206 protein-coding genes, 1 other RNA gene and 6 pseudogenes (2 of these 213 cut by a window edge) are annotated in these 229,838 nt (G+C 62.4%); 117 read left to right on the forward strand and 96 right to left on the reverse strand.

From position 1 onward, the window contains the following. The 3 genes from BTO02_RS06565 to BTO02_RS06575 form a co-directional block, all read left to right on the forward strand. A protein-coding gene (locus BTO02_RS06565) for a hybrid sensor histidine kinase/response regulator (RefSeq protein WP_075156359.1) crosses the window boundary here: on the forward strand, positions 1-834 show its final stretch. It extends 1,584 nt beyond the left edge of the window; the window shows 834 of its 2,418 coding nt (coding positions 1,585-2,418); the start codon falls outside the window, past its left edge; the stop codon is at positions 832-834. Next, positions 831-1,844: a chemotaxis response regulator protein-glutamate methylesterase gene (locus BTO02_RS06570; RefSeq protein WP_075156360.1), complete on the forward strand. Its 1,014-nt coding sequence runs from the start codon at positions 831-833 to the stop codon at positions 1,842-1,844. Before BTO02_RS06565 ends, BTO02_RS06570 begins: the two co-directional genes overlap by 4 nt. Positions 1,845-1,908: 64 nt before the next feature. After that, on the forward strand, positions 1,909-3,006 hold the full coding sequence (locus BTO02_RS06575; protein ID WP_075156361.1) for a GGDEF domain-containing response regulator: 1,098 nt from the start codon (positions 1,909-1,911) through the stop codon (positions 3,004-3,006). Positions 3,007-3,072: 66 nt separating this feature from the next. On the opposite strand, the gene BTO02_RS06580 is transcribed toward BTO02_RS06575, so the two are convergent. Next, complete coding sequence (locus BTO02_RS06580) at positions 3,073-4,197, reverse strand: ABC transporter ATP-binding protein (RefSeq protein WP_075156362.1); 1,125 nt, start codon at positions 4,195-4,197, stop codon at positions 3,073-3,075. 231 nt (positions 4,198-4,428) lie between these two features. Here BTO02_RS06580 and BTO02_RS06585 point away from each other — a divergent pair, with 231 nt between their 5' ends. The 6 genes from BTO02_RS06585 (at position 4,429) to BTO02_RS06610 (ending at position 10,589) form a co-directional block, all read left to right on the forward strand. Next, the gene (locus BTO02_RS06585; protein WP_075156363.1) at positions 4,429-5,781 is read left to right on the forward strand and encodes an ABC transporter substrate-binding protein; all 1,353 of its coding nucleotides are present in this window, start codon (positions 4,429-4,431) and stop codon (positions 5,779-5,781) included. Positions 5,782-5,817: 36 nt separating this feature from the next. Beyond that, positions 5,818-6,765, forward strand: coding sequence for a carbohydrate ABC transporter permease (locus BTO02_RS06590; protein WP_232243472.1), 948 nt, complete (start codon positions 5,818-5,820; stop codon positions 6,763-6,765). Beyond that, positions 6,762-7,661, forward strand: coding sequence for a carbohydrate ABC transporter permease (locus BTO02_RS06595; protein WP_083615013.1), 900 nt, complete (start codon positions 6,762-6,764; stop codon positions 7,659-7,661). The genes BTO02_RS06590 and BTO02_RS06595 overlap by 4 nt, the downstream gene beginning before the upstream one ends. A gap of 63 nt (positions 7,662-7,724) precedes the next feature. Further along, positions 7,725-8,705, forward strand: a complete 981-nt coding sequence (locus BTO02_RS06600) for a sugar-binding transcriptional regulator (RefSeq protein ID WP_075156364.1) — start codon at positions 7,725-7,727, stop codon at positions 8,703-8,705. Between the two features lie 38 nt (positions 8,706-8,743). Next, positions 8,744-9,523, forward strand: a complete 780-nt coding sequence (locus BTO02_RS06605) for an SDR family oxidoreductase (RefSeq protein WP_075156365.1) — start codon at positions 8,744-8,746, stop codon at positions 9,521-9,523. A 31-nt stretch (positions 9,524-9,554) separates the two neighbouring features. Next, complete coding sequence (locus BTO02_RS06610; RefSeq protein ID WP_075156366.1) at positions 9,555-10,589, forward strand: NAD(P)-dependent alcohol dehydrogenase; 1,035 nt, start codon at positions 9,555-9,557, stop codon at positions 10,587-10,589. Positions 10,590-10,616: 27 nt separating this feature from the next. Here BTO02_RS06610 and BTO02_RS06615 read toward each other — a convergent pair whose 3' ends face one another. The 4 genes from BTO02_RS06615 to BTO02_RS06635 form a co-directional block, all read right to left on the reverse strand. Beyond that, entirely contained in the window at positions 10,617-11,318 is a 702-nt protein-coding gene (locus BTO02_RS06615) for a hypothetical protein (RefSeq protein ID WP_232243473.1), read from the reverse strand. Between the two features lie 1,021 nt (positions 11,319-12,339). Further along, the gene (locus tag BTO02_RS06625; protein WP_075156369.1) at positions 12,340-13,593 is read right to left on the reverse strand and encodes an RNA polymerase sigma factor; all 1,254 of its coding nucleotides are present in this window, start codon (positions 13,591-13,593) and stop codon (positions 12,340-12,342) included. Further along, on the reverse strand, positions 13,590-13,958 hold the full coding sequence (locus BTO02_RS06630; protein WP_075156370.1) for a YciI family protein: 369 nt from the start codon (positions 13,956-13,958) through the stop codon (positions 13,590-13,592). Before BTO02_RS06630 ends, BTO02_RS06625 begins: the two co-directional genes overlap by 4 nt. Positions 13,959-14,191: 233 nt before the next feature. Beyond that, positions 14,192-15,118: a LysR family transcriptional regulator gene (locus BTO02_RS06635; RefSeq protein WP_075158650.1), complete on the reverse strand. Its 927-nt coding sequence runs from the start codon at positions 15,116-15,118 to the stop codon at positions 14,192-14,194. 127 nt (positions 15,119-15,245) lie between these two features. Between BTO02_RS06635 and BTO02_RS06640 the strand changes: the two genes are divergently transcribed. Next, on the forward strand, positions 15,246-16,190 hold the full coding sequence (locus BTO02_RS06640) for a DMT family transporter (protein WP_075156371.1): 945 nt from the start codon (positions 15,246-15,248) through the stop codon (positions 16,188-16,190). Positions 16,191-16,259: 69 nt separating this feature from the next. On the opposite strand, the gene BTO02_RS06645 is transcribed toward BTO02_RS06640, so the two are convergent. Further along, the gene (locus tag BTO02_RS06645; RefSeq protein WP_156883767.1) at positions 16,260-17,627 is read right to left on the reverse strand and encodes a hypothetical protein; all 1,368 of its coding nucleotides are present in this window, start codon (positions 17,625-17,627) and stop codon (positions 16,260-16,262) included. Positions 17,628-17,634: 7 nt separating this feature from the next. On the opposite strand from BTO02_RS06645, the gene BTO02_RS34165 reads away from it, so the two are divergent. After that, positions 17,635-17,955 carry a hypothetical protein gene (locus tag BTO02_RS34165; RefSeq protein WP_156883768.1) on the forward strand — a complete coding sequence of 107 codons (321 nt, stop codon included), beginning with the start codon at positions 17,635-17,637 and terminating at the stop codon, positions 17,953-17,955. A gap of 171 nt (positions 17,956-18,126) precedes the next feature. Here the strand turns inward: BTO02_RS34165 and BTO02_RS06650 are convergent, their stop codons facing one another. The 4 genes from BTO02_RS06650 to aldA all read right to left on the reverse strand — a co-directional run bounded on the left by BTO02_RS06650 (position 18,127) and on the right by aldA (position 25,207). Then, a complete protein-coding gene (locus BTO02_RS06650; RefSeq protein ID WP_075156373.1) occupies positions 18,127-19,089 on the reverse strand; it encodes a GlxA family transcriptional regulator in 963 nt (320 codons plus the stop codon). Positions 19,090-19,343: 254 nt separating this feature from the next. Continuing rightward, on the reverse strand, positions 19,344-20,894 hold the full coding sequence (locus tag BTO02_RS06655) for an MDR family MFS transporter (RefSeq protein WP_075156374.1): 1,551 nt from the start codon (positions 20,892-20,894) through the stop codon (positions 19,344-19,346). 234 nt (positions 20,895-21,128) lie between these two features. Then, entirely contained in the window at positions 21,129-23,516 is a 2,388-nt protein-coding gene (locus BTO02_RS06660) for a phosphoketolase family protein (protein ID WP_075156375.1), read from the reverse strand. A gap of 245 nt (positions 23,517-23,761) precedes the next feature. Beyond that, positions 23,762-25,207, reverse strand: a complete 1,446-nt coding sequence (gene aldA / locus BTO02_RS06665) for an aldehyde dehydrogenase (RefSeq protein ID WP_075156376.1) — start codon at positions 25,205-25,207, stop codon at positions 23,762-23,764. Positions 25,208-25,561: 354 nt separating this feature from the next. Here aldA and BTO02_RS06670 point away from each other — a divergent pair, with 354 nt between their 5' ends. Then, positions 25,562-25,966, forward strand: a complete 405-nt coding sequence (locus tag BTO02_RS06670; protein ID WP_075156377.1) for a heme-binding protein — start codon at positions 25,562-25,564, stop codon at positions 25,964-25,966. Between the two features lie 143 nt (positions 25,967-26,109). Then, the gene (locus BTO02_RS06675; RefSeq protein ID WP_075156378.1) at positions 26,110-28,290 is read left to right on the forward strand and encodes a malate synthase G; all 2,181 of its coding nucleotides are present in this window, start codon (positions 26,110-26,112) and stop codon (positions 28,288-28,290) included. Positions 28,291-28,365: 75 nt separating this feature from the next. On the opposite strand, the gene asnB is transcribed toward BTO02_RS06675, so the two are convergent. Then, a complete protein-coding gene (gene asnB, locus BTO02_RS06680; RefSeq protein ID WP_075156379.1) occupies positions 28,366-30,207 on the reverse strand; it encodes an asparagine synthase (glutamine-hydrolyzing) in 1,842 nt (613 codons plus the stop codon). Positions 30,208-30,481: 274 nt separating this feature from the next. Here asnB and BTO02_RS06685 point away from each other — a divergent pair, with 274 nt between their 5' ends. Both BTO02_RS06685 and BTO02_RS06690 read left to right on the forward strand, forming a co-directional pair. Continuing rightward, complete coding sequence (locus BTO02_RS06685) at positions 30,482-32,194, forward strand: alkaline phosphatase family protein (protein ID WP_075156380.1); 1,713 nt, start codon at positions 30,482-30,484, stop codon at positions 32,192-32,194. Between the two features lie 191 nt (positions 32,195-32,385). Then, complete coding sequence (locus tag BTO02_RS06690) at positions 32,386-33,252, forward strand: intradiol ring-cleavage dioxygenase (RefSeq protein WP_075156381.1); 867 nt, start codon at positions 32,386-32,388, stop codon at positions 33,250-33,252. Here BTO02_RS06690 and BTO02_RS06695 read toward each other — a convergent pair. Continuing rightward, complete coding sequence (locus tag BTO02_RS06695; protein WP_075158651.1) at positions 33,249-34,220, reverse strand: polysaccharide deacetylase family protein; 972 nt, start codon at positions 34,218-34,220, stop codon at positions 33,249-33,251. The two genes, BTO02_RS06690 and BTO02_RS06695, sit on opposite strands and share 4 nt — an antisense overlap. 394 nt (positions 34,221-34,614) lie before the next feature. Here BTO02_RS06695 and BTO02_RS06705 point away from each other — a divergent pair, with 394 nt between their 5' ends. From BTO02_RS06705 to BTO02_RS06725, 5 genes are all read left to right on the forward strand, one after another. Next, complete coding sequence (locus tag BTO02_RS06705) at positions 34,615-35,400, forward strand: GntR family transcriptional regulator (RefSeq protein ID WP_083615014.1); 786 nt, start codon at positions 34,615-34,617, stop codon at positions 35,398-35,400. Between the two features lie 88 nt (positions 35,401-35,488). Then, positions 35,489-36,598 (forward strand): BMP family ABC transporter substrate-binding protein, encoded by a 1,110-nt coding sequence (locus BTO02_RS06710; protein WP_232243474.1) that lies wholly within the window; start codon positions 35,489-35,491, stop codon positions 36,596-36,598. Positions 36,599-36,637: 39 nt separating this feature from the next. Continuing rightward, entirely contained in the window at positions 36,638-37,783 is a 1,146-nt protein-coding gene (locus BTO02_RS06715; RefSeq protein WP_075156384.1) for an ABC transporter permease, read from the forward strand. Beyond that, entirely contained in the window at positions 37,783-38,712 is a 930-nt protein-coding gene (locus tag BTO02_RS06720; RefSeq protein ID WP_075156385.1) for an ABC transporter permease, read from the forward strand. Before BTO02_RS06715 ends, BTO02_RS06720 begins: the two co-directional genes overlap by 1 nt. Before the next feature lie 79 nt (positions 38,713-38,791). Continuing rightward, positions 38,792-40,384 (forward strand): ABC transporter ATP-binding protein, encoded by a 1,593-nt coding sequence (locus BTO02_RS06725; protein ID WP_075158652.1) that lies wholly within the window; start codon positions 38,792-38,794, stop codon positions 40,382-40,384. Between the two features lie 153 nt (positions 40,385-40,537). Here the strand turns inward: BTO02_RS06725 and BTO02_RS06730 are convergent, their stop codons facing one another. The 6 genes and pseudogenes from BTO02_RS06730 to BTO02_RS06755 all read right to left on the reverse strand — a co-directional run. Beyond that, positions 40,538-42,007, reverse strand: coding sequence for an amidohydrolase family protein (locus BTO02_RS06730; RefSeq protein ID WP_232243475.1), 1,470 nt, complete (start codon positions 42,005-42,007; stop codon positions 40,538-40,540). Positions 42,008-42,197: 190 nt separating this feature from the next. After that, positions 42,198-43,364, reverse strand: coding sequence for a DUF1501 domain-containing protein (locus BTO02_RS06735; RefSeq protein WP_075158655.1), 1,167 nt, complete (start codon positions 43,362-43,364; stop codon positions 42,198-42,200). A 2-nt stretch (positions 43,365-43,366) separates the two neighbouring features. Next, complete coding sequence (locus BTO02_RS06740; RefSeq protein WP_075158654.1) at positions 43,367-44,995, reverse strand: DUF1800 domain-containing protein; 1,629 nt, start codon at positions 44,993-44,995, stop codon at positions 43,367-43,369. A 71-nt stretch (positions 44,996-45,066) separates the two neighbouring features. Next, positions 45,067-45,603 (reverse strand): periplasmic heavy metal sensor, encoded by a 537-nt coding sequence (locus BTO02_RS06745; RefSeq protein ID WP_075156386.1) that lies wholly within the window; start codon positions 45,601-45,603, stop codon positions 45,067-45,069. Then, positions 45,600-46,040 carry a hypothetical protein gene (locus BTO02_RS06750; RefSeq protein ID WP_075156387.1) on the reverse strand — a complete coding sequence of 147 codons (441 nt, stop codon included), beginning with the start codon at positions 46,038-46,040 and terminating at the stop codon, positions 45,600-45,602. The genes BTO02_RS06745 and BTO02_RS06750 overlap by 4 nt, the downstream gene beginning before the upstream one ends. A 169-nt stretch (positions 46,041-46,209) precedes the next feature. Continuing rightward, positions 46,210-46,812, reverse strand: a pseudogene (locus tag BTO02_RS06755) (RNA polymerase sigma factor); the annotation flags it as partial. Between the two features lie 394 nt (positions 46,813-47,206). On the opposite strand from BTO02_RS06755, the gene BTO02_RS06760 reads away from it, so the two are divergent. Beyond that, positions 47,207-47,650 (forward strand): YciI family protein, encoded by a 444-nt coding sequence (locus BTO02_RS06760; protein ID WP_075158656.1) that lies wholly within the window; start codon positions 47,207-47,209, stop codon positions 47,648-47,650. A gap of 98 nt (positions 47,651-47,748) precedes the next feature. Here BTO02_RS06760 and BTO02_RS06765 read toward each other — a convergent pair whose 3' ends face one another. From BTO02_RS06765 to BTO02_RS06785, 5 genes are all read right to left on the reverse strand, one after another. Continuing rightward, positions 47,749-49,653: a tetratricopeptide repeat protein gene (locus BTO02_RS06765; protein WP_075156388.1), complete on the reverse strand. Its 1,905-nt coding sequence runs from the start codon at positions 49,651-49,653 to the stop codon at positions 47,749-47,751. A 140-nt stretch (positions 49,654-49,793) separates the two neighbouring features. Next, positions 49,794-50,990 (reverse strand): cytochrome P450, encoded by a 1,197-nt coding sequence (locus BTO02_RS06770; RefSeq protein ID WP_075156389.1) that lies wholly within the window; start codon positions 50,988-50,990, stop codon positions 49,794-49,796. A gap of 162 nt (positions 50,991-51,152) precedes the next feature. After that, the gene (locus tag BTO02_RS06775; protein ID WP_075156390.1) at positions 51,153-52,370 is read right to left on the reverse strand and encodes an MFS transporter; all 1,218 of its coding nucleotides are present in this window, start codon (positions 52,368-52,370) and stop codon (positions 51,153-51,155) included. Between the two features lie 211 nt (positions 52,371-52,581). Further along, the gene (locus BTO02_RS06780; RefSeq protein ID WP_075156391.1) at positions 52,582-52,953 is read right to left on the reverse strand and encodes a superinfection immunity protein; all 372 of its coding nucleotides are present in this window, start codon (positions 52,951-52,953) and stop codon (positions 52,582-52,584) included. Between the two features lie 156 nt (positions 52,954-53,109). After that, a complete protein-coding gene (locus BTO02_RS06785) occupies positions 53,110-54,471 on the reverse strand; it encodes a TAXI family TRAP transporter solute-binding subunit (protein ID WP_075156392.1) in 1,362 nt (453 codons plus the stop codon). 164 nt (positions 54,472-54,635) lie between these two features. On the opposite strand from BTO02_RS06785, the gene BTO02_RS06790 reads away from it, so the two are divergent. After that, positions 54,636-54,902 carry a hypothetical protein gene (locus BTO02_RS06790; RefSeq protein ID WP_075156393.1) on the forward strand — a complete coding sequence of 89 codons (267 nt, stop codon included), beginning with the start codon at positions 54,636-54,638 and terminating at the stop codon, positions 54,900-54,902. Positions 54,903-54,940: 38 nt separating this feature from the next. Here the strand turns inward: BTO02_RS06790 and BTO02_RS06795 are convergent, their stop codons facing one another. Further along, positions 54,941-55,228, reverse strand: a complete 288-nt coding sequence (locus BTO02_RS06795; protein WP_156883770.1) for a hypothetical protein — start codon at positions 55,226-55,228, stop codon at positions 54,941-54,943. 222 nt (positions 55,229-55,450) lie between these two features. Between BTO02_RS06795 and BTO02_RS06800 the strand changes: the two genes are divergently transcribed. Beyond that, positions 55,451-56,716, forward strand: a complete 1,266-nt coding sequence (locus tag BTO02_RS06800) for a permease (protein ID WP_083615017.1) — start codon at positions 55,451-55,453, stop codon at positions 56,714-56,716. 40 nt (positions 56,717-56,756) lie between these two features. Here BTO02_RS06800 and BTO02_RS06805 read toward each other — a convergent pair whose 3' ends face one another. Continuing rightward, the gene (locus tag BTO02_RS06805; protein WP_075158657.1) at positions 56,757-58,142 is read right to left on the reverse strand and encodes an alpha/beta hydrolase family protein; all 1,386 of its coding nucleotides are present in this window, start codon (positions 58,140-58,142) and stop codon (positions 56,757-56,759) included. 727 nt (positions 58,143-58,869) lie between these two features. Between BTO02_RS06805 and BTO02_RS06820 the strand changes: the two genes are divergently transcribed. Then, on the forward strand, positions 58,870-59,331 hold the full coding sequence (locus tag BTO02_RS06820) for a GNAT family N-acetyltransferase (protein WP_075156397.1): 462 nt from the start codon (positions 58,870-58,872) through the stop codon (positions 59,329-59,331). A gap of 57 nt (positions 59,332-59,388) precedes the next feature. On the opposite strand, the gene BTO02_RS06825 is transcribed toward BTO02_RS06820, so the two are convergent. The 4 genes from BTO02_RS06825 to BTO02_RS06840 all read right to left on the reverse strand — a co-directional run bounded on the left by BTO02_RS06825 (position 59,389) and on the right by BTO02_RS06840 (position 62,430). Then, positions 59,389-60,267, reverse strand: coding sequence for an alpha/beta fold hydrolase (locus tag BTO02_RS06825; RefSeq protein WP_075156398.1), 879 nt, complete (start codon positions 60,265-60,267; stop codon positions 59,389-59,391). 201 nt (positions 60,268-60,468) lie between these two features. After that, the gene (locus tag BTO02_RS34725) at positions 60,469-60,825 is read right to left on the reverse strand and encodes a BON domain-containing protein (protein WP_075158658.1); all 357 of its coding nucleotides are present in this window, start codon (positions 60,823-60,825) and stop codon (positions 60,469-60,471) included. Between the two features lie 361 nt (positions 60,826-61,186). Next, complete coding sequence (locus BTO02_RS06835) at positions 61,187-61,522, reverse strand: TFIIB-type zinc ribbon-containing protein (RefSeq protein ID WP_075156399.1); 336 nt, start codon at positions 61,520-61,522, stop codon at positions 61,187-61,189. Positions 61,523-61,635: 113 nt separating this feature from the next. Beyond that, a complete protein-coding gene (locus BTO02_RS06840; RefSeq protein ID WP_075156400.1) occupies positions 61,636-62,430 on the reverse strand; it encodes a TerC family protein in 795 nt (264 codons plus the stop codon). Between the two features lie 147 nt (positions 62,431-62,577). Between BTO02_RS06840 and BTO02_RS06845 the strand changes: the two genes are divergently transcribed. Continuing rightward, positions 62,578-63,459, forward strand: a complete 882-nt coding sequence (locus tag BTO02_RS06845) for a LysR family transcriptional regulator (protein ID WP_075156401.1) — start codon at positions 62,578-62,580, stop codon at positions 63,457-63,459. A gap of 152 nt (positions 63,460-63,611) precedes the next feature. Here BTO02_RS06845 and BTO02_RS06850 read toward each other — a convergent pair whose 3' ends face one another. Then, on the reverse strand, positions 63,612-64,016 hold the full coding sequence (locus BTO02_RS06850; RefSeq protein ID WP_075156402.1) for a hypothetical protein: 405 nt from the start codon (positions 64,014-64,016) through the stop codon (positions 63,612-63,614). A 265-nt stretch (positions 64,017-64,281) separates the two neighbouring features. Between BTO02_RS06850 and BTO02_RS06855 the strand changes: the two genes are divergently transcribed. The 4 genes from BTO02_RS06855 to groL all read left to right on the forward strand — a co-directional run bounded on the left by BTO02_RS06855 (position 64,282) and on the right by groL (position 68,690). After that, entirely contained in the window at positions 64,282-64,506 is a 225-nt protein-coding gene (locus tag BTO02_RS06855) for a hypothetical protein (RefSeq protein WP_075156403.1), read from the forward strand. A 375-nt stretch (positions 64,507-64,881) separates the two neighbouring features. Next, positions 64,882-66,303: an aldehyde dehydrogenase family protein gene (locus BTO02_RS06860; RefSeq protein WP_075156404.1), complete on the forward strand. Its 1,422-nt coding sequence runs from the start codon at positions 64,882-64,884 to the stop codon at positions 66,301-66,303. Between the two features lie 410 nt (positions 66,304-66,713). Next, positions 66,714-67,004: a co-chaperone GroES gene (gene groES, locus BTO02_RS06870; RefSeq protein WP_075156406.1), complete on the forward strand. Its 291-nt coding sequence runs from the start codon at positions 66,714-66,716 to the stop codon at positions 67,002-67,004. A 45-nt stretch (positions 67,005-67,049) separates the two neighbouring features. After that, complete coding sequence (groL, locus tag BTO02_RS06875) at positions 67,050-68,690, forward strand: chaperonin GroEL (RefSeq protein ID WP_075156407.1); 1,641 nt, start codon at positions 67,050-67,052, stop codon at positions 68,688-68,690. A 127-nt stretch (positions 68,691-68,817) separates the two neighbouring features. Here the strand turns inward: groL and BTO02_RS06880 are convergent, their stop codons facing one another. Next, on the reverse strand, positions 68,818-69,678 hold the full coding sequence (locus BTO02_RS06880) for a hydroxymethylpyrimidine/phosphomethylpyrimidine kinase (protein ID WP_075156408.1): 861 nt from the start codon (positions 69,676-69,678) through the stop codon (positions 68,818-68,820). Positions 69,679-69,955: 277 nt separating this feature from the next. Here BTO02_RS06880 and BTO02_RS06885 point away from each other — a divergent pair, with 277 nt between their 5' ends. The 9 genes and pseudogenes from BTO02_RS06885 to BTO02_RS06925 all read left to right on the forward strand — a co-directional run bounded on the left by BTO02_RS06885 (position 69,956) and on the right by BTO02_RS06925 (position 78,147). Beyond that, positions 69,956-70,126 (forward strand): rubredoxin, encoded by a 171-nt coding sequence (locus BTO02_RS06885; RefSeq protein WP_075156409.1) that lies wholly within the window; start codon positions 69,956-69,958, stop codon positions 70,124-70,126. 419 nt (positions 70,127-70,545) lie between these two features. Next, positions 70,546-72,072 (forward strand): hypothetical protein, encoded by a 1,527-nt coding sequence (locus tag BTO02_RS06890; protein ID WP_075156410.1) that lies wholly within the window; start codon positions 70,546-70,548, stop codon positions 72,070-72,072. Positions 72,073-72,307: 235 nt separating this feature from the next. Next, positions 72,308-72,886, forward strand: a complete 579-nt coding sequence (locus tag BTO02_RS06895; protein WP_075156411.1) for a YqgE/AlgH family protein — start codon at positions 72,308-72,310, stop codon at positions 72,884-72,886. Further along, positions 72,883-73,293 (forward strand): annotated as a pseudogene (gene ruvX / locus BTO02_RS06900) (Holliday junction resolvase RuvX); the annotation flags it as partial. The gene BTO02_RS06895 and the pseudogene ruvX, both read left to right, overlap by 4 nt. A 124-nt stretch (positions 73,294-73,417) precedes the next feature. Beyond that, a complete protein-coding gene (gene pyrR, locus BTO02_RS06905) occupies positions 73,418-73,951 on the forward strand; it encodes a bifunctional pyr operon transcriptional regulator/uracil phosphoribosyltransferase PyrR (RefSeq protein ID WP_075156412.1) in 534 nt (177 codons plus the stop codon). 57 nt (positions 73,952-74,008) lie between these two features. Further along, complete coding sequence (locus tag BTO02_RS06910) at positions 74,009-75,067, forward strand: aspartate carbamoyltransferase catalytic subunit (protein ID WP_075156413.1); 1,059 nt, start codon at positions 74,009-74,011, stop codon at positions 75,065-75,067. A 141-nt stretch (positions 75,068-75,208) separates the two neighbouring features. Beyond that, positions 75,209-76,486, forward strand: a complete 1,278-nt coding sequence (locus BTO02_RS06915; RefSeq protein ID WP_075156414.1) for a dihydroorotase — start codon at positions 75,209-75,211, stop codon at positions 76,484-76,486. A 33-nt stretch (positions 76,487-76,519) separates the two neighbouring features. Then, entirely contained in the window at positions 76,520-77,374 is an 855-nt protein-coding gene (locus BTO02_RS06920) for a lysophospholipid acyltransferase family protein (protein WP_075156415.1), read from the forward strand. A gap of 146 nt (positions 77,375-77,520) precedes the next feature. After that, the gene (locus tag BTO02_RS06925; RefSeq protein WP_075156416.1) at positions 77,521-78,147 is read left to right on the forward strand and encodes a phosphatase PAP2 family protein; all 627 of its coding nucleotides are present in this window, start codon (positions 77,521-77,523) and stop codon (positions 78,145-78,147) included. 49 nt (positions 78,148-78,196) lie between these two features. Here BTO02_RS06925 and BTO02_RS06930 read toward each other — a convergent pair whose 3' ends face one another. After that, positions 78,197-79,051 (reverse strand): symmetrical bis(5'-nucleosyl)-tetraphosphatase, encoded by an 855-nt coding sequence (locus BTO02_RS06930; protein WP_075156417.1) that lies wholly within the window; start codon positions 79,049-79,051, stop codon positions 78,197-78,199. Positions 79,052-79,474: 423 nt separating this feature from the next. On the opposite strand from BTO02_RS06930, the pseudogene BTO02_RS35625 reads away from it, so the two are divergent. The 8 genes and pseudogenes from BTO02_RS35625 to BTO02_RS06965 form a co-directional block, all read left to right on the forward strand. After that, positions 79,475-79,921 (forward strand): annotated as a pseudogene (locus BTO02_RS35625) (NAD-dependent epimerase/dehydratase family protein); the annotation flags it as partial. Between the two features lie 189 nt (positions 79,922-80,110). Continuing rightward, a complete protein-coding gene (gene rfbB, locus BTO02_RS06935) occupies positions 80,111-81,172 on the forward strand; it encodes a dTDP-glucose 4,6-dehydratase (RefSeq protein ID WP_075156418.1) in 1,062 nt (353 codons plus the stop codon). A gap of 10 nt (positions 81,173-81,182) precedes the next feature. Next, positions 81,183-82,076: a glucose-1-phosphate thymidylyltransferase RfbA gene (gene rfbA, locus BTO02_RS06940; protein ID WP_075156419.1), complete on the forward strand. Its 894-nt coding sequence runs from the start codon at positions 81,183-81,185 to the stop codon at positions 82,074-82,076. After that, positions 82,061-82,609, forward strand: coding sequence for a dTDP-4-dehydrorhamnose 3,5-epimerase (rfbC, locus tag BTO02_RS06945; protein WP_075156420.1), 549 nt, complete (start codon positions 82,061-82,063; stop codon positions 82,607-82,609). Before rfbA ends, rfbC begins: the two co-directional genes overlap by 16 nt. A gap of 105 nt (positions 82,610-82,714) precedes the next feature. Next, the gene (rfbD, locus tag BTO02_RS06950; protein ID WP_075158659.1) at positions 82,715-83,614 is read left to right on the forward strand and encodes a dTDP-4-dehydrorhamnose reductase; all 900 of its coding nucleotides are present in this window, start codon (positions 82,715-82,717) and stop codon (positions 83,612-83,614) included. Positions 83,615-83,932: 318 nt separating this feature from the next. Further along, the gene (locus BTO02_RS06955) at positions 83,933-85,717 is read left to right on the forward strand and encodes a glycosyltransferase family 61 protein (RefSeq protein ID WP_083615021.1); all 1,785 of its coding nucleotides are present in this window, start codon (positions 83,933-83,935) and stop codon (positions 85,715-85,717) included. 107 nt (positions 85,718-85,824) lie between these two features. Then, complete coding sequence (locus tag BTO02_RS06960) at positions 85,825-87,162, forward strand: MBL fold metallo-hydrolase (protein ID WP_075156422.1); 1,338 nt, start codon at positions 85,825-85,827, stop codon at positions 87,160-87,162. 29 nt (positions 87,163-87,191) lie between these two features. Next, positions 87,192-87,899, forward strand: a complete 708-nt coding sequence (locus BTO02_RS06965) for a class I SAM-dependent methyltransferase (RefSeq protein WP_198039203.1) — start codon at positions 87,192-87,194, stop codon at positions 87,897-87,899. Positions 87,900-87,987: 88 nt separating this feature from the next. Here the strand turns inward: BTO02_RS06965 and BTO02_RS06970 are convergent, their stop codons facing one another. The 3 genes from BTO02_RS06970 to BTO02_RS06980 all read right to left on the reverse strand — a co-directional run bounded on the left by BTO02_RS06970 (position 87,988) and on the right by BTO02_RS06980 (position 91,529). Then, positions 87,988-88,767 carry a sulfotransferase family protein gene (locus tag BTO02_RS06970; protein WP_075156423.1) on the reverse strand — a complete coding sequence of 260 codons (780 nt, stop codon included), beginning with the start codon at positions 88,765-88,767 and terminating at the stop codon, positions 87,988-87,990. A gap of 412 nt (positions 88,768-89,179) precedes the next feature. Further along, positions 89,180-90,823, reverse strand: a complete 1,644-nt coding sequence (locus BTO02_RS06975) for a glycosyltransferase family 61 protein (protein ID WP_198039204.1) — start codon at positions 90,821-90,823, stop codon at positions 89,180-89,182. 154 nt (positions 90,824-90,977) lie between these two features. Further along, positions 90,978-91,529: a GNAT family N-acetyltransferase gene (locus tag BTO02_RS06980; RefSeq protein ID WP_075156425.1), complete on the reverse strand. Its 552-nt coding sequence runs from the start codon at positions 91,527-91,529 to the stop codon at positions 90,978-90,980. A 303-nt stretch (positions 91,530-91,832) separates the two neighbouring features. On the opposite strand from BTO02_RS06980, the gene BTO02_RS06985 reads away from it, so the two are divergent. The 8 genes from BTO02_RS06985 (at position 91,833) to BTO02_RS35035 (ending at position 100,303) form a co-directional block, all read left to right on the forward strand. Then, positions 91,833-92,249 carry a sugar 3,4-ketoisomerase gene (locus tag BTO02_RS06985; protein ID WP_332262260.1) on the forward strand — a complete coding sequence of 139 codons (417 nt, stop codon included), beginning with the start codon at positions 91,833-91,835 and terminating at the stop codon, positions 92,247-92,249. Further along, positions 92,246-93,355, forward strand: coding sequence for a DegT/DnrJ/EryC1/StrS family aminotransferase (locus BTO02_RS06990; protein WP_075156426.1), 1,110 nt, complete (start codon positions 92,246-92,248; stop codon positions 93,353-93,355). The genes BTO02_RS06985 and BTO02_RS06990 overlap by 4 nt, the downstream gene beginning before the upstream one ends. Next, complete coding sequence (locus BTO02_RS06995) at positions 93,348-94,901, forward strand: hypothetical protein (RefSeq protein WP_075156427.1); 1,554 nt, start codon at positions 93,348-93,350, stop codon at positions 94,899-94,901. The genes BTO02_RS06990 and BTO02_RS06995 overlap by 8 nt, the downstream gene beginning before the upstream one ends. 126 nt (positions 94,902-95,027) lie before the next feature. Then, positions 95,028-96,884: a glycosyltransferase family 2 protein gene (locus BTO02_RS07000; protein ID WP_075156428.1), complete on the forward strand. Its 1,857-nt coding sequence runs from the start codon at positions 95,028-95,030 to the stop codon at positions 96,882-96,884. Positions 96,885-97,098: 214 nt separating this feature from the next. Beyond that, entirely contained in the window at positions 97,099-97,836 is a 738-nt protein-coding gene (locus BTO02_RS07005; RefSeq protein ID WP_198039205.1) for an ABC transporter permease, read from the forward strand. A 2-nt stretch (positions 97,837-97,838) separates the two neighbouring features. Continuing rightward, positions 97,839-98,576, forward strand: coding sequence for an ABC transporter ATP-binding protein (locus tag BTO02_RS07010; protein WP_075156430.1), 738 nt, complete (start codon positions 97,839-97,841; stop codon positions 98,574-98,576). 419 nt (positions 98,577-98,995) lie between these two features. Beyond that, a complete protein-coding gene (locus BTO02_RS07015) occupies positions 98,996-99,868 on the forward strand; it encodes a glycosyltransferase family 2 protein (protein WP_075156431.1) in 873 nt (290 codons plus the stop codon). 228 nt (positions 99,869-100,096) lie between these two features. Then, a complete protein-coding gene (locus tag BTO02_RS35035; protein WP_075156432.1) occupies positions 100,097-100,303 on the forward strand; it encodes a hypothetical protein in 207 nt (68 codons plus the stop codon). Positions 100,304-100,472: 169 nt separating this feature from the next. Here the strand turns inward: BTO02_RS35035 and BTO02_RS07025 are convergent, their stop codons facing one another. Then, the gene (locus BTO02_RS07025) at positions 100,473-101,537 is read right to left on the reverse strand and encodes an acyltransferase family protein (protein WP_075156433.1); all 1,065 of its coding nucleotides are present in this window, start codon (positions 101,535-101,537) and stop codon (positions 100,473-100,475) included. Positions 101,538-101,734: 197 nt separating this feature from the next. On the opposite strand from BTO02_RS07025, the gene BTO02_RS07030 reads away from it, so the two are divergent. The 6 genes from BTO02_RS07030 (at position 101,735) to BTO02_RS07055 (ending at position 108,780) form a co-directional block, all read left to right on the forward strand. After that, positions 101,735-102,361 (forward strand): glycosyltransferase, encoded by a 627-nt coding sequence (locus tag BTO02_RS07030; protein ID WP_232243515.1) that lies wholly within the window; start codon positions 101,735-101,737, stop codon positions 102,359-102,361. A gap of 96 nt (positions 102,362-102,457) precedes the next feature. After that, positions 102,458-103,492, forward strand: coding sequence for a GDP-mannose 4,6-dehydratase (gene gmd, locus BTO02_RS07035; protein WP_075156434.1), 1,035 nt, complete (start codon positions 102,458-102,460; stop codon positions 103,490-103,492). Positions 103,493-103,499: 7 nt separating this feature from the next. Then, positions 103,500-104,393, forward strand: a complete 894-nt coding sequence (locus BTO02_RS07040; protein ID WP_075156435.1) for a GDP-mannose 4,6-dehydratase — start codon at positions 103,500-103,502, stop codon at positions 104,391-104,393. Positions 104,394-104,876: 483 nt separating this feature from the next. Further along, a complete protein-coding gene (locus BTO02_RS07045) occupies positions 104,877-106,763 on the forward strand; it encodes a polysaccharide biosynthesis protein (protein ID WP_075156436.1) in 1,887 nt (628 codons plus the stop codon). Between the two features lie 40 nt (positions 106,764-106,803). After that, positions 106,804-107,784 (forward strand): NAD-dependent epimerase/dehydratase family protein, encoded by a 981-nt coding sequence (locus BTO02_RS07050; protein WP_075156437.1) that lies wholly within the window; start codon positions 106,804-106,806, stop codon positions 107,782-107,784. 12 nt (positions 107,785-107,796) lie between these two features. Further along, entirely contained in the window at positions 107,797-108,780 is a 984-nt protein-coding gene (locus BTO02_RS07055; RefSeq protein WP_075156438.1) for an MraY family glycosyltransferase, read from the forward strand. Positions 108,781-108,859: 79 nt separating this feature from the next. Here the strand turns inward: BTO02_RS07055 and BTO02_RS07060 are convergent, their stop codons facing one another. Beyond that, the gene (locus BTO02_RS07060) at positions 108,860-109,963 is read right to left on the reverse strand and encodes an MraY family glycosyltransferase (protein WP_075156439.1); all 1,104 of its coding nucleotides are present in this window, start codon (positions 109,961-109,963) and stop codon (positions 108,860-108,862) included. A 200-nt stretch (positions 109,964-110,163) separates the two neighbouring features. Between BTO02_RS07060 and BTO02_RS07065 the strand changes: the two genes are divergently transcribed. After that, positions 110,164-111,798 (forward strand): methyl-accepting chemotaxis protein, encoded by a 1,635-nt coding sequence (locus BTO02_RS07065; protein ID WP_075156440.1) that lies wholly within the window; start codon positions 110,164-110,166, stop codon positions 111,796-111,798. An 18-nt stretch (positions 111,799-111,816) separates the two neighbouring features. Here BTO02_RS07065 and waaC (BTO02_RS07070) read toward each other — a convergent pair whose 3' ends face one another. Then, the gene (waaC, locus tag BTO02_RS07070) at positions 111,817-112,842 is read right to left on the reverse strand and encodes a lipopolysaccharide heptosyltransferase I (protein WP_075156441.1); all 1,026 of its coding nucleotides are present in this window, start codon (positions 112,840-112,842) and stop codon (positions 111,817-111,819) included. Between the two features lie 195 nt (positions 112,843-113,037). On the opposite strand from waaC (BTO02_RS07070), the gene BTO02_RS07075 reads away from it, so the two are divergent. From BTO02_RS07075 to BTO02_RS07085, 3 genes are all read left to right on the forward strand, one after another. Next, a complete protein-coding gene (locus BTO02_RS07075; RefSeq protein WP_075156442.1) occupies positions 113,038-113,820 on the forward strand; it encodes a glycosyltransferase family 2 protein in 783 nt (260 codons plus the stop codon). 61 nt (positions 113,821-113,881) lie between these two features. Beyond that, a complete protein-coding gene (locus BTO02_RS07080) occupies positions 113,882-114,778 on the forward strand; it encodes a glycosyltransferase family 2 protein (protein WP_083615024.1) in 897 nt (298 codons plus the stop codon). Between the two features lie 13 nt (positions 114,779-114,791). Then, positions 114,792-116,099 (forward strand): O-antigen ligase family protein, encoded by a 1,308-nt coding sequence (locus BTO02_RS07085; RefSeq protein ID WP_442953438.1) that lies wholly within the window; start codon positions 114,792-114,794, stop codon positions 116,097-116,099. 2 nt (positions 116,100-116,101) lie between these two features. Here BTO02_RS07085 and BTO02_RS07090 read toward each other — a convergent pair whose 3' ends face one another. The 3 genes from BTO02_RS07090 to BTO02_RS07100 are packed head-to-tail and all read right to left on the reverse strand — an operon-like array spanning position 116,102 to position 119,339. Next, on the reverse strand, positions 116,102-117,985 hold the full coding sequence (locus BTO02_RS07090) for a hypothetical protein (protein ID WP_075156444.1): 1,884 nt from the start codon (positions 117,983-117,985) through the stop codon (positions 116,102-116,104). Positions 117,986-117,988: 3 nt separating this feature from the next. After that, positions 117,989-118,378 carry a GtrA family protein gene (locus BTO02_RS07095; protein WP_075156445.1) on the reverse strand — a complete coding sequence of 130 codons (390 nt, stop codon included), beginning with the start codon at positions 118,376-118,378 and terminating at the stop codon, positions 117,989-117,991. Next, a complete protein-coding gene (locus BTO02_RS07100) occupies positions 118,371-119,339 on the reverse strand; it encodes a glycosyltransferase family 2 protein (protein ID WP_075156446.1) in 969 nt (322 codons plus the stop codon). Before BTO02_RS07100 ends, BTO02_RS07095 begins: the two co-directional genes overlap by 8 nt. A gap of 235 nt (positions 119,340-119,574) precedes the next feature. Between BTO02_RS07100 and BTO02_RS07105 the strand changes: the two genes are divergently transcribed. The 4 genes from BTO02_RS07105 to BTO02_RS07120 all read left to right on the forward strand — a co-directional run bounded on the left by BTO02_RS07105 (position 119,575) and on the right by BTO02_RS07120 (position 122,981). Further along, the gene (locus tag BTO02_RS07105; protein WP_156883771.1) at positions 119,575-121,008 is read left to right on the forward strand and encodes an O-antigen ligase family protein; all 1,434 of its coding nucleotides are present in this window, start codon (positions 119,575-119,577) and stop codon (positions 121,006-121,008) included. A 222-nt stretch (positions 121,009-121,230) separates the two neighbouring features. Beyond that, positions 121,231-121,710 carry a DUF3331 domain-containing protein gene (locus BTO02_RS07110; protein ID WP_075158663.1) on the forward strand — a complete coding sequence of 160 codons (480 nt, stop codon included), beginning with the start codon at positions 121,231-121,233 and terminating at the stop codon, positions 121,708-121,710. Positions 121,711-121,823: 113 nt separating this feature from the next. Further along, positions 121,824-122,177: a BON domain-containing protein gene (locus tag BTO02_RS07115; RefSeq protein ID WP_232243476.1), complete on the forward strand. Its 354-nt coding sequence runs from the start codon at positions 121,824-121,826 to the stop codon at positions 122,175-122,177. Positions 122,178-122,609: 432 nt separating this feature from the next. Next, positions 122,610-122,981 carry a response regulator transcription factor gene (locus BTO02_RS07120; RefSeq protein ID WP_075156449.1) on the forward strand — a complete coding sequence of 124 codons (372 nt, stop codon included), beginning with the start codon at positions 122,610-122,612 and terminating at the stop codon, positions 122,979-122,981. A 24-nt stretch (positions 122,982-123,005) separates the two neighbouring features. Here BTO02_RS07120 and BTO02_RS07125 read toward each other — a convergent pair whose 3' ends face one another. The 5 genes from BTO02_RS07125 to BTO02_RS35040 all read right to left on the reverse strand — a co-directional run bounded on the left by BTO02_RS07125 (position 123,006) and on the right by BTO02_RS35040 (position 127,078). After that, on the reverse strand, positions 123,006-123,683 hold the full coding sequence (locus tag BTO02_RS07125) for a response regulator transcription factor (protein WP_075156450.1): 678 nt from the start codon (positions 123,681-123,683) through the stop codon (positions 123,006-123,008). 172 nt (positions 123,684-123,855) lie between these two features. After that, complete coding sequence (locus BTO02_RS07130; RefSeq protein WP_075156451.1) at positions 123,856-125,751, reverse strand: PAS domain S-box protein; 1,896 nt, start codon at positions 125,749-125,751, stop codon at positions 123,856-123,858. Between the two features lie 346 nt (positions 125,752-126,097). Beyond that, entirely contained in the window at positions 126,098-126,391 is a 294-nt protein-coding gene (locus BTO02_RS07135) for a LysR family transcriptional regulator (RefSeq protein ID WP_075156452.1), read from the reverse strand. Positions 126,392-126,419: 28 nt separating this feature from the next. Beyond that, the gene (locus tag BTO02_RS07140; RefSeq protein WP_156883772.1) at positions 126,420-126,713 is read right to left on the reverse strand and encodes a hypothetical protein; all 294 of its coding nucleotides are present in this window, start codon (positions 126,711-126,713) and stop codon (positions 126,420-126,422) included. An 80-nt stretch (positions 126,714-126,793) separates the two neighbouring features. Next, entirely contained in the window at positions 126,794-127,078 is a 285-nt protein-coding gene (locus tag BTO02_RS35040) for a DUF3563 family protein (RefSeq protein WP_232243477.1), read from the reverse strand. Positions 127,079-127,289: 211 nt separating this feature from the next. Between BTO02_RS35040 and BTO02_RS07150 the strand changes: the two genes are divergently transcribed. The 4 genes from BTO02_RS07150 (at position 127,290) to BTO02_RS07165 (ending at position 130,857) form a co-directional block, all read left to right on the forward strand. Continuing rightward, a complete protein-coding gene (locus BTO02_RS07150; RefSeq protein WP_075156454.1) occupies positions 127,290-127,721 on the forward strand; it encodes an HPF/RaiA family ribosome-associated protein in 432 nt (143 codons plus the stop codon). Between the two features lie 322 nt (positions 127,722-128,043). After that, positions 128,044-129,177: an FAD-dependent oxidoreductase gene (locus BTO02_RS07155; RefSeq protein WP_075156455.1), complete on the forward strand. Its 1,134-nt coding sequence runs from the start codon at positions 128,044-128,046 to the stop codon at positions 129,175-129,177. Continuing rightward, positions 129,170-129,955: an HAD family hydrolase gene (locus tag BTO02_RS07160; protein ID WP_075156456.1), complete on the forward strand. Its 786-nt coding sequence runs from the start codon at positions 129,170-129,172 to the stop codon at positions 129,953-129,955. The genes BTO02_RS07155 and BTO02_RS07160 overlap by 8 nt, the downstream gene beginning before the upstream one ends. Further along, a complete protein-coding gene (locus BTO02_RS07165; protein ID WP_075156457.1) occupies positions 129,952-130,857 on the forward strand; it encodes an AEC family transporter in 906 nt (301 codons plus the stop codon). The genes BTO02_RS07160 and BTO02_RS07165 overlap by 4 nt, the downstream gene beginning before the upstream one ends. A 102-nt stretch (positions 130,858-130,959) precedes the next feature. Here the strand turns inward: BTO02_RS07165 and BTO02_RS07170 are convergent, their stop codons facing one another. The 7 genes from BTO02_RS07170 to BTO02_RS07200 all read right to left on the reverse strand — a co-directional run bounded on the left by BTO02_RS07170 (position 130,960) and on the right by BTO02_RS07200 (position 137,866). Further along, the gene (locus BTO02_RS07170) at positions 130,960-133,278 is read right to left on the reverse strand and encodes an FdhF/YdeP family oxidoreductase (protein WP_075156458.1); all 2,319 of its coding nucleotides are present in this window, start codon (positions 133,276-133,278) and stop codon (positions 130,960-130,962) included. Positions 133,279-133,420: 142 nt separating this feature from the next. Next, positions 133,421-133,651 (reverse strand): hypothetical protein, encoded by a 231-nt coding sequence (locus BTO02_RS07175; protein WP_075156459.1) that lies wholly within the window; start codon positions 133,649-133,651, stop codon positions 133,421-133,423. 83 nt (positions 133,652-133,734) lie between these two features. Next, positions 133,735-134,733 carry a cytochrome d ubiquinol oxidase subunit II gene (gene cydB / locus BTO02_RS07180; RefSeq protein WP_075156460.1) on the reverse strand — a complete coding sequence of 333 codons (999 nt, stop codon included), beginning with the start codon at positions 134,731-134,733 and terminating at the stop codon, positions 133,735-133,737. A gap of 116 nt (positions 134,734-134,849) precedes the next feature. After that, positions 134,850-136,238, reverse strand: a complete 1,389-nt coding sequence (locus tag BTO02_RS07185) for a cytochrome ubiquinol oxidase subunit I (protein WP_075156461.1) — start codon at positions 136,236-136,238, stop codon at positions 134,850-134,852. A 304-nt stretch (positions 136,239-136,542) separates the two neighbouring features. After that, the gene (locus tag BTO02_RS07190) at positions 136,543-136,869 is read right to left on the reverse strand and encodes an ArsR/SmtB family transcription factor (protein ID WP_075156462.1); all 327 of its coding nucleotides are present in this window, start codon (positions 136,867-136,869) and stop codon (positions 136,543-136,545) included. Between the two features lie 65 nt (positions 136,870-136,934). After that, entirely contained in the window at positions 136,935-137,081 is a 147-nt protein-coding gene (locus BTO02_RS34180) for a hypothetical protein (protein WP_156883773.1), read from the reverse strand. Between the two features lie 284 nt (positions 137,082-137,365). Further along, positions 137,366-137,866: a DUF2165 family protein gene (locus tag BTO02_RS07200; RefSeq protein WP_075156464.1), complete on the reverse strand. Its 501-nt coding sequence runs from the start codon at positions 137,864-137,866 to the stop codon at positions 137,366-137,368. A gap of 243 nt (positions 137,867-138,109) precedes the next feature. On the opposite strand from BTO02_RS07200, the gene BTO02_RS07205 reads away from it, so the two are divergent. Beyond that, positions 138,110-139,414, forward strand: a complete 1,305-nt coding sequence (locus BTO02_RS07205) for a hypothetical protein (RefSeq protein ID WP_083615028.1) — start codon at positions 138,110-138,112, stop codon at positions 139,412-139,414. A 42-nt stretch (positions 139,415-139,456) separates the two neighbouring features. On the opposite strand, the gene galE is transcribed toward BTO02_RS07205, so the two are convergent. The 4 genes from galE to BTO02_RS07225 form a co-directional block, all read right to left on the reverse strand. Further along, on the reverse strand, positions 139,457-140,479 hold the full coding sequence (gene galE / locus BTO02_RS07210; protein WP_075156465.1) for a UDP-glucose 4-epimerase GalE: 1,023 nt from the start codon (positions 140,477-140,479) through the stop codon (positions 139,457-139,459). Positions 140,480-140,490: 11 nt separating this feature from the next. Next, the gene (locus tag BTO02_RS07215; protein ID WP_075156466.1) at positions 140,491-141,648 is read right to left on the reverse strand and encodes a glycosyltransferase family 4 protein; all 1,158 of its coding nucleotides are present in this window, start codon (positions 141,646-141,648) and stop codon (positions 140,491-140,493) included. Between the two features lie 31 nt (positions 141,649-141,679). Further along, positions 141,680-142,468, reverse strand: a complete 789-nt coding sequence (locus BTO02_RS07220) for a glycosyltransferase (protein ID WP_075158665.1) — start codon at positions 142,466-142,468, stop codon at positions 141,680-141,682. A gap of 155 nt (positions 142,469-142,623) precedes the next feature. Continuing rightward, positions 142,624-143,898, reverse strand: a complete 1,275-nt coding sequence (locus BTO02_RS07225; RefSeq protein WP_075156467.1) for a lipopolysaccharide biosynthesis protein — start codon at positions 143,896-143,898, stop codon at positions 142,624-142,626. A 238-nt stretch (positions 143,899-144,136) separates the two neighbouring features. Here BTO02_RS07225 and BTO02_RS07230 point away from each other — a divergent pair, with 238 nt between their 5' ends. From BTO02_RS07230 to waaA, 4 genes are all read left to right on the forward strand, one after another. Next, positions 144,137-145,531 carry a phosphomannomutase/phosphoglucomutase gene (locus tag BTO02_RS07230; RefSeq protein ID WP_075156468.1) on the forward strand — a complete coding sequence of 465 codons (1,395 nt, stop codon included), beginning with the start codon at positions 144,137-144,139 and terminating at the stop codon, positions 145,529-145,531. Between the two features lie 221 nt (positions 145,532-145,752). Next, positions 145,753-146,772: a lipopolysaccharide heptosyltransferase I gene (waaC, locus tag BTO02_RS07240; RefSeq protein WP_198039206.1), complete on the forward strand. Its 1,020-nt coding sequence runs from the start codon at positions 145,753-145,755 to the stop codon at positions 146,770-146,772. A 119-nt stretch (positions 146,773-146,891) separates the two neighbouring features. Next, positions 146,892-147,776, forward strand: coding sequence for a Kdo hydroxylase family protein (locus BTO02_RS07245; RefSeq protein ID WP_075156471.1), 885 nt, complete (start codon positions 146,892-146,894; stop codon positions 147,774-147,776). Between the two features lie 145 nt (positions 147,777-147,921). Further along, positions 147,922-149,250 (forward strand): lipid IV(A) 3-deoxy-D-manno-octulosonic acid transferase, encoded by a 1,329-nt coding sequence (gene waaA, locus BTO02_RS07250; RefSeq protein ID WP_075158666.1) that lies wholly within the window; start codon positions 147,922-147,924, stop codon positions 149,248-149,250. A 127-nt stretch (positions 149,251-149,377) separates the two neighbouring features. Here the strand turns inward: waaA and BTO02_RS07255 are convergent, their stop codons facing one another. After that, positions 149,378-150,625, reverse strand: a complete 1,248-nt coding sequence (locus BTO02_RS07255; protein ID WP_075156472.1) for a glycosyltransferase — start codon at positions 150,623-150,625, stop codon at positions 149,378-149,380. Positions 150,626-151,010: 385 nt separating this feature from the next. On the opposite strand from BTO02_RS07255, the gene BTO02_RS07260 reads away from it, so the two are divergent. The 8 genes from BTO02_RS07260 (at position 151,011) to BTO02_RS07300 (ending at position 161,304) form a co-directional block, all read left to right on the forward strand. Beyond that, positions 151,011-151,493 (forward strand): Hcp family type VI secretion system effector, encoded by a 483-nt coding sequence (locus BTO02_RS07260; RefSeq protein ID WP_075156473.1) that lies wholly within the window; start codon positions 151,011-151,013, stop codon positions 151,491-151,493. 17 nt (positions 151,494-151,510) lie between these two features. After that, positions 151,511-152,038 carry a DUF2778 domain-containing protein gene (locus BTO02_RS07265; RefSeq protein ID WP_075156474.1) on the forward strand — a complete coding sequence of 176 codons (528 nt, stop codon included), beginning with the start codon at positions 151,511-151,513 and terminating at the stop codon, positions 152,036-152,038. A gap of 204 nt (positions 152,039-152,242) precedes the next feature. Beyond that, positions 152,243-152,803: a hypothetical protein gene (locus BTO02_RS07275; protein ID WP_156883774.1), complete on the forward strand. Its 561-nt coding sequence runs from the start codon at positions 152,243-152,245 to the stop codon at positions 152,801-152,803. Between the two features lie 612 nt (positions 152,804-153,415). Further along, a complete protein-coding gene (locus tag BTO02_RS07280; RefSeq protein WP_232243478.1) occupies positions 153,416-156,133 on the forward strand; it encodes a type VI secretion system Vgr family protein in 2,718 nt (905 codons plus the stop codon). A gap of 41 nt (positions 156,134-156,174) precedes the next feature. Continuing rightward, the gene (locus BTO02_RS07285; protein ID WP_075156477.1) at positions 156,175-158,115 is read left to right on the forward strand and encodes a phospholipase D-like domain-containing protein; all 1,941 of its coding nucleotides are present in this window, start codon (positions 156,175-156,177) and stop codon (positions 158,113-158,115) included. Between the two features lie 131 nt (positions 158,116-158,246). Further along, a complete protein-coding gene (locus BTO02_RS07290) occupies positions 158,247-159,773 on the forward strand; it encodes a tetratricopeptide repeat protein (RefSeq protein WP_075158668.1) in 1,527 nt (508 codons plus the stop codon). A gap of 15 nt (positions 159,774-159,788) precedes the next feature. Then, a complete protein-coding gene (locus BTO02_RS07295) occupies positions 159,789-161,003 on the forward strand; it encodes an SEL1-like repeat protein (protein ID WP_198039207.1) in 1,215 nt (404 codons plus the stop codon). Between the two features lie 37 nt (positions 161,004-161,040). Beyond that, positions 161,041-161,304 carry a PAAR domain-containing protein gene (locus tag BTO02_RS07300; RefSeq protein WP_075156479.1) on the forward strand — a complete coding sequence of 88 codons (264 nt, stop codon included), beginning with the start codon at positions 161,041-161,043 and terminating at the stop codon, positions 161,302-161,304. A 19-nt stretch (positions 161,305-161,323) separates the two neighbouring features. On the opposite strand, the gene ureG is transcribed toward BTO02_RS07300, so the two are convergent. The 12 genes from ureG to urtA all read right to left on the reverse strand — a co-directional run bounded on the left by ureG (position 161,324) and on the right by urtA (position 172,818). After that, entirely contained in the window at positions 161,324-161,959 is a 636-nt protein-coding gene (gene ureG, locus BTO02_RS07305; protein ID WP_075156480.1) for an urease accessory protein UreG, read from the reverse strand. A 33-nt stretch (positions 161,960-161,992) separates the two neighbouring features. Further along, the gene (locus BTO02_RS07310) at positions 161,993-162,673 is read right to left on the reverse strand and encodes an urease accessory protein UreF (RefSeq protein WP_075156481.1); all 681 of its coding nucleotides are present in this window, start codon (positions 162,671-162,673) and stop codon (positions 161,993-161,995) included. Next, complete coding sequence (gene ureE, locus BTO02_RS07315; RefSeq protein ID WP_075156482.1) at positions 162,660-163,337, reverse strand: urease accessory protein UreE; 678 nt, start codon at positions 163,335-163,337, stop codon at positions 162,660-162,662. The genes BTO02_RS07310 and ureE overlap by 14 nt, the downstream gene beginning before the upstream one ends. 14 nt (positions 163,338-163,351) lie before the next feature. Next, on the reverse strand, positions 163,352-165,058 hold the full coding sequence (gene ureC, locus BTO02_RS07320) for an urease subunit alpha (RefSeq protein ID WP_075156483.1): 1,707 nt from the start codon (positions 165,056-165,058) through the stop codon (positions 163,352-163,354). Between the two features lie 49 nt (positions 165,059-165,107). Then, complete coding sequence (locus tag BTO02_RS07325; RefSeq protein ID WP_075156484.1) at positions 165,108-165,461, reverse strand: urease subunit beta; 354 nt, start codon at positions 165,459-165,461, stop codon at positions 165,108-165,110. Between the two features lie 19 nt (positions 165,462-165,480). Continuing rightward, the gene (gene ureA, locus BTO02_RS07330) at positions 165,481-165,783 is read right to left on the reverse strand and encodes an urease subunit gamma (RefSeq protein WP_075156485.1); all 303 of its coding nucleotides are present in this window, start codon (positions 165,781-165,783) and stop codon (positions 165,481-165,483) included. A gap of 183 nt (positions 165,784-165,966) precedes the next feature. Further along, on the reverse strand, positions 165,967-166,875 hold the full coding sequence (locus BTO02_RS07335; RefSeq protein ID WP_075156486.1) for an urease accessory protein UreD: 909 nt from the start codon (positions 166,873-166,875) through the stop codon (positions 165,967-165,969). A 32-nt stretch (positions 166,876-166,907) separates the two neighbouring features. After that, the gene (gene urtE, locus BTO02_RS07340) at positions 166,908-167,600 is read right to left on the reverse strand and encodes an urea ABC transporter ATP-binding subunit UrtE (protein WP_075156487.1); all 693 of its coding nucleotides are present in this window, start codon (positions 167,598-167,600) and stop codon (positions 166,908-166,910) included. Between the two features lie 19 nt (positions 167,601-167,619). After that, a complete protein-coding gene (urtD, locus tag BTO02_RS07345; RefSeq protein WP_075156488.1) occupies positions 167,620-168,468 on the reverse strand; it encodes an urea ABC transporter ATP-binding protein UrtD in 849 nt (282 codons plus the stop codon). 9 nt (positions 168,469-168,477) lie between these two features. Then, a complete protein-coding gene (gene urtC / locus BTO02_RS07350; protein ID WP_075156489.1) occupies positions 168,478-169,683 on the reverse strand; it encodes an urea ABC transporter permease subunit UrtC in 1,206 nt (401 codons plus the stop codon). A 4-nt stretch (positions 169,684-169,687) separates the two neighbouring features. Then, a complete protein-coding gene (gene urtB, locus BTO02_RS07355; RefSeq protein ID WP_232243516.1) occupies positions 169,688-171,265 on the reverse strand; it encodes an urea ABC transporter permease subunit UrtB in 1,578 nt (525 codons plus the stop codon). Positions 171,266-171,519: 254 nt separating this feature from the next. Beyond that, on the reverse strand, positions 171,520-172,818 hold the full coding sequence (gene urtA / locus BTO02_RS07360; protein WP_075156491.1) for an urea ABC transporter substrate-binding protein: 1,299 nt from the start codon (positions 172,816-172,818) through the stop codon (positions 171,520-171,522). 554 nt (positions 172,819-173,372) lie between these two features. Here urtA and BTO02_RS07365 point away from each other — a divergent pair. Further along, positions 173,373-174,701: an aspartate aminotransferase family protein gene (locus BTO02_RS07365; RefSeq protein ID WP_075156492.1), complete on the forward strand. Its 1,329-nt coding sequence runs from the start codon at positions 173,373-173,375 to the stop codon at positions 174,699-174,701. Positions 174,702-174,810: 109 nt separating this feature from the next. Here the strand turns inward: BTO02_RS07365 and BTO02_RS07370 are convergent, their stop codons facing one another. Further along, positions 174,811-175,875 (reverse strand): DUF3443 family protein, encoded by a 1,065-nt coding sequence (locus BTO02_RS07370; RefSeq protein ID WP_232243479.1) that lies wholly within the window; start codon positions 175,873-175,875, stop codon positions 174,811-174,813. Positions 175,876-175,891: 16 nt separating this feature from the next. Between BTO02_RS07370 and BTO02_RS35045 the strand changes: the two genes are divergently transcribed. Continuing rightward, positions 175,892-176,413, forward strand: a complete 522-nt coding sequence (locus BTO02_RS35045) for a hypothetical protein (RefSeq protein WP_232243480.1) — start codon at positions 175,892-175,894, stop codon at positions 176,411-176,413. A 25-nt stretch (positions 176,414-176,438) separates the two neighbouring features. Here the strand turns inward: BTO02_RS35045 and BTO02_RS07375 are convergent, their stop codons facing one another. The 3 genes from BTO02_RS07375 to BTO02_RS07385 form a co-directional block, all read right to left on the reverse strand. Beyond that, a complete protein-coding gene (locus BTO02_RS07375) occupies positions 176,439-176,906 on the reverse strand; it encodes a DUF2844 domain-containing protein (RefSeq protein ID WP_232243481.1) in 468 nt (155 codons plus the stop codon). A 244-nt stretch (positions 176,907-177,150) separates the two neighbouring features. Continuing rightward, entirely contained in the window at positions 177,151-177,474 is a 324-nt protein-coding gene (locus BTO02_RS07380; RefSeq protein ID WP_075156493.1) for a rhodanese-like domain-containing protein, read from the reverse strand. Positions 177,475-177,533: 59 nt separating this feature from the next. After that, positions 177,534-178,187 (reverse strand): protein-L-isoaspartate O-methyltransferase family protein, encoded by a 654-nt coding sequence (locus BTO02_RS07385; protein WP_075156494.1) that lies wholly within the window; start codon positions 178,185-178,187, stop codon positions 177,534-177,536. Positions 178,188-178,540: 353 nt separating this feature from the next. On the opposite strand from BTO02_RS07385, the gene BTO02_RS07390 reads away from it, so the two are divergent. From BTO02_RS07390 to BTO02_RS07415, 6 genes are all read left to right on the forward strand, one after another. Beyond that, positions 178,541-179,572 (forward strand): LacI family DNA-binding transcriptional regulator, encoded by a 1,032-nt coding sequence (locus BTO02_RS07390; RefSeq protein WP_075158671.1) that lies wholly within the window; start codon positions 178,541-178,543, stop codon positions 179,570-179,572. Positions 179,573-179,597: 25 nt separating this feature from the next. Then, positions 179,598-181,085: a sugar ABC transporter ATP-binding protein gene (locus tag BTO02_RS07395; RefSeq protein ID WP_075156495.1), complete on the forward strand. Its 1,488-nt coding sequence runs from the start codon at positions 179,598-179,600 to the stop codon at positions 181,083-181,085. After that, positions 181,066-182,082, forward strand: coding sequence for an ABC transporter permease (locus tag BTO02_RS07400; protein ID WP_075156496.1), 1,017 nt, complete (start codon positions 181,066-181,068; stop codon positions 182,080-182,082). Before BTO02_RS07395 ends, BTO02_RS07400 begins: the two co-directional genes overlap by 20 nt. Positions 182,083-182,236: 154 nt before the next feature. After that, positions 182,237-183,202: a substrate-binding domain-containing protein gene (locus BTO02_RS07405; RefSeq protein ID WP_075158672.1), complete on the forward strand. Its 966-nt coding sequence runs from the start codon at positions 182,237-182,239 to the stop codon at positions 183,200-183,202. A gap of 71 nt (positions 183,203-183,273) precedes the next feature. After that, positions 183,274-184,326, forward strand: a complete 1,053-nt coding sequence (locus tag BTO02_RS07410) for a sugar phosphate isomerase/epimerase family protein (protein ID WP_075158673.1) — start codon at positions 183,274-183,276, stop codon at positions 184,324-184,326. A gap of 39 nt (positions 184,327-184,365) precedes the next feature. Beyond that, positions 184,366-185,505, forward strand: a complete 1,140-nt coding sequence (locus BTO02_RS07415; RefSeq protein WP_075156497.1) for a Gfo/Idh/MocA family protein — start codon at positions 184,366-184,368, stop codon at positions 185,503-185,505. A gap of 32 nt (positions 185,506-185,537) precedes the next feature. On the opposite strand, the gene BTO02_RS07420 is transcribed toward BTO02_RS07415, so the two are convergent. Genes BTO02_RS07420 through BTO02_RS07430 form a run of 3 tightly spaced genes read right to left on the reverse strand, consistent with a single transcriptional unit; the run spans position 185,538 to position 187,974 of the window. Further along, positions 185,538-185,795, reverse strand: a complete 258-nt coding sequence (locus tag BTO02_RS07420) for a hypothetical protein (RefSeq protein WP_075156498.1) — start codon at positions 185,793-185,795, stop codon at positions 185,538-185,540. Between the two features lie 55 nt (positions 185,796-185,850). After that, entirely contained in the window at positions 185,851-187,011 is a 1,161-nt protein-coding gene (locus BTO02_RS07425) for an ABC transporter substrate-binding protein (protein WP_075156499.1), read from the reverse strand. A gap of 21 nt (positions 187,012-187,032) precedes the next feature. Beyond that, positions 187,033-187,974 carry a CysB family HTH-type transcriptional regulator gene (locus BTO02_RS07430; RefSeq protein ID WP_075156500.1) on the reverse strand — a complete coding sequence of 314 codons (942 nt, stop codon included), beginning with the start codon at positions 187,972-187,974 and terminating at the stop codon, positions 187,033-187,035. 234 nt (positions 187,975-188,208) lie between these two features. On the opposite strand from BTO02_RS07430, the gene BTO02_RS07435 reads away from it, so the two are divergent. From BTO02_RS07435 to cobA, 6 genes are all read left to right on the forward strand, one after another. Beyond that, positions 188,209-189,888, forward strand: a complete 1,680-nt coding sequence (locus BTO02_RS07435) for a nitrite/sulfite reductase (protein ID WP_075156501.1) — start codon at positions 188,209-188,211, stop codon at positions 189,886-189,888. A gap of 24 nt (positions 189,889-189,912) precedes the next feature. Continuing rightward, on the forward strand, positions 189,913-190,464 hold the full coding sequence (locus BTO02_RS07440) for a DUF934 domain-containing protein (protein WP_075156502.1): 552 nt from the start codon (positions 189,913-189,915) through the stop codon (positions 190,462-190,464). Further along, entirely contained in the window at positions 190,461-191,201 is a 741-nt protein-coding gene (locus BTO02_RS07445; RefSeq protein WP_075156503.1) for a phosphoadenylyl-sulfate reductase, read from the forward strand. Before BTO02_RS07440 ends, BTO02_RS07445 begins: the two co-directional genes overlap by 4 nt. 129 nt (positions 191,202-191,330) lie before the next feature. Next, positions 191,331-192,293, forward strand: a complete 963-nt coding sequence (gene cysD / locus BTO02_RS07450) for a sulfate adenylyltransferase subunit CysD (protein WP_075156504.1) — start codon at positions 191,331-191,333, stop codon at positions 192,291-192,293. 21 nt (positions 192,294-192,314) lie between these two features. Continuing rightward, the gene (locus BTO02_RS07455) at positions 192,315-193,628 is read left to right on the forward strand and encodes a sulfate adenylyltransferase subunit 1 (protein WP_075156505.1); all 1,314 of its coding nucleotides are present in this window, start codon (positions 192,315-192,317) and stop codon (positions 193,626-193,628) included. A 113-nt stretch (positions 193,629-193,741) separates the two neighbouring features. Next, positions 193,742-194,536: a uroporphyrinogen-III C-methyltransferase gene (gene cobA / locus BTO02_RS07460; protein WP_075156506.1), complete on the forward strand. Its 795-nt coding sequence runs from the start codon at positions 193,742-193,744 to the stop codon at positions 194,534-194,536. Between the two features lie 146 nt (positions 194,537-194,682). Here the strand turns inward: cobA and BTO02_RS07465 are convergent, their stop codons facing one another. Then, on the reverse strand, positions 194,683-194,988 hold the full coding sequence (locus tag BTO02_RS07465) for a carboxymuconolactone decarboxylase family protein (protein ID WP_075156507.1): 306 nt from the start codon (positions 194,986-194,988) through the stop codon (positions 194,683-194,685). Between the two features lie 134 nt (positions 194,989-195,122). Between BTO02_RS07465 and BTO02_RS07470 the strand changes: the two genes are divergently transcribed. After that, positions 195,123-196,082 carry a cupin domain-containing protein gene (locus BTO02_RS07470; protein WP_075156508.1) on the forward strand — a complete coding sequence of 320 codons (960 nt, stop codon included), beginning with the start codon at positions 195,123-195,125 and terminating at the stop codon, positions 196,080-196,082. A gap of 129 nt (positions 196,083-196,211) precedes the next feature. Beyond that, entirely contained in the window at positions 196,212-197,963 is a 1,752-nt protein-coding gene (locus BTO02_RS07475; protein WP_075156509.1) for a flavin-containing monooxygenase, read from the forward strand. A gap of 139 nt (positions 197,964-198,102) precedes the next feature. Here the strand turns inward: BTO02_RS07475 and BTO02_RS07480 are convergent, their stop codons facing one another. Then, positions 198,103-200,121 carry an acyltransferase family protein gene (locus tag BTO02_RS07480; RefSeq protein WP_075156510.1) on the reverse strand — a complete coding sequence of 673 codons (2,019 nt, stop codon included), beginning with the start codon at positions 200,119-200,121 and terminating at the stop codon, positions 198,103-198,105. A 204-nt stretch (positions 200,122-200,325) separates the two neighbouring features. Continuing rightward, positions 200,326-200,601, reverse strand: a pseudogene (locus tag BTO02_RS07485) (ShlB/FhaC/HecB family hemolysin secretion/activation protein); the annotation flags it as partial. 611 nt (positions 200,602-201,212) lie between these two features. Between BTO02_RS07485 and BTO02_RS07490 the strand changes: the two are divergent. The 3 genes and pseudogenes from BTO02_RS07490 to BTO02_RS07500 all read left to right on the forward strand — a co-directional run. Beyond that, entirely contained in the window at positions 201,213-201,911 is a 699-nt protein-coding gene (locus BTO02_RS07490; protein ID WP_232243517.1) for a methyltransferase, TIGR04325 family, read from the forward strand. A gap of 187 nt (positions 201,912-202,098) precedes the next feature. Then, a complete protein-coding gene (locus tag BTO02_RS07495) occupies positions 202,099-203,580 on the forward strand; it encodes a flippase (RefSeq protein ID WP_075156512.1) in 1,482 nt (493 codons plus the stop codon). A gap of 651 nt (positions 203,581-204,231) precedes the next feature. Next, a pseudogene (locus BTO02_RS07500) lies at positions 204,232-204,369 on the forward strand (IS66 family transposase); the annotation flags it as partial. Between the two features lie 30 nt (positions 204,370-204,399). Here the strand turns inward: BTO02_RS07500 and BTO02_RS07505 are convergent. From BTO02_RS07505 to BTO02_RS34185, 3 genes and pseudogenes are all read right to left on the reverse strand, one after another. Further along, positions 204,400-204,591: pseudogene (locus BTO02_RS07505) on the reverse strand (IS66 family transposase); the annotation flags it as partial. A gap of 248 nt (positions 204,592-204,839) precedes the next feature. Beyond that, complete coding sequence (locus BTO02_RS07510) at positions 204,840-205,640, reverse strand: Imm49 family immunity protein (protein WP_075156513.1); 801 nt, start codon at positions 205,638-205,640, stop codon at positions 204,840-204,842. A gap of 7 nt (positions 205,641-205,647) precedes the next feature. After that, positions 205,648-205,824 carry a hypothetical protein gene (locus BTO02_RS34185; protein WP_156883776.1) on the reverse strand — a complete coding sequence of 59 codons (177 nt, stop codon included), beginning with the start codon at positions 205,822-205,824 and terminating at the stop codon, positions 205,648-205,650. Between the two features lie 409 nt (positions 205,825-206,233). Here BTO02_RS34185 and BTO02_RS07515 point away from each other — a divergent pair, with 409 nt between their 5' ends. Together BTO02_RS07515 and BTO02_RS07520 are read left to right on the forward strand one after the other, a co-directional pair. Continuing rightward, on the forward strand, positions 206,234-207,145 hold the full coding sequence (locus BTO02_RS07515) for a hypothetical protein (RefSeq protein WP_075156514.1): 912 nt from the start codon (positions 206,234-206,236) through the stop codon (positions 207,143-207,145). Between the two features lie 83 nt (positions 207,146-207,228). Further along, on the forward strand, positions 207,229-207,654 hold the full coding sequence (locus BTO02_RS07520) for a RidA family protein (protein WP_075156515.1): 426 nt from the start codon (positions 207,229-207,231) through the stop codon (positions 207,652-207,654). Positions 207,655-207,906: 252 nt separating this feature from the next. On the opposite strand, the gene BTO02_RS07525 is transcribed toward BTO02_RS07520, so the two are convergent. Beyond that, entirely contained in the window at positions 207,907-208,851 is a 945-nt protein-coding gene (locus BTO02_RS07525) for a helix-turn-helix transcriptional regulator (RefSeq protein WP_075156516.1), read from the reverse strand. Between the two features lie 298 nt (positions 208,852-209,149). Between BTO02_RS07525 and BTO02_RS07530 the strand changes: the two genes are divergently transcribed. Then, positions 209,150-210,070 carry an alpha/beta fold hydrolase gene (locus tag BTO02_RS07530; RefSeq protein ID WP_198039210.1) on the forward strand — a complete coding sequence of 307 codons (921 nt, stop codon included), beginning with the start codon at positions 209,150-209,152 and terminating at the stop codon, positions 210,068-210,070. A 350-nt stretch (positions 210,071-210,420) separates the two neighbouring features. Here the strand turns inward: BTO02_RS07530 and BTO02_RS34190 are convergent, their stop codons facing one another. Further along, positions 210,421-210,753 carry a hypothetical protein gene (locus BTO02_RS34190; protein WP_156883777.1) on the reverse strand — a complete coding sequence of 111 codons (333 nt, stop codon included), beginning with the start codon at positions 210,751-210,753 and terminating at the stop codon, positions 210,421-210,423. Positions 210,754-210,956: 203 nt separating this feature from the next. Here BTO02_RS34190 and BTO02_RS07535 point away from each other — a divergent pair, with 203 nt between their 5' ends. From BTO02_RS07535 to BTO02_RS07545, 3 genes are all read left to right on the forward strand, one after another. After that, a complete protein-coding gene (locus BTO02_RS07535) occupies positions 210,957-211,244 on the forward strand; it encodes a hypothetical protein (RefSeq protein ID WP_075156517.1) in 288 nt (95 codons plus the stop codon). Positions 211,245-211,768: 524 nt separating this feature from the next. Continuing rightward, positions 211,769-212,779, forward strand: a complete 1,011-nt coding sequence (locus tag BTO02_RS07540) for an AraC family transcriptional regulator (RefSeq protein ID WP_083615031.1) — start codon at positions 211,769-211,771, stop codon at positions 212,777-212,779. 219 nt (positions 212,780-212,998) lie between these two features. After that, on the forward strand, positions 212,999-213,787 hold the full coding sequence (locus tag BTO02_RS07545) for an alpha/beta fold hydrolase (protein ID WP_075156518.1): 789 nt from the start codon (positions 212,999-213,001) through the stop codon (positions 213,785-213,787). A gap of 77 nt (positions 213,788-213,864) precedes the next feature. Here BTO02_RS07545 and BTO02_RS07550 read toward each other — a convergent pair whose 3' ends face one another. After that, complete coding sequence (locus BTO02_RS07550; RefSeq protein WP_075156519.1) at positions 213,865-214,836, reverse strand: AraC family transcriptional regulator; 972 nt, start codon at positions 214,834-214,836, stop codon at positions 213,865-213,867. Between the two features lie 493 nt (positions 214,837-215,329). On the opposite strand from BTO02_RS07550, the gene BTO02_RS07555 reads away from it, so the two are divergent. Beyond that, on the forward strand, positions 215,330-215,680 hold the full coding sequence (locus BTO02_RS07555) for a hypothetical protein (RefSeq protein ID WP_075156520.1): 351 nt from the start codon (positions 215,330-215,332) through the stop codon (positions 215,678-215,680). Positions 215,681-215,767: 87 nt separating this feature from the next. Here BTO02_RS07555 and BTO02_RS07560 read toward each other — a convergent pair whose 3' ends face one another. The 3 genes from BTO02_RS07560 to lptF form a co-directional block, all read right to left on the reverse strand. Beyond that, positions 215,768-216,148 (reverse strand): sirohydrochlorin chelatase, encoded by a 381-nt coding sequence (locus tag BTO02_RS07560; RefSeq protein ID WP_075156521.1) that lies wholly within the window; start codon positions 216,146-216,148, stop codon positions 215,768-215,770. Positions 216,149-216,268: 120 nt separating this feature from the next. Further along, positions 216,269-217,417 (reverse strand): LPS export ABC transporter permease LptG, encoded by a 1,149-nt coding sequence (gene lptG / locus BTO02_RS07565; protein WP_075156522.1) that lies wholly within the window; start codon positions 217,415-217,417, stop codon positions 216,269-216,271. 3 nt (positions 217,418-217,420) lie between these two features. Next, positions 217,421-218,545: an LPS export ABC transporter permease LptF gene (gene lptF, locus BTO02_RS07570; RefSeq protein ID WP_075156523.1), complete on the reverse strand. Its 1,125-nt coding sequence runs from the start codon at positions 218,543-218,545 to the stop codon at positions 217,421-217,423. 134 nt (positions 218,546-218,679) lie between these two features. On the opposite strand from lptF, the gene BTO02_RS07575 reads away from it, so the two are divergent. From BTO02_RS07575 to BTO02_RS07585, 3 genes are all read left to right on the forward strand, one after another. Beyond that, positions 218,680-220,191, forward strand: coding sequence for a leucyl aminopeptidase (locus BTO02_RS07575; protein ID WP_075156524.1), 1,512 nt, complete (start codon positions 218,680-218,682; stop codon positions 220,189-220,191). Between the two features lie 10 nt (positions 220,192-220,201). Further along, positions 220,202-220,618: a DNA polymerase III subunit chi gene (locus tag BTO02_RS07580; RefSeq protein WP_075156525.1), complete on the forward strand. Its 417-nt coding sequence runs from the start codon at positions 220,202-220,204 to the stop codon at positions 220,616-220,618. A gap of 164 nt (positions 220,619-220,782) precedes the next feature. After that, on the forward strand, positions 220,783-221,301 hold the full coding sequence (locus tag BTO02_RS07585; RefSeq protein WP_075156526.1) for a DUF2486 family protein: 519 nt from the start codon (positions 220,783-220,785) through the stop codon (positions 221,299-221,301). A 66-nt stretch (positions 221,302-221,367) separates the two neighbouring features. On the opposite strand, the gene BTO02_RS07590 is transcribed toward BTO02_RS07585, so the two are convergent. Continuing rightward, positions 221,368-221,706, reverse strand: a complete 339-nt coding sequence (locus tag BTO02_RS07590) for a c-type cytochrome (RefSeq protein WP_075156527.1) — start codon at positions 221,704-221,706, stop codon at positions 221,368-221,370. A gap of 204 nt (positions 221,707-221,910) precedes the next feature. Next, positions 221,911-223,584 carry a dihydroxy-acid dehydratase gene (ilvD, locus tag BTO02_RS07595; protein WP_075156528.1) on the reverse strand — a complete coding sequence of 558 codons (1,674 nt, stop codon included), beginning with the start codon at positions 223,582-223,584 and terminating at the stop codon, positions 221,911-221,913. 179 nt (positions 223,585-223,763) lie between these two features. Between ilvD and BTO02_RS07600 the strand changes: the two genes are divergently transcribed. Both BTO02_RS07600 and lgt read left to right on the forward strand, forming a co-directional pair. Further along, positions 223,764-224,801, forward strand: coding sequence for a LysR family transcriptional regulator (locus tag BTO02_RS07600; RefSeq protein ID WP_075156529.1), 1,038 nt, complete (start codon positions 223,764-223,766; stop codon positions 224,799-224,801). 7 nt (positions 224,802-224,808) lie between these two features. Continuing rightward, positions 224,809-225,714 (forward strand): prolipoprotein diacylglyceryl transferase, encoded by a 906-nt coding sequence (gene lgt / locus BTO02_RS07605; protein ID WP_075158676.1) that lies wholly within the window; start codon positions 224,809-224,811, stop codon positions 225,712-225,714. Between the two features lie 194 nt (positions 225,715-225,908). Here lgt and BTO02_RS07610 read toward each other — a convergent pair whose 3' ends face one another. From BTO02_RS07610 to BTO02_RS07630, 5 genes are all read right to left on the reverse strand, one after another. Then, a complete protein-coding gene (locus BTO02_RS07610; RefSeq protein WP_075156530.1) occupies positions 225,909-226,643 on the reverse strand; it encodes an SIMPL domain-containing protein in 735 nt (244 codons plus the stop codon). A gap of 151 nt (positions 226,644-226,794) precedes the next feature. Continuing rightward, the gene (locus BTO02_RS07615) at positions 226,795-227,265 is read right to left on the reverse strand and encodes an EVE domain-containing protein (RefSeq protein WP_075156531.1); all 471 of its coding nucleotides are present in this window, start codon (positions 227,263-227,265) and stop codon (positions 226,795-226,797) included. Positions 227,266-227,388: 123 nt separating this feature from the next. Next, a non-coding RNA gene (ssrS, locus tag BTO02_RS07620) (6S RNA) lies at positions 227,389-227,570 on the reverse strand. Positions 227,571-227,655: 85 nt separating this feature from the next. Further along, positions 227,656-227,970 carry a cell division protein ZapA gene (locus BTO02_RS07625; protein ID WP_075156532.1) on the reverse strand — a complete coding sequence of 105 codons (315 nt, stop codon included), beginning with the start codon at positions 227,968-227,970 and terminating at the stop codon, positions 227,656-227,658. Next, positions 227,967-228,329 (reverse strand): ATPase, encoded by a 363-nt coding sequence (locus tag BTO02_RS07630; protein WP_075156533.1) that lies wholly within the window; start codon positions 228,327-228,329, stop codon positions 227,967-227,969. The genes BTO02_RS07625 and BTO02_RS07630 overlap by 4 nt, the downstream gene beginning before the upstream one ends. 696 nt (positions 228,330-229,025) lie before the next feature. Between BTO02_RS07630 and BTO02_RS07635 the strand changes: the two genes are divergently transcribed. Further along, positions 229,026-229,838 carry the 5' portion of a FecCD family ABC transporter permease gene (locus BTO02_RS07635; RefSeq protein WP_075158677.1) on the forward strand. 201 nt of this gene lie beyond the right edge of the window, so only the first 813 of its 1,014 coding nucleotides appear in the window; its start codon is at positions 229,026-229,028; its stop codon lies off the right edge, out of view.

Consider the following 229,838-nt stretch of genomic DNA (forward strand, 5'->3'; position numbering starts at 1 on the left):
CGCAGCCTGCTCGTCGAAGTGGGCGGCGAGGCGTATGCGCTTCCGCTTGGCTCCGTGCATCGCACGCTTGCGCTCGCACGCAGCGACATCGACATGCTCGAGGGCCAGCAGCATTTCCCGTTCGAAGGCAAGCGCGTGGGGCTTGTATCCGCGCATCAGCTGCTCGGGCTCGAAGCGGGCGAGGCCGCCGCGGAGGTCGCGGTCGTGGTGCTCGGCGACGAGCGCGGCACGTACGGCGTGGCCGTCGATCGTTTCCTCGGCGAACGGATGCTCGTCGTGCAGCCGCTCGATGCGAGGCTCGGCAAGATCAAGGACATCGCGGCCGCCGCGCTGATGGATAACGGCGAAGCGGTGCTGATCGTCGATGTCGAAGATCTGCTGCGCTCGGTCGACAAACTGGTGCGCGAAGGGCAGCTTGCGCGCGTGCGCGCGGCGTCGGGCACGGTTGCGCTGCAACGCAAGCAGGTGCTGATCGTCGAGGATTCGCTCACGGTGCGCGAACTCGAACGCAAGCTGCTCGAGAAGCGCGGCTATGCGGTGACCGTCGCGGTCGACGGCATGGATGGCTGGAACGCGTTAAGAGGCGCGCGCTTCGATCTGGTCGTGACCGATATCGATATGCCGCGCATGGACGGCATCGAGCTCGTCACGATGATCCGCCGCGATCCGCAGCTGAAGGCGACGCCGGTCATGATCGTGTCGTACAAGGATCGCGACGAGGATCGGCGGCGCGGGCTCGATGCGGGTGCGGACTACTATCTCGCGAAAGGCACTTTTCACGACGAGGCGCTGCTCGATGCAGTGCACGATCTGATCGGCGAGGCGAACCAATGAATATTGGCATTGCAAACGATCTTCCGCTTGCTGTCGAATCGTTGCGGCGCGCGCTTGCGAGGCGCGCCGAGCATCGCGTGCTGTGGGTGGCGGAAGACGGCGAGCAGGCGGTCGATTTTTGCCTCGCGCAGCCGCCCGAGGTCGTGCTGATGGATCTGATCATGCCGAAGCTCGACGGCGTGGAGGCGACGCGCCGCATCATGGCGCGCGCGCCGTGCGCGATTCTCGTCGTGACGAGCAGCGTCGGCGCCAATGCGTCGCGCGTCTATGAAGCGATGGGCGCGGGCGCGCTCGACGCGGTCGATACGCCGACGCTCGCGAGCGGCAACGATGCAGCCGAAGCGGCACACGCCTTGCTCGAAAAACTCGATCAGATCGGTTACCAGCTTGCGAACCGCCCGATGCCCGCAGCGGCGCCCGACGCGGGCGGCATGCGCGATGCGGGCGCGCCGTGGCTCGTGGCAATCGGCGCGTCGGCGGGCGGCCCTACCGCGCTCGCGACCGTGCTTGGCAGCTTGCCCGCGGACTTCGGTGCGCCGATCGTGATCGTTCAGCATGTCGACAAGGCGTTTGCACAAGGCATGGCCGAATGGCTCGACGGACAGACACCGTTGCCGGTGCGCATCGCGCACGACGGCATCCGGCCGCGCGCCGGCGAAGCGTTGCTTGCGGCGACCAACGATCACTTGCGGCTTACGCGCGGCGGTTCGCTGCGCTATACGCGCGAACCGGTCGAGACACCTTATCGGCCCTCGGTCGACGTATTTTTTCAGAGCGTCGTCGACCATTGGGATGGCGAAGCGGCCGGCGTGCTGCTGACCGGCATGGGGCGCGACGGCGCATTGGGGCTCAAGGCGATGCGCGCGAAAGGCTACGAGACGATCGCGCAGGACGAAGCGACGAGCGCCGTGTACGGCATGCCGAAAGCGGCGGCCGCGCTCGGCGCGGCGCGCCGCATACTCGCGCTCGAACGCATTGCCGGTGAACTCGCTGCGCTCGTCAGGCGTTAGCGGCCGCGAAGCGCCACTACCGTAACTGCAACTGCACGGAAAATTTCGTTAGACAGGTATAGATATGGGAATGAATCACAACGGCTCACACGATCCTCGAGCCGTCGCCGACGAAGCCGATGCCGCGCTCGAAGCGGCACGCGCCGCGCTCGACACGCCGCCCGCTGCCGACGTGCCTGCGATGGTGCTGCTCGTCGACGATCAGGCGATTGTCGCGGAGGCGGTGAGGCAGGCGCTGGCGGGCGAAGAGGGCATCGACTTTCACTACTGCGCGAAAGCCGAAGAGGCGATGAAAGCCGTGATCTACACGCGGCCGACCGTGATTCTGCAAGACCTCGTGATGCCGGGCGTCGATGGACTCACGCTCGTGAAGGCGTACCGCAGCACCCCGGCCACGCGCGATGTGCCGATCATCGTGCTGTCCGCGAAAGACGAGCCGGTGATCAAGAGCGCCGCCTTTGCGGCCGGCGCGAACGACTATCTGGTGAAGCTGCCCGATCGCATCGAACTCGTGGCGCGCGTACGCTATCACTCGCGTTCGTTCGTGAACCTGCTGCAGCGCGACGAAGCATATCGCGCGCTCAGGCAATCGCAGCAGCAGTTGCTCGAAGCGAATCTCGAACTGCGGCGTCTCACGCATTCGGATGGTTTGACAGGCCTGTCGAACCGCCGCTACCTCGACGAATACCTGAGTGCCGAATGGCGGCGCAGCGCGCGCGAGCACGCGGAGATCGCGATGCTGATGATCGACGTCGACAACTTCAAGCAATACAACGATACCTATGGTCATGTCGCCGGCGACGAAGTGCTGAAGCGCATCGCGACCACGGTAGAAGGCTGCCTCGGGCGTGCAGGCGATATCGCCGCGCGCTATGGCGGCGAAGAGTTTCTCGTGGTACTGCCGAACACCGCGGCGGGCGGCGCAAGGCTGCTCGCGGAAAAGATTCGCCTCGAGATCGAGGCGCTCGCGTTGCCGCATCGCAGTTCGTCGGCCGCACAGCATGTGACGGTCAGCATTGGCGGTGCCGCAGCGGTGCCGACGCCGGGCTCGGCGATGACCTCGCTGATCGAATCGGCCGACCGTGCGTTATACGAAGCAAAACGCAAGGGGCGTAACTGCGTCGTCATGTATGACAGCGCCGAACAGGGCGCGCGAATCTGAACGGCGATCCGGGCGGGTTCGCGCGGCGTCAGTCCGGCGAAATGGACGGCGCGAGTCGCGCGCAGTTCAATTCGCACCGATCGCTTCGGTTACCGGGCGCATGCGTTCGAGCGCGCGGCCGTCTTCGCGAAACAGATGCACGTGCCGGATGCTGAAGCCCGCGTTGATACGCTGCCCTTCGACCGCGCTCGATTCACCCGAACCTTTGACCTGAATCACGCGCTCGTCGGCGAGGCGAACATGCAGCAGCGTCTCGCTGCCCAGATGCTCGATGACCATCACTTCGCCGCTTAGCCCGCTATCGATGTCCCCCCGCGCGGCCTCGACGAAATGTTCGGGGCGTATGCCCATCATCAGTTTCTGGCCCGCTTCGATGCCTTCGCCGACGCACGGTACGGTGAGCGGCGTGCCGCCGGGCAGCTCGATCGTGACGCCCGCTGCTTCGACGCGCGCGACGCGCACGTCGAGGAAGTTCATTTTCGGCGACCCGATAAAGCCCGCGACAAACGCGTTATGAGGATTGCGGTAGAGGTCGAGCGGCGAGCCGATCTGTTCCACCTTGCCGTGATTGAGCACGACGATGCGATCGGCCATTGTCATGGCTTCGGTCTGATCGTGCGTGACGTAGATCATCGTCGCATTCAGCTGCTTGTGCAGCTTGATCAGCTCGAGCCGCATCTGCACGCGCAAGGCCGCGTCGAGGTTGGACAGCGGTTCGTCGAACAGGAACACCTTCGGCTCGCGCACGATCGAGCGGCCAATCGCGACACGCTGGCGCTGACCGCCCGACAGCGCGCGCGGGCGCCGCTCTAGCAGCTGGTTGATCTGCAGGATGTGCGCTGCGCGATGCACGCGTTCCCTGATCTCGGCCTCCGGCAGTTTGATCATGCGCAGCCCGAACGCGATATTTTCGTACACCGACATATGCGGGTACAGCGCGTACGACTGGAACACCATCGCGACGCCGCGTGCCGACGGTTCGAGCTCGGTGACGTCTTCGCCTTCGATCACGACCTGGCCCGAATCGATGCGTTCGAGGCCCGCGATGCTGCGCAGCAGCGTCGACTTTCCGCAGCCCGACGGGCCGACGAAAACGAGGAACTCGTGTTCGTTGACTTCGATGTCGACACCTTTCAACACCTCGGTGCCAGAGAAGGTCTTACGGATCTGCTGCAGATGAACGGCGCTCATACGTTGTCTCCTACGTACTCGATGCCTGCGACTGATGCATTCGTCGAATGCCTGCTGCCTTGAGCGCGGTCACACCGCGTTGCAACATGCAGTGCCTGCGATTTTCTTCTTGACAACAGGTGCCGGCCAAAATATACATTTGTAAAACGCAAATTACAAGTGATACAAAGCCGAGGGAATCGCACGATTCGACGAAGCAGCACACGTGAAAAACAACATTGGAGACAGACAATGAACAAACGCTTCTTGCAGCCCACCGCCATCGCATTGACGATTGCAGCGGCGTCGCTCTTCATGGCCGCCAACGCGCAGGCATGGACCTTGAAGGAGGCTGCGCAGCCGTACTCGGGCACTACGATCAAGGCGATCTTTCTCGACCGCCCCGGCTATAAGGCCGCGGAGAAGCTGATCCCGCAGTTCGAGAAGGAGACGGGCATCAAGGTGAAGTGGGAAGTGATTCCGTACGAGAGCACACGCGAGAAGGAGGTGCTCAATTTCGTCGGCGGCGGCGACATGGATGTCGTGCTCGTCGACGTGGTGTGGATCGGCGAATTCGCGAGCAACAAGTGGCTCGTGCCGATCAAGACCTTTACCGACAACCCGAAGCTCGCGGACCCGAAGCTGAACCTGCAGGGCTTTTTCCCGATTTTGCTCGACTCGTTCGGCACATGGGACAAAGTTACCTACGGCCTGCCGTTCGATAACTACTCGGGCCTCATGTTCTACAACAAGTGCATGCTGAAGGACGCGGGCTTCAACGAACCACCGAAAACGTGGGACGAACTTCTCAATACGTACGCGCCGAAGCTCACCAATGCGAGCAAAAACCAGTACGCGTTCGCGCTGCAGTCGCGGCGCGGCGAAACGCAATCGGCGGATAGTTTCATGCGCGTGCTGTGGCCGAACGGCGGCTCGCTGCTCGACGCGAAATTCAAATCGAACCTGATGTCGCCGCAATCGCAGGCCGGCCTCGAATACCGGCAGAAGCTCATGAAGTACATGCCGCCCGGCATCGTCGACTTCGATCACGCGGAAGCGGTGAACGCACTGGCGCAAGGCCAGGTGGCGATGATCACCGAATGGTCGGCTTTCTATCCGACGTTGACGGACCCGAGTAAATCGAAGATCGGCAACTGCCTTGCGATCTCGACCGAACCGCGCGGGCCGGCCGGGTTGAAGCCCGCGCTCGGCGGCTTCTCGCTCGCGGTCAATGCGAAGTCGAACGCCAAAAAGCAGGCCGCGTCGTGGCTGTTCATCCAGTGGATTACGTCGGAGGAAATGGCGAAGCCTTATCTCGAAGCGGGCGGCGTGCCGGCGCGCACATCGCTGTATCAGGACAAGGCGATACAGGACAAGTACCCGTTCGTGAAGCCGATGGTCGAATCGTGGCAGGGCGGCGTGCCTGACTACCGGCCGCGCTTCCCCGAGTGGCCGGCCATTTCGGAAGTGATCGGCGAGTGGGGCACGAAGATGATGCTCGGCCAGGTATCGGTGAAGGACGGCGCGCAGACCATCGGTCAGAAGACCGAGGAGATTCTCAACAAGGCCGGTTACTACAGCGGCAAGAAACCGCTGCTGAAATAACGGCTCGGAGACAGCGATGCGAAGCAAGGAGGCCCGATGCTGAACGACGCAGTTCGACGGGAACAGGGGGCGGCGCGCGCGGTGCGGCGCGCCGCCCCTCGCGCGCGATTCCGTTTGCCAGGTTCGCCCGCGTTCTGGTTCCTGATTCCGGCGATTTTCACGCTGGCGGCGATCGGCATCTATCCGACGCTGCTCGCGCTGTACAACTCGTTTCATCAGTACCAGCTCGCGAATCTCGGCGCCGGCACGCCGTTTATCTGGTTCGACAACTACATCGCCACGCTGACCGATCCGTCGTTCTGGGGCGCGCTCGGACGCACGGTGCTGTTCCTGTGCGTGACCTTGCCGATCGAAGTCGCGCTGGGCCTGTTTGCCGCGCTGATGCTGCATCGCGTGGAGTTGCCGTGGATGCGCGCGATTGCGCGCGTGAGTCTCGTGATTCCGATGGCGACCACGTATGCGGTGGTCGGTTTGATCGGACGGCTGATTTTCAACCGGCAATTCGGCGTGGCGAATTACTTTGCGAGCTTCTTCGGCATTGCTCCGCTCGACTGGCTTGCCGATCCGACGCTCGCGTTCGTTTCCGTGATGATCATGGACATCTGGCAGTGGACGCCGTTCTGCGCGCTGATCATGCTGGCCGGTCTCGCGATGGTGCCGAAAGAGGCGGAGGAGGCCGCGCGACTCGAAACGCCGAAGTGGAGCAAGATCTTGTGGCATCTGCAGCGCCCGTATCTGCTGCCCGGTCTCACTGCCATTCTGATTTTGCGTTCGGCCGACATGCTGAAGATGTTCGACGCGGTCTTTACGATGACGCGCGGCGGCCCGGGCACCGCAACGGAGTTCATCAGCGTTTATATCCAGCGCATCGGCTTCCGGCTGTTCGATCAGGGCATGGCGTCCGCGCAGGCAATTCTGCTGCTGATTCTGACCATCGTGCTGTCGCGCCTGTATATCCGTTTCGTGTATCGGGAGGCTACGTGAACGCTTCATCGACGCAACCGGCAAGCGGCGCCGCTTCGCGCGCCGTAGGCCTTACCGCGCGGGCGCGCCGTGCGCGTGCTGTGCGCCGGAACGCGACTGTCTGGCATTTTTTCGGCCTCGTCGTCGTATTTCTGTCATCGGTGTTTCCGTTCTACTGGATGGTGAGCACGAGTCTCAAGAGCCAGGCCGAAGCGCTTGCGTATCCGCCGCTATGGCTGTTTCACCCCACGTTCAAGCACTATACCGATGCGCTTTTCGAGCATCAGGTCGGCGCGAGTCTGATCAATTCGCTGATCGTCGCGAGCAGCACCACGGTCGCGTCGATTCTGCTCGGCACGCCTGCTGCCTATGCGCTTGCGCGCTATGAATTTCGCGGCAAGGAAGATCTGTGGTTCTGGTTTATTTCGAACCGCATGGTGAGCCCGGTCGTGCTGGCGGTACCGTTTTTCCTGATCGCGACCAGGCTCGACCTCGTCGATACGCATCTCGTGCTGATCCTGCTGTACATCACGTTTTGCCTGCCGATCGTGATCTGGATCTGCACCGATCAGTTCCGCAATATTCCCGTCGAACTCGACGAGGCGGCGCGCCTCGATGGCGCCTCGCCGTTGCGCATTTTCTGGCGCATCAATCTGCCGCTCGCGATGCCGGGCATCGTGGTGTCGGCGATCTTCGCGTTTATTTTTTCGTGGAACGACCTGCTGTATGCACTCGTGCTGACGCGCACCGACGCGGTGACGTCGCCGGTTGCGGCAACGAGCTATATGAGCGGTTACGAGCTGCCGTGGGGCGAGATCATGGCGACGGGCACGCTGATCGTGCTGCCGATGGTCGTGTTCGCGCTGCTCGTGTCGGGACGGCTCGTGCAAGGCCTGACGATGGGCGCGGTGAAGTGATGCGGCGGCGCGGTCCGGTTCTGGTATAAGGGCCCGTCACATTCATTCGAAGCGAACTCCCACATGAGTAAAACAGCCCCGCCCGTGATGATGCTCGAATCCGATGGCGCGATCGACTCCGAGGAAGAGTTGCAGGCGCGCGTCGCATGGCATTACTACATCGGCAACATGACGCAGCAGGAAATCGCGCAGCGCATCGGCAGCAACCGGGTGCGCGTGAACCGCCTGCTGGCGGCGGGCCGCGAATCGGGGCTCGTGCAGATCACGATCAATAGCCCGATTGCGCCATGCATCGCGCTCGAAGAACAGCTTGTCGAGCGCTTCGAACTCGAAGCCGCCGTGGTCGTGCCGACCGGTGCGAATGCGGAGGCGAACATGGCGGGACTCGGCATCGGCGCGGCCGGTTATCTCGCGACGCGCATCGAAGACGGCAGCACGATCGGCATCGGCTGGGGCCGCACGATTCGTGCGGTATTGCGCGCGATGCCGCAGCGCGCGTACGGCGCGCTGAATGCGGTGTCGCTGCAAGGCGGCTTGTCGCATTGCCCGAGCATCAATACCTTCGACATCGTGTCCGATTTCGCGAACCTGTGCCATGCGGACGGTTATCTGTTCGCGGCGCCGATCTATGTGGGCAGCCAGAAGGCGCGCGACATGATCCTGCAGGAAGAAGCGGTGCGCGGCACGTATGAGCTCGCGCGTCATGCGGATCTTGCGCTTCTGACGTCCGGCGATCTGACGGAGTCGCTGGTCGTCACGTATGGCATCAGCAAGCCCGACGAATTGCGCATGCTGCGAAAGGCGGGGGCTGTTGGCGATCTGCTCGGGCATTTCATGAATGCGGACGGCGAACCGATCGACCATCCGCTCAATCGGCGCACGGTGGCGATCACGCTCGACGACTTGCGCAATATCGATCATGTCGTGCTCGTATCGGGTGGCGCGAAGAAGTTTCATGTGACGCGTGCGGCGTTGCGCGGGCGATATGCGTCGGTGCTCGTGACCGATGAAGAGACGGCGCGCCGTTTGTGCGACGAGCCTTGAGGTGAACTGGAGCGTTTGGAGCAACTGGAGCGACGATCATGTCCGATATCGATGCAGGCAGCCGCGGCGAACCCGGCAAGGTCGATCGTAGCCGCGAATTCTCCGGCAAAACGGTGCTTGTCACCGGTGCGGGAAAAGGCATCGGTCGCACGACCGCGCAACTGATGGCGCAGCGCGGTGCACGCGTGATCGCTTTGAGCCGCGCTGCCGCCGATCTGAAGACGCTAAAAGACGAGACCGGTTGTGAAACGCTATGCGCGGATCTCGCCGATGCAGCCGCGGCACTCGAAGCGGCGCGTGCTGCGCAACCGGTCGATCTGCTCGTCAATTGCGCAGGCACGGTCGAATTGCAGCCGTTTCTTGACACGACTGTCGAAGCATTCGACGGGACGATCGCCGTCAATTTGCGCGCCGCGATGATTATTTCGCAGCAGTGCGCACGCAGCATGATCGAGCGTGGCGTGAAAGGTGCGATCGTCAATGTGTCGAGCGTCTCGGCGCAGATCGGCTTTCCGTTGCATGCCGCGTATTGCGCGTCGAAGTCGGGTCTTGACGGTTTGACACGCGTGATGGCAATCGAACTCGGCGAGCATGGAATACGCGTGAACGCCGTCAATCCGACCGTCACGATGACTCCGATGGGCGAGAAGGCATGGAGCGATCCCGCGAAAGCGGGGCCCGTGCTGGCGCGCATTCCGCTGCATCGATTCGTGCAGCCGCTCGAGGTGGCGACCACGATTGCCTATCTGCTCTCCGACGAAGCGAGCATGGTGAATGGTGCGAGTTTGATCGTCGACGGCGGATTGCTGGCGGCTTAGAGCGGTTTACTCATATTGCAAAGGAACGACGATGGAAGCTCTGGTTCTCGAAAGCGCACAGCGCATCAGCTTGCGGCCGTTCAGCCTGCCGCAGACGGTCGGGCCGCGCGATGTGCGCATCCGCATCAACACGGTCGGTATTTGCGGCAGCGACATTCACTACTATCAGCACGGCCGCATCGGGCCGTTTGTCGTGACGGAGCCGATGGTGCTCGGGCATGAGGCGGCCGGCACGGTCGTGCAGGTGGGCGACGAAGTGACGAATCTGAAACCCGGCGATCGGGTTTGCATGGAGCCCGGCGTGCCCGATATGGAATCGCGTGCATCGCGCGAGGGCATGTACAACCTCGATCCGAAAGTGCGCTTCTGGGCGACGCCGCCCGTGCACGGATGTCTTGCGCCGTTTGTCGTACATCCAGCCGCGTTCACGTACAAGCTGCCGGATAACGTGAGTTTTGCGGAGGGCGCGATTGTCGAGCCCTTGTCGATCGGCTTGCAGGCAGCGAAGAAAGCCGCGATCAAACCAGGCGACGTGGCGGTTGTGCTTGGTGCAGGCACGATCGGTATGATGTGTGCGCTTGGCGCACTCGCGGGGGGATGCAGTCGCGCGATCGTTTGCGATCTCGTGCCGGAGAAGCTCGAGTTGATTGGAAATACGCCGGGCGTAACGACGGTGGATATTCGTAATACGTCGGTCAAGGATGTGGTGAACAAACTGACCGACGGCTGGGGGGCGAACGTTGTGCTAGAAGCGAGCGGCAGCGCCAAGGCGTTCGAGGGGATTGTCGATCTGCTGTGCCCTGGCGGATGTCTGGTGCTGGTCGGCATGCCGCAGAATCCGGTGCCGCTCGATGTGGTCGCATTGCAGATCAAGGAGGCACGGGTCGAATCGGTGTTCCGCTATGCCAATATTTTCCCGCGTGCGATTCAGCTGATCGCGTCGGGACGTATCGATGTGAAGCCGTTTATTTCGCGAACGTTTCCGTTCGCGGAAGGTATCAAGGCATTCGAGGAAGCGGCGAGCGGGAAGCCGACCGATGTGAAGGTGCAGATCGTGATGGAGTGATGGATCGCGTTGCGGGTGTGGTATTCGTCACGTCTGCGCAACGCGATAGAAGTGATCGAAGACGTCGAGCGACGCTTCGACCGACAGCGGCTGCAACGGAAAGCATCGTTCGATGTGGACGATGCTTTGTTGCGTCTTGAGCCGCTTCTCGAAAGCATCCACCGAGAATTGCTTGATACCACCGCGGTGATCGATAAATTGCCCCCATAACGGCATGTTGCGGAATCTGTTTGCCGCGACTGTTGCGGTTGCCGGATAAGCAGGGGGAAAGAGCCTGCGATACGCCCGCAGGTTATACAGCCAGGATACGCCCGCTATCCATATGTTGGCGCCCGCCGCGCATTTCATATGTGAGACGAGCTCGCGAAGCTCGGCCAACCTGCTCGACCGGCACGAATCGGCGAGCGGCGAACTGCCATCCCGGTGGACGTGGTGAAAATGCAGGCGCACTTTTTGTTCGGTCTCGCTTGCATAGGAGAAGCAGCCGAATGTGGCGATCACGGACGGCGGTGCGCTCACGTCGTGTTGTCGCATATAAAAGCGATAGGTCCAATCGCTGAGATCGGCACGGCGGTGTATTCCGTCGAGGTATGACTGCCAGATTGGGTGGTGTTCGGCGAAGCAGCGATCGCCGGTAAAGCGCACATAGAGATTCGTATAGTCGAGCAGCGCCTGTCGAATCGGCATGCGGGTCAACTCGACCATCCTCGCGGCAAAGCGGAGCTGCACGTCGAAGAATTCTTTCGGATACGCGAATGGCTGCGTTTGCATTGCTTATCGGGTCGTTTTTGTTAAAGCAGACGCAATGAGTTTAATCGGAGTTACACGCGATGTCCTCCGCGAGTTTGGTTGCCTCCGTCATCAATTTCTCTTGTGCGCCGGCGTCGATTCAACCGTAGCGCGTCTCAACTATGCGTGCTGGGTTTGCTTGCTAACTTTCAGAGTTTACTCATTGCGCGAGCCCAGTCATTTCGATGAGCATTGTGACTCCTGTACGCAACGGCGCACCGATGCGAGGCTGATGGAAACAATGGCCGGGTGCTTTGAGTTTCTCGACGGAGAGAATCGGGACATGTCGGAATCGAGGCAGAGAGCGAGATATTGCAGCGAATACGGCGTCACGATCTCACATCGATGATCGAGAGGGAAAATGGCGAAAACATAATTGTTAGGCGAGAGCCGCACTCGTGGGCGGATTGCCATCGACCACCGCGTAATATGCAGTGCCCCCGGCCTTTTCGCGACGCTCGGTCGTTCTTTTGGTCGTCAATCGTTTCTATCTGGCACTAGCGGAACCCGCGTTCTTCATGTCTAGCTCAAGGAGGCGTACGTATCGGAGCCCTGCATACATCCCCGATGAGCCTGTCGTCCGTCATATTCTCGTTGTTTCCGGGGGATTAAATGAGACGCGTCATATGGTCGGCAGTTTTTTTAGCTGCAGGCTTGTTTGCATCATGGCAGTCTGCGTTGCTGGGTGCCTGGATTGCCGGCGTGCTGGCTTGGCCTGTCATTCATCCACGGGGGTGCTGGGATATCGAGCATTGTCGTGTGACGCTTTGGGGTTACGCGCTGATTTTATTGAGCCTGTTTGGTCCGACTCTCCTATGGGCCTATGTCGGTTTTCAGCAGGGCCGACAGCGGAGCGGGCGAAAGTTCGTCTTGACACTCGTCACGTTGTCGATAACGACTGTGATGCTCTATCTCTTTCTTTACGCTCTCGTTTGAGCAACGCAAATCCACCCCATCACACTCACAGCCCCGACCGCTTGCGTTGCAAGAACCGCCGCACCGCCGGATCGCTCGCGAGGCCGACCGCGAGATCGTATGCGGTCAATGCCTCGGCCTTAGCGCCGGCGCGCGCGAGCAGATCGGCGCGCGCGGCCCAGTAAGGCTGATAGTCGGCGAGGCGCGGATCGTCCGCGTACGGCGCGAGCGCGTCGAGCGCCGCCTGCGGGCTGTCCCGTTCCGCCACGGCGAGCGCGCGGTTCACGGCGACCACTGGCGAGGCCGTCATGGCGAGCAACGCATCGTAGAGCTGCACGATCTCATCCCAGTTCGCGCAATGCGTCCGGCAGCGATGGATATGCGCGGACTGCAGCGCGGCCTCGAGCTGAAAGCGTCCGATGGCGTGGAAGGTGCTCGCGCGGAATAGCAGCGCGTCGGCCGCGTCGATCATCGCTGCGTTCCATGTTGCCGGATTCTGGGCCGATAGCGGCACGTAGTCGCCGGCCGCGTCGCGCCGCGCGTTACGCCGCGCCTGTGCGTACAACATCAGCGCGAAGAGGCCTAACGCTTCCGGCTCCTCGGGTAGCAACTCCGCGAGCATGTCCGCCAGAAACAACGCCTCGCCGGCAAGATCGCGCCGCTCGGTGTCGACGCCGGTAGGGTCGGTCCAACCTTCGGTGTACGCTGCGTAGACAGCTTCGAGCACGGCCGCGAGCCGGCCGGGCAACTCCTCGCGCTCGGGCACGCTGAACGGGATGCCCGCTTCGCGAATCTTGTTTTTTGCGCGCACGAGGCGCTTGCTCATCGCGGCAGGCGAGGTCAGGAACGCGGAGGCGATCGTCTTCGCGTCGAGGCCCAGCACCACCTGCAGCATCAGCGGCGTGCGAATCGCGGCCTCGAGCGCCGGATGCGTGCACGCGAACAGCAGGGCAAGCCGGCGGTCGGGCAAGGCGCCTGCTTCGTGCTCGTCGATCTCGTCGGCGAGAACCGCGAGCTGGTTCGCCACGTCGTCGCCGACGCGGCGATGCCGTGCGCCGTCGATCGCGCGGCGGCGCGCCACCGTCATCAGCCACGCTTCGGGATTCGCGGGGCAGCCGCGCTCGGGCCAGTCGGCGAGCGCGGCGGCAAAGGCATCGGCCAGCGCATCTTCGGCTGCGGCCACGTCGCGCGTGCGCATCGCCACCAGCGCGACGAGCTTGCCGTAACTGCGGCGCGCGACGGCTTCGGCAATCGCATGCGCGGCGCCACTCGCATCGCGGTCGCGGCCGGCTGGACTCATGCGGAGCGCGCATCCTTCGGCGCAGTCCACACCGGGCGGACTTCCATCGTGCCGTGCGCCGCGCCAGGACAGCGCGACGCCCACGCGATCGCCGCGTCGAGGTTGGGCACGTCGATCAGGTAGTAGCCGGCGAGCTGCTCCTTGGTATCGGAAAACGGTCCGTCAAGCACCTGCGGCCTGGCATCGACGAGCCGCACCGTGGTGGCCGTGTTCGTGTGCTGCAGCCGGTTGGCGCCGACCAGCGCCTGCGCTTTCTGCAACGCTTCGGTGTACGCCTGATAGGCCGCGACGCCTTGCTGCCGCTCGCTGTCGGTCATCTGGTTCCAGCGGTTTTCTTCCGAATAGATCAGCAACAGGTATTGCATATGAGCCTCCGTTTTGGGGTTGAGGCGGTGCTTGCGCTTGCCGCAAACCGGCCGCCATCTCAGTGACGCGCGGGCCGCATGCGGATGGACAGGCGGCGTTGAAAAAATCGCGCGCCGCGCGACGGCCTGTGGAAGAGGCCGAGGCAGGAGCACAGGCGTGTGTGGACTATATGCAATCGAGCCGTATAGCGCGAGGCACGGTTCGGAGGTGAATGGCGCAGGCGGGGGGCCGGTCATTCGCCGCCGGCGTCGTGCAGGTGCGCGGCCAGGTGATCGATCAGCGCCCGCACCTTCGCGGGCAGAAAGCGGTTGGGCGGATAGAGCAGCCAGACCGGCCCCATGTACGGGCGCGCCTCGAACTCCCAGTCGGCGAGAACCTGGACGAGGTCGCCGTGCCGTAGCGCATTCGCCGCGGCGAAGTCGGGCAAGCTCGCAATGCCCAGATCCTGCAGCGCGGCATCGAGACGGGCGCCCGCATGATTGGCGATATAGCGGCCCCGCACGTCGAGCGACTGGGTTTCCGTGCCGCGCCGGAAATGCCATCGATTGTCGTCGACCGTTTCGCCAAGATACAGGCATTCGTGACGCGCGAGATCGCGCGGCTCGGCCGGCGTGCCGTGCGCGTCGAGATAAGCCGGCGACGCGCAGAGCAGCCATTTCACCGAGCCCAGTCGCCGGGCGGCAAGGCCCAGGGGAGGCGAGCGCGTCAGCCGGATCACGATATCGACGTCGTCGCGCAACGGATCGATCTCGCGGTCGGCGAACACCAGCTGGACATCGACATCGGGCCAGCTGCGCAGAAATTCCGGGATCAACGGATGGATCACGACGCGCGCAAAGGCAATCGGCGCGCTGACGCTGACCTTGCCGCGCGGTTCGCCGACCGCTTGTCCGGCGATATCGACCGCACCCGACGCCGCGCCGACCATGTCGCGGCAATGCCGGTAGATCTGCGCGCCCGAATCCGTGACGCGCACGCTGCGCGTCGAGCGCTCGAGCAAGCGCGTGCCAAGCGCTTCTTCGAGGCGTTTGATCTGCCGGCTGACCGTGGAGGGCGTGGTGCCCAGTTCGCGCGCGGCCACCGAGAAGTTGCCCGCATCGACGACGCGCGCAAACGTCGCCATGTCCGGCAGCAGCGCAAAAAGCTCAGTGGGGTTCATGGTCGTGCTCGCTCGATCGGGCCATTTGTGCGTCCGCGGCATAAAAGTTATTCTGCGCGCCATGATTATAGTTTCGGATGCAATAGTCGACAATTTGGCCCATTCGAATTGACATCGAAGGTTTGCCATGTCGACGCAAAAACGCCTGCTCTGGATATCCGACCTGATGCTGCTGGCGGTCGCAATGGTTTGGGGCACGAGCTATGGAGTCGCGAAAGTCGCGCTCGCGTTCTATCCCGTGTTAGGGCTGCTCGCGCTGCGCTTCGGTCTGACGTTTGTCGCGCTGTTGCCGGCATTGCGTTCGCTGCGGCACGTCAACGCGTCGGCGCTAGCCGGTGCGATCGGCACGGGTGGGCTGCTGCTAAGCGTCCTGCTTGCCGAGACCTTCGGTATCTCGCTGACACGCGCGTCGAACGCAGCATTCCTGATCAGTCTGTGCGTCGTGCTCACACCGCTCGTCGAATGGGCGCTGCTGCGCAGAAAGCCGTCGAGCGTCGAGTGGGTGGCCGTCGTATTGTCGTTGGCGGGCGCTGTCCTCGTCAGTGGCGGCGTGTTCATTCCGACCGCGGGCGATGCGCTGATTCTTCTGGCGGCGCTGCTTCGCGCCCTGACGGTCTGCGTGACGAGGCGTGTGATGCGCGAATCGACGCTCGCTCCGCTGTCGGTAACGGCGGTTCAGGCCGGCACCGTTGCGCTCGGCAGTCTGATCGCGGCGTTCACGTCCGGGTTCGTACCCGCGTCGCAGCAGTGGCGTGCGCTGCCGTCGCTAGCCGGGCATGGCACGTTCTGGACGAGCGTCGTGTACCTCGTGCTTGCATGCACGCTGTTCGCATTCTTCGCGCAAAATTTCGCCGTCAAGCGCAGCAGCCCGACGCGCGTGGCGCTATTGATGGGCAGCGAACCGGCGTTCGGCGCGTTATTCGCCTACGCGTGGCTCGGCGAGCAACTGTCGGTTTGGGGATGGGTCGGCGGCGGGCTGATGGTGTTGGCTTCCTTGCTCGCGACGGCGCCGTGGCAAAGGAGCGCTAACGCGTCGGTCGAGATGCGTAGCGCGGTCTCAAGCGACGCTTGAGCCGCACCCGTTGTCCGCGGTGTTACTCCGCGCGGGAAAAATCGACATCAGCCCGCAAACAGCGCCGTTTCAGGCGCCAGGCACGATTGTCACACCGCGCAGAACCTGACCGAACGGCGCTGTCTGCATCACGCTGAATCCGGATGCGGAGGTGGCCGTCGCGCCGCTCACGTTGACGGTGATCTTGACCAGCTGGTTCGAGTCCGCGCCCGAATCGAAGTTGGCGCCGAGGCTATCACCGGCCGTCGACGTCGTTCCGAAGATCGTGAACGAGCCGTCCGGGTTGGTTTCGCCCGTGATGCTGCGAAGTCCGTCCGGTGTGGTGGTGTAGCTTGCTCCGGCGGTTCCGAACAGGCCCAGACTATCCGTCACCGCGTAGGCGACCCCGAGGTTGAGACCCGCCGTCAAATGCGCCAGCGGCGTCCAGGTGCCGTTCTGATTCTGGTACACCCACAGACCGCCGCTGCCCGATGTCTGATCGCCGGCCGTGCCGTCGCCCTCATCGGAGACGAACATGATCGACGGGTTCGACGCCGGAATCCAGACGCTGAAAGGGAACACCACGCCGGTGATCGTGGCGGGCGGTGTACTGGCCGCCAATGCAGTCGGAAAGCCGGGAACGATCGTGATCGCGGCGTTCTGCGGCAACTGGCCGCCATTGGCCAGCGCACCGGTCGCGCCCACTTGATAAACGGTATTGACGCCGTTACTGCCGCTTCCCTTCGTGATGTACATCGTCCCGTCCGGACCGACGAAGAGGCCACGGAAATTGTCGTCCTTGCCGGTCTTGTCCGCGGGCTGGCCGATACGGGTCACCGAAAAGCCGAACTGGTCGCCCGTGGAATTGCCGCCGGTAATGGTGCCCATGGTCGCCAGCGAACAGGCCGTTCCTGCGGGCGCGACGCTATAGCTGCCGCCGTTGCTCGATTGAAACGCGCCGATGACCTGTGTAAACGGACATGTGCTGCCCGGCGCAATGCTTTGCACGCCGGTATCCGTTGTCAGCATATCGAGCTGTGCGGTGGTCGGCTTGGGGTTTTTGCCCGAATCGCCCGCGTTGCCGACCAGGTAGAGCATGCCGTTGGCGAGAACGGCCGCGCGGCCGTTATCTCCGCTGAAAGCATTGGTATTGGTAAACGACATGCTGTTATCGGCGAAATTCAACTGGGCGACCGTGCGGAAAGTCGGCGTTGAAATATCGTTGTTGGTTGGATCGATGACACCGGGCGTATTGCTATTGGAAATATCGAGCTGGTCGATCGGACTGTTGTAAGCGACCAGCGTCAGGGATTTGTGATCGAGAGAAACATTCAATGCCAGTTCGGACTTCGACGAAAAGCTCGTCGCGAAACGGGTCTGGTTCTTTGCGGCCATCGATGTGATGTCGGTCGTTTGCGCGGGGCGGGTTGCACCCGGCGTCCACTGATCGAGCAGCACCTCGGACGTGACGCCGAAGTTCGCATCGTTAGCGACGTTGGTGAATACATTCGGGAAGGTGCCGGGTGTGACGGCGGCGATGGGCGCGGAATTGGCGGTTTCGGGCGTTGCGTTGAAAGGCAATGTGCCGCTCACGACATTCGCCGGATCGTACGTCGAGCGCGAGACCAGCAGATTACCTGGGGTGAAGTTGCTGACGGGACCGGGCGAAGTACTGCCGGTGCTCGGTGGCGGCGAAGTGGGGTCGTCGCCCCCGCAGCCGGCCAGCGTGCAAACCACAACTGCGATAGGGAGTAACCTGAATGTCGCTTTCATTGTCGTTTATTGAGTTAAACGAAGGTTAATGAAATGAATGCAGTGAATACACTGCCGATATAGCGCGACACAAGCTACGAACTATCGGTGTCAATCCGGTGAATGAAGAATTACGAATATTAAGAAAAAAGATTTGGGCGCCGCGGATTTCGCTAAGGGCTTATCGATCTGCCCGACGGTATCCCTACAGCATTCCTGCACGCAGCTCTTTTACGCCATGCCCGAGCTTGCGACGCAGCAACGTCCGTAAGGTTGCCGAGTCGGCGTAGCCCACTTCGCTTGCGATGGTCTCGAGGTTGCAACCTGCCGAAACGAGATGGCGCGCGCGCTCGATCCGCAGATCCTGGAAGAACTCCAAAGGCGTCTTGCCCAATACCGCTTCGGTACGGCGTTGCAAGGTACGCGAATGAACCGCTAGCGCGCTCGCTGCACCCGCGAGCGAAAAGCCGTTGGACAGATTGTCTCGCGCCCATCGTTCGAACTTCGAAATAAGCGGATCGGCGTGCGCGAGGTAGTCGGGAATGATGTAGGGCGCCTGGGACGAGCGTTTGTCGATCAGCAGGAAGCGTGCGACGATGCCGGCCAGTTCCGGCGTCACGCGACGAACCAGCCAAAGCGCGAGATCGAGGTGCCCCATCGCGGCGCCTGCGGTCACGACACCGCGCGATTCGACCACCATGCGCGAATCGTCGAGCCTGACCGCCGGATGGCGCTGTCTGAAGAAGGGGGCGAGCGACCACGTCGTGGTGGCTTCCCGGTCGTTCAGAATGCCCGCTTCCGCGAGTACGAACGTGCCGGTGCAGGCTGCTGCGATAGGAATCCCTGCGGCGTGCCAATTCTGTAAATGCGCGAGCGCGTTACGTATGTCTTTGCGCACCAGCGTTTGAGTCAGACGTTCAGGGGTTTTTGCGTTCAAGGCAGGCACGACCACCCAGTCCGGACGATGAACGGCGCTCAACGGCTCGACCGCAACCGAAAGACCCAGGGCAGTGCGTACGCGCCGGCGCGTGCCGACCAGCTTTATCTCGAACGGCGCGACATCGATGCCTTGCGCGGCCGCCAGTTCGTTCGCGGTGGCAAACGTGTCGAGCAGCACGGTCAGGCCGGTGTCGAATACTCCATCGAGTACGAAAAGGACCAGTTTCATGCTTTATTTGAAGTGTCGCAAATATTGCTATTGATGTCATTTGTGACTATAGGGCGTGGCCCTCGCCACGTCCAGACTGCGAAGCAATCCGGGTGTCGATATGCGTCCCGGAGCCCGGCATTCGATGGAGCCTGCGCCGATGAGATCCTCTGCCGCCACCATTCTTGACACCATTGGCAATACATCGTCGTTGCCGTTGCGTCATGTCGTGCCGCTTTGGCATGACTGCATTGCCGACGAACTCGAAGCGGTTTTTACCGACGAAGCGAGGGCGATGGTATTTCGCCTCGCTGCCGAGGAAGGGCATCGACCTGCTCGCGTGACGCGACATCCGTCTCTTCCTTCGTGCGCGCGTTTTTCGACTCGTTGGCGACCGGAATGAGCCATGAGCTCAGCACCGCGAGCAACGCGACCACGAAGACGCCCCAGAAGCTCCAGTACAGCGCATGGAATAAAACCAGGCGAACGTCCTGCTGACCTGTCAGTTGAGCGAGTCCGGTGGGCGCGTTGAGAAGCTGACGAAGCTTGATGGCCAGCCTGCCGGTGCCGTAATGCGCGATGCCCGCATTGAGAATGGCGCCGAGCGCGGCGGCGCCGAGCGTATTGCCGAGACTGCGCGAAAAGATGATCGATGCGGTCGCGCTCCCGCGCATCGACCACTCCACGCTTTCCTGCACGAGCATGATGCCGGTGATGCTGACGAGCCCCATTCCGAAGCCCATCAGGAATGACGCCGCAGCGGCGACGGCAGGATGACTGTGCGGCGTCAGAAACAGCAGGATGACGGCGCCGAGCGGGAAAACAAGACTACCTGTGCGCACACTGCGGCGGATGCCGAAGGTTTTGAACAGGCGGCTCGAGAGCATAACGGCAAGCGGCCAGCCGACCACCAGCGCCGTCAACGTCGTACCTGCAACGATCGGCGAAAAACCAAGCACGCCTTGCACATAGATCGGCAGAATCGTTGTCAAGCCGATCAACGCCATGCCGGCAAGCAGCGTAGCGATATTGCTCGTCGCGATCAGGCGGCGCGTCCAGAGTTCGATCGAAATAATGGGCGAAGCGATTCGCCGTTCCTGAACGATGAAGAGCGCTCCGGTCACGGCGAACATGCAGGCCAGTCCGGCGCGCACGGGGCCTGAGGCTTCCGTTTCCGCGAGAAGCGTGAGCAGCGAGACGATGGCGGCCGAAAACAGCACGGCGCCCTCATAGTCGATCCTGACGCGGCGACGTTCAGTCTGCTCGCGCAGAAACAGCAGGAAACCCACGATTGCCAGCACGCCGAACGGCAAATTGATCCAGAAGATCCATGCCCACGAAAGCCGGCCGATGATGATGCCGCCGGCGAGCGGCCCAATGACAGCCGAAACCGCCCAGACAACGGCAATCATTCCTTGTGCGCGACCCCGTTCGTCGAGCGCGTAAAGGTCGCCGATCACCGTCATTGCCACAGGATAAATTGCGCCGGCGCCCAAACCCTGCAGCAGGCGGAAAGCGATCAGCGATGACATTGAAGAGGCAAAGCCGCATAGCAACGAGCCGGCGAGAAAAACCGCGATGCCGGTCATCAGCACCGGCTTGCGGCCGAACATGTCGGACAGCTTGCCATAGATGGGCGTGGTCGCCGATTGCGCGAGCAGAAACGATGAAAACACCCAGCTGTAATACGAGAAGCCACCGAGTTCACCGGCCACACGCGGCATGGCCGTGGCGACGATCGTCGCCTCGATCGAAACCATGAAAGTCGCCAGCATGATCGTGCCGAGAATCAGCGAGCGATGAAAGTCCGAGATGGATTTGTGCATGACCACACATCAAAGCAGTACTCAGTGTCCTTTATACATGCATATGCACTCACGCGAAAGTTAAATATGCGGCGCGCAGGGAGCGGTGTGGTGTGCGATGCGATGATTATCGGTTACACGGTTTCGAACACAGTGGCCGCGGTCGCGGGTCGGTTCGTTGCCCGTACAGATGAGCCACGGGTAGGCGCGGTTATTGCGGCCGCCGAACCCTTGCATTCGACGCGATCGTTCGCCTCACCCTTTCCAGCGCCAGTCGCGAATCTCTTCGCGATCGATGCCTTCGGTGTGTGCATAGTTCAGATGCTCGATCTGCTGGTCGCGCAACCGTTCCTTCGCGTGATCGCCGATTCCGCGCAGGCGCGGCACACGGTCGATCGCATCGATCGCGAGCGTGAAGCGGTCGATGCCGTTGATCATCGCGAGTTCGAGCGGCGTATTGATGTTGCCTTTCTCGGCATAGCCGTGCACGTGAATATTCTCGTGATTCGTGCGCTTGTAGGTGAGCTTGTGCACGAGCGACGCATACGAATGGAAGTTGAAGATCACGGGCTTGTCCGTTGTGAACAGCGAATCGAAATCGCGTGACGACAGGCCATGCGGATGGTCGGTATCGGGCATCAATCGGAACAGGTCGACCACGTTCACGAAGCGGATCTTCAGGTCCGCAAACCAGCCTTTCAGGATCTCGACGGCCGCGAGCGCTTCCATTGTCGCGATGTCGCCCGCGCACGCGATCACGACATCGGGTTCGGAACCCTGATCGGTCGATGCCCACGGCCAGATGCCGATGCCCTTCGTGCAGTGTGCGATCGCCGTGTTCATATCGAGGTACTGCAAATGCGGCTGCTTGTCCGCGACGATCACGTTCACGTAATCGCGCGAGCGCAGGCAGTGATCGGCTACGCTGAGCAGGCAGTTCGCATCGGGCGGCAGATAAATGCGCACGACATCGGGGCTCTTGTTCGTCACGACATCGAGAAAGCCCGGGTCCTGGTGCGTGAAGCCGTTATGGTCCTGGCGCCAGACAAGCGACGTGATCAGCAGGTTCAGCGCCGGCACCGGTTGGCGCCAGCGCAACTCGCGCTTGGCTTTTTCGAGCCACTTCGCGTGCTGGTTGAACATCGAGTCGATCACATGCACGAATGCTTCGTAGGTCGCGAAGAGCCCATGTCGGCCCGTCAGCGTGTAGCCTTCGAGCCAGCCCTCAAGCGTGTGTTCGCTCAGCATTTCCATCACGCGGCCATCGACGGCCAGGTCGCCGCCGTCCGCATCGCTGTCCTTGAGTTCGGCCAACCAGGTCTTCTTCGATACTTCGTAAATCGCGGTGAGCTTGTTGCTTGCGGTTTCGTCGGGGCCGAACACGCGGAAGTTCGTCATGTTCCGGCGCATCACGTCGCGCAGGAATTTACCGAGCACGTCGGTGGTCGGCACATAGTCGCTGGCGGGCTTTTTCACCGGTACCGCGTATTCCTGAAACGGCGGCAGATCGAGTGCCTTGCATAGCGCGCCGCCGTTTGCGTGCGGGTTCGCGCTGATGCGGCGTTCCCCGGCCGGGGCGAGCGCGCGCAAGTCCTCGACGAGGCGTCCCGCTTCGTCGAAGAGCGTTTCGGGCTCATAGCTCTTGAGCCACGCTTCGACCGCGCGCAGGCTTTCGCGATTGGTTGCCGGGTCGGCGATCGGCACCTGGTGCGCGCGCCACGATCCCTCCACCTGGTGGCCGCCGAGTTCGCGCGGACCGGTCCAGCCCTTCGGCGTGCGCAGCACGATCATCGGCCAGCGCGGCCGGTTGCGGATGCCTTGCGTGCGTGCGGCGTGTTGAATCGTGTGAATTTCGTCGAGACAGCGGTCGAGCGTTGCGGCCATCTTCTGATGCATTGCGGTCGGATCGTCGCCTTCGACGAAATAGGGCTTGTAACCGTAGCCCGTCATCAGCGCTTCGAGTTCTTCGTGCGGAATGCGCGCGAGGATCGTCGGGTTGGCGATCTTGTAGCCGTTCAGATGCAGCACAGGCAGCACCGCGCCGTCTCGCACCGGGTTCAAAAACTTGTTCGAATGCCACGATGTGGCGAGCGGCCCGGTTTCCGCTTCGCCGTCGCCGACCGCGACGGTCACGATGAGGTCCGGGTTGTCGAACGCTGCGCCGTACGCATGCGAAATGCTGTAGCCGAGTTCGCCGCCTTCGTGAATCGAGCCCGGCGTTTCGGGCGTGCAATGCGATCCGATGCCGCCCGGAAACGAAAACAGCCGGAAGAACTGCTCCATGCCTTCCTCGGTTTCGCTGCGGTCGGGATAGATTTCCGAATAGCGGCCTTCGAGGTAACTATTCGCAAGCGTTGCCGGTGCGCCATGCCCCGGGCCCGAAATATAGATCATGTTCAGGTCGCGTTGTCTGATCGCACGATTCAGATGCACGAGCAGAAAGCTTTGCCCCGGATCGGACCCCCAGTGGCCGAGCAGGCGCCGCTTGATATGAGCGGCTTCGAGCGGCTTGCGCAACAGCGGATTCGCGCGCAGGTAAATCATGCCGGCGGACAGATAATTGCAGGCCCGCCAGTAGCGGTCCATGTTGCTTAATTCTTCGGACTGCAGCGGGGAGGGGGCGAGAGGTGCGTCGTCGGCCATGGCGTATGCCTCCGTGTGCGGTGCATCGCGACGCGGGCACGCGCGGCAATGCGTCGCGGATGACGTCAGGCAGCGCCGCCGCAAGACACGCGACGCTGGGCGAGTTACTAATCATAGGATGTGCTTCGCGAATTTTCGACCGCATCGCGCAGCCGTTTCATGATCTGAAGCAGACAGCCGCACATGCCCGGCGGTCTGCTTCAGCGCGAAGCAAACACGGTGAAGCGCGAGATGAACGTCACACGTTATGCGTTCAGATAGATCGTCTTCGTGCGCACATACGCTTCGAGACCGTACTTGCCGTCTTCGCCGCCAAGGCCGCTATCGCCGTAGCCGTGATGGAAGCCTTGCGGTGCTTCGCCGTTCGTGCGGTTCACATAGATTTCGCCGAAATTCAGTTCGGCCGCCGTGCGCATCAGCACGCCGATATCTTTCGTAAACAGATACGCCGAGAGGCCGAAGTTCGAATCGTTCGCGAATTCGAGCGCTTCGTCGAAGTTCTTTATTTTGAGCACGGAAACGACGGGACCGAACACTTCGGAACGCACGATATCCATCTGATGCGTGACGCCCGTCAGCAGCGTCGGCTGATAGAAGTAGCCATGGTCGTACAGGCCGCCCGTGAGCCGTGTGCCGCCGATATGGACCTTCGCGCCTTGCTGCACGGCTTTCGCGACCATTGCGTCGACCTTTTCGACTTCGACCTTGCTGACCTTCGGGCCCATGTCGGTCGTTTCGTCGTCGGGGTCGCCGACTTTCATCGCCTTGATCTTTTTCGTGACGAGTTCGAGGAAGCGGTCGTAGACGGCTTCGTGCACGTAGGTGCGTTCGTTCGCGGTGCACACCTGGCCCGCGTTCAGGAAGCGCGCCTCGACGGCGGCCGTGGCCGCGAGTTCGAGGTCCGCATCGGCGAGCACGATGAACGGCGCCTTGCCGCCCAGTTCCAGCCGGACTTCTTTCAGCGTAGGCGCGGCGGCGGCCATGATCTGCTTGCCGGCGCGCGTGCTGCCCGTCATCGTGATCAGCTTGATGGCCGGGTGCGTGACGAGCCGTTCGCCGGTGCGGATGCCGCCGCTCACGATATTCACGACGCCGGGCGGAATGCCCGCTTCGGCAATCAGCTTGCCGATTTCAAGCGAGGTCACGGGCGTCAATTCGTGCGGCTTCAGCACGATCGTATTGCCGGCCGCAATAGCGGGCGCGACCTTGCGCGCAAGCAGGGCGGCCGGGAAATTCCATGCGGTAATGCCGCCGATTACGCCGTGCGGCAGCTTTTCGATCAGGATTCTTTCGCCGGGACGGCTGCCGGGTACGATATCGCCTTCGATGCGGCGCGCGTTTTCCGCGGCGAAACGGTTCAGCTGAATGGCAAAATCGATTTCACCGCGCGCTTCGCGGATCGGTTTGCCGACTTCTTTCGTGAGCAGACGCGCGAGGCGCTCGCGGTCGCGCTGCATCAGTTCATTGAGGCGCAGCAGGCAATCGGCGCGCTCGAGCGCCGTGCGGCGGCTCCATGCGGGAAACGCGGCCTGTGCGGCCTCGACTGCGCGATCGACGTCGGCATCGGTTGCATCGATGACGGTGGCGATCGTCTCGCCGGTCGCGGGACTGCGAATCGTCAGGCGCTCGGCGCCCTTCGATTGCATCCAGTCGCCGTTGATGAAAAGCGAATACTGTTGGGTCGTACTCATGCGTGGTCACCTATGGCTGAGGGGTTGCCGCTCTGATCGCGAAGCGGGCTGCGTCGCGCGCGGCGTCGATCCGATGCGTGCACATCGAATGCTCACGATAGACCGGCATGGGCCGCATTCGTTGCCTTAAATTCACGCAACAATCGCAACGAGCGGCGTTATCCGGTGCAGGCCGCACGCTGTCGCGCGGCTTTCGATCGTGTGCCCGATACACAGAACGCATTTCAAAGTGGTACTCTCGGCCCCGAACCCGCGTTCCGCGCAACACTTCGGATGCCGGGGCGGCTGCGATTGATCGGGAACAGCCGTTGCCTGTGGTAAATAGTGCAAATCTATAATCGAAAGGAAAATCGAATGTTGAGCAAGCCCACGCTTTCCATCGCCGAAACGACGCGCATTCTTGACGCAGCCCGGGCCGAGGCAGACAAGAACAAATGGGCCGTCACGATTGCGGTTGCCGACGACGGAGGCCATCTCCTCGGGCTCCTGCGCCTCGACGGCTGCGCGCCGATCGGTGCCTATATCGCGACTGAAAAGGCCCGTACCGCGGCACTCGGGCGCCGCGAATCGAAACAGTACGAGGACATGATCAACGGCGGCCGCACCGCGTTTCTGTCCGCGCCGCTCGCCGGCGCGCTCGAAGGCGGCGTGCCGATCGTGGTCGACGGCCAGGTGGTCGGCGCGGTCGGCGTGTCCGGCGTGAAGGCACCCGAAGACGCGCAGGTCGCCCGTGCCGGCGCGCAAAGCGTCGCCGGCTGACGGATCACGCGCCCAGCCCGCGCGCCCGTCGGCAAGCAGTAGCTAGCGGTACCAGGTGGTACCAAGCCGAAGTAAGCGGTATCAAGCGGTATCAAGCGGTATCCCACTCGCCCCAACGAAACAGCAGACAGGAAGTAGCGATAATGACTCAGCCAAAGATGATTCAGCGCGGCGGCCTGCAAGTGGCCGCCAATCTCGACCAGTTCATCGAACAGGAAGCGCTGCCGGGCACCGGCGTCGAAAGCGCCGCGTTCTGGGCCGGCTTCGACAAGCTCGTGCACGACCTCGCGCCGAAGAACCGCGCGCTGCTCGCCGAGCGCGAGCGGCTGCAGCGCGAGCTCGACACGTGGCATCGCGCGCATCCGGGACCGGTGCGCGACGCGAAGGCGTACCGCGCGTTCCTCGAAGACATCGGTTACATCGTGCCGTCGCCCACGCGCGTGCAGGCCACGACCGACCATGTCGACACCGAAATCGCCGAACAGGCAGGCCCGCAGCTCGTCGTGCCGCTGTCGAATGCGCGCTATGCGCTGAACGCCGCGAATGCGCGCTGGGGCAGCCTCTATGACGCGCTGTACGGCACCGATGCGATTCCCGATAGCGACGGCGCGCAGCGCAAGGCCGGTTTCAATCCGGTGCGCGGTGCGCGCGTGATCGCCTATGCGCGCGCGTTCCTCGATCAGGCGGCGCCGCTTGCGAACGGTTCGCACGCCGACGCAACGCGTTACGCGGTCGAAGGCGGCAAGCTCGTCGTGACGTTGAAGAGCGGCAGCAGCGCGCTGCGCGACCCGGCGCAGTTCGCGGGCTTCCAGGGCGATGCGGCGGCGCCGTCCGCCGTGCTGCTCAAGCACCATGGCCTGCATTTCGAGATCCAGATCGATGCGGCCGATTCGATCGGCAAGACCGATGCCGCGCATGTCAAGGATGTGCTCGTCGAAGCGGCGGTGACGACCATCATCGATTGCGAAGACTCGGTGGCGGCCGTCGACGCCGACGACAAGGTCGAGCTCTATCGCAACTGGCTGGGCCTCATGAACGGCACGCTGACCGAAGAGGTGACGAAGGGCGGCAAGACGTTCACGCGGCGCCTGAACGCCGACCGCGAATATCAGCGCGCCGACGGCTCGAAGCTCACGCTGCATGGCCGTTCGCTGCTGTTCATCCGCAACGTCGGCCACCTGATGACGAACCCGTCCGTGCTCGATCGCGATGGCAACGAGATTCCGGAAGGCATTCTCGACGGCATGATCACCACGTTGTGCGCGCTGCACGATCGCAAGCACAAGCTCAATTCGCGCACGGGCTCGATCTATATCGTGAAGCCGAAGATGCACGGCCCCGCTGAAGTCGCGTTCGCGAACGAGCTGTTCGGCCGCGTCGAAGACGTGCTCGGCCTTGCGCGCAACACGATGAAGATGGGCATCATGGACGAGGAGCGCCGCACGAGCGTGAACCTGCTGGCGTGCATCGCGGAGGCGTCGGCGCGGGTCGCGTTCATCAACACGGGGTTCCTCGACCGCACCGGCGACGAGATGCATACGTCGATGGAAGCGGGCCCGATGCTGCGCAAGGGCGATATGAAGTCGACGGCGTGGATTGCCGCGTACGAGCGCAGCAACGTGCTCGTCGGTCTCGCGGCGGGCCTGCGCGGGCGCGCGCAGATCGGCAAGGGCATGTGGGCGATGCCCGATTTGATGGCCGCGATGCTCGAACAGAAGGTCGTGCATCCGAAGGCCGGCGCGAATACGGCCTGGGTGCCGTCGCCGACCGCGGCGACGCTGCACGCGCTGCATTATCACCAGGTCGACGTGCAAGCGGTTCAGCAGCAGCTCGAACGCACCGACTATGCGAGCGTGCGCGACGAACTGCTCGGCGGCCTGCTGACCGTGCCCGTGGTCGAAAAGGCGCAGTGGAGCGCCGACGAGATCCGCCAGGAGATCGAAAACAACGCGCAGGGCATTCTCGGCTATGTGGTGCGCTGGATCGACCAGGGCGTCGGCTGCTCGAAGGTGCCCGACATCCACAACGTGGGCCTGATGGAAGACCGCGCAACGCTGCGTATCTCGAGCCAGCATATCGCGAACTGGCTGCATCACGGCGTCGTCACGCGCGAGCAGGTGGAAGACACGTTCCGCCGTATGGCGAAGATGGTCGACCAGCAGAACGCCGGCGATTCGCACTATCAGCCGATGGCGCCGAACTACGATGCGTCGCTCGCGTTCAAGGCCGCGTGCGCGCTCGTGTTCGAGGGACGCGAGCAGCCGAGCGGTTACACGGAACCGCTGCTGCACAAGTTCCGCCTCGAGCTGAAGGCGAAGGGCTGATCCGCCGCGATCCGCTCACCGGCCCGCGGTAGCCCGGGCCGGTGAGCGGCGTCAGCGTTCCGGGTACCCATACGTTCAGGCTGACACGATTTCGACGTCGTATCGCTCGAGCCAATCGGCAAGCGCAAGCGTGTGATCGACGTCCACTCTCTCCCAGTTGATGCTGGATTCCCCGACCGGTTTATCGATCAGACTGCGCATTGCGTCGCGGTCGAATAGCTGCTGCACGCGCGGCGACGGATCGGCGAGCAGGGCGGCCATTCGCTGCTGCAGCAAATGTTCGTACGCGGGATCCTGCGTCGCCGGATACGCGCTTTTTTTGCGGTTCAGAATCGCATCGGGCAGCACGTCCTTGCTCGCGGCGCGCAACAGGCTCTTTTCGCGGCCGTCGAAATGCTTCATCTCCCAGGGCACGTTGAACATGTACTGCACGAGTTCGTGATCGCAGTACGGCACGCGCACTTCGAGGCCGACCGCCATGCTGAGGCGATCCTTGCGGTCGAGCAGGTTCGGCAGCCAGCAGGTCAGCCCGAGAAACGCGAGTTCGCGCCTGCGTGTCGCGAGCGCGCTTTCGCCGGGTAGCGCCGGCGTCGCGCGGCAGACCCGATCATGCGTATCGGCCCAGTATTCGGGCACGTCCAACGCGTCGCGAAGCTCGCGCGTCAGCACGCGCGCCGGGTCCGCGAGGCCGGACGTCCACGGCAGCGTCGTTGCATCGAGAAATTGCGGCAGGTGATGCCAGCGATAGCCGCCGAACACTTCGTCGGCCGCTTCGCCCGATAACGCGACCGTCGAATCGCGGCGCACCGCGCTGAACAGCAGATACAGCGACGGACACATATCGCTGCCGATCTTCCAGTTCGCATCGTATGCATCGACGACCGCGCGTCTCACTTCGGCGCTGGCGATCTGCGCGGTGTCGAGCTCGATCTCCGTATGTTGCGTGCGCAACTGTTCGACGAACGCGCGCACGAACGGCGCATCGCGCGAATCGCGCGAGTGGTCCGCCCCGAAAGGCACGCCGCGATCGGCGAAGTCGACCGAGTACGTGCGTACCGCGTGCCCGTCGCGCCGCCGCACGAGCCGGTCTGCGAGCGCCGTGACGGCCGATGAATCGAGGCCACCCGACAGCAGGCTGCACAACGGCACATCGCAGACGGTTTGCTGTTCGACGATGCGCTCCAGATGCGCACGCACGGTGTCGATCGTGCGCTCGAGCGAATCGGTGTGCTCGCGCGCTTCGAGTTTCCAGTAGCAGTGCTCGGTCAATCCATCGCGCGATACGCGCACGATGTGGCCGGGCTTCACTTCATGCATGCCGTCGTAGATCGCGTCGCCGGGCAGACGGGTAACGCTGAGCGCGCGGCGCAAACCGTCGAGCCCGACGCGCGGGCGCATCTGCGGATGCGCAAGAATCGCTTTCGGCTCGGAGCCGAACAGCACGCCGCGGCCAAACGGCCGATAAAACAGCGGCTTCACGCCGAGCCGGTCGCGCACGAGCAGCAAGCGCGCTTCGCGCACGTCCCAGATCGCAAACGCGAACATGCCGACGAAGCGCTCGGCACACGCTTCGCCCCATTCGAGATACGCGCGCAACACGACCTCGGTGTCGCTTTGTGTTCGAAACGTGTGTCCGCGCTTTTGCAGCGTCTCGCGCAATTCGACGAAGTTGTAGACCTCGCCGCTATACGTGAGGCAGGCGATGGTTTTGCCGTCTTCGATCGCGCGCATCGGTTGCGCGCCGCCTTCGAGATCGATAACCGACAGCCTGCGATGACCGAGCCCCGCATGCGTGCCGATCCAGATGCCTTGCGCGTCGGGGCCGCGTAAGGCCATTGCGTCCGTCATCGTTTGAATGACGGGTCGCTCGCCATTCAGGTTGCGCTCGTAATCCACCCATCCCGCGATACCGCACATATGTTCTCCGCGCTGTCACATGCACGGATAACACTTCGGCGACATGCGAATTCCTCGACGGCAAGGCGACGAAACACACGACACTGCGAATGCGTCGCGCCCGTTGGTTAACAGAACCTTAAGCAAAAAATGCTGTTGCGCAAATGCTTCGATATTCGAAGGCATCGACGCAATTCAGCGAGATGAAAGCGATTAATCACAGAACCGACTTGCTCGCGCTTCAAATTCGCCATCGATTACCAAGTGTTACTTCACCACCTGAAAGGACGAAAATATGAAGACGGTCAGGAAATCGATGCGTGTGCGGTACATGGTCGGCGCCATCGCGGTCTCGCTTGCAGCGATGCATGCAGCCGGTGCTGCGTCGATGAGCAATGGACAGGATCACGACGGACACCACGAAGGCAACGGCCATCATGGCGCGGTCAAGCATGTGCTGCTGATCAGCTTCGACGGCCTGCACGAACAGGACGTCGCGCGCTGCATCGCGGCGAATGCCTGCCCGAACCTCGCGCTGCTGGCGAAGGCCGGCACCACGTACACGAATGCGCACACGCCTGGCCTGTCGGATTCGTTCCCGGGCCTCGCCGCGCTCGTGACCGGCGGGTCGCCGAAAACGGCTGGGCTTTTCTATGACGTGTCGTATGACCGCACCCTCTACGCGCCGTCGGATACGCAGTGCACGGGCAAGCAGGGCTGGAACGTGGTGTTCGACGAGACCACGGGCATCGACGCCGAGAACGGCGGCGCGCTGATTCACCTCGACGGCGGCGGCGCATTCAACCCGCAGGCCATTCCGCATGCGCGAATCAACGGCGCCTGCGTGCCGGTGTTTCCGCACAACTACGTGAAGACGAATACGCTCTTCGAGGTAGTCAAACAGAACCTGCGCGGCGCGCGCACCGCATGGTCCGACAAGCATGCGTTCGGTTACGACTGGCTCAACGGCCCCTCGGGCACCGGTGTCGACGATCTGGCGCGTACCGAGATCAACTCGATCGATCCGGCCACGAAGACCGACTATACGGACGTCTTCACGCACACCGAGACGTTCGACAATTTCCACGTGCAGGAAATGGTCAACGAGATCGACGGCAAAGACTCGACCGGCGCGACCAACGCTGCCGTGCCGACCGTGTTCGGCGCCGACTTTCAGACGTTGAGCGTCGCGCAGAAGGCGCCGGTCGCGGCGGGCGGCGGTTATCTCGATGCCGATTTCACGCCGGGTCCGCAGGTGAGCGCGGCGATCACCTACATCGACGATTCGCTGGGCCGCCTCGTGACCGAACTCAAGCAGCGCAACCTGTATTCGTCGACGGCGATCATCGTGGCGTCGAAGCATGGCCAGTCGCCGACCGATCACACGAAGCTCGTGAAAAACGGCGATACGTTGACGAAGCTGCTCGAAGCGAATAACTTCCTCGACCCGAACGGCAACTTCGGCCAGGCCGCGACGAAAAGCGGCAACCTCAACGACGGCACGGGTCTCGTCGATACCGGCTTCGTGCAGACCGACGACGTCGGCCTGATCTGGCTGCGCGATCAGAGCCAGCGCGCCGCGGTCGTGAAAACGCTCAAGGACAATCTGAGCTGCAACGCGCCCGGCATCTGCGCGGACGGCCCGCAAGCCTATATTTTGTCGGGCCCGCAACTGGCCGAGCGCTTCGGCGACCCGGCGCTGGGCCGAACGCCCGACATCATCGTCCAGCCGAACCCGGGCGTGATTTATACGTCGAGCACGTCGAAGGACGAAGAGCATGGCGGCAATGCTCCCGACGACAGCCACCTCGGTCTCGTCGTCTATGTGCCCGGTGCGAACGATGCACATGGCGCGCGCAACTCAGGCCGTACGATCGACGAGCCGGTACTGACCACCGAAGTCGCGCCGTCGATTCTGCGCATGCTTGGCCTCGAGCCCGGGCTGCTGCATTCGGTCGCGCTCGAGGGCACGCCAGTGCTGCCCCAGTTCGAACAAGGCCGCTTCTAAGCTGACTTGACCGGCAGGCGCCGACGCGAGCGCTTCGCGTTGGCGCTACATTGCTTCGCACGCCGGAGTTTGCGGTCGCGTCAGCCATTGCGCGTCTATGTCATGATGGGTTGAAACGTGAACAAGGCGTGACCCAGGCGTGAATCAGGCCTGATGCACGCTTCAGGCATTTTTCGTACAGGGCGGCCATCATGCGCAACGTCGACGAGAACACGATCACCGAAGCCGTACTTGCACGGCATGAACTCGCGGGCAATGCGAGGCTCAAGGAAATTGCGGGCAGCCTTGTGCGCCACCTGCATGCGTTCGCACGCGAGGTGAACCTCACGGAAAGCGAATGGGAGGCGGGCATCCGCTTTCTCACGGAAGTCGGTCATATGACCGATGAAAAGCGCCAGGAGTTCATACTGCTCTCCGATACGCTCGGATTATCGATGCTCGTGGTCGCGATGGCGAACCGCAAACCTGCCGGCTGCACGGAGGCAACCGTGTTTGGCCCGTTCTTCGTCGAAGGCGCGCCCGAGTATGAGAACGGCGCGGACGTCGCGAACGGCGCAACGGGGGTGCCGTGTTTCGTGTCGGGGAAAATCGTCGGCCTCGACGGCGAGCCGGTCGCGCATGCGCGCATCGAAGTCTGGCAGGCCGATGCCGATGGGCATTACGACGTCCAGTATCCGAACGACGGCGAGCACCGCGGTCGCGGTGCGCTGCATAGCCGCGCGGACGGCAGCTTTAACTTCCGCTCGATTGTCGGCGAGCCGTATCCGATTCCGCACGATGGGCCGGTCGGCCGCATGCTCGACGCGCTGGGCCGTCACCCGTGGCGGCCTGCGCATCTGCATTTCATGATCACGGCGCCCGGTTATGAGCGGCTCGTCACCCACGTGTTTCGCGAGGGCGACCCGTATCTCGACTCGGACGCGGTGTTCGGCGTGCGCTCGTCGCTGATCGCACCGTGGGTGCGGCACGACGCGGGCGTAGCGCCGGACGGCACGCGCATGACGGCGCCGTTCTACACGCTCGAATTCGACTTCGTGCTGAACCGCGCGACGCCCTAGCGAGGCGCACCGTCGGCGCGCACGAGCCCGGCGCTTTCCATCGCATCCATATGGCGCGCAATGGCGCCGGGCGTGGTGATCCAGACATCGCCTTGCGCACGGGCCTCGGCAATGTGCTTCAGCGCGCGCCGCAGGTGCCGCAGACGATACGGCTGCCCGACCAGATACGGATGCAGCGCGATGCCCATCACGAGCGCTTGCGGACACCGGCCCGTGTGCACCTGCTCGCGCATTTCGTCGAACTGATCGATGATCATGTCGGCGAACGCGCAGCCGTCCAGATGGCGGCCGATCATCATCGGCAGATCGTTGAGTTCCTGCGGATACGGAATCGACCAGAGCGGGCCGCCGCGCGTGGCCATGCGCACCGGGCGATCGTCGTGACACCAGTTCAGCGTATAGCGATAGCCGGTTTCGGCAAGCAGGTCGGGTGTGGCGAGCGACTCCGAGATCCACGGCGATAGCCAGCCGGCCGGCGGCGTGCCCGCATGCGCGGCGATCCGGTCGCGGCAGTGCGCGAGCAGCGCGCGTTCGTCGGCCTCGGACAGCGTGCCCTGCCGTTGCGAGTTCGTGTGGCCGTGTCCGATCAATTCGTCGCCGCGCGCGACACACGCATCGATCACCTCCGGGCAATGGTCGTAAAGCGAGGTATTGATCAGCACGCCGGCCGGCATGTCGAGCTGGTCGAACAGTTCGAGGCACCGCCACACGCCGACGCGATTGCCGTATTCGCGCCAGCTGTAGTTGAGCACGTCCGGTTCCGGCGATATCGGCCCGAGCGCTGCGCCCAGCCCGCTGCCGAATGCGAAGTGCTCGATATTGAAGCCGAGATAAACGGCGAGCCGCTTGTCGCCGGGCCAGCCGTACGCGTCCGCGTCGGTGATCGCGCGATACGGAAAGCGGCCATGTGTTGCAAGCGGACCGATCGCAGCCGCACCCGCGGCGCGGCCCTCGAAAGTTTCTTTCATGTGTTTGACGATGTTGACAAAGACCGTGCGGCGCGTGGAATCGCCCACGCGATGATCGGCTGTTCCGAGCCTGCGCCCCAAAAAAACGTTGTCGACAATACGTCGATTTGTCGTATCCAGCAAGCGGTCAAAACTGTGTACCAAAACGGGGTGGGGATTCGCCGATCTGGCGCATGGGCGCGCCAAGAACGGGCGCGCCCGTGCACTGGAATGCGGTCGAGGCACTCAAGCTGCCGCGGCGATATGCGCTGCGCAACGATGCTGCGTACGCAGCGCCGGCCATCTTGCATACCGGACGCTGCAATCTGGCATACATGTTGCGATCCATTGCGTCCATTTTCCGGCGCACATCGTCGATATGCAGCCGGTTTCGCTTCTCTTACCGTTCTCTTTCATGACATCAGTCAGCCGTGCGGACGTCGCTTATCTGTCGATGCGGCAAGCCATCGTCGAGCAGGCGCTCGTGCCGGGCACGAAGCTGCCGGAGGATGCGCTTGCCGCGCATTTCGGCGTGAGCCGCACGCTGATTCGCGCGGCGCTCGCGCGGCTCGCGAACGAAGGCCTGATCGATACCGGCAACAAGCGCAGCGCAACCGTGGCGCGGCCGAGCCGGGAAGAAGCGAAGGCGGTGTTCGAAGTGCGCCGCTGCCTCGAGGTCGAGGTTGTGCGTCTGGTGGCGCAGAACTGGCAGCCCGAGTTCGTCGCATTGCTCGACGAACACGTGCGCCGCGAAGAGGCGGCGCGCGGCGCCGGCGCGAAGCTCGAACTGCGCGTGGCGAGCGAGTTTCACATGTTGCTTGCGCAACTGAGCGGCAATCCGCTGATCGAGCGCTATGTGTCGGAGGTCGTGTCGCGTTGCTCGCTGATTCTCGCGGTGCACGGTCATGAGCCGTCGCAGGAGTGCGGCATGCGCGAGCACCGCACGCTGATCGCCGCGCTGCGCAAACGCGACGCGGCGCTCGCGCAGCAATTGATGAGCGACCACCTGCAGGCGCTCGAAGCGCGTTCGCTCGTCGATCGCGCGGAGACGGCGCGGCCCGACATCGTCGACATACTCGGGCGCTATTCGGCCGCGTTCGCGCCTGCGGACCAGCCGGCGGCTGCGAAACGCGCTGCCCGCAAACCGCGCGAACCACGCGAACCACGCGAGCGGCCCGCAAAACAGACGCGCGGCGCATGAGATCACCGCCGGCCGCGTCGAAGCAGTCTTTCCCTACGCCTGATCAGACCAATCGAATCAACCGAACCTACGCCTGGAGCGAATGCAGATGAAGCAGCGAATCAATCGACGACAATTTCTCGCACTATCGGGCGCGGGGGCGGTGGGCCTTGCCGCCGGCATGGTGCCGCGCCTCGCGGCCGCCAAGGACAAGCTGACGATCGGCATCGTCTACGTCGGACCGCGCGACGATTTCGGCTGGAACCAGTCGCACGCAGTCGCCGCGCAGGCATTGCGTGCGCTGCCGAACGTCAACGTGGTCGAGGAAGAGAACGTGCCCGAGACGATCGCGGTGCGCAAGTCGATGGAGTCGATGATCGAGCTCGACGGCGCGTCGCTGATTCTCGGCACGTCGTTCGGCTACTTCGATCCCTACATGGTCGATCTCGCGCGCGCGTATCCGAACGTGCAGTTCCGCCACGCGAGCCGGCTGTGGGATCCGGCGAAGCACCCGAACAATCTCGGCGGCTACTTCGCCTATCGCGACCAGGGCCATTACGTGAACGGCGTGGCGGCCGGCCTGTCGACGAAAACCAATCAGATAGGCTATGTCGCCGCAAAGCCGATCGGCATCGTGCTGCGCACGATCAACTCGTTCATGCTCGGCGTGCGCAAGGTGAACCCGCACGCGTCGGTCAAACTGATCTTCACCGGCGACTGGACGTTGCCCGTGCGCGAAGCCGAGGCGACCAATGCGCTGATCGCGGGCGGCTGCGATGTGATCGCGTGTCACGTCGACAGCCCGAAGGTCGTCGTCGAAACGGCCGAGCAGCACGGCGTGAAGAGCTGCGGTCACAACACGTCGCAGGCCGCGCTCGCGCCGAAGGGGTTCATCACCGGTGCCGAGGCGAAGTGGGAAACCGCGTACAAGGGCTACGCGGCCGATATCGCCGCGGGCCGCAAACTGCCGAACGTGATGTACGGCGGTTACGACAAGGATCTGGTCGCGAGCACGCCGTTCGGCGCGGGGGCGACACCGCAGGCGCGCACTGCGGCGCTCGCGGCGATCGCCGATCTCAAAGCGGGCAAGCCGATCTACGTCGGCCCGATCCGCAGCAACACCGGCAAGATCGTCATCGACAAAACCTACGGCAATTACGATCCGTTCCTCGATCAGACCGACTACCTCGTCGAGGGCGTGATCGGTTCGATCTCCTGAGCCTCGCGCTTCACTGTTGATTCCACTGTGCAATAGGATATGGCGAGCGATTCGACGCAATCCATCACACCGCCGGCAAGCGCGGCCGACGTGCGCGAGCGCCGCGAGCGTTTCCTGCCGCTGCGGCAAAGCGCCGAAATGCTGACGATTTCGGCGCTCGCCGTGGGCGGCGCCGCGGCGCTCTTTTCGGTGCTGCTGCTCACGCTCGGCGTCGCGCCGGGCGAGTTCTTCGAACTGGTGTGGCGCGGCGGGTTCGGCACCTGGTTTTCGCTGCAGAACACGCTCGTGCGCGCGGCGCCGCTCGTGTTCACCGCGCTGACCGTCGCGATTCCCGCGCAGCTCGGTCTCGTCGTGATCGGCGGCGAAGGCGCGCTCGTGCTCGGCGGCTTCGCAGCCGCCTGCGCGGCGCTGCCGTTCGGCGGCGGCGGGGCGCCCGTGCTCGTCATGACCGCGATGGTCGCGGCCGCGCTCGCGAGCGGCGCCGCATGGATCGGCCTCGTCGGCGCGCTGCGGCACCTGCGCGGCGCGAACGAAACGATCTCGAGCCTGCTGATGTCGTACCTCGCGATCGCGATCCTGAACTTCTTCGTCGAAGGACCGTTGCGCGATCCGGCGAGTCCGATCAAATCGTCGACGCGACCGATCGGCGACGCGAACATGGTCGGCAATATTCCCGGCACGAGCGTGCATTGGGGCCTCGCGGTCAGCATCGCACTCGCGTTCGCCGTGTGGGTGCTGATGCGCCGCACGACGTTCGGCTTCGCGGCGCGGCTCACGGGCGGCAATCTGCGCGCCGCGCGCGCGCAGGGTCTGCCGGTCGGACGGCTGATCGTCGCGGCGTGCGCGATCGCAGGCGCGTGCGCGGGGCTGGCCGGCTATTTCGAGGTGGCCGCCGTGCAGGGCCGTGCGAACGCGTCGCTGGCGGCGGGCTACGGCTTCTCCGGCATTCTCGTGTCGTTTCTCGCGCGTCACCACGCGCTGGCGATCGTGCCGGTCGCGATTCTCGTCGGCGGCATATCGGCCTCGGGCGGCCTGATCCAGCGGCGGCTCGATCTGCCCGACGCAACCGTGCTGCTGCTCGAAGGCACGCTGTTCGTCGTGCTGCTCGTGAGCGAGACGCTGTACGGGCGTTTCGCGATCTTCCGGGCGGCGCGCGGCACGCCCGGCCTCGACGGACAATCATGATGGCCACGACCGATATCGGTATCTGGGCGGTTCCGCTCGCGATGCTCGCCGGCGCGATCCGCGTGTCGACGCCTTTTCTCTTCGTCAGTCTCGGCGAATGCCTGACCGAGAAGTCCGGGCGCATCAACTTGGGGCTCGAAGGCACGCTCGTGTTCGGCGCGATGTCCGCGTATGCCGTGAGCTTCCATACGCAGTCGCCGTGGTTCGGCACGCTGTGCGCGGGCTTTGCGGGCGCCGCGTTCGGCGCGCTGCACGGCGCGATATGCCGGCTGCCGCGCGTGAGCGATATCGCGATCGGCATTGCGATGATGCTGTTCGGCACCGGGCTCGCCTTCTTTTTCGGCAAGCCGTATATCCAGCCCGATGCGCCGCATCTGCCTTCGCTTGCGCTCGGTGCGTGGTCCGCGCTGCCGCAGGTGCAGGCGGCGCTGCAGATCAACCCGCTGTTCCTGATCGGCATCGTGCTGGCCGTCGTGCTCGCCTGGGCGCTGCGGCGCACGCGTTGGGGCCTTGTCGTGCGCATGTGCGGCGATTCGGCGAGCGCGGCGCGCGCCGCCGGGTATCGCGTCGACGCGGTGCGGCTCGTGGCGACCGCGCTGGGCGGCTTTATGGCCGGCGTCGGCGGCGCGTTCCTGTCGCTGTCATATCCGGGCAGCTGGAGCGAAGGGCTGTCGTCGGGGCAGGGGATGATGGCGGTCGCGCTCGTTATTTTCGCGCGCTGGCATCCGCTCGGCTGCGTGGGCGCCGCCTTGCTGTTCGGCGCGGCGGGCGCGATCGGCCCCGCGCTGCAAAGCATCGGCGTGACGTCCGGCTATTACTTCTTCAACGCGGCGCCGTATCTGCTGACGCTCGTCGTGCTCGTTGCGTCGTCGTCGCCGCGTCGCAATCTGAAGGGCGCGCCGGCCGAGCTGTCGATTACGCGCCGATGAAGCGGACCGGCGCAGGCCGCGCTGCATGCCCTCCACGCGCGGCGCGCGCCATGCCGGCGATTTCTTTCAGGTGACGACCATGTCGCATTTCTCTGCGGTACCCGCCGCGCCGCGTGCCGGCGATTCGTCCGGCCGTGCCGGCCTTGCGCTCGAAACGGTCGGGATCACGAAGCATTTTGGCGCACACGTCGCGCTCGACGATGTATCGATCAAGGTGCGCGCGGGCACGATCCACGCATTGCTCGGCGAGAACGGCGCGGGCAAGTCAACGCTCGTCAAGTGCGTGATGGGCGAGTACAAGGCGACGCGCGGACAGGTGCTGCTCGACAACCGCGAAGCGGCGATCGACGGGATTCGCGATGCGCACCGGCGCGGCATGGGTATGGTTTATCAGCATTTCACGCTCGTGCCGTCGCTGAGCGCCGCCGAGAATCTCGTGATGGCGCGCGCCGACGTGCCGGCGCTGATCGACTGGCGCGCGGAGAAGCAGAAGCTGCGCGCGTTTCTCGAGCGCATGCCGTTGCGCGTGCCGCTCGAGCGGCCGGTCGCGAGTCTGGCGGCCGGCGAGCGGCAGAAGCTCGAAATCCTGAAGCAGCTCTATCTCGCGCGGCGCCTTCTCATTCTCGACGAACCGACGTCGGCGCTCACGCCCGGCGAGGCCGACGAAGTGCTGTCGCTGCTGCGCACGCTCACGCGCAGCGAAGGGCTCACCGTCATCATGATCAGCCACAAGTTTCGCGAGGTGACGCAATACGCGGACGAGGTCAGCGTGCTGCGGCGCGGCCGGCTGGCCGGCGCGGGGACGGTCGGCGCGCTGTCGGTCGATGCGATGAGCCGCATGATGGTCGGCGACGCGGTGCTGCGCGAAGCTGCGCCGCGTCGCGCATGGCATGGCGCGCCGCAGCCGGTCGCGCTCGAAGTCGAGCGCATCGGCGCGGACGACGACGACGGCCTGCCGGCCGTTCGCGAGGTCAGTCTTGCGGTGCGCGCGGGCGAAGTGGTCGGCATCGCCGGCGTGTCGGGCAACGGTCAGGCGCAACTGGTCGAAGTGCTGTCGGGCCAGCGCGAGGCCAGCAGCGGGCGCATGCGCGTGGGCGGCCGCGCCTATCGGCCGAGGCGCGCGCAGATGCGCGCCGGCAAGGTGTTCTGCCTGCCCGAGGAGCCGCTGCGCAATGCGGCGGTCGCGCATATGACGGTGGCCGAAAACATCGCGTTCCGCGTGTTCGACGCGCCGGGGCTGCGCGGCCTGGGCGGCTGGCTGTCGCCTGCGCGGATCCGCCGTCATGCGCTCGGATTGATTGCCGCGTATCGCGTGAAGACGGCGTCGCCGGACGAACCGATCGGTAACCTGTCGGGCGGCAACGTGCAGCGTGCGATTCTCTCGCGCGAACTGTCGGGCGAGGTCGAAGTGCTGATCGTCGCGAATCCGTGTTTCGGCCTCGACTTCGCGTCGGCGGCCGAGATTCGCGCGCGCATCGTCGAGCAGCGCAACCGCGGCGCGGCCGTGCTGCTGATCTCGGAAGATCTCGACGAGATACTCGAACTCGCGGACCGCATCGCCGTCATGAGCGAGGGGCGCATCGTGTACGACGCACCCGCGTCCGAAACCGATCAGCCGGCCATCGCGCGCGCCATGGCCGGCGAGGCGACCGTGGCCGCAGCGGATCGCTGATACGCGGTGCGCGGTTCAACGCGTGAGGTGCGTGGTGCGCCGCGCGTTGCCGTGCCTCGCCGCGTTACGCCATGCTGTGCTCTGCTGTGCCGCGTTCGCGCGGCTCATGGCTCACGGCTGGCTCGCGGCGATGGGTGCGCAACAGCGCGCCGGTCAGCAGCAGCCGAACCAGGCGCTCTTGCGGTAGAACGGGCCGAGATCGTCGGACAACGCGTCGAGCGTTGCGCGCCATGCATGCACCGACGGCTGCGCGCCGATGCGCGCGCGCAACTGGCCGAGCAGTTCGGCGCGCAACGCCGTTTCGTCGACGCCTTGCACACGGCCGCCGGCCACCACGGTCCGGCCGCCGATCACGACTTCGTCGATATGCGCGCCGCTGCCGCGCGCGAGCAGCAGCTCGAATGGATCGACCGGGAACAGCGCATCGTCGTCGAGCGCATCCCAGTCCAGCAGCATGAAATCGGCGGTCGCGCCTACTTCGAGCCGTCCGCCGGGCAATGCGCCCGCTCGCGCACCGAGCACGCTGCGCCGGCCGCTTTGCGCGGCGAACGCCCAGAGCTGGGCGCGCGTCATGGTGACGTCGAAGCCCCAGCCGCGGTGCAGCTGATAAGCGAGGCGCAACTCGCGCAGCGCATCGTTGTCCTCGTCGATACCCGTGCAATCGAGGCCGAGCGCGATGCGGCAGCCGTGCCGCAACATCTCGGGCACGGGCGCAATGCCGGACTTCAGATACAGATTCGAACTCGTGTTGACGGCGATCGTCACGCCGCGCTCGGCGAGCCGCGCGAGTTCGTCGGGACGCGCATAGACGCAGTGCGCGAGCGTGAGCCGCGGACTGAGCAGGCCAAGGTCGTCGAGATAGCGGACGATGCCCTCCGGATGCGTGCGATCGGCCCATTCGCGCTGATACGGCGTTTCCAGCAGATGCAGATGGACCGGGCGGTCATGGTCGGCCGAGGCCTGCGCGATCGCCGCGAGCAACGGCGTCGAGCACCACTGGACGCCGGTCGGTCCATATTGCACCGTCACGTGCTCGCCGTAGCCTTCGCCGTCGATCATGCGGGCGACGTCGTCGACGAGCGCGAGCTGCTGCTGCGCGGACACGGGCTTGACGGCAAGCTGCGCGGCCACCGCGTCGCGGATCGCAGGGCGCAGCGCGGCGAGCGCGGTCGCGTCGTCGCAATACGCAATGCCCTGGCGGTCGCGCATTGCAATCGCGAAGCCGATGCGGTTGCCGACGTCACGCGCGGCGCGCGCGAGCGCGCGTGCTTCGTCGACATACGGCATGCCGCCTTGCACGCGCGTGTAGTGCACCATCAGATTCGCGACGCCGTGACGCACCGAGCGCGCGAAAGCGGCAGCGGCGCTCAGATACGGATCGGCGCCGGGCGCGAGGCCCATAAACGGCAGCCAGCTTTCGAGCGGCTTGTCGAACGCGCCGACGCTCGCACTGCGCAGATAGCGGCCGTGATCGTGCGCATTGCTGAGCGCGGGCAGCGCGACGCGCCTTGGCTTCTCGGTCGACGCCGGTGGTTCAGGAGCCCGCGCGATCGCAGCGATGCGCCCGTCTTCGACGCTCAGGCTCATATCGGCTTGCGCGGGCGTCGTTCCGGGGTCGGTCAATAACCAGGTGCAGGGCCAAATGCGGGGCCAGGTGCGGGGCCAGGTGCGGTGGTTCGAGTCGTTCATGAGCGGAGCTTGGGTCGCGTTCGCGCCGCACGGCGTGCTTCATCGGCGCACGGGCCGTGCGGGCAGGTTCGGAGGTGCCGATTCTAACCAGCCAGAAAAAGCGGCGACGGCGCGGCCCGCTCCGTCACGCGCGCACAAGCCCTTCGATGGCCCGCTGCGCGACCGTTCGCCCGAATAATGCCGACGCCGTGCGTTGCGGATCGAGCCGCAGACTTTCCGCGGCGGCGCCCGCGATCAACGCATCGAGCGCGGCAGTCGGCTTCAGATCGCGGCCTTCGTACAGGTCCGACTGCCGCAAACCGGGCCAGTCCGCGATCACACGGCCGCCCGCCACCGCGCCGCCGACCAGCATCGCCGCCGACGCGGTGCCGTGATCGGTGCCGCCCGTGCCGTTTTCGGCCGCCGTGCGTCCGAACTCGGTCGCGACGAGCACCGTCGTGTGCGCCCATTGCGGACCGAGTCCGTCGCGCAATGCGGCGAGCAGCGCGTCGAGGCCTTTGAGTGTTGTCGCGAGCCGTTGCGTTTGCGCGCTATGCGTATCCCAGCCGGCGGTTTCGATCATCGCGATGCGCGGGCCGTCGTCGCGTGCGAGCAGCGTTGCGGCGAACTTGCCGAGCGTGCCCGCGTCCTGGCGTGCGCGCGTGCCCGAATCGCCGACCATCGCACGCGTCGCCGTCGCCGCTTCCCAGAGCGGCTTCAATTGCGCGTCGTGCTCGTAGAGCTGCGTGACGCGCATGATCAGGTCGTCCTGCGCGGGCGGCAGGGCCGATGGCGCGTATGACGTAACCGCGGTTCTGCCGCGCAGCGCCAACGGCACCGAGGGCGCGAAGGCGATCGCATCGGGCCCATGCGGCAGCAGCCCGGCGAGCCGGTTGAGCCAGCCGTCCTTCACCTGATACGGCGCGGTGCCGCCCGTTTCGAGCACGTTTTGCCCGTCGAAATGCGAGCGATCGCGATACGGCGAGGCGACCGCATGCACGAATAGCGCTTCGCGCGCCGCATACAGCCTGGCGGTTTCGGCGAGCGACGGATGCAGCGCGAACATGCCGTCGAGCTTCGTCGTGTTCGCCTGATCCATCGCGAGCGAGCCGCGCAGAGATGCATAGGCGGGGTCGCCGTACGGCATCACGATGTTGAGTCCATCGGCCGCGCCGCGCTGGATCACGAACACGAAGCGGCGTTCGGTATCGGCACGCGCGAAGGCGATGGCGGGGATCGAAAACGGCGCGACGAGCAACGCGCCCGCGCCCGCGGCCGTGGCGCGGATAAAACGACGACGGGAAATCACGATGCTTACCTCCGCTGGAAATCGGGTGAGACGAAGAGCAGCGCGAGCGCCGTCGATGCGCTTTCGGCGCGCGACACCGCGCTTGCCGTCGGCATGCTCAGTGAGCCCGCGAACAGGCGAGTGCCGAGCGTGCGCGCGTCGAGCCGGTCGCCGACGCGCGACGCGAGCCGCTGCGCGAGCTCGACACGCCGCAGCAGCGCATCGGGCGAGGCCCAGCTTGCCGCGACGTCGTCGTAGCCGGCGGGTGAGCCGGGCCGCCAGACCGGCTGGCCGAGCTGCGTGAAAAGCGGGGCGGCCTGCAGATTGCCGAGGTCTTGCCAGCCGAGCCCGCGCATCGCCGAGACGGTCCACTCCCACGGCGATTTGAACTTCGCGGACGCCGGCGACCACGCCTGCGGCGAGTCGATCAGCGCGCGATAGACGGTCGGCAGATCGCCGCCGCTTTGCGTGAACGCATTCGCAACGCGTGAGACGACCTCGGGCGGCGGCGTGTCCGCGATGAAATGGCGCGCGAGTTTGTCCGCGATATGACGCGCCGTGGCAGGCGACGATGCAAAGTCGTGCAGAACGGCGAGCGGTTGCGCTGCGCCGGTCTGGTCGTACTCGCGTCCGGTCACGGTGCGCATGCCTGGTTCATGCTGGGCCGTGCGGAAAACGAAATGGCCGGGTTCGGCGGCCTGGGCAGCGGCGCCTGCGCCGCGGCCGCCAGCGCGGGCAGGCGGCAATGCGACGCTCCAGCCCGTCAGCGCTCGCGCGAATTCGGTGACGTCCTGCTGCGTGTAGCCGCTGCGCGCGCCGAGCGTATGCAGCTCCATGATTTCGCGTGCGAGGTTCTCGTTGAGCCCGCGCGGACGCGCCTGCGGGGGCGCGGGCGAGGTGGCCGCTGACGTTATCGCTGACGTTATCGCTGAGGTTGCTGACGAGATTGCTTCCGGTGTCGCCTCATCACGCGCCGCGGCGCGCCTGGCCGCGACACTGTCGGGGCCGATCGAATTCGTCTGGTCGAGATAAAACTGCATCGCCGGATGCTGTTCGACGGCAACGAGCATGTCCTCGAAACGGCCAAGCACATGCGGGCGGATCGCTTCGGCTTCGAATGCGCCGGCCAGCACCGCGACCTGCGGTTTCTCGGTGGAGATCGCGAAGTGGTTTGCCCAGAAGTGCACGAGGCGTTCGACGAACGGCGTTTGCGTGTTCAGCGCGCTTAACACGCGGGCGTTGACGGCGTCGCGGTACGTCGTGACGATGTCGCTGCGCAGCGCTTTGCGCGCCTGCTGGGCGGCGGAAGTCGGTGTCGTGGCAGTCTCGGAGGCAGTCGATGGCGGCTGAGTCGATGGCGTGCCGCCTTCCATATTGTTCGCCGTACTGATTGCGCCCGATGCCGCCGCGTTCTTGCCGTGCTTGCGCATTTCGCTCACCTCGCGGCGGCGCTGCACGAAGTCGACGACGAGCGTTGCCGAATCGGGCTCGCGCGACCATGCGGGCGGCCGTGGATCGTACTGGTCGAATTGCGCGAGCAGCCATGCTTTCGGATCGGCCGGCACGGGCTCGTTTGCGCTCGCGCCGAGGCCGAAGCGGTTCAGTGCGATGGCGGCGGCGTGCGCGGCCGCATGGGCGTCATTCGAATCGTTCATCGGCATTCCTTTGCGTCGACTATGTCCGTTAAACGGACGCCGCCCGCCGATCCGTCGCTGCGCGCAAAAATTTACTGGCTGGCCGGTTTTGCGGACGGCTGTTTCGCCGCGGGCTGCCGCCACTGACCATATTCGCGCAGGCTGTCCGCGAATTGCGCGCGTTCCTGCGGCGACAGCGATGCGGCGAAATCGGCCACCGCCTGCTCGATGCGCGCACGCAATGCTTCATCGGCATTGCGCGTGCGGGCCAGCGCGGCGTCGAGCGCCGGGCGGTTCAGTTCCGGCTCGCCAAGCAGACTCAGCACATCGCGCCGCCCTTCGCGGCCGGAGCGCACGTAGCTGCGGCCGTCGCGGCGCGCCTGCTGCAAGTCCTGCGCGAATTGCTGGCGGCGTTCGTCGGAGAGCTGACCGGCGGCGAAGCGCAACGCGTGCTGCTGCGCTTGTGCCTGCGCTTGTGCCTGCGTTTGCGCCTGCGCTCGTTCGGCGCTTGCGGTTTCGCGAGGGCGGCTCGCGAACCATTGATAGGTGCCGCCCGCTATCGCGCCGAGCAGAAAGATATTGAGTACGAGCGATGCGATGAGCGCCCATTTCAGCGAGTGTCCGTTCATTCACCGCTCCAGTCGGAGGTTGTGCCGTCGAAGCCCGTGGCGAGCGAGGGTGCATCGAGTGTCGCGCCGGGCGTCGTGCGCAGCGGCGCGCTCCCCGCGAGCAGCACGAACGAGACGACGAACGCACCGGCCAGCGCGCCCGCGAGGCCCGCGCCGATAAACGCGGCACCGGACCACCAGACGCGTGCGCGCGGCGCGCGCGCGCGTGGCGGCACCGGCGCCGATGCGATGATGCGGCGCGTCAGCGCGGCGTCCGGTTGCGGCGGCGCGTCGGTCGCGAGCCATGCGTCGAGTTGCGCCGATGCCAGCAGCAGCGCATGCGCTTCGTCGCGATGCGTTTCGGCCCACGCGAGCGCGGCGGCGCGCTCGCCGGCCGGCCAGTGGCGCGCGTCGGCGCCATATGCGTCGACGATCGTACGGAAGCGGTCAGGTGTCATCGGAAGTCCTTCGGCGTGGGTGCGGTGAATCGGGCGTCGCCGCTCGTGCAGACGCTGCCGGCACTACCGGTGCTGCCCGCTGCGGCGGCGCAGAGGCGGGCGGCGGCGGACCCGACGTGCCTCGCGGCGCGGATGAAGACGCGAGCCGCGGCGCGGGGTGTGCGTTCGGCGCCGCCGCGAGATACGCGCGTAAATTGCGCCGCGCCCGCGCGAGCAGACTCTCGAGCGCATCGACCGTGATCCCCATCGCCGCGGCCGCGTCGGTATTCGACAGTTCCTGGTAGTACTGCAGCACGATCGCCTCGCGTTGCCGTATGGGCAGGGTCGCGAGCGCCGCGCGCACGTGCGCGTCGCGGGCATGCGCTTCGAGGCGGGCGTCGGGCGGCGGCACAGGGTCGACGCTGTCGGGCAACGCGTCGACCGGTTCGTCGCGGTTCGCGCGCAAGCGGTCGTAGCAGAGATTCAGCGCGACGCGGTGCAGCCACGTGTCGAAACGCGCCTCGCCTGCGCGCCAGCGCGGCGCGTGTTTCCAGATCCGCACGAACGCTTCCTGCGCGACGTCTTCGGCTTCCATACGGTCTCCGAGCATCCGCGTCGCGAGCGCGAGCAGACGCGGCAGCTTGCGCGCGACGAGCGCGCGCACGGCGGCCGGATCGGCGCGGGCGACTCGCGCGAGCAGGGCCGCATCGGGGTCGGCGTCCGGGGCCGCGCCTGGAGCCCTATCTGGAGACCCATCTGGAGACCCGTGCGGGTCGCGTTCGGTGTCGCTCAACGCGCGGCGTCCTGCTGGTCGTGCTGCCTGACGTCCCGCTTGACGCGCTGCGGCGGGCGGTGCATTAGGTGCTGCGCGATCGTGTGTTGCGCGAGGCTCATTCTGTTCTGCTCCCTGTCTGCTTCGAGCGAGGTCCGCACGCGGGTCGGAACGGCGCGGAACCGGACCGGTCGGGCTTTTTCCTCGTACGGGTGGCTATCGCTCGTTTACCGTTTAACGTGCGGACGGCGCGAAATCCGTCGCTCGGGCGCGTTATCGGCAAATTGTCGCGCGCAATGTCGATTTCGGCCACGCCGGTTCGTCGCCTCGTTGAAGCCGCCGTGCGGGCGCCAAATCGGGCGCCGGATCGGGCGCCCGCGCCGCGGTCTCCCCCAACCCGTCAAGGAGAATGAAGATGCGCGTCATGGTGATCGTCAAGGCGTCGCCCGAATCGGAAGCTGGCCAGTTGCCCGATACCGACATGTTCGCGGCCATGGGCCGCTTCAACGAGGAACTCGCCAAAGCCGGCGTGTTGCTCGACGCCGACGGCCTGCAGCCGAGTTCGCGCGGCAAGCGCGTGCGCTTCGCCGGCAGTTCGCGCACGGTCAGCGACGGGCCGTTTGCGCAGGTCGGCGAGCTTGTGGCGGGGTTCTGGCTCTGGCAGGTCGCATCGATGGACGAAGCCGTCGAATGGGTCAAGCGCTGCCCGAACCCGATGAACAGCGACTCCGATATCGAAATTCGCCCGCTGTACGAGATGGCCGATTTCGGCGATGCGTTTACGTCCGAATTGCGCGACCGGGAAGCGCGCCTGCGCGACGAGATCGAGCGCAATGCGAGCGGCGAGCGCGGTCAGTGATCAGGCGGGTGGGCGCCTCGCGCGCGCCGTTGACCGGCAACGGCGGCGTATCGTGCGGGGCGCGGCAGGCGGCACGCAGCGCGCGTCGCCTCGAAGCCTCAACGCGACTCCAGTTCCGCCTTCATCGCCTGAACCACCTGCGCCCAATCGCCAGGCTCCGGCTGCCGGAACGCGCGCATCGTGTCCGCATACCACGGCGATGCAGGCCCGTTGCGCGCATGGGTCCAGCGCCATTCGTTGTCGGTGGCAGGCAGCATGACCCAGCACGGCTTGCCGAGTGCGCCGGCCAGGTGCGCAGTCGCCGTGTCGACGCTGATCACGAGATCGAGTTGCGCGACGACGGCCGCCGCGTCGGCGAAGTCCGCAAGCTCCGGGCCGAGCGGCAGTATCGGCCGCTGCGCCGGCGCGCAGCCCGCTTCGTCTTCGCCGGCGCCTTTTTGCAGGCTCACGAAGCTCGCATTCGCCACGTCCCACAACGGCGCCAGCGTATCGAGCGACGGCAGCGAGCGCTTGTGGTCGTTCACATGCTTCGGATTGCCTTTCCAGACCAGACCGATCTTGCGGCCCGCGAGGCCTGCGAGCCGGGCACGCCATGCGTCGATGAGCCCCGCGTCGGGTGTGATGAAGTGCGCCGGCGGCAGCGTCTTGTCGTCGAGCAGGCCCGGCACGCTGAGCAGAAAGGTCCAGTAGTCGTACTGGCCTTCCGAAACGGCCGCGAGCGTGTCGAGCACCTCGTCGACGCCTTCGACGCTCCTGAATAGCCGGCTCAGAGCGGGCGGGCACGCGAACGTGAGACGCGCGACGCCGTGCGCCTTCAGTCGCGCGATATAGCGGCCGAACTGCAGCGCGTCGCCGAAACCCTGCTCGCGCCAGATCAGCAGCGACTTGCCGGCGAGCGGTTCGCCGTGCCAGCGCGGGCAGCTCACGTCGGGCGCCTGCGCGCGCTTCTGGCCGTCGCCGCGTTCGTGGCGCGCTTCGTAGAGCGGCCAGCCTTCCTCATAACGTTGCGCCTGCAACAACAGCGCGGCGAGGCCGAATTTCGCCGACGCGAGCTCCGGATGGATCGCGAGCGCGCGGCGATAGGCGGCTTCCGCTTCGTCGGTGCGGCCTTGCCGGTATAACGCGATGCCGAGCGTATGCAACGCGTTCGCGCTGTCTTCCTGAAACGCAAGCGCCGTGCGGCATGCCGCTTCGGCGTCGACGTAGCGATCGGTCTCGATCAGCGTGCTGCCGAGGCTCGTATGAACGTCGGGCAGATGCGGCGCCAGCGTTAGCGCGTGGCGCAGCGACGTTTCGGCTTCGTCGAAGCGCCTGAGCAGGTTCAGCAGCGCGCCGAGATGATGATGCGCCTGCACGAGATTCGGCTCGGCGACCAGCGCGGCGCGGTACATGACTTCCGCCTCGCGCAGCCTGTCGCCGTCGACCTGCAGTTTGCCGAGATTGAAATACGCTTCGCCGTACTCAGGGTTGCACGCCAGCGCTTGCACATACGCGGCCTGGGCTTCGTCGAGCCGCTTTTCGTCGTGCAGCAGCACGCCGAGATTGTTGTGCGCGACCGCGAGATTCGGCCGCAGTTCGATTGCCTTGCGATACGCGGCCTCCGCTTCGTGCGCACGCCCGGCGCGATGCAGCAGCAAGCCGAGGTTGTAATGCGCTTCCACATAGTCCGCGCGGCACGCGATTGCTGCGCGAAAGCTCGCTTCTGCTTGCGCCAGCCGTTCGAGGCGCCTGTAAAGGCTGCCGAGATTGCAATGCGATTCCGCGTAGTCGGGTTTGTCCGCGAGTGCGTGCTGCCAGAACTGTTCGGCATCGGCGAGCCGCTCGAGATTCTGCGCGCAGACGCCCGCAAGATTGAACGCGGCTGCGCGCGTCGCGCTCGCGGTGCGCTGCTGCATGATCGGTTGCAGGGCCGTCAGCGCATCGGCAAAGCGCTTGTTCGTGTAGAGCAGGACGGCGGCCTGCAGCAGTTGCGCATCGTTGCGCGGCGAATCGGATGACGTCATGGGCGAGCGGAACGGACGCGAAGGCAAGGCCCCAGCACCGGCAAAGGGGTCGTCAAGGTGATGAACGGACCGATTATCGCCCGTCTGCCTTTCTGATGCCTTCCGCGTGCGGCTCGGCGGTCTTTGACGATTTCCGGCGGTTACCAGCGCACGTGCAGCGTCTCGACGCCGCGCAGGCTGCTGCGGCCATTCCAGTGCAGATCGTCGAGCCCGTCGACCGTCAGGTTCGGCAGGCGCGTCAGCAGCGCGCCGAGCGCGGTCTCGAGTTCGAGCACCGCGAGGCGATAGCCGAGGCAGTGGTGCACGCCGCCGCCGAATGTGAGCACGCGCGGCAGCTCGCGGTCGATATCGAGCTGGTCGGGACGTTCGAACTTCGCCGGATCGCGGTTTGCCGCGCCAAGCGACAGATAGACGATCGAATCGCGCGGCACCGGAATGCCCGAGATTTCCATATCTTCGCTCGCGGTGCGGCCCGATAGCTGGGCGGAGCCTTCGTAACGCAGGCATTCGATGATCGCGTTCGGCAGCTTCGCCATATCGTGCCGCAGCGCGTCGAATTGCTGCGGATGGCGCTGCAGGGCGATCAGCGCGTTGCCGATCATATGCGACGTGGTCTCGTGACCAGCAAGGTAGAGCAGGATCACATTCGCGGCGATCTCTTCGTGCGTGAGCGTTTCGCCGTGATCTTCGGCCTTGAGCAGCATCGAAACCAGATCGGTGCCCGGCTGCTTGCGGCGCGCTTCGATGACTTCGGAGAAATAGGTGTCGAGCGTCCGGTAGGCATCGTTCGATATCGCAAGCTGCGCTTCGCCGGCCGGCGCGACGTCGAGCATTTTCGCCACGTGCTGGATCGCATCGCCGAGCTCTTTTGCATGTTCGACAGGCACGTCCAGCATGCGGCAAATCATCTCGATTGGAAACGGCATTGCGTACGCGGCCATGATGTCGACGCTGCCGTCGTTTTCGAAGCGGTCGATGAGGCGCTGGGCGCTCGTGCGCGCGATGTCGCGCATCGATTCGATCTGTCGTGCGTTGAAGGCCTGCATCATCAGGCCGCGCAGCCGCGTGTGCACGGGCGGGTTCATCAGCAGGAACATGCGGCCGTAGCCGCGCAGCACCGGCTGCTGCGCGCCTGCTTCGCCGTAGCGTTTGCGCACCGATGATTCGAAATTATGAACCATGCGGCGATCGTGCAGCAGCCTGTCGACCACGTCGTAGTGGCCCGAGAAGAACTGGTTCGGCCCGACCGGCACGAGCGGACCTGCTTCGCGCAAGGTGTCATACACCGGATACGGGTTGGCGAGAAACGAAGGCGTGGCGAAGTCGGCGAGGTTCATGGCGATGCTCGTGATGGGGAGCGCCGGGCGGCGATCCGTCGGGCGGTGGTCCGCCGATGTTCACGAGAACGTTCGACCGCACGGTGTATTCCCTTCGTTCGCTCGTCGGTCGAGTCAGGCTACCTGGAACGCTTTGACCCCATCGGCTTTGCCTGATGATTCCTAGTCACCGACCGCGCTCGCGTCGGGCCGCGCAGCACCTTTGCCGGTTACCAGAAACCCGAGCGCGGCGATCACGACGACGATCGTCACCGCGGCGAACAGCAGCGTCGCGTGACGGATGTCGGTCCGTTGCGTCGCGATGCCGAGTCCGATGACGGGCAGCGAAATCGCGACATAGAGCACGACGAAATAGGCCGACGTCACGGCGGCGCGCGCATCGGCGGGGCTGCGCGCGGTCAGTTCGCCGAGTCCGGCGCGAAAGCTCGCGCCCTGGCCGAGGCCGGCGAGCACGGTGCCGGCGAGCAGCGCGCTCTTCGCATCGCAGACGCTGCTGAGCGCGACGAGTACGAGGCCCGCGATCAGGCCGACGCAACCGGCCGGTTGCCTCCAGCGCGGTGCGAACCGGCTTTGCAAGGCCTGTCCGCACGCGGACGATGCGAACAGCAGAAACACGACGAGTCCGATCGCGACGTCGCTGTGAAAGCCGAGCACGCTGCGCATCAATTGCGGCGCGACGGCCGCGAAAAATCCGACCACGACGAAACCGGCGAAACCCGATAGCGCGGCGGGCACGAATGCGCCGCGCACGGGCCGCGGCAAGGCGATCCGTTGCATGCGCAACCGTGCGTGCGCGGCGAGGCGCGCGGTCTCGGGCACGCTGCGCACCGCAAGCAACGCGACGACGACAAGCGCGAGATGAACCGCATAGGGCGCACGCATCGGCGCCGGCAGGGACTCGACGATCAGACCGCCGAGCACGGGTCCGCAGCCGAGGCCGAGCATGTTCGATGCAGTGGCCGCGAGCGTGGCGCCATTGCGCCACTTCGCGGGCGCGGCTTCGATCACCGCGACGGTCGCAGTGCCCGTGAAAATGCCGGCTGAGACGCCCGAGATCAGCCGCGCCGCCATCAGCGCGGCGAGGCTCGTGCTCGCGAGAAACACCACGCCCGATGCCGCCGAGGCGATGAGCCCGTACGTCAGCATCCGCTTGCGGCCCAGCTGGTCGGACCAGTTGCCGACCATCAGCAACGCGGCCAGCACGCCAAAGGCATAACACGCGTAGATCACGGTGATCGTGGCCGGCGTGAAGCCGTACGCAATGCGGTAATAGCGGTAGACGGCGGTGGGAAGCGTCGTGCCCATCATATTGATGATGAACGCGAGCGCGAGTAGCAAAAACGCGCCGGACGTGCGCGGCGTGCCGGAGGCTGGGTGCATCGGGTACCGGTCTCCAGGGAAGATTGCGGGAAAGACGGGGCACCCGATTATCGTCAATGCGCGCATTCTCTGCTGACGGCCGTTCTGCGACCTTGCAGGACTGAAGGAAACCGCGCGCAAAAAAGCGACCGGGAGAAACTGCTCCACGGTCGCCAATCACTGCCTCTACGCATTCTCAGCAATACTTCGTTGCACGGTACGACAAGATTGCCTACCGGAACGTGCGATGACTGTTCTTCGCGTGGCGCTCGAAGTGCGCGCGCCGCACGTCGACGATTCTTGCTTCGGCCAGCCGCGGCGTGAACGGCGCGCCGTGCTGGACATGACTGACAAGCTTCTCGATCGTGCCGCGCGCAATCGCGGTGCGGGCCGAGCGCGCGATCTGCGCGAACCGTGCGCCGCCGTCGGGCGAGCGTGCCGCACGCAATGCCGCGAACCAGCCGATCACGGTCCAGCCCAGAAACACGTTGATCATCGTGATCGCGAACGCGTGACGGTGTTCGCGCGCATCCGCTTCGAGCGACGGCACGAGGTACACCACGAGTGCACCGATCAGTCCGATAGCTTCGACATATCTGGCCATTGCATCACCTCTTCTTCCTGTTGATCTACACGAGCCTTGTTGCGCCTGACTGCACCGCAGCGTCGTTGGATCCAATGTAGCCAGTTCGGGGTGGTGACGAAACAGGATGGTTCGCAAATCACAATAGCTGATTCCTGAACAATCGTGCGAGGACTGTCAGTCCGGTATGTTCGCGTGCGAGGTGCGGGCGGCAATCTGCACGATCCGGTGGCGCACCACGGCGATGGCCTGCTTCAATGCGTAAACATCCTGAAAGTAACGCTGCGGCATGCGGATTTGCCCCGCGTACGCATCGATCTCCTCGATTTCGTCGCGCCACTGCTCGACCTGCTCCGATGTCGGCTGCGCCGTTTGCCAGATCTCGTCCTCGAGCGACTTCAGTTCGCGATACCAGACCACGAGCCGTCTCTTGATGCGCGCCTCGAGCATGCGCGGCAACGCCTGGAGCAGACCGACGAGCACCGCGAGAAACGGCACGAGAATCAGCAGCCGCCGTTCGATGAAGCTCGCGAGCCAGAAAGGCAGATAGCGCTGCAGAAACGGCGGGCCGGACTTGAAGTAGCGCGTGCTTTCGTCGGAAACCGGAAACTCGGCGGTATCGAGGTTAGGGAATGCGCCGACCGGCGTGAAGTAGTCTTCGCCGCCGTGCACGGTCTTCGCGACTTCGAGCAGTACGAAGGTGAGCGCCGGATGCAGCGAATCTTTTGCGACCAGTTGCGCGGTCGCGGCAAGCAGCGTGACGTCTTCGCGCGGAAGATCCCTGGCGATGCTCGTCGCGCCGCGCGGATAGGTGATTTTGGCGAGCGCCGGGAATTTCTGCACGTACGCGTCGGCCAGTGCGAAGCTCATCAGCTTCAGGTCGCTGTTGAGCAGGGTTTGCTGCATCGGGGCGTCGGGGCGGCCGATAAAGAACGCCGCGTCGAGCGTACCGTTTTCGAGGCCCTGATACGCATCGGCCGCATCGAGCTGGAGCAGCGTCGAATTTTCGCGCGTCACATCGGCGAGGCCCAGCAGCGTTTCCGATACGTTCAGCAACCCGCTGCCCGGCACGCCGATCGAGATGCGCTTGCCGCGCAGTTCCGTGAGCTGGTCGACCTTCCCGGGACCGCGGTAGAACACCCAGATCGGTTCGTACGACACCGCGGCGATCGTCTGCAGATTATCGGTGTCCTTGGGGCGCACCGTGCCGGACTGGATAAAGCCGACTTCGTATTCGCTGGTGGGGTCGGCCAGACGCTCGTAGTTCTCGACGGACCCCGACGACGGGCGGATGTCGAGCGTGATGCCCTTGCGTTTGAGCAGCGGCGCATAGCGGTCGGCAAAGCTGCGATAGATGCCGCCGTCCGCGCCGGTCGTTATCACGATGCGGCTGCGCACCGCGGGCTCGGCGAGCGACCACAGAGCCCAGACGAGCGCCGCGAGCACCATCAGCACGACGGCGAGCAGTGTCCACCGGCGTGCGGGCGTGATTTTTCCTGTCGACTGAATGCGGTGCAGCGCCGGGTTGCGTTTTGGCATTCTCATTTCCCGTTATTGGCTTATGCGCTAAGGTGTGCCGCGTTTCATGCCTGCCGGCGACGATCATAGCGCACCCGATAGCGCGATATTGAGGCTGGACCTCCAGAAAACCCCGCGCGGCGGCGCACCAAAAGCGATCCGTATTTACGGGTAGACTTGTCCCCATGAACAAGTGCCCTTACTGCGAAAAGATTCGTGACGAATGGGACTGCCACGGCTCGGCGTGCCGCGCGGCAATCGCGAAGGCACTGCGCAGGCAACGTCAGGGCCTGCCGATGGTCCCGAAAGTCATTCGCAATGAGATTCCCGCGGGCGCGAGCACCGGCGAAGTCATCGCGCGGTTGTCGCGGCAGCGCTTGCGCGCGCGTCGCGGCAATGAGGAGCGCCGCGAGCGCAAGGAAATAGACAGAGCCGACGTCGACGTCGATTGACCGGCGCGGCGGTTCGTCGTATTGCGGTTGGCCGTCATCTATCGGATCGGCGCCTTCGTCGCCGCGCGCGGCGGAACCGACGCCCTTTTAAATGCCTCGATTTCCTTGCTGCGTCCACTCGCGATTTGCGCCGCGATGTGCGTCAGGCGCGCATCGTGCTGCTGCGCAGATGGGTTCTTCGCCTCGAAATGAGCCATCCAGCGCATGACGAATCCGGCGTCGATGTGGCCGGCGTACGGCGTGAGGCCGGCCGCATTCGCCGCGGAGCACGTCAATGCCAGTATGACTGCGCGGATGCCGAAGCGACGGATGGAGCCAGATTTCATTGCAAGACCGGTAAGTGGGGTTGCGGCGCACGCATAAGCCGCGCGCAGCCGCCTCGTCGATAAGTGTCGCGCATTCCCATGACGGAAGGTCAAGCGCCGGGATGAAAAACGCGCGAAAAGCGACAACCACTTGCAGTCGCCGTTTGTCGTGGCGTGGAAGCCGGGCCTGCATGACTAATCGCGCAATACTCGTTCATGTAATACCCCACGACGGAGTTTCGTATGCAGATCGCCGGCGCGCTTGGGCACGCACTGTGGATGTCATTCACGATGTTCTGGCAGATCTTCTGGGGCTTGAGCCTTGGGTTCCTGTTCTCGGCGATCGTCGAAGTGCTCGTTTCCAGGTCGGAAATGTCGAGGTTGCTGCCCGACGAATCGCCGCGGTCCCTGCTTCGCGCGAGCCTGCTCGGCGCCGTGTCGTCATCGTGCTCGTATGCCGCGGTCGCGATGGCGCGTTCGATCGTGCGCAAGGGCGGCAACTTTACCGCCGCGATGGCGTTCCAGATGGCAGCCACCAATCTCGTTCTGGAAATCGGCGTGCTCATGTGGGTGCTGCTCGCGTGGCAGTTCGCGGCGGCCGAATTTATCGGCGGGCCGATCATGATCGCCGCGCTCGCGGTGCTATTCCGGCTGTTCGCGTCCAATACGCTCAAGGAGTCGGCGCGCGAGCAGGCCGACAAGGGCATTGCGGGCAGCATGGAAGGTCATGCATCGATGGCGATGGCCGCGCAGCAGGGCACATGGAAACAGCGGCTGCTGTCGAAGGATGGGTGGATCGCGATCAGCCACGGCTATGTGATGAACTGGGCCATGCTCTGGAAGGACATCGGCGCGGGGCTGCTGATTGCCGGTGCGCTTGCCGCATGGGTGCCAGACAGCTTCTGGCAACGCTTCTTTCTGGCCGACGATCCGCATGTCGCGATGATCTGGGGCGCGTTTATCGGGCCGCTGATCGCGGTGGCGTCTTTTACGTGCTCGGTCGGCAATGTACCGCTCGCCGCGGTGCTGTGGAAAGGCGGCTTGAGTTTTGGCGGGGTTGCGTCGTTTATCTTCGGCGACCTGATCATCATCCCGATTCTGAATATTTACCGGAAGTACTACGGCGGCCGCATGACAGTGTTGATCGCCGCCACGTTCTATGTGGCGATGGTCGCCGCTGCGCTGCTCGTCGAGGCGCTGTTCGAGCTTGCGGGCTGGGTGCCGCAGCAGCGCCACGCGGCGGCGGCGGTCGGCGGCTCGATTACGCTCAACTACACGACGGTGCTCGATATTGCGTTCGGTGCCGTGTTCGTCGTGCTGACGTATGTGTTTTTCCGGACCGGCGGGCCCGAGATGATGCGGATGATGGAGCACGGGGAGCACGGAGGGCACGGGGAGCACGAGCGCGGCGGCCATGCGCACGGCGCAGCGGCAGCGGCAGCGGAAGTGGACGATGCGGGCCAATCACACCATTTGCACCGTTCGCACGATTCGCACGCTCGGCGCTGAACACAGACCTCGCCGTCGAATCAACGCGACGCACGGTGCGTCACCTGCCGCCCGCGCCGCTCCACACGACGTCGCCATCCACCGCATAGAGACGGCAATTCGCGTGTCCGCTTGCGCACTTCACGAGTGCGTCGCCGATCGGATCGACGCCCGACGACGCGCCCCATGCGCCGTCGGGCGCGATGGCGAACGCGCGTGGCCGCGGCATCGTCAGGAATTTCGAGTAGGCGAGACGGCCCTGAGCGCTCAGATAGGGCACGGCCGCCGCGTTCGCGAGCGGTGCGAATGCCGTGGCCGGCGGCGCATTGGCAAGCCGCGGCCAGACCACCGTGTTATCGACCGCATACAGCTGACAATACTGCGCCGTCTGCCAGCACCGCTCGAGCGCTGCGCTCGACGGATCGAAGCCGCCGGATGCCCACGATCCATTCGACATGCCGATCGCGATCGCGCGCGGCAGCGGCGCGGCGAGAAAGCCCCGGTACAGTTTTTCCTTCTGATCGTCGGTCAGATACGGAATTGCGCTGAGGTCGTTCAGCGCCGCAAAGGTCGTCGACTTCGGCGCGTGGCCGGGCAGATACTCGGGGTAGGTCTCGGTGCCCGGCATGCCGATGCTGCGCAGGAACGCATCGGCTTTCGGCACCCACAGCGGCAAGCCTGCGCCCGATGCCGTCATCGCATGCGCGTCCTTCTGGAACGCGCCGTAATCGACGAGCTCCGCGCGGCCGCCCGCCGCGGTGTAGTGCGCGTACATCTGACGCCACGTCGCGGTCGGGAAAATCTGGTCGTTGTCGCCGTAGAACCAGATCGAGCGCAGGCGCGTGCGCGCGCCCAATTGCCCGGCTGCGCTGACGAGGCTCGCGTCGGGCGACTGGCAGTCGCCTTCCTTGACGCCGCCCGCGAAGTTCAGCAGTCCCTTTACATCGCTGACGTCGACATCAGCGGCGGGGGTCGTCCCGCCAATCGAACCGAATGCGAGCGTGTTCCAGCCGCCCATGCTTTTGCCCGCCACGACGATACGCGATGCGTCGATGCCCGGCTGCTGCTTGACGACGTCGAGCACCTTGCGGATGTCGCGCGCGGCGTCGAGCCCGATGGCCGTCACGTCGCAGCCATGCGGCCGCAGATGGCCGTCTGAGCCGGCATAGCCGCGCATCATCGGCATCGCGACCGCGTAGCCGCGCGAGAGGAAGTAGTAAGGGATGAACTCGTCGGCGACGCGCGGCGCATTCGCCGGATCGTGCGACGCGCCGTGATTGACGAGCGCGAGCGGGAACGGCCCGCCGCGCGACGGCATATAGAGTGTGACCTGCAGGCGCACCGGCGGCGCCGTCTCGACGGGCACGGTCAGGACCGTTTCGTTTAGCGGTGCGGGGGGAAGGTCATGTGCGTCGCTGGCCGATGCGGCGGGCGCGCAAAGCGTCATGAGAAGCGCGATGAAAAACGCTATGCACGCAGGCGGCACGATCAGCGGCGCTCGCGTGATCGGGCGACGCATCGCGGCGTTCAAAGAAGTCGGGCGGGGGTTCAAGTGCCGGGTCGCACGCGGGTTACGTTGCCGCTTCCGATGCGCGGGCTGCAACGGTCGTGCTGAAGCCTGCGTGTTCGAATGCGGGTGTCACGCGGATGCAGGCCGCCGAAGCCGTTCGCGAAAGCAGCGCGAAAGTTCGCGACGTTTCAACCGCCGCAGACCGCGTTAAACACGTATATCGGCGCAATGAGGCAAAACTTGAAAACCGGTTACTGCGTTCGCTAGTCGCGGTGGGGCCTGTGACGCATCCGCGCGAGATGCATCGCAACACTGACAAGCATGGCAAGCGAGCCGATCGTATCGGGCAGGACGGACATCATGATCTGCTTATGCTCACGTCGCGAAGGCCGGCCGGCCCGTGATCAGGCATCGCATGGATGCATCCCAACGGCGACGTCGCGCACCCACAATCTGGCATTTCCGATGCTAGACTTCGGCAAAATCGAAGCCGGCGGTGCAATGCCGCCTGGCCGCAAAACGACAGGGCGAAGAGCGCGCGCGACGTCGCCGCGCTCACGCCGCATGCGCATCTGCTCGCGGAGCAATGGATCGAAAGCGCGACGCGGCGCGAATCGTGAATATTCTGAAGCCTTGAATCACTCGATACTGGGGAAGCCAGCGAATGGACGTGCGTGCGCTTGACGAAGCGGATCTCGAACTCGTTTGCCGTCACCGCGAGCAGATGTTTCGCGAGGCGGGCCGCGACGAAGCCGTGTTGCAAACGATGACCGCGCATTTTCGCGAGTGGCTGCGACCGCGTCTGTCAGACCGCACGTATTTCGGTTATCTGCTTTGCGACGCGGGCGACCCGGTTGCGGGTATCGGCCTGATGCTGATCGACTGGCCGCCGCATCCGTCTCATCCCGTATCGGACCGGCGCGGTTATGTGCTGAACGTGTATGTCGAGCCCGCGTATCGCAGACGCGGGCTCGCTCGCGATCTGATGCAGCTGGCCGAGGCGGAATTCGCGAAACGCGGCGTGCAGTACGCGATTCTTCATGCGACCGAGGCGGGCCGCGATCTTTACGCGGCGCTCGGCTGGAGCGCAACGACGGAGATGGCGAAGCCGGTTGCTTCGCGCTGAACTGCTTGTTCAGCGGCTTGTACAGCGCCGTCGCTCAGTGGGCTCGGGGGCGCGTGCTTATGCCTGAGTCGCATGCGCCGTCATGAATCCAATTGCCAGCTCGCGAAATTTTTCGGGCTCTTCGGAGAAAAGAAAGTGGCCCGAATCGTTGAATTCGACGAGCCGAGCGCCCGGTATGCCGCGCGCAATCGCACGGCTCGCGCGCGGCGGGCACACCCAGTCATGGCGGCCGACAATGGCAAGCGTCGGTGCCGCGATGCGTTCGAGCATCGGGCGCAGGTCGTAGGTCGGCGCGATCGATTGCATGAAATGCCGGATCATTTCGATCGTCGTGGTCGACGCGGCGAAGATGCGCGGGAAGATTTCGGGGCGGGCCGGCGTCGTGTGCAGCGGCCCGACGATCCTGACGAAGTCGTTCATGGTCTGCGCGGTGATGTCGCCGCCCGCGATGCGCGCCATGACCTCGAGCGCTTCGCGGCTGCCGCGCGACGCGAGCGTCGGCGCCGGATCGCCTTCATTGTCGGGCAGCGGCGCCATGGCCGGCGACGTGCCGCACAGAATCAGCCCTTGCACGAGCGACGGGTGACGCAAGGCAGCGTGCATCGCGACGAAACCGCCGGCCGAATGGCCGAAGATAAACGCGCGCTCGATGTCGAGCATGTCGCACAGCGCGGCGATGTCGTCGGCCATCTGCTCGAGCGTGCACGATGCGAGTGCGGGCCGCCCGGACCTTCCCTGGCCGCGCAAATCGACGTAGATCACCTGAGCGTCGTGGCGCAGCGGGCCGAGTCCGTCACGCAGGTATGCGTGATCGAAGCCGAGGCCGCCATGCAGCGCGATCAGCGTTGGTTTGTCGACCAGATGGCCGCCCGATGCGCGCTGACCGGCGCCGTCGATATCGAAGTAGAGTTGTGTGCCGTTGAGCTTTGCGCGCATACGAGTCCTCGAGTGCATGAAGAACGCACCGGCGCGCGGCATGATGCCGCGCCCGGTGCGCCGGATTCAGATCGGGACTCAGGATACTGAAGCGGCGGCGCGATGCCGCCAATGGGCGCGAAGTTTAATGTTCAGTCCGCAAACCACGCAGGCGCATCGGCCGGTACGCGCTGCGAACGCGATTCGACGCGGCGCGCGCGTTCAGTGTCCGGCTTGGCGCATCGTCAGCAGGTTTTGCACCGACGTGACGCCTGCCACCTTGCCTGCGGCTTCGCCGGCGGGCTGCACCATATCGTCGCTGGGGACCGTGCCGTCGAGCGTGACCTTGCCGCTGCGCGCGACGATCCGGATATCGGCCGCGGGAATCTTCGCACGCGTGATTGCGACGCGCACATTGTGTTCGAGGCGGTGGTTGGCTTTGCGGATGCTTGCGCGGGTCGGCTGCGCATCGGTTTGCGCGCTTTGTGCGAGCGCCGCCGCGCTGATGACGGACGCCGCAATCGCCACGCTGGCGACGAGCGTACGGGATGCGAACAGCTTCTTGACCGGGAATTTCACAATCTGCTCCTCTTGAATGATTGGCGCGGCGGGAAGATCCCGTGCGAGCGCAGCTGCCCGCACGATTTTGCGCGCCACGCATTCTGTCCGTCGAAAATAGATGGGACTTTCTTCCGCGCACTGAAGTTCTCTAAATGCACGGAATAGGGATCGATGAGAGGCGGGAAAAAGCGGGCGAAAAAAAAGGCCGGCATACGCCGGCCAAATAGCTCTAGCCTATCCGAGGGCCTGGCGGCCAGAGCCTGAGGGCCTGTCTCTTGCGTCGACGTTGCTCAGTCGACGTCGCTCGGTCGACGTCGCTCAGTGAAGTCGCTCAGTGAAGTCGCTCAGTGAAGTCGCTCAGTGAAGTTGAATTGAAAGCTCAGTCGAAGTCGAACATGTCGAATAGCGAGCGTTTCTTCCGGTATCCGCTGTGTCCGTATCGGTTGTCGTGTCGATACTCGTCGCGATGCCGGTCGTCGTAGCGGCGCTCGTTGTCGTAGTGCGGGCGCGCGCGGTGGTGGTCCCGGTCGGGGTGCTGCCGATCGTCGGTGCGTACCGGCGTCGCGTCGCCAGCCTGGGCGCCGACTTGCGCAACGAGTTTGTCGAGTTCGCCTCGATCGAGCCATACGCCCCGGCAGTTCGGGCAGTAGTCGATTTCGATCGACTGGCGTTCGGTCATCAGCAAATCCGGCGTCTTGCAAACTGGGCATTTCATGATGTGCTCCTTTGCGTTTCGTTCGCGCTGCCTGGCGTCTGCTTTGCGTCCGCTTCGTGCAGCGCTGGCGATGGGTTCAATCTACCGCGCTGCACGTCGAGAAAAAATCTGGCTTAACCGAGGTTTGACTTCGTAATTTCCTCACCTCGGCTGGCGGTTTCCCCGGCGCGGGCCGCGCTGCGTGTTCTTGTGCGGCGCGCGAGGATGTTCAGTCCTTCGACGAACGCGGAGAAAGCCATCGCCGCGTAGATGTAGCCCTTCGGCACATGCGTGCCGAAACCTTCGGCGATCAGCGCCATGCCGATGACGAGCAGGAACGCGAGCGCGAGCATGACGACGGTCGGGTTGCGTTCGATAAAGCGCGACAGCGGTCCGGCGGCGAACAGCATGGCGGTGACGGCGGCGATCACCGCGATAAACATGATCGGCACGTGTTCGGTCATGCCGACCGCGGTGATGATGCTGTCGACCGAAAACACGAGATCGAGCACCAGGATCTGGCTGATCGCTGCCCACGCGGTCAGCGTGCCGAGCGCGCTTGCGGCGCCGTCGTTCGCGCCGTCGTGCGCCACGTGCTGGTGCATTTCGCGGGTCGCTTTCCAGACGAGAAACAGGCCGCCGGCGATCAGGATCACGTCGCGCCACGAAAAGCCGTGACCGAACAGTTCGAACGCGGGCTGTGTGAGACGCGCGATCCACGCGACCGTTGCGAGCAAACCGAGCCGCATGACGAGCGCGAGCAGGATACCGATGCGCCGCGTGCGTTCGCGTTGCGCCGCGGGGAGCTTGTTGCTCAGAATCGAAATGAAGATCAGGTTGTCGATGCCGAGCACGACTTCCATCACGACGAGCGTGACGAGCGCTGCCCATACGGCGGGGTCGGCGGCTAGAACGAGCAGGTAGTCCATGGCGGTCGGTTCGTCTGGTAATCGAAAATTGATCGGATAAAACCGGAAACTGCGTGATGCGCTAACCGTTATTCTGGGCTGCTTTGTGCTTCGGCGAAATCAGACATAATCGCAGTTCCACATCGGTTTTTCCGAAGCGAGGCCCGAATGCTTAACTTTCGCCATCTGTATTATTTTTGGGTCGTGGTGAAGGAGGGCGGCTTCGCGCGCGCGGCCGAGCATCTCGACATGGCCGTGCAGACCATCAGCGCGCAGGTGCGCGAGCTCGAGAAGTCGATGGGCCGCCAGTTGCTGAAGCCGGCCGGGCGCGGCATAACGATGACCGAAGCGGGGCAGGCCGCATTCGGGCGCGCGGAACAGATTTTTCATCTCGGCGCGACGCTCGTCGAAGAAGTACGCGAGGCGGCCAGCGAGCCGGCCGCGCGGCTCGCGGTCGGTCTGTCGGATGGCATTTCGAAGCTTGCCGCGCATGCGCTGCTTGCGCCGGTGCTCGATACGCCGTCGCTGCGGCTGTTGTGCCACGAGGGCGAGCACGGGCAGTTGCTCACGGAGCTTGCGCAGCACCGGCTCGATCTCGTGCTCGCGTGCCAGCCGGCGCCGCACAACAGCGATCTGCGTGTGTTCAGCGAGCGCGTCGCTGAATCGGCGGTCGACTGGTACGGGCCGGCCGCGCTCGTCAAAAAGGCCGCCAAAGACCACTTTCCCGCTTCGCTCGCGGAACTGCCGGTGCTGCTGCCGACCGGGCACGGGGCGCTGCGCGCGCGGCTCGACCGCTGGTTCGAGGCCGGGGACATCCGGCCGAAGATCGTCGGCGAATTCGAGGATAGCGCGCTGATGGCAGTGTTCGCGGCGCGCGGGCTCGGGGTGTTTCCGCTGGCGGAACTCGGCGCGGAGGATCTGTCGATGATGCGCGGGCTGCGGTGGCTGGGCCGCGCGGACGGAGTCGCCGAGGAAATTCACGCGATCCGTTCGCGGCGCGGCCAGCATCATCCGCTTGCATTGCAGGTGCTGGCCGCGCCGCGGGGATAGGGCGGCGCGGGGCGGACAGGTCGCCCGCGCGCGCTGGCGTCGGCGGTTGTGCGCGATGGGCAGGCAGACGGGCGGCCCATGCGCTGTCGCTTGGTTGTCGCTCGGTTTTGGCCCGGTTTTGGGCAGGCTTTAACCCCGGCGTTCGCCCGGCATTACATTGCGATCGCCGTGCGGTGCGGGCGCCACGCTTCGAGCATCGCGGCGAGCAGCGCGATCTCGCCGTCGGCGAGATAGTCGTCGGCGACGGCGACTGCCAGGCACAGGCGCAGCACCTTGCGGCGCAGCATCGGGTCGTCGATCTCGGCCATCAGCGTGGTTAGCAGATCGGCGTCGAGATCGTCGGCCGCGTCGGCCCACGAGGCGGGCGCGAGCATGCGGTCTTCGCACAGCGCTTGCACGATGCCGGGGAACTGGCCCGGCGCGAGGCCCAGTTCGCGAGATACGTTGAGCCGGTCGAGCGCGCGGTCTTCGGAACTGCAGACGTGTCCGTCGGCGGTCAGCGCCAGCGCGACGATACGGGCTGCGGCTTCGGGGCTGTTACGAGGATAGGTGCGCATGTCTCGACTCCTTTTGCGGATCGGATCCGCGGTGATGGGAGCGCTCAGTGTCGGGGATGCGTGCAGCCGGATAAACCTGCAAACGCGGAAGCCGCGGTTCGGAAAAAGCGAAGTGCGAGGGGGCGAAGATCGAAGATGGGGGCGCGTTGTCAGCAGCGCGGTAGCGACGTGTCAGCATCTTGGGCTACGCTATAGGGGTCCGCAGGCGCAGTGCCGGATGAGTCCGGCGGCATGCGGACAATCTGAACGAATAACGACCACACACATGCCTGCTACTCCTGAACATTCGAAAAATGCGCGCAAGCCGTCGCAAGCGGTGCTGGCCGCCATCACGTGGCTGGTCGGCATTGGCGTACTCGTGCTCGGCTTTGGTGGGCTCTATTGGTATGTTGCGATCGAGCGCAACGAACTGCCGTGGGGGGCGTTACTGCTGATTCCGTGCGTGGCGGTGATTGCGGCGGTGACCTTTCGTAACTACTTCAGCCGGTGATGGGTCAAAAAGCATAAGAACGGAAGGACCCGCCAGTCCCGTGCATCGTCCGCCAGTGCTGGATGTCATACCTTGCGCAACGTTTTTGCGCGCCATGCAGACCCGGCCCTGCGCATACAGGTTGTGTCTGCGTGCGCACGTCGAGCGCGCGCGTGCGCCTACGCCCAGGCACGTTCTGGACGTTGCAGCAAACCGCGACAGTCATGACTGCCATTCCGCACAGTGCGTCCGGCAACTGGCCATGCGCATCAATCCTGAATCGACGCGGAATAATGCGGCACGTGAAGCGTTGCTCCGAATGATCGTCAGATTTTGACGACGGATAGCAGGCAGCGTTGCCTGATCTGCTTCCCATCACATCATCGGAGACCTCTCATGCAGATCATCGAGCACATTTACGTGGACGGATCGTTCGTCGTGCCGCACGGAAGCGAAATGTTCGACCTGTTCAACCCGGCAACGGAGCAGGTCATAGGACGCGTTCGTCTCGCGGACGAGCACGATGCCAATCGCGCAGTCGCGGCCGCGAAGCGCGCGCTCGTATCGTTTTCGCGGACCAGCAAGAGCGAACGGCTCGACATGCTGCAACGTATTCTGAAAGCGATTCAGGCAAAAGAGGACGAACTGACCGAAGCCTCGATGCTGGAGTTCGGCGCGCCGGCGATGTCCGCGCGCTTTCACGCGAAGGGCGCTGCGACGATGTTCGAGCAGGCCTTGAAGGTCTTGCGCGAATACGATTTCAAGCGGCGCGTTGGCAGCAGTGAGGTCGTGATGCAGCCTGTCGGCGTGGCCGCGCTGATCACGCCGTGGAACGCCAATGCGATATTCATTGCCGGCAAGCTTTCGGTTGCCTTGGCGGCCGGCTGCACGGCGGTGCTCAAGCCTAGCGAAATGAGTGCGACGCAGACGCGCGTCATGACCGAGGCTTTGCATGACGCCGGTTTGCCGGCGGGCGTGGTCAATATCGTGACAGGTCGTGGCGACGTGGTAGGCGAGACGCTCAGCGCGCATCCCGATGTCGCGAAGATTTCATTTACCGGTTCGACGGCGGTCGGCAAGCGCATTTTGCGGACAGGTGCCGAAACGCTCAAACGTACGACGCTCGAGTTGGGCGGTAAGTCGCCGTTCATTATTCTCGACGACGCGGATCTCGCCACGGCGGCGCCGGTCGCGGTGCAGGCGGGCTTTACGAACGGCGGTCAGGCATGCAATGCAGGGTCGCGGATACTGATCGACGAGCGTCGGCTTGCCGAGTTCGAGAAACGGGTGATCGAGGCGGTCGGGCAATTCAAGCCGGGCGAGCCGCGCGCTGCGGACACGAGAATCGGGCCGATGGTGAGCGAGAAGCAGTGGCAGCGGGTGCAGCGCTATATCCGTCTGGGTCTGGAAGAGGGCGCGCGGCTGTTGACGGGAGGCGAGGGGCGCCCCGCGGGGATGTCGTCGGGCTGGTTCGTCAAACCTACGGTGTTCAGCGACGTGCGCAACGATATGACGATCGCGCGGGAGGAAATTTTCGGGCCGGTGCTGTCGATCATTCCGTATCGCGACGTTGAAGATGCGATCGCCATTGCTAACGACACGCCGTATGGATTGCAGGCGTATGTGATGTCCGCGCAGGATAAACGCGCGCAGGACGTCGCTGCGCGTATTGATGCGGGGCGTGTGTTGATCAATGGACTTCACTACGATTTCGATGTGCCGTTCGGTGGCTTCAAGCAGTCCGGACTCGGGCGGGAGTTGGGCGTGGCGGGGCTCGAGGCTTATCTTGAGCCGAAAGCGGTGCTGGGCGTGGGGTGAGCCAGGAATTGGCGGGGTTGTTCGGCCGGGTTGTTGCTCGGGACTGAATGCGGGTTTCCCCTCATACGCAGGTGTTGCGCAGCATCACTGCGGTATCGGCGTGCGAATCGCGAGGCGATGCCATTTGCCAGTGGGGCCCGCGTTCTGGTGGAAATCCGCCATGTTATTGATTCGTCGGGAGTTTTTCGCGTCGATAGACGCCTGAGATCGCATGAAGCTCAAAACTATGAAAACAAAATTCAAGGTTAATTGAGCCTCGACATAAAGCGTCATCCCCCTTCTTGAATTTGTCACTGCCCCTCCATATAATTAGCACTCGTCGCACTTGAGTGCTAACAATTTCTCCGGCCGGGCTCTCCGGCCGGGTTTGTCCTAAGCGTTCTTCAGTCTCAACCAAGAGAGGAGTATGTATGAACCTTCGTCCTTTGCATGATCGCGTGATCGTCAAGCGTCTTGACCAGGAAACCAAGACCGCTTCGGGCATCGTGATCCCCGACGCCGCAGCGGAAAAGCCCGATCAAGGCGAAATTCTGGCAGTCGGCCCGGGCAAGCGTGACGACAAGGGCGGCCTGATCCAGCTCGACGTGAAGGTGGGCGATCGCGTCCTGTTCGGCAAGTACGCTGGCCAGACCGTCAAGGTCGACGGCCAGGAACTGCTCGTGATGCGCGAAGAAGACATCATGGCTGTGGTGAACAAGTAAGTTCAACGTTCCCAGTTCATTCAAAAGCATTCAAGGAGTTAGAAGATGGCAGCTAAAGACGTCGTATTCGGCGATTCCGCCCGTGCGAAGATGGTCGAGGGCGTGAACATTCTCGCCAACGCAGTGAAGGTTACGCTGGGTCCGAAGGGCCGCAACGTCGTGCTCGAGCGCAGCTTCGGCGGCCCGACCGTCACGAAGGACGGTGTCTCGGTCGCGAAGGAAATCGAGCTCAAAGACAAGCTCCAGAACATGGGCGCGCAAATGGTCAAGGAAGTCGCTTCCAAGACCAGCGACAACGCCGGCGACGGTACCACCACGGCTACCGTGCTCGCACAATCGATCGTCCGCGAAGGTATGAAGTACGTCGCATCGGGCATGAACCCGATGGACCTGAAGCGCGGCATCGACAAGGCAGTGGCAGCAGCAATCGAAGAGCTGCGCAAGATCAGCAAGCCCTGCACGACGAACAAGGAAATCGCACAAGTTGGCGCGATCTCGGCGAACAGCGATTCGTCGATCGGCGATCGCATCGCTGAAGCGATGGACAAGGTCGGCAAGGAAGGCGTCATCACCGTCGAAGACGGCAAGTCGCTGCAAGACGAACTCGACGTCGTCGAAGGTATGCAGTTCGACCGCGGCTACCTGTCGCCGTACTTCATCAACAACCCGGACAAGCAAGTCGCCGTTCTCGAGAACCCGTTCGTGCTGCTGCACGACAAGAAAGTCTCGAACATCCGCGATCTGCTGCCGGTGCTCGAGCAAGTCGCGAAGGCTGGCCGTCCGCTGCTGATCATTGCTGAAGACGTCGAAGGCGAAGCGCTCGCTACGCTCGTCGTCAACAACATCCGCGGCATTCTGAAGACCGTCGCCGTCAAGGCGCCGGGCTTCGGCGACCGTCGCAAGGCCATGCTCGAAGACATCGCGATCCTGACCGGCGGCCAGGTGATCGCCGAAGAAACGGGTCTGTCGCTCGAGAAGGCTACGCTGGCCGAACTGGGCCAGGCGAAGCGCATCGAAGTGGGCAAGGAAAACACGACGATCATCGACGGCGCTGGCGAAGCAGCAAGCATCGAAGCGCGCGTGAAGCAGGTGCGCACGCAGATCGAAGAAGCGACGTCGGACTACGACCGCGAAAAGCTGCAGGAACGCGTGGCGAAGCTGGCCGGCGGCGTGGCAGTGATCAAGGTCGGCGCTGCGACCGAAGTCGAAATGAAGGAAAAGAAGGCACGTGTCGAAGACGCGCTGCACGCTACGCGCGCCGCCGTTGAAGAGGGCATCGTGGCCGGTGGCGGCGTCGCGCTGATCCGCGCTCGCGCTTCGATCGCCGGCGTGAAGGGCGACAACGCCGATCAGGACGCAGGTATCAAGATCGTGCTGCGCGCGATGGAAGAGCCGCTGCGCCAGATCGTCACGAACGGCGGCGAAGAAGCAAGCGTCGTGGTGGCAGCGGTTGCCGGCGGCAAGGGCAACTACGGCTACAACGCAGCGACGGGCGAGTACGTCGATATGGTCGAAGCAGGCGTTGTGGACCCGACGAAGGTCACGCGCACGGCACTGCAAAACGCAGCGTCGGTCGCAGGCCTGCTGCTGACGACGGACGCAGCCGTGGTCGAACTGCCGAAGGAAGACGCACCGATGCCTGGCGGCATGCCCGGCGGTATGGGCGGCATGGGCATGGACATGTAATTCGACGTCGAGTCGAAGCGCATGTTGGAGCGCGCCGCGAGGCGCGCTTCTAGCCACGTTCCTGGCCACGTTCCTGGCCGGAAAGAAAACCCGCAGCGTGAGAAATCACGGTGCGGGTTTTTTTATATCAATGCCGCGCCTCTCCCGGCGCATCGCTTTTGCCGCTCGCGGTCGGCGCATCTTCATCGGTTTCTCTGGCCCAGAAAAACCGGTCGGGAAGGTAGGCTCCCATGCCAGGCCGAAACGCGTTCTGCATTGCCTGGAACATGTACTCCTGCGCTTCGCGCACCGCTTCCGCCGGGTCCTGGCCATTCGCGAGCAAGGCCGCGATTGCCGCGCCAAGCGTATCGGTCATCCCCGTCACGCGCTGCGCGCCGCGGTCCCACAAGTCCTGCCGCAACTGGCCGTCCTCGCAGTAAAGCGTGTTGACGAGCCGATGCGTGCCCGTTTCCATCGACAGAATGTACTCGCAGCCTTGCGACAGCAGATGCGACACGGCCGCGTCGAGCGTCGGCGCCTCGGCGTCGCCGTCGGGCTGCGCGAGCGCGAGCAGCGCCGCGTGGTCGGCGACGAGCAGCGTGGTTTGCGGGGCGAGCAGGTCTGCGATCGCCTCGCGCAATTCGTCGGCGGCGAGCACGTGTTCGTCATCGAGCGTGAAGTCGGGCGCGAGAATCAGCGGCACGTCGTCATAGTCGGCGACGACTTCGGCGATCGCGCTCACCACTTCGGCGCGGGTGGCCGCGCCGACCTTGAATGCGGCGATCGGCATGTCTTCGAGCAGCATGCGCGCCTGAGTCGCGACGGTCTCCGGGTCGAGCGCGGTGACTTCGTCGCAACTCGCCGAGTCGCGCACGGTATAACCGGTCAGCACCGTGACGCCGTGGCAGCCCATGCTGGCCAGCGTCATCAGATCCGCTTGCAGGCCGGAGGCGCCGGTGGGGTCGGACAGGCCGAAGGTCAGAACGATCGGAGGGGTGTCGCTGGGCATGAAAGGAGGAAAAAAAATCGAAGCAAATAAGGAGGCCAACAGGAAGGCCAACAAAACGGCCAACAGGAAGGTCAAAAAGCAGGCCCATACGCATGGGTCGGCTCAATTATGCGGCTTTCTCCCGCGACGAGGCGGTTTTTCGCACGCGCGAGCGTCGCTGCGCGTTCGCAAAAATTTGCTGCAGCGCAGAATCGTTCATTGCTTTCGCTAGGCATGGGGGCGGCAACACGGTACCATCATGGCTCCCGTTTTAACGGACTTTTCGACGCGCAAAAGAATGGAATATAGAAGCTGGATGTGCCTGATCTGCGGCTGGATTTACGAGGAAGAAGCCGGCTTGCCGGACGAAGGTATTGCGCCGGGCACGCGCTGGGAGGATGTGCCGATCAACTGGACCTGTCCCGAGTGCGGGGCGCGTAAGGAAGACTTCGAAATGGTCCAGATCTGACCGGTCTGCCGGTCGGTTCTGCGGCCGGCTTTACGCTTCTTTACGTCAGATGGCGGGGCGGGTTTTCGCGGCTGATGCCTGCGTTCTTCACGCCCTGATTTCGCGTCGGTTTTTGCGTCGGTTCCCGCAGTTTTGACGCTCGGCGCCTGAGTTGATGCGCGATCTGTGCGTACGATCCTCGCGTATTGCGGCAGGCGCATCCTCGAGGCTCGCGACGTACGCGGCGCATCGCAGCGTACCGGGCGTCTTGCGTGCCCCGCGGGTGAACCGACTCGAGCGTCGCGCGTACGGGTGACGCGATACAGTTGCGGCCGCACGATTTCAGAGCGCACACGGCGGCGTAACCGGCGCGTCATGGCAGGTCGTCGTCCCGGTTCTAGCGTCGGTTTCGGTCTGTCGGCGTTTCTGCACACGTGCTCATGACACCTTCATCCGCTCCCGGCAGTACCCTCGAAGCCTTGCCCAATCCTCGCGGCGGCGCCGTGCGCGCGGCCGAACGCGCGCTTGCCGACGCGATTGCCGCGCACGATCAGCATCGCGATGCGGCGTTGCCCATTTTGCATGCCGCGCACGCGCTTCGCGAAGCAGGATGGCTCGCCGCGCATCGTTTTGCCGACGCGCTGGTCCTTGCGTCGCCGCTCGCCTTCGATGCGGCGGATTCTGCCCATGCTCACGTCGACCATTCCACACACTCCGGACATCCGGCGCCTGCATCGCGCGCTCATCTGCCGGATAGCCCGGTGCGCGAAGCCTTCGGTGCGGCGCTGCATGCGTTCGCGGCGGCGCTCGGCCGGCGTAATCTGCATGAACTCGCGTGTTCGCCGTCGCTTTACGCGCACTATCGTTCGCTATCGGCGCTGACCGCGCAGCATACGCCGGGCTTCAAGGTCAGCTTCGAAGACCTCGCGCTAGCGGGCCGGCCGGTCCCGCCTGCTACCTTGCACGCACAACCGGCACAACGTCTCACGCATCTTCGCGCCCGCTACGAGCAGGCGTTGTTGCCGGTTCTGCGGGCGCAGACCGGCGAGGGCGCGATGTCGGCGGCAACGCTCGTCGTCGGGGCCGCGCTCGACGAACTCGAAGCCTGCATGGCCCAGCTGGTCGGTTCCGACCCGTACGATTTCTGGCGGCTCGCAGCCGGTTGCGCCCGTGCGCTGCGCGTGAGCGGTCACTTATCGGGCGACCCCGATGCGCGGCGCTTCTTCGCGCGGTGCAACCTCGCGCTCGGAGACCAGGCGCGCGGCATCGAGTACGCGCCGCGTTCGCTCGTGCGTGCGACGCTCGCGTTGCTGTGGCGCGACTATGCGCTGTTCGGCGCGGCGGCCGAAGACACCGACCACGTCGAACTGCTGCGCGACTACGGGTTGACCGTGGTTTGGCATGTGGCAGGCACGCCGGCTTCGGAGGCGCTGTGGGAAGCGGGCGCCGCCGAGGCGGCGAGGGGGACGGCAGAGGCGGTGGTTCAAGTGCAGCCGACCTCACCGGAGGTTCCTACACGCGATCTTGGGCAGCTCACCGTTCACGCCAACGCATACGAAGATTTTCTACAAACAGCCGATGCATCGATTGCAGCCCTCTCGGAACACGCGCGCGCTGCCGATAACCCGCAAAAGGCCGACGCGAGCGCGGCACTGCAAGCGGGCGATGCCGCGTACCGGCTCGGGGCATCCGCGAGCGCGCTCGGGCTTGGTCATGTGGCGTTGCTCTCCGATGCGCTCGGTCTCGCTTGGCGCCGGCGTGCGCACGCGGCGGCCGCGATGCCCGAAGGCCGCACGGCGGCGCATATCGAAGCGCCCGACGCAGCGGTGCTCGAACAGGCCGCGCTTGCACTGCGCGCAATGCTGCACCAGATCGCGGCAGGTATTGCGCCGCCGCAAGCGAGCGCCGCATCGGGTACCGCACTCGCGGCGTTGACGCGTGCGATCGAACTGGGCAGCACAGCTTGACCTGAATTGAACGTGAACTGAACGCGAACTGAACGTACCGGGCGTGAACCCAACGTGAACTACCGCGCACACCGAGCGCGGCGTGCCCGCCAGGCCCAGCCGATGAGCGGTAAGTGCGTGTTAGAGTGCAGCTATGATCCGCTGTCCGTGGGGTGGACCTCGGGCGTCGCGTGTCGCATGACGTGCGGTGCATATGGGGTCTGCACTTCCACTCGTCTTTGCTAGAATTTGACCTATGTCCAAGAGTACCGATCGCATCAATCTCACCAACCAGTTCCTGATCGCCATGCCCAACATGGCAGATCCGACTTTTTCAGGAACGGTGGTCTATCTTTGCGATCACAGCGAGCGCGGCGCACTCGGTCTGGTCATCAACCGGCCAACCGATATCGATCTCGAAGCGCTCTTCAATCGCATCGATCTGAAGCTCGAAATCGAGCCGCTGCTGCATGTTCCCGTCTACTTCGGCGGCCCGGTGCAAACCGAGCGCGGCTTCGTGCTGCATGACGCGGGGCAGGGCAGTTCGTACACGTCGTCGATGCAGGTGCCAGGCGGCCTCGAGATGACCACGTCGAAGGACGTGCTCGAAGCGGTCGCGAACGGCAAGGGCCCGGAGCGCTTTCTGCTCACGCTCGGCCATGCAGGCTGGGGCGCGGGCCAGCTCGAGGAAGAAATCTCGAAGAACGGCTGGCTCACGGTCGAGGCCGACCCGAAGATCGTCTTCGACGTGCCGGCCGAAGACCGTCTCGAAGCGGCGCTCGCGCTGCTCGGCGTGACGCTGTCGATGCTCTCCGGCGAAGCAGGTCACGCATGACCGGTGCGCCCGAACGTGCAGCGACGCTGCTTGCGTTCGACTATGGCGAGAAACGCATTGGCGTCGCCGTCGGCAATTCCCTGACGAAAAGTGCGCGGCCGCTCGTGGTCGTGCAGAATCGCAACCGCGACTTTCGCTTTGCCGAGCTCGGCAAGCTGATCGGCGAGTGGCAGCCCGACGCGCTCGTGGTCGGCCTGCCCACGCATCCCGACGGCACGCCTCACGCGATGACCCAGCAGGCCAAACGCTTCGGCAACCAGCTGAACGGGCGTTTCAACCTGCCGGTGAGCTGGGTGGACGAGCGCTACTCGTCGGTGCAGGCCGAAGCCGGCGTGCGCAGCGGCGCCGCGCGCGCCGATCTGCTCGATGCCGAAGCTGCCTGCATCATCCTTCAACAGTACTTCGAAGAAACCGCCACACGCGGCGAGCCAGGCGGTGAAATGCGCTGTGAAATGCGCAGCGAAACACCCAGCGAAATACGCAGCGAAGCACGCGGTGGAATCAGCAGCGAAACCAGCAATGAGTGAGAACATGAGCGCCATCGATGCGGAGCGGCTCTATCGCGCCGTGCTCGAACAGATTCGCGCGGCTTACGGCGACGCGTTTCTTCGTCCCGACGAGCCCGGCGGTGCGGTGCTGGCCGGCATATACAGCGGCGGCGTTTGGCTTGCCGAGCGTCTTGCGCGCGATCTGAACGTGCCGGCTTTCGGCGTGGTCAACGTCGCGTTGCATCGCGACGACTACGCGAAGAAGGGCCTGCACACGCAGGCGAGCCCGACGTCGCTGCCCTTCGATGTGAACAACCATCGCATTCTGCTCGTCGACGACGTGCTGTACACGGGCCGCACGATTCGCGCCGCGATCAACGAACTGTACGACTATGGCCGGCCTGCCGCGGTCGAGCTCGCGGTGCTCGCGGACCGCGGCGGACGCGAACTGCCGGTCGCGGCGACCTTTGTGGGCGGCACGGTCGATGTGCCGGCCGATGCGACGCTCGTGCTCGCGCGTCACGGCGACGAAGGCGCACAGCATTTCACGTTTCATACCGAAGCGCGTGCCGACTGAGCACGCCTCACTGCATCCCATGCATGCAGGCGTATCACAGTTTGATCCAGGACCACGATGAACAAGCCTAACCCGGTCGCACCGCATGCGGCCCAGGATTCAACGCAGCAGGATTCGACCCAGCGCGCCGCCGAGGCGCGGCACTTTCGCTACGGTTTCCTGAAGGGCAATCCGCAGCTCACGAAAAACGGCGAGCTCAAGCATCTGCTGACAATCGAAGGCTTGCCGCGCTCGATCGTCACGCACATTCTCGATACGGCCGAGCAGTTCGTCAGCGTGACGGACCGCGAAGTGAAGAAGGTGCCGCTGCTGCGCGGCAAGTCCGTGTTCAATCTGTTCTTCGAGAACTCGACGCGCACGCGCACGACGTTCGAGATTGCGGCGAAGCGTCTGTCGGCCGACGTGATCAATCTGAACATCAACGCTTCGTCGACGAGCAAGGGCGAGTCGCTGCTCGACACGATCAATAATCTGTCGGCCATGCACGCCGATATGTTCGTCGTACGGCACGCGTCGAGCGGTGCGCCGTATCTGATCGCCGAGCACTGCGCGCCGCACGTGCATGTGATCAATGCCGGCGATGGGCGTCATGCGCACCCGACGCAGGGTCTGCTCGACATGTACACGATCCGTCATTACAAGCGCGATTTCACGAATCTGCGCGTGGCGATTGTCGGCGACATTCTGCATTCGCGCGTGGCGCGCTCCGATATTCATGCGCTGACCACGCTCGGCGTGCCCGAAGTGCGCGCGATCGGCCCGCGCACGCTGCTGCCGGGTGGGCTCGAGCAGATGGGTGTACGCGTGTTCCACAACCTCGACGAAGGTCTGAAGGACGTCGACGTGATCATCATGCTGCGTCTGCAGAACGAACGCATGAGCGGGGCGCTGCTGCCTTCGGCGCAGGAGTACTTCAAGAGCTGGGGCCTGACGCCCGAGCGGCTCGCGCTGGCGAAGCCCGACGCGATCGTGATGCACCCGGGGCCGATGAATCGCGGTGTCGAGATCGATTCGCAGGTCGCGGACGGGCCGCAATCGGTGATCCTGAATCAGGTGACGTTTGGCATCGCGGTGCGGATGGCGGTGATGGGCATCGTCGCCGGAAACAACGACTGACCGCGACGCTTCGCTGCGACCACCGGCTGCAGGGACCGACACGACCGATTGCACGCGCAACCATCGGGCGAGCACCAGGCGGGTATCGGGCGGCACCGAACCTCGAGCATCGCAAAAGACAACGCACAAGAAAGGCAGCACATGAAGATTCACATCCAGGGCGGCACGCTGATCGATCCGGTAGCGGGCACTGAACAGCAGCAGGACGTGTTTATCGCGGCCGGCAAGATCGTCGCGCTTGGCCGCGCACCGGAAGAATTTCACGCGGCGAAGACCGTCGACGCGCGCGGCCTGATGGTTGCGCCGGGTCTCGTGGACCTGGCTGCGCGCCTGCGCGAACCGGGCTACGAGCACAAGGCGACGCTCGAGTCCGAAATGGCCGCGGCGCTCGCGGGCGGCGTGACGACGCTCGTGTGCCCGCCCGACACGGACCCGGTACTCGACGAACCGGGCCTCGTCGAGATGCTGAAATTTCGCGCGCGCAATCTGAACCAGGCGCATGTGTATCCGCTTGGCGCGCTGACGGTCGGCCTCAAGGGGCAGGTCATCACCGAGATGGTCGAATTGACCGAGGCGGGCTGCATCGGTTTTTCGCAGGCCGACGTGCCGGTCGTCGATACGCAGGTGTTGCTGCGCGCGCTGCAGTATGCGAGCACGTATGGTTTTACCGTGTGGTTGCGTCCGCAGGACGCGTATCTCGCGAAGGGCGGCGTCGCTGCGAGCGGGGCGCTCGCTTCGCGGCTCGGTTTGTCGGGCGTGCCGGTTTCGGCGGAAACGATCGCGCTGCATACGATTTTCGAGCTCGTGCGCGTGACGGGTGCGCGTGTGCATCTGTCGCATCTGTCGTCGGCGGCGGGCATTGCGCTGATGCGCGCGGCGAAGGCCGAAGGTTTACCGGTTACCTGCGATGTGACGGTCAACCATGTGCATCTGATCGACGTCGATATCGGTTACTTCGATGCGCAGTTCCGTCTCGATCCGCCGCTGCGTTCGCAGCGCGATCGCGAGGCGATTCGCGCGGGCCTCGCCGACGGCACGATCGATGCGATCTGCTCGGACCACACGCCCGTTGACGACGACGAAAAGCTGTTGCCGTTCGCCGAAGCGACGCCGGGCGCGACCGGCCTCGAGCTGCTGCTGTCGCTGACGGTGAAGTGGGCCAGCGAGGCGGGCGTGCCGCTCGCGAAAGCGATCAACTGCATCACCGCGGCGCCGGCCGGCGTATTGAAGCTCGCCGCGGGCCGCATCGAAACGGGCCTGGCCGCGGACCTGTGCATTTTCGAGCGCAATGCGCACTGGCGCATCGAGCCGCGCGCGCTGAGGAGCCAGGGGCATAACACGCCGTTTCTCGGTTACGAACTGCCGGCGCGCGTACGGGCGACCGTGGTGTCCGGGCAACTGGCATTCGAGCAGCGCTAACGCCAGGCCGGCGATGCACACGGAACCTTCACGATGAAACTCGCGCTTCGCAAGTTACGACTCGTTGCTCATCTGCTGTACGGCATGTGGGTGGTCGCCACGCGCTTTTCGCGCGTTACGCCGCAACAGCGCTTCGAACTGAACCGCGCATGGTCGCTGCGATTCCTGCAGCTCGCGGGCATGCGGCTCGTCGTGCACAACGACGCAGCGCGCATCGACGAAGGCGCGTTGGTTGTCAGCAACCATATTTCGTGGATCGACATCTATGTGATCAACGCGTGGCGGCCGACGCGGTTCGTATCGAAGGCGGAAGTGCGCAAGTGGCCCGTGGTCGGCTGGCTCGCGTTCAAGCTCGACACAGTGTTCCTGCAACGCGAGAAGCGCAGCGACGCCAAGCGGATCATGCACGAGCTTGCCGATCATCTGATTGCGGGCCACGCGATCTGTGTGTTCCCCGAAGGCACGACAACCGACGGACGCGAACTGCTGCCGTTCCATTCGAACCTGTTCCAGGCGGCGGTGTCTGCGTCGCGGCCGGTGCAGCCGATCTGCATCTACTACGAAGATGCGCACGGTAACCAGTCGACTGCGCCGGCGTATATCGACGACATGTCGCTTGGCGAGTCGATGCATGCGCTGCTGTGCGGCGCGCCGTTGACCGCGCACGTCTACGTTTGCGACGCGCTCGCGCCGGGCGCGGAGCGGCGCGTGCTGGCGGCCGAGGCGCAGGCGGCGGTCGAAGCGGCGCTCGAACGGCTGCGGCCGGCTGGTTCGCGGGTGCGCGAGGCATTGCGTACGCAGCCGGTGCAGCAGGCGCAGGGCGTCGATCACGACGACGTGTCCAACGCGGGCGACGTGCCGACAACGAACGGACCGCTTGCGCAGTGAAAGTAAAAGCAACCTGGCGGTCGGGTGCGCGCGGCAATATCTACGTGCCGGATCTGTCCACGTGAGCGCCTTCGCGAGACCGAACGTCTCGCGAACACCGGTGTCAGATCACACAGCAGGCCGCTCCGGTCGATTACACTTCGTCGATGTTTACCAATCCCGATTTCTTCCTCTGGAATTTCTTTGCCAGCATTGGCGATGCCGCGTTCACGCTGCCGATCGCGCTCGTCTGCGCGATCTGGCTGTGGTTCTCGGCGCGCCGGCAAGCGGCGCGCTGGATCGCGCTGCTCGCGGTCGGCATGGCGGCGGTCGGCGCGACGAAAATTCTGTATGCGGGCTGCGGCATTCAGATTCCGGCGCTGAATTTTCGCGTGATCAGCGGGCATACCACGCTGTCGAGCGCGGTCTGGACCGTCGCGATGGCGCTGCTGTGCCGGTGTGTGGGCGTCCGTGCGCGCTATGGCGTGATGCTCGGACTGCTGATCGGCGCACTGACGGCCGTGGCGCGCGTGTTCGACGAAGCGCATTCGATCACCGAAGTGATCGCTGGCTGGGTCGTCGGCGGCACGCTGGCGGTGCTGTTCGTGCACAACTTCGTGCACTCGGGCGTGAGGCTCGTCAAGCCGCGCTATGCGGCGCTGGGGCTGTTGCTGGTGGCGTCCGTCGCGTATGGGCGGCATGCGCCGATCCAGCAGATGATCGAGATGTATTCGCCGGGGGTATGCGCGAAGTTTTTTCCGAGCCTCGTCGACGAGATGAAGGACAAGCTTTAGCGCGGGCTCGACGCGTATCTAACGCGTATTCGCGGCGCGTCGCCGACACTTATTCGGCGTCGGCCGAAGCGCGGCAGCCCGAGCAATCCATCTGCGTAACCGTACGGCCGGCCGGCTCGGGCGTGAGCCTTACCGCGGACAGCTGATTGCCCCAGACGCAGCCCGAATCGAGCCCGATCACGTTGTCGCGTACCATCAGACCGAGCGCGGCCCAATGGCCGAATACGACCGTGACGTCGGCCGTGCGCCGCGACGGTACATCAAACCATGGCATAAAGCCCGGCGGCGCCGAATCGAGGCCGCCGCTCGACGTGAAATCCATGGCGCCGTCTGCGTTGCAAAAGCGCATGCGCGTGAGCGCGGTGCAGGTCAGGCGCAGACGATCGATGCCCTTGAGGCTCGGCTTCCAGCGATTCGGCTCGTTGCCGTAGAGGCCCGCGAGCGTTTCTTTCCAGTTCGGTGCGCGCAGTGCGCGCTGCAGTTCGTCGGCGAGTTCGAGCGTGAGCGTGGTGTCCCACTGCGGCGGAATACCCGCGTGCACGAGCAGCATGCCTTCGTCGAAGTGTGCGATCGGGCGATGGCGGACCCAGTCGAGCAGGTCTTGCGCATCGGGTGCGGACAGGATGTCGTCGAGCGTATCGCCTTTCTTCGACTTGCGGATGCCGGCGGAGACCGATAGCAAATGCAGGTCGTGGTTGCCGAGCACGGTGACTGCGCGCTCGCCGAGCGCGATCAGTTCGCGCAGCGTGGCGAGCGAGCCGGGGCCGCGGTTCACGATATCGCCGGCGAACCACAGCGGGGTGTCGTCGGAGGGGGCGGCTTTCGCGAGCAGTCGCCGGAATTCGGTGTGGCAGCCTTGCAGGTCGCCGAAGGCGAGCGGAGCGGGCCTCGTGGAAGTGGTCATGTCGAGTGTGTTCGGTGAGCGTTGCGGCGGTCGTTCCGTGGGCGGAAAAGCACCGGCGCATGGGCGGATGCGGCTGGGTCTTCGTGCCGATTTCGTGCCAATGTGGCCGCCTGCGTCGTGCGGGCGGCCATCAGCGCCGACTGCACAATATCGCGTGACATAATATCTGGTTTTAAGAGGGCGCTATAAGCGGGTGTGTGAAGCCGCGCTGCGGCAGATGCCCATGGTGGAGAATTGGGACAAGATGCTTTACACCAGCAAAGCGGTCGCGCAATTCGCGGCTTGTAAGCGAAAAGTGCTGCGCTCCGCGGGGAGCGAAGCAGCACTGTGGTCCCAGCGCCGCTCGACATGGCGGCTTCTTTTATTTTGCGCGGGTGAACATTTGCGCTCCGCTATAATGGGCGGCCCTTGTCTGATTGCGCCAACGCCGAAGGTGTTGGCGACGAAGATGCTCCACCCGCGCCCGTCGATCATCATGCGGCGAGCAAATTGGCGATGGAATACCTGGTCAGGACGGTTCGATCAGCTGCGCGTCGTTATCGCAAGGCCTTTTAATTATATGGGATTTGGGCAATCTGAGCGCTTCCTTGTCCCAAAGATCGTGTCACATTTGTGCGGCGACGGCCTTTTATCGAACTGGGAAGTATTAACTTGCACGTGATTTTCAGACGTACGGACAGTGTCGCACGCATTGATATCGTGCCAGAGGCGTCCAATCATGAGCTGGAAGTTCGCGTAACCCCCGCCTCCATACGCCAGAACGAAATCAAGGTGCTAGAGGGTTCAGCTAAACGATTGAATCGTGTAGTCCCTGACATGCCAGCTATTCCGTTCGAGGACACCATTAGCTGGATGCTTTCTTCGGCCTAAATACCAAAACAGCAGTTTGTTAGCGCGCTGGTGTTTCTCGTCTACACCTCTATAATGGCGGGCTACGTAGCATGCGGGTCCGCATGACTTCCGGTCACTGTTGCCGATGTCCATCCGGTGAGCATTAGTTGCCAGTTCACTGGCGGTGCGCCCGACCGCATGGCCAAGATAATCTCTAGAAGGAACTCCATGATCCTGGTAACGGGCGGTGCCGGCTTCATCGGCGCCAATTTCGTGCTCGAGTGGTTGAGCGCCTCCGGGGAGCCAGTCCTGAATTTGGATAAGCTCACCTATGCGGGCAATTTGGGTACGTTGAAGTCGCAACGGGACAATTCTCGTCATGTCTTCGTGCGCGCGGACATTTGCGATCGCGACACGCTTGACAAGCTGTTCGCCGAACACAAGCCGCGTGCAGTAGTGCACCTCGCCGCCGAGAGCCACGTCGACCGTTCGATTCACGGGCCTGCCGACTTCGTGCAGACCAACGTGGTCGGCACCTTCACATTGCTCGAAGCAGCGAGATCGTATTGGAACACGCTAAACGATGCTGACAAAGCGGCATTCCGCTTCCTGCACGTGTCCACCGACGAAGTCTTCGGCTCACTGTCGGCAACCGATCCGCAATTCTCAGAAACGACGCCGTACGCGCCGAACAGCCCGTATTCGGCGACCAAGGCGGGCTCCGATCATCTCGTGCGTGCATATCACCACACGTACGGCTTGCCCGTGTTGACGACCAATTGCTCGAATAACTACGGTCCTTACCAGTTCCCCGAAAAGCTGGTCCCTCTGATGATCGCCAATGCGCTCGCGGGCAAGCCGCTGCCTGTCTACGGCGACGGCCAGAACGTGCGCGACTGGCTGTACGTCGGCGATCACTGCAGCGCGATCCGCGAAGTGCTCGCGCGCGGCGTGCCGGGCGAGACTTATAACGTCGGCGGCTGGAACGAGAAGAAGAACCTCGACGTCGTGCATACGCTGTGCGACCTGCTCGACCAGAAGCGTTCGAAGGCGCAGGGCTCGTACCGAGATCAGATCACCTATGTGAAGGACCGTCCGGGCCACGACCGCCGCTATGCGATCGACGCCCGCAAGCTCGAGCGCGAACTCGGCTGGAAGCCGGCCGAAACTTTCGAAACGGGTCTCGCGAAAACGGTCCAGTGGTATCTCAACAACCAGCAATGGGTCGACGAAGTCGCTTCGGGCGAGTACCGCAAGTGGGTCGAAACGAACTACGCGCAGCGCGCGTAAGGGCGAAACCATGGCGCGCAAGGGCATCATTCTCGCGGGCGGTTCGGGCACGCGGCTGTATCCGATCACGCACGTCGTATCGAAGCAACTGCTTCCTGTGTACGACAAGCCGATGATCTATTACCCCCTGTCGACACTAATGATTGCGGGCATCCGCGATGCGCTGATCATCTCGACGCCGCAAGACACGCCGCGCTTCGAGGCGATGCTGGGCGATGGCAGCCAATGGGGCATGAATATCCAGTATGCGGTGCAGCCGTCGCCGGACGGTCTCGCACAGGCGTTCATCATTGGCCGTGAATTCGTCGGCAATGATCCGTCGGCGCTGATTCTCGGCGACAACATTTTCTACGGCCACGATCTGGCGACACAGCTGGAGCGCGCGGATGCGCGTAAAGATGGCGCGACGGTGTTTGCCTATCACGTGCATGATCCCGAGCGCTATGGCGTGGTTGAGTTCGACAAGGATTTCCGCGCGCTGTCGATCGAGGAGAAGCCGGCGAAGCCGCGTTCGAACTACGCGGTGACGGGGCTATATTTTTACGACAATCAAGTTTGCGATATCGCAGCCGATATCAAGCCGTCGGCGCGCGGCGAACTCGAGATCACCGATGTGAATTCGCGGTATCTATCGCAGCAACAGCTGGACGTCGCGATTATGGGTCGCGGCTATGCGTGGCTCGACACAGGTACGCATGAGTCGCTGATTGACGCCGCCACCTTCATCGCTACGCTGCAGAAGCGGCAAGGACTGGTCGTTGCGTGCCCCGAAGAGATTGCGTACCGTCGGCAGTGGATTGACCGCGAGCAACTCGCGGCCCTTGCTCGGCCGTTGACCAAGAACGCGTACGGCAAATACCTGCAAAACATCATTTCGGATCAAATTGCATGGCCATCCAAGTAACCGCGACGTCCCTGTCGGGCGTTAAGATCATCGAGCCGAAGGTTTTCGGCGATACGCGCGGTTTTTTCTTCGAAAGCTATAACGCGCGGGAGTTTGCAGAACACGTCGCGCCGGGCCTCGAATTTGTGCAGGATAACCACTCGCGCTCAATGAAGGGCGTGCTGCGCGGGATGCATTATCAGATACGGCATCCTCAAGGAAAGCTGGTCCGCGTGGTGTCGGGCGAAGTCTATGATGTTGTGGTAGACCTTCGACGCGATTCGCCGACGTTCGGAAAGTGGGAAGGACTTCATCTGTCCGCTGACAACAAGCGCCAGCTGTGGGTGCCTCCCGGTTTCGCGCATGGTTTTTATGTGACGTCGGATAGCGCTGAATTCCTCTACAAGACAACCGACTATTGGTATCCCGAGCATGAGCGTTCCTTGTTGTGGAATGACAGCGACGTTGGCGTCGAGTGGCCGCTCGACGGCATACCGACGCTGGCCGATAAGGATGCCGCGGGAGGCTTGCTCAAAGAAATAGAGGTCTACTGAGAGGGGTGGTCTATTGCGGTTCCGTTGTGAGAGGGCGCCGTCGCAGTGTTTCGATGTCCATGATGCGTGTGCGCTCGGTTGGTACGGATTCTTATCTACTTCTCTATGTCGGCTCTTCCTGAACGAAACATTTTGATCACGGGCGCATCTGGCCAGGTCGGCTTCGAGTTGGTGCGGTCCCTGCAAGGGCTGGGTCGTATTGTTGCCCCGGATCGCCAGGCATTGGATCTGGGCGACTTCGACCAGATTCGTGAGGTCGTACGGGATGTCCGGCCCGCGCTGATCATCAACCCCGGTGCTTACACCGCGGTGGATCAGGCCGAAGCCGAGCCCGAAGTGGCGATGCGCGTGAACGGTGTTGGGCCCGGCGTATTGGCAGAAGTGGCGAAGGAAGTGGGCGCCGTACTGTTTCACTATTCAACGGACTACGTGTTCGACGGTACGAAAGCGGATGCATATCTTGAGGGCGACGTCACTGGTCCCCTAAACGTCTATGGTGCGAGCAAACTGGCTGGTGAGCTGGCCGTGGAACAGGCGGGATGCCCTTGGCTCGTGTTCCGCACGAGCTGGGTGTACGGCGCACGGGGGCGCAATTTTCTTCGCACGATGCTGCGGCTTGGCGAAGAGCGGCCGGAGTTGAGGGTCGTGGCGGATCAGATTGGGGCTCCGACCTGGTCGCGTACCATCGCGTCGATAAGCGCTCAGATCGCGGCACTCGGTCTGCTGACGCATCGCGGTGATACTGCGTGGTGGGCCGAGCAATCGGGTCTATACAACCTCACGGCTTCCGGCTCGACGTCGTGGGCGGGATTCGCAGAGGCAATCTTCCAGCTTGCTCAGCCGGCGGCGCGAACGCGTGTGAGTCCGATTACCTCGGAAGAATATCCGACACCTGCGCGGCGCCCCAAAAATTCACGCCTCTCCAGTTCGAAGCTGGTATCCAGGTTCGGTATTTTCCCTCCCGATTGGCACGACGCTCTGGCGCTGTGTATCCGTTCTTTGTAATTTCTAAACTCGGACCCGATATTGGGGACTTGCCGTTTAGGTCTTTCCTGCTTGTCCTGGAAGAGTTCAAATGGGCAGCGACGACCCTTATGCAGAGAGGTGGCCGTTGTGAACGCATGTCGCTGCAATCACCGTCCTGATCGCGGATCTGACCGACATTTTCGTGGACGGTTTCGGTTTTCACGAAGTTCAGGTAGTCTTGACGCTATCCTCAAGCATTCGCCGCATGATTTTGTGTGGCGCATCTTATTTTGAGCTTGTTCATAGGCAATCGACGGCGATGCTCCGATTGCGAACAACCCGAGAGGTGCTGTAGCAATGATTCGACTTACGGCTATTCGAATTCGTTTATTGCGGGTGTTGGCCATTTTGCCGATCGTCGATAAGGATTACTACCTGGCGAGGTATCCTGACGTCGCGGAGGGGCGAGCCGATGCCGCCGCGCATTTCTTCACATATGGCCTATGGGAAGGCCGTACGCCGAATCGGTTTATTGAAGAACTGCCGGATCGGACCAGATATCTTTTATGTTGGCTGCTTAAGTCGTCACGACTCGTTGACGGCGACTTCTATTTGAATCAAAACCGGGACGTCGCGCAATCCGGACTCGATCCCATCGATCATTATATCAGGTACGGTTTTCGAGAAAGACGCCTGCCAAATCGCCAACTAGAACGTTGTGCGAAGCGTCTGAATTCGATGCGAGCTGTTTTGCGACGCGGTTTTCTGTGCCAGTTGGACCGCCGCGTTCTTTTGCGCCAGTTGGACCGTCGCGTTCTATTCGAGCTCGCCAAAGGCGAACGCTACCCAACACCTCGGCTATACATAGCTATCCGACGCCTGCGCCGAATGGCTCAAATTGAGGGAGCACGGGTCTTTCTTCAGTGCTTACCTATAGCGGATCTGAGCGCAAGGCGGTACGACTGGGTTGCAACGCGCCATATCGAGGGCAAAACGAAATTTTCGTTTACGACGTCCGAAATTATTGGCGACGACGAGCCACGCTCGGTACGAATCATTGAACTGCCAGAGAAATGGATTGCCGCCGTCGACGATGCCGATGTGATCGGCGCCTTTCAGGTGGTAGCAAATGGCCATTTTGTGCACTACGAACCCGCCGCTCATCCGGCGAACGATTTTGTAGCGGGGAGCTGGCCCTATGTTACAGGCGTTGGCGGTACAAACAAGGTGGTGGTCTGGTACGAATATCAGAATGAGCAGCAGATCGAACAGGGGATTCTGATCAGCGGACGCTGCAGCCCGAATTACTTTCATTGGCTGATTGAATATCTGGCACGTATCTACATCGTCGATATGGTCGAGGCGTTGCAAAATATACCGCTGATAATCGATGGTGGGATGTACGATCAGGAAATCGAGTCGATAAAAGCAGTTTGTCCCGACTGGCCTATCCATTTCGTCTCGCGGGGCACCCTTCTGCGAGTTCGCAAGCTATATATTCCATCAATACCGACGTATCTCCCCGATACGCTAGATGTGCCATCTTGGCAGGCGAGCGTACTTTGCCACAAGGCACTGGCATTCGTGCGAAACGCCATATTCTGCCATTACGCAATCGATCAGGCTGCTATTCTGCCGACCAGAAAGATTTTTCTCGCACGACGCGGGGCGCGTAATCTGGATAATACCGAACAAATCGAACGGCGTTTGGCGTCGATCGGATTCGAAATTGTCGACACCGCTGAATTATCGTTCGAGCAGCAAGTGCGGTTGTTTGCAAGCGCGGCAATCATCGTCGGTCCAGTGGGGGCCGCGTTCGCGAACCTGATTTTCTGTAATCCTGCATGTAAAGTCCTAGGGCTGACATCGCCATACGTCAAGAGATTCACACTTCAATCCCAGCTCGCGGCTTTTGCTGAGTGCGAATATAAGATTTTGCCGGGAACACATCCTGACTACGTTCATGGCGCGGAGCAGGGAATCAAGGACGTTGATTTGATGCATGTCAGCTTCAATCTCGACCCGGAACTTCTTCTGAGTTCGATAGAACCCTGGCTTAATGCCTTATCAACTTCTGATACATGCTTATCGAGTGCGGTGAATAAACCAATTGCAGCTTTCCCTCTTCGTGATCAATTCTGAGTGAGTCCGGATGCGACTCTCTCCGTGATTCAAGTAGATCGGTCGCTGATTCTGAACTGATCGCGTTTGTCTGATGTGATGGTCGATTTTTTAGATTGGGAGGGTAAATGGAAGGAAGTACGGACCTGGACGAGCAGCATTCCACTAGGCTGGAAGAGTTTTATTCCTCGAAGAGCGACGGTGTTTTTTACCTGTCGCATGCATCCATTTTAGTCCGTTTGAATCAGAGGACATTCCTGTTTGATCCAGTTCTCGCGAAGCCGCCTCATCTCGGGTCCTGGCTCTTCTACCCCGAAATGCAGATGGACAAAAGACTGCTGGAAGTCGACGCCGTCTTTGTTTCGCATCAGCACCAGGATCACTACGATGTCGATTTTCTGCGAATGTTGCCGCCGCACACGCCAGTGTATATCGTATCGGGACGCCCGCAATTCGCCGAAATGCTCGGAAAGGAAAGAATCGCCTATACCGAGCTGGTCGCGGATCGTGTTACCGAATTGTTTGACGGTGTAAGTTGTTTGGGTATCAACCACGAGTATAATGGAATCGATGCCGCAATTGCGATTTCGAACGGGAAGTTCACCGTGTATCACGGCAACGATTGTTTCGTTTCCAATGAAAAGCTGGAGATTATAAAGCGCATATATCCAAAAATAGATGTTGCCTGTATTCCGTTCGCTTACGTTCATTGGTATCCGTTCCTTCTGGATGGTGTCGACGAGGCTTGGAAGAAAAAGGAGACGGACAGGTTGGTGTGCGAATATCTCGAGTATGGGTTGCGGCAGATCGAATTTCTTCGACCTGAAGTTGCAATTCCATTTGGCGCAAACATGTTTTATGCCGATGATGTCGATTCGGAACACAATAAAGCGGTGATGTCGCCATTTGATTTCAAAGAATACGCTGAAAAGAAAGATTTTGCATTCAAGGACAATATCCTTCCACTGTTTTCCGGGGACACTGTGCTTTTCGAGGAAGCGGGAGAGCGTCGCCGTCTTGACGTCCATTGGAACCGCATGACGCGTGACGACTTGATGCGCGGGTTTGATGCCTATCTGAGCCGCGTGAGAGTAGAAGGTACGGGATTCGACGCGCAAGCGTTTGAGGCGTTGACCTACGACCAAATCAAAGACATCGGGTTTATTGCCGACAGACTGAAGGATACCGGCGATCGAATGGGCCATAAAATCTACATATCCAATTCCGATAATCCAGCGTGGGGCGTAGTCGAAGTCGATATTTCATCGCATGCCGTCGAAAGAAAGTCTGAAATCGATGAAACACTTCCTTATCACCATTTCAAATTGACAGATCTGGCATACAAGGCTTATTTTAGCCAGCAATATACGTTTAACGAGATCGTTGCAAGTAGTCGATTCAAGCTGAGTCGCAAACCGAATGAGTATCATCTTGAGGTTCTTCGTATTGTAAATAATGTCTTATAACCTTGATTTCGAAAATTTCACGGTGTGCGATGATGAATGAAATCGATCGATTGGAACAGATTTCAGAGGATTTTGGTTACTCGGCAGGCGTCATGGCGGCGTCGATAGAATACTGCTATGCAGTATTCTCACGTCACCTTAATGGGCGGAATATTCTCGAGCTCGGGCCCGCCGAGGGCCTGATGACCGAGCTTCTCCTGAGGAAAGGAATCCCTTTGACGGTAGTCGAAGGCTCGCACAAATTCTGTGAGAGCATATCGAGCCGTTTTCCACAGGTGAATGTCGTCCATTCGTTATTCGAGGAATACCGACCTGCTGAGAAGTACGACAACATCATATTGGGACACGTTCTGGAGCATGTAGTTGATCCAGTTGCGCTCTTGGTCCGAGTGAAGGCGTGGTTGAAGGAGGGCGGTAAGGTGTTCGCCGCCGTTCCGAACGCACAGTCGATACATCGGCAAGCAGCCGTCATCATGGGGCTTCTGGCGTGCGAAGACGAACTCAATGAGTCCGATCTCCACCACGGTCATCGGCGCGTTTTCGGCTTGGACGCGTTCCGCGAGTGTTTCGTCGGCGCCGGGTTGACGATCGATGTGTCGGGCGGATATTGGCTCAAGCCGTTATCGAATGGACAAATCGAAGGGCACTGGACTCCTTCGATGATTGCCGCTTTTATGGAGTTAGGTGAGCGATATCCAGAGATTGCAGGCGAGATCTATGTAATCGCCTCGGATTGACGAAGCGCCTGAACGCTTAGTGCTTGTATCGATGGACGACGCGCCCATGCAGGGCGCGTCGACGCAGGACGCTTGCAACGATCAGCGTTTACCACCAGCCGTACGTCGCGTTATATCCGGCGAACGCATTTTCGATTGTCGAGATTTCTTCCTGACTCAATGCGGGCATTGTTTTGGTCAGCGATTTTTTAGGTTTGCCGTAGTTATCTGAAAACGTGGCATCGCTCTTGTCGATTTCGAAAAGCATCTTTCCAAAACCAGACCGTCCGACGCGATACCCTAGAAAACTTTCCAACGCGCGAAACTCGTCTTCGTTACCATTTGAGATTTTTTCAAAGCTCAAAAAGTGGATGTGGTTCGCTTTCGCAAGGTCCGATATGGATGCGCGATAGTAGTAGTTGAAGACCAGCCCGATTAGGCTTTCGAAATCCATTGTCACGCCTTTTTTCTCGGATACACGTGCGAAGGAGGCGACAACATCGCGGGGATCGCGAATTACACAAACCAGTTTGAATTTATCGAAAAACGCCGGCAGGCAATCGATATAAAGCGTCAGTTCGGGGTCTTTCAGAATTAATTCCTGTGCATTTACACCCGGGAAATGGCTGAGGGCGATGTCAATCATCCCGCGGATCGCGGGATTGAATGCGGAAGCTAACTCTGTGTTGGACTTTGCGAACGCGTCAAAACGGGGTTTATCAGAATAATTAATAATATCGTGATATTGTCGGATGAGTTGCGTGATAAACGTGCATTCTGGAAGCATGGGGAAAGCCCTCGGACCCTCCGATAGCAAGCTGCCTACTAGAGTAGTGCCGCTTCGGGGTGCTCCCACACAAAAGGTAATACTGTACGAGGAAGGGGTCATAACTTTTAGCGTTCATCTGGTTGATAGAGAGGCGGATATCATGGATCGCTCGGAAAAGACAGAGATCCTTTCGTTTGAATGTGAATCGCGTCGTTATTTTTCCGCAAAACACAATAGATCGATCTTTAAATTAGGATCGTTTTACCACGTTATGTGTTGGGATGACGCCTTGTCCTCAACACCGTAAGGCCGCGCGACATAAGTTGAAAACGAATCTTTGCCATTGTGAGGAAAATTTGATGTAACTCATTGTTTTGACGATGATGTTCCGCGGATGCGATGGTCCCGTATGAGGCCTTTTCAAGATCGACGGTAACACGGCGGAAAAAGATTCGCGCATGACGCGATCTTTCCGCGAGCCGATCCTGGGCATTCGGAGCAGCGTTGGAGACTCAGGATGAGCGCGATGGTCTCACTCCCAAGACAGTAGCGCGGCTCCGAGCGTCTCGATATTCACGCTGAAGCTCAAATGCATCAGTTCGACGTCACGCAGCGTGTGCTCGTCACCCGGCTTGTACATCGGATGCTCGCCGGCAACTATCTTGTAGTCGCATCCCGCGAAACCGGCAAGATTCGCCTGTATGCAGAATCGCTTTCCGAACGGGGTCGCGAGTCCAAGGACCCTGCAACCAGCCATGCAGAAGATCAGATTCGTAAATGCTGCCCCTAAGGGCCCGACAATCATTTTCGATTCCGCGAAGAGTCGAACTTGCTCTTCGAATGCCAGCGTCGCCGTATCGACACATTCAAATCCGTGCTCTTCCAGCAGTGCTTCGACTTCCTCGCTGTTGATGATGCTGCGAGCACCTCGGCGCGAGAGAAAAATCTTCCGGGAAGGTTCGACGCGCTCGATGCCATATCTCGCGAAAATCGTCTCACGCAGATACGACAGCGTCGACGTGCAAAGAGCGCTGCCTTGCCAGAAGGGTATTTCGAGCGTGTCTGGCAAGAAGGTAGGAATCGATGGGATGTGAAGTCGCGAGACTTGGAGCAGCGTTCCTCGTCGAAGAGGAAAAATCGGCCAGTTTGGGCAAATCGCCCATAACGATTCGAGTTCCTGTGGAAACATCGCGCCATCGACGATTAGCGGCACGTTACGCAATTCGCTGACGGGCAGAACCGAATAAATTCTGGCGAGATATTCGATCAACCAATGATAGTAGTTCGGACTGCATCGCCCGCTAAGCAGAATGCCTTCTGGAATCGTCTCGCGGTTGTCATACTCATACCAGACGGCTGCCGCTGGCCTGTTCCTGATTCCTGTAACGAACGGCCAGCTTCCCGCGACGAAATCGTTATGGGGGTTGCCCGCTGGTTCGTACAGAACCAGATGATCGTGCGCGACGACCTGAAAGCCGCCGACGACCGTCGCGTCGGACATGGATACGATCCATTTGCTCGGCACTTCGACAGTCCGAAGCACGCGAGCCGTCTCCTCGCCGAAAATCTCGGGCTCGAAAAACGAGTAAAGTTTGGCCGGTTCGATCGCTCTGACCGACGCCCAATCGAACTTTGCTTCGACGACATTTGCGACAGGAAGCGCTCGCACGAAAGTCGTCCTGCTTTGACGCATCGACAGGCGCCGTTCAAACATCGCCAAAACATCGGTGGCGAGCGAACAGCCTCTCTTGGCAGACCAGAAGAAATAGTCGCGTCGGACCTTTGGCCAGACGTTGGACTGGCGGCCAGTGAGGCTCGCGAGGGCGGCGGCGACCATGGTGCGCGTCGTCATCCCGCTTGACGCGGATTGATTTGGCTGGCGATTCTCCAGGAAACCGAAGCGAACGTAATGGACGAGCGGGTCAATTCCTGCAGAGGAGACATCCGGATACCGCGTTCGATAAAACTCCTCGTCGAATTTTAATGCAGAGCCGATCGTTTTAAGTAGAGATCTGCCCGCCCGTCGTTTTATTGATCCATAAAGCCGATTCGGCGATCTGCCTTCGCGTACGCCATGAAAAAAATAATGTTCTACGGGGTCCATGTTCTGTGTGGCGACATCCGGATAACGTTCGAGATAATATTCTCGATCGACGATGTGCGTTAGCGACAGCACCTTTACCAGTGTCGTCCTAATGGAGCGCAATTTAGATCTCATTGTCTCGTCAAGCGGATCCGACCGCTCGTGTGTCCTAATCGATATGGCAATAAATCAACTATGGAGGCCGCACCACGGGGCAAGGCCTCGATGCGCATCTCCTCGTGCAGTGCTAGTTCTGATCCGGAAGGAATTTGCGGTACCTCGCTCTGATTTCCTCGTACATTTCCCTCCTGTAATCAAAGAAGTGGTCTTGCTCGTCAGACGATATGATGCGCGCACCAAAACGCAGATGAAACGCAACGACACGCTCGTTATCTCGCCGGACGTCAAAGTGGGATTTATTGAAGCCGAGCGAATAAAAGGCAAATTCGTAAATGTTGAGCGCCGATTCGATTGCGACCTGCCCCGGTGCATCCGGTTTAATCAACCAGCTGCCCCAGCAAAACGAATCGTCTTGATAATCGTATATACGGACCGTGCCAACGGGTGTGTGATCGAGGAGTTCGATCACAAAATAATGTTCAGTGCCGGCTTGCTCGCGTTCTTTATACGTCGCAAGCCACGCCGCCTGCCTCTCGATTTCCGTCGTTGTTTTTGAGATAAAGCGATTTCGCCGCTCGTCGAGGCGTAATGAAAGAATGAATTCTGCGTCAGCCGGTTCCGCATATCTGAGGCGAATGCTTCTGCCAACGATTGGCGCAGCGGGTGAGTCGCGGTTCATATGGAGTCTCCGTACCCAAGGTGAATGTGTTCGAATGCGCTATCGCTGGACTCACTTTTCAGTGAAAATAACTCGCACCAGCAGGCTGATATAAACTATTGATAATTTAGCTCGATAGAGTGCAGCTATCTATCGACAGGGAAACTGAGTGCCGCTACTATACTACGTTGACCTAGTCAGGGGTAAACCAGCAAATGCAACCCTCGACGTCTAGGCATTCTAGAACCGGCATCCGATGCCCCTGTCATTGGTACGGCCACAACCTTGTTTCCCCTATTCGTTTTCCAGTGTGAATCTCATCCTATGATCAGCATCAGCGACTGCCAACTACTGGAATTTTCCCGAATTTTTGATCCACGAGGTTCGCTGACTCCGATCGAAGGCGGTACGCAAATCCCCTTCGATATTCAGCGTATTTACTATATATACGACGTTCCCGCGGGCGCCAGCCGCGCGGGCCATAGCCATCGGGAGTTGCAACAGGTACTGATCGCAATTTCCGGAAGTTTTGATGTGCACGTCGATGATGGCGAGCAGCGGAAGACGTATCACATGAATCGTCCGTATCTCGGTTTGTATGTCCCCAAAATGATCTGGCGTGAAATCGATAATTTCTCGGCCGGTTCAGTGTGTGTTTCGCTTGCTTCGGCGCACTATGCCGAATCGGATTACTACCGTCAGTATGACGACTTTCTTCGTGCTGTAAGGAGCGACGCATGAAAGTTCCGTTTCTTGATTTATCCGCTGCTTATCGCGAACTAAAAGACGGACTGGACGGCGCATATCAGCGAGTTTCGGAAACGTCGTGGTACATCCAGGGTTCGGAAGTAACTGAGTTTGAAAAGGAATTTTCCCGTTACTGTGGGGTTGGCCACTGTATCGGTGCGGGCAACGGCCTCGACGCTTTGCATCTGATCGTGCGTGCATTGGGAATCGGCCCGGGCGACGAGGTTCTAGTTCCGTCCAACACGTTTATTGCGACCTGGCTGGCGGTGACCCATGCAGGCGCGATGCCCGTCGCAGTCGAGCCTGATGCGTTGACGCACAACATGGACCCGGCGCGTATCGAAGCGGCGATCACGCCTCGCACGAAGGCGATCATGCCGGTGCACCTGTACGGTCAGGCGGCGGACATGGATCCTATTCTGGCCATCGCGCAGGCGCATGGTCTCAAGGTCATCGAAGATGCCGCACAGGCTCATGGTGCGCGATATCGGGGACGCCGGGTCGGCACGTTTGGATGCGCCTCGGCATTCAGCTTCTATCCCGGCAAGAACCTGGGCGCGCTCGGCGACGCGGGATGTGTCGTAACCGACGACGCCGCGCTTGCGAAAGCCATTCGGGAACTCGGCAACTACGGTTCGGCGCAAAAGTACCATCACGATACCTTGGGGTTCAACACGCGTCTCGACGAATTGCAGGCAGCGTTCTTGCGCGTGAAGCTCGCTGCGTGCGACGAATGGAATGCTCGCCGACAGGCGATCGCAGCCCATTACCTGACGCGGCTCGCGGGGGCGAACCTGATCCTGCCGAAGGTTCTCGACGAGGCCGAACCTGTGTGGCATGTGTTCGTGGTGCGTGTCCAGCAGCGGGATGCAGTCGTGAAGATGCTTGCCGAGAAGGGCGTTGCGACGCTGATTCACTATCCGATCCCTCCGTCAAGGTCGGGCGCATACGCGCACCTGGGCTTGTCCGATGGGGCGCTCCCGATTGCCGAAACGCTGTGCGGCGAGGTCCTGAGCTTGCCGATGGGACCGCACTTGTCGTTGGAAGCAGCCGATCACGTTTGCGACGCGCTTCTCGCGGCGCTGGAAGTGCATGCATAAGAAGATGAAAGACGGGGGGACGTATTCGTCGACGGATGAATTGCTAAGCGACGCAAATGCTCGCGTGGCCGTCGGCGATATCGCGAGCGCACTGCGGCTCATTCAGGAGTTCGTTCAGTCGGTGATCGGGGATCCCCGGACGGTCGCGAAGATCTTCGCAAATAACTCTCTCGACACTTTCTGTCGAGACCTAGGCGCACGGGTTCTCGAGAGTTTGCCGGCTTCAAACAAAAAAAATGGAGCAGGCGAGTGCGGCCCCGTCTTTCTGGCAACAGAGTTGTATTCGACCGGTGGACATACGGCGGTCCTGGAAGACTTGCTGAAGGGCGGCAGTTTTCCAGGTCGCGCCGTCATCCTGCTGACGAATCTCATGGGCACTGCGAACCTCGAAGTGATCCAGCAGAGGTTCGCGCCCTACGACGTGGACGTTCAATGCGCGCCCGACGCAGGTCCCGAGGCTAAGCTCGTGTGGTTGCTCGAGCGCCTCAGGGACCTACACGCTACGCACCTGTTTCTGTTCAATCATCATCAGGACAGCGTTGCCGTGGCAGCGGCTCAGCGAGGCTTGGCACAACAGACGGTCTTCTATCACCATGCCGACCATCATCTATGTCTAGGCGTGACATTGGACTATGACCTGCATGCCGATTGCTCTCCGATGGGGTTCCACCATTGCCGCGATGAACTCGACGTTTGCAACACCGTCTATTGGCCGCTGACGGCGTCGGACTGTGGTGTTTCGGAGTTCGACGGTCGCTCGCAGGCGGGTGGGCACGGGCTGCGAACCTGCACGGCGGGGACCCGCAACAAGTTCGAGCAGCCTTATCAGTACGATTTTGGTGACTTGCTGCCTAAGATTCTTAACGCTACGCGCGGTACGCACGTGCATTTCGGGCTGCTGTCGGAACCCACGCTGACACGCATCCGCGACGGCATGCAGTCGCTCGGCATTGCGGCTGAGCGACTCACCTACATCGAATGGGTGCCGAGTGTGTGGAAGGCATTGCAGGAGCAGATGGTCGACCTTTACTTCAGCTCTTTCCCGATCGCGGGCGCCAGAGCGGTCGTGGAGGCGCTTGGCTCGGGAACGCCCGTCATCGCTCACGAAAGCTACCTTTCCCGCTTTCACGGCGCGATGGACATGTTGTATCCCGAAGCGTTCACGTGGAAGACGCCGGATGCGTTGCTCGCTCACCTCGCTGTGCTTGAGCCGCAACGTATCGAGCAGGAGCGAAAGTGGGCGAGAGAGCGCTACGAGCAGATGCACGCGCCCGAAGCGTTGCGCGCGGCCATTCATGCGGGACTCGACGCGCCGCCTGCGGCGCCTTTACGCCCATACTCTCCTGATTTGCTGCAGACATTTTTGGACGAGAGGCAAACGATGCCTGCCGTCGATACGATTCGCAAACAGCTGATCGAGGTCGATGGTGAGCTCCGTCGATCGAGAGAAACGCTCGACGGCATTTATGCGTCGCGATCCTGGAGGCTGACGATGGCGATACGGTCGCTGACTCAAAAGCTTCGGCGTCAGGGAGCCAGTCACTAGCGCCGGGCGCGCTGGCCACTTCCGTTTTCGCGTCGGGCGGCGTCTTGGTATGCCGCCTTATCTACCGACGGTGTGCTGTTCTATCGTAAACACACTTGACCTTGGCTTCGATTCGATCCCCGCATCATGTACGAATCTTCTGAATTGCCTCAGATCGATATCTCGACCGTTACGTTCAACTCATCGCGTTGGCTGAGCGGATTTTGGGAGAGTCTTGTCACGCAGCGCTACCCGCTGGACAAAATTTCGCTCGTGATCCGCGACAACGCCTCGACTGACGACACAGTCGCGCGCATCCGGGACTTTATCGCGCAAAACGAGCACCGTTTTGCGGCGGTATCACTGGAGTGCGGTGCGAATGTTGGATTTGGCCGTGGGCACAACGCGAACCTCGCACGCGGCAAGGGCGCATTTTTTCTCGTCACGAACGTCGATCTGACGTTCGATCCGGTTGCGATCGAGCGAGCCGTGCGCGTCGCGCAAGCCGACGCCGAGGACGTAGCGGCGTGGGAATTCCGGCAAAAGCCCTATGAGCACCCGAAGTACTACAATCCGGCCACCCTCGAAGTGAACTGGGCGTCGAGTGCATGCATCCTGTTCAGGCGCGCCGCTATCGAGGCCGTCGGTGGCTATGAACCGCGCCTGTTCCTCTATGGCGAAGACGTTGAAATCTCGTATCGTCTGCGGGACCGCGGTTACGTGTTGCGCTATTGCGTCGATGCCGTATGTTGGCATTTCACGTACGAGTCGGCCAACGAGTTGAAGCCAGCGCAATATTTCGGCAGTACTGTGGCAAACGTACTGTTGCGGATGCGATATGGAACCTACGGTGAAATCGCTCGGGGGGTGCTGATGTATCTGGGGCTGATACTCGTGCCGATTTCAGTGCCCGGGCGCTTGAGGGGAATGCTGGCCGGTCTGTGGAAGATTCTGCGTGACGGCCCGTACTTCATGGCGACGCGTAAGAGGTCGGGTCTCGCATTCCCGTTTCGCGGGTGGGATTACGAACAGTCGCGTGAACATCCTTTCTTCGTGTTCGGTGCGCTACCTGACGACGTACCCCTCGTCAGCATCATCGTTCGGACCGTCGAGGGTCGCGGAGGCAAGTTGCGGGAAGCGGTTCGCTCGGTAGAGCATCAGACGTATCCTAACATCGAACTGGTGGTTGTCGAGGATGGGTCGGCGCAGGCAAAGTCGTTTATCGACGAGGTCGCCGCGAGCGGACGGATCGCCAGAGTCCAGTATCACTCGATTCCCAAAGGCGGTCGGTGTATCGGAGGAAACGTCGGACTTGCTGTCGCGACGGGCGAGTACGCGTGTTTTCTCGACGACGACGATCTGCTGTTCGCGGATCACGTCGAAGTCTTGGCTCCACGTCTCACGGAGCGCGCCGATCTGGCCGCCGTCTACGCTCTGGCTTTCCAGATTGAGACAGATGTGATCAGCCATGAGCCTTGGGAGTACCGCGAAGTCAACCGGTTCGTCGCCTACCGGGAGTCGTTCTCTAGACCCGCCATTTGGCATCACAACTTCATTCCCATCCAGGCGATTCTCTTTCGCCGTTCGCTATACGACGAGTTCGGTGGTTTCAACATCGAACTCGATCGCCTAGAAGACTGGGACTTGTGGGTGCGATATAGCCAGCGCCAGGATTTCGAGCTGATCGAAAAGGTCACATCCGCTTATCGTGTGCCTGCGAAAGAAGGGCAGGCGACGGCGCGACAGCAGGAGCTTGACGACTACTATCAGAAAGCGATCGCCGCGCGCCAGCAAATCCTGGTGCAGATGACGCCGAATCAGGTGATGGAATATGCGGCCGAGCTGGCGAAGATCATGTATCCCGTTGCGGTGTCGCGAAGTCGCCTGCGTTCCATTGCCAAAAGGATTCCCGGAATCTGGACGCTTCGAAGGATCTATCTGACTTCCCGAGGCGTGGTGGACCGCATCAGGCGCAGGGTTGGCGCGGCCCGTGCGGAGCGCTAGCAGGGAACGGCTGCGCCGCATGGTACTGTATAATCACCGACTGTTCGCTCGCCGCATGTGCGGCAATTTTCTTGTGCGATAGCGCGGGTGCATTGCGGAAATTGGTCGCCTGCTGCTGTCGACTTTGGCGCATTAAGCGCAATCGTTTTTGCCGGTTTACCGGCGCCACGGTCACTCAATAATGTTAGTAACAGAGCTGTATGGCTACCGGCACGTGCTGACGCAGTTAGTGACTCAGCAACTGCTGGCCCGTTATCGTCGGACGATCTTTGGCTATTTGTGGACTATTCTGAACCCCTTGATGATGATGGCGGTTTCGGCCGTCGTGTTCTCTCACATCTTCCGGTTCGGTCTGCGCGACTATGCCATTTTTCTCTTTGCCGCTACGGTGCCATGGAATTTCTTTAGCGGTTGTATTGTTCAAGCGGGCAGCGCTATTGTTGCCAATGAAAGTCTGATCAAGAAAGTATATATCCCGAAGCTGGTTTTCCCCGTGGCGACCGCAACGGGTTCCTTGCTCGACTCTCTGTTCGGCTTGGTGGCGTTGTTCGTCATCGCATTGATCGTCGGTGCGAAAGCAAGTTGGGCGCTGTTTTTTCTGCCGATCTCGTTTGTCATTCTGTATGTTTTTGCCGTCGGACTGGCACTCATCGTGTCGATCATGATGGTCTATTTCCGCGACTTGCAGCATTTGATCGGCGTGCTGCTGCAAGCGCTGTTCTTCCTGACGCCTATCATGTACCAACCCGAGGCGCTTTCGCCGCGGCTGCAACGGTTCATACGGTTCAATCCGTTGTTTTATTTCGTGGACCTGTTTCGGGCCCCCATTTATCGTTCGGAATTTCCGTCGATGCCGACGCTCGGAATTACTATTGGACTGGCTGCAGTTAGCTTTGTGATAGGAATCAAGGTGTTTCGTTCGTACGAGCACAAATTAATTTTCAGGCTTTGATTATGTCGCGCATCGAGGTGGCCGATGTCTCTTTACGGTTTCGTCTTTATCATGACAAAACCCCGAGTCTAAAAGACTATGTAACGCATTTTCTACAAGCAAAGGCGAAGAATAAATTTACCGATTTTTGGGCGCTCAAAAACGTAAATCTTGTCATAGAGCGCGGTGATCGGGTCGGTATCGTGGGGCATAATGGCGCCGGTAAAAGTACGTTGCTGAAGACGATCTGCCGTATTTATACGGCGCAGTCGGGGCAGGTCAAAATCAGCGGGCGTGTTGCACCCTTGATTGAGATCGGCGCCGGGTTTAATCCCGAATTCAGCGGGCGCGATAATATTTATTTTAGTGGGAGCATTCTCGGTTATTCCCGTGAAGAGCTTCGTCGGCTCGAGGGTGAGATTATTGCTTTTACCGAGCTCGAAGAATTCATCGATACGTCGGTCAAATACTATTCGACTGGCATGTATATGAAGCTTGCTTTCGCGATCGCAACGGCTGTGCATCCGGAAATTCTGATTCTCGACGAGGTATTTGCGGGCGGCGACGCCTCGTTCATCGAGAAGGCGAAGAAACGGATGACTGAGTTCATCGACAAGGCGAGCATCATGGTCTGCGTGTCTCACGACATGGATTTGCTGCGCTCCTTGTGTAACCGCGTGGTGTGGTTGGATCATGGGCAAGTTAGGGCCGACGGCCCACCGGAAGAGATTATCTCCGAATATTTGAGTGCGCGGCGGTGAGCAGGCGGCTTTTTTGAACCGACGCCGCGCCTGTTAACGGATATGTTCCGAGGCTCGCGCGGGCGTGCTATTGCGCGAGCCTTATCGGTACTGAGTTGCCGCTTGTGCGAAACGAAATTGGCTGGCCGTTTTCGGTCACGTGAGCGAAAATTTCGATATGCTACCGAAGCGCAAAATGGCCCGAGTGCTTATGGGGCGACACCGGCCATTATCATGCATTGACGCAGTACGTGCTTTTTAGCCGCATCAGCAAAACGATCGTCGATACTCGTAACACACAGTTGTGCCAGAAATCAAAGCATCAAACTGATAAAACGTTCCCGTGCGCGGTTACGTCGAGAATTTAAGACAAAGGTTGCTCGCCGTAGCGTTTTTAAGCACACTTGCGCTTTACATAGGTTCTGGCCAACCTGTAGTTAATGCACAAGACCGACAAATCCCCCATTACCGCCGTGGCGTCCGACCTAGACTCTCGTGGATTGTCCATCTCGATCGTAGTGTATCGGCCGCATGTCGCGCTACTGAACGAGACACTGGCGAGCATCAGCGCAGCGTATGAGGCGTTGCGCCACACGCGCAATAACATTCCGCTGGCGATATATTTGGTCGACAATGGCGGACTGCAGGAACGCGACGTTGCAGATTCGCTGCGACTGCTAACCCAGTCAGGCGCAACGTGCCAATTGATTCGCGGCCACGGCAACGTCGGCTATGGCCGCGGCCACAATCTGGCCATCGAGGAGACTGGCAGCCGGTATCACCTTATCCTGAATCCGGACATCGACATGGACCGTGACGCGCTGGTGAAAGCGTTCGAGTTTTTCGACGCAAATCCCGTCGCGGGTCTGATTACGCCGCGTATCGACGACGATCAGGAGGGTATCCAGTACCTTTGCCGTCGTTACCCGACCGTGTTTGATCTGTTCGTGCGAGGGTTTCTGCCGGGCCGCTTTCAACGCTGGTTCAGCCAGCGTCTTGGTCGGTACGAGATGCGCGACTTGGTTAACGAGCGCGATGTGTTGTGGGATCCACCTATTGTAAGCGGATGCTTCATGATGTTCCGTGCGGATCTGCTCCGGCGGCTGTCGGGCTTCGATCCCCGCTACTTCCTGTATTTCGAGGACTACGATCTGAGCATGCGCACCCATAAAGTCACGCGGGTCGCGTATGTGCCTTCCGTGCGAGCGTTTCACCACGGCGGCGGCGCGGCTCGCAAAGGCTCCGCGCACATTCGTATGTTCGCCGCTTCCGCTTTTAAGTTTTTCAACCGCTTCGGCTGGAAATGGCTATGAGTCATGTGGTCGTGAGCGGCGCGAACAGGTTCGTCGGACGTGTCCTGTGCCGCAACCTGCTCGACGGGGGGGGGCCGTGTGACGGACTCGTGTGGCGGCGTCCCGGCGATGCGTGGACGGCGTGTCGGAGTGGGTCGACGCGAGCACCGACTACGGCGGTATCGCACAGACGTGGTCCGCTGACCTGAACGCCGACAGCATCGTGCATCTGGCCGTGTCGTGCATGTGATGCACGACACGGCGTCCGATCCTGAGGCAGCATTCCGCGCGACCAACGTCGGCGGTATACTGCGGCTCGCGAAGGTGGCGCAGCAGCAAGGTGTGTCGAGATCTGCGCTGGTGGATCGTCGAACATCACCCAACACCGATTGTGCCGCCGCTGCGCAGCGTGCCGCCGCGCGTCGGCAGTCGCGCATCTTCGATGTAAAAAAGTAAAGAGCATTAAGCGCGCACACGTTGTGCACGAAGAGGGTGTCGTCGCGAGTCCAGCTTTGGGTAGTCCAGTATGAGGCTGTCAGACGCTCGTTGCGACGCCTGCTTCGGCTCCGCGCACTGACTTCCGGCACTTCGTCACGACATGCGCGCGAAATCCGGACGGCAATCCCTAACGCCCAGACGGTGAGTCAGCAGGCGGCACGTCCGGCAAGGTTTCATCATTGCGCGAGCCCTTTACTGTTGGACGACCCCGCGGTTTCAGTCGAAGGGCGGGGCGCTCGACGAAATGCCAGGACAGATAGGCGAATGCCAGCGTGATGATCAGTGAAAGGGCCAGGTACGCGTAGAACGAAAGGCTGTTACGCGTAATCCAGATGACCGTTTGCTGCACGCCGAATGCATATATATATGCGCCATACGAAAGATCGCCGTACCGGCCGAAGCGTCGAAGCACCGGCGTAGACGCCTCACCAATTGAAATGATTGCGAATGGCAGTAGCGCCCATTGAGCCAGGACATCTTTTTTGGCCGCAAGGCCTGCGAACATCACCAGTGCAATAACGACGTATGCTCTGCCGTCTTTGCGCCGCTCGCGAAACAAATGAGCGCATGCGCCTGCGCAGAAGTACGAACTAAACCGCATCATGTAGTCGTCTTCAGACGCCACACGCCCGTCAAGCACAATGAAATAATACACCGCGAGCGCGAGCGTGCAGGCGAGGATGATCCATCGCATGGTCAAGATCCGGAGAACGCCCAGCGCCAACAAGATGCAATAGCACTTAACTTCAAGCGGGATCGTCCACAGCGACCCATTGATTGCGCTCGGGTAGGGATTGGTTGGGAAAACGCCCGGCAACGAAAAAACGATCCGCATACGCAGCGTGTTGAAGAATCCGACCAATCCCGGCGATCTGAAATACTCCGACAACGGGATCTGAGTCACGCATGGACCCAGCACGAACGCGCAAAGGACAGTGAAAACGGTAAGCGCGGGCCAGATTCGCAGAATCCGCTTGGCGGAGAATCTCAGGATGTTCGGATCGGACAACCAGCTTTTTGTGATCAAATAGCCGCTGATTGTGAAAAAAATGATCACGCCCAAGCCACCCAAAGATTGACCCGGCAGCGGGACAGGCTCAGAAAGTCCGAGCAGCGCGTACTGATGGCTAGCCAGAACGCAGAGTGCTGCGAAGAGGCGAAGGAAGTCGAAGTTGTTGGTAAGGTGTTTCATTTACAACATTTTACATTAGCCGCCCGATCACAAATTGCAGCAAACGGGCGGTACACGTCGAATGCCGTCGTCGCTTGCGGACCATCAGCCGGCGACGCACTTTGATCGCACGATCCTCTGCTGGCGAGCGACACTACGATGACCGCAGAACAGCTGCAGCATGTGCCGCCAGAACGCCGTCGCAGGAACGACATGACCTGCCTGAGTTCTCCGGACACGGGAACGTCGGCTACGGCCGCGGCCACAATCTGGCGATAGTGCAAGCGCGCAGCGAATACCACCTTGTACTGAACCCCGACGTAGACCTCGACCGTGACGCGCTGATCGATGCGCTGGACTTCCTTGAAACTCACCCTGAAGTCGGCTTGCTGACGCCTCGTATCAGCGACGCTCAAGGGCGTATCCAGTACCTATGCAGACGCTATCCGACCTTGCTCGACCTGTTCGTGCGCGGATTTCTGCCCGGTAGCGCGCGGCGGTTCTTTACGCAACGCCTCGCACGGTACGAAATGCGCGACGTGATCAATGAGCGTGACATTGTCTGGGACCCCCCAATCGTCAGCGGTTGCTTCATGTTGTTTCGCACGCAGGTGCTCGCGAGACTTTCGGGTTTCGATCCGCGCTATTTTCTGTATTTCGAGGACTACGACCTGAGTTTGCGAGCCCATGATGTGGCTCGCGTTGCGTACGTTCCGCATGTGCGCGTCCTTCATCATGGCGGAGGTGCTGCGCGCAAAGGCCATCGTCACATCAAGCTGTTCCTCGCGTCCGCATTCAAGTTTTACCGCCGCTTCGGCTGGAAATTCATATCTCGCGAGCACTGATTGTGTGAATAACACTCGCATATAATCTCTTCGCCAGCCGTAATCTTTTGTCCTCTCACAGCTCCGTCGAGAAGCGAAATTCATGAGGAAATTGATATGAAGAGAGCGGTCGTAACCGGGGTGACCGGGCAGGACGGGACATATCTCGCTCAGCTATTACTCGAACAGGGCTATGAAGTTTACGGCACCTACCGCCGTACCAGTTCAGTCAATTTCTGGCGCATGCAGGAGGTTGGCATCCTGAATCACGTCAGGCTGCGTCTGGTCGAGCACGACCTTACTGATCTGAGCACTACCATCCGTCTGCTGAAAACGGCGCAGCCGGATGAGGTTTACAACCTCGCGGCACAAAGTTTTGTCGGCGTGTCGTTCGAGCAGCCCATTACCACGGCCGAGATGACTGGCATTGGCGCCCTGCACGTGCTGGAGGCGATCCGCATCGTCGATCGCGACATCCGCTTTTACCAAGCGTCGACGTCCGAAATGTTCGGCAAGGTCCGGGCGGTGCCCCAGAAAGAAGACACTCCCTTTTATCCGCGCAGCCCATACGGTGTCGCCAAACTGTACGCACACTGGATCACCGTCAACTATCGCGAGTCATACGGGATCTTTGCGTCCAGCGGTATTCTGTTCAATCATGAGTCGCCTTTGCGTGGGCGCGAGTTTGTCACACGCAAGATTACCGATTCGGCTGCGAAGATCGCGCTCGGTCAGTTGGATATGTTGGAACTCGGCAACCTTGATGCGAAGCGCGATTGGGGGTTTGCGAAGGAGTATGTGGAAGGGATGCATCGAATGCTGCAGGCCGCCGAGCCGGATACATTCGTGCTCGCAACTGGGCGGACGGAAACGGTGCGTGATTTCGTTGGTATTGCGTTCAAGGCGGCCGGCATCCACATCGCGTGGCAGGGCAGCGCGGAACACGAAGAGGGCGTCGATATGGCGAGTGGCAAGGTCGTGGTGCGAGTGAACCCGAAGTTCTATCGGCCGGCGGAAGTGGACTTGCTGATCGGCGACGCATCGAAGGCAAAGCAAAAGCTCGGGTGGCAGCCTCAAACCTCGCTCGAATTACTGTGCGAGATGATGGTCGAAGCCGATTTGCGGAGGAACAAAGTTGGCTTCTCATTCTGATCCAGCCATGCGTCGTGCGCTCGTCACGGGCTTGCAGGGCTTCACCGGCAAATACGTGCGCGACGCATTGGTCGACGCGGGATATGACGTGTGCAACGGTATCGGAAGCGGCCCCTCGACCGCCACTGACGTCGGAGATGCCGGCGCGCTGGATATCACGTCGCTCGAGCAATGCCGTCGGGCCATTGACCGCCTGCGGCCAACGCATATCGTCCATCTCGCGGCGATCAGCTTCGTTGCCCATGACGATGCGCTCGACATGTACCGTGTTAATGTCCTCGGCACGCTAAATCTGCTGCAGGCGTGTTCCGACGTGGGGCACCAGCCGGAAAGAGTTTTGATCGCCAGTAGCGCGAACGTCTATGGCAATGCCGCAGGTGTCGTCGATGAGTCAGCCGTGCCCGCTCCGGTCAATCACTACGCGGCAAGCAAGTTGGCCATGGAGCACATGGTTCGCACGTGGTTCGACCAGATACCGATCGTCATCACCCGCCCCTTCAATTACACGGGCCGTGGCCAGTCCGAGCACTTTCTAGTGTCGAAGATCGTTTCGCATTTCGCGCGCAAGGAAGCGCGCTTGGAACTCGGCAATCTGGATGTCGCACGCGACTTTTCGGATGTGCGCACGATCGCACAAATCTATCGGGCGCTCCTCGAGTCGGACGCGGCGCCGGGCGAAACAGTCAACGTATGCAGTGAGCGTCCGTTCACGCTTCGACATGTCGTACAACTCGTACGCGAAGCGTCGCGACACGACCTGGAAATCAGCGTAAATCCCGAATTTGTACGCCAGAACGAGATCAAGGTACTGGTCGGCTCAGCGGAAAAACTTCGGCGTCTCGTGCCCGGTGTCGAGCCGATCGACTTCCGCGACACGATCCGCTGGATGTTGGAAGCCTGAGAAGCCGCTGCGCCGCGACTTCGCAATTTATCGATCGTGCACGAACTGTGAATGAATCGCCGTCGTCGTCGCGCGAGATCAATACATTTGGTTACGGATGTTTCACCCAGTCGTATCCCGCTAGCGCGAAGCATACGCGGCATTTGCGTTTCGCGGCTGGCGCCGGATTTCATTGCGGTAGCGCAGCCAAGCACGTCGGCTCAAGAGCGCTACACGATTTGGCAGTATTTGCCAAGCATCCTGCGCCGGCCAATCGAGCATGGTATTTGCATTCAACTGTCGGCATAATAATGCAGTCGTCCGGTAGTCAATGCTCGTCGGGCAGAGCGAGCATCGAGCATACGGCAAATATAACAATCGCCGACAGAACGGACTGCACGGTGTCCCCGCGTGGTTATTTTGCATTTGCTTTAACAAATAATAACGAGCATGCGCATTGCGCTGTCTCGAAGAGAGAAAGCAAGTTTTTCCGAGGTCATCAACATGTTTCGATTCAGGTCGTCATGGCTGTCGCTGAGCGCCTTCGCATTCGATCTGTGTGCAGTCGCCGCAGCATGGCTGGTCGCCTACGCAATTCGCTTTAACGGCATGGTGCCTTCCGAGTTTTGGGTCGGTGGCATGCACGCGCTCGTCTGGGTCGTCGTTATCTACGCGGCCGTATTTCGTATCTTCGGGTTGTATCGCGGCATGTGGGTGTTCGCAAGCTTGCCTGACCTTGTGCGCATTTCCAAAGCGGTTGGTTCGGGTGCATTGATCGCGATGATCTGCGCGGTAATGCTTCAACCCGCTCCGGTTATCCCGCGCTCGGTGCTGCTCGTATCGCCACTGCTGCTTTTTCTTGCGATGGGCGGCTCGCGCGCATTGTATCGGGCAAGCAAGGAATTCCGTCTTTACGGCGGGTTGATGGGGCAGGGTAAGCCGGTCCTCGTCCTCGGGGCGGGTACGGCTGGCGCGAGCGTCGCGCGTGAGCTGTCTCGCTCGGGCGAGTGGCGCCTCGTCGGTTTGCTGGATGACGATCCCGCCAAGCACGGCCGCGAGATATACGGCTATAAGGTGCTTGGCCCGATCAACGAACTCGTGCGTTTTGCCAATGAACTGAAGGCCGATTACGCGATTATCGCGATTCCGTCCGCGGCAGTGGACGCGCAGCGCCGTGTTGCCACGTTGTGCGTCAGAGCCGGCGTGCGGGCCATGGTTTTGCCGGCGCTAGCGGAACTGGCGGAAGGCGAAGCGTTCATGTCGCGTGTGCGCCGTATCGATCTCGAAGACCTTTTGGGCCGAGAACCCGTGAACATCGATACGCCGCACGTCGAGCGCCTGTTGCGAGCGCGCGTCGTTATGGTCACAGGCGCGGGCGGCTCGATCGGTTCCGAGTTGTGCCGCCAGATTATGCGTTTCGAGCCCGCGCAACTCATCGCATTCGATCAGTCCGAGTTCGCGATATATCGGCTTACCGAAGAGCTGCGAGAGCGTTATCCGAATCTGCTCGTCACACCCATCGTCGGCGACGCAAAAGATTCGCTGCTGCTGGATCAGATCATGGCGCGCTACGCGCCGCACATCGTCTTTCATGCTGCTGCCTACAAGCATGTCCCGTTAATGGAAGAACTGAATGCGTGGCAGGCAGTGCGCAACAACGTGCTCGGCACCTATCGGGTAGCACGCGCAGCGATGCGCCACGACGTGAGCCGCTTTGTTCTTATTTCCACGGACAAGGCAGTCAATCCCACCAACGTGATGGGCGCCAGCAAGAGGCTCGCCGAAATGACGTGTCAGGCGCTGCAGCAAACGAGCGCGCGTACCCAGTTCGAGACGGTGCGTTTTGGCAATGTCCTCGGCAGTGCAGGGAGTGTCATTCCGAAGTTTCAACAGCAAATCGCGAAGGGTGGCCCGGTCACGGTCACACACCCCGAGATGACGCGCTTCTTCATGACGATCCCTGAGGCATCGCAACTCGTTCTTCAGGCGTCTAGCATGGGCTTGGGCGGGGAAATATTCATTCTCGAAATGGGCGACCAGGTCAAAATCGTCGATCTTGCGCGGGACTTGATTCGCCTCTACGGCTTCACCGAAGAGCAGATTCGTATCGATTTCACGGGTCTGCGACCAGGCGAGAAATTGTATGAAGAGCTTCTCGCCGATGACGAAACCACGACGCGTACCGCGCATCCGAAGCTGCGCATCGCTCAGGCGCGCGAGGTGCCCGACAGCCTGCTCGACGATCTCCTGCCTTGGTTGATGCAGCGTCGCGTGCTCACTGACGATGAAGTACGTCGCGACCTGCGCCGCTGGCTCCCCGAATACCAACCCGCGATCGCGCCGACGTTGCAAAGCGTCGCGCCTGGCAAAAAGGTGCACGTTTCCGGTTGATGCGGATGCATGTCCAGATCACGGTGCAAGGAACGATTGCATGCAGATAGTCGTAACCGGAGCGAACGGCTTTGTCGGGGCAGCGTTGATCGCGTTACTATGCGACGCCGGGCATGACGTCGTCGCCCTTGTACGCCGCCGAGGCGCCGCCATTGCGTGTGCACGCGAATTGCTCATTGCCGACGACAATTTCGCAAGCGTCGCCGTGGGTGAACCCTCATTGGGCCACTGCGATGTGCTCGTGCACCTTGCGGCGCGTGTTCATGTCACGCGAGAGAGCATCGCCGATCCACTTGAAGCTTACCGTGCGACCAATGTGGGCGGCGCACTTAACGCGGTGCAAGCGGCGCATGCAGCGGGAGCCCGGCGGGTCGTATTTGTCAGCAGCGTAAAAGCGCTCGGCGAACGCGAACCGGGTCGTCCGTGGCGTGAAGACGATCATGGGGTGCCGCTGGACCCGTACGGCGTCTCGAAGTATGAGGCTGAGCAGGCGATCCTTGCCTTCGGCCGGGAGCACAGTATCGAAGTGGCCGTCGTTCGGCCGCCGCTCGTTTATGGTCCCGGTGTACGCGCGAATTTCCATACGCTTATGCGAGCGGTGGATCTTGGGATTCCCTTGCCGCTCGGCTCGGTCGATGCGCGCCGCAGCATGGTGTACGTCGGTAATCTTGCCGATGCGCTTCGCGTCCTCGCAACGTGTGAAGGGCCTGTCGGAGGCGTCTACCACGTGACCGACGGAAACGACCTGACCGTAGCCGGAATGATCCGGGCGATTGCCTTGGCGCTTGGCCGCCCTGCGCGGCTCGTGCCTGTACCTGTTAGCTGGCTGCGCGGTTTGGGCCGAATTTCCGGTAAGACGGCGCAAGTCGATCGGCTTGCGAGCCCGCTGCGATTGGATGGTGTGCGCTTGCGCGCAGAGCTTGACTGGGTGCCGCCGTGGTCTGTCGCGCAAGGACTTGCCGAAACTGCCCGTGCTTACAAGATCAACTGGACCAAACCGACCAAACGGACCCAACAATAGGCAGCGCAACGCATGCTCTCTTTTCCACTGTTTCTTGTGGCCATTATCGCGGCTGCGTTAGCCCTCGCCATTCTAGTCGTCCTGCTGCGCACGGGATGGGCATGGAACATTGCCGTCGATATTCCGAATGCTCGTTCCCTGCATGTACGGCCAGTGCCGCGGGTTGGAGGATGGGGTGTTTTGCCCGCGGTACTGTTGCTCACCGCCATCTTCGCGCCGCCGTTTCGCGGCATCGCGCTCGGTGCGTTTCTTCTCGGTATGGTGTCGCTCATCGACGATAGGCGTGGGCTTACTGCGCGTGTGCGGCTAGCCGCACACGCGGTCGTGGTGGCGGCCACCGTCATGATCAGCGCGACCCAATTGCCCTGGCCGTGGGCGGTGCTTGCCGGGATCGCCATGGTCTGGTTCGTCAATCTGTACAACTTTATGGACGGCTCGAACGGCCTCGCGGGCGGCATGGCCGTATTCGGATTCGGCACCTACGCGATTGCTGCTGCGTCCACCGAGCCGTCGCTGGCGCACGTGGCTGCCGTCGTCGCCGGGGCGGCGGCTGGATTTCTCGTGCTTAACTTTCCGCGCGCGAAGATCTTCCTTGGCGATGTGGGTTCGATTCCGCTGGGTTTCATGGCGGGCGCGCTCGGCTTCTGGGGCTGGCAGCACGGCTCATGGCCGATATGGTTTCCCGCTGTCGTCTTCGCGCCATTCATCGCCGATTCGACGGTGACACTGCTGCGCCGTTTAATGAGAGGTGAAAAGGTATGGGAAGCCCATCGCGAGCACTATTACCAGCGGCTGGTGCAGATGACCGGCAAGCACGAGCATGTCGCGCTGATCTACTATTGGCTGATGTTGGTCGGTAGTGCGATTGCCTTGCTGGCGCTGCATGGGCCCGAATGGATACAGTGGTGCTGTGTTGCCATCTGGTATGCGGCGCTCGCGATGGTCGGCGTACTTATCGATGGTCGCTGGCGCCGATTCAGACACGCCTGTCCATAATTGATTATAAACCTGGACCTCCTGCAAGGCGGAACACAATACGTTCTTTCTTAGCGTGCCGCGCTTCGCTTTTGTCTGCTCAATGTTGTCGCCCCCTACGCACCACCAACCACCGCGGCGACTTGAACCGCACGATACTCACATAAAGCCACACATAAGTCGCCGCAAACACCACAACAAAGCAGAACAGGTGCACCGTATGCCGCCAGAACAGCGTCGCCGGAATCACCGCGATCAGACACAGCAGCCATAAATACGGCGACGTCAGCGAATTGCGCTGCGTCAGCTCCCGTGCCGTCTTCACGCCCACCGCCCAGCGCATCAACCGCTTATAAACGAGCATATGCAGGTGCACGCCATCTGGAATGCCAGGCGACATCCCGCGAATAAACTTCTTCCGGTAGATCGAGAAGCATGTCTCGAAGATCGGGTACATGAACAGCAGCACCGGATACCACGCCGACACATCGCGATTACGCATCACGAGCATGATCGACAGCTCGCCAAGCATGAACCCGACGAAATAGGCGCCGCCGTCGCCGAGAAAAATCAGCCCCGCCGGGAAGTTCCAGATAAAGAAGCCCATCACCGCGCCCATCATGATCAGCGACGCCGAGAGCACGACCGGGTCATGCACCTGGAACGCGACATACCCGAGCGACGCGAACATCATGAACGCGACCATCGACGCAAGCCCGTTGAAGCCGTCGATGATGTTGATCGCGTTCGCGAGCGCCGCGACCGCCAGCACGGTGACGCCGCACGAAATAGCCGCGTAGGTCAGCAGAAAGTCGAGCGGCGGCACGCTGATGCGTGTAACCGCGATGTGCAGAAGAAAGTAGGCGAGCGCCGCGGCAGCCATCGTGCAGATAAGGCGCGCCAGCGGCGAAACGCGCTTGGTCAGGTCTTCGATCAGTCCGGCGCCGAACGCGGGCAATCCGCATGCAACGAGAAACAGAATGCCGTTCGACACGGCCGGATACGCATGCTGCAACTGCACGGCCGAGGCAACGAGGCCCAGCAGAATGCCGATCCCGCCGACACGCGGCACGGGGTGCGCATGGAATTTCTGGGCGCCCGACAGATCGTTGTCGAGCGAGAACCGTTCATGCAGATGCGCGTAGCGGACGATCAGCAGCGTAATCAGCAGGGAAACGATGAAACCGAGCGCGAAGCTAAGCATGAGAAGAGGCCGGGCAGTGGGCCGGCAGGGGCGGCCCGAACACAAAACGCACGATTATACAAATGATCCATGACCCATCCGGCATCGCGCTTGACCGGCGGCTTCTCATGGATTGTCCCTATCAGCCGGCACGGCCCCGCTGCCGATATGACGAGTGCGGAGATCTCAGCACGCATCCGCGATCATGTTCGGGAGATTACATGCTTAAACACATCACCATCCGCGGGGGACTGACTTTCATTATCGTCCTGTTCGTCGCGCTGCTGCTGACCGTGATCGGCGTCGGTTACGGTTCGCTGAAGGCGACCAACGACGGTCTGCGCGACGCGCAGCGCGGCTCGGCGTCGCTCGCGTCATTGAATGCGAGTTCGGAAAAGCTGCTCCAGGTTCGGCTTGCGCTTGGCAGCTATGAAACGCTGTTTAGCGTCGGCAAGGCCACCGAAGCGATGCTCAATGCCGCCCATAAGCTGCTTGCCGATTCGAACAACGACTTCCGTGCCTATGCCGATGGCGCGTTCGTCAGCGACGAGGAACGCGCGCTTGCGCAGACGGCCGCCAAGGCGCGCGCCGCGCTCGTTTCCGAGGCGCTCGAGCCCGAATACAAGGCGCTTGTCGATAACGACTTCAATACGTTCCGCACGATCCAGGGCGAAACCGCGGACCACTACTACGCGCCGTACGCCAAAGCGATCGACGCGTTACAGCGATACCAGGCCGACAACCAGCGCCGCGACGCGGAAGCGGCCGCGCGGCAGTTCCGCATCTCGGCGATCGCCTTCGGCGGTGTCGGGTTGGCGGCGATCGCGATAGGCGTGCTCGCGCGTATCGCAATGTCGATCGCGTTCGTGCGGCCCATCGAGCGAACGATCGCGCATTTCCGCAGCATCGCCGCCGGTGATCTGACGGTAGGCGTGCAAAGTCATTCGCGCAACGAAATGGGCCAGCTGCTCGCGGCACTTGCGCAGATGCGCGATGGCCTTGCGAGCACGGTCTCCGATGTGCGAGGCGGCAGCAACGCGATAGCGCATAGCGTCACGGAAATTGCGGCCGGCAATCTCGATCTGTCGAATCGCACGGGGCAGCAGGCCGCGGCGCTTGAGCGCACGGCGGCAAGCATCGAGCACATGTCCTCGACGGTCCGCCAGAACGCGGAAAACGCCAAGGAAGCAAACCGCCTCGCGCAGGGTGCGCTCCAGACAGTGAGTCGCGGTGCGGATGTCGTGAACCGCGTGATCGACACGATGAGCGGCATTACGAATTCGTCGCGCAAGGTCACGGAGATCACAGGCGTGATCGAAGGGATCGCATTCCAGACGAACATTCTCGCGCTGAACGCAGCGGTTGAAGCGGCGCGCGCAGGTGAAGACGGCCGCGGTTTTTCCGTCGTGGCGGCCGAGGTTCGCAGTCTCGCGCAGCGCTCGGCGACTGCAGCGAAGGAGATCAAGGATCTGCTCGGCAAGTCGGCGACGCAGGTCGAGCTCGGTGCGTCTCTGGTCGGCGAAGCGGGCGGCACGATGGCCGATGCGCGTCTGGCCGTCGAACGCATGACCGGCATCATGGGCGAAATTGAAGACGCTGCCGATGCACAGCGTGCGCGCATCGAACAGGTCAATCAGGAGATCGCGCAGATCGATCAGGTCACGCAGAACAATGCAGCGCTAGTCGAACAGGCTGCCGCAGCGGCGAAATCGCTGGAGGAACAGACCGATGCCTTGAGGCAGGCGGTCGCGGTGTTCAGGCTAGGTAGTGGCGCCGGCGAGTTTGCTCATCACGACGCGCCTGTCCGCGACGTAGCCGCGCACTCGCCGATGCCCGCCGCCGCCATGGCCGTATAAGCGGATGTGCGCGCCGCTTCAGTTGCGAACCACGGACTCCATGCGTATTTCGCTGCTGACCTCGCCACTCTGAGCCGGGGCGCTACTGTGCACATAGTCGATCGCCTCGACGACCTCTGCGACGGTCGGCACGACGCCATCGCCGCCGATCGACGTCGAGCGGTAGGGCGCCTGGTTGCCTGAGTGGACGGACGACGTTACGGTGAAGATCATGACCGTGCGCTTGCCGAGCGCATGTGCAAGATGCGCGAAACCGGTATCGACGCCTACGACGAGCGCCGACGCGTCGATCATCTGTGCAATGGCGGTCACGCTCAACTGCGGCAGCAGGTGGGCTTGCGGCGCCTGCCCGATGATCTTCTGCGCTTCTTCGCGCTCGGCTGTCGAACCCCAAGGCAAAACCACATGGAAACCGCGTTGGACGAGTTCCTTTGCCACCGCGACCCAATGTTCAGTGGGCCACTTCTTGTCGTCCTTGGACGTCGCATGAAACAGCACGGCAAGCGGAGCTCCGCCCGTGTCGACGATCGGCTGGGTCGGGCGCGGAATCCGCAGGTTGTAGACGGCAGGATTGTCGGCGCGATAGCCGAGCGCATCGGCTACCGTGTCGCGCATGCCTTGCCATGCATTGACGTCCTGTCGCGGCACGAAGCGGTGCGTATAGGCAAAAGCGGCGCCCTGTTCCCCGAGATTTTTCGAGTGATAACCATAGCGCCGCGCCGAACGCGTGAGAAACGCGATGATTGCGCTTTTATACACCCCGTGAATATCCATCACCGCGTCATAGCGGTGCGCGCGCAATTCCGATATCGACGCGAAAATCGCCTTGAAATCCGACCAGCGTCGCGCCTTTTTAAAACGACGCAGCGGCGCGCATAGCACACGGTCAATGCCTTCATTCCAGTGCGCGACATCGGCGAACACTTCATCGCATGCCCAGTCGACCACGACGCCGGGAAAGGCGCGCTTCAAGTCCGCGACGACGGGCTGCGCCTGAATGACGTCGCCCAGTGACGTGACTTTGATGACGAGGATTCGCTTCATGGATAGCCCACAGATAATGTTTCGATGCCCGGAATCAAACCCGCGATCAAAAGCGTCGAGATGGGCATGGAATGGGATCGGCAAGTGCGGCATTCTAGCAGCGGCGGAACCCGATAGGAATGCGGGCTTGGCGTCGAGCCAACTTGCAGTAAGGGAACGGTATACTCCTTTTCCTTTTGCATCGAGACCCGTGCAATGCCAGAACAGTTGCGTGCTTCGTCCCGGCCGACCTTGGGCGTTGCGATCATCGCGCTCAATAGCGCAACGCGCCTTGCGCAATGCCTTGAGGCCGCCGCATTTGCCGACGAGATCGTGGTGATCGACGGCGGCAGCACCGACGGCACGGCGGCCATTGCCGAAGCGCATGGTGCACGCGTGCTTGCCGAGCGCGAGTGGCCGGGCTTCGGTCCGCAAAAGAACCGGGCCTTAGCCGCGCTATCCACCGACTGGATCCTTTCCATCGATACGGACGAAGTCGTGACGCCTGAACTTGCGGCCTCGATTCGCGCCGCGATTGAGGCGCCGCGCGCCGAAGTTTATGCAGTCGACCGCTTATCGAATTTTTGCGGCCATTGGGTGCGCCATAGCGGCTGGTATCCGGATTGGATACCGAGACTTTTCAAACGCGGTGCGGCGCGCTTTTCAGACGATCTCGTGCACGAGCGGCTCGTATTCGAATCGCCTGCGGCAAATCTCACTGGCAAGTTGTTGCATTACTCCTACGATGACTTCGACACCGTGTTGCATAAACTCAACGCATATTCGAGCGCTGGCGCACGTCAACGGCTTGAACGGGGCGCGCACGGCGGGCTCGCGCGCGCTTTGGGGCATGGATTTTGGACCTTCGTGCGCAGTTACGTGCTTAAACGAGGGTTTCTCGACGGACGGGCCGGCCTTATAATCGCGATATCGAGCGCGGAGGGCAGCTATTATCGCTATCTGAAGCTAATGCTCGCGGGGGCCATTAAAAAGAAGTAGAAGCTAGCGGGGCTAATGGCAAAGGTTGAAAATAACCAACCAGCATAAAAAGAAGTGAAAAATGGCAGACATAAAAAAGACCAACGAGCTTATTTCGGTCATCGTCACGACCTACAACCGTCCTGATGCTTTGCAACTGGTGCTCGACGCATGCTTCGCGCAGACGGACCGCAACTTCGAGATCGTGATAGCCGATGACGGCTCCGGCATGTCGACGCGCGAAATGATCGAGCGAATAGCACAACGGGCGGCGGTGCCCGTTACTCACGTCTGGCAACCGGACAGAGGTTTCCGTGCAGCAGCGAGCCGCAACAAGGGCATTGCGCGCGCGCGTGGCGAGTACCTGATTTTCCTCGACGGCGATTGTGTGCCTCAACGCGATTTCATCGCGCGGCACCGGGCGCTTGCGGCGCCGCGTACGGTTGTCACCGGCAGCCGCGTTTTGCTTGGCCAGAAGCTGACTAAAGCGGCGCTCGCCCGACGTCTGCCGATTTATCAACTGTCGACATGGTTCTGGCTGCGCCAGCGCGCGACGGGGCAGATCAACAAGTTGCTGCCGTTGCTGACTCGGTTGCCTGATATCTCCCGGCGCCGGGTGAATGGTTTCGTCTGGCGCGGCATCAAGACGTGCAATCTGGCCGCGTGGCGTTCGGACATCGAAGCGATAAACGGCTTCGACGAAACCTTCACGGGCTGGGGACACGAAGACGCCGATCTCGTGGCTCGCCTGCACAATGCGGGCGTCGCGAGAAAGAACGGATTCTGTGCGACGGAGGTGCTGCATCTGTGGCATGCACACGAAGCGCGAGACAGAGAAAAGCAAAACCAGGAACGTGTGATTGCCCGGCTTGCTGAGGGCACCACGCGCGCCGAGCGCGGGCTCCACGAACCGGAGCGCGCCGTTGAAGAGAACCCGCACGCGGATGTGATCGACACACCGTCTTTATTGGAGCAGTGAATTGCAAGTATCGATGCAGGACATCCGAAAAACTCCCTCGTACCGCATCACGGCTGCGCGTGGCTGCGCGGTTCTCGCGCTTTGCATGGTGCCGATATCGACAGCGGTGACTAACATCGCGTGTGCGCTCTTTGTGCTTGTGTTGCTTAGCGCTCCGGAGTTCTGGCGCAATCTGCCGTCGGTGCTTCGTCACCGCTCGGCGCTGTCGGCGCTGCTATTGTTCGGCGCTCTGCTGGTCGGTGTGGGTTATACCGTGGCGCCGCATTCGGAAGCGTGGTCCTGGCTTGGCAAGTATGTGAAGCTGCTGATCCTGCCGTTTGCCGTCGTCGCTTTCGAAGACGCCGACGCGAACTGGCAGGCTATCGTGCGCCGCAGTCTGTTCGTGACGCTCGCTGTCGTGGCCGTGCTGTCGACGACGAACTACATCGGCCTGACCGCGCTTGGCCCCGCGCATAATCCGCTGGAGCCTGATACACGCGCATGGGTGTTCAAGAATCGTATTTCAGGCGGCATGCTGAGCGCGCTTCTGTTCTACCAGGCTGCCGATCTGGCATTGGCGGCACGCAGCTCCCGTTGGCGCCTCGTTCTGGCGGCGGTTGCCGCGCTCGCATTCGTCAACGTGCTCGTGATGCTTCAGGGCCGAACGGCGCAGATCGTTGCACTGATCTTCTTGCTGGTTGTGGCGGCGCGGTTGTCGTTTATTAACCGCAGTCAGCTGCGCTTGCATCCGGTGCTTTGCGGCGCGGGTCTCATCGCGGTTGCCGGGTTGACGCTGGCGGTGGCGTGTTCGGTGCCAAGCGGGCGATTGCTGCAGGTGGCCTCGGAAGTGCGGGAGTATCGCCAGACAGATGCCGTGACCTCATCTGGTTTGCGCCTCGAGTGGTACCGCAAGAGCCTGGAACTGATCAAGCAAAGGCCGGTTTTCGGATACGGCACGGCTGGCCTCGGCACCGAGTTCAAAAAGCTGACTGCCGGCAAGACTGGCGCGGAAGGTCTGCCGACTCATAACCCCCATAACGAATATCTGCTGCTAGGCGTGCAGCTGGGCGGGCTCGGCATCGCGCTGTTTATCAATCTGCTCGTGCAAATCGCCCGTGATGCGATGGCGCTCGAGCGACGGTCCAGACATTTGCTCCTGGCTTGGCTCGCCGCATTTGCGCTCGGTTGTCTCGCTAACTCGATGCTGCTCGACTTCACTGAAGGGCACATGCTGGTGCTGCTTGCCGGCATTCTGCTCGGCTGCGGCTATCGCCGCAGCGCTGCGACAAGCGGTGAACACTTGAACAGTCAGGCCGGTATCGCCGCGCCGCGAATCGCGTGAAATCAATGGCCGTTGCGTAACGACACACGGCACCATTGATAGAGAAGTGTGCCTTTACCAATGCCTGCCCGGTATGGCACGCATGTCGATGGATCAAGCGTAAAGCCGTGACGCTCGAACATCGGCAGCGCTGGTGCGAGGGCGGCTCGATTCTCCGCGGTCATGTCCCTAACGTCATCGGGCCGCAAGCCGAGTTTGCATTGTTTGTCTGCCTCCTTCGACGGCGCGATGGCTGCATGCAAATGCAGACGCGTCACCACCCAACGTAGCGCGTTGCATCCGCTTTCGCTGCGCGTAAATCCAATTTTGTCAATGATTGCGTTCGCACCTGCGACGTTATCAATTCGCCAGTTATATTCGCCGTCCACGATCGCGTAGATTGGTCCGCCCCGCTGCCTTGCTACTTCACGCATACGACTGTAAAACGCGGGGGCCGCCGGAAAGCTACTGTCGATTTGCGTGAACGCGACTTGATCCGGAAACAGCGTCGCGATCCAAGCCCACGCGCGCGCTCGCGTTGTCGCCAGAATAACTGTCGTTCGTTGCGGCTCCGCAATGGATGGCAATTCCGCATGCCAAAGCGGATCAGACCAGCCTTCATGCCCCCAGGTGCGCGCGCCGCCCGTAACAACCACGGCGCTTGCAATCACCAGAAGCCAACCGGCAAGTCTCTGTGCCGGTCGATACGGTAGCAGCCTCTGCGCAAGCACCCACACAACAAGCGGCACCAGCACCTCGACCACAACGATATAGCGATAAATGCTGAAGCCTTCCATCCAGAGGAAGTAACCCAGCGCCACGAACACGACGACAAAGCGCGCACGCGGCTCGATGGTGGCTGCAGTCGCGCGGCGGCGCGTAATCCACCGCATACTGGCCACGCCCAACCACACCCAGAACAGCACATAAACGATGGGCCAGATAATCTGCCGGATCGGCGTTTCCCCGACGCGGTGCGAATTCAGCGTGAAGAGGAATGGCCACAACACCGTCTCGAACCATCCGTGTGGCCGCCAGCGCGGGTCGCCCATCACATCAGGCTGCGCGAGCGGAGTAGGAAAGTACGCGCCGAATTGCGGATACAGCGGATTGCCGAACGTCTTCCACATGTGGACTAGCCAGTAGCTGCCCGTTGCGGCGAAGCCCACCAGTACGCCCACGCCGAACACGAAGGCAATGCGAAGCCTGACGACGCCTCGAGCGGGATAGAACAACAGCGCCGCGCACATTGCGACGGCATAGACTGCATTGGTCAGCTTCAGCCCTACGCCCAGCCCGGCAAGCACGCCGGCAGCAACGCAGATCGCCGTCGCACGCCCGGCCCAGGCGCCCAGCCGTTCCCAGTTCGACAGCAACACTGCCAACGCCGCAAGGCTGAAAAGCGCCGTCGTGTCGTCGCCCATCGAGTTGCCGAGCCCGGACAGGAAATTGGCCGTGAGACAGCCGGCCAAGGCAAGCAACAGCGGGACGCGGTATCGGTCTTCGGCAGGTAGAGACGAAAGGGTGCTCTGCGCGATCGACAGGATGAAGACGAAGCTCAGCCCGTGCAGCGCCCCCATGAAAAATCCGACCATGCGCGATGGCAGATGCGTATTCGCGAGATAGAACAGCGTGTCGAGTAGCGGATTGAAGTAGGACTGCACGCCCGCAGGCGCCATATCCGTCAGCAGCTTGCCGTGCAGCCATGCGAACGGGTTGTACATGTGATAGTTGTACAGATCCCAATTTGCGTCGGCGCCGAGCCACAACGAATACAACCCGAACAGCAATGGCACGACGATACGCGCGCGCTGCAACGCACTCGCGTTGTTCAGATCGATTGCGCAGAGACGCGCAAACCATCCGGATGCGTGACGTGAAGAACGAGGCCTCGAAGCAGTTTGCATCTTTTAATGCCCCGGTTTATAGACCCAATGCCGGGCCACCAGAAAATTGAAAACAAGCCCCGCAAGCGACCCCGCTGCCACCGCGAACAACGGCAGCACCGCATTCTTCGGCAACACCGCGACCGCCGCGCAATACGCGCCGTAGTTGACGAGCCCTCCGCCGCACATCGCAAGCAGATAGCGCCCGCCTTCCCGCCAGATCGAACCGCCCCTGGCCGGCGCAAACGTAAACCGCCGGTTCAACTGCCACGTCGTATAGACCGCGGCAAGAAACGACACCGCGCGCCCGAGGTAATACCCCGCACCAAGATGCAGACACAGATAAAGCACCGAAGCATCGACGACGAACCCAACCGTGCCGACGATGACGAATCGCAAGAGCTGACTATTCATTCGGTAAAGACGCCGATTGCCGGAGCGCATTCGAAGGAGCGCCCACGCTCAGATATGCGAACCGCTTGGCTTCCGCGCGCCCACGCGTAACCGTATCGAGCACGAGCCCGCAAACGAGCAGCAATGTGCCGAATAGCATCAGCGCGGCGCACAGCAGGGCAGTGGGTAGCCGCGGCACGAGCCCCGTTTCGACGTAGGTCTCGAACACCGGCACCGCAAGCAGTATCGACGCAAGCGCGCACACGGCAAATCCGATCGAAAAGAACAGCAATGGTTTCTCGACCTTGAAGAGACGCAGGATCATCAACAGAATGCGAGCGCCATCGCGATACGTGTTGAGCTTGCTGGCCGAGCCCTCAGGCCGCGACCGGTAAGCGGTGCTGATCTCGGCCACCGGCATCCGCAATTCGAGCGCATGCACGGCGAGCTCGGTTTCGATCTCGAAGCCCGTCGAATGCGCGGGAAACGACTTCACGAAGCGGCGCGAGAAGATCCGGTATCCAGACAGCATGTCGGAAAACGAATTGCCGAAAATGCGCGCCGCGAAACGCGTGAGCATCACGTTGCCAAAGCGATGGCCGCGCCGGTACGCGAGTTCTTCATCGGAAACGCGCGCGCCGACCACCATATCGAGGTCTTCGTCGATCAACCGGTCGATAAACGCCGGAGCATCGGCCGCGTCATACGTATCGTCGCCGTCGACAAGCACATAGACGACCGCATCGACATCGGCGAACATGCGGCGCACGACATTGCCCTTTCCCTGATAGGCAACGCGCCGCACGATCGCGCCGGCCTTCGACGCGCGTTCGATGGTCCGGTCGGACGAATTATTGTCGAACACATAGACGCGCGCGCCGGGCAATTGCGCCGCAAAGTCCCGGACGACGGCCTCGATCGTCGCTTCTTCGTTGTAGCAAGGAATCAGAACGGCGACATGGGCCGCGGAAATATTTTTCATTGAGCAGTGGGTCGTCGGCGGCAAGCGCGGCACCCCGTGGACGGCCGCGGCGGATTCACGCTTCGCTATAAGGGCACGGCGTGTAAGCGGCCGTTATTTTCTCATGAGTCCGCGCGCACGCGAAATCCAGTCATTCTGACCGCACGTGTAAGCCAAATTAGGTATGCACGACACGTAACCGTCTTGCGTATCGCGTAAAATCGTCTTCAGCCCGAAATTCGAAGGAAAAATTACCGTGAACCTAAGGCTGAGATCCTGGGTCGGGGAAGTGCTGTCCGCCTTTTGCGCCGTGCTTCTGTTCGTCGTGATGTTCGATCATATGATGGCGATCAAATTCGCCGCCATCGGTGTCGTCGTCGCGATCACCGTATTCCTCGTCGTTCATTCGCTCGTGCACGCGCCGCGCGAGGTCCGCTTTCCGTTATCGCTACCGCTCGGCCTGTGGGCCGGATGGGCGCTGCTATCCACCATCTGGAGTGTCGACCCGCAAGCGACGCTGCATGCGTGGCTCGATGAAATCGCCTATCCGGGCGTGTGCTTTTTCGCGTTCTGGCTGCTCGGCCGCGAGGCGATGCATCAGCGGCGCATGCAGGCCGCGTCGTGGCTCGCGTGCGGCGCGCTCGCAGTCGCGAGCGTCGTCGGCTTCCATTTTCTCGATCCCGCTGCGCCGAAGCCGGGCCTGCTGCACTTTTACGCGCGCGTCGGCCATACGAGCACGGTCGCGCTGATGGCAATCTCCGTGTTCGCCGCGATGGCGGCAGTGCGCAACACGCGGCTGCCCGGCGTGGTCGGTGTGCTGTTTTGCGTCGTGATCGGCGCGGCGACGCTCAACCGGTTCTTCTGGATCGCGCTGGCAGTGGTCGGCGTCGTACTGCTGTGGCCGCGCGCGGGCTCGAAAGAAGCGCGGCGCCGCGCGTATCTGATGCTCGGCGCCATGCTCGTCGCCATTGCGTGCGCGACGCTGCTGAGCAACCAGATGCGCCTGATGGCGCTCGTGCCGGCAGCAATCGCGCAGGGCAGCGGCACGAGCGTGACGCAGCGCCCGGCCGACTCGCCGCATGCCGATTCGTATCGCGCCGCGAATGGTGCAGCGTCGCCGGATCTGCTCGAACGCCTCGACCATCTGGGCGGCATCGACGAGGCGACTTCGCGCGACACGCGCCCGAAAATCTGGGCTTTCTATGCGAGCCAGTTGCGTAAGCATCCGTGGCTAGGCGTCGGCTTCGGCAAGCCGCTGCCCGCGCTCGCCTATGGGCATCTGGTTCCTGCTGCGCTGTTCAAGCTCGACGAGAACGTAAAGACGCATGCGCATAATCTGTTTCTGAACACGCTTTTGCAAACCGGCGTAATCGGTCTCGCGCTGCAGCTCGTGCTGTTCGCGAGCATCGGCCGGCGCTTCTACGCAGTGCGCGTTACACGCCCGATGCTGTGCCGCGCAGGTCTTGCGCTTCTGCTCGGCATGCTCGCAAAGAATATGACAGACGACTTCATGTGGCAGTCCACTGCGCTCATGTTCTGGGCATGCTGCGGCTGGCTGCTTGGCCAGTGCGAAGCGGCCACCGTGCGGCGCGCCAGTCCGGGCCTGCGCGATGCCGGCCAGCGCTTTGCGCATGAACGGCCGGCCGCGCCGCTCGCGGCGCACTCGAAGCAAGGCGAACTGCAGGTCTGAGGTCCGTCGTACAACGTCTCACGCAACGCGTTCACCTCAAAACGACGCCCGCTTAAACCTTCGTATCACCCCGCTCAACTTTCGTGTAGCGCGATGTAACACGTTAGTGGAATGGCCCTTGGCCGGATAACGCGCTAACGTAGCGGAACCGCCTGAATTGAAGTGGCCTTCGCGGATTGCAGCGCGCGAGGACCTCCACGAGCGACGATGGGGGACTGCTCGATGCACGCGAAACACAGCCGGACCGATCCGTGGTCGCAGACCCTGTGTCTGCTCGATTCGCTATCGTGTACGGAAGAAACATCGTCGGGCCAGAGCCTCGCCCGCCCACCAGGCGTCAGGGTTTCCGCACGCCGCAGCGCGCACCGCCGCGTTGCGGCGGTTGCGTGCGCGTCGGATAAACGCGGCGCGCACATCAGGGTGCTCGAGCGGCCGACCAGCAGAACAGCGATTGTCACATGGGGAGATCCGACCTCGTGCCATTATGGCGATCAGGTCTGGCGCGTTGCACGAGCGTCCAGTGACGGCTATTGTGCTTTGAGCGGGCAGCAGATCCGCCGCGGCGACGCGGTCTATCGTCCGTCGCACTATCGGCTTGCACCGGCCAATGCCGGCTCGATGATGCTCGCGGCATGCGTGCTCGTCGCGCCGATCGGCGAAGAAGCCGGCGAGCCGGAGCTTGAAGTTGAAGCCACAGGTTGAAAACAAAGCGGGTTGAAGAAAAGAAGTCAACGAAGAAAGCAGATCAGCAGCAAAGAAACGGGCGCCGCCGGCGCCCGGAAAACTAAACACCCTTGGCAACGATGGAGGTTCACGTGAATAAGCCGTTGAAAATGTTGGTCGGTACCAGTATTGCCCTGATGATGTCGTTCGGCATCCAGGCCGCACATGCGCAGGACGATACCGCGGCGTCTGCGCCGATGGCGAAGCCGACCCATAAGCAGAAGTGGCATGCCGATCACAAGCTCGAGGCTCAAGTGCGGCACGCACTGACGACGCACAAGATCGAGTCGTCCGACATTCGTGTGGTGGCGCGCGGCGGCGTCGTGACGCTGGACGGCACCGTCCAGGATGAGTCGCAGATCGCGCAAGCCGCGACGGTCGCGCAAAGCGTGACGGGCGTCAAGTCGGTGAAGAACAACCTCAGCAAGCACGAAGCAGGCAACTGATCTCGTGTTGAATCCAGCCGGCGGCATCTGTCGATCAGCGCGACTTCGACAGCGCCGGCGGCTGGCCTTGCAGAATGAAGTAACGGTTGTTTTCGCGGCACCGAGTTTGACGATTCTATGGCGCAAAATCGCCGCTATTCATATTTGCGCCAGTTATGCACGGCCTCGTATTAATCGATTGAATTGGCCCTGCATATAAAAGCGTGAGAAAGAACGCGCGCGAATGCCGTTTTTATAGCGCTATGTAATTTGAATAATTCGACTACTTGATGCGAGTCATCGACGTGCCGCCGCACAATGGGCGGTTTTGCTATACGTTTGTATGATTTGCGGGCCGCATCCCGCGATCTATTCTCTTGAAATCAAAGAGAAAAAGGCACGGCCTGGATCCGTAAATTTGCAGAGTTATTCTCCAGACTCAGGGTCCGCCGCGTGGATACGTCCCACATTGTTAGCATTGTCGATGACGACGACGCGGTGCGTCTCGCAACCGCAAGCCTGATCCGTTCGTTTGGCTGGGATGTCAACGATTTTGCGTCCGCAGAGGCGTATCTCAGTTCCGGCCAGATCAATCAAACTTCGTTTCTGATTTCCGATATCCGTATGCCGGGAATGTCGGGCATTGAATTGCTCGATTGCCTGTTGAAACAGGGCTGCGCGCCGCCGACCATCTTCATCACCGCTTTTCCGACCGCCGTTCTGCATGCGCAAACCCAGGCGCAAGGCGCATTGGCCCTGCTCGAAAAACCGGTCGACGCAAACGTGATCGCGCACTGGCTGACCACCGCGCTCGGCAGTCCATAGGTCGTCAACCGCGAAGCACGCGCGTCACGACGCGCGTTCACCGTGCGTGCCGATGCCGATCGCTTCCGCTTTCCTGACGAGATCGGCCACCGAGCGCGCTTCCATCTTCTTCATCACCTGGCCGCGATGGATCTTCACGGTGATCTCGGAGAGCTTCATTTCCGCAGCGATCTGCTTGTTCATGAGACCGACCACCACATATTCCATGACCTGCTGTTCGCGCGGCGTGAGCGTGTTGTAGCACGAGCGCACCGATGCAATGGCCTGCTCGGCGTCGATGCGCTTCGCGTCCTGCGCGAGCGCATGCGCGACCGCGTCGAGCATGTCCTGATCGCGAAAGGGTTTGGTAAAGAAATCGAGTGCGCCTGCTTTCATGGCCTTGACCGACATGGCGATGTCGCCGTGTCCCGTCATGAAGACGATCGGAATGCGCATATCGGTCTTCGCGGCTTCTTCCTGGAATGCCAGGCCGCTTTCGCCGCGTAACCGGACATCGAGCACAAGGCAACTCGGCACGTCGGATTTCGGGTAATCGAGAAACGCACGCGAAGACGCGAAGGTTTCCACACGCAGGCCGACCGAGCGCAACAAGGCGCCCAGCGCGGTGCGCATGGCTTCGTCGTCGTCGACGACATAGACCACCGACGGAGTCGCCTGCGCTGTCACGCTAGTGGAAGTTGAAAGCAGCTGCTGCGAATTCATGTGTCCCTCCAACTATAGCGGGAGACCCTACCGCATCTCATTAGCCGCTGTCGGTTCTCTGATGTCAAGTTTGCATGCAGTATAAATAATAGTTGTTTCGCTTTTGCTGTTAAAGCAGTTCGGCGGAAAAAATATTCCTGTATGCGTGGCTATGCCGCGACATTGCTATCGGTTATACGATGTTTTTTGCAAGCGGGGGCAGGATGCACTCGAATGTCGCACCGTGCATTTCGTTGTTGAAAGCCGAAATTCTGCCGCCGTGTGCATCGATGATCGAACGGCAGATGGACAGGCCCATGCCCATGCCATGCGCCTTCGTACTGAAGAATGCATCGAAAAGGCGTTCCGCGTGGCCAGGGTCGATCCCGCTGCCGTAGTCGCGCACCGCGAGCCGAACGTCGCCGTCCGCCGTGAGGGCGGTCTCGATCGACAGCTCGCGCGACCATCCGGTCACGCCTTCCATCGACTGAATCCCATTCATCACGAGATTGATCAGCACCTGCTGCAACTGAACGCGGTCGCCGAGCACCGGCGGCAGGAGCGGCGCGAGCCGTACGCGCAGCGGCACCTGGTGGCTCAGCACTTCGCGCTGCGTGAGCGAGACGACGTCGTTCACTACATCGTTGAGCTCGAGCGGCACCCTTTGCCCCGTGTCCTTCTTCGCGAGCGTGCGGATGCGCCGCACGATTTCGGTCGCGCGCCGTCCTTCGCCGATGATGCGGCTCACGCCCGCGCGTACCTCGTCGGGTTGCGGCGTGCGATTGTCGAGCCAGCGCAGGCACGCTTCGCCGTTCGTGACGATCGCCGCGAGCGGCTGTCCGACCTCGTGCGCGATCGACGCGGACAGCTCGCCGAGCGTCGTCACGCGCGTGACGCGCGCAAGCTCCGCCTGTGCGTGATGCAGTTGCTGCTCCGATTGCCGCGCTTGCGTCACATCCATGATCGCGCCGGCATAATGCAGCCGCTCGGGCTCGTCTTTCATCACATGCGCGACCACGTGCAGGTATTTCACTGCCCCGTCCGGCAGCACCAGACGAAACTCGAAGTCGAAATCGTGCTTGTGCGTCGACGCGCGGCCGATCGTGTCGCGAAACCGTTCGACGTCGTCGGGGTGCACGCGTTGCAGCACGAGTTCGAGCGTCGGCACGATGCCCGGATCGAATTCGAAAATGCGGAACGTTTGTTCGGACCAAAGCACCTCGCCGCTCCATACGTTCCAGCCGAAACTGCCCGTACGGCTCAGGCGCTGCGCTTCGGCCAGATAGGTCGCCTGGCTGCGCCGCAGCGCTTCTTCGGCCTGTTTGCGCGCGGTGATGTCGTTGCCGGTCTCGAGTATCGTGGCGGCACGCCCGCTGCCGTTGCGCTGCAGCGACCAGCGGCTCGCGATCACGAGCACCGTGCCGTCGCGCTGCGTATGAATCAGTTCCCCGTCCCAGCGGCCGGTGCGCAGCAACGTGGCGGTCACTTCCTCGAGCGACGCCGGAAACCGCGTCTTGAGCAGCAGATGAATGTTCTCGCCGATCGCATCGCGTTTCTTCCAGCCATACATCTCCTCGGCGCCGTAATTCCAGAACAGGATCGTGCCGTCCATGTCGCGCACGATAATCGTGTCGTGCGTGAGATCGAGCAGTCGCGCCTGCTCGAGTTGCGTCACGCCGAGCATGCGCGCATGCCGCACGAGCCCGGTGATCGCGAACGCCGCGATCAGATACGTCACCAATGCGGGAATGTCCTGTTTGTACTGGATTTCGAAGGTAAGGACCGGCGCGACAAAGAAGTAGTCGATAAACAGCACGGCCATGATGGAAAGCCCGATCGACATCACGAAGCTGCCCACGAGCGAAATCAGCACGACCGCAATCAGAAAGATCGATTCCGCGGCAATCGGATTCAGGCCAAGCCTGTAGCACACCCAACCGAGCAGGCCGAGCGCGACGAATCCGCCCGCCCAGCCGAACGCAAGCCGGCGCAACGCATCGGACGGATGAGAGAGATCGGCGCGCACCCAGCGCACCCATACGTCTCGCCAGCGGTTGCTGCGTGGTGTCGCTTCAAAGAGCGAAGTCATGGCTTCCGGACAAGGTCACAAAGTCACTCGATCGTCGATGCGGTAGCTGGCCGTTTGCCGATCTGGGTGCGCCTTTGCTGTGATCACGATGCGTGGTCGTTGCGCGTGGTCACAGGGCGGCCGTGTCGCGTCAGGCGACGTGTCGGTTCGAGACGGGCGGTCAAGCTGATCTTACCTGCGCGCGCGTTTCGCATATATCGAAGGGGAAAGCTATTCAGTCGAAAACGAAAAACCGTGCGATTACTGAATGGAATCGTCTGATGAAAACGGGCGACGGGAATGAGCTGCGGCGGTTTTGACGACACGTATGGGTCGACGTGGCGGCGCAGGCGCAGTGGTAATCAGTTTAGCGCGCGCGCATGCCTTCGTCTGTGCTCGCATTCGCGTAGCGCTTCAGCGCACCTTCGAGTTCTTCGCCGAGCAGGAAGATTTCCTCGGCATAGCCGGCGGCGAGGCGGCCTGCTTCGGTCAACTGCACATTACGCCCGGCGCGCTCGAACAGCTGGCAGCCGAGGCGCGCTTCGAGCACCTTGATCTGGCCGCTCAGCGTTTGCGGCGTGATATGAATCCGCTGTCCGGCATGGATCATGCCGCCGGTGCGCGCGGCCATCCAGAAGTAGTACAGGTGTTTGAAGTTCATGGCGATCTCTCTGCAGCGGCGCCGGATACTAGTCGCGCGGATTGCCGAGCAACTGCGCATTCAGCTTGTGCGTTTCGAGTTCGAGCAGACGCGCCTCCACATCGCAACGGCATCGATGGTCGGACGTATCGCTGTCGCGCGTGAAAACCGCGAGCAGAGCGGCACGCATGCGTGCAAGGAGACCGGGCGCTGCGGCGGCTGTCGGGGCCATGCTCTGCATCGATGCGCTGCTCGTCGAGGCATGCGTGCGCGTGCTGAAGTCGATGCGCAGCACGGCCGCTTCGGCTCGAGCGGGGCAGTGTGAAAGCGGTTCGGATTTCATGGCGTTTCCCCTGGCAACCGGGACGGTTTTACGTGTCGCGCGGCGCGGGCCCGGTGTCGATGTAAAAGCCCGCGCGGCGTTCAGAACGAATAGCCGTGACGTTCGATGCGGCGCATGCGCCGCTCGACGTCGGCCAGGTCGGAGGCCCGAGCAAGATAGTCGTGACGGCGCCGCTCTTCAGCGCGCTCGATCCATTCGCCCAGCTTTTCGAGAAAATACGCAAACATGATGTTTCTCCAATCACTCGTGAAACGCTCGCGGTCCGGCGGATGTGCGGCCGCGATCCAGTCGACGTGCTCGGGAACCGATGGTTTTTGCCCTGCCCGCTGAGGCTGGAAGAGGCGTGGCCCGTCGATGGCTTGCATCGTAGAGATCGAAAATGAGGCGAAAGTGAGCATCGCGAAGGATCTGTGCGGCAAGCGTGTATGAAGCGTTTCCTGTGGCCTCGTGCGTGTTGTGCTTCGAACGAACCGAACCGATCGTCAGAAAAATTCGACTGTTCGCCGCGCGCGCGGCACCGTAGATTGGTGGCTACCCACTTGGGATCGGAATGTGACCTCGAAGGAGACGTCCACCATGGAAATCAGCATTCAAACCTCGGGCCTTTGTCTATCGCGTCGCGAATCGGATGCGCTGCGCGAGCATGTGCGTTCGCGCATCAGCGAAAGCTTCGCGCGTATCGCGCGGCGCATTTCACACGTGAGCGTGCATCTCGAAGATGTCGATGGACCGCGCGGCGGCGGCCACGCCATGCATTGCCTCGTGAAGGTCGGCATCGGCGGTGCGACCGCGGCGCTCGCGCAAGGGCGCGACCGCAATCTGTTCGCGCTCGTGAATCGCGTATCCGCGTGTGCGGCGGGCAATACGCTCAAGCGCCTGAAGCGGCGCATCGACATTGCGTCGCTCAGACGGAAGAACGGACCCGCCGATAATGGCCCAGCGGAGAACGAGCCCGCGCCGGATGAGCCGGGCCTGCCTGCTGGACCGATCTGCAGTCGCAGCGATTGATATTCGAGCTCGGCGCAAAGTCCGGGCAAGACTGAAGCGAACCTCGAACAGGTTCATCGAAGGGTGATGCAGCGAAGGCTGCGTCACCCTTTTTCGTTTGCGGCCAGCACCTGGCGCGTCCGCTCCCGCAGTCCTCATTTTCAAATCATTGTCGGCTTCTACGATGCGTTGCGTCGACGTCGTATGCCGTGTTCAGGTGAGCCGGCAACTGCACTCTGCCAGGGCCTCACGTCGGCGTATTCGCGGCGGACACGCACGCAGCCGTGCCGTCCACCGCAGCGAATACCCAGGGCCAGCGGCTCTATCGAAAAGGGGAATTACCGTGAAATACGATTGCGTGATTATCGGAGCAGGGATTCAAGGCCTCGTTCTTCTCGACCAGGCGCTTGCGCATGGGTTGAACGCGTGCTGCATCGACCGTCAGCCGCGTGTTGGCGACGGCCAGACATTGCGCTCGCAGTTCTATATCCACCGAGGCCATTTCTATACCGAGCGCGACCTGATCGACCAGCTGCACGAAGCGTATCCGAAGTGGTGCGAGCTCGTGCGCCGCCTGCGCATCAATGTGCGTTCCACTGACTCGTATGTCGGCTTCGTCGGCGACCCGGCCGCGTGGACCGGGATGTGGACGTTGTGCGAAGTGCCGTATGCGTCGGTCACGACATGCCCGCCGATTCTCGAAGGAAACCGCCTCGCGCATATTTACCGCTTCCCGCACATGATGTTCGACGGCCGCGAAATGCTCGCGAAGCTCGTGCAGCGCAATCGCGGGTCGCTCAGGTTCGGCTCGATCGACTCGATCGGGCAATGCGGCAGCGGCTACCGGCTGCGCGTCGGCGACGCCACGATCGACACGAACCATATCGTGCTGTGCGCGGGCGCCGGCACGCCGGAGCTGATCGGCATGCTGCCGGACGTGCGCAAGGACGTGCCCGTGCAGACGCGCAGCTGCCAGGTGCTCGCGATGCGCGGGCCCGTGTCCAATTCGAGCATCGTCATCCCGGATGCGCAGATGTTTATCGCCCCGCAGTACGAAGCGAACGGATCGCCGGTGCTGCTCTACACGCATGGCACGGACCCTGTGCTCGAAAACGGCAGGCAGCCCACGGTCGATGCGAACCGGTTGCACGCGCAACTGGGCGCGCTGAAGTCGGTGCTGCCGGGTCTGCACGCGGCAGCGAGCGAACGCACGCTGTACCTCGCGCAGAAGACCGAAAGCGCCGAGCTTGGTGTCGGCAAGCGGCCGAACGGCGCTTTTGTCGAACGCATTGCCGATGGCGTCGTCTGCGTGCTGCCGACGAAGCTGTCGCTGGCCGTCAACGCATCGGAAAGCGCGCTCGCGCTGATCGAGCCCGAACACGTACCGCTGCATGCCGAGCCGCTGGTCGGCGTGCGGACCCATCTGCTTCACGCCGCGGCCGAGATGCGCTTGATGAGCGAGGTGAGCCATGTCTAGGATCTTTATCGGTCTCGATCGCGACGGCACGATCGATATGCCCGGCTTGCCGGCTCCCGCGCGGCTCGTCGAGCAACTGCGCGGCATGCAGCAGGACGGCGCGAAGGTCTTTATCGCGTCCGGCAAAAGCTACGACGTGCTGAAAGAAGTTTGCGCGGGGCTGGGCCTCGAGCCGTGGATGTATTGCTGCGAAAACGGCGGACATATCGTGATTCCGCACACGGGCCGCGAGTATGTGTTTTCCGAAGGCACGGACCTGGCGTTCTTCATCGCGCATGTCGGCGAACTCGCGTTGCCGCCGTCTCGCGACGAACCGAAGCGCTCGATCTGGTCGAAGAAGTTCGGCGGCGAATCGCTGGCGGCGAAGCGTGTGATCGACGAATTCGTCGCGCGTCACGGCTTGCGGCTCAGCGTGTTCGCCTATCCGGACGGCGACGGCGGTCTCGACGTCGTGCCCGACGGCATCGACAAGTCGAACCTGCTGCGGCTGCTGCCCGAAGACGCGGTCGTGCACTTCTTCGGCGACGGCGAAAACGACCTCGGCATCATGCGCTCGGATGGCGTCGTGCCGCACACTGTGGCGAACGGTAAGCGCGCGGTCAAGCAGTGCGTTGCCGAAAAGGGCGGCCATATTGCCGACGAACCGGCCGGCTACGGTGTATGCAGCGTGCTCGCGCAACTGCGCGCCGAGTGGCGTGCCGCGCGCGTCGCGGGCTATATGCTGCCGGGCCTGTGCATCGGCGGTCTGCGTGACGAACCGCGTGCGAGGAACTCATGACTGCCCAATTCGTTATTTCGTTGCTGTGTTTCGCAGCCGGCTTCGGCAGCCAGAAACTGCAAGTCGCGGGAGAGAAAGCGGTGTCGGTGCTGTCGTCGCTGATCTCGTGGGTGTTGCTGCCGGCAGTGATCGTTGCGGCCATGAGCCAGCTGCATCTGTCGAGAGACGTGATGCTGCTGCCCGCGGCGAACGTATTCGTGGTCGGTACGTTGCTCGCCATCGCCGCGCTTGCCGCGCGCTTCTTCGGTGTGAAACGGCAGACGGCGGGCGCGGCGGTCATCGCATTCGGCACGCTCGAAGGCGGCAGTATCGGGCTCGCGCTTGTGCTGTCGCTGTTCGGCACGAAGCTGTTGCCGCAGTTCTTCGTGTTCGACATCGTGCATGCGCTGCTGCTGTTTACGGTCACGTATCTGGTGGCGTGTCTGTACGGCGCGCAAGGGAAGCTGTCGGGCAAGCTGGTTCGCGACTTCCTGCTCGGGCCGATTCCGATGGCGGTGATCGCGGGCCTCGCGCTGAACGTTTCCGGCGTGCACCTGAATGCGGCGATCGCCTCGGTGCTCAATGCGGCCGGCTATCTGATCCTGCCTGCGGTGCTCGGCATACTCGGCTTGCGCTTCACGTTCCGCAAGGAGTATCTCGCGATCTCGCTCGCGCTGACCTTCGCGAAAATCGTGCTCGGATATCTGATCGCGCTTGGGTTCGTGCTGCTGTTCGAGCCGTCGTCCGCGTCGCGTGCCGTGATTCTGCTTTCGAGCTGTTTGCCGCCGAGTTTCCTCACGCTGATCTTCGCGCAGGAACGCAAGCTCGATTCGGGGTTCCTCGCCACGTTTCTGCCCGTGTCGGCGCTGGTGAGCTTCACGGTGCTGTATGCGACGTTCGAGCTGTTTCCTGCCTTGCTGTGAAGCAAAGGAAAGTAAATCGGAACTGGCCGATGGCACACACGCGCGCATCGCGAAGGCCCTGACAGGCTCGCGACGCGCGTGGTGTGTGTTTTCAGTGCATGACTACGACTGCGGCGCCCACGCCCCCGAAACGATGTTGCGCGCCGATTTCACGATCTTCACGGGCACCGACTTGTACGACGGCGTACGGCTGCGCTTGTCGTACGCATAGAGCGGCACGAGCGGATTGGCCTCCGGGTAGTAAGCGCCGCAGCAACCGTCGGGCAACTGATACTCGACCACTTTCATATTGCGCACGACGCGCTCGATGCCGTCGTTCGACAGCGCAACGAGATCGACGAGATCGCCCGGATGCAGATTGCGCTTTCTGATTTCCTCCGAGTTGACGAACACGACGTCACGCTGGCCGAACACGCCGCGATAGCGGTCCGACAACGAATAGAGCGTCGTGTTGTACTGATCGTGGCTGCGCATCGTGGTGAGCCACAGGCCTTCGTCGTCGCCGTGCCACGGGTCTTCGTCGAGGCCTTCGAACACCGCGAAGTTCGCCTTGCCGCTTGCCGTCGCCCAGATCCGTTCGCGCGCGGTCGATCCCAGATGAAAGCCGCCGGGCACGCGAATGCGCGCGTTGTAGGCCTCGAATGCGGGGAACACCTGTTCGATCGCATCGCGAATGCGGTCGTAGTCGGCGACGAGCTCTTCCCATGGAACCTTCGAGGTGTCGCCGAGCGTCGCGCGCGCGATGCCCGCCACGATCGCCGGTTCGCTCTTCAGATGGTCCGACGCCGGATCGTTGATGCCGGCCGATGCGTGCACCATCGACATCGAGTCTTCGACCGTGATCGATTGCGGCCCGGTTTCCTGAATGTCGACTTCGGTACGCCCGAGGCACGGCAGAATCAGCGCTTCCTTGCCGTGCACGAGGTGGCTGCGGTTGAGCTTCGTCGAAATATGGACGGTGAGGTCGAGCTTGCGCATCGCGTCCTGCAGACGCGGCCAGTCCGGAATCGCCGCGGCGAAATTGCCGCCGAGCGCGACGAACACCTTGCAGTCGCCGGCAAGCATCGCTTCGAGCGTCGCGACGACGTCGCGTCCATGCTGCGGCGACGGCTTGAAGCCGAACGTCTGCTCGATGCGATCGAGCCATTCTTTGGCGGGCTTTTCGGTGATGCCGACCGTGCGGTTGCCTTGCACGTTCGAATGGCCGCGCACGGGGCACAGGCCCGCGCCGGGCCGGCCGATATTGCCGCGCATCAGCGCGAGGTTCGCCATCTGCTGCACGTTTTCGGTGCCGCGATGATGCTGCGTGAGCCCCATGCCATAGACGAGGATCACGCTTTTCGCTTCCATATAAACGTTGGCGACAGCCGTCAGGTCCGAGCGCCGCAAGCCGGACGCATGCTCGATCGCTTCCCAGTCCGTCGCGCGCAAGTCGTCCACGAGCTTTTCGAAGCCGACCGTATGGCCACGAATAAAGTCGACGTCGATCTTGCGCGGCTGGTCTTGCGCAATCGCTTCGTCGTCGGCTTCGATCATCGCCTTCATGATGCCTTTCAGCGCGGCGACATCGCCGCCGACGCGCACCTGATACAGCGGGTTGCTGATCGCCGTCCACGAGAGCGTAACCATTTCGACGGGATTCTGCGGCGCCTGGAAGCGCTCGAGCGCGCGCTCGCGAAACGGATTGAACGAGATGATGCGCGCGCCGCGCCGCGAAGCGTCGTGCAGGCTCGTCATCATGCGCGGGCTATTCGTGCCCGGGTTCTGACCGAAAATGAAAATCGCGTCCGCATGGTCGAAGTCTTCGAGCAGCACGGTGCCTTTACCGACGCCGATCGACTCCGGCAGGCCGACGCTCGTCGCTTCGTGGCACATGTTCGAACAATCGGGGAAATTGCCGCTGCCGTATTCGCGCGCAAACAGCTGATAGAGAAACGCGGCTTCGTTCGATGCGCGGCCCGACGTGTAGAAGTCGGCCTGGTTAGGCGAATCGAGCGCATTGAGGTGCGAGGCGATGAGCGTGAACGCGTCGTCCCAGCCGATCGGCACATAGCGGTCCGACGCGCTGTCGTAGACCATCGGGTGCGTGACGCGGCCGGCCATCTCGAGGTCGAAGTCTTCCCACGCGCTTAGCTCGGTCACGGTGTGATTCGCGAAGAAGCCCGGTGTGCAGCGGTCCGCGGTCGCTTCCCACGCGACGGCCTTGGCTCCGTTTTCGCAGAACTCGAACGACGACGTATGTTTCGGATCGGGCCACGCACAGCCCGGACAATCGAAGCCTTCCGGCTGATTCATCCGCAACAGCGTACGCGCGCCGAATACCGGAATGCCCTGTTCGGCGAGCGCTTTGCCTGTTGCCTTCAGCGCGCCCCATCCGCCGGCTGGTTCGCGATAGATGCGGATCGATTTCCTTTCTGCCATGGTGACCTCTTATGCGCAAGACGATAGGGATGTTGAACGGAGCGATGTTATGCAGAGGCACGCAGACGGTCTTTCAAGATCCGCTAGTGGTTTTTCGAAACACACGTAAGGCCGCGACTGCGAGACACGCGGCATCGCACCGCTAGTGATGCGATGCCCACTGCACGAGCAGATGAAACGGCAGCACGACGAGAAAAGTCACGCCGAAGCCCGCGCACCAGAGGATCACGAGCCACATGATCTTGTTCGTGAGGCTGCGCGGCCGGGCCGCCGGGCGCGCGCCCGCGTGCTTGACGATCTGCCTCGCTGCGTCTTCGGCGATCGGCGGTTCGATAGCGTTGTCAGCGGCGTGTTGAACGGCAGGTTGCGACATCTTCAAACTCCTTCTGCACGGGCATGCGGATTCATTCATTTCACTTCGCGTCGATGCCTTTCAGCATGAAACCGGGGCGTGCGCTATTCGTAACGCGCACCCGGTTCGACCTTGCCGCGGAATACCCAATAGCCGGCGGTCGTATAGGCGGTGATGATCGGAATGATGATGACCGCGCCCACGAGTGTGAACACCTGGCTTGCATGCGGCGCGGCCGCATCGGCGAGCGTGATCGTGTTCGGAATCGCATAAGGCCAGATGCTGACGAGCAGCCCGATATAGCCGAGCAGGATCAGCGCGAGCGCGAGCACAAACGGCATCGCGTCGCTGCGCCGCTTCACCGCCGCATACATTCCGGCGGCGACCACCAGCACGAGAATCGGCACCGGATAGAGCCGGTAGCGGAACGGCGACTCGAACCATCGCGCGGCGATATGCGGATCGGTCAGCGGCGTCCAGATCGATACCGCGGCAATGAAGCCGAGCAGCACGATCGTGAGCGGGCCGATCAGGCCATGCATGCGCTGCTGCAGATCGCCGCTCGTTTTCAGCACGAGGTAGCCGCAGCCGAGCAGCGCATACGTGGCCATCAGCCCCATGCCGGTGAATACGCTAAACGGCGTGACCCAGAAGAACGGGTCGCCGGAGAACACGCCGTCGGTGGCCGGAATGCCGTGCAGATAGGCGCCGAGAATGACGCCCTGAAAAAACGTGGCGCCGGCCGAACCGCAGACAAAGGCCAGATTCCACAGGTTTTTCGAACGCGTCGCCTTGCCGCGGATTTCGAACGAGACGCCGCGAAAGATCAGGCAGATCAGCATGAAAATGATCGGCAGATAAAGCCCGGACAGCACGATCGAATAGACAGTCGGAAAGACCGCGAACAATGCGGCGCCGCCGAGCACGAGCCAGGTTTCGTTGCCGTCCCAGACCGGTGCGATCGTGTGCATCATCATGTCGCGTTCGGCATCGTCCGGGAAGAACGGAAAGATGATGCCGATACCGAGATCGAAGCCGTCGAGCGCGATATACATGAAGATGCCGAGCGCGATGATTGCCGCCCAGATTGTGGTGATGACCATGCGTGCCTCCGTGCCTGGCTTCAGTGTGCGAGTGGGGCTATGCAGCGAGCCTGTGTAGCGATCCCGTAATAGGGGCGTTTATTGAAGCGTTGATGCGAAACCTGAACGGGCCGCTGTCATTCCGCGACGGCCAGCGGCCGCCGGCCGGTTGGCGAGTCGTAGCTCGTCTGTTCGGCGGGTTTGCGCTCTTCGCCCGCAGACGGCCCGAGACGGATGAACTTCACGATGTAGAAGACGCCGGTGCCGAACACGAGGAAATAGACGATGACGAAGATCAGCAGCGAAATGCCGGCGGCTTGCGGCGTGATCGGCGACACGGCGTCGGCCGTGCGCAACTGCCCATAGACAACCCACGGCTGACGCCCGACCTCGGTCGTGATCCAGCCGGCGACGAGCGAGATAAAGCCCGTCGGCCCCATCAGCACCGTCAGCCAGTTGAACCAGCGTGTTTCGAAGAGGCGCCCGCCGCGCCGCAGTGCGGCGCCGATCAGCGCCGTCAGGATCATCAGCATGCCGAGGCCGGCCATGATGCGGAAGGTCCAGAAAATGATCGACGAATTCGGCCGGTCTTCCTTCGGAAACTCCTTGAGGCCCTTGATTTCGCCATCCCATGAATGCGTGAGGATCAGGCTGCCGAGGTGCGGGATCTGGATCGCGTAACGCGTCACTTCGGCGTTCATGTCGGGAAAGCCGATCAGGTTCAGCGCGGTGCCGCCGTGTTCGGTTTCCCACAGGCCCTCGATCGCAGCGATTTTCGCGGGCTGATACTTGCGCGTGTTGAGCCCGTGCTGGTCGCCGACGAACGCCTGGATCGGCGCAAGAATGAGCAGCAGCCACAGCGCCATCGAATACGTGGTCTTGACGGCCGCATCGCGCCGGCCTTTGAGCAGGTGCCAGCCGCCCGTCGCCGCGACCACGAGCGCCGCCACGATAAACGCGGCCAGCGTCATATGCGCGAGGCGATACGGAAACGACGGATTGAAGATGATCTTCAGCCAGTCGACCGGAACGACATGGCCGTTCTCGATGATGAAGCCCTGCGGCGTCTGCATCCAGCTGTTCGATGCAAGAATCCAGAACGTCGAGATCAGCGTGCCGATCGCCACGAGCAGCGTCGCGCCGAAGTGCAGCTTCGGTCCGACCTTCTCCCAGCCGAACAGCATGACGCCGAGAAAGCCCGCTTCGAGGAAGAACGCGGTCATCACTTCATAGGTCAGAAGCGGGCCGGAGATCGGGCCTGCGAACCGCGCGAAGCCCGACCAGTTCGTGCCGAACTCGTAAGCCATCACGACGCCCGATACGACACCCATGCCGAAGCCGATGGCGAAGATCTTTGCCCAGTAATGACACAGCTCCTTGTAATGCGGCTTGCCTGTCTTGAGCCATGCGAATTCGAGCACCGCGAGAAAGCTTGCGAGCCCGATGCTCAATGCAGGAAAGATGATGTGCATCGAAACGGTAAACCCAAACTGGATGCGGGAGAGTTCTAGTGCGCTCGGATTCATCGTCGTACCCTGCTGTGTTTATTGCGTTCTCGAGACGGGATACGCTGCAATGTGCGTGGCGAGGCCAGTGCATCGGCACATCGGGGGGCAAAACGCGTTTCCCACGGATTCCCGCAAGATATATGCGCACTTCGCGCGACGATAGTCTACGCGTGTAGCGCTCGGATAAACGAAGGTTTAGGGTACACCGGTACGCGCCATCGCGTGGTTTTCACGAGGCCGCGCCCGTCAAGGCGGTCCGCGATGTTTCGCGAATGATCGAGCGGCGCCCGGCCGGGCCATCGGCCGCAGTACGAAACGTGCGTTAAAGAAATTTTCCGGACTTCAATGCAACCGGCCGGCACCCGTCGCCATCGCAGCAATATCCCATCAGGTGGGCAAGCAGCGCGTTGATTTCGTCGTAGCGCGCGGCATAGATCAGCGAGCGGCCCTTGCGATGCCGCGTGACGAGTTTCGCATCGAGCAGCCGCTGCAGATGAGGCGCCAACGAAGAGGCGGGCGAGTCGACGAATGACGCGAGCAGGTCGGCGGAGAGTCCTGCGGGCCCGAACTGGACCAGCGTGCGGAATACCGTGAGCCGCGACTCCTGCGCAAGCGCCTGGAGCGCGGTGAGAGCGTGGGTCGTTTCCATGATGATCTGTCTTTGCGCGGTATCGACGGTATCGGTGGCTTGAGCCGCCTTGCCGCCGCGGTCATTTATGCGGTGGGAATGGGCACGCCCAGCGATTGCTTCGGCATGCAAAGTACGATCGTCGAATCCGTGTCGTCGAGGAAGTCGATCGAAACATGCGTCATGTCGGCGCGCATGGGGGCGCCGACGTTCGCGTAACCGGTTGTCTGCATGGTCGGCCTTGGTCGAGTGTCTATGGAGTGCCAGTCAGGTGTCGTCCTTGCACTCTAAACACGCTTCGCTTTCGCTTTATTCCGCTTGCCGTGCGCGGCGAGGGCGCGGATGCCGATGCCGATCGGTGAAAGTTGCAGAGCAGTGCGTGCCGCGACCCGCGCACGGCGCCGCGCGCTTCACATAGGATGAATTTCGCCGTCCGATATGTCGCGCGTCATGAAACGCGGTACAGAGGCGAGACCTCGAGTTGGGATCCCGAAGAGAATGGTGGGGCATGCCCCTTTCAGCTCGAGACAAGATCGTCGTCGCGCTGGTTGACGAAAATCAGCACGCCCGCAATCGCCACATAGAAGCGGAACGCGGCTTCCTGGCCATTCCAGATCTTCGATTGCCACATCGCGAACCATTCGCCGCCGACCACCATAAAGCCGAAGAACCAGATCAGAAAGCCCACCGCGAGGCCTGCGATCACGCAGCCCTTCGAACGGTTGAACACGGCGCCGCTTTCATGACGGTTGCGCCACAACACGAGCGCGCCGGCGATGAGCAGCAGGCATGTCACGGCCTCGCCGGCGATGATCGTCCAGTAACCGAGTTGCCACCAGGCCGGATTGCTCGTCGCGCGGCCCAGCAGCGCGTTGTGCGGGAACGTGGTGTCCATGCTCAGCACATGCTGGACGAACTGATAGTTCGAGCCGTAGTCGACGAGATTGTCGAATGCGACGATGCCGGCAAACGCGGCGAGCATGACGGACAGGGCGATTTTGACGAGGCGAACGGTCATCGGCGTGGCGGGCGAAGTGGATGGTCCCTCTGAAACAGTTGATCCGCCGCGCTATTCCTCTATGTCCGGCGATTGCGTATGCACAGGAATATTTGCCGGACTCGGATGTTAAGTCAGGACAGGCCGGATGTATGACGCGAATGCATACGAAAGCCTGTCGCGCCGGTCCGCGCGTTTTGGGCCAGTCGCGCGTGCCGTCGCGGGATTCACGCGAACGGGCAGCGCGCCCCATCAGGAGCTTGCATGAGTACGATCGATACGGCGAAGCGCGACAGTTCCGCGCGCGCAGCGTTCAATGGCGCATCGGATGCGCGCGGTCAGGCCGCGGGTGGCAATGCGGGCGGCGATCCGGCCGCGCGCGGTCATTCCGACGTCGTCGCCGCGGCCGCCGCGCTGATTCCCGTGCTGCGCTCGCGCGTCGCGCAGACCGACGCGCTGTCGAAGCTGCCCGATGCGACGATCGCCGATCTGGAAAATGCGCGCCTGTTCGATCTGGCGCGCCCGAAAATGTACGGCGGCCTTCAGGCCTCTTACGAAACCTATCTCGATACCGTGATCGAGCTTGCGCGCGGCGATGGCTCGACGGCATGGACGCTTGCGCTGTTGACAACGTTTACGTGGCTCACGTCCGTGTCGTACCCGCAGCACGTCACCGACAAGATATTCGCGCCGGGCGCGAGCGTGCGCATCTGCGGTTCGATCGGGCCGCGCCGCGCGAGGACGCGGCGCGTGGCCGGCGGCTATGTGATCGAAGACGGGCTATGGACGTACAACACGGGCTTCTACCACGCGCAATGGGACCAGCTCGGCATTCCGCTCGTCAACGACGCGGGCGAGTTGATCGGCCGCGGCGCTGCGCTGTTACAGGCCTCGGACGTCACGCCGCTCGACGACTGGGACACGATCGGTCTGCGCGGCACCGGCAGCACGTCGGTGACGGTCAAGGACGTGTTCGTGCCCGACGAGCGCATTGCATCGATGGGCCGCAACCTGCAGGACGATTACGCAGCGACGCATCTGCTCGATGTGCCCGCCTACCGCACGCCGCTGGTGCCGACGCTCGCGCTGCGCCTCGTCTGCCCGATGGTCGGCATGGCGAAAGCGGCCGTCGAACTGCTGACGGAAAAGATCGGCACGCGCGGCATCGCGTTCACGACCTACGAAAAGCAGGACGAGGCGGCGGTTACGCACCTGCAGATCGGCGAGGCGACGGCGAAGATCGATGCGGCCGAATCGGTGATCCGGCAAGCGATCCGCCTGCTCGAAGCGGGCACGGAACGCGGCGAGCGCATCAGCGTGGAGCAGCGCGCGCGCATATGGCGCGACGCCGCTTTTGCGAGCCAGTTGATATGGGAAGCCGTGGACCGCCTCGCCGGCGCATCGGGGACCGCGTTTGTGAACCGCACCGGCCCGATGAACCGGATCTGGCATGACGTGCGCGTTGCGACGATGCACGGCGCGCTGTACGCCGATACGCTCTTCGAAATCTATGGCCGCCTCGCGGCAGGCAAGGCGCCGAATACACCCCTGTTGCCGAGCCTGTCCTGATCGACGATCGGCGCGATTCGCGCGGCCCGTGCGCCGCAACGCTTATTCGAACCCGTTCGGGTTGCGTTCCTGCCAGCGCCAGTGGTCGACGCACATGCGCTCGATGCCGTGCTGCGCGCGCCAGCCGAGCAGCCGCTCGGCCGCCGCCGGATTCGCGAAGCACTGCGCGATATCGCCGGGCCGCCGCGCGGCGATTTCATACGGCACCTTGCGCCCCGACGCTTTCTCGAACGAGCGCACCACGTCGAGCACGCTATAGCCCTGGCCCGTGCCCAGATTCACGACGAAACTCCTATCGAGTTTCGCGAGCGCATCGAGCGCCTTGATATGCCCTTGCGCGAGATCGACGACGTGAATGTAATCGCGCACGCCGGTGCCGTCGGGCGTGTCGTAATCGCCGCCGAACACGTTGAGCTTGTCGCGCTTGCCGACCGCGACCTGCGCGACATACGGCATCAGGTTGTTCGGAATGCCGCCCGGTGCTTCGCCGATCAGGCCGCTTTCATGCGCGCCGACCGGGTTGAAGTAACGCAGCGTCGCGATGCGCCACGATGCGTCCGATACTTCGACGTCGCGCAGAATCTGCTCGGCGATCAGTTTCGACTGGCCGTATGGGTTCGTTGCGGAAAGCGGAAACGATTCGTCGATCGGCGAGCTTTCCGGCACGCCGTAGACGGTAGCCGACGAACTGAACACGAACTGCTTCACATTGCGCTGGCGCATCACGTCGAGCAGCGTGAGCAGGCTGCCGATGTTGTTCTGGTAGTACTCGATCGGCTTCGCCACCGATTCGCCGACCGCCTTCAATGCCGCAAAGTGGATCGCGCCGCTCACGCGATGGCGGTCGAAAATCTGTTCGAGGGCGGCCGCATCGCGCACGTCGGCCTCGTAGAACGCCACGCGCTTGCCCGTAATCTGCTCGACGCGTTCGAGCGATTTGCGATTGCTGTTTACGAGGTTGTCGATGACGACGACGTCGTAGCCGTCGTCGAGCAAGGCCACACATGTATGCGAGCCGATATAGCCCGCGCCGCCCGTTACCAGAATCGTGCCCTTCATCGCCATGCTTTGCTCCCTTAAAGTGTGACGCCCGTCAGATTGTTTAGCAGGTCTTTATAGCGTTCGATGACGAGCCGCTCATCGAACTCGTTCGCGACTTTCTGCCGGCCGCGTTGTGCCATCGCGCGCCGTTGCGTGTCGCTCATCTCGAGCATGCGCGCGAGTGCGTCGGCCAGACTGTCCACATTACGCGCTTCACATAACAGGCCGTTGACACCATGCTCGACCACTTCGCGGCAGCCGGGCACGTCGGTCGCGACGATCGGCCGTTCCATCGCGGCCGCTTCGAGCAGCGTGCGCGGCACGCCTTCGCGATACGACGGCAGCACCACGCAGTCCGCCGCGGCGATCACGGGCCGCACGTCGTGCGCTTCGCCCAGGTATTCGACGATGCCTTCCTGCTGCCACGCGTCGACATCGGCGCGCGAAATCGCGCTCGGGTTCTCGACGTTGAGCGGCCCGAGCAGCTGAAAACGCGCCTGCGGATAACGCGCGCGCAGCGTGCGCGCCGCTTCGACATATTCGCCGATACCTTTATCCCACAACAGCCGGCCGATCAGTACGAAGGCGAACCCAGCGCGCGAGGTGCGTTCGGGCAGCGGCGCCGGTGCGAACTGTTCGAGGTCGACGCCTTCGCCATGCAGCAGACGCGCCCGTTCAGGGTACACGAGCAGATTCTGCTCGATGAACGCGGTTTCGTCATCGCGATTCAAAAACCAGACTTCGCGCGGAAAGCGGAACGCGAAGCGGTAGAGGCGTTTTGCGACCTGCGCGGCGCGGCTTTGCTGGATAAAAACGTAGCCGAGACCGGTCGTGACCGCCACCGACGCGACGCCCGCGAGCCGCGCGGCGACCGAGCCGTAAATATTCGGCTTGATCGTGTAGTGGAACACGACGTGCGGGCGCAGGCCGCGATAGAGCCGGTAGAGTTGCAGCAGGGTGCGCAGATCGTCGAGCGGGTTCGTGCTTTTCGACGCGACCGCGAGTTCGATGAAGCGGCAGCCCATGCCGGTCAGCAGATCGGTCGTGCGGTCGCGCGGTGCGATCACGCTGACCTCGACGCCGCGTGCGACGAGTGCGCGAATCAGCCCTTGCCGGTACGTGTAGATCGCAAACGACGTATTGCAGACGAGGACGACGCGAAGGTCGGCGGGGCGCTCGATGCGTGGTTTCATGAAGTCGCGGGTCGGGGCCGAAGTGAGCTCGTCAATGAGTTGCGCGCGGTTGTGCCGCGCGCGCGTACACAAGGCGTTTGATTCGCCGCAGCGTGCCGTACGGCGTGACGAAGTGCAACAGGCTCTTCGCAAGGCCGAGCCATTCGTAGGGGTTCGCGGCGTTGAAGTAATGCAATTGCAGTTTGAGCGTCGACGCGATCTGGCGGCGCCGCTTCGTCGCGCTGATGCCGTTTTCGTTGAGCTCGTAGTAAAGGCCGAGTTCGGGCAGGTTCGCGCAGTCGTAGCGTTCCATCAGGCGCAGAAACAGGTCGAGATCTTCGGCGGAACGATAGGCGGCGCGATAGTTGCCGACCGCGAGCACCGCGTCGATGCGCAGCATCATCGAAGGGTGGACGAAGCATGCGCGCAGAAAGCGGATGCGGCGGATCGCCTGCGGATCGGCCGGCGGCGCGAGCATGAACAGCGGCGTGCCGTCGAGCGCGACGACTTGCGCCCACATGCCGAGGCCGGCCACGTGCGGATGCGCGTCGAGATACGCGCGCTGTTTCGCGAGCCGTTGCGGCACGGTCACGTCGCCCGCATCGATTCGCGCTGCATAACGAAAGCCGCGCGCGGCGAGCGCTTCGATGCCGGCCTGCAACGCGCGTTCGATGCCGCCGTTTTGCGGCATGCGCAGAATCTCGATGCTGAGATTCGGCAGCGACGGTGCGACTAGCGGCGGCGTGCTGCCGTCGTCGACGATCAGCACGCGCACGGGTTCGCTTTCGCTAAACGATGCGAGCGTGCGCTCGACGTCGGCCTGGCCGTTGTAGGCGGGCATCAGCACCGCGACATCGGCCAGCGAAGCGCGGCCTGATGCAGCCGGGCCGGTCGGCGCGCCGGCCTGCGGCGCGCGCGGGTCCGAGTGCGGGTCCGATTGCGGGTCCGATTGCGGGTCCGTGTGTCGCGGCGGGCGTGCGGATGCGGAAGAAGACGTCATGAGCCCAGTTTCAAACGGATGTAATAAAGATTGACCGCCGCGGCCGCCAGATACCCGGCCGCGAGCCCGACGAGCGCGCCGTACGCGCCCATGCGCGCAATGGCGAGCAGGTTGACCGCGAACGCCACCGCGAGCGCGAGCAGCCATTTCGACAGCAGCACGAACTTCGCCTGGTATTTGAGCACGACGAGATTGCCGATCGCCTCGATGCCGGCCGGTACGGACAGCCACACGGCCCAGCGGAAAATGCCGATCGCGCCTTCGTAGTCCGGCCCGAACACATGGCCGATGATGAAGCCCGCGAGCAGATCGAGCACGCACGCGCCGCCGGCCATGATCGCGAAGGTCAGCGCGGCGAGGCGCCACATGTTGCGGCGCAGCCGCACCGCTTCGTCGACGCGATAGACGAAGGCCGGCGCGATGGTTTGCGCGAGCATCAGCGCGAGCGTGATCCAGTTTTCGTTCAGCTGCTGCGCTGCCGAATAGCGTCCGAGATCGGCGAACGAAATCGCGCGTTCGAGCATCAGGCGGTCGAGTTTCAGAAACAGATACATGCAGATCAGCCCGATCCAGAAGACCGTTCCGGCACTCGCGAAATGACGCACCAAAGGCCGCTCGACGTGCCATCCGAGCGTGCCGCCGTGCCGCTTCGCGTAGTACGCGAGCAGAATCGCGCCGATCGCGGCCGCCTCGAGCGCCCACAGCCAGCCGAAGCTGCCGGCCGGCGCCGCTGCGCGCACAAGCAGCCAGACCAGCAGCGCCTTGACGATGGCGGTCGACATGCTCGTCAGCAACTGCGGCTTGCTGAACGTCATGCTCTGCAGCCACGCGTTGATCACGCCGGTAAGCGGTTCGCGAAACAGCATCGTGACGGCGAGCCCGGCCAGCATCGTGCCGACGAGCGGGTCGGTGAAGCGGAGGTCGCGGTTCGCCGCGATCGCGGCCCACGTAACGAGTAGCGCGGCGACAGAGACCGTTAGCCGCAACACGAAGGCGCTGCCGAGCACGGTGCCGAGCTGCGCGGCGGGGCGGCGCACGATGGTCGGCACGAGAATCTCGGCGCCGCAGACCCACGTGAGCGGCGCGAGCACGAGCAGCAGCGTATTCGCATACTGCCATTTGCCGAATACGTCCGGGCCGAAGTAGCGGGCCAGCAGGCCGCTGATCGCGATCGCGACGGCGATCTGCGTGAGCCGCTCAAGCCCGAGCCAGACGATATTGGCGAGAGCGCGCGTGACGTCGGGGTTCGCGTAGCGTTTCCATGTCAGCATCCGGGGCCCGCCTCGTCACCGGCCAAATCCGCCATGAGCACGGTCAGGCGCGCCATTTGCAACTGCAACTTTACAATCGGGACGCGTCTAGGCATTAGAATAGGACGAGCAGGCGTTCGCTAAAAACGCAATTATAAGTTGGAACCGGACCGCTTCCGGCAAGGTGCAGACGCGACCTCGTCATGCGCAGGACAAAATTTCCATTGCACTTTTCCATTGCACGTAAGTGAGCCTATCCATGATCTCCCAATCGATTTTCAAGGCGTATGACATCCGCGGTGTGATCGGCAAGACGCTCGATGCCGATGCGGCGCGGTCGATCGGCCGCGCGTTCGGCAGCGAAGTGCGCGCGCAGGGCGGCGATGCGGTCGTCGTGGCGCGCGACGGGCGGCTGTCGGGCCCGGAACTGATCGCGGCGCTGTCCGACGGACTGCGCTCGGCAGGCGTCGACGTGGTCAACGTCGGCATGGTGCCGACGCCGGTCGGCTACTTCGCGGCGAGCGTGCCGCTGAAGCTCGCGGGCGGCGAACGGCGCGTCGATTCGTGCATCGTTGTGACGGGCAGCCACAATCCGCCCGACTACAACGGCTTCAAGATGGTGCTGCGCGGCGCGGCGATTTACGGCGACCAGATCCAGGCGCTTTACAAACGCATCGTCGACAACCAGTTCGAATCGGGCAACGGCAGCTATGCCGACTACGACATCGCCGATGCTTACGTCGAGCGCATTGTCAGCGACATCAAGCTTGCACGGCCGTTGAAGATTGTCGTCGATACCGGCAACGGCGTGGCGGGCGGTCTTGCGCCGCGGCTTTTCAAGGCGCTCGGCTGCGAGCTCGTCGAACTCTTTACCGAGATCGACGGCAACTTCCCGAATCACCATCCGGATCCGGCGCACCCCGAGAATCTGCAGGACGTGATTCGCGCGCTGAAGGAAACCGACGCCGAAATCGGCTTCGCGTTCGACGGCGACGGCGACCGCCTCGGCGTCGTCACGAAGGACGGCCAGATCATCTATCCGGACCGTCAGTTGATGCTGTTCGCCGAAGAAGTGCTGTCGCGCAACAAGGGCGCGCAGATCATCTACGACGTGAAATGCACGCGAAATCTCGCGACGTGGGTGAAAGAAAAGGGCGGCGAACCGCTGATGTGGAAAACGGGCCACTCGCTCGTCAAGGCGAAGCTGCGCGAAACCGGCGCGCCGCTCGCGGGCGAGATGAGCGGCCACGTGTTCTTCAAGGACCGCTGGTACGGCTTCGACGATGGCTTGTACACAGGTGCGCGGCTGCTCGAAATTCTCGCGCGCGTGAAGGATCCGAGCGCGCTGTTGAACGGCCTGCCGAACTCGCATTCGACGCCGGAGCTGCAGCTGAAGCTGCAGGAAGGCGAGAACTTCGAGCTGATCGCACGTCTGCAGAAGAGCGCGAAGTTCCCGCAGGCCGATCAGGTCGTGACGATCGACGGGCTGCGCGTCGAGTATCCGGACGGCTTCGGCCTTGCGCGTTCGTCGAATACGACGCCGGTGGTCGTGATGCGCTTCGAGGCCGATAACGATGCGGCGCTCAAGCGCATCCAGGAAGACTTCCGTCGCGTGATCTTGGCGGAGAAGGCGGACGCGAAGCTGCCGTTCTGAAGGCTCGCGGCGCAGCGGGCGCGGTTTATCTGGTCTATCGGCGCGTTTGATTCTGCTGCGTCCGCGGTTCGCCGCCTTCCGACGTTGAAACGCCGCACCGACGCATCGTCAACGCCTCATCGACGCGGCGCGAGCCCACCCACGGGCCGCGCCGCGTTTTTTCATGGATTTTGCGCGCGGCGCGATAGAATTGCGTCCTTTCAACGTACTGCGATGCCGGAATGACCGGCACCCCATCCTTGAGCGCGCAAAAGATACTGATCGTACGGGTCTCGTCGCTGGGCGACGTCGTGCATAACATGCCGGCGATTGCCGATATCCGCCGCCGCCATCCCGACGCGCAAATCGATTGGCTGGTCGAAGAGAGCTTCGTGGGGCTCGTCGAGCTCGTGCAGGGTGTGCACCGGGCGATTCCCGTGTCGCTGCGGCGCTGGCGCAAGAAGCTGTTTTCGCCGGCCAACTGGGCCGAGATCCGCGCGTTTCGCCGTGCGCTCGCGGCCGAGCACTACGACCTCGTGATCGACTGCCAGGGGCTTATCAAGACCGCGTGGCTCGCACGGATGGCGCGCGGGCCGGTCGTGGGCCTCGGCAACCGCACCGACGGCGCCGGCTACGAATGGCCGGTGCGCTTTTTCTATGGTAAGCGCGTGCCGATCGAGCCGCGTACGCATGTGGTCGAGCGCACGCGCCAGCTCGTCGCCGCCGCGCTCGACGACCCGCGGCCGCAACCGACAGACGAAATCGACTTCGGCATCGATGTCGGCCGCGCGTCGCTGGCGGTCTCGCAGGCGCAACTGAACCTGCCCGTGCCGTACGTCGTGTTCGTGCATGCGACTTCGCGCGCCGACAAGCAGTGGCCCGACACGGCGTGGATCGAACTCGGCCAGTCGCTCGTGCGGCGCGGCGCGTCGCTGGTTTTGCCGTGGGGCAGCGACGCGGAGCGTGCGACGAGCGAGCGCCTCGCGAAAGAGTTCGGTGCGGCCGCGATCGTGCCGCCGAAGCTGTCGCTGCCGGCGGTAGTGGGCCTGATCGAAGGCGCCGACGCGACGGTCGGCGTCGACACGGGCCTTGTGCATATTGCCGCAGCGCTCAAGCGGCCGACGGTCGAGTTGTACAATTTCGCGACCGCGTGGCGTACGGGCGGCTACTGGTCGCCGAACGTGATCAATCTCGGCACGGCCGGCCAACCGCCGACGCTGCAGGCGGTCAAGCACGCGCTCGCCGGATTCGGTCTGCTGTAAAGGGCCTTGCTTGCGATACGGTCGACCGACAGGCGAACCCGCGATACCACGCAGCATTACCAGGCGGTACGCGCCGCACACGCTACCTACGCTTCATCCGCTGCAAAAGAAGGGCGACCATGAACGAATCCCAGATCATCGAAGTGACAAGCGGCGACTGGCAGGCGCAGAACCTGTCGGTGGCGCGCGAGACGCTGCTCGCGGGCGTCGAGCGCGGCAAGGTGCTGTACTTCCCGAACCTGCGTTTTGCGATCGAAGGCGGCGAAACCGCGCTGCTCGATCCGGCGATCGCCGATCCGAACCGCAAGAACATCAGCCTCGAACCGAACGGCGGCGCGCTGCATGGCGTGCTCGGCGACACCGTCACGCAATCGGCGGTGCGCGCGCTGATCGCACGCTACCAGACGAATGCGCGCACGCTCGTCGACGGCCTCTTTCCCGAGTACCGCAACAAGCTGCGCGTCGCACCGACGAGCTTGCGGCTGCATCAGGTCGAAACGCGCCAGACGTCATGGCGCAAGGACGACAGCCGCTTGCACGTCGATGCTTTTCCGTCGCGGCCAAACTACGGCGAGCGCATCTTGCGCGTGTTCACGAATGTGAATCCGCACGGTACGCCGCGTGTATGGCGCGTCGGCGAGCCGTTCGAAGACATGGCAAAGCGTTTTCTGCCGCGCATCAAGCCGCAAATGCCGGGCGCCGCGTGGCTGTTGAATCTGCTGCATGTCACGAAAAGCCCGCGCAGCGAATACGACCATCTGATGCTGCAACTGCACGACGGCATGAAGGCAGACCTCGACTATCAGCAGTCGTCGCCGCAAGAAACCATGCCGTTTCCACCCGGCAGCGTCTGGGTGTGCTTCTCGGACCAGACGTCGCATGCGGTGATGTCGGGGCAGTTCATGCTCGAGCAGACGTTCTTCCTGCCGGTCAAGGCAATGGCGCAGCCCGAATGCGCGCCGCTTGGCATTCTCGAGCGGCTGCAGGGCAGGGCGCTGGTTTGAGGGTCGGCGCTCGTGGATCGCGGTGTGGCGGCGCGGCGTGCGCCGAGGCGCGGCGCTGCAGTTTGCCGCAGCGGATGTCGCGAGGGGCGGCGAAGCCGGCCTGCGTCGGCGGCCGTTCATGCTTCGATGCCGGCGCGGAGGCGCGATGCTGAGAGCGATCTATAACGCGCTCTGGTGGATCGCCGCGCCGGTCGCGGTGGCGCGCCTGCTGTGGCGCTCGCGCAAGGAGCCGGGCTACCGCCGGCACATCGGCGAGCGCTTTGGCCGCGGGCGCGGCCGGCTGCCTGAAGACGACACGCCGCTGATCTGGGTGCACGCGGTATCGGTTGGCGAGACGCGCGCCGCGCAACCGCTTGTCGATGCGCTGATCAAGGCGCGTCCCGACGCGCGCATTCTGCTCACGCATATGACGCCGAGCGGCCGCGCGACGGGCGAGCAGATTTTCGGCGACCGCGTGCTGCGCTGCTATCTGCCCTACGACATGCCGCACGCGGTGCGGCGCTTTCTGCATGCGTGGCGGCCGTCGCTCGGTCTCGTGATGGAGACCGAGGTATGGCCGACGCTGATCGACGAATGCCGGCGCGCCGACGTGCCGCTCGTGCTGACCAACGCGCGGATGTCGGAGCGCTCGTACCGGCGCGCGGCGCGCTTCGGCCACGCGACGCGCGACGTGTTCGGCGGCTTTGCGCGCGTCCTGGCGCAAAGCCCGTCCGACGCGCAGCGGCTGACCGCGCTCGGCGCGCGCAACGTCGCCGTGCTCGGCAATCTGAAGTTCGATATGCACACGCCGCCCGAACTCGTCGCGCGCGGCCATGCGTGGCGCGCGGCGATCGGCGAGCGTCCCGTGTGGGTCGCGGCGAGCACGCGCGAAGGCGAAGAGGAACTCGTGCTGCAGGCGTTCGCGGCGCTGGCGATCGACGACGCGCTGCTGGTGCTCGTGCCGCGCCATCCGCAGCGGTTCGACGAAGTCGCGGCGCTCGTCGAGCGTCAAGGCATGCGCGTCGAACGGCGCTCGGTGTGGGCGCCGGCTGGCGCGGCAGCGGCGGCGCTCGGCCCGGTGCGCGCGCTCTCGCGTGAGGTGAAAGTGCTGCTCGGCGATTCGATGGGCGAACTTGGCGCTTACTATGCGGCGTCCGATGCTGCGTTTATCGGCGGCAGCCTGTTGCCGCTCGGCGGGCAGAATCTGATCGAGGCGTGCGCAGTCGGCGTGCCGGTGCTGATCGGCCCGCACGTATTCAACTTCACGCAGGCGACGGCCGATGCGGTCGCGGCCGGTGCGGCGATTCAGGTGAAGGACCCCGCGGACCTCGCGCGCGTGTTGCGCGAACTGTTCGACGACAGGCCGCGCCGCACAGCGATGGGCGCGGCGGCGTCCGCGTTTGCCGCGCGCCATCGCGGCGCGACCGTGCGCACGGTGGATGTGTTGACAACGTTGTTGCCGGAGGATCAGGCGCCGGCATTGGCGGGGGAATGAAGCGCGGCGCGCAGGCGCGCGGGTTGTTTGTCAAGCGGGTGCGCCTCGCCTTGTAGCCATCGCCGGGTGCTTCGGTTGAGCATCGCATGCAGTCGAAGCTATACCCGTGCCGCCTCGCTTCTTCGCTTCATGTCGCGCGCTGTGCGGGCGACCCTGCATTTTGAGGCTTGCGCCGAGCCGCGAGAACCTCGCTGACGCACGCGGCAAAACGCCGGTTACTGTGCTCGATTCCATAGTGTTGCGCGCGCGCCAGTGCGTTCGCGGTCATCGTGTCGCGCAGGGCGGCGTCGGTGACGATACGCGCGAGCGCGTCGGCCATCGCGTCCACGTCGCCGATCGGCACGAGCATGCCGGCGCGGCCGTCATCGAGAATCTCGCGCGGGCCCGTCGGGCAGTCGGTCGCAACGATCGGCCTGCCGTGCGCGAGCGCTTCGAGCAGCACCATCGGCATGCCTTCGTAGCGCGAACTCAGCACGTGTACGCGTGCGTTGGCGATCAGCGCATGCGGATTGTCCTGATGACCGACGAAATGCACGCGCGGCGCGATGCCGAGCTGCACCGCGAGCGCTTCCAGCTCCTGTTTGAACGCACCGTTCCCGACGATCACGAGATCGTCTTTGACACCGTTGTCTTCGATCAACTTCGCGTATGCGCGCAATAGCGTGCGGTGATCTTTCTGAATCTCGTCGAGGCGCGCGACGGACACGATATACGGCGCCGAGGTTGGCGCTTTCGTTCCATTCGGCGCGCTGGCCGAGGCGCGGATCGCATCGATATCGATCGCATTGGGCAGCACGACGAGCCGGCGCAGCGTATCGCCGAACATCTGCTTGGCTTCGTCGGCCATATGCTGGTTCAACGCGATCACGGCGTCGTAGCGCGCGTATTGAAGCGCGAGGCGCCGCGCCTTGCGCGGACGGTTGCCGAGCCGCGCGTCGAAACTGAAGTGATTGACGCCGAGCCACGCGATGTCGAATTGCGAGGCCCAGCGCCGCAGCGACATATCGAAGTCGACGATCACATCGTGACGCTTTGCGAGCCCGGCAATGCGCTTCCTGATGTGCGGGCGCACGGCGAGCGTGTTGAACACGTCGCGGCCGATGCGGCCGAGCTTGCCGAGCTTGCGTGCGTAGCGGCGCGACTGGAAGTAGTTGAGCCATGGACGGTCGACGAGTATCTCGACCTTTACATCGTGCGGTATCAATGCGCGAAAGCGGCTCACGAATGCCGGCGATGCGTACATCACCGCGAGCGTGATCTCGAAGCGGCTGCGATCGAGAATGCTCAGCCATTGCATTAGCGAGGACTCGATGCCGCCGTCGTTGAAGTCGACGACGTTGAATAGAACGGAAGTGCGCGGGGCCGTTTGGGGCATGGGTGTGAAGAGCGTGGGTCGGTGCCGGGTGCGGGTGGCGATGTGGGGCGACCTGTGATGGTTTGTGGGATTTTAGCATCGGCGTTGGGGCGATCCGTGGGGCGGGGCGGGCCTGGGTATGAGGCATATATGGACGTGGGCCCCGGCCTCGATCTGAAGGTCTTTGGTCTTCTGATAGAGCCGCATGTCACGTGTGGATTTCTACGGAGTCGTCTCAACGAATCCGATGTCTTGCCCGGAAAGCGATCAGATAAAAATACTCAACGTGTAGGAATTTGAAAAGATTCGTCAATTCAATTGCCTCGAAACATTGCTTTTGTCTCTCTTGTGTCAATATGCGTGCCTGCTTTTAGAAATTGATAATCCAGGAGGAGTCAAAGCCGGTATGCCAATTCCTGCCTATATGTGGCTTAAAGACGATGGTGGTGCGGACATCAAGGGTTCAGTCAGCGTGTACGGCCGTGAGGGAAGTATTGAGGTGATTGGTTTCGGGCACGGCCTGAATTTACCTGTCGATAGCAATACCGGGAAAATCACAGGCACGCGCTCGCACTCTCCGATGATGATCGAGAAGGAATTCGATTCATCGAGTCCTTACCTCTATAAGGCCGTTGCCAAGGGGCAGACGCTCGCATCAGCGGAGTTGAAGTGGTATCACATAAACGATGCGGGTCAGGAGCGTGTGTATTTCATCATGCTGCTGGAGGGAGTGAAGATCACAGGCGTTAACCCCGGGATGGCAAATACGAAGCTGGCCGGTATGTCGCAACTCAATCATACGGAATCCGTGTCGATGATGTATGACCGGATCACCTGGCATTACACGGATGGCAATATCAAATTTGTCGATTCGTGGGGCGAGCGCTAGGCCGGGGAGGGAAGTTAATGGCTATTCAAGGGAAATTTGTAGTTAACAACGAGCCGTTCGCGCCATTGATTATGTACGGAGTCGGATCATTTTCCGCGTTTTCGGGCGATGGCAATCTTCGCAATCGCGGCGGATGTACACGAATCGTCAATAAAGGTCCAATTCCAGCGGGAAGTTATTGGATTGTGGATAGACCCCGAGGAGGTCTCTGGTCAAAAACGGAGGCTTGGGTGAGCGACGCGCTCAGCGCGCTCAAGGGTGTGCCGTCGGACCATGCCGAATGGTTCGCCTTGTACTGTGACGATGGACATATTGACGACTATATGTGGGTCGACGGCGTAAAGCGCGGGAATTTCAGATTGCATCCTATAGGTGGCGGCGGTATTTCGCAGGGCTGCATCACACTGCAAAATTATTCCGATTTTCAGAATGTACGGCGAGCGTTACTGCATACAGTTCCTGTTCCGGCGGGTAATTCGGGCCTGCTGGCATACGGTCGGATTGAGGTGATAACGCATGGCGATACTTGTCCGGAAAGTCGTTAAAGGTCTGCTGTTCGTCAGCTTATTCTTACTGTCGATCAGATATGTCCATACCTACCCGCTGCCGATGCCGAATGATCAGGTCGAATGGTGGTTCGTCTTTTCGGAGAAATTCGGTATCGATGATGTTGAAGGTTTCTGCCTATCGGTAACAACCCTTACGGATCTTATCGTTAGCATTTTCGTTTACCTGGGAGTTCTCAAGCTTTGGAAGAATCTACAGACGAGGCGCCGAACAGTTCACCACGATTAGCTAATTATTTTATAAAAGCGCTACTGTTTCTTGGCCTGTTCCTGTTGGCGGTACTGTTCGTCAGTACTTATCCGTTTCCGATGACGGAAGAGCACCTGCGGTGGTGGTCCGCTTTTTCTGTGGCGCTCGGCACCCGCGATGCTAGACATTCCTGGGTGTCGGTGACGTTGCTGATGGACCTTGTCGTCACCGTCATTGTTTATTTGGTGGTTGCGAAACGCGTGGAAGTCCTGGCAAGCGAGCCATCGATCGTGCCCATCGCCAAATCGTTGCTATTCGCCGGTCTGTTCCTGGCGACAGTGAGGTTCATTCGAACGCCGACCACGGACGAGTACACAGATTTGTGGTTGGCCGCCGCACACAATCTCGGTATCCACAGTCTGGAAGATTTCGAGGATTTCACGCTCGCAGTGACGCTGTTTGTGGATCTTGTCGTGACGATCGTCGTGTATACCACGATTATGAAATGCTGGCGAATTTTCCGGGCGCGTCGCCGATCAAACCATTCCGCTTAGCGAGGACAGGGGACTGTCGATACCATTGTTGGATCCCTGATTGATGCTGAATTCCGCCATATCGTCAGAGCAATTTTGCAGTCGATAGAATTTGTCGACGCGTCGCCTTCGGTTGAATCTAACTCGGCAGGCGGATCAGCTTCCGTTCGGAGGCAATAGGGAAATATTTGCGAAATACTCCACCAGGCACTTTCGCGAGATAAGCGCGATGACTTGGATGTTTGCCCCGGCTCTCCAAATGCATCGATTCAGATATATCTGAATAATTCCTTGATATCACCATCTGGTGATTCAGATAAAACTAGTCCGCTTTTAAGAGTATGAAAAGATTTGTCAATGCGATGGTGTCGCGCGCTTCTTTCCATCCTCGTTATGGCAGCATACGAGCCGGCTTGTGAACGACATATAGAAATCGGTCGCCTTCATCCGGCTTTTCCCATCAACTAAAAAGCGCCATGAAACACATAAAGGGTAGGGAATTCGTCCACCTTGTCTTGTGCACAGAAAATCCACGTCGGCGTATGGTCTGGCGTGACGATGCGGCGTCACGCCGCCTAACCCGTGCGCGGAACTGACGTGGGTTCGGTGTTCAGGCCGCTGCACGCGCGTACGTTGTCCGTTCGATGCGAGGCGTTTCCTGCCTGGTGCGATAACGAAGTGCTCGCGCCGCTCAGACTCAGGGGCACGGAAGCGCTCGGCAAACTCTATCGGTATGCACTCGACCTGATGACCGTCGACGCGCCGGGGTTGACCGTCGGGATGGCTCGCGAGTTGATCAAGCCAGACGAATTCATAGGCGCGGTCATCGACATGACAGTGGAGTTCGAGGGAAAGGGCACCTTCGTTCCCGGTATGCCAGGTGGTTCCGGCGCCGGAAACATCGGCGCAGGCGCGCGTACGATTACCGGTCTGATTACCAGCGTCAGGCTGACCGACAGCGACGACCGGCACGCGTACTACCGGGTCATCGTGCGCCCCAGCCTCTGGCTGACAAAAAAGACCGTCGAGAACCGCATTTTCCAGAATAAAAGCGTCGTCGAGATTACCGAGGAAATTCTCGCCGACCATGGCATCGTGGTCGAGCAGCGGCTGGCCGCGCCGAGTTTCGTCAAGGGATATCCGAAGCGCGACTTTATACGCCAGTTCTGGTGCTCGGATTTCGATTTCCTGACCATGTTATGGCGTGAGTGGGGGCTCTACTACTTTTATCGGGGGAGCACGCTTGTCCTGTGCGATTCCCCAGGCGCACATCGAGAGCACGGCAACATGTACGACGAGATCCGGTATCACGCGCCGGACGGTGTCCGCATCGATGAGGAATACATCCACCGGTTGCAAGTTTCCCGCACGATCACGACGGGTCAGGTCGATCTGGTCGACTACGATTACACGCGGTCCCGGGCACGCTTCATGGCCGAAAGCTATCAAAGCGCAAGCGCGACCGACCGGGCGGCGCACTACCAGTGGGGCGACTACTCGCAGCCGCTCGCGGGCGCGCAAGGTCTCGACGCCACGCCAAACGACTTCGGGGAGGAGGGCCGCCATCTCGCGAATGTGCGGCTGGACGCGATGCGTTGCCGCCGCCATCGCCTGAAGGGTACCGGCAACCTGCGTGCGCTGGCGACAGGCCACACGTTCTGGCTGGTCGACCATCCGGAAGAGTCGGTGAATGCGGAATACACGGTTGTTTCGACGACGCTCGATATCCGCAATACCGGGCTGGAAACGCAACAGGCCAATAACGGCACAGCCTATCGGTGTGTGACGGATTTCGTGCTTCAACCGGTCAACACTTTTTTCAGTAACAGGCCGAAAAAGAAACCGCGCGCCTATGCGGAAACCGCTGTGGTGACCAGCCATGGCGATCATGCCGTTTGGCCCGATGCCTACGCACGCGTCAAGGTCCACTTCGTCTGGGACCGGCGCAACCGGGAGGACATCGATGCGAGCTGCTGGCTGCGCGTGTCGTCGCCGTGGCAAGGCAATGGCTATGGATTCGTCGCGATTCCGCGCATCGGCGACGAAGTGACGATTGGTTACCACGACGGCGATCCGGACAAGCCGTTCGTGATGGCAAGCAAGGTCAACCAGTTCAACCAGCCGCCCTGGAAACTTCCGGCCAACCTCGCGCTCACCGGCATACGCAGCAGGGGTCTCGACGGGAGAAACGGCAACCATATGGTGACCGACGACACGCCGGACAGGCTGCAGGTACAGATCGCGAGCGGTCACGCACAGTCGCGGCTCGTGCTGGGCTACAACACGCGCATCGACAGCCGCCAGGGACGAAGCGAGGCGCGTGGGGAGGGTTTCGAACTGGCCACCGACCTGTGGGGCGTACTGCGCGCGAATCGGGGCATGCTGGTAACGACCGAATCGCGCAGCGGCGCGGACGCACCGGCGAAGGACATCGGTGAAACGGTCCAGCGATTGACCGGGGCATACGACGCGCATAAACGCCTCGCGGGCATGGCGCAGATGAACCAGGCACAGGAGACCGATGCGAACCAGAGCGAGGTCGCAGCAGCGATCAAGGCGCAGAACACCGTGTTGAAGGGGTCGGCGAAACCCGACGCAGACGGCTTCCCGGAATTCTCGGAGCCTCATCTGACGCTTGCCAGCCCCGGCGGCATCGAATCGACCACACATGGCAGCACGCACATCGCGAGCGATGAGCATATCGCGCTGACGAGTGGCGGCCACACCAGCATCGCGGCGGGCGCGTCGCTGTTTGCCTCGATCCGTTCAAAGCTGCGGGTGTTCGTCCAGAACGCCGGCATGCGCCTCGTCGCCGCGGGCGGCGACATCGACATCCGGGCGCTGAAGGACAGTATCGGCCTGCTGGCGAGGCTGAAGGTGACCATGACGGCGAACCGCATCACGATCAGCGCCAAGGAGGCGGTCGAGATCGTGGGCGGAGGCAGTTATACGCGCTGGAGTTCAGGAAAGATCCAGAGCGGAACATCCGGTGCCTTCGTCGTGCATTCTTCGGGCCGTAATTTCGCTTCTCCGGACAACGCGGCGACGCCGGAGCAGGTCGAGTCCAGGCCGGCCACGGACGACTTGCAATTCGTGCTGGCAGCGCTGCCCGGCGAAGCGCATCGCTATGCGAGCGAACCGTACGAACTGTATCGGGGCAGCGTGAAGATCGGCCACGGCGTGACAGACGAATTCGGGCGCGTGATCGTGAAGGATCATCAGCCGGGCACGCGGGCGTACCAGGTCAGGTTGAGCAACGGCGGCAAGTTCGACCTGAAGGTCAAGGACGCACTCGATGCCAACCCTTCGCACTCGGATCAACGATCGAATCGCGGCGAACGTCTGGCGTAGATCATCCACCTCGATAGAAAGCCGCTTTCCGGCATCACACCATGTCCGAGCACCTGAACACTCAAAACCCGGTCGACGTTTCGATCGATGAACAGGGAAGAACCGCGTCGAGTTCGGGCCAGTTCTTCCTCGAAAATGATCCAAGAGTAAAGAAATATTATGGCAATACGCTGGATTTTCTGATCTGCGGTGAGGAGGGTTTCAGGTCGATCGCGAAAGATCTCAAGGAAGCCAAAGCATCGGCGGACATCATCTGCTGGGGGTTTGATCCGGGGATGGAGTTGGAGCGCGATATGGATACGTCAAAGCTCAGCGGCGGCGGCTGGCCGAGGGGACTGACGTACGGCGCGTTGCTCGAACAACTGGCCGGTCGCGGCGTCAGGGTGCGTCTGCTGATCTGGTCTAACCGCATCGGGTCCCTCGTCCAGAAAAACATGCCGGGGTATAGCGATGCGCCGCGAGGGCCTTTTGCGTCGAACTATGTGAACATCGACACGCGACAGAAATACTGCATCGACTGGTGGCTGAGAAACCTTCCGTTCGGGGGCGGCCCGGCGAACCCGAACCTGCAGATCATGCTGCGGGACGTGAGCAAGTCCGACGCCAGTCGGGGGCTCGACGGCGAAGAGGATCGGCCGTCCGGCACCGAATCGGCGCTGATGGAATGGTTCGGGACGCACCACCAGAAGCCGGTCCTGATCGATTACGAGTACGACGGCGGTAGTCAGGCCGTGGGTTACGTCATGGGGCTCAACTCGGTGACCGATTTCTGGGATCGCCTCGATCACGAGGTGGAGGACCCGCTGCGCGAACGGTGGTCGAGCAAAAACGGTATCGATGAGAACCGGCACGAAATGGCTACCGAGGCGATACGCAGCACGGCTTCGTACAAGCATACGAAGCCGTATCAGGACTACGCTTGCCGTATCGTCGGGCCGGCCCTCGAGCGTTTGCATCAGAACTTCGTGCGCGGCTGGAATGCCGACCGGCGGAAAGAACCGGCCGCGGTCGAGCTCGCGAGCCTGCCGCCCAGAATTCCGACGAGCGCACCCGACCCGAACCGGATCGTCCAGATCGTGCGCACGCAAGCGCGGGAAAAGGAAAAAACGATCAAGGCGCTCTATTTCCAGGCAACCAGTTGGGCGCGCAACTATATCTACATCGAGAACCAGTATTTCTTTTATCCCGAGTTCGCCCGGCACCTGAAGAAAGAGCGCGAGAAGTTCTGTCAAGCATGGTGCCGAAGTTCGGGCAAACCGCTGGCGGAGATTCCGACGCTATACCTGTTCATCGTGATTGCCCATCCGGAACAGGATGGGATGGTGCCGCGAACCGCGGACACGCTGACCGAACTGGGCCATAGCGACGCGATGCGTGAGCAGATCGATCTGATCGACCGTGAGCAGATTAATCAGAATTACTATGGATCGGTCAGCAAGCCCTATACGACCACGATTGTCGACCCGATGGGCGGTATTCATCAGGTGCACGTACCGCGCCGGGCTCTCGATCGTCCGAGTCTCGAAAAACTGGAGGCGACATTGGGTATGAAGGTGAGCGTCGCGCGGCTGCGGACGAGCGGGCTGGATGCCAACCACGAGATGGCATACCGGGAAATCTACATTCATTCGAAGCTGATGATGATCGACGACGTTTTCGTCACGATGGGCAGCGCAAACCTGAACCAGCGAAGCATGGCTGTGGATAGCGAGATCAACATTGGGGCGTCCGGACACGACATGGTGAGCGCGCTTCGGAAGCGCGTGTTCGAGTTGCATTCAGGCGGTGAAGTGAGTGGTTCGGGTGATCCGTTGTTGTTGCAACGTGTATTTGATAATTGGAACAAGGCTATGAACAGAAATGCAGTTGCGCGAAAGAAAGGCATGGTGATGCAAGGATTCCTGCTGAAGTTCGAAGATCACCGGTCAACCACACTGATGGTTGCGTCGGCTCACATTCCCTCCAGCAACTTCACTGTCTGAGTACGTCAGAAATGGAACGAACCTCACGCGTGCGCCGGCTGCTGATTGCGTTCGGCGTCGTCCTCGCGGTCTTGGCCTGCTGCACGCAGACCCGCCGATTTTCAAACCTCGCGTATTCGCTGACCGCCACCATGTCCGATTTGCCGCGTTATACGAAACTGCCGCTTTTCGATCCGCATCGCAAGAGTTTCACCTGTGTGTTCCAGGACCAGCAACTGCCGCCGGTCGACCCGCAGGCGGAACAGTGGTATTTGCAGGCGCTGGCGCTCGACGACCCGAATATCTTCTACAAGGACAGAGCCTGGGCGCAGATCTACGATCTTTACGCGAAAGCTGCCGGGCGCAATCACTGGAAGGCGATGCTGAACCTCGCTTCGTTGATTCTGAGCGACTATCCAGGCGTACCGGAGCAGGATCCGGAGATCGCGGTCCGCTGGGTCGAGAAAGCGATGCAACTGGGCGTGGCGGATGCATGGCACCGGATGGGCATCTATCACCAGAGCGGACTGATTCCCGGGGGAAACTCGACCACCGCGTACGCGTTCTTCCAGCGCGCGGCGGATATGGGCAGTCCTGTCGCCATGACCTTGTTCGGCGACAAGCTGGGCGGAACCTATGACGATCCGGGCGGCGATTTCTGGGGTAACCGCCCTATCGCCACGAAGATGCTCGAATGCGCGCTGGCGCAGGGCTATGGAGACGCGGCATTCGAACTCGGCTATCTGCAGACGGGCGACTTTTCGCCGGAGGACAAGGCACGGGCACTGAGAACGTTCCATGAAGGCGTGAAACTGGGCAGCGCAAAGTGCGCGACGGAGTTATCGGTCGAGTTTCGAGGTTTTGGTTTGTCCAGCGGTGAAAACCTCATCGGGTATATCGACGAGGCAAGAGCCGAGCGATATACCGTTCTGCGTGACACGCTCGAACGCTATCCGGGCCGATTCAAGCTGCCGAATCTCGACAAGGTGCCGCCCTTACCGCCGGCGCCGCTCCCGAAGTGGGACGGCAACAAGCAGACGCTGATCGATGCCGCCAAGGCCGTCAGCCCTTTGCCGCAACCATCGAGCGGCGGGCAGTTGCAGGGGCGCGAGTTTATCCCCGAGGGTTACGCGGTGCGGCCATGGCATCAGAGTCTGCGAGTCGTTCGCGGCGGGGGACGGGTGCCTGAATCGGGCTACTGGCTCGCGCTGTATGTCAACGGGTCGAGGCGCCACTATGTTCGAAGCGAGCACCCTGAGCAGTATCGTGCGGGTGAGCGATTCGAGCGTGTCGAGACGGCGATCGCTTTCGAGGAGGATATCTCGTGGCACTTCCTTGGCGAGGCCCGCAAGCTTCCGCCACAGCGGGAGTCATTCCTCACGCTGATGAGCGCAATGGGCTGGCTGCGACGGATCGCGCCGTTGTCGACACCGGTCCATTGCAATGGACCGCGCAAGTGCACGGAAACGGGCATCTGGGAAGGCCGCGTCGCAGGCGATCACCCGCTGGCCGCGTTGTACAACCGCTGGGACCGTCAGGCATTTGTCGAGCAGGGGCAGTCTTTTCCCGATCCGCGCGCGCGATTTCTCGACGTGGCGCCCGACCATGTGCAATGGACGTGGCTGGGCGGCGCCAACGCGCCCGGCGACGCTTCAGGCACCACGAAGATCGTGCTTTGACTTCCGGGGAGAACAGTGGAACGAACCTCACGCGTGCGCCGGCTGCTGATTGCGTTCGGCGTCGTCCTCGCGGTCTTGGCCTGCTGCACGCAGACCCGCCGATTTTCAAACCTCGCGTATTCGCTGACCGCCACCATGTCCGATTTGCCGCGTTATACGAAACTGCCGCTTTTCGATCCGCATCGCAAGAGTTTCACCTGTGTGTTCCAGGACCAGCAACTGCCGCCGGTCGACCCGCAGGCGGAACAGTGGTATTTGCAGGCGCTGGCGCTCGACGACCCGAATATCTTCTACAAGGACAGAGCCTGGGCGCAGATCTACGATCTTTACGCGAAAGCTGCCGGGCGCAATCACTGGAAGGCGATGCTGAACCTCGCTTCGTTGATTCTGAGCGACTATCCAGGCGTACCGGAGCAGGATCCGGAGATCGCGGTCCGCTGGGTCGAGAAAGCGATGCAACTGGGCGTGGCGGATGCATGGCACCGGATGGGCATCTATCACCAGAGCGGACTGATTCCCGGGGGAAACTCGACCACCGCGTACGCGTTCTTCCAGCGCGCGGCGGATATGGGCAGTCCTGTCGCCATGACCTTGTTCGGCGACAAGCTGGGCGGAACCTATGACGATCCGGGCGGCGATTTCTGGGGTAACCGCCCTATCGCCACGAAGATGCTCGAATGCGCGCTGGCGCAGGGCTATGGAGACGCGGCATTCGAACTCGGCTATCTGCAGACGGGCGACTTTTCGCCGGAGGACAAGGCACGGGCACTGAGAACGTTCCATGAAGGCGTGAAACTGGGCAGCGCAAAGTGCGCGACGAAGTTATCGGTCGAGTTTCGAGGCTTTGATTTGTCCAACGGTGAAAACCTCATCGGGTATATCGACGAGGCAAGAGCCGAGCGATATACCGTTCTGAGTGACACGCTCGAACGCTATCCGGGCCGATTCAAGCTGCCGAATCTCGACAAGGTGCTGCCGTTACCGCCGGCGCCGCTCCCGAAGTGGGACGGCAACAAGCAGACGCTGATCGATGCCGCCAAGGCCGTCAGCCCTTTGCCGCAACCATCGAGCGGCGGGCAGTTGCAGGGGCGCGAGTCGATCCCCGAAAGTTACGCCGCCGTACGGCCATCGCATCAGAGTCTGCGTGTCGCTCACGGTCGGGAACGGGGTGGGCGTGCGAACGTGCCCGGCGGCGCGCCTGACATGCCGAAGACGCAGTTCGCACTTTGATCCGCGCAACAACCCAGGTATTCGAGTTCCAACCGATATGGCACGACAGATAATCGTAGTGGGCGATACGCTTTCCCCGCATGGGGGGTATGTCAGGACAGGGTCGCAGGCCGATGCGGTGGACGGCCGGTCCATCGCCCGAAAAACGGACCTCGTGGACTGCGCCGCACACGGCGTGAATCCGATCGCGGAAGGCGATTCATCGACGATGTTCGACGGTCTGCCCGTGGCGCTCGAAGGGCATCGCGCGTCGTGCGGCTGCCTGCTGGTCAGCCGTCGGAAGACGCTGGCGCTTGGCTAACGATGTATAGGCAGCCCGCTCAAACCACCAGCAACCCCTTCTTCTCGATAAACGAAATCACCTGATCAAGCCCGTCGAGCGCCTTCAGATTGCACATCACAAACGGCCGCTCGCCGCGCATCTTCTTCGCATCGGAAGCCATCACATCGAGATTCGCGCCCACCAGCGGCGCGAGGTCGGTCTTGTTGATCACCAGAAGATCCGACTTCGTAATCCCCGGGCCGCCCTTACGCGGAATCTTCTCCCCGCCTGCGACATCGATTACGTAAATCGTCAGATCGGAAAGCTCGGGACTGAACGTGGCCGCCAGATTGTCGCCGCCCGACTCGATAAACACGATATCCGCGTCGGGAAAGCGCGTCAGCATCCGGTCGACCGCTTCGAGATTGATCGATGCATCCTCGCGAATCGCCGTGTGCGGGCAGCCGCCGGTCTCGACGCCCATGATCCGCTCCGCAGGCAACGCGCCCGCGACCGTCAGCAGCCGCTGGTCTTCCTTCGTATAGATGTCGTTGGTAATCGCGACGAGGTCGTAGCGGTCACGCATCGCCTTGCAGAGCATTTCGAGCAGCGTCGTCTTGCCCGAGCCGACCGGGCCGCCGACACCGACGCGCAGCGGCGGCAGTTTCTTCGTGCGTGGAGTGCGTGCGTTCATGGTGTTCCAAACCTTCTGAGCGAGAGCGAATAGCTATGAGCGAAAGAGCCGCGAATACTGCGACTCGTGGCGCGCCGACAGAATGCCGAGCTGCGGCGCGAACGTGTTGATGTCCTCGGGCGACGTCGCTAGCGCGCGTGTCACCGCGGCGTCGATTGCGCTGCGCAGCGCAACGATAATCCGCTGTCCGGCGAGCTGCCCGAGCGGCACCGCTTTCAGCGCCGCCGCCGCCTGGTTTTCCACCCAGCCGAATGCATAGGCGGCGAGCGCCGCATCGGTAGCGGCATCGTGTGCGAATGCCGCGAATGCGAACGCGCTCGGCTGGGCGATCGGCGTCATCGCGTCGAGTGTGGCGCGCCGCGCGGCGTCGCCCCATTCGAGCGAGGCGCACAGCTGCCGCAGCGACCAGCCCATTTGCTCGGTTTCGCGCCGCAATTCCAGCGACTCGCGGCTGGCGAGAAATTCGCTGTTGGCCGCGGCGAGCGCTGCAGCGTCATGTACACGCCAGCGTTCGAGCTGATGCGCGAGAAACGGCAATTCGCCCGTCGCGAGCACGTTCATGAGCCCGCTTGCGATCCAGTCGCGCGCGCTGTCGGCATCGGTGACCAACTGCGCCTCGATGGCCGCTTCGAGTCCCTGCGAATAACTGAACGCGCCGATCGGCAACGCCGGCGACGCGAGATGCAGCAGCGCGGTGAGTTCAGCGATGCGCATGATGATGGTGGCCGTGCGAGCACGACGCGTCGCAGTGGTCATGATCGTGGCCGTGATCATGCGAGTGCGAATGCGCGTGTCCATGGTCATGCGAATGTGCGTGCTCATGCGCGTGCTCATGCGCGTGCTCATGCGAATGCGCATGCCCATGATGCTCGTCGAACACCTTCTGCGCGACCGCATAGTCCTCGGCAAACGTCTCGTCGTGCCCATGCCGATGTCCGCCGCCATAAGCGCCGGTTTCCGGCTGAAACGGCAGCGACGCCTGTTCGACCGACGCACCGAGTCGCGTCAACATGTCCGCGAGCACCGCATCGTATTCGAGCTTCAGATAATCGACGCCCACTTCAACCGGCGTATGCCGGTTACCGAGGTGGTAAGCGGCGCGCGTCAGCGTCAGCGCGTCGGGTGCGCGCACGAGCAGCACGGCTTCCGCAGCCGCGCATACGCGCACGAGGCCGCCGTCGTCGGCAACGAGCACATCGCCGTCGCGCAACACCGTGCCGCGCGGCAGCACAAGCGCGACTTCTTCACCGCTGTCGAGTGTTGCAGCAAGACGGCTCTTGCAACGCGCTTCGAACGGCAGGGTCAAACCGGGCGCGCGCGTAACCAGCACGCGTGCGATCTTCACATGCGCATCGAGGCGTTTGTCGATCGTTCTCATACACGTCAAATACGTCAGAAAAGAAAATACCGCTGCGCCATCGGCAGCACCTTCGCGGGCTCGCAGGTCAGCAGCTCGCCGTTCGCGATCACCTGATACGTCTCCGGATCGACGCTGATAGCCGGCTGCCACGCATTGTGAATCATGTCGGCCTTCGTCACGCTGCGACAGCCTTTCACCGCGACGATGCGCTTCGAGAGCCCATAGCGTTCCGCCACACCGGACGCGGCCGCCAACTGCGACACGAATGTCAAAGACGTACGCCCCAACGCGCCGCCGCGCGTCGCGAACATCTCGCGATAGTGAACGGGCTGCGGTGTCGGAATCGACGCGTTCGGATCGCCCATCTGCGCGAGCGCGATCATGCCGCCTTTCAGGATCAGCGACGGCTTGATGCCGAAAAACGCCGGCTCCCACAGCACGAGGTCCGCCCATTTGCCAGGCTCGATCGAACCGACCTCGTGCGCAATGCCATGCGTGAGCGCCGGATTGATCGTGTACTTCGCGACATACCGCTTCGCGCGGAAATTGTCGTTGCGTGCGTTGTCTTCGGGCAGCGCGCCGCGCTGCGCCTTCATCTTGTGCGCGGTCTGCCACGTGCGGATGATCACTTCGCCGACGCGGCCCATCGCCTGCGAATCCGACGACAGCATCGACAGCGCGCCGAGATCGTGCAGGATATCTTCGGCGGCGATCGTTTCGCGGCGAATCCGCGATTCGGCAAACGCGATGTCTTCGGCAATCGACGGATCGAGGTGATGGCACACCATCAGCATGTCGAGATGCTCGTCGAGCGTATTGACCGTGTAAGGCCGCGTCGGATTCGTCGACGACGGCAGCACGTTCGCCTCGCCGCACACCTTGATGATGTCGGGCGCGTGGCCGCCGCCCGCGCCTTCGGTGTGATACGTGTGGATCGTGCGGCCCTTGAACGCGGCGACCGTCGCTTCGACGAAACCCGCTTCGTTCAGCGTATCGGTGTGGATCGCGACCTGCGTGTCGGTGTCGTCCGCCACGCTGAGCGCGTTGTCGATCGCGGCCGGTGTCGTGCCCCAGTCCTCGTGCAGCTTGAGGCCGATCGCGCCCGCGGCAATCTGCTCGAGCGCCGGCGCCGGCTGACTCACGTTGCCCTTGCCGAGAAAGCCGAGGTTCATCGGATAGCCGTCGGCGGCCTGCAGCATGCGCTCCATATGCCATGGGCCCGGCGTCACGGTCGTCGCGTTCGTGCCGGTGGCGGGGCCCGTGCCGCCGCCGAGCATCGTCGTCACGCCGCTCGCGAGCGCTTCGTCGATCTGCTGCGGGCTGATGAAGTGAATATGCGTATCGATGCCGCCCGCGGTGACGATCAGCCCTTCGCCCGCGATCACTTCGGTCGCGGCGCCCAGCGGGATCGTCACGCCCGGCTGGATATCGGGATTGCCGGCCTTGCCGATCGCCGCGATGCGGCCGTCCTTGAGGCCGATGTCGGCCTTCACGATGCCCCAGTGATCGAGTATCACCGCGTTCGTGATCACCGTATCGACCACGTCGGCCGCGAGACGCTGCGACTGGCCCATGCCGTCGCGAATCACCTTGCCGCCGCCGAATTTCACTTCTTCGCCATAAACGGTGAAGTCGCGTTCGACTTCGATCACGAGATCGGTGTCGGCGAGTCGAACACGGTCGCCCGTCGTGGGGCCGTACATCTCGGCGTAGGCGCGGCGGCCAATGCGTAATGTCATGTCTGGAATCCGAAAGGATGCGGTGCTGAATCCGGTGCGGGTCGACGCGTCAGGCGTCGACGTTGGTCGTGCTCGATGCCGGCACTTCGATTGGCCGGTCGAGCTTGCCCATCACCTTGCCGTTGAAGCCGTACACGATGCGCTCGCCCGCCAGTTCGACCAGTTCGACCGTGCGTTCCTGGCCCGGCTCGAAACGCACGGCGGTGCTCGCCGCGATATTGAGCCGGAAGCCGCGCGCAGCCGCGCGATCGAACGCGAGCGATGCGTTTGCTTCATGAAAGTGGTAATGCGAGCCGACCTGCACCGGCCGGTCGCCGGTGTTCGCTACGGTCAGCGTGATGGTGGTGCGGCCGGCGTTGAGCTCGTGCTCGCCGTCGTCGGTGATCAGTTCGCCGGGAATCATCGCGCGCTCCTTCGCAACTTCACGGAATAGGGTGGTGGACCGTCACGAGCTTCGTGCCGTCCGGGAAGGTCGCTTCGACCTGGATGTCGGGAATCATCTCGGGCACGCCTTCCATCACGTCGTCGCGCGTCAGCAGGGTCGTGCCGTAATGCATGACTTCGGCGACGGTGCGGCCGTCGCGCGCGGCTTCCATCAGTGCCGCGGTGATGTACGCGACGGCTTCCGGGTAGTTGAGCTTGAGGCCGCGCGCGCGGCGACGTTCGGCAAGCAGCGCCGCGGTGAAGATCAGTAGTTTGTCTCGCTCGCGTGGTGTCAGCTTCATCGAAGGTTGTTGTAGTGCGGATCAGTTGAAGGCAGGCGGTGGGCGTCGTGTTTCAGCGCGAGCGGTTAAGAGCAAGGGCTATGCCATCGTGGTGCATAGGTGCGCTGCCGACACAAAGCGCTAGCAGTGCACCGCGATAGCGCGGGCGCGTGCTCCGTTGTGGTGCGAAACACGGGGCCGCGCTCACGTCGACCACAACCGCAACGGCGCCGCTTCGACGCGATGCACGATCGGCCGCAGGTCCATCCAGCATTGCGTCAGCGCGCGCTGTAGCGGCTCCATCGAGCGCGCCACCACGCGAACCAGCAGCACGCCGCAGCCCGCAAGCGGGCCCGTTTCGCAGCGCACGCACGACGCACCCGCGCGCAGCGTCGCGTCGAACGGCAGTTTCGCGCTCAGCGCTTCGGCAAGCGTCTCGTCGCACGCGGCGCCGACAGCCCATAGCGTACCGAACGCCGGAAAGCCGGCGAGCCCTTGCGGCGCGTCGCGCAACGCGGCATCGGCCGCGATCAGTGCGCGTTCGAACCACAGCGCTTGGCCATCGGGTCCGACGATCCGCGCGACCGAACGCAAATGCCCCGCGCTCCAACGCTCGCCGGCCGCCTGCCTGCCCAGTTGCGCGGCATCCCAGCCGATGGCGCTCGCGCCTTCGGCCAGCGACAGCGTGAAATCGAGCGACGCATGCGCGTTGTCGAACACGATATTGTTTTGCGGCAGCCAGTCGAGCTTCGCGCGCGGCCCGACACGAATGCCGATCCGTTGCCGCGCGGTACGGCCGTTCGACTTGTACCACTTCGTTGCGCCGGGCGTAGTGAGGACCGCGTGCGTGTCGGCCGCGAGCGCGATGTCGATGTCGAGCGCGTCGCCGCCCGCGATACCGCCGGGCGGATGCACGATCACCGCATGACAGATTGCGTCGCCTTCGGGATAGAGCGGCCGTTGCACGCGCAACGGTCCTTCATGGAGCCGGTGCGCGAGCGTGGTGCGCACGCCGCGATGCTTTTCGAAGCCGAGTTCGAGCCGCGCGCGCCAGTGCGCATGCGAGGTGGGATCGGCGGCGGCGAGGGCCGCGTGGTTTTCGTGCAGCGACATGCGGCGAGCGTATCACGTCAGGTTGGTGCGCCTCAAACGGCGATCAACGCGCGTACGCCGTCCTGATCCATATTCGCGCCGTCTCCACCCGCGATGATCTCGCCGCGGCTCATCACCCAATAGCGGTCCGCAATCGCCTTCGCGAAGTCGTAATACTGCTCGACGAGCAGCACGGTGAGCCCCATTTCTTCGACGAGCTGCCGCAACGTGCGCCCGATGTCCTGAATGATCGACGGCTGGATGCCTTCGGTCGGCTCATCGAGAATCAGCAGTTGCGGCTCGCTCATCAGCGCGCGTCCGATCGCGAGCTGTTGCTGCTGGCCGCCCGACAGATCGCCGCCGCGGCGCGCACGCATGTCCTTCAGCACCGGAAACAGCTCGTAGATGCGCTCGGGAATGCGCTTGGGCGCCTTACGGCTCGCCGCGCCGACGAGCAGATTCTCTTCGACGGTCAGTCGCGGAAAAATGTCGCGGCCCTGCGGCACGTACGCGAGTCCTTGCGCGACCCGCGCGTGCGGCGGCAACTTCGTGAGCGGCGTGCCGCGCCATGCGATCGAGCCGTTTTTCGTCGGCACGACGCCCATCAGGCAGCGCAGCAGCGTGGTCTTGCCGACGCCGTTGCGGCCGAGCAGCACGGTCAGCTTGCCGTCGGGCACCTCGAGCTTCACGTTGCGCAGAATATGGCTGCCGCCGTAGTACTGGTTCAGATTCGTGACTTCGAGCATGGTAGGGGGGGCTCCGTATTCAGCGTCCGAGATACGACTCGATCACCTTCGGGTCGTTCTTCACGGTATCGAGCGTGCCGTGCGCGAGCACGCTGCCTTCGGCCATCACGGTGACCATGCCTGCATCGCCGGCGAGCGCGGCGACGAATTCCATATCGTGCTCGACGACCATCATCGAACACGTACCGCGCAGATGGTTGAGCAGATCGGCAAGCTGCATCGTCTCGTCGTCGGTCATGCCGGCCGCCGGTTCGTCGAGCAGCAGCAGCGCCGGCTGTTGCATCAGCAGCATGCCGATTTCGAGCCGCTGCTTCTGCCCGTGCGACAGTTCGCCGGCGGGCCGCCGCGCTTCGCCTTCGAGGCGGAGCAGTGCAAGCGTTTCCTCGATGCGCGCCTGCGCCGCGCGATCGAGCCGCGCGCGCAGCGAGGCGAACCAGCCCTTGTCGGTTTTCATCGCGAGCTCGAGGTTTTCCCAGACCGGGTGCTGCTCGAACACGGTCGGCTTCTGGAACTTGCGGCCGATGCCGACGCGCGCGATCTCGGGCTCGTTCATACGCGTGAGGTCGATCGTCTGGCCGAGAAACACCTTGCCCGAGTCCGGCTCGGTCTTGCCGGTAATCACATCCATCATCGTGGTTTTACCGGCGCCGTTCGGGCCGATGATGCAGCGCAGTTCGCCCGCATCGATCGACAGCGTCAGCTCGTTCAGCGCGCGAAAGCCGTCGAAGCTCACCGTCACGTCTTCGAGATACAGAATCGTGCCGTGCGAGATGTCGATCTCGCCGGGCGTCACGGCGTGGCCCATGCCGGCGACGCCGCTATAGGCGCGCTCGTCGATCGCGTCGGCTTCGTAAACGTATTGGCTCATATGCGATCCTTAGAGGCGGTTCTTCTTGCGCGTCGTGAGCATTCCGATCAGCCCCATGATGCCGTTCGGCAGCAACAGCGGCACGAGCACGAAAATCGCGCCGAGAAAGAACAGCCAGTATTCGGCGAAGTGCGCGGTAAAGAAGCTCTTCGCGCCGTTCACCGCAAACGCACCGATAATCGGGCCGATCAACGTGCCGCGTCCGCCGACCGCGACCCAGATCGCCATCTCGATCGAATTGCCCGGCGACATTTCGCCCGGATTGATGATGCCGACCTGCGGCACGTACAGCGCGCCCGCGATGCCGCACAGCACCGCCGAAACGGTCCATACGAAAAGCTTGTACGCGAGCGGGCTGTAGCCGAGGAACATCAGCCGCGTCTCGCCGTCGCGCACCGCGGTGACCACGCGGCCGAGCTTCGACGTGACGACGGCGCGCGCGCCGATGAACGTCAGCACGAGCACGGCGAACGTCATGAGGAACAGCACGGTGCGCGTGCCCGGATGCGTGATCGGGAAGCCGGCGATGCGCTTGAAGTCGGTGAAACCGTTATTCCCGCCGAAGCCGGTTTCATTGCGGTAGAACAGCAGCATCGCGGCAAACGTCATCGCCTGCGTGATGATCGACAGGTACACGCCTTTCACGCGCGAGCGGAATGTGAAGAAGCCGAACACCCACGCGACCACGGCCGGCGCGAGCACGACGAGCAGTAGCGCGTACGCGAGATGCTGCGTGCCTTGCCAGTACCACGGCAGTTGATGCCAGTCGAGAAACACCATGAAGTCGGGCAGGTCGCTGCCGTATTTGCCGTCGTGGCCGATCGCGCGCATCAGATACATGCCGATCGCGTAGCCGCCGAGCGCGAAGAAGAGGCCGTGCCCAAGGCTCAGAATGCCGCAATAGCCCCAGACGAGATCGAGCGCGAGCGCGGCGATCGCGTAGCACATGAACTTGCCGGCGATCGTCATCGCGTAGGCCGACAGATGGAACGCGCTCGTTTGCGGCAGCACGAGCGCGGAAAACGGCACGCCGAGGCCGATCACGATCATCAGTGCGATCAGCGCCTGCCATGCGCGGCGCGACAGCAGCGCGGGGCGCGGCGGCAAACCGAGCGCGAAGCCGGACAGGTCGGCCGGGTTGGCGTCGCCTGCCGTGCCGTTCGCCGCGGTGCGCGCGTCGACGGCGGCGGGTGAGGAAGTCGTGACGGAAGTCATGTCGTTACGCCTCCGCGCTGCGGCCCTTCAGGGCGAACATGCCCTGCGGACGCTTCTGGATAAACAGCACGATCAGCACGAGCACCGCGATCTTCGCGAGCACCGCGCCCCAGAACGGCTCGATGGTCTTGCTGACGAGGCCGAGCCCGAAGCCGCCGAGCACCGTGCCGGCGATCTGGCCGACGCCGCCCAGGACGACCGCCATAAACGAATCGATGATGTAGCTCTGGCCGAGGTCCGGTCCGACGTTGCCGATCTGCGAGAGCGCGCAGCCGCCGAGGCCCGCGATGCCGGCGCCGAACGCGAACGCGTACGAGTCGACGAGGGCGGTCTTGACGCCGACGCATGCGGCCATGCGGCGGTTCTGCGTGACGGCGCGCACGAACAGGCCGAGACGCGTTTTCGTCAGCACGGCCCACGCGATGCCGACCACGATCAGCGAGAACGCGAGAATCGCGAGCCGGTTGTACGGCAGGATCAGGTTCTGCATCACGGTGACGCCGCCGCTCATCCACGACGGGTTCACCACTTGCACGTTCTGCGCGCCGAAGATCATGCGCGTGGCCTGGATCAGGATCAGGCTGACGCCGAAGGTCGTGAGCAGCGTTTCGAGCGGGCGGCCGTACAGGTGCTTGAGCACGAGCCGTTCGAGCACGATGCCGACCAGCGCCGCCGCGACGAACGAGGCAGGAATCGCGAATAGCGGATACCAGTCGAATGCGCCAGGTGTGTAGCGTTGCATCAGGTTCTGCACGACATAGGTGGCGTACGCGCCGATCATCAGGAATTCGCCGTGCGCCATATTGATCACGCCGATCAGGCCATAGGTGATCGCGAGGCCGAGCGCCGCGAGCAGCAGTACGCTGCCAAGCGACAGTCCCGCGAACACGGTGCCCACGATTTCGCTGCGGCGCTGGATCGCGTCGAGCGCCTCGATGCCTTGCTGTGCGGCCGCGCGCACACGTGCATCGGACTCCGCGAAGCTGCCGTCTGGCTTCTTCGCGACGATCGGGCGCAGCAGTTCGTTCATCTCGAGATCGTGCCGCGCGGCGACGAGCTGCACGGCTTCGAGCCGCTTCGCGGCGTCGGGGTCGTGCAGCGCGGTCATGGCCCACAGCACGTCGAGGCGGCGTTTCAAGGCCGGGTCGGTTTCCTTGGCGCGTGCCGCGTCGATCATCGGCTTCATCGCGATGTCGGGGCTTTTCAACAACTCGCCGATCGCGGCGCGCCGCGTTTCGAGGTCCGGCGAGGCGAGCTGCAGGCCCGAGAGCGCGCCCGCGACTTTCGAGCGCAACAGGTTATTCAGCGTGACCGGTTGCGCGTCGCCTGCTGCGACTGTTTTACCGGTTACTGCATCGGTGGCGTGGTCGCCGCCGTCGGCCGATTGAATCAGCACTTCGCCGGAGTCGGTCGCGAGTGCGTTGTCTTCGGAGAGCGCTTTCAATAGCGCGAGCGACGGCGCGTCGTGCATCGCGATCAGCTTGTCGATCGCGGCGGACTTCGCGTCGAAGTCGTCGGCGGCGAGCGGTGCGACGTCGGCCGTCGTCAATGCGAACGCATGTAGCGGGGCGGCCAGCGCCATATACAACGCGCACGCGGCAACAGCGGAGAAAAAGCGCGAGGCGCTGGCTTTGCGCCGCACGAGTCTGGAGAAGAAGAACGCCATGATGGCCTTTGAAGAGAAAACCGGCATGCATGCCGGCGGCATCGGATGATGCGTCCGATGCCGCGTGCTACAGATCGAGCCCGGCTTCGATCGACGGACGACTGTCGACTCATTGCGTTCGAATCCGGGCCCGAGGCGAAGCGTTCGACGCGCTCGGGCGCGCCGCCTGCTTACGCCGCGCGCGAGCGCCGCAGGAACGACGGAATCGAACTGACCACGTCGGGCTTGTGCTCGTTGCCGGCGATATACGGGCTCCACGGCTGCGCGCGAATCGCGGTCTTTGTCTTCCAGACCACGTTGAACTGCCCGTCGCCGCGAATTTCGCCGATCATCACGGGCTTGTGCAGATGGTGGTTGCCGTCCATCTCGAGCGTGAAGCCCGACGGCGCCGCGAACTTCTGGCCTATCATCGCGACGCGCACCTTGTCGACGTCGGTGCTCTTCGCTTTCTCGACGGCCTGCTTCCACATATGGATGCCGACGAAAGTCGCTTCCATCGGGTCGTTCGTCACGCGCTTCGAACCGCCCGGCAGGCTTTGCGCCTTCACATACGAGGCGAACTCTTCCTTGAACGCCGTGTTGTTCGGTCCTTTCACCGACATGAAGTAATTCCACGCGGCCAGGTGCCCGACGAGCGGCTTCGTGTCGATGCCGCGCAGCTCTTCCTCGCCGACCGAGAACGCGACGACGGGGACGTCGGTCGCCTTGATGCCCTGGTTGCCGAGTTCCTTGTAGAACGGCACGTTCGAATCGCCGTTGATGGTCGAGACGACCGTGGTCTTGCCGCCTTGCGAGAACGTCTTGATGTTCGCGACGATCGTCTGATAGTCGCTGTGGCCGAACGGCGTGTAGACCTCCTGGATGTCGGCATCCTGCACACCCTTCGAATGCAGGAACGCGCGCAGGATCTTGTTCGTCGTACGCGGGTAGACGTAGTCGGTGCCGAGCAGGAAGAAACGCTTCGCGCCGCCGCCTTCGCTGCTCATCAGGTACTCGACCGCCGGGATCGCCTGCTGGTTCGGCGCCGCGCCCGTATAGAACACGTTGCGCGACATCTCTTCGCCTTCGTACTGCACCGGGTAGTAGAGCAGCCCGTTCAGTTCCTCGAACACGGGCAGCACGGACTTGCGCGACACCGATGTCCAGCATCCGAATACGCAGGCCACCTTGTCCTGGGTCAGCAGCTGGCGGGCCTTTTCGGCGAAGAGCGGCCAGTTCGACGCCGGGTCGACGACCACGGGCTGGATTTGCCGGCCCATCACGCCGCCGTTCTTGTTGATGTCGGAGATCGTCATCAACGCGGTGTCCTTGAGCGACGTCTCCGAAATCGCCATCGTGCCGGACAGCGAGTGCAGAATGCCGACCTTGATCGGCCCGCTGTTCGACTGCGCGTTGGCGAACGGCACCTTGCCCGCGAGCGCGAGCGCGCCCGACATCGAACCGAGCTTCAGAAGACTGCGACGTTTCATGTGCTACCCCTTGCCTTTGATGTTGAGTGTGTTGTTGGTTCTTGCGGCTCGCGCCGCGTGGCTATTGCGGCGGCCGGTCGAATGGCGGACCGGCAGATGGTTGCGTAGTGCATGACTGGCCGCGTTGATTACTGCAAGGCACATGCCAATCGTTGCAAAGCAGCACGGAGCGGCTAACATGCGCGCTGCAAGGCGGGTTCCGGTAGGCCGGCCGCGCAAGCTTTCCATGCGTAACGAGGGCCAAAGCGGTGCATGCGTGCACGACGCGCCTCTTCGCGGTGCGTGTCGCGCCGCAACGAAGCACATGCGCGATGACGTGCGCACGACGCGCGAGGCGGGTGCGCACGTTCGGTGCGCGGCTGCCGTGAGGTTGCGCACTGGTTGTGCACCGGCGCGCGGCTGCATACACTGAAAGACTGCGGCCGGGAAACTGCGATCGACCACCTGCCGACCATCGATCGCCGGTCGATCGCCGGTCAATCGCCAACGAATCACCGAATCGCCGAATCACCGAATCGCCATTAACCAACCCACTGAAGACCTGGAGACGCAAGATGAATGACCGCGCTGCCAACATGCTCGACCTGTCCGCGTTCTGGATGCCGTTCACCGCGAACCGGCAGTACAAGAGCGCGCCGCGGCTGCTTTCGAAAGCGAAGGGGATGTACTACACGTCGCATGACGGACGGCGCATCCTCGACGGCACGGCAGGGCTGTGGTGCGTGAACGCGGGCCATTGCCGCGACGAGATCGTCGCGGCGGTGCAGGAGCAGGCGGCCGAGATGGACTTCGCGCCGACCTTCCAGATGGGCCACCCGAAAGCCTTCGAAGCGGCGACGAAGATCGCGAAGCACACGCCCGGCGACCTCAAGCACATTTTCTTCGGCAACTCCGGATCGGAGGCCGTCGATACGGCGCTCAAGATCGCGCTTGCCTACCATCGCGCGCGCGGCGAAGGGCAACGCACGCGCTTTATCAGCCGCGAGCGCGGCTATCACGGCGTGAACTTCGGCGGCACGTCGGTGGGCGGCGTTCCGGCCAACCGCAAAGCGTATTCGGGCGCGATGCTGCCGGCGGTCGACTATCTGCCGCATACGCTGAACATCAAGGAAGCGGCATTTTCGAAAGGGCAGCCCAAGTGGGGCGCGCATCTGGCCGATGAACTCGAGCGTCTCGTCACGCTGCACGATGCATCGACGATCGCCGCCGTCATCGTCGAGCCCGTGGCCGGGTCGACCGGCGTGCTGGTGCCGCCGCAAGGCTATCTCGAGCGTTTGCGCGAGATCTGCGACAAGCACGGCATCCTGCTGATTTTCGATGAAGTGATCACCGGTTGGGGCCGCCTCGGCACGCCGTTCGCCGCGCAGTACTTCAAGGTCACGCCGGACCTGTTGACGATGGCGAAGGGCACCAACAATGCCGCGGCGCCGTTGGGCGCGGTCGCTGCGAGCACGCGGATTCACGATGCGATCGTCAACAGCGCGCCCGCGGGCATCGAGCTGTTTCACGGGTACACGTACTCGGGGCACCCGATTGCGACAGCCGCCGCGTGCGCCACGATCGATCTGTATGAGCGCGAGCAGCTGTTCGCGCGGTCCGCGAAGCTCGCGCCCGTGTTCGAGGCCGCGATTCATTCGCTGCGCGGCTCGCGGCATGTGATCGACATCCGCAACCTCGGGCTGATCGGCGGCGTCGAGCTCGCGCCGCGCGATGGCGCGCCGGGCGCGCGCGGCTACGAAACGTTCGTGCGGTGTTTCCAGAAGGGCGTGCTCGTGCGTCCCGCCGGCGACATCCTCGAGTTTTCGCCGCCGTTCATTGCCGACGAGGAACAGCTTGCGGAGATCTTCAAAACAGTCGGCGAGGCATTGAACGAAGTCGACTGAAGGAGAATCGGGCGGTGCGGTAAAGGCGGCGGCGCGGGCCGCGGCGGCATGGTGTGCCGCCCGGTCCGCGCCGCCGTGTTTCATTCTGGGGTGTTGAGGCCTGGGCGCTTCAGAATGCGACGAACGGTCCGGTTCTGTCGCCTGCCTGAGTGCCGCTCAATACTGTATAGACACTGCGACCGTAATAGAAAGGCAAGCCCCACACGAACATGTTCGACGACAGCGATAGCGCGCCGAGACTGTCATACGCGGCGTAGTGCGATTCGAAGAGCCGCTCGGCATCGGCGATCGAGAATGGCACCGTCGCCTGCAGGCCGACGGTCGACATCATCGTCGCGCTGAGACTCAGCGTGTTCTGCGGCGCGAACCAGTTGTTGACGCCGGTCGGGATCGACGTGTCGCGGAACATCAACCCGTTCGTGCCGCTGTCGACGATGGCCGGTACCGAGCGGCTCGCGTACATCGTCGTCAGTGTCCCTTGATCGCTGACGGCGAGGATGGTCGGGTTGGCGGGCAATGCGTTGTTCGACCGTGTGCCGACGCCGAAAATCAGCTCGCCGGCTGCGCTTGCCTGTCCGTCGGGCGGCAGCGCGGGCAGGCGGATGATCGTGCCGTTGTTGTCGGTGGCGAAGGCGGCGACCGGATTCATGGTCTGCTGCTCGAGCGGTACGCGCGCGGCCGTGCACGACGTGGCGCCGGCACAGTAATAGTAGGTCGCGGCGAGCGCGGTCTGCGCGGCCTGCGGGAAATCGCGTGCGCGATGGCCGATGCCGACCACGCCCTTTGCGCCGAGCGCATCGACCGTGCCGAGGTCCGCGACGCCGCGTGACACGCAGTCGGCGGGCGTCGATCCGTAGGCATCGTCGCCGACGATCTGCACGGGGATGTCGCGCGCGGTCATGCCGCCGATCGTCACGTCCGCGCGACGCAGCGCGCCCCATAGGTAGCCGGAGCCGAACAGCGCGCATTGCGCGAGCGGCGCGTTGCCGCTTGTGTCGTTCGATGCACCCGTTTGTTGCGGCAGGCGCGAGGCCTGCGACGAGCCGAGCGCGCTCGCGAAGACGCGCACGCCGATCGAGCCGGTGTCGAGCAGCATGTGGTCGACGGTGGAGCAGGCGGCATCGGTTGGCGCGTTCGGTGGGCACAGTTTTACCGTGACGTAGGGCTGGTTCACGGTTGCGCCGAGTGTGTTGTCGATCGTGATCGATGCAATGTTCGGCGGGGCGGTGGGGGTGTCGTCGCTGGAAGAGCTACCGCCGGAAGAGCTACCGCCGGAAGAGCTACCGCCGGAAGAGCTACCGCCGGAAGAGCTACCGCCGGAAGAGCTACCGCCGGAAGAGCCGCCGCCGGAAGAGCCACCGCCGGAAGAGCCACCGCCGGAAGAGCCGCCGCCGGAAGAGTCACCACCGGAAGAGCCGCCGCTGGAAGAACCACCGCCGGAAGAACCACCGCCGGAAGAACCACCGTCAACCACAGCACCCCCGGAAGCCCCATTCCCCCTTGGCGCGCCACTTGCGCCAGTAGCCCCGTTCGCCTTCCCGCCACTGGTTGTATTGGCAACGGTCGGGCTTTTCGACGGCTCGGCCGCCTTGCCGAGCCACGACTGCGAATCCAGCGCCGTGCTGTCCTCGCCGCCGCAGGCGGATAACGCCGCTGCGAGCGTTGCCGCGCACAGCGCCTTGCCCAATCGCGATCCGCCCATCGTCGCGTAGTTCCTCGTCTCGAACATGATTGCCCTCACTCCAGATCGCCCATATCGACGCGCGCCGGCACGAGCCGCGGCAGCCACGCCTTGCCGATAAACCGTCCTTGATGTCCGATCGACTCGATCTGCAAATCCCCGCTACGCTCGACGAGCGGACTCGTGCCGCGCGGTGCGCGCCGGGCGGCCGATGCGACATTCGGGAAGTAGCTGCCGAGCAGCGCAGTCATATCGGGGCGCACGGGTCCGCTCCACGTCACCGCGAATACGATGCCGTCGAGCGACGCGTATTCATGCACCGTGACACCGTCAGCCGTACTCGTGCTGTGCAGCGTCCAGGACGGATTCGAAGCAGCCGCTTGCGCGGCGCCGCGCAACAGCGGCTTGCCGGCTGCGTTCGAGGCGGTCTGGCTCGGCTTGCCGCCCAACGTCGCATGCGACACGGTGGGGAACAACAGCAGCGCGGCGAATGCGCCGGCCGCGATCGATGAACATCGGCTCACAGGTCATGCTCCGGAAAAAGGTCGAAGCATGGTGCCAGACGAACACATCAGGATGGCTTACGAAATTTCAGAATCGATGCGCGGAAAAGGCATCAGATGAAGCGCGAGGAAGACAGGCGAGTGCAACGTGAGAATGCGCAGGCGCGGCGGCCAGCGCAAAGAGCGAAATGCAAAGAGAGAAATGCGAGAGCAAAAAAAGCGCCGGCCCACGGCCGGCGCTTCTCACATCCACGAACCCGCAAGCTCAATAGGTCGGAACCGACGGATCCACCTGCCGCGACCACGCATCGATGCCGCCTTGCAGATTGAACACCTTCGTATGGCCGCGCGATTCGAGGAACATCGCGACCTGCGCGCTGCGCGCGCCGTGATGGCAGACACAGACGACGGGCGCTTCGTCGTCGAGTTCCTCGCTGCGCGTCGGAATCTCGCGCATCGGAATCGACACGCTGCCGGCGATCTTTGCCGTTTCGATTTCCCACGGTTCGCGCACGTCGAGCACCACGGGCGCGGTGCGCGATGTATCGGCGAGCCATTCGGCAAGAGCGGGGGCAGACAGGTTTTGCATCGGTGAATCCTGTGGGTTCGACTACACGTGGTACGGACGGATCGGCGAGCGGCCGCCGTTTAGAACCTGAAGCGCGGCGGGTGTACCGCGTTCGCGAGCGGCTCGACGTAGGTCTCGAACACGTCGGCGACGCGGAACTGCTTTTCGTCGACGCGCGTGATGATCTGAGCCTTCATGACCGGCAGCGAGCCGACAAAAGCCGCGAGGCGTCCGCCGACCTTCAATTGCTCGAGCATCTCCTGCGGCAGCACGGGCAGGCCGCCCGACACGCAGATCACGTCGTACGGCGCCGCCGACGGCCAGCCGCGCGCGGCGTCGCCGGTCGCGACTTCCGCGTTGAGCACGCCGTTCGCGGCGAGATTCGCTTTTGCGAGCTCGGCCAGTTCCGGCTCGATGTCCACGGTCAGCACGTGCTGGCTGCGGTGCGCGAGCAGCGCGGCCATATAGCCGGAGCCGGCGCCGATTTCGAGCACGCTCTCGTGCTTCTTCACGGACAGTTCCTGCAGCACGCGCGCTTCGACGCGCGGCGCCAGCATGTGCTGGCCCGCGGGCAGCGGGAGTTCGAGGTCGGCGAAGGCCAGTTCGCGGTACGCGGCGGGGACGAAGTTCTCACGCTTCACGATCGAGAGCAGATTCAACACGTCCTGGTCGAGCACTTCCCAGGGGCGAATCTGCTGTTCGATCATGTTGAAGCGCGCTTGCTCGATATTCATGATGGGTTCGTTCTGCGTATGTGGTTGGAATGCCAGCGCACCGGACTCGTCCGGCCCGGCGCACCGTCGGCAGTGCACGGACACGGGAGACCGCTGCGGGAGAACGTCGCGATTGTACCAAACCGGGTCGGTATAAATCCCTACACCGTCGTCCTTGCGGTTTGGCGGTACCCGAACAAGAATATATGGATAGAATGTAATCGATTACATCGCGAGGAGGCCATTTCGTGTCAAGACCGCTGCCGCACGGCCCGCATGATCCGCTCGACCCGGGCGATCCCGGCGACGGATCGCCATCGAGTTCGCCCGCCGGGTCGGCATCCGCGCACGGGCAGAAGCGGAAGGCCGCGTCGCTGTCTGCGGCCCGAGCGCGCGAGACGTTTAGCGCGGCGAAGGACATCTCGATCGACGACGTCGCCGAGCAGGCCGGCGTGTCGGTCGCGACCGTGTCGCGCGTGCTGAACGGCCATTCGAACGTGCGCGCCGAGACGCGCGAGCGCGTGCTTGCGGCGATCGAGCAGAGCGGCTATCGCGTCAACGAACTCGCGCGCAACCTGCGCACCGCGGAAAGCCGCTTATTGTTGACGATGGTGCCGAACTTCGGCAATCCGTTTTACGCGGAAATCGTGCGCGGCATCGACAGCATCGCGCGCCAGCATGGCTATTTCATGCTGTTGTGCGATACGGGCGCGGACCTGGGCCGCGAGCGCAGTTACTTCGACATGCTGCGGCGGCGCCGCGCGGATGGCGCGATCTGCCTCGATCCGGCCGCCGCGCAGCAGGCGCTGTCCGAAGAAATGACCACGCTGCCGTGGGTCGCGTGCTGCGAATTCGATGCCGACGTCGGCGTGCCCTACGTCGGCATCGACAACTACCGCGCGGCCGGCGACGCGGTGCTGCATCTGCTCTCGCGCGGCCACACGCGCATCGCCTTCATCAATTCGGGCGACGGCTACCTGTATGCGCAACAGCGCGAGCGCGGCTATATGGACGCGATGCACAACGCGGGCCTCGTGCCGGACCCGCGCTGGCGCATGGATCTGAATAGTCTCGACTACGAGGCCGGTGCCTCGGCGGCTGCGATGCTGATGGCGCAACCCGATGCGCCGAGCGCGATCTTCACGATCTCGGACACGCTCGCGATCGGCGTGATCAACGGCTTGCGCCGCGTCGGCAAGCGCGTGCCGCACGACGTCGCCGTGGTCGGCTTCGACGACATTTCGCTCGCCGCGCAAATCGATCCGCCGCTGACGACGATCTCGCAGCCGATGCGCGAACTCGGCGAAACGGCCGCGCGGCTCCTGCTCAAGCGCCTCGCCAATCGCGGCGCGACGGTGCCGGGCGTGTTGCTGCCGCATCGGCTCGTCGTGCGAGGCAGCACATGATGCGCAACCGGGGAGCGCCATCGCGATGAGTCTCGCCGTCCGCTTCGACGACATCCGCAAAGACTTCGGCCCGGTGCGCGTGCTGCACGGCGTGAGTTTCGAGCTTGCGCCGGGGCGCATCTATGGGCTGCTCGGCGAGAACGGCGCGGGCAAGTCGACGCTGATGAAAATTCTCGCCGGCTACGAGCGCGCGAGCTCGGGCGCGGTGCTCGTCGACGGCGCGCCGCAGCAGTTCGACAGCTCGCGCGCGGCGGAAGCGGCGGGCATCGTGCTGATTCACCAGGAGTTCAATCTCGCCGAGCATCTGACGATCGCGCAGAACATGTATCTCGGTCACGAGAAGCGCCGCGGCCTGTTGCTCGACGACGCCGCGATGCGCGCCGACGCGAAGCGCTATCTCGCGCAGGTCGGCTTGGCGAAGCATCCGGACACGAAGGTCCGCGATCTGATCGTCGCCGAAAAGCAGATGGTGGAGATCGCGAAGGCGTTGTCGCGGCGCGCGCGTCTGCTGATCATGGACGAGCCGACCGCCACGCTCACGCCATCCGAGACCGAGCGCCTGTTCGCGCTGATGGCGAAGCTGAAGGCGGACGGCGTGACGATCGTCTATATCTCGCACAAGCTCGACGAAGTCGAGCGCATCACCGATGAAGTGATCGTGATGCGCGATGGCCGCTTCGTCGCGCGCAGCGACACGGCGGCGCTTGCGCGGCAGCAGATGGCGAATCTGATGGTCGGCCGCGAGCTGTCCGATATGTTCCCCGACAAGACGCCGGTCGCGGCCGATGCGCGCGTGGCGCTGCGCGTCGAAGGCCTGAGCGTGCCCGATTGGGTCGAGAGCCTGAGCTTCGAGGTGCGCGCGGGCGAAGTGCTCGGCTTTGCGGGCCTCGTCGGCGCGGGCCGCACCGAAGCGTTCGAGGCGATCATCGGACTGCGCAAGCGCAGCGCGGGGCGCATCGAGATCGACGGCCGCCGCGCGGACCTGAAAAGCCCGCGCGACGCGATGCGCCACGGCCTCACGTATCTGAGCGAAGACCGCAAGGGCAAGGGCCTGCATGTGGACCTGAGCCTGCAGGACAACCTGACGCTGATGACGCTCGAGCGCTACACGCATCCGCTGCTCGATGTCAAAGCGGGCCGCGCCGCGCTGACCGAAGCGGTGCGCGAATTCGGCATTCGCACCGGCGACCCCAATAGCCGCGCGCGCATGCTGTCGGGCGGCAACCAGCAGAAGCTCGCGCTCGCGAAATTCCTGCAGCCGAACCCCGATGTGATCGTGCTCGACGAACCGACGCGCGGCGTCGATATCGGCGCAAAGCGCGACATCTATTTCCTGATTCACCGGCTCGCCTCGGAAGGGCGCGCGGTGATCGTGATCTCGTCCGAACTGATCGAACTGATCGGCCTTTGCCATCGCGTCGCAGTGATGCGCGCGGGCAAGCTGCAAGCGACGCTCGGCCTCGACCATCTGACTGAAGAGGAGTTGATCGCTCATGCGACCGGCACCCACTGACACTGCCGCGCCGACGCCGCGCGCCATGCGCGTCGTGCACGTGCTGTACGGCTTCGGTCCGCTCGCGGGCCTGATCGCGCTGTGCATCGCGGGCACGCTGCTGAACCGCGACTTCGCGACCGTCGACAACATGATGAACGTGCTCACACGCACGTCGTTTATCGGCATCATCGCGGTCGGCATGACCTTCGTGATTATTTCGGGCGGCATCGATCTGTCGGTCGGCTCGATGGCCGCGCTGATCGCGGGCGTCATGATCTGGCTCATGAACGGGCTGGCGAGCAGCGCGGCGGCGCACGCGCTGGCGCCGCTCGCGATCGTGGCGATCGGCATTGTCTGCGCGCTCGTGCTCGGTGCGCTGTTCGGCTGTGCGCATGGGCTGCTGATTACGAAAGGGCGCATCGAGCCGTTTATCGTCACGCTCGGCACGTTAGGCATTTTTCGCGCGGTGCTCACATGGCTTGCCGACGGCGGCGCGCTGACACTCGATAACAATCTGTCCGACCTGTATGGGCCCGTGTATTACGCGAGTCTGCTTGGCGTGCCCGTGCCGATCTGGGTGTTTCTCGTCGTTGCGGCGGGCGGCGCGCTGATCCTCAATCGCACGGCGTTCGGCCGCCATGTGCAGGCGATCGGTTCGAACGAGCAGGTCGCGCGCTATGCGGCGATTCGCGTCGATACCGTGAAGATCGTCACGTACATGCTGCTTGGCGTATGCGTCGGCGTCGCGACGGTGCTGTACGTGCCGCGGCTCGGTTCGGCGACGCCGACCACGGGCCTGCTATGGGAACTCGAAGCGATCGCCGCGGTGGTGGTCGGCGGCACTGCGCTCAAGGGCGGCGAGGGCCGCGTGATCGGGACGGTGATCGGCGCGATCCTGCTGTCGGTCATCGCCAATATTCTGAATCTGACCAGCATCATCAGCGTGTATCTGAACGCGGCGGTGCAGGGCGTCGTGATTATCGTCGTGGCGTTCTTGCAGCGCGGACGGCGTTAATGCGGTGGTGGAGGGGAGGCAGCGGGAAGCCGGTTCAGGTGGCCGGGTCCGCCTGGCCGGTTGAGGCACTACGGTTCGTATCAGTCGTTTCGGTGGTTCGACAATGAAATCCGGGCGCATCGACAGGCGCGCCCGCACAAAGGAGACAGACATCATGAAACACGTCATACGCGCGGTCGGCGCCGGCATGCTGGCGCTTTCGATGCTGGCGACCACGACAGGCACCGCACGCGCTGCCGACCCGGTTACGCTCGGCGTCTCGATTCCGACCGCGGATCACGGCTTTACGGGCGGCATCGTCTGGTGGGCGAACAAGGCGAAAGCGGATCTCGAGAAAGCGCATCCGGGACTGAAGATCATCGTCAAGACCGCGGCCAGCGCGCCTGAACAGGCGAACCAGCTGCAGGATCTCGTGACGGTGAACAAGATCAACGCGCTGGTTATTTTCCCGCAGGAGTCTGCGTCATTGACGCAGCCCGTTGCACAGGTGAAGAAGAAGGGCGTGTACGTGACGGTAGTGGATCGCGGCCTGACCGACACGAGCGCGCAGGACGCGTACGTGGCGGGGGACAACACCGCGTTCGGCAAGATCCCGGCCGAATATCTCGCGAAGGCGCTCGACGGCAAGGGCGACATCGTCGCGCTGCGCGGTATTCCGACGACGCTCGACAACGAGCGCTGGACCGCGTTCACGTCGGTGATGAAGCAGTATCCGAACATCAGGATTCTCGATGCGAAGTACGCGAACTGGAACCGCGACGACGCGTTCAAGGTGATGCAGGATTATCTGACGCGCTTCAAGCACATCGACGCGGTATGGGCCTCCGACGACGACATGGCCGTCGGCGTGCTGAAGGCGATCGATCAGGCCAAACGCACCGACATCAAGATCGTGTTCGGCGGCGCGGGCTCGAAAGGCATGGTGAAGAACGTGATGGACGGGGCGCCGATGATCAGGGCGGACGTGTCGTACTCGCCGAAGTTCATCTATGACGCGATCAAGCTGACGGCCGAAGCGCGGCTGAAGGGCGACAAGCTGCCGGCCACGACGATCATTCCGTCGGTGCTGATCACGAAAGAAAACGCGCAGCAGTTCTACTTCCCGGACTCGCCGTTCTGAGCGACGCGAGCACGCGGCGCGGCATACGACATGCTGTGCCGCGCGTATTCGACCACTGACGGAGGCGCATGATGAAGACCATCAAGGGACCGGCGATCTATCTCGCGCAGTTCATGGGCGCCGACCCGCCGTTCGACAATCTCGCGCATCTCGCGCAATGGGCGGCGGGGCTCGGTTTCAAAGGCATTCAGGTGCCGGTCGCGGCGCAACTGATCGATCTCGAACAGGCGGCGGCGAGTCAGGCCTATTGCGACGACTGGCTCGGCACGGCGGCCGACGCGGGCGTCACCGTGACCGAACTCGCGAGCCATCTGCAAGGCCAGCTCGTGGCCGTGCATCCGGCCTATGACCAGCTGTTCGACGGTTTTGCCGCGCCGCAGGTGCGCGGCAATCCGCAGGCGCGCACCGAATGGGCGATTGAACAGATGATGCTCGCGGCGAAGGCCTCGCAGCGGCTCGGCTTCAATACACACGTGACGTTTTCCGGCGCGCTCGCGTGGCCTTATATCTATCCGTGGCCGCAGCGTCCGGCGGGCCTGATCGAAACGGCTTTCGACGAACTCGCGCGCCGCTGGAAGCCGATTCTCGATGCATTCGACGCCGCGGGCGTCGACGTCTGCTACGAGCTGCATCCGGGCGAGGATCTGCACGACGGCGTGACGTTCGAGCGTTTTCTCGCGACGCTGCACGACCACCCGCGCGCGAATATCCTGTTCGATCCGAGCCACTACGTGCTGCAGCAACTCGACTACCTCGAGTTCATCGACATCTATCACGAGCGGATCAAGGCGTTCCATGTGAAGGACGCGGAGTTTCGTCCGAGCGGGCGGCAGGGTGTGTATGGCGGCTACAGCGGCTGGGTCGAGCGGGCCGGGCGCTTCCGTTCGCTCGGCGACGGGCAGGTCGACTTCGGCGCGATCTTCTCGAAGATGGCGCAGTACGACTACCCGGGCTGGGCCGTGCTCGAATGGGAGTGCGCGTTGAAGCACCCGCACGATGGCGCGCGCGAAGGCGCGGAGTTCATCAAGCGGCATATCATCCGCGTCGCCGAGCGTTCGTTCGACGATTTCGCGGAAAGCGGCGTCGACCATGCGCAGTTGCAGCGCGTGCTCGGCATCGACTGATCCGGTTGCGCGCGCAACGAAAACGAGGAGCATGACGCGATGGCAGGAAGACTGAAACTGGGCATGGTCGGCGGCGGGCAGGGTGCTTTTATCGGCGCGGTGCACCGGATCGCCGCGCGCCTCGACGACCGCTTCGAGCTCGTCGCGGGCGCGTTGTCGTCGGACCCGCAGCGCGCGCAGGCGAGCGCCGACGAAGCGAATATCGCGCGCAGTTACGCGGACTGGCGCGAGATGGCGCGTGCGGAAAGCACACGTGAGGACGGCATCGACGCGGTGGCGATCGTCACGCCGAACCATCTGCATGCGCCCGTTGCGACGGCGTTTCTCGAAGCCGGTATCCATGTGATCTGCGACAAGCCGCTCGCGGTATCGCTTGCCGAAGGCGAGGCATTGGCCCGCCTCGCGCACGAAAAGCAGCGGCTTTTTGCCCTGACGCACACGTACTCGGGCTACCCGATGGTGCGGCACGCGCGCGAGATGATCGAAGCGGGCGAACTGGGCGAGATTCGCGTCGTGCAGGTGGAATATGCGCAGGACTGGCTCGCGGAACCGGTCGAGCAGAGCGGCACGAACAAGCAGGCCGTGTGGCGCACCGACCCGAAGCTGTCGGGGCCGGCCGGCTGCCTCGGCGATATCGGCACGCATGCGTATCACCTCGCGGGGTTTATCAGCGGCATGCTGCCCGAGGCGCTTGCGGCCGAAGTGCATACGTTCGTGCCGGGGCGCCGCGTCGACGATCACGTGCAGGCGATGCTGCGCTATGCGAACGGCGCGCGCGGCATGCTGTGGGCAAGCCAGGTCGCGAGCGGCGAGGAAAACGGCTTGCGGCTGCGCGTGTACGGCACGAAGGCGAGCATTGCGTTCGAACAGGAAGCGCCGAACGAACTGGGTTTCACGCCGCTTGGCGGTGCGCGGCGGCGCATCACGCGCGGGCGCGTGAAGGGCGCCGCGGCCGCGAACGCGACGCGTGTGCCGGCCGGGCATCCGGAAGGCTATCTCGAAGCGTTCGCGCAGCTGTATCAGGACGCCGCGTTGCAGATCGAAGCGCTCGATGCGGGTCAGCCGCTGCCGCCGGAAAGCCGCCTTCTGACGACCGTCGACGATGGTGTCGAAGGTTTGCGGTTTATCGATGCGATGCTGGCCAGCAGCGCGGCCGGCGGCCAGTGGCGGCAGATCTGACGCGTGCCGGCTGCTCGATGCGCGAACGCGCGCTAGCTTTTGCTCTTTCTGATCTGTTCTTCGAACGCGAGGTCGAGCTTGCTGGCCTTGCGCGGCTTTTTCGGGCCGAATTCGTCGACGAATCTGACGAAGTCGTCGAGCGGCAACGGTTCGGACATTTTCTGATCGGCGCCGCTCGACCGGTCGACGAGGTAGAACAGGCCGCCCGACAGCGCGACGGCCGCATAGCGGGCGTTGCCGCTGCGGGTTTTCAGCCGTTCGACGGCATGGATGGCTCGGGTAGTGCGCATGGTGGGGACGCTGAACGCGATCGGGCGACGAAAGAGGTCTACTTTAACAACAGCGTCACTGACTCAGGTAGACAAACTTCCCGCCTTTGATGGTGCCCATCACGCTCGCGCGCTGATCGAGCCCGACGTGATCGGTCGCGCTCGTATTGACGACGCCGTTCGGCACCACGAGTTCATGCGCCTGCTCGAGCGCTTCGCGTAGCGCGACGCGAAACGCCGGCGTGCCGGGCTGCGCCGTTTTCAATGCACGCGCGAGCGCATCCTGCAGCCGCGGATACACACCGGCCGCATCGCCGGCGAACTGCGTGACCGTGTTCGGCCCGTACTTCGCCTCATAGTCGTTGACGAACGCGAGCGCCGCCTGCTTCGCCGGATGATCGGCGGGCAGCGTGCGCGCGACGACCACGGGCTGCGTTGGAAACAGCGTGCCTTCGACGTCCTTGCCGCCGAGCTTGATGAATTCCGGCGTGGCGATGCCATGCGTCTGATAAATGGCGCCCTTGTAGCCGCGCTCGACGAGCGTGCGTTGCGGCAGCACGCTCGGCGTGCCCGCACCGGCGATCAGGACCGCGTCGGGTTTGGCCGCGATCAGCTTCAGCACCTGGCCCGTCACGCTCGTGTCGGTGCGATTGAAGCGCTCGGTCGCGACCACCTGAATGTGCCGCAGCGCCGCGAACTTCGTGAACTCGTTGAGCCAGCTGTCGCCGTAGCTGTCCGCGAAGCCGATAAAGCCGACCGTTTTCACGTTGTGATTCGCCATGTAGCGCGTCATCACGTCGGCCATCGCGCTATCGGTCTGCGCCATCTTGAACGCCCAGACGCGCTTGCCTTCCTGCGGCTCGACGACGGCCGCCGAGCCGATCAGCGTGATCATCGGCGTGCGGCTCTGCGCGACCGGGTCGAGCGCCGCGAGCGCGGCCGGCGTCACGTTCGGGCCGACGATCACGTCGACGTGGTCTTCGTTGATGAGCTTGTGGATGTTGCGGACCGCGACGCCGGGGTCAGAGCCGTCGTCGAGCAAGATATATTGCGCGGGCTGGCCGGCGATCGTCTTCGGCCACATCAGGATCGCGTTCCTGCTCGTGATGCCGATTGCGGCGGCGGGGCCCGTCGTCGACAGATCGATGCCGACCTTAAGCTCCGCGTGAGCGGCGCTGGCGAGCAGAAAGGCGCCGAGCGCGGCGAACCCGCGCAGGGTCTTCTTATAGGACGTCATGCGGACACTCCAGCCGGACCATCAAAGCTCATAGGTTTCGCTCTCGCCCTTCAGCGCCTGCTCGATGAGCTTGCGGTTCATGCTCGGCGACAGCAGTTCGACCAATGTGTAGACGTAACTGCGCAGGTACCCGCCCTGTTTCAGCGCGACACGCGTGATGTTGCTGCCGAACAGATGCCCGACCGGCATCGCCCGCAGATGCCGGTCGCGCTCGGCGTTGAATGCGATGTCGGCCATGATGCCGACGCCGAGCCCCAGTTCGACGTACGTCTTGATGACGTCGGCGTCGATCGCCTCGAGCACGATGTCGGGGTGCAGGCCGCGCAGCCGGAACGCGTCGTTGATCTTCGTGCGGCCCGCAAACGCGTTTTCGTAGGTAATGAGCGGAAATTGCGACAGATCGTCGAGCGACAGCTGCTTGCGCTCGAGCAGCGGATGGTCGTCCTGCATCACCGCGACGTGGTGCCAGGTAAAGCACGGCAGCGTCACGAGCTCCTTGTAGTTCGACAGCCCCTCGGTGGCGATCGCGACGTCGGCCTGGTCGTGGATGACCATCTCGGCGACCTGGCTCGGACTGCCTTGCAGAATCGAAAGGTGAACCTTGGGATAGCGCTTCTTGAATTCGGCGATCGCGGCGGGCAGCGAGTAGCGCGCCTGCGTGTGCGTCGCGGCGATCACGAGATTGCCCTGGTCCTGCGCGGCGTAATCCTTGCCGATCCGTTTCAGGCTTTCGACTTCCTGCAGGATCCGCTCGACCGACGCCAGAATGATGCGCCCCGGCTCGGTCAGCGAGCGCACGCGCTTGCCGTGGCGCGTGAAGATTTCCACGCCCAGCTCGTCCTCGAGCTCGATGATCGCCTTCGAGACGCCAGGCTGGCTCGTATACAGCGCCTTGGCCGCTTCGGTGAGGTTGAAGTTCTGGCGGACGGCTTCCCGGACGAAGCGGAACTGGTGCAGGTTCATATATAACCTCTCCGCATATAAACAGAATTTTTTAGTCGTTTGAGATATTAAGCGAGTTTATTACGATTTCTCGAACTTTTCCAATATGGTTATCGCTTTTCGTCATTAGCAAATCACGAGCGGGTCTGATGTCGTGCACCCGACTTGCTCTGCTAACAAGACGGACGGCGACGTCCATCGCGCGGCGTAACCGGAACGGCGCGTGGGTTGAGACAAACAAACTGGGGTCCCCGAATGTATCAATACGATCAGTACGACCAGACCATCGTTGACGAACGCGTCGCGCAGTACGCCGACCAGGTTCGCCGCCGGCTGTCGGGCGAATTGAGCGAAGAAGAGTTCCGCCCGTTGCGTCTGCAGAATGGCCTGTACATGCAGCGCCACGCCTACATGCACCGCATCGCGATTCCTTACGGCAATCTGCGCAGCGACCAGATGCGCATGCTCGCGACGATCGCGCGCGAACACGACCGCGGCTACGGCCATTTCTCGACGCGCACGAACATCCAGTTCAACTGGGTCGAGCTCGAGGAGACGCCGGAAATTCTGCGCAAGCTCGCGTCGGTGCAGATGCACGGTATCCAGACGTCGGGCAACTGCATCCGCAACATCACGGCCGACCAGTTCGCGGGCATCGCGCCCGACGAGCAGATCGACCCGCGTCCGTGGGCCGAGATTCTGCGCCAGTGGTCGACGTTCCACCCTGAATTCGCATGGCTGCCGCGCAAGTTCAAGATTGCCGTGTCGGGCTCGAAGGAAGACCGCGCAGCAGTGCAGATTCATGACCTTGGCGTCTATCTGTCGAAGAATGCCGACGGTGAGGTGGTCGCGAGCATTCTCGCGGGCGGCGGTCTGGGCCGTACGCCGATCATCGGCGCGGTGATTCGCGAAAACCTGCCGTGGCAGCATCTGCTGACCTACTGCGAAGCCGTGCTGCGCGTGTACAACCGCTACGGCCGCCGCGACAACCTGTACAAGGCGCGCATCAAGATTCTGGTGAAGGCGCTGTCGCCCGAGAAATTCGCGCAGCAGGTCGAGGAAGAGTGGCAGCACCTGAAAGACGGCCCGTCGACGCTGACGCAAGCGGAAGTGGACCGCGTGTCGCAACACTTCGCGCCGCCGCAGTACGACAAGCTGCCGGACACGGATCCGAGCTTCGAAAAGCATCTGCTCGAAAGCCGCGCGTTTGCGCGCTGGGTCGAGCGCAGCGTGCGGCCGCATCGCGTGTCGGGCTACGCGGCCGTGACGCTTTCGCTGAAGCCGCACGGCATTGCCCCGGGCGATGCAACCGATGCGCAAATGGACGCGGTCGCCGATCTCGCCGACGAGTACTCTCTCGGTGAAATCCGCGTCTCGCACGAGCAGAACCTGATTCTCGCCAACGTCAGGAAGCGCGATCTGTACGCGCTGTGGGAAAAGGCGAAGACGATCGGTTTCGCGACGCCGAACATCGGCTTGCTGACCGATATCATTGCGTGCCCGGGCGGCGATTTCTGCTCGCTCGCGAACGCGAAGTCGATTCCGATTGCGAAGGCGATCCAGCAGCGCTTCGACGATATGGATTTCGTCTATGACCTCGGCGAACTGTCGTTGAACATTTCGGGTTGCATGAATTCGTGCGGCCACCATCACGTCGGCAATATCGGCGTGCTCGGCGTCGACAAGGACGGCTCCGAGTGGTACCAGGTGTCGCTCGGCGGCGAGCAGGGTACCGGTGCGACCGGCGCGCATCTGGGCCGCGTGATCGGCCCGTCGTTCTCGGCTGAGGAAATGCCGGATGTGGTCGCGAAAGTGATCGATACGTTTGTCGAACAGCGCCTTGATGGCGAGCGTTTTATCGACACGTACAACCGGATCGGCATCGCGCCTTTCAAGGAGCGCGTGTACGCATCGCGCCAACCCGCTCACGCATAACCGGCCCAATAAGGAATGTTGCAGATGGCTTCGATTATCAAGAACCGCCAGGTCGTGAGCGATGACTGGACCGTGGTGCGCGCGGCCGAAGACGGCACGCTGCCCGCGGTGGATGCGTTGCCGGCCGGCAAGATCATCGTGCCGCTCGCGTTGTGGCAGGCTTCGCGCGACGCGCTGACGGCCGCGCGCGGCGCGGCCGCCATCGGCGTGTGGCTCGCGGGCGACAGCGAACCGGCCGACATCGCCGGCGATTTCGATGCGATCGCGTTGATCGCAGTCGATTTCCCGGTGTTTCGCGACGGCCGCGGCTACAGCATCGCGCGTTTGCTGCGCGAGCGCTATGGCTACAAGGGCGAGATTCGCGCGATCGGCGACGTGCTGCGTGACCAGTTGCGCTTTTACGAGCGCTGCGGGTTCGACGCCTATGCGGTGCGTGCGGACAAGGACATCCACGACGCGCTGAAGGCGTTCACCGAGTTCACGGTGCAGTACCAGGGCGCATTCGACGAACCGCGCCCGCTGTTCCGCCGCCGCGAGGCGGCTCAGGCTGCTGCGGCGCAAAAGGTCTCCGCATGAGCGAAGTGCAGAACGTCGCGCCCGAACTGGCTGTGAAGATCGAGCGGCTCGATGCGCTGCTCGATTCGATCGCGGCCCGCCACGCGAACGTGAAGTTCGCGAGCAGCCTCGCCGCGGAAGACATGCTGCTTACGCACGCGATCCTGTCGCGCGGCGTGAAGATCGGCATATTCAGTCTGAATACGGGCCGGCTGCATGCGGAAACGCTCGGCATGTTCGATCGCGTGCGCGAGCGCTACGGCTACGATATCGAGCAGTACCACCCGCAGACGGCCGCCGTCGACGAATATGTCGCCGCGCACGGCCTGAATGCGTTCTACGAAAGCATCGACCTGCGCAAGCGCTGCTGCGAAATCCGCAAGGTCGAGCCGCTTAACCGCGCCTTGACGGGCGTCAGTGCCTGGGTGACGGGCCAGCGCCGCGAGCAGTCGGTGACGCGCGCCGAGCTGCACGAGGAAGAGCACGACGCCGCCCGCCACATCGCGAAGTTCAACCCGCTTGCCGATTGGACGGAAGCGGACGTCTGGGCGTACCTTAAGGCGTTCGACGTGCCGGTCAATCCGCTGCACGCGCGCGGCTACCCGAGCATCGGCTGCGAGCCCTGTACGCGCGCGGTGCGGCCGGGCGAAGACAGCCGGGCCGGGCGCTGGTGGTGGGAATCGCGCGATACTAAGGAATGCGGGCTGCACATCACGACCATTCCGATCGCGACAAGCGCCGAAAACGCCTCCGCGTGACCCGAGCCGCATAGGCGCCCACGCGTGGGCAGCGACCTCGAACGCATCAAAAGCGTGCATCAAAAGCCTTTTCGATAGCGCGAGCCGGCAACGCCGCTCGCCCGGATGAATCAAAGAAGGACCCGAACCATGAGCACGACGCTCGAACCTACTGTGACCGCACCGCTTACGAATACCGGCAACCGGATGGACCACCTTGACTGGCTCGAAGCCGAGTCGATCCATATCCTGCGCGAGCTGGTCGCCGAATGCAGCAAGCCTGCGCTGCTGTTCTCGGGCGGCAAGGACTCGGTGGTGGTGCTGCATCTCGCGCTGAAGGCATTCGGCCTCGGCGCGAACCGGCAGACCCAGCTGCCGTTCCCGCTCGTGCATATCGACACGGGCCACAACTACGAGGAAGTGATCGACTTCCGCGATCGTCGCGCGCAGCAGATCGGCGCCGAGCTCGTGGTCGGCCACGTCGAAGATTCGATCCGCCGCGGCACGGTGCGTCTGCGTCGCGAGACCGATTCGCGCAACGCGGTGCAGGCGGTCACACTGCTCGAAACGATCGAGCAATACGGCTATACCGCGATGATCGGCGGCGCGCGCCGCGACGAAGAAAAGGCCCGTGCGAAAGAGCGGATCTTCTCGTTCCGCGACGAGTTCGGCCAATGGGATCCGAAGGCGCAGCGCCCCGAGCTGTGGAGCCTGTATAACGCGCGTCTGCATGCGGGCGAGCATCTGCGCGTGTTCCCGATCTCGAACTGGACCGAACTCGACGTGTGGCAATACATCGCGCGCGAGCAGCTCGAACTGCCGTCGATCTATTACGCGCATACGCGCGAGATCGTGCGCCGCAACGGGCTTCTCGTGCCGGTCACGCCGCTTACGCCGATGCGCGAGGGCGAGACGAGCGAACAGGCGCTCGTGCGTTTCCGCACGGTCGGCGACATCAGCTGCACGTGCCCGGTCGCAAGCGATGCGGACACGGTCGAAAAGATCATCGCCGAAACGGCGGTGACCGAGATCACGGAACGCGGCGCCACGCGGATGGACGACCAGACGTCCGAAGCCGCGATGGAACAGCGCAAGAAGCAAGGTTATTTCTGAGGCACGCGAGGTAAGACAGTCATGAGCATTCATCAACCGCAAGACCTCGGCGTGCTGCGTTTCATCACGGCAGGCAGTGTCGACGACGGCAAGAGCACGCTGATCGGCCGCCTGCTGTACGACAGCAAGGCCGTGCTGTCCGATCAGCTGTCGGCGCTGTCGCGCGCGAAGAACAAGCGTACCGTCGGCGACGAAATCGACCTGTCGCTGCTGACCGACGGCCTCGAAGCCGAACGCGAGCAGGGCATTACGATCGACGTGGCATATCGCTATTTCGCCACGGCGAAGCGCAAGTTCATCATCGCCGATACGCCGGGGCACGAGCAGTACACGCGCAACATGGTGACCGGCGCATCGACCGCGCATGCGGCGATCATTCTCGTCGACGCGACGCGCGTGACGCTCGAAAACGGTGTGGCGCAACTGCTGCCGCAAACGAAGCGCCACAGCGCGATCGTGAAACTGCTTGGTTTGCAGCATGTGATCGTCGCGATCAACAAGATGGACCTCGTCGATTTCAACGAAACGCGCTTCAACGAGATTCGCGACGCGTATGTCGAACTTGCGCGCCAGCTCGGCTTGACGAATGTGCGCTTCGTGCCGGTGTCGGCGCTGAAGGGCGACAACATCGTCAGCGCGAGCGAGCGCATGCCGTGGTATGCGGGCGAGCCGCTGCTCGACGTGCTCGAGGCACTGCCGGTTGAAACAGCGGACCACGCGGCGCTGCGCTTTCCGGTGCAATGGGTGGCGCGCCAGGACGGCAGCCAGGCCGACGACTTTCGCGGCTATATGGGCCGTATCGAGTCCGGCGAAGTGAAGGTGGGCGACGCGATTGTCGTGCTGCCGGCCAATCGCGAAGCAACGGTCGCGGAAATCGTCGCGCCGGTGCCGGGCGGCACCGCGCAAGTCGATCGCGCGTTCGCGGGCCAGACGGTGACGATTCGCCTCGACCGGGACGTCGACGTATCGCGCGGCGATACGTTCGTGCTCGCGGGCGACCTGCCGCAGCCGGCGAAGAAGCTCGAAGCGGATCTGTGCTGGTTCGACGACACGCCGCTGTCGACGCAGCGCAAGTACCTGCTGAAGCAGACCACCAACACGGTGTTCGCGCGCATCGGCGCGATCAGACAGGTGCTCGATGTGCATACGCTGTCGCATGCCACCGACCGGCACGACCTGTCGATGAACGATATCGGACGCGTGCAGCTGACGCTGCAAAAGCCGCTCGTGGCCGACGAGTATGATACGAACCCGGGCACGGGCGCATTCGTGCTGATCGATGAGGCGACGCATCATACGGTCGCCGCGGGCATGATTCGTGCACTTTCTGCTTGAGGGCTCGCGGCTTCAAACGTGAAACAGCGCGAGCCGTGCATCAAGGGTGCATATCGCGGCAAACGGATTTCACGCGAGATTTCACGCAAGCGGGACGAACGGAGCAGGAGCAAATGGGTAAGGTGTATCTGATCGGTGCGGGGCCTGGTGCGGCGGACCTTATTACGGTGCGCGGTGCACGCTTGTTGGGCATCGCCGATGTCGTGCTGCACGATGCGCTGATCGAGCCGGCGATGCTCGAGCATGCGCCGCATGCGCGCAAGATCGCGGTCGGCAAGCGCTGCGGGCAGCGCTCGACCGCGCAGCACTTTATCAACAAGCAGATCGTCGATGCGGCGCGCGAGCATGATGTCGTGGTGCGGCTCAAGGGTGGCGATCCGATGCTGTTCGGCCGTGCCGACGAAGAAATGCGCGCGCTCGAAGCGGCCGGCATCGAATACGAGGTGGTGCCGGGCATTACCGCGGCGCTTGCCAGTGCGGCTGCGCTGCAGCGTTCGTTGACGCTGCGCGGCGTATCGCGCAGTGTCGCGCTGGCGACGCATAGCCGCGCCGCCGATACCGAGGCGATTCGCGAGCAGGTCAATGCCGACTCGCTCGTGTTCTATATGGGCCGTGACAGCGCGCCTGAAATCGCGCAGCAACTGATCGACGCGGGACGTGCACCGGCTACGCCGGTTGCGATCGTCGAAGCCTGCAGCACGCCGCGCGAGCGCACGCTGACGCTGACGCTCGAAGGCCTCGCGGCCGGCGACGCGCAGCAGTGGCTCGATCCGGCGCAGCCGAGTCTGCTGATGATCGGCGACGCATTCGCCGAGCGGCAGCGCGCGGCGCAGAACAGCGACGATTCAGCCGAGGCCGATACGGCTCGCGATGAACAGCCGGGCAAAGGCATCCGCAGGGTGGCGTGAGGCCGCTCATCTGACGAATATCGATCATCCCGGCACGGTGGCATGACGAAAAAAAGGCGCGATTCACATCGCGCCTTTTTTATTGCCTGCCCGATAGGGCTTTCCTGCCTGATGCCTTGCCTGCCGAACGCCGCAACGAGATGCGGTCAGTCCTTGAACAGATGCGTCGAGTGCGTCACGGCCGCGCCCGCGCGCATCGCCGCGGCGACCATAGCCGCTTCCGTCAACTGCTGGTCGGTTGCGCCGGCCTTGCGCGCCGCCGTCGTATGCAGTTCGATGCAATACGGGCATTGCGTGGTCAGCGCCACGGCGACCGCGATGATCTGCTTCGTCTGCTCGCTTAACGCGCCGGCTTCGAACGCGGCCTTGTCGAATGCCCAGAAGGTCTTCATCAGATCAGGTGCGTTTTCGTCCAGCTTCTTGAGTCGGGTAAGATGCTTCATGTCGAACATGGATGTCTCCTTGAAAGAGGGTTGGTGCATATAATGGTAGTGCTGCCCTGGTTCGAAAGGGTCTCGTTCTGGTTCCAAATCGTCCAACCGTCCAATCGTCCAATCGTCCCATCGCGCAACTTCCCAAACGTTCCATGCTGACCTTGCCTCAATCCGGAGCGCATGTGCTCGATCATCTGCTCGCGGCGCTCGACCTCGGCGTCGCGAACTTCTCGGTATGCGACGTGCGCAAGGGCTGGGGCGTGAGTTTCGAAGCGTGCAGCACAGTGAGTCTGCACTACTGTCTGTCCGGAAACGGCAAGCTCGTGCTCGACGATGCCGATCACATGATGCTCGACGCGCATAGCTTCGTGCTGCTGCCGCCGCGCGTGTCGTACCGGATCGACGCAGCGGGCCGCAACGCCGCACGCACGGTAAGCCGCACGCGGGTCGGCAGTGGCCCGGCGCGCGAGACGGCGCCGACCGTGCAAGTCGGCGAAGGCGCGCAAGGCGTCGTCACCGCGTGTGGCGAGCTGAATGTGGGCGGCAGTTTCGCCGTCGATCCGTTCAAGGCGCTGAGCCGCCCGTTGGTGACGCGTTTCGATGCGTCCGCAGGGTTGCGCGATCAGTTCGTCATGCTGCTCGCGGAATCGGCCCGTCCGGGGCCCGGTTCGCGTGTGCTCGTCGAAGCGCTGCTCAAACAATGTCTGGTGATGGCGCTCAGGCGCCATATCGACGATGGCGGCGTGCAGTTTCCATGGGCCGCCGGTGTGGCCGATGCGCGGCTTGCCGCGGCGCTGGAAACGATGTTCGAACGCTATGCGAGCCCGTTGTCGGTCGAGCGGCTGGCGCAGACTGCAAACATGAGTCGATCCGCGTTTGCCGCGCAGTTTGCGAAAGCATTCGACCAGTCGCCGATGGCGATGCTGAAAATCGTGCGCTTGCGCAAAGCGGCGGAATTGCTTGCGACCACAACCTTAGCCGTTCCCGAGGTGGCGCGAGCGGTCGGATTGTCGAGCCGCAGCAATTTTTCAGTCGCGTTTCAGCACATGTACAACGTCGATCCGACGCGGTTCAGGCTGCTGTCGAGATCGGCCAACCGGTTCGTCAAATAAGTACCCGCGCTTGCATGCCGTGCGGAATAGACGCTTTCATCGCCCGTTTTCTCCGATGCGTACCGGGCACCGGGCGGGCGGCGTGATCGCGGCCGGCTCGAAGAGTTGATACAGACGGAGTTCGACTGAATGACCCTGCAATTTTCCGAGCGCGCGACGCTCGCTTCGTGGCTCGACGCATTTTCGCGGGCGATCGCGTCCAACAGAACGGATGATGTCGTCGCGCTATTCGGCGACACCTGCTTCTGGCGCGATCTTGTCGCGTTCACGTGGGACGTCCGGACGATGGAAGGGCGCGACGCGATTCGCGCGATGCTCGAGGCGACTCTCGCGTCGATCCGGCCGTCCGCGTGGACCGTTGCGGAACAGGCGCGGGCCGATGCGACCGAGGGCTTCATCTCATTCGAAACTGCGCTCGGACGTTGCGACGGTTACGTGCGGCTCGATGCCGAAGGCCGCTGTTTGACGCTGCTCACGGCGCTGCGCGAGCTGAAGGGCTTCGAGGAGCCGACGCGTCACCGTCGCGTGTCAGGTCGCGAATGGCGAGGCGACGCAGGGCCAGTAGCGCAAGCCGCGGAAGCGGAGAACGCATCGCAGCCTTATGTGCTGATCGTCGGCGGCGGCCATTGCGGCCTGGGACTGGCGGCGAGGCTCAAGCTGCTTGGCGTACCGACACTGATCATCGATCGCCACGCGCGCACCGGCGATAGCTGGCGGGCGCGTTATGCGTCGCTGCATCTGCACGATCCGGTCTGGTGGAACGCGCTGCCTTATCTGAACTATCCGGACCATTGGCCGGTATTTGCGCCGAAGGATCGGGTCGGCGACTGGCTCGAGTGCTATGCACGGATCATGGAGCTCGACATCCGGCACAGCACCGAATGTGCAGGCGCGCAATACGACGCATCGAGTGGCCGATGGCAGGTGCGCGTCGTGCGAAACGGACAGGAAACGACGTCGCGGCCCGCGCATCTCGTGCTTGCGACTGGCTTGAACGGCGATCCCTCCATTCCGTCGATTCCCGGCGCGGACACGTTTGCGGGTGAGCAATGCCATGCGAGCGCGTATCCGGGTGGCGACCGGTTCCGTGGCCGCAGGGTGGCCGTGTTCGGCTCGGGCAACTCGGCCCACGACATTTGTGAAGACCTGTTCCGTCACGGCGCGAATGTGACGATGATCCAGCGCTCGTCGACCCATGTGATTCGCCAGCAACGCGTGCTCGAGATGTTGCGTCCGCTCTATTCGGAGGAGGCGCTGGCGCGCGGACTCGATGTTGAGCATGCAGACCTGCAGCGGGCTGCATTGCCGATGCGGATGCTGCCGGTGGTGTTCCGTCCGATGATGGAGAAGTTTGCGCAGGAAGACAGCGCGTTCTATCAACGGCTCGCCGCGGCGGGGTTCAAACTCGACGCCGGTCCGGACGGCACGGGCCTTGTCGGGAAGGCATTGCGCAAAGGCGGCGGCTTCTACATCGATACCGGCGCATCGGAATTGATTGCGAACGGCAGCATCAAGCTCAAGGCCGGCGTCGAAGCGACGCGCATCGAGCGTGATGGCATTGTGTTTAGCGATGGTTCGTGTCTCGATGCGGACGATATCGTTTATGCGACCGGTTACAGGCCGATCAATGAACGCATTGCGACGCTCGTGTCGCGCGAAGTGGCGGACTCGGTGGGGCCGGTGATGGGATATGGCTCTGGGCTCGAGGGAGACTCAGGCCCGTGGGAGGGCGAACTGCGCAACTTGTGGAAACCGACGCGACAGCCCGGGCTCTGGATCCATGCCGGTAATTTCCAGATGGGGCGGTTTTATTCGCGGTTTCTCGCGCTGCAGTTGAAGGCGCGGTTCGAGAAATTGCCGCTGGATGTTTATCGACCCTAGCGGGCGGTACTGCGCGAGGCCCGCTGCTCGTTGATGGATGCGCGCATCGTAGTGAAAAGCTCGGGGCGCGAGAGCTGTTGCAGCAGACGTCGTCAACGGGGCGCCCGGTGGCCGGCATCTGCAGCGGAACAGGCTGGTCCTACTTCGTAAGCAATGCCGCGAGTTCCCCCGGATGCCGCTTCATATAGTGGCTGTACAGCAATGTACTGCCGGCGACGCTCAGGTGATGGTAGTCGTCGTACCGATACGCGGGCAAACCGTCGAAATCGAGCTTGCAGATGGTTCCGTCGCAAGGCACGTCGTAGGTGTGCATGATGTCGACGGACGGGAAGCGCGCTTTTAACCGCCTCAGCATCTGTCGAATCGGCGCGTGCTGCTCACGTGCAATGTTTTCGTCGAACTGACATGCCTGCGGATGAATCGGGAAATACAGGTCGTTGTTGAATGCGCAGTTGACGAGCTTGAGCGGGATCATTGGCACGTCGTTCACCAGCACAACGTGTTTTCCGGCGCGCGTCAGTTCGTCGATCGTTGCGGCCAGTTCACGGTCGATCTGGCCAGGCTTGAATCCGTGGCCGTTCGGGCCAGCGTTCGGGTCGGTGCTCAGATTGATGTAGTTCTGCCACGCCGCGGCCATAAAAACCGTATGGATGTCCGGATGCGCCATCAGATATGCCATCACGGCCTTGTCGTGTGCGACACACTGCAGATGGTCCTTCAGGTAGGGCATGTAACCAGGCATCGGCGGCTCATGTTCGATTGGCGGGCAAAGTGTCAGCGCCATGTCGTGCACGGCGAGCTGATGGTCTTTGCCGAGTAGGTCGAAAAAGTAGATCAGGTGGTAAGCGTGCGAATCGCCCCAAAGAACCGCCTTATTGCTTGCGTTCGCGTCGCCGAGCGTACAGGTGCTTTCAGGCGTGACGTCGACTTTTGACCAGCACTTTTTGCCGCGCGGCATATCGAATAGCGCATCGCCGGACCAATGCACGTCCGCGCGAATTTTCGCGGGGTATGCAAAGAGAAAGCCTTCAGTGAGCTTGCCGGTGCCGGCCATCGCGCCGGTGACGAACAGCGGAATCGCAAGAAAGGCGAGCAGTGCCTTTCGCGGCGCAAGCCTTGCGTGACGGATGCGTTGTTCGACTAAAGCATACGTAAGAGCGGATAGCACGAACGTCAAACCGATTGCGATTGCGTATCCGCGTGCACTTGCGAGGTCGAGCTGGCGCAGTGCGAAGAAGAGCGGCCAGTGCCAGAGGTAGACTGGGTAGGAAATCTTGCCTAGATAGACAGCGACCGGATTGCCGAGCACGAAACGGATGGCGCCGGCGCGGCGGCCACCGTAGATAACGAGCAACGCGCCGCCACATGGCACGAATGCGCCGATGCCGGGGAATTGCGTCATCTTGCTCAGGCCAAGCGCGCCTGCAACGATTGCCGCAATACCCACGACGAACAGTATGGCGGCCCACCGCGACGGACGTGCTTCACGCTTATGTTCGTGCAGCGCGAGCAGGGTGCCCACAAGGAATTCGAATGCGCGATATTGCGCGAAGTAATACGCGCCGTTCGATTCGCGATGGGCAGCCACGACGGCTGCGATGCATGAGGCGAGCGTCAGCAATGCAAACGCGGGCGTCATCCAGTTGCGCTTGCTGCGATAAAGCCAGAACAGCAGCAGCGGCAGCAATACGTAGAACTGCTCCTCGACGGACAGCGACCATGTATGCAGCAAAGGTTGATCGGCCGCCTTTGCATCGAAGTATCCGGTTTGCCGCGACAGGAAGATGTTTGACGTCATCGTCGAGACAGCCAGGATGTTCTTGGAAAGATGAAACGTGTCCTCGGGAAAGAGGAACAGCAGGCTAAACACGAAGGTCGCGAGCAGCATGACGTACAGCGCGGGCGCAAGGCGTTTGGCGCGACGCGCATAAAACGCCTTGAACGAAAACGCGTCGCGTTCGAGGTCGCCTAGCAGCGACGTTGTGACGACGAACCCGGAAATGGTGAAGAACACGTCCACGCCGATAAAGCCGCCGCTCAATGCCTTGAGGCCGGCGTGGCAAAGCATGACGGCGATCACGGACAGTGCGCGCAGGCCATCGATGTCGGGACGATAAGTCTGGGAGACGTGTTGGGTGCGGGTGCGAGTGAACGACATGAAGAAGTGGGAGACCTGAGAGGCCAGGTTTTTTATGGTTTGGCGCCTGTGCTACGGTGGCTATGGAACATGCCAGCTATCCGTTGTTTACGGACGGGGCTAGCATTTTCTTTAGGCCCGGTCTGATACGCAGGTCATTGAGCGTACCTAAGCGAGGTTTTGTCATTTCGCATAGTAGGCGGCATGACTACCGCTTGAGCACCGCTAAAACTGCGCTGATACCTGAAAGCCGAGCGTAACCTTGGCCGTTGGAAACCCAGTGGGTTTGTAAATCGGCGTGCCGGCAAACAGGTCGTAGCCGAAGGCCCCCGGACCCGCGGACAGATGTCCGCGTACGCCTATAACGGCGCCTGCCAGTTGCGTGCCGACGAGAAATGCCGCGGAGGGTCCCCAGACATGACCATAGTCGATACCTGCGTAGAGCGATTGCCCCGTTGCTCCAAGTAGCGCTTGCAGCTCATTGCGCCAATAGAAGCCGCAAGTTATCCGAGCCATCGAATTGCCGAAGGTCTCGGCGGTGTTATAGAAGGTTGCCGAGAAACGCCAAAGTACCTGTCCGTCATCTGTCGCGTTTCGGTGAAGATATCCGTGATTCACGCGTGTGTGCGGCGGCGCACGGTTTGGAACGCCGCCAAAGGCTAGATTTTACCTGCACGGCAATTTTCAGTTGAAGTGCAGACGGCCTCGTGGTACCGGTGCTGCGTCGCATTTGGCTTTGATGCGCGATCGCTGCACGTACGCCGCGGGTACGTCGTGGCGCTGCGCGCCGGAGTTCGCGAGCAGTTCTTCGCCCGGTTCACGGCCAGGCTATATCGCCAGCGTCCGCGTGATGCTGGCACCCGGACTTCCCCAGTCGGATCTGACGGATTCAACAATTGATTCCTGGGCAGCCTGTCTGTTCTTGAGTGTTTCGTATTAGCCCCCCTTTTAACGTTGTCTGGAGCATTTGTATGCAACGGAAAATCGAGCTACGAGACAGGCAGATTATATGGACCGCGAAGTTTGTCGGGATTTTGGGAGCAAGGCATTATGGTCGCTCTTTGATAGAGGGAGTGAGGCGCACTCGTCCCGGAGCCGCGATCTTGCGATCGATGCTGGGGTACAGGAGTAGCTTCCAGACGCTTCGCGAGGCCGAGAGCGCAGTAAAGCCGTACGCAAGAGGCGGGCACGAGAATTCCGCAAACATGGCTTTGCATCTCGAGCTCAACCGCGCGGCCAGGCCTAGCGACTATGCCGCCTTTTTTTACCTGCGAGATCGGTTGACGTCCATTAGAAAAATATTCGACCTGGGTGGCAACGTCGGCAATCTGTACTATTGCTATCAAGACTATTTGCAGACGCGGGAAGATCTGATCTGGTGCGTCTATGATCTACCGGAGACTTTATCGCAAGGAAGAATTCTTGCCGGCCGAAAGAACGCAAGAAACCTCCAGTTTACCGGCGATTTGCGGCAGGCTGCCGAGGCCGACCTGTTTATCGCAAGCGGCTCTCTCCACTATTTTGACAAGTCATTGCCGAATTTATTGGAAGATCTCGCGGCGCGACCGAAGTATATCTTGATCAATCGAACTCCACTGACGGAAGGGCCGGAGTTTGCGGTAGTCCAGGATGCGGGACATATCCGCGTCGCCTGCATGCTCTATAACCGATCGAAACTGCTCGACAACCTTGCCAGCCTGGGCTATGGGCTCGTGGGCGAGTGGCAGGCGGCGGAACTCTCGCTTCCCGTCCTCGACCGCCCTTCCTCCACGATACGGGCTTATACAGGCCTATGGCTTGAGCACCGGTGATTTATCCTATCCGGTCGACAACGCGCAAGAGGCTGTTCCCGGCCGTCGCCGTACAGTAAAACGAAGCATTTACGCGAGACATGATTTCAAGGTCGGCGCTGCAGGTGAGAGGCTGCGGCGTGCGCCGACGAACAAACTGCGCGGTGCGCCTCGGCCAGAATGCCAGGACGGCATACCGGACCATTTCATGAGCACCAAACCGAGTCTCAAACGCAGCGCCACCATCAACCTCGTCGGCAGCATCCTGCCGATATTGGTCACGCTCGCAACCACACCAATCTATCTGCACCATATCGGCGCCGCGCGTTACGGCGTGCTCGCGATCGTCTGGATGGTGCAGGGCTATTTCGGCTTTCTCGACCTGGGGTTGTCTCAGGCGACGGCCAACCGCATCGCGCAACTCGACGACGCACCGCACAGCGAGCGCCAGGCCGTCGTATGGACCGCGCTGATCCTCAACGCCGGATTGGGTATTGCCGGCGGCGTCGTGCTGTTTGCGCTCATGCACACGCTGCTCGCGTTCTTCGACATCGGCGAGTCGCTCTCGGCGGAGCTGCTGCCCGCGCTGCCCTACGTTGGCTGCCTCGTGGCGCTCTCGAATCTGATCAGCGTGTTCAACGGCGCGCTCGTCGGACGCGAGCGCTTCGGCGCGCTCAACGCGCTACAGCTCGCGGTCGCCATCCTGTATCAGCTCGCGCCGCTCGGCATGGCGTTCCTGTTCGGGCCCAACCTGCGCTATCTGGTGTTCGGTACGCTCGGCGCCGGCATCGTAGCGCTGGTGCTGACGGCAATCGTGGTCTGGCGGGTATTTCCGCTGTCGCTTGCGAACGGCCCGCGCCGTGATCTGGTCCGCCCGCTGTTTTCGTACGGCGCATGGATCAGTCTGACGCGCCTCGCCACGCCCGTGCTGGAAACGGCCGACCGCCTTCTGATCGGCCACGCGCTCGGACCGCAGGCGGTCACCTACTACCAGGTGCCGTTCAATCTCGCGCAGCGCGTGCGGCTCTTTCCGTTTGTCATTATCCGCACGCTATTTCCCCGTCTGTCGTCACTCGACGCCGCAAGCGCCGCGACACTCTCGTTCGGCGCAATACGCGGCCTCGCCGCCGTCCTCACGCCGATGATCGTGTTCGGCATCTTTTTCATGCACCCGTTTCTCTCGCTGTGGCTCGGCCGGGAATTCGCGTCGCGCGCCACATCGGTCGGAGAGGCGATTCTGGTCGGCATCTGGATCAACTCGCTCACGATGATCGTCGCCACTCACCTGCAGGCAACGGGCAAGCCCGGCATCGTCGCGCGACTGCAGACCTACGAAATACTGCCGTTCCTCGCCTTGCTGTGGTGGATGCTGCAGCACTTCGGCGTGCTCGGCGCGGCGCTCGCCTGGAGCGTGCGCAGCCTCGTGGACGGGCTGCTGCTGTTTTATGCCGCGCGCCTCGATGCGCGGCCGATACGCATGCTGATCCCGCCTGCGCTGATCGTCGCGGCAGCCTATGTCGGGACACTCGTGTTCGCTCCGCTCACCTGGCCGAGCATCGCGGTGTGGCTCGGCATGACGGGCATCGCGCTCGTATGGAGCGCGCACACCGAACCGCGGGCCCGGGCCCTCGCGCCCGAACTCCTTGCATCGATCCGCAACTACACACGACGTTGGACGAGAAGCGCTTGATAACCTCAAGGAGTTCCGTGGTTCTTTCGCTGGATAAGCTCAGAGAGTGGGGCTGTCCAATATTGCTCGACGCCAGATTACCCGCGCATGCCCTACATGCGACAGTAATGGCGACCTGATCCATTCCAGGGTTCCAAGTATCTTGCACATACTTTTTCTTCACAACGCAATCGTAAGGGGCGAGGATCAGGAAAGCGATAAATCGAACGCGCGAACGTCAGCGGACCGCGCCGAGATGCTCTGTCGCCGGGTGACTGTGAAGCGCGGCACACGTGAAGCGCGCTTTTGCCGGCCACTGCCGTCTTCACGCGCTGGGACTATATGCGAGCGACTCGCAAGGGACCGCAAGCGCGCCTTGAGGTTCTTTTTTCGAATGTCTCAGAGCGGCCTTTTATGCCCGCGACCGCTGCGCTCGCCGCGCTTGGTTGTCGGCCGCTAGCCGGCCAGGATGTGCCGTTCGTCGCTACGTTACAAGCGACTGCGGCTCACCCGATTGCAGCCGTTCGCCGTCGCTAAAGCGAAGCAGCGCAAGCCGCCCGACCAGATCGTTCGTCTTTCGCCTAAGCGGGACGGCACCACAACCGATCATATTTCAACTACCCGTGACCGATTCCCGACGGGCGATCCTGCGCATGACGTCGGCGGGTACTCGACGCCATTCACGCGCTGATGCTCGAGCAATCCCCCGGCGTCGTACCGGAAAGTCTGCTCCGCAAAGGACTGACCTATCCGCGCATGCAGTGGCCGAAGCTGATCCGCTACATCGAGAACGGCAGTTGGCCCATCAGCAACAACCTGTGTCATGCCGCTAACGGTATGAATCCAGTTGTTATCGACTGGCGCACGTCCGCCGCTCACGTAGCGACCGAGATACTTCCACTGATTGAGCGTGTACGAAATGGTCTTGCCCAGCAGACTCTCTGGCAGGACTTGCGGGGCTTGTTCCTCGAGCCATGCCTTGAAGGACACGAGCAACGGTACGCTGTGCTGCTGGCGCAACCGGTACGTATGGCGTTGTGGTGGGCAGTTGCTGTGCATGTGCAATGCCCGATGCGAGAACCATCCCCGTTGCCATCAGTATGGCGTGATGTTTTGGTTTTGTTATCTGTATTTTGTACTGCGCGAGCTTTCGGCGTTGTCCAGCAGAAGATCGCTCTTATATAGGGAGGCGGTGTTCAGTGAGGTGGATCATCCACCTCACATGCGCGCCCCTAACGTCGTTAAAGACCGGTATCGTTAGCGCAGATCGGGAAGGGTAGCTACCCAACCTGATATTCGCCCAAAAAATCGTACGGATCGACATAGCTTGCTAGAGGATTGACAGGTGGCCATTCTTCAGGAATCCATGGTGTATCTATCCTGATTTGAAACCCATGCCGCCACGCGATTTTTGCGTAGATAACCGCGTGCGCGCCGATAAGCTTTTCCGTGAACCCGAACGCCTGTTCAGCATTACGGACCTTTGCGACGTTGGGCGACGTCAGTTCGCTTAGCGATCCCTCCATTCTCGCTGTGTCCTGTCGCGCCAAAGCCAGATAAAAATTATGATCGACTTCATATTTTTTCATTTTCGTTGGCGAGTGACCGATGATGCGAAGGCAGCGTTCTTCCAATGTCTCCCATTCACCTCGAAGCGCCAGTAGCGCCTGGTATCCATGGAACTCAGCCGTCCGTATGTCGTTCGCCCGTTCCATGTCGAACGGCTGGTCGTTGCGGGAAAACCAGCTAATTAACCCTTCATGATCGGACAGCAAAGGAGCTAGCAGCAGATACGTGGGAAACCATCGTTTCGGTTGACGCCGAAAGAGAACGTACTCCAATCTACCGCCCACATAACACCACTGCTTGAACGCGTTCAGGTCGCGATGTTCAAACCACGAAACGAGAGCGGCCGCGGTCGCATGGGAGCTGAGCCGCTGCAGGCAAAACTCGGGGTCGCCCCTTCCAGTGTCAATTGTGTCGAGAAAGAAGGGCAGCTTGTCCGCTAGCGCCTGCTGGTGTTTCGATACGTGTTCGAGCCCCAACCGGACAGAAGTGGCGTAGTCGATAGCCTGTTTCATATTTTGCCTAGTGATCCGTGACCTTGATCGGAACGGCAATTACCTGGCCAGTCGCTTTATCGACCCCGGCTACTGCCGTGATCAGTTTGCCGGAAGCTTGTGCCTGTTCGATTGCCTGGTATGCCCGTGACGATGGGTCCAGCCTGCTCAATACATTGTTGATCCAGCCACTTGAAAGCTGCATGGTGCCTCCGGCACCGTTCGGCGAAAGTGAAAACGTGCAGTTAGTCACTTGCTTGCTATCGATAAGCAGCGTTACTTCTCCCGATGAATCAACAAAAACGTGGTCAAACCCGTTGTTTCCGCCGTATTTGCCGCCGGCTAGGATTGTATAGCCTTCGCTGCTCCCAATGGAATTGATGAGGTTCTCAGTCAGTTGGCCACTTGGGTCGCCATACGAATAACCAGCCGCCTCTCCCTGGTCGTGCGCGCGTTACGCGACTTCTCTTTGCGCAGCTTGACGCCAGTCGTGAATCGGAAAGCGCAACGAAGTCACAAAAGTTCAGATTTCGACTTTTCTACAGCGTCAGAATAAACGTGTACCGGCAGCGCGCCAGTACGGAAAGGCCGCCTCTCAACTCGACTGGACTTCTATGGAATCTCTGGATATCGCCAAGGTCTGCGAGCGAATCGCAGTACATCGACCGTACTTCGCGTTCTCCGAGCTCAAGGCGGTGTACGGCGAGGCGATCATGGGCAAGTTTAGCGCGGAGCAATCGACGGGTTTCGAACTTGGACCCATTTCATCGGCGGAACTTGGCCGTCATCTCGCGATACTCGGCAGTTGTGCCGCGGCCATAGGCGGACCCGATCAGATGACCTACTACCTTGCTAGCAAGGGTCGCTTAAAGCTCCTGCCGAACACTGACGAGGTGCAAAAAGATCCAAACGGCGTCGCGATCGCCACCGTAACAGGCCGGGATCGCAGGACGATGACGGCGGAGGTTTTGGGCCATTGCGGATCACTTACCGCCCACCTGTGGTGTGAGTATCAAGTCCTTTCAAGTGAAGTATTTTCCCGTATATTCGGCGGGCACCATACAGGTGCTATACCGCGGCCTGACATGTCTCCGTATGTAACTCCCGTCACATTTGATGTTCTTTCTGCCAGCATTGACCGCATCGTTGTTCGCACAAGCGAAGTCGGACCTCAGAGCTTTGCTGGGCATTTCGATAATTATCCGTCCTGGCCCGTCGCCATTCTTGCCGATACGTTTGGCCGGGTGAGGAGCACGCTTCTGCATAACATGATCGATCGACAGACAAATTATCGTGTCGGCTATCTCAACGTAGATGCGTTTCAATTGGCACCGGCGGCGGCCAGATTGACGTTCGAAGTCGAATGTATCAGTTCTTTCCCGTTGCTGGGCCGCTACGTATTTAGCGCGAAGGTGCGGTGGAACGATAAAACAATCGCAGCAATGGAATCGGAAGTTTACGCATCGGCAGGAGGTCCGGCAAACCACATGGGCACGATACAAGAGGAATTCGAAATAAAAGCTTGATGTACCGGGCCGCGGTCGGCCATACACGGTCATAATCTGGGCTGCGGTGAATGACCGCTTCGATCCTCTAACCGGTAACACATATGACGGTGCGTGAATTGATCATCCCGCCGACGATGCAACGTATCGTGGAGCGCGCCGGATATGTACCGGCCGTGAAGGTTGGTTCCATAGTTTTCTGCGCTGGGCAGGTCGGGCGTACCGTCGACCTCGAGCTCATCGCCGATCCCGAGGCGCAATTCCTCGCATGCTGGGAAAATTTGCGCGTGGTTCTCGAAGCGGCTGGGTGCGCTTTCGAAGATGTTGTCGATATGACGACCTACCACGTGCAGATGAGCACGCATATGCCCATCTTCCGCGAGGTGAAGAACCGGGTTTTTCCACGCGGCACATGCGCTTGGACTTCGATAGGCGTGACCGAACTCGCGCATCCTGGCTTGCTGGTCGAGATCAAGTGCGTGGCAGTGAAGCGAGACGCCGCCGCAACGGAAGCGTCTGCTAATTGCTGAATGTCAGTGGCTAGTGCAAAGCCGGCGAACGCCCGCAACGGGTCCGATCCAGGACATGGGCAGCTGAGGCGTCGTCCGACGCCAAACCCAAACCCGATAGCTCAACGTGAGTTGAACCAGCTTTCGGAAAGTTCAACGTTTAGTGAGCGACGGTTTCCAGGTTGAATGAATGTCCCGGCTCAAGACCTCGTACTTCCGACAGTCGGAGTTCGAGATTGAGTGAACCATCTACGGTGGCCCCAGCGGGCGGCATCAAACACCTTCCATTCTAGCCGCAACGTCGAAGTGCGCGCCGGATTTGTGTGCTCTCACGCGTAACAGATAGTCTCTAGGAGAAAAGCCAAATCGCTCCTTGAACACACGGCTGAAATGAGCGTGGCTCGCGAAGCCGCAACTGTAGGCAACATCGCCGATCGAGACGTTTGATTCGCCGTGACGTCTGAGAAGATCAGCAGCCCGATCTAAACGGCAGGCCCAGACATAGCGCATCACCGACATGGCACTGGCTTTAAAAAGGCGATTCAAGTGGCCAGGCGAAATGCCAACCGACGTTGCGATACGTGTCGCGTTCAGCTCCTGGTCTTCCAGATGCTGTGCGACGTAGTCTTTTGCGCGCGATAGCGTCACCTCGCGGTTTCTGGCACTTACCACTGCGAGTGGATTTCCCAGCACCATGCCCAGCAAGTCCAGAAGATGCCGTCCTTGCCGTGCTCGTAGCGCAAGGCTCGTGCATCCGCTCTGCTCGGCAATCGACAAGATCAGTTGACCAACGGCACGGGCGTCCGGGTTGGACGTGTTCGCAGCCACGAGCTCGAACGATTTGATGTGAAAGCCGCGCTCGTGCATTGCACGCCTTGGGATGGATATCAATACGAGTTTTGTTTGATCATAAAAATTCTGCCGTTTCCACCCAGCCTGCGGAGGTGCAACAAACAGGGTTCCCGCGTCTAGCCGCTGCGACCCGGCCATAGACGTCAATGTTACGGAACCCGATCTGACGAAAAACAGCCTCAACAATTGGCCGGCAAGCGACGACAGATGGCAATCCGACAGGTCTACCGCATCGAGCGTGTTGACATGCAGGTCGCCAAGTGACCACCCTCCCGTACGAAGCACAGCTTCGGTTCTGATTTCCTGCCGCGCAAAATTCATGTCGTACCAGCAGCCGCCCCGCGTAACCTCGACACCGAGGAGCAAAGCGCACTTTCTTGAAAGGGGGGTATCACCGACCGTCTCCAGTTCGAGCTAGATAGAGAACGTGAAGATGGTAATGGCGCCAATGACGGTCTCCAATAACCGGGAAGCCGAAAATTGTGATCCGGAATCCAGACAGCGAGCGGCGCTATCCACTGACGTCGTACACGCGAGTGCGCGCGGTGCGCGACAACTCGAGCAACCGAAGATCCGGACGATCGATCATGCAATTCGGAGGGTAGGAGATGGTCGTAAAGCGCTTTCGAGCTTATCTTTGCACCGTCGGTTCGGGGAAGCGCAGATGAACAACAAAGACGTGTTATCGACTGATCGCAAGGAATGGCAAATGAGTGCGGATTCTGGTGAGGCTGGCCCTCGGTCCAGGAGCGAGAGCTGGACACTTCAGACAGCCCCCACGCTCTACGTCGACGGTGGCCGCATTCAATTCGCTTTTCGCCGACTCGGCCCGAAGAACGGCATTCCCCTCGTGTTGTTGCAGCACTTCTCGGGCAACATCGATTCCTGGGATCCCGCGGTCGTCAATGCGCTCGCCAGGGATCGTCCTGTCATTGTTTTCGACAACGCCGGTGTCGGACGTTCCACGGGGCAAACCCCGGATAGCGTAGAGGCGATGGCACGAGATGCGATCATCTTTATTACGTCGTTGGGGCTGCATCAGGTCGACATGCTTGGCTTTTCGCTTGGCGGTTGCGTCGCCCAGCAAATCGCCTGCGTGCTTGGCGACCTCGTGCGTAAGCTGATTCTCGTCGGCACTGCCCCGCAAGGTGGACAGCAACATCTGATGGCGGTCCTTCAGGCTGCATTCGCCGACACGGGCGCGCCGGATCCGCGACTGCCTCTGTTCTTCACGTCCTCGGTCTATAGTAAATCGGCAGGGCTTGCTTTCCTGCGGCGGACACGGGAACGCACCGAGGATCGCGACATGGAATGCAATTCGGCCACCAATGGATCGCAGGCGAAGGCGCTGATCAGCTGGTGTGCCGTAGCCGATCCGGAGCACACGGTACTTCGGTCCATTCACCATCCGACGCTCGTTGTTGCCGGCAGCGCCGATACCATGCTGCCGGTCGAAAACGCCTATACGATGTACAAGACCATGCCGAATGCGCAGCTTATTCTTTACCCGGACTCCGGCCATGGCGTGATATTCCAGTATCCGGAAGCCTTTGTTGGCTACGCCCGGCAGTTTCTCAACGCATAGATTAAATACAGTCAGGCGACACGGAACGCGGCAATCGCGCCGCTGCACAAAGCACCGACATCCGCAGTCGAAACCCGCCTATCGCTGATGCCGCGATTCGCCATCGCTTCTGGCGCGATGTGTAGCATCCGACCAGGATTTGCGGCTATTCCGTCCGATAGCCCGCATGTTCGGCTCTGCCTTTCTACTGGCTTGTTCCGAAAATCCGGACAGTTCAAGCAGCTTGCAGAACTGGTAAGGATCCCAATACTTCCCGGAAGACCTGTCCTTTGTGCGCTAACGGGCGCAAGGGCGCTTACCTCGCGCGCGAGATCACATCTGCAGCGAGGGCGCAACGAAGCTCCGTGAAATTACGCTTCATATTCTTGACGCTTCGTTCGACGTGACGACTGCGCACCGGCGCGCCGGCGCAATTGACGCGGCTCAGAAAACAAACGATGAAATTGACGGAATAAAGACATTGCATGGCGTGTTTTTCGCAGTGGACATGAGGTTTTACTGCTTGCTTCGCGCGGTTGCAAGGACACTCTGGCGAAGACGCGGTAATCGAGATCAATGAATTTCGATGTCCAGATTGAAGAGTCAAGCAGTGCGTTTTTCAGCGCAACATGCACGTAGCGACGAAGGCTCTGGCAATTCCGGATCAAGCCTGAGCGGTAGACGCGCTGGAAAGCCACGAGCATGCGTCGGTTCGGTGAGCTACTGCAATCCCTATCTTGGCGGTTGATGCATGTCTTGCAAAGTAGGCGTTTGCCGATCGAGGCTGGCCGTATGCATTTACGTGCGGCGGCTAGCGCGTCTGTTATAGACCGGCATTTTTATCGTGAGGGGCGCAGCGCTCCTGCGGATCTGTTGGAAACCTGGTGACGAAACGATGGATTGGTTGATGGCATGGATATCGGCAGGTTTGATCAAGCTACTGCTCAAGCTATACGAGCACGATGACTGCGCCGCATACCTTGTGCAAACGGATGGAGTGACCGAAGACGACGCATCGGTTGACGATCCCAAAGGCGACGCCATGCAGCCGGATCTGGTAACGCATGATGCGCTCGAGGGGCCGCGCCTGCGACTGGTGAGCAGGAGCGATCCCGTGTCATCGACTCTCGATAATGGTTCGACTGCAGAACGCGCCATTCTTCGTCTGGCGCCGAATGCCACCGCCGTACGTTAAATAGGCGTATCAACGTCGAAGAGCAGGCGATCATGAGAGTTGGCCTCGCAACATGGCCATCGACCAGATGCGAAGAAGTCGCCTCAAGCGGCTAACGCTGGTGCGGGCGCGTCGCAAATATACCTCTTCAAGCTGAGTGTCGATATTTCGATGTCGATCCCGATCTCGGCGACCGGACGATCGATCATGTATACCGGACGCTGTGATATGGCCAGTGCATGGCGCTTTCACTAAAGTTGTCAAGTGAACCCAACGCAAGTCGGTCATCCCCGATTGCCTTCACAAGGCCTTGCTTGATGGCTGCGCGCCTGCTTTTCATATGCGCGGCATCTTATCTTTGCGGAGGCCGAAATGAGGCTTGGCGCAAAGCATTCAGTCGCGATGCCGATCGTTCTCGATAGCGGCGGCGCACTGTCGAAGCTCCAAATGATGCACGGTGGTGCGTATGCACGTTTATGCGGCGCGCCTTGCTGTTTCACATGTGACTGATACCTGGAAAGAGTGCGAAAGGCGCTTGACAAGATTTGAAGAAAGCGAATGGATCCGGAAGGAAAGTAGTAGGTCGATCTGCTTTAGCTAAAGTCGAATGCAACGACGCGCACGAAGAGCGGGGCGATGCCTTATCTCAAGTCCTCGGGCTGGTTCGGCTGCGCGGGCATGTCGTGATCGAAGGCGAGTTGGGCGCTTTCACCGAAGCGGTCTTTCCGCCGGGCCGGTCGAGCTTTTTGCACATGCGCGACGGCGAAGTCGTCCTTCTGCCGCGTGATGGCGAACCGCTGTTGCTGCAGCCCGGCGACTTCGTCTTTTCCCTGCAGGCAGACGGGTACACGATGCGAGACGGGCGCTGCGGCGAAGTGCGCCGGACGTTCAAGGCCAATCTGTCAGCGCGGACCGGGCACCAGGCGCAGAGCGTGCGATGGGCCATAAACTCGGACATCGTGGGACGTTTTCTCGCGGGTGCATTCTCTTTTGACGTGGGTCCATTAGGGTCGTTGATAACCGGGCTGCCGGGGCTTATCCACGTCAAATGCAATGAGAGTCAGGTTCCGCAATGGCTCGATTCCTTCTCCCGTGTCCTGATCGATGAAGCGACCAACGTCGGTCCTGGCTCTTCGATCCTGATGGCGCTTCTGATAGACCTGCTTGTCATTCGAACTTTGCGCACGTGGATCAATGGCGACGGCAACCGTTTGGACAGTCTTCTGGAGTTGACGGACAAGCGGATTGGGCGCGCCTTGAATGCGATTCACCGGAATCCGGAGCAGGCCTGGACGGTGGAGTCACTGGCAGAGATCGCGGCGATGTCCCGATCGAATTTCTCGGATCGGTTCACGGCGACGGTGGGCGTGTCGCCACTGCGATATGTGACGTGGTGGCGCTTGACGTTGGCCGCCGACTGGTTACGTGCGGGAAAGCTCAAAGTGACGGAAGTCGCCCAGGCCGCGGGATACGGATCGGAGGCCGCCTTCAGCCGCGCATTCAAAGCGCAGTTTGGCTATCCGCCGCGCGACTCGCGCCGGATAGCAAGGAGCTGATTCGACGCGAATGCCCATGCGACGCTAAAGATTTTTTTGCTAAGACCTCCCGGAGATGACGCGCTCGCTTCCGGGCGAAGCCTATGCTCGTACGATCGATCAAGAAAACGAGACGCTGCGATATGGCCCATTTCCGGCATCTTCCTTAGAGTGGCGCGCATGCCAGACCATGCCATGCGAATTTTTTGACGCCTCTCCAAACCAAAGGAATCGATCCAGATGAAACGCCTGCTCGCTGCTCTTATCGCCCCCGCTCTCGCTTTCGGTGCCAACGCACAGGCTGCAGAGAAGCCGCCTATCGTTCTTGTCCACGGTGCCTTCGAGAACGCGAAGATATGGGGCTACGTCGCAGCGAAACTTAGTGCAGACGGCTACGAGGTCGTTACCGTCGACCTGCCTGGCCGACCGGGCGCAGAGGCTGCACCGGACAAGGTCAGCCTCGATCTCTATCGCGATACCGTGGTCGACGCATTGAACAAGCTGCACCATCGGGCGGTCGTAGTGGGGCACAGCTTTGGGGGCATCGTCATCGCGGATGCAGCGGAAAAAGCACCGTCCAAAATCAGGACACTGGTTTTCCTGGCAGCGTACCTCCCGCATGACGGCGACTCGCTCGTGTCCATGGCGCAGCAGGACGCCGACGCGAAGATTGGACCGCATCTGAAAATCGACAAGGAAAAAGGTATTGCGAGCGTCGAGTATTCGGCTCGCGCCGACCTGTTTGCAAACGGCGCACCCGAAGGCTTGCGAAAAGCGATCCCGGACGCGATCCTCGATGAGCCGCTGGTTCCTCTGACGACTCCCGTGCACCTCACTGCCGCGCGCTTTGGCAAGGTCGATAAGGTGTACATCCACACCGCGCTCGACCAGGTGATCAGCCCGTCTTTTCAGGCCAAAATGGTGGCGAGCACGCCGGTGCGCGCTCAATACACGCTGCAGACGGGGCACACGCCTTTCCTGACCGACCCGGACGGTCTGGCAAGCGACATCGAGGCGGCTGCCAAATAAGCAGGCCGCTGTATGAATGGACGAGGCGACTCTGTCGCCTTGCCGTCCGCTCGCCGGCCGACGCGCGGCACCTCAGCTCAAACCAGTTCCGAGCTTCGAGCGCGAAAAATACTGCCGCGTGAGATTCGATGTGCGTCGCTTGGCGGATACCCGAACTGCGCCTTGAAGGCGCGGCTAAACGCAGCTTCCGAGCCGTAGCCGGCGGCGTAGGCGACGTCGACCACTTTAAGCGTTCCCGCGCGCAAGAGGTCGGCGGCAACCGTCAATCGCCAGCGTGCCAGATAGCGCAGTGGCGGCAACCCGACCACCGCGGTGAAGCGCTCCGAAAACGTGGAGCGCGACATCACGGCAATATCGGCAAGCGACTTCACGGTCCACGCCTCGTTGGGCGCCTGATGCATCGCATTCAACGCGCGTCCGATGCGTTCATCGGTCAATCCGGACAACCACTCTGTCCGGATGCCTTGCTTGCTGACCCACATCCGCAGCGTGCGTATCACGAGAAGATCGATGAGCCGCGAGGTCATCAAGGACGCGCCGGGGCTTGGGGCACGCGACTCGACGTCGAGGAAATGGGAGATGGTGCCGAGCCATGCCGGCTCCATCGACTTGTCGCAGGTCAGGTGGATAAGGCCGGGAAGCCCCGTAAGCAATGACCTCAACGGCGCGCCATCGAAATAGAATGCGCCGGCAAGAAAAGATCCTGCAACATCGTCCGCGGCAGCCCATCTGAAAGTCTGTGCCTTGCCTCGCGAGCCGGAAGATACGTCTGCTTCGAAACATTGGCGTGCTTTTGCGTCTGCGTTTGCTCGAATCGTGTGCCCGTCTGCGTGGGGCAAAAGAACAAAGTCGCCCGGGCGCAGCAGCACAGCTTCGCCATCCCGTTGCGAGACCGCGAGTTCGCCCGTGCGTAAATGCAGGAAGATGGCAGGTCCCGGCGAGAACGTGACTTCGGCGCCGGTGCTCAACTCGCCGTGATACACATGGTCGCCTCGCAGACGAATGAGTTTGAGCACCTCGGACAAGACATCAGGGGCCTCGGAGAGCATGGTCTTACCTCTGTAATTTCAATCCTCGGGGGAATCGGGCCTTTGCGAAGGAAATGATATGGACTCGCATCATTTCCTTTGACGTCCGGAGGCTGCCTGGCTGCAATGTGCAGCTTGCCGCACATACTACGATGGATCATGTTCCCGTGCGGGCGGGGTTGATGGCGTGCTGTCTTGAAGGCCGCGATCCGTTTGTTAAACCAGTCAAGGTATCTTTCGCTTTCTTTGTTGATCTCTCAAAAAAACACTGCCTCACAATGATCAGGTTGCCGAAACATCGGTGACACGGGTTTGACAGCCTGTTGATTGAGATCGCACGCCTGCGCCCTGCAGGTCGTGCGTTTGTCTCTGCGCGCCTCTCGATGGGCGGGCCGTGACGAGGGAGCCGCAAGGCTCGCCGGTTGTCTCAATCCCGGTCTGTCAACCTCATCATCGTGCCCGCTCACCCCTTCCAAACGGATTGAGTCGGGCCTTCTCATCAGTGGAGGTGCCTATGGCCAGACAACCCCGAAATGTTCCCCTTCAAACGCTCACGCGCGAGCAACTCGAGAAGCGCATCGATCTGCTTGAGCGCGTGAACCGCACGGCAATCGGTTACGCGGACCAGTACAGCAAGCAGGTCGCGAGGATCGGTGCGATCGCGCGCGCGGTAAAGCGTGGCGGCGTGACCTTGCAGGATCGCATCGCACTGGTCGAAGCGATGGAGACGCTGGCCGATCAGGCGGAGACCGAAGCGGCGCTCGACAGGGATTGCATCGAATGGGTGTGCGCATGTCCGCCAGAGGAATGGGACGACGTGCATGCGGAGTTGAATCAAATGCCTGCAGACGCGACCCGGCACTGACGCACGAAACGTCGCGCGAGCGGCGACGTAAGCGTGGCTAATCAGAGTTCATTGGCATCGAACTGCATCAACGGGCAGGGGCGCCCGCTAAACCTGCCGCAAACAATACTGCGCAATGGCCTCGATCACCGCCTCGTCTTCGCCGACGGGCGTCGCGCAGCGAATCTCGATGCCCGGATGCGCCGTCCGGCATCGTTCGACGATGACAGGCAGGTCCTGGCGGATGTGGCCGCCTTGCCCGAAAAACACGGGCACGATCGTCACGGCGCGACAGCCGTCGGCCACTTGCTGCGCGACGGCTGTCGGCAAATCCGGTGTCATCAGTTCAAGAAACGCCAACGAGACAGGCGCACTGCGCAGGCCACGCAATGTATTCGCGAGCCGTTCGAACGGCTCCGCCCAGCGCGCGTCGCGCGCGCCATGCGCAAAGAGAACGATGCCGGTAGCGGCCGCATCGGTAGTTGCCATCACATCCCTCCCGATCGGGTCGAAAGCACGCAAAGCACGCGAAGCACGCAAAGCACACACAGCACGCGAAGCGCGGGCGCCGCCATAGCCGGCAATCGGCCCCGCGCGGCCCCGCACCGGCTAGTGCCGGTCAACCCACTTCAGCCCGACGAGCCCCAGCACCAGATAAACGAGTGCCGGCGTCGCGGCCGTCAACGGCGCGGGCCAGGTGTTCAGGTTGCCGATGTGCGAGAACAGCGTGTTGAACAACTGGAAGCTCATCCCGAGCATGATGCCGCCGAACACCTTCACGCCGACCACGCCGGCGCGCGTATGCAGGTACGCGAACGGCAGCGACAGCACCAGCATGACGAACACCGCGAACGGATACAGCAGCTTGCGCCACAGCGCGATTTCATAGCGCTGCGTGTCCTGATGGTTTTCCGTCAAATGCTGGATATAGCGGAACAGGTTGAACATCGACATCCGGTCCGGCGAGACGAGCAGGACCGAGAGAATCTGCGGCGTCAGTTCCGAGCGCAGCGAGTACTCGGGCAGCGTGATCTGCTTCGCGCGATAGACGGGATTCAGTGCGTCGGCCGGCGTGACGCCGGCCGGCACGACGTCGATCAGTTGCGTATCGGTCACGTCGGTCAGTTTCCAGTGACCGGGCGGCTGATAGACGCCCGACTTCGCGATGCGCACATTCGACAGCCTGAACTTCGAGTCGAATTCGTAGATGCGCACATTGCTGATCGTCGCGTCGGGTTTCAGCTCGCCGACGTTGACAAAGCGCGTGACCTGCTCGCCGTCGGCGCGCGCGGTCAGCGTGTCCTTGACCCAGACGCCCGACTGGAAATTGCTCGATACCGACGAGCCCAGCGCCTCGAGCCGCACGCGCTCGGACAACTGGTCCGTATAAGGCCCGACCACTTCGCCGATCAGATACGTGAGCAGCACGAGCGGGATGCCGATCTTGAGCAGCGAGCGCAGCGCCTGGTTCGTCGCGAGACCGGAGACGCGGAAGATCGTGTATTCGGAATTCGCGGCCATCTGCGCGAACACATAGATCGCGCTGATCAGCGCGGCGACCGGAATGATTTCGTAGAAGCGCGACGGCGTTTGCAGCGCCACGCGCAGCACCGCATAACTGAAATTGTAGTGACCGCGGCCGACCGAATTGAGTTCGTTGATCAGGTCGAAAAAGAAAAACAGCCCCGAAAACGCGAACAGGATAAAAATGAACGACAGATAAACCTGACGCGCGAAATACCGCTCATAGATCCGCATCGGTCAGGCTCCCTGCGACTGCGACGAGCGCGCGACGCCGGAACGCCGGCTGAACATCGCGCGCGAAAACAGCGGCCGGTTGCGTACGCGCAGCCAGAAGATAAACACGACGATGGCGGCGACCACGAGATGCAAGCCGACGAGGCCGACTGCGAACGACATCTTCCCCTGCTGGATCCACGACTGCACGACGTTCAGCACGTTCGAATAGGTCAGATAGATGAGCACCGCCATCACGAGGTTGATCGTGCGGCTGCGGCGCGGATTCTGGTACGCGAGCGGAATCGCGAGCAGCATCAGGTTGATCGCGATGAGCGGCAGCCCGGCGCGCCACGCGAATTCGGCGAGATTGTCGCGCGTGGGGTTGCGCAGCAGTTCGAGCGTGGGCGTGCCGGTCGCGGTAGGCGTGGTGACCACGGGCTGACTCTGGATCTTGATGCCGTAGCGCGCGAATTCCATGATGCGGAAATCGGGGTGGCCCGGCTCGCCGTCGTAGCGCCGGCCGTTTTCGAGCACGACGAAGCGGTCGCCATTCTTTTGCGTTTCGGTATGGCCGAACTTCGACACGACGACGTTGACCTTGCCGTTCTCGGTGCTCGTGACGAATACGTTCTCGACATGCGACTGGTCCGGCGACATCTTCTCGATGAAGAACACGCGGTGGCTTACCGTCGATTCGCGGAATTGTCCAGGCGCCAGCAGCGAAACTTCGTCGCGCTGCTGGAAGCGCGCGCGGATCAGTTTGTTCTGCTGGTTCGACCACGGCCAGCCGACGAACACGAAAAACGCGATCAGGATGATGATCGGCGTGGCGAACACGCCGACCGGCCTGATGAACTGCGTGAGGCTCACGCCCGACGATAGCCACACGACCATTTCGGAATCGCGGTACCAGCGCGTCAGCACGAACAGGATCGACACGAACAGCGTGGCGACCAGCATGATCGCGAGGTAACCGATCACGGTCAGGCCGATCAGCACGAGCACGTCGCGCGGATCGATTTCGCCGGACGCGGCGAAGCCGACGATGCGGATCATCATCGTCGTCAGCACGAGCGTCAGCAGAACCATGAACACGGCGCCAGCCGTATAAGCGAGTTCGCGCTGGAGGGAGCGTTCAAAGATCATGGTTGAAGATGGGAGGGCGCGCTTGCCGGGGCACCGCAGGCGTAGTACCTGCCTCCAAAGCGACGGCCACAGGAAAAATAGCGGATAATTGCGGCTTTCATCCTAAGCCCAGATTTTATCCGAGGACAAGCGCGATGGACTTTAGCATAAAAGCCTGTGATTGGAGCAAAGGCTCGACCCAAGGGTTCCTGACGGGGAAATCAGATTGCATCGTGATCGGCGTGTTCGAGTCGCAAACCTTGTCCGGTGCGGCGCTCGAAATCGACACGGCCACCAAGGGGCTGTTGACCCGCATCATCAAGGCCGGCGATATGGACGGCAAGACCGGCAGCACGCTGTTCCTGCATGAAGTGTCCGGCATCGGCGCATCGCGCGTGCTGCTCGTCGGCCTCGGCAAACAGGATGCGTTCACGCAAAAGGCGTACGGCGACGCGGTGCGCGCCGCGTGGCGCGCGATTCTCGGCACGAAGATCGTGCAGATCACCTTCACGCTCGCCCAGGCGCCGATCAAAGAGCGCACGTCGGACTGGGCCGTGCGCGCGGCAATCCTCGCGTTGCGTGAGCTGACCTACCGCTTCACGCAGATGAAGAGCAAGCCCGATACCACCGCGCGCGCGTTGAAGCGCGTTGTCTTCTCCGTCGATCCGGCCGACGAGAAGCTCGCGAAGCTCTCCGCAAAGCAGGGCGCGGCGCTCGCGAACGGCATGGACCTCACGCGCGATCTCGGCAATCTGCCGGGCAACGTCTGCACGCCGACCTATCTCGCGAACACCGCGAAGAAGCTTGCGAAGGACTGGAAACTGAAAGTCGACGTGCTCGGCCAGAAGCAGATGGAAGCGCTGAAGATGGGCTCGCTGCTGTCGGTCGCGAAAGGTTCGGCCGAGCCGCCGCAGTTCATCGTGCTGCAGTACCAGGGCGGTGCGGCAAAGGCGGCCCCCGTCGTGCTCGTAGGCAAGGGCATCACGTTCGATACGGGCGGCATTTCGCTGAAGCCCGGCGACGCGATGGACGAAATGAAGTACGACATGTGCGGCGCGGGCTCGGTGCTCGGCACGCTGCGCGCGGTCGCCGAGATGGGCCTGAAGCTCAACGTGGTCGGCATCATCCCGACCTGCGAGAACATGCCGTCGGGCACGGCGACGAAGCCGGGCGACGTCGTCACGAGCATGTCGGGCACGACCATCGAGATCCTGAATACGGACGCCGAAGGGCGCCTGATTCTCGCCGACGCGCTGACCTACGCGGAGCGCTTCAAGCCGGCCGCAGTGATCGATATCGCGACGCTGACGGGCGCGTGCATCATCGCGCTCGGCCATCACAACACGGGCCTCTTCGCGAAGGACGACGCGCTCGCCGGCGAACTGCTCGACGCGGCGAAGGAAGCGGCGGATCCCGCCTGGCGCATGCCGCTCGACGACGAGTACCAGGACTTGCTGAAGTCGAACTTCGCCGATGTCGCGAATATCGGCGGACGTCCGGCCGGCAGCGTGACGGCGGCGTGTTTCCTCGCGCGCTTCACCGAAGCGTATCCGTGGGCGCACCTCGATATCGCCGGCACCGCGTGGAAGAGCGGCGCGGCGAAGGGTGCGACGGGCCGTCCGGTGCCGCTGCTGTCGCAGTTCCTCATCGATCGCGCCGCGCAATAACGCCCCAGGCATGACGCGCATCGATTTTCATTCGAACGTCGGCGACTCGCTGCTGTACGCGTGCCGCCTCGTGCGCAAGGCGTATCAGGCCGGCCAGCCGCTCGTCGTGCTGGCCGAGCCGCCGCGTTTGCGCGCGTTCGACGAGCAGTTGTGGACCTTCTCGCCGCTCGATTTCGTGCCGCACTGCATGGCCGGTGCCGCGCTCGCCGCCGATACGCCGGTCGTGCTGGCCGCGAATCTCGACGACGCGCCGCATCACCAGATCCTGCTCAATCTCGGCGCCGCAGTCCCCGCGCAGTTCGCGCGCTTCGAGCGCCTGCTCGAAGTGGTCGGCAACGCGCCCGACGAACTCGCGGCAGGGCGCGAGCGCTACCGGTTCTATCGCGATCGCGGCTATGCGCTGAACAACTACAAGCAGGGCGGCTAACCGCGGCGCGTCGGCGGTCACCGGGTCCGCAAGTTGCAGCCGCGGCGTGACGGGCGGAACTTGCCCGCCTATCCCGAGTCCTGAATAACAGGCCAGTCGTCATCTTCGTCCCGCCGGGCCTCGGTTCGGCTCATCGGTTCGTCCGACTTATTGACGGAGCACCTATGTCCCATTCGAACGAGTCTTCTTCTCCCGACGCCATTCCCGTCCTCAGCGAGGTGATCGTGCAGGGCGACCCCGCGCAGGGGCGCGATGTGCCCGAACTCGTCGACATCTTGCCCGACGAGCCCGGGTTTGCCCAGCCGCCGGCCGCGGAGCGCGACACGGCGTCGCCGTATGCCGCGGCCGAGCCCGCTGCCGCTGCGTCTCAGGCGCAAGCCGCATCCTCACCCGCACCCTCGTCCGCACCGGCTGCGGCCATGGCGCCCGCGCCCGCCGCGCTGGCGACGCCGGACTACGACGCGAACCTGCTTGCCGAACGGCTACGCGGCCGCTTCGCCAGTTTCCTGACCGGCGAAGGGCGTACGCTGATCGAAGCGCGTTGCCGCGACGCGATCCAGGAGCACAACACATGGCTCGTGGGCCAGGTCACGCGCGAAGTGGCGATGCTGCTGGAAACGGAAGTCTCGGTCTGGATTCGCGAGGCGATCCGCGAAGAGTTGAAGCAGCGCGGCGACGTGTAAGCCCGAGGCTGAACCTGAAGAACCCGCACGCGCGCATCCATACCGCGTGCCAGGCGCCCGCGCGAATCACTTGAGCGTCAGAATCCAGCTCGCAAGCTGCGCCGCCTGGTCGGGTGTGACTTGGGTATTGGCCGGCATCGGCACAGCGCCCCAGACGCCCGCGCTGCCTTCGAGAATCTTGCGCGTCAGGTATTGATTCGCATCGCCGCGCGTCGAATAGCGCTCGGCGATGTCGTTGAGCGAAGGCCCGAGAACGCGGCGCTTGACCGCATGGCAGCTCATGCAGTTTTCCTTTTGCGCGAGCATGAGGCCCGTCGACGCCTCCGCGCGGGCCGCGGCGGGTCCGATCAGAACGAAAGCCAGTGCGCCTGCCAACCCCATTGCCGCATACGACTTCGATTTCATGCTGGTCTCCGCCGGTCACGTTGCGCGGCGTGTTGCGCGCGCACATTTGCGTATCGTTTTGCTCGTACCGGGTGGTGGCCCGATTATAAAAGCAAAGGGGCACCCGGAACCTCTCCGGAGTGCCCCTTAGTCTTCAGGCGGGGTGTGCGTGCTGCGTGCGTGGCCTCGGGTCGAGCCCACGCCCGGAACGCGCGTGGCTCGCGTTTAGCCCGTGACGGCGCCCTTGTTGGCCGGCTGGGCGAGCGCCGCGTACTTCGCGAGCACGCCGCGCGTGTAGCGCGGCTTCGGCTGCTTCCATGCGGCGCGGCGGCGTTGCAGTTCCGCGTCGTCGATGTTCAGCTGCAGCAGCAGCTTGTGCGCGTCGATCGTGATCGAATCGCCTTCCTGTACGAGCGCGATCGTGCCGCCGACGAACGCTTCCGGCGCGACGTGGCCAACCACCATGCCCCACGTGCCGCCGGAAAAGCGGCCGTCGGTGATGAGCCCGACCGATTCGCCGAGACCCTTGCCGATAATCGCGGAAGTGGGCGCGAGCATTTCAGGCATGCCCGGGCCGCCTTGCGGGCCGAGATAGCGCAGCACGACCACGTCGCCGGCCTTGATCCTGTCGGCGAGAATCGCGTCCATCGCGCTTTGCTCGTCGTCGAACACGCGCGCCGGACCCGTGATAACCGGGTTCTTGAGCCCCGTGATCTTCGCGACCGCACCGTTTTCCGCGAGGTTGCCCTTCAGGATCGCAAGGTGGCCTTGCTTGTAGAGCGCCTTGTCGATCGGGAAAATCACGTCCTGGTCGGCACGCGGCTTCGACGGCACGTCCTTCAGTTCTTCAGCGAGCGTGCGGCCGGTAATCGTGATGCAGTCGCCGTGCAGCAGGCCCGCGTCGAGCAGGATCTTCAGCACTTGCGGGATGCCGCCGGCCTGATGCAGATCGGTGGCGACATACTTGCCCGACGGCTTCAGGTCGCAGATAACAGGCACGCGCTGGCGGATGCGTTCGAAGTCTTCGATCGTCCATTCCACTTCGGCCGCGTGTGCGATCGCGAGATAGTGCAGCACCGCGTTCGTCGAGCCGCCGGTCGCCATGATCAGCGAGACCGCGTTCTCGATCGACTGCTTCGTGATGATGTCGCGCGGCTTGATGTCCTTCTTCACGGCTTCGACGAGCACACGCGCCGATTCGGCGGCCGAGTCGACCTTTTCCTGGTCCGGGTTGGCCATCGTCGACGAGTACATCAGCGACATGCCGAGCGCCTCGAACGACGAGCTCATCGTGTTCGCCGTGTACATGCCGCCGCACGAGCCCGTGGTCGGACAGGAGTTTTTCTCGATGCCTTCGAAATCTTCCTCGGACATGCGGCCCGCGGTGAATTCGCCGACGGCTTCGAACGACGAAACGATCGTCAGCGCCTGGCCCTTCCAGTTGCCCGGCTTGATCGTGCCGCCGTACACGTAGATGCCCGGCACGTTCGCGCGCGCGAGGCCGATCATGCCGCCCGGCATGTTCTTGTCGCAACCGCCGACCACCACGACGCCGTCCATCCACTGACCCTGCACGCAGGTCTCGATACAGTCCGCGATTACTTCGCGCGAGACGAGCGAGTACTTCATGCCCTCGGTGCCCATCGACATGCCGTCGGAAATCGTCGGCGTGCCGAAAATCTGCGGGTTCGCGTCGGCGCCCTTGACCGCGGCGACGGCCGCGTCGGCGAGACGCTGCAGGCCGGCGTTGCACGGCGTGATCGTCGAGTGGCCATTGGCGACGCCGATCATCGGCTTGTCGAAGTCATCCTTCTTGTAGCCGATGGCGTAATACATCGAACGGTTCGGCGAGCGGGCGACGCCTTGCGTGATGTTCTTCGAACGACGGTTGTACGACATGGGGAGCTCCATCCGGTTTGTTGTGTGCGGCGCGCCGGCAGGTGCGCTTGCACCGGTGAATCGGGCGTCAATGCAGTGTAGGCCGGGCGCGTCGCGCAAGAATGCAGTTTCCCCGAAAGAATGTCCAATATATTATTGATGGCTCATTAGGTCGTAAAATGTATTAATTGAGGCTGCCCATGTCCGTCCCGGCCATTCCCGATCTGCGCCAGCTCCGTTACTTTGTCGCGGTCGCCGAGGAGAAACACTTCGGCCGCGCGGCGGCGCGCTTGTCGATGACCCAGCCGCCGCTGTCGCAGGCCATCCGCGCGCTCGAAGAAACGCTCGGCGTCGAACTGTTCGCGCGCACGAAGCGCTCGGTCGAACTGACGCCGGTCGGCGCCGATCTGCTGCCCGAGGTGCGGCGGCTGCTCGCGAGCGCCGAAGCGTTGCGGCCGCTCGCGCAAAGTCTCGCGCGCGGCGAGTCGGGCGGACTGTCGCTGTCGTTTGTCTCGACGGCCGATTACGGTTTGCTGCCGCCGTTGCTGCGCGACTTCGGCGTGCGTCATCCGCGCGTGCGGCTGCAACTGGCCGAGGCGACGAGCGACGTGCAGTTCGAGGAACTCGTCGCCGGTCATATCGATGCGGGCCTCGTGATCGGCCCGCTGCCGCCGCGCTACGCGACGCAGCTATCGTGGCTTTCGATCGCGCGCGAGCCGCTCGTGATCGCGATGTCCGCGCAACAGGCGGCGCGTATCGAAGCGGGCAGCGGCGGCGTGGCGTATGAAGCAGGCGAGCAGGCCGCCGACCTCGCTGCGGCCGTTCCCGAATGGCGCGACACGCCGATCAGCCTGCGCGATGCCGCCGATGCGCCGCTCGTGATCTTTCCGCGCCGTTTGGCGCCGAGCTTTTATGACATCATTATGGATTGCTACGGCGTCGCCGGACTCACGCCGCGTATCGGCCAGGAGGCGATCCAGATGCAGACCATCGTCAGCCTCGTGTCGGCGGGCATGGGCGTCGCACTGGTGCCGCAATCGTTGCGTAATCTGCGGCGCACCGGTATGGTCTACCGGCCGTTGACCGAAGCCGTGCCTGCCATCGAAACGGGGCTCGTCTGGCGCACGCAGGCGGTCAGCCCGGTGCTCGCCGGTTTCATCGAAATCGCGCGTGCGCATGCCCGGCATCTCCGAAACTTCGGCGCGCCATCCGAATCTGTCAGAACCGAACTCCGATAATCACACGATGCTCATTCACCCGAATTTCGATCCCGTCGCCATTCATCTGGGTCCGCTCGCCGTGCGCTGGTACGGCCTCATGTATCTCGTCGCGTTTATCGCGGCGATCGTGATCGGCCGTTTGCGGCTGCGTCTGCCGCATGTCGCCGCACAAGGCTGGACCGCAAAAGACATCGACGACATGCTGTTCTACGGCGTGCTCGGCACGATTCTCGGCGGCCGGCTCGGCTATGTGCTGTTCTACAAGGCGAGCTTCTACTTCGCGCATCCGCTCGACATCTTCAAGGTGTGGGAAGGCGGGATGTCGTTTCACGGCGGCTTTCTCGGCGTCGTGATCGCGATGACGATCTTCGGCTGGCAACGCAACCGCACCTGGCTGCAGGTGACGGACTTCGTCGCGCCGCTCGTGCCGACCGGTCTCGCGGCCGGGCGCCTTGGCAACTTCATCAACGGCGAGCTGTGGGGGCGCGTGACCGAGCCGTCCGCGCCGTGGGCGATGCTGTTCCCGGGCGCCGCGCCCGACGACGCCGCGTGGCTTGCCGCGCATCCGGCGCAAGCCGCGCAGTGGCATCTGAACGAGGTGTTCGCGCAATATCATCTGCTGCCGCGCCATCCGTCCGAACTCTATGAAATCGCGCTCGAAGGCGTCGCGCTGTTTTTCGTGCTGATTCTGTTCTCGCGCAAGCCGCGGCCCGTCGGTGCGATATCGGCCGTGTTCCTGATCGGCTATGGGCTCGCGCGCTTTACCGTCGAATTCGCGCGTGAACCGGACGACTTCCTCGGCTTGCTCGCGCTCGGCCTGTCGATGGGGCAGTGGCTGTCGCTGCCGATGATCGTCGCCGGCGTCGCGTTGCTTGTATGGTCGTATCGGCGCGCGGGCCGGCACGCGCAGCAAACGGTCAACGCGGGTTGAGCTTGATGAGCGGCTTACCCGCGCGGCTTACTCGCGCGTTACTGCGCGGCTTACCGCGCGAGGTTGCTGCAAAACGCGAGTGAAATGAAGAACGCCACGGCATGCCGTGGCGTTTCAGTTTTCTACAAGACGCGGCGCGACGCATGCGTTCAAGCATCACGCGAGCGTCGAAACATGTGACGACAGCACGTCGATCACTTCATCTGGACCGACCCCGATACATTGACCGTCACCGTCGACGTGCCGCCTTCGAGCGGCACCGGCGGGGCCATCTTCGCATCGGCGGACATCGCGCGCGCGCTCATCATCATCACGGGCCGCGGCGCAATCGAGCCGCCATGTCCGACGTTGACCTCGCGAATCGTATAGCCGCTATAGCCGAACGCTTGCGCCGACGACGCGGCCTGCTTGCGGAACGACTCGATCGCCTCGCCGGTCAGCTTCTGCTCGGCCGCGCGCTGTGCTTCCGGCGACAACGAGAACTGGACGTTGCCGACCTGCATGGCCGGCGCCATCTGACCGGCGAGCTTCGACGCGGCGGCGAAGTCGTGCGATTCGAGCACGACCTCCGTGCGTCCGCGCCATGCGGAAATGCGGCCGTCGCGATCGGTCGAAGGGAAGATCGAGAACGAACCGGTGCGCGCGGTCACGCCCGATACGCCCTTCGCCTTCTGCAACGCGGCATCCGCGCGCTGGTTCAGTGTGGTGGTCAACGTCGACGGGTCGCTTGCTTCCTGCTCGTAGAACAGCGTGATGTCGACGACGTCCTGCGGCACTTCGGAACTCGCCTGCGCATTGAGCGACAGCACGCCCGACGGTTGATAAGGCACGACGGTTTGCGCGTGCGCCGCGCCGGCTTGAAGCGCGATGACGAGAGGGACCGCACAGCGTCCGGCAACGGCCCATGCGAGCCTGGTTTTTGTGGTCATGGGTTCGACTCCTTGGTTAGGCGAGGGCGCAAGCGCGCATGCGGCGATGCATGCGGATGCGGCAATGCGATTGCATGCATGCGCATGCGAGCTTGCAAGTCCCTTGCGATCCCGTTAGGCGGTAACCTCGCCGATCTGGTTCCCGAACGCGTCACGCGGCTGGCTTCGCGAGCCGCCGGGTAATGAACTTCCACTGCGCGTCCGTGACCGGCGTGATGGACAATCGGTTGCCTTTGGCGAGCACGCGCATATCGGCGAGTTCTTCGTGCTCGCGCAACGCGGCTAGCGGAATCAGCTCGATCTTCTTTTTGAACACGACATCGACGAGCATCCAGCGCGGCGTTTCCCGCGACGACTTCGCGTCGTAGTACGGGCTCTTCGGATCGAACTGCGTGGGGTCGGGATAGGCCGTCGACGAGACTTCCGCAAGCCCCGCGATACCGGGCTCGGGACAGCTCGAGTGATAGAACAGCACGCCGTCGCCGATCTGCATGATGTCGCGCATGAAGTTGCGTGCCTGATAGTTGCGCACGCCGGTCCATGGCAGCGTGTGCTTCTTTGCGTTGGCGAGATCGTCGATGCTTGCTTCGTCCGGTTCGGACTTCATGAGCCAGTAGCGCATGTGTCGTATCAGTCCAATGAGTTGGCCCATGAGCGATTCGATAACCGCGCACCCATACCGGGGCACCGATAACGAGGCACCAATGAAAAACGGCACCGGACGATTGTCCGATGCCGTTCGAAATAGGTCCCCGCCTTAGCCGCTAGGCCGGCATCCTGAACCGGAGGTTCAGAATTGGTCGCAGTTAGCAGCACTTCGGGTACATCAGACAGAGTGACGCGCACGCCCGTGCTACAAATTTCCGCAACCGTGCACATGGCATTGGTTCAAGGAATATATGACCTTGGCGAACCAGGCAGGGAAGCTTAAAACCGGTGAAGCTTAAAGATGCTTGGAGAACACTGCAATGACCATCGCAACAAGCGCCTTGGTGAACACTGCGGTGAAACCTCAATGAGCGCTGTACTGCTCGATCACTGTGTCGAGCTGCTCATTCATCTGCGCCATTGTACGCCGGATTTCCTCGGCGGGAAAAGATTCTCCGTGACGAACACTCGTTTGCAACTGAAGCAGTTCCGATGCCAGCGAAAGCGCCGCCATCACGGCGATGCGGTCCTGACCGCGCACGTTGCTGCTCGCGCGAATTTTCGACATTTCGGCGTCGACGCGTGCGACCGCTTCGAGCAGTTCGGCCTCGGTTTCCGGCGAACAGGCAAGACGATACACCTGGCCGAGAATCGACACTTCGATCTGCTTCGTGGTCATGCGTTTTCTCCGTGGCGGGTCACGTCGCTGTGCGCGTTTTCGTGCTCATCGTGTTGCTCGGGGTTGAGCAGGTCGAGCTGATTATCGGGCTCGGCATGTGCACGCGCACGCGGCAGTTTTTCGAGGATGGCGTTAAGACGCACCTGTGCGTCGTCGATCTTGGCCGACAGCGTATCGCGTTCGGCTTGCAACGCGTTGCGCTCTTCGCGAAGCTGTTCGAGTTCGGCGCGTGTCGCATCGCATTCGGCGCGAGCGTTGGCGAGCTGCGCTTCGAGTGAGACGCGTGCTTCCTGATGCCGCTGGCTGATCTGGATCAGGCGGCCGATGTTCTTTGACAGGGTTTCGAGTTCGGTGAGCATGGGGCTGCGTCCTCTAGAGACCCCGCATTTTAGCGCGGAATGCACGACGATCGGGCATTTGTCTCGTTTCGAGACGTAACAGCAGCGCTTTCTGCGGTTTTTGCTCGCATTGCGTGTCGTCGAAGCGGACCGCGCGATGCGTAAAACACTGAACGTATACGCGTTTTCTGCATGAAGCAACGTTCTATGGGACTGAGGAATGGGCCGTTGCGGCAGCGTCGACCGAGTCGGGCCGCGCGGAGAACAGCGTTCTGCCGGCGCACGCAAAGCGGGCGACCGTTAGCGAAACGATGCGCCAATCCCTTCGTCCTGCCGACCTATCGCATCCGCTTTGCACACCCGTGATGGTCACCGGCGACCGCCGATCCGCGACAATCGCGTACGCCCATCCATCGCCGCGATATTCCGGTTCGCGCCGCGCAAACCGTTACTATCTCGGCTACGGGCAGCGCCAGGGGCGAGCGGTGGAAGGCGGTTGCAAGCCGTTCCGGCGCATCGCGGCACGGCGGCGCGCGGCATAATCCGACGCGCCGCATGGTCTGACGCGCAGCATGGTCCGACCGTGAGCGCAAATAAACGGAACCCGTTCGACAACGATGATGAATTCGCCTACACGCATCACCCTCGCCAGCGCATCGGCCCACCGTGACTGATCTCGCGCAAACGAATCGTTCGGCGCAGACGGTTGCGCATGCAATGACCTCGCGCCGCGCGGCCGCGATCTGGGCCATGCTCGCCGCGCTCGCACTGATTATCTTCGTCGCTTCGCTTGCGCTCGGCAGCGTGTCGATCGCGCCCGCGCGCGTGCTGGCGGCGCTCGTACCGGCGCCCGCATCCATGCATGGCGCGCCGGCCGATGTCGCCGGCGAGATTGTCCGCAGCTTGCGGCTGCCGCGCGCGCTGGCCGGCTTTGCATGCGGCGCACTGCTCGCGCTCGCAGGCGCGCTGCTGCAGGTGCTGTTGCGCAATCCGCTTGCCGAGCCTTATGTGCTCGGCGTCTCGGGCGGCGCCGCGACCTTTGCGCTGTTCGCGATGATGGCCGGCTGCGCGTGGTGGGTCGTCGATGCCAGCGCATGCGCCGGTGCGTTCGCGTCGATCCTCTTCGTGCTCGGGCTCGCGCGCGGCGAACTGTGGCGCGGCGAACCGCAGGACACGTCGCCGCGACTGCTGCTGACGGGTGTCGTGATCGCCGCCGGCTGGGGCGCGGTCATCACGCTGCTGTTGACTGTCGCGCCCGAAAGCCGCCTGCGTGGCATGCTGTTCTGGCTGACCGGCGACCTGAACGGCGGCGCGCTGCCGTGGGCCGCGCTTGCGGCCGCAGTGCTCGCGATGGCCGCGATCGTGCCCGTCGCGCCGCAACTGAACGTGCTGTTGCGCAGCGATGCGGCCGCGCGTGCGCTCGGTGTGCCGGTCGTGCGCTTGCGCCTGCGCGTCTATCTCGTCGCATCGCTGGCGACGGCCGCGGCCGTGACGACCGGCGGTACGATCGGCTTTGTCGGTCTCGTCGTG

Source organism: Paraburkholderia sp. SOS3, from assembly GCF_001922345.1.
Lineage (GTDB): Bacteria > Pseudomonadota > Gammaproteobacteria > Burkholderiales > Burkholderiaceae > Paraburkholderia.

Excerpts from the sequence above, each read along its gene's own strand:
- BTO02_RS07015 (WP_075156431.1), top strand. The coding sequence starts at position 98,996 with ATGCACAAGACCGACAAATCCCCCATTACCGCCGTGGCGTCCGACCTA.
- BTO02_RS07395 (WP_075156495.1), top strand. The coding sequence starts at position 179,598 with ATGAGTCTCGCCGTCCGCTTCGACGACATCCGCAAAGACTTCGGCCCG.
- BTO02_RS07205 (WP_083615028.1), top strand. The coding sequence starts at position 138,110 with ATGAGTACGATCGATACGGCGAAGCGCGACAGTTCCGCGCGCGCAGCG.
- BTO02_RS07165 (WP_075156457.1), top strand. The coding sequence starts at position 129,952 with ATGACTGCCCAATTCGTTATTTCGTTGCTGTGTTTCGCAGCCGGCTTC.
- BTO02_RS07130 (WP_075156451.1), bottom strand. The coding sequence starts at position 125,751 with ATGACTTCGCTCTTTGAAGCGACACCACGCAGCAACCGCTGGCGAGAC.
- urtE (WP_075156487.1), bottom strand. The coding sequence starts at position 167,600 with ATGCTCGAAGTCACGAATCTGAACCAGTACTACGGCGGCAGCCATATT.
- BTO02_RS06790 (WP_075156393.1), top strand. The coding sequence starts at position 54,636 with ATGAACAAGTGCCCTTACTGCGAAAAGATTCGTGACGAATGGGACTGC.
- ureE (WP_075156482.1), bottom strand. The coding sequence starts at position 163,337 with ATGAGAACGATCGACAAACGCCTCGATGCGCATGTGAAGATCGCACGC.
- BTO02_RS07200 (WP_075156464.1), bottom strand. The coding sequence starts at position 137,866 with ATGACCGTTCGCCTCGTCAAAATCGCCCTGTCCGTCATGCTCGCCGCG.
- BTO02_RS06585 (WP_075156363.1), top strand. The coding sequence starts at position 4,429 with ATGAACAAACGCTTCTTGCAGCCCACCGCCATCGCATTGACGATTGCA.
- BTO02_RS07410 (WP_075158673.1), top strand. The coding sequence starts at position 183,274 with ATGAAGACCATCAAGGGACCGGCGATCTATCTCGCGCAGTTCATGGGC.
- galE (WP_075156465.1), bottom strand. The coding sequence starts at position 140,479 with ATGGCGATGAAGGGCACGATTCTGGTAACGGGCGGCGCGGGCTATATC.
- BTO02_RS06590 (WP_232243472.1), top strand. The coding sequence starts at position 5,818 with ATGCTGAACGACGCAGTTCGACGGGAACAGGGGGCGGCGCGCGCGGTG.
- lptG (WP_075156522.1), bottom strand. The coding sequence starts at position 217,417 with ATGCGGATCTATGAGCGGTATTTCGCGCGTCAGGTTTATCTGTCGTTC.
- BTO02_RS07045 (WP_075156436.1), top strand. The coding sequence starts at position 104,877 with ATGTTTCGATTCAGGTCGTCATGGCTGTCGCTGAGCGCCTTCGCATTC.
- BTO02_RS06985 (WP_332262260.1), top strand. The coding sequence starts at position 91,833 with ATGATCAGCATCAGCGACTGCCAACTACTGGAATTTTCCCGAATTTTT.
- BTO02_RS07455 (WP_075156505.1), top strand. The coding sequence starts at position 192,315 with ATGAGCATTCATCAACCGCAAGACCTCGGCGTGCTGCGTTTCATCACG.
- BTO02_RS07615 (WP_075156531.1), bottom strand. The coding sequence starts at position 227,265 with ATGCGCTACTGGCTCATGAAGTCCGAACCGGACGAAGCAAGCATCGAC.
- BTO02_RS07380 (WP_075156493.1), bottom strand. The coding sequence starts at position 177,474 with ATGCAAAACCTGTCTGCCCCCGCTCTTGCCGAATGGCTCGCCGATACA.
- BTO02_RS07290 (WP_075158668.1), top strand. The coding sequence starts at position 158,247 with ATGTCCGATTTGCCGCGTTATACGAAACTGCCGCTTTTCGATCCGCAT.
- gmd (WP_075156434.1), top strand. The coding sequence starts at position 102,458 with ATGAAGAGAGCGGTCGTAACCGGGGTGACCGGGCAGGACGGGACATAT.
- BTO02_RS07100 (WP_075156446.1), bottom strand. The coding sequence starts at position 119,339 with ATGAAAAATATTTCCGCGGCCCATGTCGCCGTTCTGATTCCTTGCTAC.
- BTO02_RS07215 (WP_075156466.1), bottom strand. The coding sequence starts at position 141,648 with ATGAAACCACGCATCGAGCGCCCCGCCGACCTTCGCGTCGTCCTCGTC.
- BTO02_RS06710 (WP_232243474.1), top strand. The coding sequence starts at position 35,489 with ATGAAGCAGCGAATCAATCGACGACAATTTCTCGCACTATCGGGCGCG.
- groL (WP_075156407.1), top strand. The coding sequence starts at position 67,050 with ATGGCAGCTAAAGACGTCGTATTCGGCGATTCCGCCCGTGCGAAGATG.
- BTO02_RS35035 (WP_075156432.1), top strand. The coding sequence starts at position 100,097 with ATGCACGACACGGCGTCCGATCCTGAGGCAGCATTCCGCGCGACCAAC.
- BTO02_RS06605 (WP_075156365.1), top strand. The coding sequence starts at position 8,744 with ATGTCCGATATCGATGCAGGCAGCCGCGGCGAACCCGGCAAGGTCGAT.
- BTO02_RS06925 (WP_075156416.1), top strand. The coding sequence starts at position 77,521 with ATGTTTACCAATCCCGATTTCTTCCTCTGGAATTTCTTTGCCAGCATT.
- BTO02_RS07630 (WP_075156533.1), bottom strand. The coding sequence starts at position 228,329 with ATGCTCACCGAACTCGAAACCCTGTCAAAGAACATCGGCCGCCTGATC.
- BTO02_RS06575 (WP_075156361.1), top strand. The coding sequence starts at position 1,909 with ATGGGAATGAATCACAACGGCTCACACGATCCTCGAGCCGTCGCCGAC.
- BTO02_RS07220 (WP_075158665.1), bottom strand. The coding sequence starts at position 142,468 with ATGCCCGCCTACAACGGCCAGGCCGACGTCGAGCGCACGCTCGCATCG.
- BTO02_RS06570 (WP_075156360.1), top strand. The coding sequence starts at position 831 with ATGAATATTGGCATTGCAAACGATCTTCCGCTTGCTGTCGAATCGTTG.
- BTO02_RS07580 (WP_075156525.1), top strand. The coding sequence starts at position 220,202 with ATGACGCGCATCGATTTTCATTCGAACGTCGGCGACTCGCTGCTGTAC.
- rfbC (WP_075156420.1), top strand. The coding sequence starts at position 82,061 with ATGGCCATCCAAGTAACCGCGACGTCCCTGTCGGGCGTTAAGATCATC.
- BTO02_RS07265 (WP_075156474.1), top strand. The coding sequence starts at position 151,511 with ATGGCTATTCAAGGGAAATTTGTAGTTAACAACGAGCCGTTCGCGCCA.
- BTO02_RS06650 (WP_075156373.1), bottom strand. The coding sequence starts at position 19,089 with ATGAAACTGGTCCTTTTCGTACTCGATGGAGTATTCGACACCGGCCTG.
- BTO02_RS07365 (WP_075156492.1), top strand. The coding sequence starts at position 173,373 with ATGAATGACCGCGCTGCCAACATGCTCGACCTGTCCGCGTTCTGGATG.
- BTO02_RS34190 (WP_156883777.1), bottom strand. The coding sequence starts at position 210,753 with ATGCTCGTGGCTTTCCAGCGCGTCTACCGCTCAGGCTTGATCCGGAAT.
- cydB (WP_075156460.1), bottom strand. The coding sequence starts at position 134,733 with ATGGTCATCACCACAATCTGGGCGGCAATCATCGCGCTCGGCATCTTC.
- BTO02_RS06670 (WP_075156377.1), top strand. The coding sequence starts at position 25,562 with ATGTTGAGCAAGCCCACGCTTTCCATCGCCGAAACGACGCGCATTCTT.
- BTO02_RS07400 (WP_075156496.1), top strand. The coding sequence starts at position 181,066 with ATGCGACCGGCACCCACTGACACTGCCGCGCCGACGCCGCGCGCCATG.
- BTO02_RS07625 (WP_075156532.1), bottom strand. The coding sequence starts at position 227,970 with ATGACCACGAAGCAGATCGAAGTGTCGATTCTCGGCCAGGTGTATCGT.
- BTO02_RS07225 (WP_075156467.1), bottom strand. The coding sequence starts at position 143,898 with ATGCTGACATGGAAACGCTACGCGAACCCCGACGTCACGCGCGCTCTC.
- BTO02_RS07255 (WP_075156472.1), bottom strand. The coding sequence starts at position 150,625 with ATGCCCCAAACGGCCCCGCGCACTTCCGTTCTATTCAACGTCGTCGAC.
- BTO02_RS34185 (WP_156883776.1), bottom strand. The coding sequence starts at position 205,824 with ATGCAGCTTTCAAGTGGCTGGATCAACAATGTATTGAGCAGGCTGGAC.
- BTO02_RS07090 (WP_075156444.1), bottom strand. The coding sequence starts at position 117,985 with ATGCAAACTGCTTCGAGGCCTCGTTCTTCACGTCACGCATCCGGATGG.
- BTO02_RS07425 (WP_075156499.1), bottom strand. The coding sequence starts at position 187,011 with ATGACGTCCTATAAGAAGACCCTGCGCGGGTTCGCCGCGCTCGGCGCC.
- BTO02_RS07490 (WP_232243517.1), top strand. The coding sequence starts at position 201,213 with ATGCTGGGGTACAGGAGTAGCTTCCAGACGCTTCGCGAGGCCGAGAGC.
- BTO02_RS07545 (WP_075156518.1), top strand. The coding sequence starts at position 212,999 with ATGAAACGCCTGCTCGCTGCTCTTATCGCCCCCGCTCTCGCTTTCGGT.
- BTO02_RS06705 (WP_083615014.1), top strand. The coding sequence starts at position 34,615 with ATGACATCAGTCAGCCGTGCGGACGTCGCTTATCTGTCGATGCGGCAA.
- BTO02_RS06675 (WP_075156378.1), top strand. The coding sequence starts at position 26,110 with ATGACTCAGCCAAAGATGATTCAGCGCGGCGGCCTGCAAGTGGCCGCC.
- BTO02_RS07535 (WP_075156517.1), top strand. The coding sequence starts at position 210,957 with ATGGCATGGATATCGGCAGGTTTGATCAAGCTACTGCTCAAGCTATAC.
- asnB (WP_075156379.1), bottom strand. The coding sequence starts at position 30,207 with ATGTGCGGTATCGCGGGATGGGTGGATTACGAGCGCAACCTGAATGGC.
- BTO02_RS06685 (WP_075156380.1), top strand. The coding sequence starts at position 30,482 with ATGAAGACGGTCAGGAAATCGATGCGTGTGCGGTACATGGTCGGCGCC.
- BTO02_RS07335 (WP_075156486.1), bottom strand. The coding sequence starts at position 166,875 with ATGTCGCTGCACGAAAACCACGCGGCCCTCGCCGCCGCCGATCCCACC.
- BTO02_RS06860 (WP_075156404.1), top strand. The coding sequence starts at position 64,882 with ATGCAGATCATCGAGCACATTTACGTGGACGGATCGTTCGTCGTGCCG.
- ureG (WP_075156480.1), bottom strand. The coding sequence starts at position 161,959 with ATGAACGCACGCACTCCACGCACGAAGAAACTGCCGCCGCTGCGCGTC.
- BTO02_RS06610 (WP_075156366.1), top strand. The coding sequence starts at position 9,555 with ATGGAAGCTCTGGTTCTCGAAAGCGCACAGCGCATCAGCTTGCGGCCG.
- BTO02_RS06630 (WP_075156370.1), bottom strand. The coding sequence starts at position 13,958 with ATGCAATACCTGTTGCTGATCTATTCGGAAGAAAACCGCTGGAACCAG.
- pyrR (WP_075156412.1), top strand. The coding sequence starts at position 73,418 with ATGAGCGCCATCGATGCGGAGCGGCTCTATCGCGCCGTGCTCGAACAG.
- BTO02_RS06785 (WP_075156392.1), bottom strand. The coding sequence starts at position 54,471 with ATGCCAAAACGCAACCCGGCGCTGCACCGCATTCAGTCGACAGGAAAA.
- BTO02_RS06990 (WP_075156426.1), top strand. The coding sequence starts at position 92,246 with ATGAAAGTTCCGTTTCTTGATTTATCCGCTGCTTATCGCGAACTAAAA.
- BTO02_RS06805 (WP_075158657.1), bottom strand. The coding sequence starts at position 58,142 with ATGACGCTTTGCGCGCCCGCCGCATCGGCCAGCGACGCACATGACCTT.
- BTO02_RS07555 (WP_075156520.1), top strand. The coding sequence starts at position 215,330 with ATGGCCAGACAACCCCGAAATGTTCCCCTTCAAACGCTCACGCGCGAG.
- BTO02_RS06695 (WP_075158651.1), bottom strand. The coding sequence starts at position 34,220 with ATGAAAGAAACTTTCGAGGGCCGCGCCGCGGGTGCGGCTGCGATCGGT.
- BTO02_RS07480 (WP_075156510.1), bottom strand. The coding sequence starts at position 200,121 with ATGTCGTTCACTCGCACCCGCACCCAACACGTCTCCCAGACTTATCGT.
- BTO02_RS06920 (WP_075156415.1), top strand. The coding sequence starts at position 76,520 with ATGAAACTCGCGCTTCGCAAGTTACGACTCGTTGCTCATCTGCTGTAC.
- BTO02_RS07610 (WP_075156530.1), bottom strand. The coding sequence starts at position 226,643 with ATGACCACAAAAACCAGGCTCGCATGGGCCGTTGCCGGACGCTGTGCG.
- BTO02_RS06955 (WP_083615021.1), top strand. The coding sequence starts at position 83,933 with ATGATTCGACTTACGGCTATTCGAATTCGTTTATTGCGGGTGTTGGCC.
- BTO02_RS07415 (WP_075156497.1), top strand. The coding sequence starts at position 184,366 with ATGGCAGGAAGACTGAAACTGGGCATGGTCGGCGGCGGGCAGGGTGCT.
- BTO02_RS06655 (WP_075156374.1), bottom strand. The coding sequence starts at position 20,894 with ATGCACAAATCCATCTCGGACTTTCATCGCTCGCTGATTCTCGGCACG.
- BTO02_RS07170 (WP_075156458.1), bottom strand. The coding sequence starts at position 133,278 with ATGGCAGAAAGGAAATCGATCCGCATCTATCGCGAACCAGCCGGCGGA.
- BTO02_RS07510 (WP_075156513.1), bottom strand. The coding sequence starts at position 205,640 with ATGAAACAGGCTATCGACTACGCCACTTCTGTCCGGTTGGGGCTCGAA.
- BTO02_RS06965 (WP_198039203.1), top strand. The coding sequence starts at position 87,192 with ATGATGAATGAAATCGATCGATTGGAACAGATTTCAGAGGATTTTGGT.
- BTO02_RS06715 (WP_075156384.1), top strand. The coding sequence starts at position 36,638 with ATGGCGAGCGATTCGACGCAATCCATCACACCGCCGGCAAGCGCGGCC.
- BTO02_RS07590 (WP_075156527.1), bottom strand. The coding sequence starts at position 221,706 with ATGAAATCGAAGTCGTATGCGGCAATGGGGTTGGCAGGCGCACTGGCT.
- BTO02_RS06820 (WP_075156397.1), top strand. The coding sequence starts at position 58,870 with ATGGACGTGCGTGCGCTTGACGAAGCGGATCTCGAACTCGTTTGCCGT.
- BTO02_RS06910 (WP_075156413.1), top strand. The coding sequence starts at position 74,009 with ATGAACAAGCCTAACCCGGTCGCACCGCATGCGGCCCAGGATTCAACG.
- BTO02_RS07560 (WP_075156521.1), bottom strand. The coding sequence starts at position 216,148 with ATGGCAACTACCGATGCGGCCGCTACCGGCATCGTTCTCTTTGCGCAT.
- BTO02_RS06635 (WP_075158650.1), bottom strand. The coding sequence starts at position 15,118 with ATGAACCCCACTGAGCTTTTTGCGCTGCTGCCGGACATGGCGACGTTT.
- BTO02_RS07075 (WP_075156442.1), top strand. The coding sequence starts at position 113,038 with ATGCCAGAACAGTTGCGTGCTTCGTCCCGGCCGACCTTGGGCGTTGCG.
- BTO02_RS07065 (WP_075156440.1), top strand. The coding sequence starts at position 110,164 with ATGCTTAAACACATCACCATCCGCGGGGGACTGACTTTCATTATCGTC.
- BTO02_RS07160 (WP_075156456.1), top strand. The coding sequence starts at position 129,170 with ATGTCTAGGATCTTTATCGGTCTCGATCGCGACGGCACGATCGATATG.
- BTO02_RS07310 (WP_075156481.1), bottom strand. The coding sequence starts at position 162,673 with ATGCGCATCGCTGAACTCACCGCGCTGCTGCATCTCGCGTCGCCGGCG.
- BTO02_RS07085 (WP_442953438.1), top strand. The coding sequence starts at position 114,792 with ATGCAGGACATCCGAAAAACTCCCTCGTACCGCATCACGGCTGCGCGT.
- BTO02_RS07385 (WP_075156494.1), bottom strand. The coding sequence starts at position 178,187 with ATGAATATCGAGCAAGCGCGCTTCAACATGATCGAACAGCAGATTCGC.
- BTO02_RS07520 (WP_075156515.1), top strand. The coding sequence starts at position 207,229 with ATGACGGTGCGTGAATTGATCATCCCGCCGACGATGCAACGTATCGTG.
- BTO02_RS06850 (WP_075156402.1), bottom strand. The coding sequence starts at position 64,016 with ATGCGCACCTATCCTCGTAACAGCCCCGAAGCCGCAGCCCGTATCGTC.
- ilvD (WP_075156528.1), bottom strand. The coding sequence starts at position 223,584 with ATGTCGTACAACCGTCGTTCGAAGAACATCACGCAAGGCGTCGCCCGC.
- BTO02_RS07285 (WP_075156477.1), top strand. The coding sequence starts at position 156,175 with ATGTCCGAGCACCTGAACACTCAAAACCCGGTCGACGTTTCGATCGAT.
- BTO02_RS06745 (WP_075156386.1), bottom strand. The coding sequence starts at position 45,603 with ATGAACGGACACTCGCTGAAATGGGCGCTCATCGCATCGCTCGTACTC.
- BTO02_RS06890 (WP_075156410.1), top strand. The coding sequence starts at position 70,546 with ATGACACCTTCATCCGCTCCCGGCAGTACCCTCGAAGCCTTGCCCAAT.
- BTO02_RS06625 (WP_075156369.1), bottom strand. The coding sequence starts at position 13,593 with ATGAGTCCAGCCGGCCGCGACCGCGATGCGAGTGGCGCCGCGCATGCG.
- BTO02_RS07080 (WP_083615024.1), top strand. The coding sequence starts at position 113,882 with ATGGCAGACATAAAAAAGACCAACGAGCTTATTTCGGTCATCGTCACG.
- rfbD (WP_075158659.1), top strand. The coding sequence starts at position 82,715 with ATGTCGGCTCTTCCTGAACGAAACATTTTGATCACGGGCGCATCTGGC.
- BTO02_RS07530 (WP_198039210.1), top strand. The coding sequence starts at position 209,150 with ATGAACAACAAAGACGTGTTATCGACTGATCGCAAGGAATGGCAAATG.
- urtC (WP_075156489.1), bottom strand. The coding sequence starts at position 169,683 with ATGACTTCCGTCACGACTTCCTCACCCGCCGCCGTCGACGCGCGCACC.
- BTO02_RS06980 (WP_075156425.1), bottom strand. The coding sequence starts at position 91,529 with ATGAACCGCGACTCACCCGCTGCGCCAATCGTTGGCAGAAGCATTCGC.
- groES (WP_075156406.1), top strand. The coding sequence starts at position 66,714 with ATGAACCTTCGTCCTTTGCATGATCGCGTGATCGTCAAGCGTCTTGAC.
- BTO02_RS07405 (WP_075158672.1), top strand. The coding sequence starts at position 182,237 with ATGAAACACGTCATACGCGCGGTCGGCGCCGGCATGCTGGCGCTTTCG.
- BTO02_RS07325 (WP_075156484.1), bottom strand. The coding sequence starts at position 165,461 with ATGATTCCCGGCGAACTGATCACCGACGACGGCGAGCACGAGCTCAAC.
- lptF (WP_075156523.1), bottom strand. The coding sequence starts at position 218,545 with ATGATCTTTGAACGCTCCCTCCAGCGCGAACTCGCTTATACGGCTGGC.
- BTO02_RS07040 (WP_075156435.1), top strand. The coding sequence starts at position 103,500 with ATGCGTCGTGCGCTCGTCACGGGCTTGCAGGGCTTCACCGGCAAATAC.
- BTO02_RS07430 (WP_075156500.1), bottom strand. The coding sequence starts at position 187,974 with ATGAACCTGCACCAGTTCCGCTTCGTCCGGGAAGCCGTCCGCCAGAAC.
- BTO02_RS07190 (WP_075156462.1), bottom strand. The coding sequence starts at position 136,869 with ATGGAAACGACCCACGCTCTCACCGCGCTCCAGGCGCTTGCGCAGGAG.
- BTO02_RS07245 (WP_075156471.1), top strand. The coding sequence starts at position 146,892 with ATGAACGAATCCCAGATCATCGAAGTGACAAGCGGCGACTGGCAGGCG.
- BTO02_RS07055 (WP_075156438.1), top strand. The coding sequence starts at position 107,797 with ATGCTCTCTTTTCCACTGTTTCTTGTGGCCATTATCGCGGCTGCGTTA.
- BTO02_RS07495 (WP_075156512.1), top strand. The coding sequence starts at position 202,099 with ATGAGCACCAAACCGAGTCTCAAACGCAGCGCCACCATCAACCTCGTC.
- urtA (WP_075156491.1), bottom strand. The coding sequence starts at position 172,818 with ATGAAACGTCGCAGTCTTCTGAAGCTCGGTTCGATGTCGGGCGCGCTC.
- BTO02_RS06765 (WP_075156388.1), bottom strand. The coding sequence starts at position 49,653 with ATGACGTCATCCGATTCGCCGCGCAACGATGCGCAACTGCTGCAGGCC.
- cysD (WP_075156504.1), top strand. The coding sequence starts at position 191,331 with ATGAGCACGACGCTCGAACCTACTGTGACCGCACCGCTTACGAATACC.
- BTO02_RS07435 (WP_075156501.1), top strand. The coding sequence starts at position 188,209 with ATGTATCAATACGATCAGTACGACCAGACCATCGTTGACGAACGCGTC.
- BTO02_RS07230 (WP_075156468.1), top strand. The coding sequence starts at position 144,137 with ATGATCTCCCAATCGATTTTCAAGGCGTATGACATCCGCGGTGTGATC.
- rfbB (WP_075156418.1), top strand. The coding sequence starts at position 80,111 with ATGATCCTGGTAACGGGCGGTGCCGGCTTCATCGGCGCCAATTTCGTG.
- BTO02_RS06995 (WP_075156427.1), top strand. The coding sequence starts at position 93,348 with ATGCATAAGAAGATGAAAGACGGGGGGACGTATTCGTCGACGGATGAA.
- BTO02_RS06660 (WP_075156375.1), bottom strand. The coding sequence starts at position 23,516 with ATGGCCGACGACGCACCTCTCGCCCCCTCCCCGCTGCAGTCCGAAGAA.
- BTO02_RS06580 (WP_075156362.1), bottom strand. The coding sequence starts at position 4,197 with ATGAGCGCCGTTCATCTGCAGCAGATCCGTAAGACCTTCTCTGGCACC.
- BTO02_RS06885 (WP_075156409.1), top strand. The coding sequence starts at position 69,956 with ATGGAATATAGAAGCTGGATGTGCCTGATCTGCGGCTGGATTTACGAG.
- BTO02_RS06725 (WP_075158652.1), top strand. The coding sequence starts at position 38,792 with ATGTCGCATTTCTCTGCGGTACCCGCCGCGCCGCGTGCCGGCGATTCG.
- rfbA (WP_075156419.1), top strand. The coding sequence starts at position 81,183 with ATGGCGCGCAAGGGCATCATTCTCGCGGGCGGTTCGGGCACGCGGCTG.
- BTO02_RS07010 (WP_075156430.1), top strand. The coding sequence starts at position 97,839 with ATGTCGCGCATCGAGGTGGCCGATGTCTCTTTACGGTTTCGTCTTTAT.
- BTO02_RS07300 (WP_075156479.1), top strand. The coding sequence starts at position 161,041 with ATGGCACGACAGATAATCGTAGTGGGCGATACGCTTTCCCCGCATGGG.
- BTO02_RS35040 (WP_232243477.1), bottom strand. The coding sequence starts at position 127,078 with ATGCAAGCCATCGACGGGCCACGCCTCTTCCAGCCTCAGCGGGCAGGG.
- cobA (WP_075156506.1), top strand. The coding sequence starts at position 193,742 with ATGGGTAAGGTGTATCTGATCGGTGCGGGGCCTGGTGCGGCGGACCTT.
- BTO02_RS07600 (WP_075156529.1), top strand. The coding sequence starts at position 223,764 with ATGTCCGTCCCGGCCATTCCCGATCTGCGCCAGCTCCGTTACTTTGTC.
- BTO02_RS07175 (WP_075156459.1), bottom strand. The coding sequence starts at position 133,651 with ATGTCGCAACCTGCCGTTCAACACGCCGCTGACAACGCTATCGAACCG.
- BTO02_RS06750 (WP_075156387.1), bottom strand. The coding sequence starts at position 46,040 with ATGACACCTGACCGCTTCCGTACGATCGTCGACGCATATGGCGCCGAC.
- BTO02_RS06825 (WP_075156398.1), bottom strand. The coding sequence starts at position 60,267 with ATGCGCGCAAAGCTCAACGGCACACAACTCTACTTCGATATCGACGGC.
- BTO02_RS06855 (WP_075156403.1), top strand. The coding sequence starts at position 64,282 with ATGCCTGCTACTCCTGAACATTCGAAAAATGCGCGCAAGCCGTCGCAA.
- aldA (WP_075156376.1), bottom strand. The coding sequence starts at position 25,207 with ATGAGTACGACCCAACAGTATTCGCTTTTCATCAACGGCGACTGGATG.
- BTO02_RS07475 (WP_075156509.1), top strand. The coding sequence starts at position 196,212 with ATGACCCTGCAATTTTCCGAGCGCGCGACGCTCGCTTCGTGGCTCGAC.
- BTO02_RS07445 (WP_075156503.1), top strand. The coding sequence starts at position 190,461 with ATGAGCGAAGTGCAGAACGTCGCGCCCGAACTGGCTGTGAAGATCGAG.
- BTO02_RS07575 (WP_075156524.1), top strand. The coding sequence starts at position 218,680 with ATGGACTTTAGCATAAAAGCCTGTGATTGGAGCAAAGGCTCGACCCAA.
- urtD (WP_075156488.1), bottom strand. The coding sequence starts at position 168,468 with ATGAGCCAATACGTTTACGAAGCCGACGCGATCGACGAGCGCGCCTAT.
- BTO02_RS06845 (WP_075156401.1), top strand. The coding sequence starts at position 62,578 with ATGCTTAACTTTCGCCATCTGTATTATTTTTGGGTCGTGGTGAAGGAG.
- BTO02_RS07470 (WP_075156508.1), top strand. The coding sequence starts at position 195,123 with ATGCTGACCTTGCCTCAATCCGGAGCGCATGTGCTCGATCATCTGCTC.
- BTO02_RS06775 (WP_075156390.1), bottom strand. The coding sequence starts at position 52,370 with ATGCACCCAGCCTCCGGCACGCCGCGCACGTCCGGCGCGTTTTTGCTA.
- BTO02_RS06795 (WP_156883770.1), bottom strand. The coding sequence starts at position 55,228 with ATGAAATCTGGCTCCATCCGTCGCTTCGGCATCCGCGCAGTCATACTG.
- BTO02_RS07550 (WP_075156519.1), bottom strand. The coding sequence starts at position 214,836 with ATGCTCTCCGAGGCCCCTGATGTCTTGTCCGAGGTGCTCAAACTCATT.
- waaC (WP_075156441.1), bottom strand. The coding sequence starts at position 112,842 with ATGAAGCGAATCCTCGTCATCAAAGTCACGTCACTGGGCGACGTCATT.
- BTO02_RS07150 (WP_075156454.1), top strand. The coding sequence starts at position 127,290 with ATGGAAATCAGCATTCAAACCTCGGGCCTTTGTCTATCGCGTCGCGAA.
- urtB (WP_232243516.1), bottom strand. The coding sequence starts at position 171,265 with ATGGCGCTGGCCGCCCCGCTACATGCGTTCGCATTGACGACGGCCGAC.
- BTO02_RS06835 (WP_075156399.1), bottom strand. The coding sequence starts at position 61,522 with ATGAAATGCCCAGTTTGCAAGACGCCGGATTTGCTGATGACCGAACGC.
- BTO02_RS07095 (WP_075156445.1), bottom strand. The coding sequence starts at position 118,378 with ATGAATAGTCAGCTCTTGCGATTCGTCATCGTCGGCACGGTTGGGTTC.
- BTO02_RS06970 (WP_075156423.1), bottom strand. The coding sequence starts at position 88,767 with ATGACCCCTTCCTCGTACAGTATTACCTTTTGTGTGGGAGCACCCCGA.
- BTO02_RS07110 (WP_075158663.1), top strand. The coding sequence starts at position 121,231 with ATGCACGCGAAACACAGCCGGACCGATCCGTGGTCGCAGACCCTGTGT.
- BTO02_RS07440 (WP_075156502.1), top strand. The coding sequence starts at position 189,913 with ATGGCTTCGATTATCAAGAACCGCCAGGTCGTGAGCGATGACTGGACC.
- BTO02_RS06895 (WP_075156411.1), top strand. The coding sequence starts at position 72,308 with ATGTCCAAGAGTACCGATCGCATCAATCTCACCAACCAGTTCCTGATC.
- BTO02_RS06780 (WP_075156391.1), bottom strand. The coding sequence starts at position 52,953 with ATGGCCAGATATGTCGAAGCTATCGGACTGATCGGTGCACTCGTGGTG.
- BTO02_RS34180 (WP_156883773.1), bottom strand. The coding sequence starts at position 137,081 with ATGCAGACAACCGGTTACGCGAACGTCGGCGCCCCCATGCGCGCCGAC.
- BTO02_RS06960 (WP_075156422.1), top strand. The coding sequence starts at position 85,825 with ATGGAAGGAAGTACGGACCTGGACGAGCAGCATTCCACTAGGCTGGAA.
- BTO02_RS06915 (WP_075156414.1), top strand. The coding sequence starts at position 75,209 with ATGAAGATTCACATCCAGGGCGGCACGCTGATCGATCCGGTAGCGGGC.
- ureA (WP_075156485.1), bottom strand. The coding sequence starts at position 165,783 with ATGAAGCTGACACCACGCGAGCGAGACAAACTACTGATCTTCACCGCG.
- BTO02_RS07000 (WP_075156428.1), top strand. The coding sequence starts at position 95,028 with ATGTACGAATCTTCTGAATTGCCTCAGATCGATATCTCGACCGTTACG.
- waaC (WP_198039206.1), top strand. The coding sequence starts at position 145,753 with ATGACCGGCACCCCATCCTTGAGCGCGCAAAAGATACTGATCGTACGG.
- BTO02_RS06770 (WP_075156389.1), bottom strand. The coding sequence starts at position 50,990 with ATGAACCTCGCCGACTTCGCCACGCCTTCGTTTCTCGCCAACCCGTAT.
- BTO02_RS07465 (WP_075156507.1), bottom strand. The coding sequence starts at position 194,988 with ATGTTCGACATGAAGCATCTTACCCGACTCAAGAAGCTGGACGAAAAC.
- BTO02_RS06880 (WP_075156408.1), bottom strand. The coding sequence starts at position 69,678 with ATGCCCAGCGACACCCCTCCGATCGTTCTGACCTTCGGCCTGTCCGAC.
- BTO02_RS06840 (WP_075156400.1), bottom strand. The coding sequence starts at position 62,430 with ATGGACTACCTGCTCGTTCTAGCCGCCGACCCCGCCGTATGGGCAGCG.
- BTO02_RS07025 (WP_075156433.1), bottom strand. The coding sequence starts at position 101,537 with ATGAAACACCTTACCAACAACTTCGACTTCCTTCGCCTCTTCGCAGCA.
- BTO02_RS07125 (WP_075156450.1), bottom strand. The coding sequence starts at position 123,683 with ATGAATTCGCAGCAGCTGCTTTCAACTTCCACTAGCGTGACAGCGCAG.
- BTO02_RS07140 (WP_156883772.1), bottom strand. The coding sequence starts at position 126,713 with ATGAAATCCGAACCGCTTTCACACTGCCCCGCTCGAGCCGAAGCGGCC.
- BTO02_RS06640 (WP_075156371.1), top strand. The coding sequence starts at position 15,246 with ATGTCGACGCAAAAACGCCTGCTCTGGATATCCGACCTGATGCTGCTG.
- BTO02_RS06760 (WP_075158656.1), top strand. The coding sequence starts at position 47,207 with ATGCGCGTCATGGTGATCGTCAAGGCGTCGCCCGAATCGGAAGCTGGC.
- BTO02_RS06740 (WP_075158654.1), bottom strand. The coding sequence starts at position 44,995 with ATGAACGATTCGAATGACGCCCATGCGGCCGCGCACGCCGCCGCCATC.
- BTO02_RS06930 (WP_075156417.1), bottom strand. The coding sequence starts at position 79,051 with ATGACCACTTCCACGAGGCCCGCTCCGCTCGCCTTCGGCGACCTGCAA.
- BTO02_RS07060 (WP_075156439.1), bottom strand. The coding sequence starts at position 109,963 with ATGCTTAGCTTCGCGCTCGGTTTCATCGTTTCCCTGCTGATTACGCTG.
- BTO02_RS06690 (WP_075156381.1), top strand. The coding sequence starts at position 32,386 with ATGCGCAACGTCGACGAGAACACGATCACCGAAGCCGTACTTGCACGG.
- BTO02_RS07050 (WP_075156437.1), top strand. The coding sequence starts at position 106,804 with ATGCAGATAGTCGTAACCGGAGCGAACGGCTTTGTCGGGGCAGCGTTG.
- ureC (WP_075156483.1), bottom strand. The coding sequence starts at position 165,058 with ATGACATTACGCATTGGCCGCCGCGCCTACGCCGAGATGTACGGCCCC.
- BTO02_RS06600 (WP_075156364.1), top strand. The coding sequence starts at position 7,725 with ATGAGTAAAACAGCCCCGCCCGTGATGATGCTCGAATCCGATGGCGCG.
- BTO02_RS07260 (WP_075156473.1), top strand. The coding sequence starts at position 151,011 with ATGCCAATTCCTGCCTATATGTGGCTTAAAGACGATGGTGGTGCGGAC.
- waaA (WP_075158666.1), top strand. The coding sequence starts at position 147,922 with ATGCTGAGAGCGATCTATAACGCGCTCTGGTGGATCGCCGCGCCGGTC.
- BTO02_RS06800 (WP_083615017.1), top strand. The coding sequence starts at position 55,451 with ATGCAGATCGCCGGCGCGCTTGGGCACGCACTGTGGATGTCATTCACG.
- BTO02_RS07135 (WP_075156452.1), bottom strand. The coding sequence starts at position 126,391 with ATGAACTTCAAACACCTGTACTACTTCTGGATGGCCGCGCGCACCGGC.
- BTO02_RS07515 (WP_075156514.1), top strand. The coding sequence starts at position 206,234 with ATGGAATCTCTGGATATCGCCAAGGTCTGCGAGCGAATCGCAGTACAT.
- BTO02_RS07185 (WP_075156461.1), bottom strand. The coding sequence starts at position 136,238 with ATGAATCCGAGCGCACTAGAACTCTCCCGCATCCAGTTTGGGTTTACC.
- lgt (WP_075158676.1), top strand. The coding sequence starts at position 224,809 with ATGCTCATTCACCCGAATTTCGATCCCGTCGCCATTCATCTGGGTCCG.
- BTO02_RS06720 (WP_075156385.1), top strand. The coding sequence starts at position 37,783 with ATGGCCACGACCGATATCGGTATCTGGGCGGTTCCGCTCGCGATGCTC.
- BTO02_RS07585 (WP_075156526.1), top strand. The coding sequence starts at position 220,783 with ATGTCCCATTCGAACGAGTCTTCTTCTCCCGACGCCATTCCCGTCCTC.
- BTO02_RS07420 (WP_075156498.1), bottom strand. The coding sequence starts at position 185,795 with ATGCGCACTACCCGAGCCATCCATGCCGTCGAACGGCTGAAAACCCGC.